General features: G+C 71.8%; 191 protein-coding genes and 1 pseudogene (2 of these 192 only partly in view). 111 read left to right on the top strand and 81 right to left on the bottom strand.

Annotated elements, in window-relative coordinates; all coding sequences use genetic code 11:
- Both BJ971_RS25810 and BJ971_RS25805 read right to left on the bottom strand, forming a co-directional pair.
- A protein-coding gene (locus BJ971_RS25810; RefSeq protein ID WP_184995790.1) for a YeiH family protein crosses the window boundary here: on the bottom strand, nt 1-551 show its 5' portion. 478 nt of this gene lie to the left of the window's left edge; the window shows 551 of its 1,029 coding nt (coding positions 1-551); it begins with the start codon at nt 549-551; its stop codon lies beyond the left edge, outside the window.
- Nucleotides 548-1,780: an MFS transporter gene (locus BJ971_RS25805; protein ID WP_203709106.1), complete on the bottom strand. Its 1,233-nt coding sequence runs from the start codon at nt 1,778-1,780 to the stop codon at nt 548-550. The genes BJ971_RS25810 and BJ971_RS25805 overlap by 4 nt, the downstream gene beginning before the upstream one ends.
- A gap of 244 nt (nt 1,781-2,024) precedes the next feature.
- Here BJ971_RS25805 and BJ971_RS25800 point away from each other — a divergent pair, with 244 nt between their 5' ends.
- From BJ971_RS25800 to BJ971_RS25775, 6 genes are all read left to right on the top strand, one after another.
- Nucleotides 2,025-2,948, top strand: a complete 924-nt coding sequence (locus BJ971_RS25800; protein WP_184995789.1) for a hypothetical protein — start codon at nt 2,025-2,027, stop codon at nt 2,946-2,948.
- Between the two features lie 46 nt (nt 2,949-2,994).
- Entirely contained in the window at nt 2,995-3,516 is a 522-nt protein-coding gene (locus BJ971_RS25795; protein WP_184995788.1) for a hypothetical protein, read from the top strand.
- A gap of 344 nt (nt 3,517-3,860) precedes the next feature.
- The gene (locus BJ971_RS25790) at nt 3,861-4,463 is read left to right on the top strand and encodes a hypothetical protein (RefSeq protein WP_184995787.1); all 603 of its coding nucleotides are present in this window, start codon (nt 3,861-3,863) and stop codon (nt 4,461-4,463) included.
- Nucleotides 4,464-4,601: 138 nt separating this feature from the next.
- Nucleotides 4,602-5,264 carry a thymidine kinase gene (locus tag BJ971_RS25785; protein WP_184995786.1) on the top strand — a complete coding sequence of 221 codons (663 nt, stop codon included), beginning with the start codon at nt 4,602-4,604 and terminating at the stop codon, nt 5,262-5,264.
- A 56-nt stretch (nt 5,265-5,320) separates the two neighbouring features.
- Nucleotides 5,321-7,411, top strand: a complete 2,091-nt coding sequence (locus BJ971_RS25780) for an LLM class flavin-dependent oxidoreductase (RefSeq protein WP_184995785.1) — start codon at nt 5,321-5,323, stop codon at nt 7,409-7,411.
- Complete coding sequence (locus BJ971_RS25775; RefSeq protein WP_184995784.1) at nt 7,408-8,313, top strand: LLM class flavin-dependent oxidoreductase; 906 nt, start codon at nt 7,408-7,410, stop codon at nt 8,311-8,313. The genes BJ971_RS25780 and BJ971_RS25775 overlap by 4 nt, the downstream gene beginning before the upstream one ends.
- On the opposite strand, the gene BJ971_RS25770 is transcribed toward BJ971_RS25775, so the two are convergent.
- Complete coding sequence (locus BJ971_RS25770) at nt 8,300-8,827, bottom strand: hypothetical protein (protein WP_184995783.1); 528 nt, start codon at nt 8,825-8,827, stop codon at nt 8,300-8,302. The two genes, BJ971_RS25775 and BJ971_RS25770, sit on opposite strands and share 14 nt — an antisense overlap.
- Nucleotides 8,828-9,016: 189 nt before the next feature.
- Here BJ971_RS25770 and BJ971_RS25765 point away from each other — a divergent pair, with 189 nt between their 5' ends.
- From BJ971_RS25765 to BJ971_RS25755, 3 genes are all read left to right on the top strand, one after another.
- Nucleotides 9,017-10,408: an AAA family ATPase gene (locus BJ971_RS25765; RefSeq protein WP_184995782.1), complete on the top strand. Its 1,392-nt coding sequence runs from the start codon at nt 9,017-9,019 to the stop codon at nt 10,406-10,408.
- Between the two features lie 192 nt (nt 10,409-10,600).
- Nucleotides 10,601-15,286 carry a DUF6531 domain-containing protein gene (locus BJ971_RS25760; RefSeq protein ID WP_184995781.1) on the top strand — a complete coding sequence of 1,562 codons (4,686 nt, stop codon included), beginning with the start codon at nt 10,601-10,603 and terminating at the stop codon, nt 15,284-15,286.
- A 64-nt stretch (nt 15,287-15,350) separates the two neighbouring features.
- Nucleotides 15,351-16,385: a hypothetical protein gene (locus BJ971_RS25755; RefSeq protein WP_184995780.1), complete on the top strand. Its 1,035-nt coding sequence runs from the start codon at nt 15,351-15,353 to the stop codon at nt 16,383-16,385.
- 46 nt (nt 16,386-16,431) lie between these two features.
- On the opposite strand, the gene BJ971_RS25750 is transcribed toward BJ971_RS25755, so the two are convergent.
- Complete coding sequence (locus tag BJ971_RS25750; protein WP_184995779.1) at nt 16,432-17,241, bottom strand: alpha/beta fold hydrolase; 810 nt, start codon at nt 17,239-17,241, stop codon at nt 16,432-16,434.
- A gap of 70 nt (nt 17,242-17,311) precedes the next feature.
- Here BJ971_RS25750 and BJ971_RS25745 point away from each other — a divergent pair, with 70 nt between their 5' ends.
- Nucleotides 17,312-17,722 (top strand): HAD domain-containing protein, encoded by a 411-nt coding sequence (locus BJ971_RS25745; protein WP_377884879.1) that lies wholly within the window; start codon nt 17,312-17,314, stop codon nt 17,720-17,722.
- Here BJ971_RS25745 and BJ971_RS25740 read toward each other — a convergent pair.
- Nucleotides 17,713-18,435 (bottom strand): MBL fold metallo-hydrolase, encoded by a 723-nt coding sequence (locus BJ971_RS25740; RefSeq protein ID WP_184995777.1) that lies wholly within the window; start codon nt 18,433-18,435, stop codon nt 17,713-17,715. The genes BJ971_RS25745 and BJ971_RS25740 overlap by 10 nt on opposite strands.
- A 70-nt stretch (nt 18,436-18,505) precedes the next feature.
- Between BJ971_RS25740 and BJ971_RS25735 the strand changes: the two genes are divergently transcribed.
- On the top strand, nt 18,506-19,465 hold the full coding sequence (locus tag BJ971_RS25735) for a GlxA family transcriptional regulator (protein ID WP_184995776.1): 960 nt from the start codon (nt 18,506-18,508) through the stop codon (nt 19,463-19,465).
- Between the two features lie 13 nt (nt 19,466-19,478).
- On the opposite strand, the gene BJ971_RS25730 is transcribed toward BJ971_RS25735, so the two are convergent.
- Nucleotides 19,479-20,852: a TrpB-like pyridoxal phosphate-dependent enzyme gene (locus BJ971_RS25730; RefSeq protein WP_184995775.1), complete on the bottom strand. Its 1,374-nt coding sequence runs from the start codon at nt 20,850-20,852 to the stop codon at nt 19,479-19,481.
- Nucleotides 20,853-21,077: 225 nt separating this feature from the next.
- Here BJ971_RS25730 and BJ971_RS25725 point away from each other — a divergent pair, with 225 nt between their 5' ends.
- Nucleotides 21,078-23,111, top strand: a complete 2,034-nt coding sequence (locus BJ971_RS25725; RefSeq protein ID WP_184995774.1) for a DUF4153 domain-containing protein — start codon at nt 21,078-21,080, stop codon at nt 23,109-23,111.
- Between the two features lie 4 nt (nt 23,112-23,115).
- Here BJ971_RS25725 and BJ971_RS25720 read toward each other — a convergent pair whose 3' ends face one another.
- A complete protein-coding gene (locus BJ971_RS25720; RefSeq protein ID WP_184995773.1) occupies nt 23,116-23,907 on the bottom strand; it encodes an alpha/beta fold hydrolase in 792 nt (263 codons plus the stop codon).
- Here BJ971_RS25720 and BJ971_RS25715 point away from each other — a divergent pair.
- A complete protein-coding gene (locus BJ971_RS25715) occupies nt 23,906-24,580 on the top strand; it encodes a DUF8189 domain-containing protein (protein ID WP_465252409.1) in 675 nt (224 codons plus the stop codon). The two genes, BJ971_RS25720 and BJ971_RS25715, sit on opposite strands and share 2 nt — an antisense overlap.
- A gap of 55 nt (nt 24,581-24,635) precedes the next feature.
- Here the strand turns inward: BJ971_RS25715 and BJ971_RS25710 are convergent, their stop codons facing one another.
- Entirely contained in the window at nt 24,636-25,109 is a 474-nt protein-coding gene (locus BJ971_RS25710) for an anthrone oxygenase family protein (RefSeq protein WP_184995771.1), read from the bottom strand.
- Between the two features lie 86 nt (nt 25,110-25,195).
- Here BJ971_RS25710 and BJ971_RS25705 point away from each other — a divergent pair, with 86 nt between their 5' ends.
- Entirely contained in the window at nt 25,196-26,122 is a 927-nt protein-coding gene (locus BJ971_RS25705) for an AraC family transcriptional regulator (RefSeq protein WP_184995770.1), read from the top strand.
- Nucleotides 26,123-26,128: 6 nt separating this feature from the next.
- Here the strand turns inward: BJ971_RS25705 and BJ971_RS25700 are convergent, their stop codons facing one another.
- On the bottom strand, nt 26,129-26,821 hold the full coding sequence (locus BJ971_RS25700) for an MFS transporter (RefSeq protein WP_369076836.1): 693 nt from the start codon (nt 26,819-26,821) through the stop codon (nt 26,129-26,131).
- Nucleotides 26,822-26,859: 38 nt separating this feature from the next.
- Here BJ971_RS25700 and BJ971_RS25695 point away from each other — a divergent pair, with 38 nt between their 5' ends.
- Genes BJ971_RS25695 through BJ971_RS25685 form a run of 3 tightly spaced genes read left to right on the top strand, consistent with a single transcriptional unit; the run spans nt 26,860 to nt 28,588 of the window.
- Entirely contained in the window at nt 26,860-27,420 is a 561-nt protein-coding gene (locus BJ971_RS25695; protein ID WP_184995769.1) for a hypothetical protein, read from the top strand.
- 31 nt (nt 27,421-27,451) lie between these two features.
- Nucleotides 27,452-28,021 carry a DUF1349 domain-containing protein gene (locus BJ971_RS25690; RefSeq protein WP_184995768.1) on the top strand — a complete coding sequence of 190 codons (570 nt, stop codon included), beginning with the start codon at nt 27,452-27,454 and terminating at the stop codon, nt 28,019-28,021.
- Between the two features lie 27 nt (nt 28,022-28,048).
- On the top strand, nt 28,049-28,588 hold the full coding sequence (locus BJ971_RS25685) for a histidine phosphatase family protein (protein ID WP_184995767.1): 540 nt from the start codon (nt 28,049-28,051) through the stop codon (nt 28,586-28,588).
- Nucleotides 28,589-28,618: 30 nt separating this feature from the next.
- Here the strand turns inward: BJ971_RS25685 and BJ971_RS25680 are convergent, their stop codons facing one another.
- The 5 genes from BJ971_RS25680 to BJ971_RS25660 form a co-directional block, all read right to left on the bottom strand.
- A complete protein-coding gene (locus BJ971_RS25680; RefSeq protein WP_184995766.1) occupies nt 28,619-29,710 on the bottom strand; it encodes a hypothetical protein in 1,092 nt (363 codons plus the stop codon).
- On the bottom strand, nt 29,710-30,054 hold the full coding sequence (locus BJ971_RS25675) for a PadR family transcriptional regulator (RefSeq protein ID WP_239087163.1): 345 nt from the start codon (nt 30,052-30,054) through the stop codon (nt 29,710-29,712). The genes BJ971_RS25680 and BJ971_RS25675 overlap by 1 nt, the downstream gene beginning before the upstream one ends.
- 72 nt (nt 30,055-30,126) lie before the next feature.
- A complete protein-coding gene (locus BJ971_RS25670; protein ID WP_184995765.1) occupies nt 30,127-30,879 on the bottom strand; it encodes a DUF3841 domain-containing protein in 753 nt (250 codons plus the stop codon).
- Between the two features lie 396 nt (nt 30,880-31,275).
- Nucleotides 31,276-31,908 (bottom strand): hypothetical protein, encoded by a 633-nt coding sequence (locus tag BJ971_RS25665; protein WP_184995764.1) that lies wholly within the window; start codon nt 31,906-31,908, stop codon nt 31,276-31,278.
- Nucleotides 31,909-32,100: 192 nt separating this feature from the next.
- On the bottom strand, nt 32,101-32,724 hold the full coding sequence (locus tag BJ971_RS25660) for a TetR/AcrR family transcriptional regulator (RefSeq protein WP_184995763.1): 624 nt from the start codon (nt 32,722-32,724) through the stop codon (nt 32,101-32,103).
- A 48-nt stretch (nt 32,725-32,772) separates the two neighbouring features.
- Between BJ971_RS25660 and BJ971_RS25655 the strand changes: the two genes are divergently transcribed.
- On the top strand, nt 32,773-33,597 hold the full coding sequence (locus tag BJ971_RS25655; protein WP_184995762.1) for a class I SAM-dependent methyltransferase: 825 nt from the start codon (nt 32,773-32,775) through the stop codon (nt 33,595-33,597).
- Nucleotides 33,598-33,629: 32 nt separating this feature from the next.
- Here the strand turns inward: BJ971_RS25655 and BJ971_RS25650 are convergent, their stop codons facing one another.
- Nucleotides 33,630-34,472, bottom strand: coding sequence for an ATP-grasp domain-containing protein (locus BJ971_RS25650; RefSeq protein ID WP_184995761.1), 843 nt, complete (start codon nt 34,470-34,472; stop codon nt 33,630-33,632).
- Nucleotides 34,473-34,694: 222 nt separating this feature from the next.
- Here BJ971_RS25650 and BJ971_RS25645 point away from each other — a divergent pair, with 222 nt between their 5' ends.
- On the top strand, nt 34,695-36,830 hold the full coding sequence (locus BJ971_RS25645; protein WP_184995760.1) for an NACHT domain-containing protein: 2,136 nt from the start codon (nt 34,695-34,697) through the stop codon (nt 36,828-36,830).
- Nucleotides 36,831-36,834: 4 nt separating this feature from the next.
- Here BJ971_RS25645 and BJ971_RS25640 read toward each other — a convergent pair whose 3' ends face one another.
- A complete protein-coding gene (locus tag BJ971_RS25640; protein WP_184995759.1) occupies nt 36,835-37,956 on the bottom strand; it encodes a 5-methyltetrahydropteroyltriglutamate--homocysteine S-methyltransferase in 1,122 nt (373 codons plus the stop codon).
- Between the two features lie 138 nt (nt 37,957-38,094).
- Between BJ971_RS25640 and BJ971_RS42285 the strand changes: the two genes are divergently transcribed.
- Both BJ971_RS42285 and BJ971_RS25630 read left to right on the top strand, forming a co-directional pair.
- Nucleotides 38,095-38,712, top strand: coding sequence for a permease-like cell division protein FtsX (locus BJ971_RS42285; protein ID WP_184995758.1), 618 nt, complete (start codon nt 38,095-38,097; stop codon nt 38,710-38,712).
- Nucleotides 38,709-39,278 (top strand): SigE family RNA polymerase sigma factor, encoded by a 570-nt coding sequence (locus BJ971_RS25630; RefSeq protein ID WP_184995757.1) that lies wholly within the window; start codon nt 38,709-38,711, stop codon nt 39,276-39,278. Before BJ971_RS42285 ends, BJ971_RS25630 begins: the two co-directional genes overlap by 4 nt.
- A 12-nt stretch (nt 39,279-39,290) precedes the next feature.
- On the opposite strand, the gene BJ971_RS25625 is transcribed toward BJ971_RS25630, so the two are convergent.
- From BJ971_RS25625 to BJ971_RS25610, 4 genes are read right to left on the bottom strand one after another with little or no spacing between them, the layout of a single operon-like run.
- Entirely contained in the window at nt 39,291-39,713 is a 423-nt protein-coding gene (locus tag BJ971_RS25625; RefSeq protein WP_184995756.1) for a hypothetical protein, read from the bottom strand.
- A gap of 43 nt (nt 39,714-39,756) precedes the next feature.
- Nucleotides 39,757-47,478 carry a SpvB/TcaC N-terminal domain-containing protein gene (locus BJ971_RS25620; protein ID WP_184995755.1) on the bottom strand — a complete coding sequence of 2,574 codons (7,722 nt, stop codon included), beginning with the start codon at nt 47,476-47,478 and terminating at the stop codon, nt 39,757-39,759.
- 2 nt (nt 47,479-47,480) lie between these two features.
- A complete protein-coding gene (locus tag BJ971_RS25615) occupies nt 47,481-56,309 on the bottom strand; it encodes a Tc toxin subunit A-related protein (RefSeq protein WP_184995754.1) in 8,829 nt (2,942 codons plus the stop codon).
- On the bottom strand, nt 56,306-57,238 hold the full coding sequence (locus BJ971_RS25610; protein ID WP_184995753.1) for a hypothetical protein: 933 nt from the start codon (nt 57,236-57,238) through the stop codon (nt 56,306-56,308). Before BJ971_RS25610 ends, BJ971_RS25615 begins: the two co-directional genes overlap by 4 nt.
- 167 nt (nt 57,239-57,405) lie before the next feature.
- On the opposite strand from BJ971_RS25610, the gene BJ971_RS25605 reads away from it, so the two are divergent.
- The gene (locus tag BJ971_RS25605) at nt 57,406-57,828 is read left to right on the top strand and encodes a GNAT family N-acetyltransferase (protein ID WP_239087165.1); all 423 of its coding nucleotides are present in this window, start codon (nt 57,406-57,408) and stop codon (nt 57,826-57,828) included.
- Here BJ971_RS25605 and BJ971_RS25600 read toward each other — a convergent pair.
- Nucleotides 57,818-58,846 (bottom strand): endonuclease/exonuclease/phosphatase family protein, encoded by a 1,029-nt coding sequence (locus BJ971_RS25600; RefSeq protein WP_184995752.1) that lies wholly within the window; start codon nt 58,844-58,846, stop codon nt 57,818-57,820. The genes BJ971_RS25605 and BJ971_RS25600 overlap by 11 nt on opposite strands.
- A gap of 86 nt (nt 58,847-58,932) precedes the next feature.
- On the opposite strand from BJ971_RS25600, the gene vanR-Sc reads away from it, so the two are divergent.
- From vanR-Sc to BJ971_RS25580, 4 genes are all read left to right on the top strand, one after another.
- Complete coding sequence (vanR-Sc, locus tag BJ971_RS25595; protein ID WP_184995751.1) at nt 58,933-59,601, top strand: VanSc-type vancomycin resistance response regulator transcription factor VanR; 669 nt, start codon at nt 58,933-58,935, stop codon at nt 59,599-59,601.
- Complete coding sequence (locus BJ971_RS25590; protein WP_184995750.1) at nt 59,594-60,682, top strand: sensor histidine kinase; 1,089 nt, start codon at nt 59,594-59,596, stop codon at nt 60,680-60,682. The genes vanR-Sc and BJ971_RS25590 overlap by 8 nt, the downstream gene beginning before the upstream one ends.
- Before the next feature lie 93 nt (nt 60,683-60,775).
- Entirely contained in the window at nt 60,776-62,221 is a 1,446-nt protein-coding gene (locus tag BJ971_RS25585) for a glycoside hydrolase family 43 protein (protein WP_239087166.1), read from the top strand.
- Nucleotides 62,218-63,597 carry a family 43 glycosylhydrolase gene (locus BJ971_RS25580; RefSeq protein WP_239087167.1) on the top strand — a complete coding sequence of 460 codons (1,380 nt, stop codon included), beginning with the start codon at nt 62,218-62,220 and terminating at the stop codon, nt 63,595-63,597. Before BJ971_RS25585 ends, BJ971_RS25580 begins: the two co-directional genes overlap by 4 nt.
- Before the next feature lie 10 nt (nt 63,598-63,607).
- Here the strand turns inward: BJ971_RS25580 and BJ971_RS25575 are convergent, their stop codons facing one another.
- Both BJ971_RS25575 and BJ971_RS25570 read right to left on the bottom strand, forming a co-directional pair.
- Nucleotides 63,608-65,053, bottom strand: coding sequence for an AbfB domain-containing protein (locus tag BJ971_RS25575; protein WP_239087168.1), 1,446 nt, complete (start codon nt 65,051-65,053; stop codon nt 63,608-63,610).
- Between the two features lie 174 nt (nt 65,054-65,227).
- Nucleotides 65,228-66,721, bottom strand: a complete 1,494-nt coding sequence (locus tag BJ971_RS25570; protein WP_184995748.1) for a non-reducing end alpha-L-arabinofuranosidase family hydrolase — start codon at nt 66,719-66,721, stop codon at nt 65,228-65,230.
- A gap of 336 nt (nt 66,722-67,057) precedes the next feature.
- Between BJ971_RS25570 and BJ971_RS25565 the strand changes: the two genes are divergently transcribed.
- Nucleotides 67,058-68,275: a CE1 family esterase gene (locus BJ971_RS25565; protein ID WP_184995747.1), complete on the top strand. Its 1,218-nt coding sequence runs from the start codon at nt 67,058-67,060 to the stop codon at nt 68,273-68,275.
- A gap of 44 nt (nt 68,276-68,319) precedes the next feature.
- Here BJ971_RS25565 and BJ971_RS25560 read toward each other — a convergent pair whose 3' ends face one another.
- Nucleotides 68,320-69,642, bottom strand: coding sequence for an extracellular catalytic domain type 1 short-chain-length polyhydroxyalkanoate depolymerase (locus BJ971_RS25560; RefSeq protein ID WP_184995746.1), 1,323 nt, complete (start codon nt 69,640-69,642; stop codon nt 68,320-68,322).
- Nucleotides 69,643-69,858: 216 nt separating this feature from the next.
- On the opposite strand from BJ971_RS25560, the gene BJ971_RS25555 reads away from it, so the two are divergent.
- Nucleotides 69,859-70,794, top strand: coding sequence for a PaaX family transcriptional regulator (locus tag BJ971_RS25555; RefSeq protein ID WP_184999092.1), 936 nt, complete (start codon nt 69,859-69,861; stop codon nt 70,792-70,794).
- A gap of 119 nt (nt 70,795-70,913) precedes the next feature.
- Nucleotides 70,914-72,215 carry a hypothetical protein gene (locus tag BJ971_RS25550; RefSeq protein ID WP_184995745.1) on the top strand — a complete coding sequence of 434 codons (1,302 nt, stop codon included), beginning with the start codon at nt 70,914-70,916 and terminating at the stop codon, nt 72,213-72,215.
- Here BJ971_RS25550 and BJ971_RS25545 read toward each other — a convergent pair.
- Nucleotides 72,166-75,081, bottom strand: a complete 2,916-nt coding sequence (locus tag BJ971_RS25545; RefSeq protein WP_184995744.1) for a hypothetical protein — start codon at nt 75,079-75,081, stop codon at nt 72,166-72,168. The genes BJ971_RS25550 and BJ971_RS25545 overlap by 50 nt on opposite strands.
- Before the next feature lie 109 nt (nt 75,082-75,190).
- Here BJ971_RS25545 and BJ971_RS25540 point away from each other — a divergent pair, with 109 nt between their 5' ends.
- Nucleotides 75,191-75,997: an SDR family NAD(P)-dependent oxidoreductase gene (locus tag BJ971_RS25540; protein ID WP_184995743.1), complete on the top strand. Its 807-nt coding sequence runs from the start codon at nt 75,191-75,193 to the stop codon at nt 75,995-75,997.
- 17 nt (nt 75,998-76,014) lie between these two features.
- Nucleotides 76,015-78,060, top strand: a complete 2,046-nt coding sequence (locus tag BJ971_RS25535) for a hypothetical protein (RefSeq protein WP_184995742.1) — start codon at nt 76,015-76,017, stop codon at nt 78,058-78,060.
- On the opposite strand, the gene BJ971_RS25530 is transcribed toward BJ971_RS25535, so the two are convergent.
- Nucleotides 78,034-78,999 carry an NAD-dependent epimerase/dehydratase family protein gene (locus BJ971_RS25530; RefSeq protein WP_184995741.1) on the bottom strand — a complete coding sequence of 322 codons (966 nt, stop codon included), beginning with the start codon at nt 78,997-78,999 and terminating at the stop codon, nt 78,034-78,036. The genes BJ971_RS25535 and BJ971_RS25530 overlap by 27 nt on opposite strands.
- Before the next feature lie 203 nt (nt 79,000-79,202).
- Here BJ971_RS25530 and BJ971_RS25525 point away from each other — a divergent pair, with 203 nt between their 5' ends.
- The 4 genes from BJ971_RS25525 (at nt 79,203) to BJ971_RS25510 (ending at nt 82,668) form a co-directional block, all read left to right on the top strand.
- Nucleotides 79,203-79,421 carry a hypothetical protein gene (locus BJ971_RS25525; protein ID WP_184995740.1) on the top strand — a complete coding sequence of 73 codons (219 nt, stop codon included), beginning with the start codon at nt 79,203-79,205 and terminating at the stop codon, nt 79,419-79,421.
- 194 nt (nt 79,422-79,615) lie between these two features.
- The gene (locus BJ971_RS25520; RefSeq protein ID WP_184995739.1) at nt 79,616-80,548 is read left to right on the top strand and encodes a carbohydrate ABC transporter permease; all 933 of its coding nucleotides are present in this window, start codon (nt 79,616-79,618) and stop codon (nt 80,546-80,548) included.
- On the top strand, nt 80,545-81,366 hold the full coding sequence (locus tag BJ971_RS25515; protein ID WP_184995738.1) for a carbohydrate ABC transporter permease: 822 nt from the start codon (nt 80,545-80,547) through the stop codon (nt 81,364-81,366). The genes BJ971_RS25520 and BJ971_RS25515 overlap by 4 nt, the downstream gene beginning before the upstream one ends.
- 30 nt (nt 81,367-81,396) lie before the next feature.
- Entirely contained in the window at nt 81,397-82,668 is a 1,272-nt protein-coding gene (locus tag BJ971_RS25510; protein ID WP_184995737.1) for an extracellular solute-binding protein, read from the top strand.
- Between the two features lie 54 nt (nt 82,669-82,722).
- Here the strand turns inward: BJ971_RS25510 and BJ971_RS25505 are convergent, their stop codons facing one another.
- Nucleotides 82,723-84,708 carry an alpha-L-rhamnosidase-related protein gene (locus BJ971_RS25505; RefSeq protein WP_184995736.1) on the bottom strand — a complete coding sequence of 662 codons (1,986 nt, stop codon included), beginning with the start codon at nt 84,706-84,708 and terminating at the stop codon, nt 82,723-82,725.
- Nucleotides 84,709-84,892: 184 nt separating this feature from the next.
- A complete protein-coding gene (locus BJ971_RS25500; RefSeq protein ID WP_184995735.1) occupies nt 84,893-85,921 on the bottom strand; it encodes a LacI family DNA-binding transcriptional regulator in 1,029 nt (342 codons plus the stop codon).
- Between the two features lie 122 nt (nt 85,922-86,043).
- On the opposite strand from BJ971_RS25500, the gene BJ971_RS25495 reads away from it, so the two are divergent.
- The 3 genes from BJ971_RS25495 to BJ971_RS25485 all read left to right on the top strand — a co-directional run bounded on the left by BJ971_RS25495 (nt 86,044) and on the right by BJ971_RS25485 (nt 91,318).
- Nucleotides 86,044-86,715 carry a copper resistance CopC family protein gene (locus BJ971_RS25495; RefSeq protein ID WP_184995734.1) on the top strand — a complete coding sequence of 224 codons (672 nt, stop codon included), beginning with the start codon at nt 86,044-86,046 and terminating at the stop codon, nt 86,713-86,715.
- 110 nt (nt 86,716-86,825) lie between these two features.
- Nucleotides 86,826-90,701: an nSTAND1 domain-containing NTPase gene (locus tag BJ971_RS25490; RefSeq protein ID WP_184995733.1), complete on the top strand. Its 3,876-nt coding sequence runs from the start codon at nt 86,826-86,828 to the stop codon at nt 90,699-90,701.
- 122 nt (nt 90,702-90,823) lie between these two features.
- Complete coding sequence (locus BJ971_RS25485; RefSeq protein WP_184995732.1) at nt 90,824-91,318, top strand: hypothetical protein; 495 nt, start codon at nt 90,824-90,826, stop codon at nt 91,316-91,318.
- 28 nt (nt 91,319-91,346) lie between these two features.
- Here BJ971_RS25485 and BJ971_RS25480 read toward each other — a convergent pair whose 3' ends face one another.
- Both BJ971_RS25480 and BJ971_RS25475 read right to left on the bottom strand, forming a co-directional pair.
- Nucleotides 91,347-92,663: a jacalin-like lectin gene (locus tag BJ971_RS25480; protein ID WP_184995731.1), complete on the bottom strand. Its 1,317-nt coding sequence runs from the start codon at nt 92,661-92,663 to the stop codon at nt 91,347-91,349.
- A 48-nt stretch (nt 92,664-92,711) separates the two neighbouring features.
- Nucleotides 92,712-93,275 (bottom strand): helix-turn-helix domain-containing protein, encoded by a 564-nt coding sequence (locus tag BJ971_RS25475; RefSeq protein WP_239087169.1) that lies wholly within the window; start codon nt 93,273-93,275, stop codon nt 92,712-92,714.
- Nucleotides 93,276-93,355: 80 nt separating this feature from the next.
- Here BJ971_RS25475 and BJ971_RS25470 point away from each other — a divergent pair, with 80 nt between their 5' ends.
- Both BJ971_RS25470 and BJ971_RS25465 read left to right on the top strand, forming a co-directional pair.
- Nucleotides 93,356-94,006 carry an O-methyltransferase gene (locus BJ971_RS25470; RefSeq protein WP_184995730.1) on the top strand — a complete coding sequence of 217 codons (651 nt, stop codon included), beginning with the start codon at nt 93,356-93,358 and terminating at the stop codon, nt 94,004-94,006.
- Nucleotides 94,007-94,042: 36 nt separating this feature from the next.
- Entirely contained in the window at nt 94,043-94,243 is a 201-nt protein-coding gene (locus BJ971_RS25465; protein WP_184995729.1) for a hypothetical protein, read from the top strand.
- Here BJ971_RS25465 and BJ971_RS25460 read toward each other — a convergent pair whose 3' ends face one another.
- On the bottom strand, nt 94,244-94,435 hold the full coding sequence (locus BJ971_RS25460; RefSeq protein ID WP_184995728.1) for a hypothetical protein: 192 nt from the start codon (nt 94,433-94,435) through the stop codon (nt 94,244-94,246).
- On the opposite strand from BJ971_RS25460, the gene BJ971_RS25455 reads away from it, so the two are divergent.
- On the top strand, nt 94,427-95,134 hold the full coding sequence (locus tag BJ971_RS25455) for an ATP-grasp domain-containing protein (protein ID WP_203709107.1): 708 nt from the start codon (nt 94,427-94,429) through the stop codon (nt 95,132-95,134). The two genes, BJ971_RS25460 and BJ971_RS25455, sit on opposite strands and share 9 nt — an antisense overlap.
- Here BJ971_RS25455 and BJ971_RS25450 read toward each other — a convergent pair.
- From BJ971_RS25450 to BJ971_RS25435, 4 genes are all read right to left on the bottom strand, one after another.
- On the bottom strand, nt 95,131-96,549 hold the full coding sequence (locus tag BJ971_RS25450) for a PepSY-associated TM helix domain-containing protein (RefSeq protein WP_184995727.1): 1,419 nt from the start codon (nt 96,547-96,549) through the stop codon (nt 95,131-95,133). The two genes, BJ971_RS25455 and BJ971_RS25450, sit on opposite strands and share 4 nt — an antisense overlap.
- A 151-nt stretch (nt 96,550-96,700) precedes the next feature.
- On the bottom strand, nt 96,701-97,018 hold the full coding sequence (locus tag BJ971_RS25445) for a hypothetical protein (RefSeq protein WP_184995726.1): 318 nt from the start codon (nt 97,016-97,018) through the stop codon (nt 96,701-96,703).
- Between the two features lie 71 nt (nt 97,019-97,089).
- Nucleotides 97,090-97,551 (bottom strand): hypothetical protein, encoded by a 462-nt coding sequence (locus BJ971_RS25440; protein ID WP_184995725.1) that lies wholly within the window; start codon nt 97,549-97,551, stop codon nt 97,090-97,092.
- Nucleotides 97,552-97,599: 48 nt separating this feature from the next.
- On the bottom strand, nt 97,600-98,967 hold the full coding sequence (locus BJ971_RS25435) for a pyridoxal phosphate-dependent decarboxylase family protein (protein WP_184995724.1): 1,368 nt from the start codon (nt 98,965-98,967) through the stop codon (nt 97,600-97,602).
- 182 nt (nt 98,968-99,149) lie between these two features.
- Between BJ971_RS25435 and BJ971_RS25430 the strand changes: the two genes are divergently transcribed.
- Nucleotides 99,150-99,893 (top strand): S1 family peptidase, encoded by a 744-nt coding sequence (locus BJ971_RS25430; protein WP_184995723.1) that lies wholly within the window; start codon nt 99,150-99,152, stop codon nt 99,891-99,893.
- A gap of 70 nt (nt 99,894-99,963) precedes the next feature.
- On the opposite strand, the gene BJ971_RS25425 is transcribed toward BJ971_RS25430, so the two are convergent.
- Together BJ971_RS25425 and BJ971_RS25420 are read right to left on the bottom strand one after the other, a co-directional pair.
- Complete coding sequence (locus tag BJ971_RS25425; RefSeq protein WP_260415168.1) at nt 99,964-103,362, bottom strand: 3-keto-alpha-glucoside-1,2-lyase-like domain-containing protein; 3,399 nt, start codon at nt 103,360-103,362, stop codon at nt 99,964-99,966.
- 121 nt (nt 103,363-103,483) lie between these two features.
- Complete coding sequence (locus BJ971_RS25420) at nt 103,484-104,761, bottom strand: methyl-accepting chemotaxis protein (RefSeq protein ID WP_184995722.1); 1,278 nt, start codon at nt 104,759-104,761, stop codon at nt 103,484-103,486.
- A gap of 924 nt (nt 104,762-105,685) precedes the next feature.
- On the opposite strand from BJ971_RS25420, the gene BJ971_RS25415 reads away from it, so the two are divergent.
- Genes BJ971_RS25415 through BJ971_RS25400 form a run of 4 tightly spaced genes read left to right on the top strand, consistent with a single transcriptional unit; the run spans nt 105,686 to nt 109,831 of the window.
- Nucleotides 105,686-106,804, top strand: coding sequence for an aldose epimerase family protein (locus BJ971_RS25415; protein WP_239087171.1), 1,119 nt, complete (start codon nt 105,686-105,688; stop codon nt 106,802-106,804).
- Between the two features lie 59 nt (nt 106,805-106,863).
- On the top strand, nt 106,864-107,988 hold the full coding sequence (locus tag BJ971_RS25410; protein ID WP_184995720.1) for a sugar ABC transporter substrate-binding protein: 1,125 nt from the start codon (nt 106,864-106,866) through the stop codon (nt 107,986-107,988).
- A 38-nt stretch (nt 107,989-108,026) separates the two neighbouring features.
- Entirely contained in the window at nt 108,027-109,070 is a 1,044-nt protein-coding gene (locus BJ971_RS25405; protein WP_239087172.1) for an ABC transporter permease, read from the top strand.
- The gene (locus tag BJ971_RS25400; RefSeq protein WP_184995718.1) at nt 109,070-109,831 is read left to right on the top strand and encodes an ATP-binding cassette domain-containing protein; all 762 of its coding nucleotides are present in this window, start codon (nt 109,070-109,072) and stop codon (nt 109,829-109,831) included. The genes BJ971_RS25405 and BJ971_RS25400 overlap by 1 nt, the downstream gene beginning before the upstream one ends.
- Nucleotides 109,832-109,844: 13 nt before the next feature.
- On the opposite strand, the gene BJ971_RS25395 is transcribed toward BJ971_RS25400, so the two are convergent.
- Nucleotides 109,845-110,456 (bottom strand): TMEM175 family protein, encoded by a 612-nt coding sequence (locus BJ971_RS25395; protein ID WP_184995717.1) that lies wholly within the window; start codon nt 110,454-110,456, stop codon nt 109,845-109,847.
- Nucleotides 110,457-110,513: 57 nt separating this feature from the next.
- Nucleotides 110,514-111,632, bottom strand: a complete 1,119-nt coding sequence (locus BJ971_RS25390) for a substrate-binding domain-containing protein (protein ID WP_239087173.1) — start codon at nt 111,630-111,632, stop codon at nt 110,514-110,516.
- Between the two features lie 194 nt (nt 111,633-111,826).
- Here BJ971_RS25390 and BJ971_RS25385 point away from each other — a divergent pair, with 194 nt between their 5' ends.
- Genes BJ971_RS25385 through BJ971_RS25375 form a run of 3 tightly spaced genes read left to right on the top strand, consistent with a single transcriptional unit; the run spans nt 111,827 to nt 114,830 of the window.
- Nucleotides 111,827-113,110: an ABC transporter substrate-binding protein gene (locus BJ971_RS25385; protein WP_184995715.1), complete on the top strand. Its 1,284-nt coding sequence runs from the start codon at nt 111,827-111,829 to the stop codon at nt 113,108-113,110.
- Between the two features lie 3 nt (nt 113,111-113,113).
- Nucleotides 113,114-114,016, top strand: coding sequence for a carbohydrate ABC transporter permease (locus BJ971_RS25380; protein WP_239087174.1), 903 nt, complete (start codon nt 113,114-113,116; stop codon nt 114,014-114,016).
- A complete protein-coding gene (locus BJ971_RS25375) occupies nt 114,009-114,830 on the top strand; it encodes a carbohydrate ABC transporter permease (protein WP_239087175.1) in 822 nt (273 codons plus the stop codon). The genes BJ971_RS25380 and BJ971_RS25375 overlap by 8 nt, the downstream gene beginning before the upstream one ends.
- A 51-nt stretch (nt 114,831-114,881) precedes the next feature.
- Here BJ971_RS25375 and BJ971_RS25370 read toward each other — a convergent pair.
- Nucleotides 114,882-115,616 (bottom strand): annotated as a pseudogene (locus BJ971_RS25370) (GH12 family glycosyl hydrolase domain-containing protein); the annotation flags it as partial.
- A 208-nt stretch (nt 115,617-115,824) separates the two neighbouring features.
- Between BJ971_RS25370 and uidA the strand changes: the two are divergent.
- Nucleotides 115,825-117,606 carry a beta-glucuronidase gene (gene uidA, locus BJ971_RS25365; RefSeq protein ID WP_184995713.1) on the top strand — a complete coding sequence of 594 codons (1,782 nt, stop codon included), beginning with the start codon at nt 115,825-115,827 and terminating at the stop codon, nt 117,604-117,606.
- Between the two features lie 13 nt (nt 117,607-117,619).
- Nucleotides 117,620-119,947 carry a glycoside hydrolase family 9 protein gene (locus BJ971_RS25360; RefSeq protein ID WP_239087176.1) on the top strand — a complete coding sequence of 776 codons (2,328 nt, stop codon included), beginning with the start codon at nt 117,620-117,622 and terminating at the stop codon, nt 119,945-119,947.
- On the opposite strand, the gene BJ971_RS25355 is transcribed toward BJ971_RS25360, so the two are convergent.
- The 3 genes from BJ971_RS25355 to BJ971_RS25345 form a co-directional block, all read right to left on the bottom strand.
- Nucleotides 119,910-120,272: a sigma-70 family RNA polymerase sigma factor family protein gene (locus tag BJ971_RS25355; RefSeq protein ID WP_184995711.1), complete on the bottom strand. Its 363-nt coding sequence runs from the start codon at nt 120,270-120,272 to the stop codon at nt 119,910-119,912. The genes BJ971_RS25360 and BJ971_RS25355 overlap by 38 nt on opposite strands.
- 68 nt (nt 120,273-120,340) lie before the next feature.
- Complete coding sequence (locus tag BJ971_RS25350) at nt 120,341-121,243, bottom strand: sigma-70 family RNA polymerase sigma factor (RefSeq protein ID WP_184995710.1); 903 nt, start codon at nt 121,241-121,243, stop codon at nt 120,341-120,343.
- 39 nt (nt 121,244-121,282) lie between these two features.
- Nucleotides 121,283-122,647: an NAD(P)/FAD-dependent oxidoreductase gene (locus tag BJ971_RS25345; RefSeq protein ID WP_184995709.1), complete on the bottom strand. Its 1,365-nt coding sequence runs from the start codon at nt 122,645-122,647 to the stop codon at nt 121,283-121,285.
- Between the two features lie 128 nt (nt 122,648-122,775).
- On the opposite strand from BJ971_RS25345, the gene BJ971_RS25340 reads away from it, so the two are divergent.
- Nucleotides 122,776-123,393: a VOC family protein gene (locus BJ971_RS25340; RefSeq protein ID WP_184995708.1), complete on the top strand. Its 618-nt coding sequence runs from the start codon at nt 122,776-122,778 to the stop codon at nt 123,391-123,393.
- A 1-nt stretch (nt 123,394) separates the two neighbouring features.
- Here BJ971_RS25340 and BJ971_RS25335 read toward each other — a convergent pair whose 3' ends face one another.
- Genes BJ971_RS25335 through BJ971_RS25325 form a run of 3 tightly spaced genes read right to left on the bottom strand, consistent with a single transcriptional unit; the run spans nt 123,395 to nt 127,612 of the window.
- Nucleotides 123,395-126,553 (bottom strand): caspase family protein, encoded by a 3,159-nt coding sequence (locus BJ971_RS25335; RefSeq protein WP_239087181.1) that lies wholly within the window; start codon nt 126,551-126,553, stop codon nt 123,395-123,397.
- A 7-nt stretch (nt 126,554-126,560) separates the two neighbouring features.
- Complete coding sequence (locus BJ971_RS25330; protein ID WP_184995706.1) at nt 126,561-126,929, bottom strand: effector-associated constant component EACC1; 369 nt, start codon at nt 126,927-126,929, stop codon at nt 126,561-126,563.
- A gap of 50 nt (nt 126,930-126,979) precedes the next feature.
- Entirely contained in the window at nt 126,980-127,612 is a 633-nt protein-coding gene (locus BJ971_RS25325) for a DUF4386 family protein (protein ID WP_184995705.1), read from the bottom strand.
- 208 nt (nt 127,613-127,820) lie between these two features.
- Between BJ971_RS25325 and BJ971_RS25320 the strand changes: the two genes are divergently transcribed.
- The 4 genes from BJ971_RS25320 (at nt 127,821) to BJ971_RS25305 (ending at nt 130,969) form a co-directional block, all read left to right on the top strand.
- The gene (locus tag BJ971_RS25320) at nt 127,821-128,999 is read left to right on the top strand and encodes a sensor histidine kinase (protein WP_184995704.1); all 1,179 of its coding nucleotides are present in this window, start codon (nt 127,821-127,823) and stop codon (nt 128,997-128,999) included.
- Complete coding sequence (locus tag BJ971_RS25315; RefSeq protein WP_184995703.1) at nt 128,974-129,645, top strand: response regulator; 672 nt, start codon at nt 128,974-128,976, stop codon at nt 129,643-129,645. The genes BJ971_RS25320 and BJ971_RS25315 overlap by 26 nt, the downstream gene beginning before the upstream one ends.
- Nucleotides 129,646-129,713: 68 nt before the next feature.
- Nucleotides 129,714-130,151 (top strand): nitroreductase family deazaflavin-dependent oxidoreductase, encoded by a 438-nt coding sequence (locus BJ971_RS25310; RefSeq protein WP_184995702.1) that lies wholly within the window; start codon nt 129,714-129,716, stop codon nt 130,149-130,151.
- A gap of 17 nt (nt 130,152-130,168) precedes the next feature.
- Nucleotides 130,169-130,969 (top strand): class I SAM-dependent methyltransferase, encoded by an 801-nt coding sequence (locus BJ971_RS25305; protein WP_184995701.1) that lies wholly within the window; start codon nt 130,169-130,171, stop codon nt 130,967-130,969.
- 10 nt (nt 130,970-130,979) lie between these two features.
- On the opposite strand, the gene BJ971_RS25300 is transcribed toward BJ971_RS25305, so the two are convergent.
- On the bottom strand, nt 130,980-131,420 hold the full coding sequence (locus tag BJ971_RS25300; protein ID WP_184995700.1) for a MarR family winged helix-turn-helix transcriptional regulator: 441 nt from the start codon (nt 131,418-131,420) through the stop codon (nt 130,980-130,982).
- Between the two features lie 137 nt (nt 131,421-131,557).
- Here BJ971_RS25300 and BJ971_RS25295 point away from each other — a divergent pair, with 137 nt between their 5' ends.
- The gene (locus BJ971_RS25295; RefSeq protein WP_184995699.1) at nt 131,558-132,460 is read left to right on the top strand and encodes an alpha/beta hydrolase family protein; all 903 of its coding nucleotides are present in this window, start codon (nt 131,558-131,560) and stop codon (nt 132,458-132,460) included.
- On the opposite strand, the gene BJ971_RS25290 is transcribed toward BJ971_RS25295, so the two are convergent.
- Nucleotides 132,453-134,345 (bottom strand): putative bifunctional diguanylate cyclase/phosphodiesterase, encoded by a 1,893-nt coding sequence (locus BJ971_RS25290; protein WP_184995698.1) that lies wholly within the window; start codon nt 134,343-134,345, stop codon nt 132,453-132,455. The two genes, BJ971_RS25295 and BJ971_RS25290, sit on opposite strands and share 8 nt — an antisense overlap.
- A gap of 169 nt (nt 134,346-134,514) precedes the next feature.
- Here BJ971_RS25290 and BJ971_RS25285 point away from each other — a divergent pair, with 169 nt between their 5' ends.
- From BJ971_RS25285 to BJ971_RS25275, 3 genes are read left to right on the top strand one after another with little or no spacing between them, the layout of a single operon-like run.
- Nucleotides 134,515-135,594 (top strand): GGDEF domain-containing protein, encoded by a 1,080-nt coding sequence (locus tag BJ971_RS25285; RefSeq protein ID WP_184995697.1) that lies wholly within the window; start codon nt 134,515-134,517, stop codon nt 135,592-135,594.
- The gene (locus BJ971_RS25280; protein WP_184995696.1) at nt 135,591-136,193 is read left to right on the top strand and encodes a TetR/AcrR family transcriptional regulator; all 603 of its coding nucleotides are present in this window, start codon (nt 135,591-135,593) and stop codon (nt 136,191-136,193) included. Before BJ971_RS25285 ends, BJ971_RS25280 begins: the two co-directional genes overlap by 4 nt.
- A 3-nt stretch (nt 136,194-136,196) precedes the next feature.
- Entirely contained in the window at nt 136,197-137,327 is a 1,131-nt protein-coding gene (locus BJ971_RS25275; RefSeq protein WP_184995695.1) for an alkane 1-monooxygenase, read from the top strand.
- On the opposite strand, the gene BJ971_RS25270 is transcribed toward BJ971_RS25275, so the two are convergent.
- On the bottom strand, nt 137,314-137,901 hold the full coding sequence (locus BJ971_RS25270) for a hypothetical protein (RefSeq protein ID WP_184995694.1): 588 nt from the start codon (nt 137,899-137,901) through the stop codon (nt 137,314-137,316). The two genes, BJ971_RS25275 and BJ971_RS25270, sit on opposite strands and share 14 nt — an antisense overlap.
- A 169-nt stretch (nt 137,902-138,070) precedes the next feature.
- Between BJ971_RS25270 and BJ971_RS25265 the strand changes: the two genes are divergently transcribed.
- The 5 genes from BJ971_RS25265 to BJ971_RS25245 are packed head-to-tail and all read left to right on the top strand — an operon-like array spanning nt 138,071 to nt 141,706.
- Nucleotides 138,071-139,222, top strand: coding sequence for a sensor histidine kinase (locus BJ971_RS25265; protein WP_184995693.1), 1,152 nt, complete (start codon nt 138,071-138,073; stop codon nt 139,220-139,222).
- A complete protein-coding gene (locus BJ971_RS25260; protein WP_239087177.1) occupies nt 139,192-139,869 on the top strand; it encodes a response regulator in 678 nt (225 codons plus the stop codon). Before BJ971_RS25265 ends, BJ971_RS25260 begins: the two co-directional genes overlap by 31 nt.
- A gap of 37 nt (nt 139,870-139,906) precedes the next feature.
- Nucleotides 139,907-140,422: a VanZ family protein gene (locus tag BJ971_RS25255; protein ID WP_184995692.1), complete on the top strand. Its 516-nt coding sequence runs from the start codon at nt 139,907-139,909 to the stop codon at nt 140,420-140,422.
- 28 nt (nt 140,423-140,450) lie between these two features.
- A complete protein-coding gene (locus BJ971_RS25250; protein WP_184995691.1) occupies nt 140,451-140,768 on the top strand; it encodes a PadR family transcriptional regulator in 318 nt (105 codons plus the stop codon).
- Nucleotides 140,765-141,706, top strand: a complete 942-nt coding sequence (locus BJ971_RS25245) for a PH domain-containing protein (RefSeq protein ID WP_184995690.1) — start codon at nt 140,765-140,767, stop codon at nt 141,704-141,706. Before BJ971_RS25250 ends, BJ971_RS25245 begins: the two co-directional genes overlap by 4 nt.
- On the opposite strand, the gene BJ971_RS25240 is transcribed toward BJ971_RS25245, so the two are convergent.
- Together BJ971_RS25240 and BJ971_RS25235 are read right to left on the bottom strand one after the other, a co-directional pair.
- The gene (locus BJ971_RS25240; RefSeq protein WP_184995689.1) at nt 141,675-142,850 is read right to left on the bottom strand and encodes an FAD-dependent oxidoreductase; all 1,176 of its coding nucleotides are present in this window, start codon (nt 142,848-142,850) and stop codon (nt 141,675-141,677) included. The two genes, BJ971_RS25245 and BJ971_RS25240, sit on opposite strands and share 32 nt — an antisense overlap.
- A gap of 42 nt (nt 142,851-142,892) precedes the next feature.
- Nucleotides 142,893-143,222, bottom strand: a complete 330-nt coding sequence (locus BJ971_RS25235; protein ID WP_239087178.1) for a TM2 domain-containing protein — start codon at nt 143,220-143,222, stop codon at nt 142,893-142,895.
- Between the two features lie 65 nt (nt 143,223-143,287).
- Here BJ971_RS25235 and BJ971_RS25230 point away from each other — a divergent pair, with 65 nt between their 5' ends.
- The 4 genes from BJ971_RS25230 (at nt 143,288) to BJ971_RS25215 (ending at nt 149,576) form a co-directional block, all read left to right on the top strand.
- Complete coding sequence (locus BJ971_RS25230) at nt 143,288-144,406, top strand: trypsin-like peptidase domain-containing protein (RefSeq protein WP_184995688.1); 1,119 nt, start codon at nt 143,288-143,290, stop codon at nt 144,404-144,406.
- A gap of 73 nt (nt 144,407-144,479) precedes the next feature.
- Nucleotides 144,480-147,752, top strand: coding sequence for a MalT transcriptional regulator family protein (locus tag BJ971_RS25225; protein WP_184995687.1), 3,273 nt, complete (start codon nt 144,480-144,482; stop codon nt 147,750-147,752).
- A 7-nt stretch (nt 147,753-147,759) separates the two neighbouring features.
- The gene (locus tag BJ971_RS25220; RefSeq protein WP_184995686.1) at nt 147,760-148,479 is read left to right on the top strand and encodes a zinc metalloprotease; all 720 of its coding nucleotides are present in this window, start codon (nt 147,760-147,762) and stop codon (nt 148,477-148,479) included.
- Nucleotides 148,480-148,586: 107 nt separating this feature from the next.
- Nucleotides 148,587-149,576 carry an IS481 family transposase gene (locus tag BJ971_RS25215; RefSeq protein WP_184990010.1) on the top strand — a complete coding sequence of 330 codons (990 nt, stop codon included), beginning with the start codon at nt 148,587-148,589 and terminating at the stop codon, nt 149,574-149,576.
- On the opposite strand, the gene BJ971_RS25210 is transcribed toward BJ971_RS25215, so the two are convergent.
- Nucleotides 149,573-150,181: a helix-turn-helix domain-containing protein gene (locus BJ971_RS25210; RefSeq protein ID WP_184995685.1), complete on the bottom strand. Its 609-nt coding sequence runs from the start codon at nt 150,179-150,181 to the stop codon at nt 149,573-149,575. The genes BJ971_RS25215 and BJ971_RS25210 overlap by 4 nt on opposite strands.
- A 159-nt stretch (nt 150,182-150,340) precedes the next feature.
- Here BJ971_RS25210 and BJ971_RS25205 point away from each other — a divergent pair, with 159 nt between their 5' ends.
- The 3 genes from BJ971_RS25205 to BJ971_RS25195 all read left to right on the top strand — a co-directional run bounded on the left by BJ971_RS25205 (nt 150,341) and on the right by BJ971_RS25195 (nt 152,041).
- Nucleotides 150,341-150,478 carry a hypothetical protein gene (locus BJ971_RS25205; RefSeq protein ID WP_184995684.1) on the top strand — a complete coding sequence of 46 codons (138 nt, stop codon included), beginning with the start codon at nt 150,341-150,343 and terminating at the stop codon, nt 150,476-150,478.
- A 280-nt stretch (nt 150,479-150,758) separates the two neighbouring features.
- Entirely contained in the window at nt 150,759-151,304 is a 546-nt protein-coding gene (locus BJ971_RS25200; RefSeq protein ID WP_239087451.1) for a DUF1062 domain-containing protein, read from the top strand.
- A 110-nt stretch (nt 151,305-151,414) separates the two neighbouring features.
- Nucleotides 151,415-152,041, top strand: coding sequence for a class I SAM-dependent methyltransferase (locus tag BJ971_RS25195; RefSeq protein ID WP_184995683.1), 627 nt, complete (start codon nt 151,415-151,417; stop codon nt 152,039-152,041).
- Between the two features lie 13 nt (nt 152,042-152,054).
- Here BJ971_RS25195 and BJ971_RS25190 read toward each other — a convergent pair whose 3' ends face one another.
- Complete coding sequence (locus BJ971_RS25190) at nt 152,055-153,665, bottom strand: TROVE domain-containing protein (protein ID WP_184995682.1); 1,611 nt, start codon at nt 153,663-153,665, stop codon at nt 152,055-152,057.
- 576 nt (nt 153,666-154,241) lie between these two features.
- Between BJ971_RS25190 and BJ971_RS25185 the strand changes: the two genes are divergently transcribed.
- Complete coding sequence (locus BJ971_RS25185) at nt 154,242-154,715, top strand: HIT family protein (protein ID WP_184995681.1); 474 nt, start codon at nt 154,242-154,244, stop codon at nt 154,713-154,715.
- Here BJ971_RS25185 and BJ971_RS25180 read toward each other — a convergent pair.
- Nucleotides 154,704-155,390 carry a cytidylate kinase family protein gene (locus tag BJ971_RS25180; RefSeq protein WP_184995680.1) on the bottom strand — a complete coding sequence of 229 codons (687 nt, stop codon included), beginning with the start codon at nt 155,388-155,390 and terminating at the stop codon, nt 154,704-154,706. The two genes, BJ971_RS25185 and BJ971_RS25180, sit on opposite strands and share 12 nt — an antisense overlap.
- A gap of 109 nt (nt 155,391-155,499) precedes the next feature.
- Here BJ971_RS25180 and alr point away from each other — a divergent pair, with 109 nt between their 5' ends.
- From alr to BJ971_RS25160, 4 genes are read left to right on the top strand one after another with little or no spacing between them, the layout of a single operon-like run.
- Nucleotides 155,500-156,603, top strand: coding sequence for an alanine racemase (alr, locus tag BJ971_RS25175; RefSeq protein WP_184995679.1), 1,104 nt, complete (start codon nt 155,500-155,502; stop codon nt 156,601-156,603).
- Nucleotide 156,604: 1 nt separating this feature from the next.
- Entirely contained in the window at nt 156,605-157,525 is a 921-nt protein-coding gene (locus BJ971_RS25170) for a D-alanine--D-alanine ligase family protein (RefSeq protein ID WP_184995678.1), read from the top strand.
- Between the two features lie 10 nt (nt 157,526-157,535).
- Complete coding sequence (locus BJ971_RS42280; RefSeq protein WP_184995677.1) at nt 157,536-158,675, top strand: sensor histidine kinase; 1,140 nt, start codon at nt 157,536-157,538, stop codon at nt 158,673-158,675.
- Entirely contained in the window at nt 158,672-159,325 is a 654-nt protein-coding gene (locus BJ971_RS25160) for a response regulator (protein WP_184995676.1), read from the top strand. Before BJ971_RS42280 ends, BJ971_RS25160 begins: the two co-directional genes overlap by 4 nt.
- Before the next feature lies 1 nt (nt 159,326).
- Here the strand turns inward: BJ971_RS25160 and BJ971_RS42275 are convergent, their stop codons facing one another.
- Nucleotides 159,327-161,588, bottom strand: coding sequence for an ATP-binding protein (locus BJ971_RS42275; protein WP_184995675.1), 2,262 nt, complete (start codon nt 161,586-161,588; stop codon nt 159,327-159,329).
- Nucleotides 161,589-161,731: 143 nt separating this feature from the next.
- Between BJ971_RS42275 and BJ971_RS25150 the strand changes: the two genes are divergently transcribed.
- Both BJ971_RS25150 and BJ971_RS25145 read left to right on the top strand, forming a co-directional pair.
- Entirely contained in the window at nt 161,732-162,397 is a 666-nt protein-coding gene (locus tag BJ971_RS25150) for a DUF5317 family protein (protein WP_184995674.1), read from the top strand.
- A 257-nt stretch (nt 162,398-162,654) separates the two neighbouring features.
- Nucleotides 162,655-163,851, top strand: coding sequence for a DUF8189 domain-containing protein (locus BJ971_RS25145; protein WP_184995673.1), 1,197 nt, complete (start codon nt 162,655-162,657; stop codon nt 163,849-163,851).
- Between the two features lie 14 nt (nt 163,852-163,865).
- Here BJ971_RS25145 and BJ971_RS25140 read toward each other — a convergent pair whose 3' ends face one another.
- Nucleotides 163,866-164,528, bottom strand: coding sequence for a hypothetical protein (locus BJ971_RS25140; protein WP_184995672.1), 663 nt, complete (start codon nt 164,526-164,528; stop codon nt 163,866-163,868).
- A 163-nt stretch (nt 164,529-164,691) separates the two neighbouring features.
- Here BJ971_RS25140 and BJ971_RS25135 point away from each other — a divergent pair, with 163 nt between their 5' ends.
- The 4 genes from BJ971_RS25135 to BJ971_RS25120 are packed head-to-tail and all read left to right on the top strand — an operon-like array spanning nt 164,692 to nt 168,302.
- The gene (locus BJ971_RS25135; protein WP_184995671.1) at nt 164,692-165,057 is read left to right on the top strand and encodes an effector-associated constant component EACC1; all 366 of its coding nucleotides are present in this window, start codon (nt 164,692-164,694) and stop codon (nt 165,055-165,057) included.
- A complete protein-coding gene (locus BJ971_RS25130; RefSeq protein ID WP_184995670.1) occupies nt 165,047-166,075 on the top strand; it encodes a caspase, EACC1-associated type in 1,029 nt (342 codons plus the stop codon). The genes BJ971_RS25135 and BJ971_RS25130 overlap by 11 nt, the downstream gene beginning before the upstream one ends.
- Nucleotides 166,075-167,331 carry an extracellular solute-binding protein gene (locus tag BJ971_RS25125; RefSeq protein WP_184995669.1) on the top strand — a complete coding sequence of 419 codons (1,257 nt, stop codon included), beginning with the start codon at nt 166,075-166,077 and terminating at the stop codon, nt 167,329-167,331. The genes BJ971_RS25130 and BJ971_RS25125 overlap by 1 nt, the downstream gene beginning before the upstream one ends.
- Nucleotides 167,332-167,357: 26 nt before the next feature.
- Nucleotides 167,358-168,302 carry a hypothetical protein gene (locus BJ971_RS25120; RefSeq protein ID WP_184995668.1) on the top strand — a complete coding sequence of 315 codons (945 nt, stop codon included), beginning with the start codon at nt 167,358-167,360 and terminating at the stop codon, nt 168,300-168,302.
- A gap of 15 nt (nt 168,303-168,317) precedes the next feature.
- Here the strand turns inward: BJ971_RS25120 and BJ971_RS25115 are convergent, their stop codons facing one another.
- Entirely contained in the window at nt 168,318-168,719 is a 402-nt protein-coding gene (locus BJ971_RS25115; protein WP_184995667.1) for a hypothetical protein, read from the bottom strand.
- Between the two features lie 146 nt (nt 168,720-168,865).
- Nucleotides 168,866-172,171, bottom strand: a complete 3,306-nt coding sequence (locus tag BJ971_RS25110; RefSeq protein ID WP_184995666.1) for a S8 family serine peptidase — start codon at nt 172,169-172,171, stop codon at nt 168,866-168,868.
- A gap of 189 nt (nt 172,172-172,360) precedes the next feature.
- On the opposite strand from BJ971_RS25110, the gene BJ971_RS25105 reads away from it, so the two are divergent.
- Both BJ971_RS25105 and BJ971_RS25100 read left to right on the top strand, forming a co-directional pair.
- A complete protein-coding gene (locus BJ971_RS25105) occupies nt 172,361-174,070 on the top strand; it encodes an alpha/beta hydrolase (protein WP_184995665.1) in 1,710 nt (569 codons plus the stop codon).
- Nucleotides 174,071-174,143: 73 nt separating this feature from the next.
- Nucleotides 174,144-175,094, top strand: coding sequence for a nucleoside hydrolase (locus BJ971_RS25100; protein ID WP_184995664.1), 951 nt, complete (start codon nt 174,144-174,146; stop codon nt 175,092-175,094).
- On the opposite strand, the gene BJ971_RS25095 is transcribed toward BJ971_RS25100, so the two are convergent.
- The 3 genes from BJ971_RS25095 to BJ971_RS25085 form a co-directional block, all read right to left on the bottom strand.
- Nucleotides 175,091-175,384 (bottom strand): antibiotic biosynthesis monooxygenase family protein, encoded by a 294-nt coding sequence (locus tag BJ971_RS25095; protein ID WP_184995663.1) that lies wholly within the window; start codon nt 175,382-175,384, stop codon nt 175,091-175,093. The two genes, BJ971_RS25100 and BJ971_RS25095, sit on opposite strands and share 4 nt — an antisense overlap.
- 112 nt (nt 175,385-175,496) lie before the next feature.
- Complete coding sequence (locus BJ971_RS25090) at nt 175,497-178,442, bottom strand: 3-keto-alpha-glucoside-1,2-lyase-like domain-containing protein (RefSeq protein WP_184995662.1); 2,946 nt, start codon at nt 178,440-178,442, stop codon at nt 175,497-175,499.
- Between the two features lie 124 nt (nt 178,443-178,566).
- Nucleotides 178,567-179,541: an NAD(P)-dependent alcohol dehydrogenase gene (locus tag BJ971_RS25085; protein WP_184995661.1), complete on the bottom strand. Its 975-nt coding sequence runs from the start codon at nt 179,539-179,541 to the stop codon at nt 178,567-178,569.
- A gap of 106 nt (nt 179,542-179,647) precedes the next feature.
- On the opposite strand from BJ971_RS25085, the gene BJ971_RS25080 reads away from it, so the two are divergent.
- Nucleotides 179,648-180,364, top strand: coding sequence for a TetR/AcrR family transcriptional regulator C-terminal domain-containing protein (locus BJ971_RS25080; protein ID WP_184995660.1), 717 nt, complete (start codon nt 179,648-179,650; stop codon nt 180,362-180,364).
- Here the strand turns inward: BJ971_RS25080 and BJ971_RS25075 are convergent.
- Together BJ971_RS25075 and BJ971_RS25070 are read right to left on the bottom strand one after the other, a co-directional pair.
- A complete protein-coding gene (locus tag BJ971_RS25075; RefSeq protein WP_184995659.1) occupies nt 180,333-180,668 on the bottom strand; it encodes a transcriptional regulator in 336 nt (111 codons plus the stop codon). The genes BJ971_RS25080 and BJ971_RS25075 overlap by 32 nt on opposite strands.
- The gene (locus BJ971_RS25070; protein ID WP_184995658.1) at nt 180,665-181,339 is read right to left on the bottom strand and encodes a hypothetical protein; all 675 of its coding nucleotides are present in this window, start codon (nt 181,337-181,339) and stop codon (nt 180,665-180,667) included. The genes BJ971_RS25075 and BJ971_RS25070 overlap by 4 nt, the downstream gene beginning before the upstream one ends.
- 88 nt (nt 181,340-181,427) lie before the next feature.
- Here BJ971_RS25070 and BJ971_RS25065 point away from each other — a divergent pair, with 88 nt between their 5' ends.
- The 3 genes from BJ971_RS25065 (at nt 181,428) to BJ971_RS25055 (ending at nt 185,651) form a co-directional block, all read left to right on the top strand.
- Nucleotides 181,428-182,624, top strand: coding sequence for an alpha/beta hydrolase family protein (locus BJ971_RS25065; protein WP_184995657.1), 1,197 nt, complete (start codon nt 181,428-181,430; stop codon nt 182,622-182,624).
- A 77-nt stretch (nt 182,625-182,701) separates the two neighbouring features.
- The gene (locus tag BJ971_RS25060) at nt 182,702-184,336 is read left to right on the top strand and encodes a CHAP domain-containing protein (RefSeq protein WP_184995656.1); all 1,635 of its coding nucleotides are present in this window, start codon (nt 182,702-182,704) and stop codon (nt 184,334-184,336) included.
- Between the two features lie 211 nt (nt 184,337-184,547).
- On the top strand, nt 184,548-185,651 hold the full coding sequence (locus BJ971_RS25055) for a helix-turn-helix domain-containing protein (RefSeq protein WP_184995655.1): 1,104 nt from the start codon (nt 184,548-184,550) through the stop codon (nt 185,649-185,651).
- Nucleotides 185,652-185,661: 10 nt separating this feature from the next.
- Here BJ971_RS25055 and BJ971_RS25050 read toward each other — a convergent pair whose 3' ends face one another.
- Nucleotides 185,662-186,654 carry a helix-turn-helix transcriptional regulator gene (locus BJ971_RS25050; protein ID WP_184995654.1) on the bottom strand — a complete coding sequence of 331 codons (993 nt, stop codon included), beginning with the start codon at nt 186,652-186,654 and terminating at the stop codon, nt 185,662-185,664.
- Nucleotides 186,655-186,730: 76 nt separating this feature from the next.
- Here BJ971_RS25050 and BJ971_RS25045 point away from each other — a divergent pair, with 76 nt between their 5' ends.
- Nucleotides 186,731-187,345: a TIGR03086 family metal-binding protein gene (locus BJ971_RS25045; RefSeq protein WP_184995653.1), complete on the top strand. Its 615-nt coding sequence runs from the start codon at nt 186,731-186,733 to the stop codon at nt 187,343-187,345.
- Nucleotides 187,346-187,413: 68 nt separating this feature from the next.
- Here the strand turns inward: BJ971_RS25045 and BJ971_RS25040 are convergent, their stop codons facing one another.
- The 5 genes from BJ971_RS25040 to BJ971_RS25020 all read right to left on the bottom strand — a co-directional run bounded on the left by BJ971_RS25040 (nt 187,414) and on the right by BJ971_RS25020 (nt 194,255).
- Nucleotides 187,414-188,910, bottom strand: coding sequence for an FAD-binding oxidoreductase (locus BJ971_RS25040; RefSeq protein ID WP_184995652.1), 1,497 nt, complete (start codon nt 188,908-188,910; stop codon nt 187,414-187,416).
- A 90-nt stretch (nt 188,911-189,000) separates the two neighbouring features.
- A complete protein-coding gene (locus BJ971_RS25035) occupies nt 189,001-190,701 on the bottom strand; it encodes an NAD(P)/FAD-dependent oxidoreductase (protein ID WP_203709292.1) in 1,701 nt (566 codons plus the stop codon).
- A 41-nt stretch (nt 190,702-190,742) separates the two neighbouring features.
- Entirely contained in the window at nt 190,743-192,215 is a 1,473-nt protein-coding gene (locus BJ971_RS25030; RefSeq protein WP_184995651.1) for an FAD-dependent monooxygenase, read from the bottom strand.
- 155 nt (nt 192,216-192,370) lie between these two features.
- Nucleotides 192,371-192,760, bottom strand: coding sequence for a pyridoxamine 5'-phosphate oxidase family protein (locus tag BJ971_RS25025; protein WP_239087440.1), 390 nt, complete (start codon nt 192,758-192,760; stop codon nt 192,371-192,373).
- 13 nt (nt 192,761-192,773) lie between these two features.
- Nucleotides 192,774-194,255, bottom strand: a complete 1,482-nt coding sequence (locus BJ971_RS25020) for an MFS transporter (protein WP_184995650.1) — start codon at nt 194,253-194,255, stop codon at nt 192,774-192,776.
- A gap of 100 nt (nt 194,256-194,355) precedes the next feature.
- Here BJ971_RS25020 and BJ971_RS25015 point away from each other — a divergent pair, with 100 nt between their 5' ends.
- Nucleotides 194,356-194,766 (top strand): winged helix-turn-helix transcriptional regulator, encoded by a 411-nt coding sequence (locus BJ971_RS25015; protein WP_184995649.1) that lies wholly within the window; start codon nt 194,356-194,358, stop codon nt 194,764-194,766.
- A 6-nt stretch (nt 194,767-194,772) separates the two neighbouring features.
- On the opposite strand, the gene BJ971_RS25010 is transcribed toward BJ971_RS25015, so the two are convergent.
- The 3 genes from BJ971_RS25010 to BJ971_RS25000 are packed head-to-tail and all read right to left on the bottom strand — an operon-like array spanning nt 194,773 to nt 197,026.
- Nucleotides 194,773-195,279, bottom strand: a complete 507-nt coding sequence (locus tag BJ971_RS25010) for a flavin reductase family protein (protein WP_184995648.1) — start codon at nt 195,277-195,279, stop codon at nt 194,773-194,775.
- A 14-nt stretch (nt 195,280-195,293) separates the two neighbouring features.
- Complete coding sequence (locus BJ971_RS25005) at nt 195,294-196,595, bottom strand: cation:proton antiporter domain-containing protein (protein WP_184995647.1); 1,302 nt, start codon at nt 196,593-196,595, stop codon at nt 195,294-195,296.
- Complete coding sequence (locus tag BJ971_RS25000; RefSeq protein ID WP_184995646.1) at nt 196,592-197,026, bottom strand: nuclear transport factor 2 family protein; 435 nt, start codon at nt 197,024-197,026, stop codon at nt 196,592-196,594. Before BJ971_RS25000 ends, BJ971_RS25005 begins: the two co-directional genes overlap by 4 nt.
- Before the next feature lie 206 nt (nt 197,027-197,232).
- On the opposite strand from BJ971_RS25000, the gene BJ971_RS24995 reads away from it, so the two are divergent.
- Nucleotides 197,233-197,925 carry an antibiotic biosynthesis monooxygenase gene (locus BJ971_RS24995; protein WP_184995645.1) on the top strand — a complete coding sequence of 231 codons (693 nt, stop codon included), beginning with the start codon at nt 197,233-197,235 and terminating at the stop codon, nt 197,923-197,925.
- A 40-nt stretch (nt 197,926-197,965) separates the two neighbouring features.
- Here BJ971_RS24995 and BJ971_RS24990 read toward each other — a convergent pair whose 3' ends face one another.
- On the bottom strand, nt 197,966-198,592 hold the full coding sequence (locus tag BJ971_RS24990) for a ScbR family autoregulator-binding transcription factor (RefSeq protein ID WP_184995644.1): 627 nt from the start codon (nt 198,590-198,592) through the stop codon (nt 197,966-197,968).
- A gap of 143 nt (nt 198,593-198,735) precedes the next feature.
- On the opposite strand from BJ971_RS24990, the gene BJ971_RS24985 reads away from it, so the two are divergent.
- Entirely contained in the window at nt 198,736-199,647 is a 912-nt protein-coding gene (locus BJ971_RS24985) for a ScbA/BarX family gamma-butyrolactone biosynthesis protein (RefSeq protein ID WP_203709293.1), read from the top strand.
- Nucleotides 199,644-200,573, top strand: a complete 930-nt coding sequence (locus BJ971_RS24980) for an NAD-dependent epimerase/dehydratase family protein (protein ID WP_184995642.1) — start codon at nt 199,644-199,646, stop codon at nt 200,571-200,573. The genes BJ971_RS24985 and BJ971_RS24980 overlap by 4 nt, the downstream gene beginning before the upstream one ends.
- 10 nt (nt 200,574-200,583) lie before the next feature.
- On the opposite strand, the gene BJ971_RS24975 is transcribed toward BJ971_RS24980, so the two are convergent.
- Entirely contained in the window at nt 200,584-201,261 is a 678-nt protein-coding gene (locus BJ971_RS24975; protein WP_203709294.1) for a ScbR family autoregulator-binding transcription factor, read from the bottom strand.
- A gap of 464 nt (nt 201,262-201,725) precedes the next feature.
- Here BJ971_RS24975 and BJ971_RS24970 point away from each other — a divergent pair, with 464 nt between their 5' ends.
- The 14 genes from BJ971_RS24970 (at nt 201,726) to BJ971_RS24905 (ending at nt 215,813) form a co-directional block, all read left to right on the top strand.
- Complete coding sequence (locus BJ971_RS24970) at nt 201,726-202,451, top strand: response regulator transcription factor (RefSeq protein ID WP_184995641.1); 726 nt, start codon at nt 201,726-201,728, stop codon at nt 202,449-202,451.
- A 285-nt stretch (nt 202,452-202,736) separates the two neighbouring features.
- The gene (locus tag BJ971_RS24965) at nt 202,737-204,509 is read left to right on the top strand and encodes an acetyl/propionyl/methylcrotonyl-CoA carboxylase subunit alpha (protein ID WP_184995640.1); all 1,773 of its coding nucleotides are present in this window, start codon (nt 202,737-202,739) and stop codon (nt 204,507-204,509) included.
- A gap of 41 nt (nt 204,510-204,550) precedes the next feature.
- Entirely contained in the window at nt 204,551-204,874 is a 324-nt protein-coding gene (locus tag BJ971_RS24960; RefSeq protein ID WP_184995639.1) for a TcmI family type II polyketide cyclase, read from the top strand.
- Between the two features lie 2 nt (nt 204,875-204,876).
- A complete protein-coding gene (locus BJ971_RS24955; RefSeq protein ID WP_275411374.1) occupies nt 204,877-206,148 on the top strand; it encodes a beta-ketoacyl-[acyl-carrier-protein] synthase family protein in 1,272 nt (423 codons plus the stop codon).
- Nucleotides 206,145-207,353, top strand: a complete 1,209-nt coding sequence (locus BJ971_RS24950; RefSeq protein WP_184995638.1) for a ketosynthase chain-length factor — start codon at nt 206,145-206,147, stop codon at nt 207,351-207,353. Before BJ971_RS24955 ends, BJ971_RS24950 begins: the two co-directional genes overlap by 4 nt.
- Before the next feature lie 37 nt (nt 207,354-207,390).
- Complete coding sequence (locus tag BJ971_RS24945) at nt 207,391-207,654, top strand: acyl carrier protein (RefSeq protein ID WP_184995637.1); 264 nt, start codon at nt 207,391-207,393, stop codon at nt 207,652-207,654.
- Nucleotides 207,655-207,667: 13 nt separating this feature from the next.
- Nucleotides 207,668-208,453 carry a 3-oxoacyl-ACP reductase FabG gene (gene fabG / locus BJ971_RS24940; RefSeq protein ID WP_184995636.1) on the top strand — a complete coding sequence of 262 codons (786 nt, stop codon included), beginning with the start codon at nt 207,668-207,670 and terminating at the stop codon, nt 208,451-208,453.
- A 29-nt stretch (nt 208,454-208,482) separates the two neighbouring features.
- On the top strand, nt 208,483-209,412 hold the full coding sequence (locus BJ971_RS24935) for an aromatase/cyclase (RefSeq protein ID WP_184995635.1): 930 nt from the start codon (nt 208,483-208,485) through the stop codon (nt 209,410-209,412).
- Nucleotides 209,413-209,414: 2 nt separating this feature from the next.
- Nucleotides 209,415-210,887, top strand: coding sequence for an FAD-dependent monooxygenase (locus tag BJ971_RS24930; RefSeq protein WP_184999080.1), 1,473 nt, complete (start codon nt 209,415-209,417; stop codon nt 210,885-210,887).
- Nucleotides 210,888-210,927: 40 nt separating this feature from the next.
- Nucleotides 210,928-212,412, top strand: a complete 1,485-nt coding sequence (locus tag BJ971_RS24925; RefSeq protein WP_184995634.1) for an FAD-dependent monooxygenase — start codon at nt 210,928-210,930, stop codon at nt 212,410-212,412.
- Nucleotides 212,409-213,314 (top strand): alpha/beta hydrolase, encoded by a 906-nt coding sequence (locus tag BJ971_RS24920; RefSeq protein ID WP_184995633.1) that lies wholly within the window; start codon nt 212,409-212,411, stop codon nt 213,312-213,314. Before BJ971_RS24925 ends, BJ971_RS24920 begins: the two co-directional genes overlap by 4 nt.
- A complete protein-coding gene (locus BJ971_RS24915; RefSeq protein ID WP_438839539.1) occupies nt 213,311-214,876 on the top strand; it encodes an acyl-CoA carboxylase subunit beta in 1,566 nt (521 codons plus the stop codon). The genes BJ971_RS24920 and BJ971_RS24915 overlap by 4 nt, the downstream gene beginning before the upstream one ends.
- Nucleotides 214,877-214,885: 9 nt before the next feature.
- Entirely contained in the window at nt 214,886-215,074 is a 189-nt protein-coding gene (locus BJ971_RS24910) for an acyl-CoA carboxylase epsilon subunit (protein WP_184995631.1), read from the top strand.
- A 7-nt stretch (nt 215,075-215,081) separates the two neighbouring features.
- On the top strand, nt 215,082-215,813 hold the full coding sequence (locus BJ971_RS24905) for a tyrosine-protein phosphatase (RefSeq protein WP_184995630.1): 732 nt from the start codon (nt 215,082-215,084) through the stop codon (nt 215,811-215,813).
- 58 nt (nt 215,814-215,871) lie between these two features.
- Here BJ971_RS24905 and BJ971_RS24900 read toward each other — a convergent pair whose 3' ends face one another.
- The 4 genes from BJ971_RS24900 to BJ971_RS24885 all read right to left on the bottom strand — a co-directional run bounded on the left by BJ971_RS24900 (nt 215,872) and on the right by BJ971_RS24885 (nt 219,719).
- On the bottom strand, nt 215,872-217,563 hold the full coding sequence (locus tag BJ971_RS24900; protein WP_184995629.1) for a S8 family serine peptidase: 1,692 nt from the start codon (nt 217,561-217,563) through the stop codon (nt 215,872-215,874).
- Nucleotides 217,564-217,710: 147 nt separating this feature from the next.
- Nucleotides 217,711-218,022, bottom strand: a complete 312-nt coding sequence (locus tag BJ971_RS24895; RefSeq protein ID WP_184995628.1) for a hypothetical protein — start codon at nt 218,020-218,022, stop codon at nt 217,711-217,713.
- A gap of 78 nt (nt 218,023-218,100) precedes the next feature.
- Complete coding sequence (locus BJ971_RS24890; protein WP_184995627.1) at nt 218,101-218,769, bottom strand: gluconokinase, GntK/IdnK-type; 669 nt, start codon at nt 218,767-218,769, stop codon at nt 218,101-218,103.
- Complete coding sequence (locus BJ971_RS24885) at nt 218,766-219,719, bottom strand: FadR/GntR family transcriptional regulator (RefSeq protein ID WP_184995625.1); 954 nt, start codon at nt 219,717-219,719, stop codon at nt 218,766-218,768. The genes BJ971_RS24890 and BJ971_RS24885 overlap by 4 nt, the downstream gene beginning before the upstream one ends.
- Before the next feature lie 309 nt (nt 219,720-220,028).
- Here BJ971_RS24885 and BJ971_RS24880 point away from each other — a divergent pair, with 309 nt between their 5' ends.
- Nucleotides 220,029-220,469 carry a nuclear transport factor 2 family protein gene (locus tag BJ971_RS24880; protein ID WP_260415164.1) on the top strand — a complete coding sequence of 147 codons (441 nt, stop codon included), beginning with the start codon at nt 220,029-220,031 and terminating at the stop codon, nt 220,467-220,469.
- Here the strand turns inward: BJ971_RS24880 and BJ971_RS24875 are convergent.
- Nucleotides 220,466-220,846, bottom strand: coding sequence for a GNAT family N-acetyltransferase (locus tag BJ971_RS24875; RefSeq protein WP_184999079.1), 381 nt, complete (start codon nt 220,844-220,846; stop codon nt 220,466-220,468). The genes BJ971_RS24880 and BJ971_RS24875 overlap by 4 nt on opposite strands.
- 1,178 nt (nt 220,847-222,024) lie before the next feature.
- On the opposite strand from BJ971_RS24875, the gene BJ971_RS24870 reads away from it, so the two are divergent.
- A complete protein-coding gene (locus BJ971_RS24870; protein ID WP_184995624.1) occupies nt 222,025-222,573 on the top strand; it encodes a hypothetical protein in 549 nt (182 codons plus the stop codon).
- A gap of 1,695 nt (nt 222,574-224,268) precedes the next feature.
- Nucleotides 224,269-224,631, top strand: coding sequence for a nuclear transport factor 2 family protein (locus BJ971_RS24865; protein ID WP_184995622.1), 363 nt, complete (start codon nt 224,269-224,271; stop codon nt 224,629-224,631).
- A 227-nt stretch (nt 224,632-224,858) separates the two neighbouring features.
- On the opposite strand, the gene BJ971_RS24860 is transcribed toward BJ971_RS24865, so the two are convergent.
- Both BJ971_RS24860 and BJ971_RS24855 read right to left on the bottom strand, forming a co-directional pair.
- Nucleotides 224,859-225,266, bottom strand: coding sequence for a YkvA family protein (locus BJ971_RS24860; protein WP_184995621.1), 408 nt, complete (start codon nt 225,264-225,266; stop codon nt 224,859-224,861).
- Between the two features lie 118 nt (nt 225,267-225,384).
- On the bottom strand, nt 225,385-230,686 hold the 3' portion of the coding sequence (locus tag BJ971_RS24855; RefSeq protein ID WP_184995620.1) for a peroxidase family protein. The gene runs 164 nt beyond the window's last position; 5,302 of the gene's 5,466 nt are visible here — the last part of the coding sequence; its start codon lies beyond the right edge, outside the window; its stop codon occupies nt 225,385-225,387.

Raw genomic sequence — 230,686 nt, 5'->3', positions numbered from 1 at the left:
AGCGGCCCGCGCAGCAGCGGGAACCCGACGAGCGCGACCGTGCCGAACAGGGTGATCATCGCGATGGCGGCCGTGACGTCCTCGTCGTCGGCGCCGGCGGCGTCCTCCATCGCGGCGATCGCGGACGCGCCGCAGATCGCGACGCCGGTGCCGATGAGCAGGCTGCGCGCGCCGCCGAGCCGCATCCGGTTGCCCAGCCACGTGGTGAACAGCAGGGTGGCCAGCAGGGTGCCGGCCACGATGGCGACCACCGGCGCGCCCAGCGCCGCGACGGAGCCGAACGACACCGAGAAGCCGAGCAGCAGCACCCCGGCGCGCAGCATCCGCCTGGTCAGCCGCCCGAGCCCGGCCCGGCACCGGCCGGGCAGCACCCGCAGGTTCGCGGCGGCGACGCCGAGGGCGACCGCCCAGGTGAGGATGCCGACCGCGGGCACCAGCCGGTGGAGGGCGACGGCGCCGCCGAGCCCGGCGGCGGCCGCCAGCAGGCCGGGCATCAGCCCGGCCGGGCGCTGTCGGTCCGGAGCCGCGACGGCGACGTGCACGGCGGTCATCGCGCGATCCGCGCCAGGCTGGACGGGTAGGCCGCCCGCCCCGCGATCAGCAGCGCGATGGCGGCAACGGACACCAGCGGGACGTACCGCATGGCGGTCTCCAGGCCGAGCCGGTCGGCCAGGATGCCGGTTACCAGCGGCCCGGCCGCCAGGCCCAGCAGGTTGTTGAAGAAGGTGTACGTGCCGAACGCGGTGGCCCGGATCGACTCGTGGGTCAGCCGGGCCACCATCGCGCCGGTCGGACCGGTCGAGCCGCCGGCGAAGAAGCAGCCCACCGCGAGCAGCGGCAGTTGCGCCCCGCCCGGTTCGAGCGCGAAGCCCGCGGCCAGGGAGGCCGCGGACAGCACGCAGAAGGCGATGGCCGCCGTCGCCTGGCTGTCGGCCCGGTCCGCGACCGCGCCGCAGACGATCATGCCGACGCCCATGATCAGGATGAACACCGCGGCCACCTTCGCCGCCGCGTCCGGCGCCATCGAGTAGCCCCGGTTGAAGTAGCTCGGCAGCCAGGCGAACAGCGAACCGGCGATGAACAGTTGCAGGCCGCCGCCCAGGTAGGCCAGCACCACCGCGGGCGTGGAGAACAGCGTGGAGAGCTTGGCGCGCCGCTGCCCGCTTCCCTCTTCCTCGATCTTGTACGCGGTGAGCCGGCGCTCGCCGATCACCGCCCAGTAGAGGCCGGCGAGCACGAGGCCGAGGACGCCCATCGCGGCGAACGCCCAGCGCCAGCCGAACTGGGCCGCGAGCACGCCGCCGAGCGCGACGCCCAGCACGGAGCCGAACGACCCGCCGGCCATGAACGCGCCGGTCAGGGCCGCCCGCCGGCGCGCCGCGAACACCGCCAGCACGATCGCGAGCCCGACGCTGCCGTACGCGGCCTCGCCGACGCCGATGAGCAGGCGGGCGGCGAGCAGGTGGCCGTAGCCGGCGGCGAGCGCGCAGCCGATCGTCGCGAGGCTCCAGACCACGGCCGTGAGCACGACCGACCTCGCCCGGCCCCAGCGGTCGCCGACCAGCGACAGCGGCACCGCGAGTACGCCGACGGTCAGGGCGACCACGCTGGTCAGGCTGCCCAGTTGGGTGTCGGTGAGGCCCCACTCCTGCTTCAGGAACGGGAAGACCGCCGACAGGACCTGTCGCGACATGTAGTCCGACAGCAGCAGCCCGAACGTGAGCGCGAAGACGACACAGGGGAAGACCCGGCGGGCCGGGGCGGCGACGTCGATTGCCACGACCTGCCTCCTGTCTCTGCGTTGGTCCTTATCGGCCACGGGCGGCGTGATGGAGGCAACAGTAGGCGTGACAACCGCCACACACTTATCCCTACGGGTCGAGTTCCTTAACCTTGAGGGACATTGCTGACCGCTTTAAGGCTGCTTATTCGATATGCCGGGTTCGGCGGCAATCTCGATCTCACGAGGTCGGCAGGTCCAGCGGGCGCGTCCACTTCGGACGTCCGGCGGCATACGCTGAGGCGTGGCAACCGAGGTGAGCAACGCCGAGCCGGCGGGGTATGACCGGCTCCTGAACATCTCCGCGAGCGCGGTGACCGTGGCGGCCGGCGTCCTCGGTGTCTTCGGGATCGGCACGGGGATCGTCACCGCTCTGCTGCGCAACGCTCCCGAGGCCGCCCTCACGAGCACGTGCGTCGCGGGTGTCGCGGTGCTCGCGGGCCTCGCCTCCGCCCTGGTTCGCACCGACCTGACCGTTCGGAACGGTCCCCGGGGCGTGCGGGGCGGCCTCGCCGCCGCCGGGGTGCTCGCCGCCGTGATGTGGGCCCTGGTGGGATGGGCGTACCAGCAGAACGGCGCCCGGACGACGTTCAACGCCTGGGCCTGGTACGCCTTCATCGGCGGGATCGCGGCCGGGACTATCGCCGCCATCGCATGGGTCACGCGGCGTTCCCGCCTGCGGTTGCGCACCGGCCTGGCGTTGACCGGGGTCTTCCTCTTCGGCTCGGCCGTGCTGGCGATGGTCGTGCTGGCGACGGCCACGCTGCGGACCACGGGCAGACCCACGATCGCGCTGGAGGTGACTCCGGCGAAGGAGCCGGCCGGCTATGTCACGCTCGCCGGCAAGATCACCGCACAGGGGCTGTCGAACGACGAACGGTACGAGATAAAGGCGCGCCTCCTGCCGGATCCGGCGACGCTGAACGGCGGCACGGAGATCTTCCGCGCCTACGTCGGCCCGGACCGCGACGGCGCGGTGTCGTACCCGTTCACGGTGTCGTTCGTGCCGGAGACCGGCCGGTCATGGATCGGGGTCACCGCCCGGGTGATCGGCGAAGGGCGAGCCGATCAGGAGCCGGCCGACGGCTGTGCGTCGCCGGCCGAGCCGGGCGTCAACTGCACGCTGGTCCTGGCGCCGGCCGGCGTTGCTCCGACGCCGACCGGGTGATCGGGTGATCTCGCCGCCGGGTGCGGCGGCGTGCGACGATCGGGCGATGATCGATGCCCGGCACGACGCGGATCCCGCCGCCGACCTGCGGCGGCCGCGCGCCCTGTCCGCCGCGGTCCGGGTGCTGGCCGGCGCCGGCAGCGTCATCTTCGGCCTGTACGTGGGCGGCATGAACGCCACCGCCTATGAGGCGGAGTGGCACGTCTCGGTGTTCGCCGCGGTGGTGATCATGGGTGGTGTCGTCCTGATCGCGCGGGCGCGGCGGCGGGAGCGGACCAGCCGGCCCGGCCGGATCGCCGGCACCGCGGTCGGCGTGGTCGGCCTGCTGGCCGGCACCGTGATCCCGATGGGTCAGGTCTGTTGCGACGCCGCCTGGACCGTCAGCCTGGGACTCCCGATGCCGTGGAGCACCGGCGGCGGCGACACCTGGTCGCAGGCCGTCGGCGACGCCTGGCACGGATCCTGGGACCCGGTTTCCGCCCTTGCGAACGCCATATTCTGGGCGTATGCGGGCATGATCGTCGCGATCGCCGCCGACCTGCTCCGGCGTGCGAACGGCCGTCAGTAGCTGTCGCTCACGGCTATCGGCATGCGGCAGCGACCGGCGTCACAATGACCACCCCATTGTTGTCACCTTCCGTGTTGAGGCGGGCGCCGGGAGAGTTGTGACGAGGACGTCATACCCGCCGGTAGGGGATGCGGTGCCGCCGGCGGCCGGGTGTCGCGAAAGGACCTGGTCATCGGGCATCGCGCGCGGAGATCGGCGCGGCGCCCAGGTCGGTGCACGGGCGCCGGCCGGCGATGGACTCTGTGGACCGTCCGGCCGGCGCCATTGATCTCACTTAAAGTGATGAATCCGTCCGGTATTGCGAGCTTGACATTGATCTCTCTAATTCACTTATAGTCACCGTCGTGAGTGGGAGTGTGCGGTCCGTCGGTGTGCTTGAAATCCAGCCTGAACTGGGTGAGGCCGAAATCGGTTCGGTGAGGGTCGAAGAGCCCGATTTAACCGAGCGTGTTGAATTTGAAGGCTCGCTTGAGAGCCTGATTGCCACCCTGGGTGACGAACCTGCCCCGAATACGTGGCTCCGATGGTTCAGGTCGGCGCACGACGGAGTCGACGTGGGGCTGGATCTGCTCCCCTTCGATGTCGAGGACGACTGGCACCCCTCGGTCGAGTGGGAGGCGTCCGCCGCGGCCGAGCCCGAACCGGAACCGGCGCCGGCGGTTCCGCCCGCCCCGAAGGCGCGCCGCACCGGGAAGCTCAGATCACGGCGGATGCGGATCGCGCTGGTCGGGATCGCGTCGCTTGCCGTGCTCAATCTTGGCGCGTCGCTCAGCGATCGTGCCGGCGCGCCGGACGATTCGCCGGCGTCCGGCGGCGCCGCCACGGCCCGTCCGGGCACGCTCGAGAGCCGGGCGCACATCGATGGCCTGCGCTTCTTCCCGCTGCCGGCCCTGTCGTCGTCGCTCGGTGCGCGCGCCGAAGCAACCGGGCCCGCCGCGCGACGGTGACCGCAAATTGATCTTGCAGGCGGGGCATCCGTTACGATCCTCCCGCCTGCCGCGCCGCGGTCTCGTGCCGCGTGCGCAGGGGCCCGGCCAGGCGCGCGCGACGACGTAACCGGACCCGGCAGGAGGCGGCGACCCACAGTGGCCCATTTGCACTACCGGCATGCGGCGATGAACAGCGGCAAGAGCACGATGGTGCTGCAATACCGGCACACCTACGCCGCGTGTGGCCGCCGAGGGTTGCTGATGACCCGCCTCGACCGGGCCGGCACCGGAATAGTCTCCTCCCGCATCGGCCTCACCGCCGACGCCCTCGAGATCGGCGCGGAGGCGGACCTCACCGACCTCGTCCTGCTGCGGCCCGGCCCGAGCGTCGACCACGTCATCGTCGACGAGGCCCAATTCCTCTCCCCGGACCAGGTCGACCAGCTCGCCGCCCTGGTGGACGATCACAACATCGACGTCTTCGCGTTCGGGCTGCTGTCGGACTTCCGCGGCCTCCAGTTCCCGGGGTCGGCCCGGCTGGTCGTGCTGGCAGACGTCGTCGAGGCGCTACAGGTGTACCCGATGTGCTGGTGCGGCCAGCCGGCGCGGATGAACGCCCGGGTGGTGAACGGGGTGATGGTCCGCGACGGCGACACCGTCGTGGTCGGCGACACCGAGGCCGGCGTCGGCTACGTGGTGCTGTGCCGGCGCCACCACCGGGCGGGACAGCCGTACGCCCCGGAGCCGGAGCCGGAGCCGGAGCCGGAACCGGAACCGGAGACGGAGCGGACGCCGGTCGGCGCCGGCCACGTCGAGTAGCGTCCGCACCCCCTCGTCGTCGCGGTTGCGGTATGAATGGTCCCGGGGGGATCACGATGGCTGACGGGGGGCACCCGCTGCGCTTCGGCGTGCTCGTCACGCCCGGCGCCGGATCGCCCGCGCTCGCGCGACGGGCCGAGGAGCTCGGCTTCGACCTGGTCGCCGTCCCCGACGGTGGCCAGGAGCTCGACGCGTGGACCCTGCTCGGCTGGATCGCCGGTCGCACCGAGCGGATCGGCCTGCTCGCCGCCGGCCTCGACGTGTCCGACCGGGAGCCGGCCGTGCTGGCCCGCTCGGCGGCCAGCCTCGACCTGCTCACGGGTGGGCGGCTGGAGCTGGCCCTGGCCGGGGAGCCCGATGCGCTGGGCGAGGCCATCGACATCATCCGCGGCGTGCTCGACGCCGGCGAGGCCACCCCGGTGCGGCACCTCGGCCGGCACTACCGGGTGCCGCGGGCACAGCGCGGTCCGCTGCCGGCGCACCGGATCCCGATCATGGTGTACGGCGACGATCCGGCGCTGGCGCGCGTCGCCGGGCGTACCTCCGACGGGTTATGGGGTAGCGGGTCCGGCGCCCTGCTCGACGAGGCGGCGGCCGAGGCCGGGCGCGAGCCCGCCGAGCTGCGCCGCGTCGCGGCCATGCCGCCGTCGGCGACCGCCGCCGACCTCCTCGCGCTGGGCGCCGACACCGTCCTGATCCGCACCGACGACCCCGAGGAGCTGAGGCACTTCGCCGAGAAGATCATTCCGGGTCTCCGGCAGACCGATCCGGCCCCGGCCACCCGGCGCCCCGCGGCGGTACGCGCGAAGCGCCGCACCGGCATCGACTACGACAACCTCCCCGCGTCCCTGGCCGAGACGGCCGTGGAGCCGGGCGATCTCGAGTACGCCCGGGTCCGCTCGACGTACCTGCGCGGCGGCAGCCCCGGCCTGGTGCTCCGGCCCCGCACGACCGGCGAGGTGGTGGCGGCACTCGGATACGTCCGGGCGCACCCGGAGCTGCCGTTCGGCCTGCGCAGCGGCGGACACGGCGTGAGCGGCCGGTCCACGAACGACGGCGGCCTGGTGATCAGCCTCGCGGCCCTGGACTCGATCGAGATCATCGACGAGCCGGGGCGCCTGGTCCGGGTCGGGCCTGGCGCGCGCTGGACGGACGTCGCCGGCGCGCTGCTGCCGCACGGCTGGGCGTTGAGCTCGGGCGACTACGGCGGCGTCGGGGTCGGCGGCCTGGCGACGGCCGGCGGGGTCGGCTGGCTGGCCCGCAAGCACGGCCTGACCATCGACCGCCTGCGCGGGGTCGAGATGGTCCTGGCCGACGGCGCGGTCGTGCGCGCCTCGCCGGCCGAGCACCCGGACCTGTTCTGGGCGGTCCGCGGCGCCGGCGCGAACTTCGGCGTGGTGACCAGCTTCGACTTCGAGGCCGACGAGGTGGGCAAGGTCGGCTTCGCCCAGCTCGTGGTGGCCGCCGACGACCCGGCCGACCTGCTGGTCAAGTGGGGCCGGGCGATCGAGGCGGCGCCGCGCGAGGTCAGCGGCCAGCTCATCATGGGCCCGCCGCGCGCGGGCAGCCCGGCGTTCGCCCGGCTGCTGGGCGTCGTCGACGCGGAGGACCCCGAGACGATCATCGACCTGCTCCAGCCGATCGCCGCGGTGGCGCCGCTCTACCAGCAGAACGTCACCCTCCTGCCGTACCCGGCGGTGATGGCGAACGCGGGCGAGGGTTACCACCGGGGCCAGGGCGAACCGGTCGCCCGGTCCGGGCTGATCGAGCACCTCACGCCGGAGTTCGGCAGGGCGGCGGCCGAGCTGCTCGCCTCGGGCGCGGTCCACTGGTTCCAGATCCGCACGGTCGGCGGCGCGGTCGCCGACATTCCGGAGGAGGCGACGGCCTACGCACATCGCTCCGCCAACTTCTCGGTCACCGTGATGGGCTCGTCGGCACGCAGGGTCGACGCCGCCTGGCAGGACCTCTACCGGCACTTCGACGGCCTGTACCTGAGCTTCGAGACCGATCAGAGCCCGGCCCGGCTCGCCGACGCGTTCCCACCGGCCACCCTCGCCCGGCTGCGCGAGCTCAAACGCCGCTACGACCCGGGCAACCTGTTCCGCGACAACTTCAACATTCCTCCGGACGAGGAGCAGCGATGACCGACTACGGCCACGACCTGATGTTCGGCGCGTTCATCACGCCCACCGCCGAGCCGCCCGCGCGGGCGGTCGAGCTCGCCGTCGTGGCGGACCGGGCGGGACTCGACCTCGTGACCTTCCAGGACCACCCCTACATCGCGCGGTTCCACGACACCTGGACGCTGATCTCGTACGCCGCCGCGCGTACCGAAAGAATCCGCCTCAGTGGCAACGTCCTGAGCCTGCCGCTGCGCGACCCGGCGGTGCTGGCCCGCGCGCACGCCTCGCTGGACCGGCTCACCGGCGGCCGGATAGAACTGGCCATCGGTGCCGGTGCCTTCTGGGACGGCATCGAGGCCATGGGCGGCCGGCGCCTCACCGCGGGCCGGTCGGTCGACGCCCTCGGTGAGGCGATCGAGGTGATCCGCCAGGTCTGGGACGCGGACCGGCCCGGACCGGTACAGGTCCGCGGCTCCTACTACGAGGTGGCCGGCGCCAAGCGCGGACCGGCGCCGGCGCACGACATCGGCATCTGGGTCGGCGCCTACAAGCCACGGATGCTGCGCCTGATCGGCCGGGCCGCCGACGGGGTGCTGCCGTCGCTGTCCTACCTGCCGGGCGGGGCCGCCGACTACGCCGGCCTCAACCGGCACATCGACGACAGCGCCGCGCAATCCGGCCGGGACCCGCGCCGGATCCGCCGGCTCCTGAACATCAACGGCACCTTCTCCGCCCTCGGCCGGTCCTTCCTGGACGGACCGGCCGAGCAGTGGGCCGAGGACCTGGCCGGCCTGACCCTCGAGTACGGCGTCAGCACCTTCATCCTGGCCACCGACGACCCCGCCGAGCTCGAGGAGTTCGCCACGGACGTGGCCCCGGCCGTCCGGGAGCTGGTCGCCGCCGAACGGGTCAGCAGTTCTTGATGTACCAGACCGGGTTCCAGTCGTACGGCCCGTGCTGCGTGCCGTCCGGCGTGATGTAGCTGCCGATCTGGTTGTGGAACTGGTTGCGGAAGTACGACCGCACGCCCCGCAGCCCGGCCGGCCTCTGGTTGTCGAGGTAGTACCCGTCACCGAGCCAGTTGGACAGCTCGTACTCCCGGCAGTTGTAGAGGTAGAAGATCGCCCAGCCGCCGAGCCGGGCGCCGCCCTGCCCGTCCACCCAGAGATAGTTGGGCTCCCACGCGAGGGCGCAGAGGTAATCCAGGTCGCAGCCGTACCCGCCGTCCGGCCGGATGTACTTCACCGTTACCGCCGGATAGATCGAAGGGGACGGCGCGGCCGCGAGCGAGGCGGCGGCCGCCGGTGCGGGTGGGGCGATCGCCTGGACGGCCCGGCCGGGGTTCGGGCCGGCCGACGCCTGCGCGGGCACCGTCAACGTCGTCAGCAACACCGCTGCGACGAGGGCCGCGCCACTTCTCAGGATGTTCCGATTCATCGCGCACTCCTGTCCGAATGGACGGGAGGAACCAGTGGGTAAACGCAGAACTGGACCGGATGCCGATCCGTGACCCCCGTCCACTGAAGATGGTCGTGCCTCGGTCGCGGCTCGTCAATGCCGGTCCGGTGGGGGGATCCGCGGCGCGAACGGGCCTCGGCCCGCGCGGATGTTCGCTAGCTTTCCGGCATGGACCAGCGCACCGAGGACTTCATCGCGGCCTTCCAGATCTTTCTCGACGAGGTGGTGGCCAATCACCGGGAGGGCGCTCAGGCCGACGGCGACCGCGCCCTCGCGCCGATCCTGCACGAGCACCTGGGCGCCGACCCGCGGAGCATCGCGGTGGTCGGCGAGGAGATGCCGGCGTACCGGTTCGTTGACCTCGACATAGCGCTCGCCGAGCTACAGGACCGCGACGGGGAGGCCCAGCTGCTCGGCATCGGCGGCGGCGAGCAGCGTAACCACCACTCGCTCGGCGAGCTGCTGGAGATGGCCGGGCGCTTCCAGCAGTTCCCGGTGGGCGCGGTGGACTACGCGAGCGTCGCCACCGGGCCGCAGAGCACGCGCGAGGCCGTCTCGTTCGGGCTGCGCCTCTTCTCGTACGGCGCAAGCCCCGTCGCGGTGCTGCAACGCGCCGCCGCCGCGCGCTACGGCAGCATCACCGCGCGAATGGAGATCCTCAGCCCGGCGCCGGGTGTCGCTGCGGCGCTGATCGCCGAGGTGCGCGAGCTGATGGTGCTCCGGTCGGTGTTTCGCGGACAGGTGCTGACCCTCGGCGGCTCCGACTTCGAGCCGGGCGTCGGCGGCATCACCTTCCACCGGCGTTCCGCCCTCGCCCCGGACGACATCGTGCTGCCCGACGGCATGCTCGACCGGCTGCACCGGCACGTCGCCGGGGTGGCGCGGCACCGCGAGCGGCTGCGCGCCGCCGGCCAGCACCTCAAGCGCGGCCTGCTGCTCTACGGCCCGCCGGGCACCGGCAAGACGCACACCGTGCGGTATCTGCTCGGCGCGCTGCCCGAGCTGACCGTGGTGCTGCTGTCCGGCCCGGCGATCCGGCACGTCTCCGAGGCCGCCCGGATGGCCCGCGCCCTCCAGCCGGCGCTCGTCGTGCTGGAGGACTGCGACCTGGTGGCCGAGAGCCGCGACCACGGCCCGGGCTCCCAGCCGCTGCTGTTCGAGGTGCTGGAGGCGCTCGACGGGCTCAGCGACGACGCCGACGTGGCATTCCTGCTCACCACGAACCGGGTCGACGTGCTGGAGCCGGCCCTGGCCCAGCGCCCCGGCCGGGTCGATCTGGCCGTCGAGGTGCCGCTGCCCGACCAGCGGGCCCGCCGCCTGCTGCTGGCCCGCTACGCCCGGCGGATCGCCTTCTCGCCGGCCGAGCTGGACGACGTCGCGACCCGGGCCGAGGGCATGACCGCGTCGTTCTTCAAGGAGCTGGTGCGCCGCGCCGTCCTGATCGCCGCCGAGGCCGACCGGGACACCACCGACGAGGACCTCACCCGGGCCACCCGCGAGATGCTCGACGAGGCGCAGAGCATCACCCGCTCCCTGCTGGGCTCCACCGACCCGGGCTGACCGCCCCGCCGTACTCAGGACATTTCCGCACGACCGCCGTTTACCGGAATCGCGGGCCTGTCCACCATGGACGCGTCTCTATATGCTGCGCCGTGGCGGGGGCCTGAGTCATTGACATTCGTCTTTCCGCCCGTGCGTCGCGAGGGCGTGCGCAACCGAAACACGGGGGAGACGGTTGCCTTGAGATTCCGTATGTCCATTGTGGCCTTAACGGCCTTCGCACTGATCGTTTCCGGTGCTCCGGCGCCCGCCTGGGCGGCGCCGATCGTCACCCGGCCGGTCGCCGAGCTGTTCGGCAGCCGTCCCGGTTACGGCTCCGCCGGTGCCGGGGTGAACACCGCCACCGGCAACTTCACCCGGAACTGGACCGACCTGACCGCCGGGCCGCTCACCTTCCGCCGGACCTACAACTCGCTGAACACCGCCGACAGCCCGCTCGGCGCGGGCTGGAGCACCTCCTACAGCGCACACGTGACCGAGGCGCCGGACGGCTCGGTGGCGTTGCACGACGAGGACGGGCGGGTGCTCACGTTCGCACCCGACGGTGCGGGCGGCTTCCGCACCCCGCAGGATCTCGAGGCGGAGCTCACCCGGGACGCCGGGGGCCTGCTGGTGCTGCGGTACTTCGCCGGGGACGAGCGCAGCTACTTCGACGCCGCCGGGCTGCTCACGCAGCGCACCCGGGAGGGCCAGCGGCTCACCGTGACCCGGGACCCGGATGCCCGGCCGAGCAAGGTCGAACACTCGGCCGGCTACTCGCTGGCCTTCACCTACGACCCGGACGGCCGCCTGTCGAAGGTCGCCGCCGGAGACGGCCGGACGGTCGGTTACGGGTACGCCGAGGACCACACGCTGGCCACGGTGACGGCAACGGACGGCGCGGCCTCGAAGTACGCCTTCGGCTCCGACGGCCTGCTCCGCGAGCTCGAGGACGCCGAGGGGCGGCGGCTGCTCACCAACACCTACGACGACGGGCGGGTGACCCGGCAGGACCTCACCTCCGGCGGGGTCGTCCTGGCCTACGACGCGGAGGCCGGTACCACCACCGCGACCGCCACCACCGACCGGGCCGTCACCACCTACCAGCACGACGCGGCCGGCCGGCTGATCCGGGTGACCGACCCGGCCGGCAACTCGGCGGTACAGACGTTCGACGCCAACGGCCGGCTGACCGGGGTCACCACCCCCGGCGGCCGGCAGACCGCGGTCGGCTACGACGGACACGGCAACGTGATCCGGTCCGAGTTCGGCGGCGCGGTCAGTACGTTCGGGTACGACGCGCAGGACCGCCTGGTCACGCTCACCGAACCGGGACAGAGCGTGCTGCGGCTGGCGTACTCCAGCGTCAGCCGGGTCCCGTCCGAGATCACCGCGCCGGACGGCTCGGTGACCCGGGCGACCGTGACGGACGGGCTGATCACCGAGAGCATCGACCCGGCCGGGGCGAAGACCACCTACGCGTACGACGAGGGCCGCCGGCTGTCCGCGGTCACCGACCCGCTGGACGGGGTCACCAGGTACGAGTACGACGACGCGGGCCGGCGAACCGGCACCGTGTCCCCGCTGGGCCGGGCCGCGCGCGACAAGCTGGACCCGGCCGGCCGGATCACCGAGCGGGTCGAGCCGTCCGGCGCCACCACGAAGTACGGGTACTCGGCCGCCGGGCTGCTACAGACCACCACCGACCCGGTCGGCGCGGTGTACCGCAACGAGTACAACGGCGCCGGCCGGCTGACCGCCACCCTCGACCCGCTGGACCGGCGTACCCGCTACACCCACGACGACGACGGCCGGACGGCCACCGTGACCGACTCGGCCGGCGGGGTGTCCACCTTCGGCTACGACACGCTCGGCCGGCGCAACGCGGTGACCTACCCGGACGGGACGGTCACCCGGTACACCTACGACGCGGACGGCCAGGTGACCGAGGTCGCCGAGCCGGCCGGCACCTCGGTCACCGGACACGACGCCCGGGGCAACGTGACGAGCACGACCGACGCGCTGGGCCGGGTCACCAGGTACGAGTTCGACGTCGCGAACCGGCAAATCTCCAAGACCGACCCGACCGGCGCGGTGTGGCGCACCACGTACGACGTGATGGGCCGCACCGCGACCGAGACAGACCCGACCGGCGCCGTCACCCGGTACGAGTACGACACCGCGGGCCGGCTGGCCGCGGTGATCGACCCGAAGGGCAACCGGACCCAGTACCGCTACGACGCCGCCGGCCGGCAGACGCAGATCATCGACGCGCTCGGCGGCGTGGTGAGGTACGCGTACGACGCGGACGGGCGGCGGATCTCCGAGACCACCCCGGCCGGGCTGGTCACCAGGTACAAGTACGACGCCGACGGGCACGTCACGCAGATCACCGACCCGCGCGGCGGCGTGCACAAGTTCCGGTTCTCCGACCGCGGCGAGGAGATCGCCCAGGTCCGGCCGGACGGCGCGGTGCACGAGCTGAAGTACGACGCGGCCGGGCAGTTGGTCACCACCATCGACGCCAACGGCGGCAGGACGAGGTACACCTACGACGGCGGCGGCCGGCTGATCACGCTGACCGACGCGAAGGGCGCCAAGCGGACGTTCGGCCGGGACGCCAACGGGCGCGAGAGGTCGTTCACCGACCCGCTGGGCCGCGTCACGAAGCGCGAGTACGACACGTCCGGGCGGCTGTCCGCGGTGACCGATCCGGCCGGCGGCACGTCCCGCTGGGAGTACAACGCGATCGGCGACGTGACCCGGAAGATCGGCACCGACGGCACCGCGGTCAGCTTCGCCTACGACGGCGCCCGCCGGCGTACCGCGATGACCGACACGGCCGGCACCACCGCGTACGCGTACGACGCCGCGGGCCGGCTGCTCAGCGCCACCGGGCCGGACGGCGGCAAGCTGACCATGGCGTACGACCCGGCCGGCAACCAGACGTCGCTCCAGTACCCGGGCGGCGGCCGGACCACCTTCCGGTACAACGCGAACAACCAGCTCGTCTCGCTCGATTCGGCGGCCGGGCGTGCGACGTACACGCTGGACGCCGACGGCCGGCTGGTCACCGAGAAGCTGCCGGACAAGTGGGAACGCCGGTACGGCTACACCGGCGACATGCTGACCCGGTACCAGGAGCTGCGGGACGGGCGGTACACCCGGGACACCCGGCTGACCCGGGACTCGGACGGCCTGATCACCGCGCAGGTCGACGGTGACGACGTGCTGGAGTACCGGTACGACGCCGGCGACCAGCTGACCGCGGTCCGCGGCGACGACGGCGACGTGCTGACCGCCGAGTACGACGAGGTGGGCAACCGGACCTCGATCACCCGGGCCGGCAAGACCACCACGCTCGCCTACGACGCCGCCGACCAGCTGCTCTCGGCGACGACCGGCACCCGCAAGGTGACCTACGCGTACGACGCGGTCGGCCGGCAGACCGGGGAGTCGGACGGCAAGCGGGCGCGCACCATCGCGTACGACGGATTCGGTCTTCCGGCCGTCTCCACCACCACCGAGGGCAAGCTGACCGAGACGGTGATCTCCGCCTACGACGGCGACTCTCTGCTCACCAAGGTCACGTCGAGCACCCGCTACGACGGCCACCTGACCGAGACCCGGCCGACGACCACGGCGTACCGCTGGAGCGTCACCGACGAACTGCCGCAGATCCTCAGCCAGCGGGTCACCGGCGGCGGCGGGCACGACGCCGCCGCGACCACCTCCTGCACGCCGGATGCCGACTTCATCTACGGGTACGGCCGGGCGCTGGCCGACTCCCGGTGCGGTGACGCGGTGTTCTCCAAGGACGTGTTCGGCTCCACCCTGCGCACCGACGCCACCGAGGACTGGGCGCAGGCGTCCGGGTACGACCCGTTCGGCCGCCCGAAGGACGACCGGCACGGCGCCTCGCCGGCCTTCGGCTACCGGGGCGAACTGGCACAGGGCTCCGAGGTCTACCTGCGGGCCCGTACCTACGACAGCGGCACCGGACGGTTCACCACCCGGGACCCGCTGTCCACCCGGGTCGGGCAGACCGACATCGTCACCCCGTACGGGTACGCCAACAACAGCCCGCAGGACTACGTCGACCCGACCGGCGAGTTCGCGATCGGCCTGTTCGGCGGCTTCCTGTCGCAGTTCCTGGACGCGCTGATCGCGGCGCTCAACCAGGCCCGCTGGGACTGCCCGGACGCGGGGAACAGCCCGGACCAGCACACCAAGTGCTTCCAGGGCGTGCCGTTGCAGACCCGGGGCGGATACAAGGGCGTGGAGTGGGCGCTGAACGGCGCGGAAGGGCCGCTGTCCGAGCTCTGGTACGACAAGCACAAGCAGGAGTACGCGGCCCGCGCGTTCGTCGTGAACTACCTGAGCGAGGAGCGGGACAACATCTTCGAGGAGCTGTGGGACATCTTCGACAAGGGCCTGAACGAGAACGTCGACTGGGAGGTCGGGCCCCGCTCCGGCGGCATGACCCAGCGCCCGGACGGCTCGTGGTTCTTCCCCACCGCACACTGGATCGACCTGGTCACCGACGAGAAGGAGATCTACGAGGTCAAGATCTACGACAACGGCAAGCGCGTCGGTGAGGTCAACGACCAGCTCACCCGCTACCTCGGCTACGGCCACAACGAGTGGGGCATCAGCTGGGAACTCGGCACCGAGCTGACCGACTGGGCCGACGGTTTCGAGGTGAGCCGCAACTACGGCTTCCTCGGGCTGCGCCGGGAGAGCGCGGACGTCGTGGTCTGGGGCGCCGACGCCGGCCACGTGTACTTCGACGTGGAGGACAATGTGGACGACTCGGCGCGCGCGAAGATCAAGGCCAAGAAGAAGGGCAAGTGGAAGAACGGCGGCAAGGGCCCCAAGCTTCCGCCACGCCGGCGCTGACCGGCCAGGGGTGCGGCCGCGACCTGCGGTCGCACCCCGGCCCGCGGATCAAGGGGAGGGCGCGTTGACGGTGTCACCGGAGATCGCCGCGGCGCTGATGCCGGACGCCACGATCACCTTGCAGGTACGCACCCCGACCCCGGCGTCGGCCCGCACCGCGGTGGAGGCCTTCGCGGACGGCCTGCGCGGCCGCGACCCGGGCCTGGTGGACGCGTCGGGTGCCTGGCTCGGACCCAAGTACGTCGGCCCGGTCGTGCCGCTGCCGGACGGCCCGGCCCTGACGATCGACGTCGGCCAGATGCCGGACTCCCTGCGCGACGGCCTACCCGCGCGGCTGGCGGGACTCCTGGCCGACGCCGGGGTGACGGCGGCGGAGATCATCATTCCCCCCAACGACATGGCCCGGTACCTGGGACTGCGCTCGCTGCGGTCGGCGGCAAGGGCGTTGATCCGGGGACCGGCGGGCGCGGGCTGGCAGCTCACCGCCGCCGAGGAATGGTTCGGCGCGACGCCCCCGCGCGGCCTGGTGCTCTCCACACCGGTGGAGGTCCCGGCGGGAAAGGTGGCCGCGACGCTGGCGCCGATGCTGGCCGCCGAGACCACGGTCATCTTGATCGCCGGCGCCGACCCGGTCGAGTCGGCGGTGGCCGCCGAGGGCTTCGGCCGGGGCGAACTGGCCCTCATGCACGCCGGCCCGGGCTGGCCCGCCGGAATGCGCCGCCAGCGAGACCTGGCCCGCCGTTTCGCCGGCCGGGTCGACTGGGCCGGCGTGACCGCCGACGCAGACGCCGACCGCCTGCTCACCACCGGCTGGTGGGACCCGGCCCGCCCATCCGCGGAATGGCTCGCCGACGCACTGGTCCCGGACGCGATGTGGTTCCAGGTCCTCTCACCCGGCCACATCAACCGCCTCGGCGAACCACCGGAAGGCGCGGAAGACCTGGGCGAAGGCCGCCACGGCCTGACCATCGGCGACCCGGAACAGTGGCTACCGACCCACCCGGACAGCCCCACCGTCCGAGCCCGCGCCCGAGCCCTCCTGGCCGCCTGCCTCTCCACCCCCACAGCCGTAGCAGAACTGAACCGCACCCGCCGCTGAACCCGTCACGCCTGCCACTGGCCGAGGCTGATGACGGTTCGCTCGTTCAGTCCCTGTGGTTGGCTACCCAGTCGAGGAGCAGGGCGAGGAATCGGTCCGGTTGTTCCAGCGACGGCAGGTGGGCTACGTCCGGCCAGTCGACGCGGCGAACCTGGGTAAGCCCTGCGCACACCCGGTCTGCGGAGTCTCGGGTCGTGGCGAGGTCGTGACCGCCAACCAGCACCAGCGTCGGCGCTTTGATCTCGTCCAGCCGATCCAACGCAGGCGGATTCAGCTCGACCTCGTCGACGTCTGCCCAGGACGCGGTCGCCTCGAACGCCCGGCGCTGCATGCGTCGTACGACATCCTGGAATCCGGGGTCGACCTGCGAAGCGTCCCGGCGCGGACCGACGACCCAAGAGGCGATGTTGGCTTCGACGGCGGCATCGATGTCGCCAACGGCGAGCGCGCTCTTCTCTGCGTCGAAGAAGGCCTTGAGGTCGTCGGTCAGTTCGGCTAGCAGGCTGCCGCCCGGTGGGCACAGCAGAAGGGATTGAACGAGCTGCGGCGCCGTCAGCGTCACCTCGAATGCGACACCGGCGCCCAACGACGAGCCCACGAGGTGGCATCGCCCGACGCCGAGGTGCGAAAGCGTCGAGAGGACGTCATCGACGTGCGACAGTGACCCTTGCGGGGCAGCCGTCGACTCCCCGAAGCCGCGTAGATCAAGCCGCACGACATCGTGTTCGCTGCCGAGGACGTCCCACTGGGGATCCCACATTCTGCGGTCGGCGACACCAGCATGGATCAGGACGATCGGCAGACCGTTGGTGCCCACAGTGTGGTCGTAGGCGATTCCGAGCGGAGTGATGGCCACAGGTCTCCTAGGGGCGGGCTAAGTCGTTGTGGACCTCAGGAGTGTTGATCTTACTAAGGCTGCCGGGCCTCTGGTGGCAGGCGCTAATTTGGGCAACCCCCTCCTGGACCGGCTCGATCCTGCGGATGGGCGCAGGCTGCTGGAGCTGGGTTGCCGGCTCGTCTGGGCGACGACGTGGATGGGGGAGGCGAACGAAGTCATCTCTCCCAGGCTCGGGCTCCCGGAGTTACCCGTCGTCGATTTCCCCGATGCCGACGACCTGCCGGAGCGCGGGCTGCACTGGAAGACGAGTTTCCTCACCCGGTGGGCCGCCGGTCGCCCGTTCGTCTGGATCGACGACGAGGCGACCGACGCCGACCGGCGGTGGGTGACGAGGAACCATCCGGGGAGGGCTCTGGTGCATCGCGTCGACCCGCTCGTCGGCCTAACCGACGCGGATTTCTCGGTGATTCGTAGATGGCTCGCCGGCCGTCACGAGTAGAGGCTCAGGCCCGCTTCGGTGAAGGCGGCGCGGACGTCGGCGGGGGTTTCGGTGAAGTGTGCCCAGCTGTCGATGTGGGCCGGGACCACCGTCGGCCCGCCCAGGATGCGGGTCGCCTCCACCATGCCCGCTGCGTCGAGCGTCAGGTTGACGTCGCCCACCAGCGGGGTGCGGGCCGCGCCGCCGAACAGGATCGCCAGGTCGATCGACGGGAAGCGGGCGGCGATCTCCCGTACCACCCGCAGCGAGGCGTTGTCGCCGCTCACGTACACGGTCGGCAGGCCCTCGCCGTGCAGGACGAAGCCGGTGACCTTGCCGGTCAGGTGTTCGGTGCCGTCCGGGCCGTGCTGGGCCGGCACCGCGGTCGCCGTCACGCCGCCGCCCAGGTCGGTGCTCTCCCACGGCGACAGTCCGCGCACCGGCGGGCCCATCCGCTCGGCCGCGCCCGGGGTGCTCAGCACCAGCGGCACGGTCGTGGTGAACTCGCGGCCGCTGTTGTCGAGGTTGTCGGGGTGCTCGTCGTGCGAGAGCAGCACCACGTCGACCTTGCCGGCCTCCGAGGGCTTGCCGGCCGGCGGCGCGGTCTTTGTCAGCTTGCGGTTCCCGATCGGGTAGTCGCCGGGCTCGTCGAAGGTGGGGTCGGTCAGGAAGGTGAGGCCGCCGAAAGTGAACGAGACGGTGGGGCCGCCGAACGAGCGGATCGCGAAGGTCATGCCCCCATCCTGCGGACTCGGCCCGGGCCGCGGCAGTGGCTGGAAAGACATGCTGCGATAGATTCAAGCCATGACCCGCATACCCACCGTCGTCGGCGTGATCGTCGGCGACAACGCCCCGATCCTCGAGGTCGCGGTGGCGCCGCGCGTGTTCGAGACGAACCACGGCGGGCCGGAGTTCGACGTGCGCGTCGCCGGTGAGCGCGACGGGCCGCTGCGCACGACCGCCGGGATCACGATCACCCCGCCATGCGAGCTGGCGGCGCTCGAGGAGGCCGCGATCGTCATCGTGCCCGGCTGGCGGGCGCCCGGCGGCGCGCCGACCCGGCCGGAGATCCTCGATCTGCTCCGCCGCGCGCACGGGGACGGCGCGACGGTGGTCGGGCTCTGCCTCGGCGCGTTCGTGCTCGGCGAGGCCGGCCTGCTCGACGGACGGCGCGCCACCACACACTGGCAGTGCCTGGACGAGCTGCGCCGGCGCCACCCCGGCATCGAGGTCGTCGACGACGTGCTCTACGTCGACGAGGGCAGCATCGTCACCAGCGCCGGGAGCGCCGCCGGGCTCGACGCCTGCCTGCACCTGCTGCGGCGCGAGTACGGCCCGGCGGTGGCCAACGCGGCGGCCCGCGCGCTTGTCGTCGCGCCGCACCGCGCCGGCGGCCAGACCCAGTTCGTCGACCGGCCGGTCCCGCATCTCCCGGCCGGCGACGCGGTCGCCGACGCCATGCGGCACGCCCTGGGCCACCTCGACGACCCGGCCCTGGACATCGGCGGGCTCGCCGCCGCGGCACACGTCAGCCGGCGCACGTTCGACCGCCGCTTCCGCGAGGCGGCCGGCTGCTCGCCCCTGCAATGGCTGCTGCACCAGCGGGTGTTGCAGGCGCAGGACCTGCTGTCGTCCACCGCGCTGCCGGTCGACGCGGTGGCCCGGGCCAGCGGGTTCGCCGACGGCGTGGCGATGCGCCCGCACTTCCGCCGCATCGTCGGCGTCCCGCCGCAGTCCTATCGGGCGAGCTTCCGGGCCGAGTGACCGGCGGGACCTCCTAGGCCGGCACGGAGGGCAGGCCGGCGAGTGCGGCCTTGACGGCCTGTTCGGAGAGCTCGTGGTCCTCCATGTCATTGGCCAGGAAGCGCCCGTACGCGGGCAGGTCCAGGTGGCCGTGCCCGCACAGCGCGGTGAGGATGACCTTCTCCTCGCCGGTCTCCTTGCAGCGCAGCGCCTCCTCGACGCAGGCGGCGAGCGCGTGCGTCGGCTCGGGCGCGGGGATGATGCCCTCGCTGCGGGCGAACCGCACGCCCGCCTCGAAGCACTCCCGCTGCGTCTTGGCGACGGCCTCGATCAGGCCGAGCTCGTACACGTGTGAGAGCAGCGGCGACATGCCGTGGTAGCGCAGGCCGCCGGCGTGGATCGGGTGGGGAATGAAGTCGTGGCCCAGCGTGTGCATCTTCATCAGGGGCGTCATCCCGGCGGTGTCGCCGAAGTCGTACGCGTAGGTGCCCTTGGTCAACGACGGGCAGGAGGCCGGCTCGACCGCGCGGATCGTCGGCGACATCCGCCCGGCGAGCTTCTCGCGCAGGAACGGGAACGCGAGGCCGGCGAAGTTCGAGCCGCCGCCGGTGCAGCCGACGATCACGTCGGGTGCGGCGCCGACCTTGGCCAGCTGGAGCAGCGCCTCCTCGCCGATGATGGTCTGGTGCAGCAGCACGTGGTTGAGCACGCTGCCCAGCGCGTAGTGGGTGTCCGGATGATGCGCGGCCACCTCGACGGCCTCGCTGATCGCGATGCCGAGAGACCCGGGCGAGCCCGGGTCGGTCGCGAGGATCGCGCGCCCGGCCTCGGTGAGCTCCGACGGCGACGGATGGACGGTCGCACCGAAGGTCTCGATCATGATTTTCCGGTACGGCTTCTGGTCGTAAGACGCGCGCACCTGCCAGATCTCGCACTCGAGGCCGAACTGTGCGGCGGCGAACGCCAGGGCCGTGCCCCACTGGCCCGCGCCGGTCTCCGTGGTGAGGCGGCGGACCCCGGCGGCCGCGTTGTAGAACGCCTGCGGCACCGCGGTGTTGGGCTTGTGCGACCCGGCCGGCGAGACACCCTCGTACTTGTAATAGATCTTCGCGGGGGTGCCGAGCGCCTTCTCGAGCCGGCGCGCCCGGAACAGCGGCGACGGACGCCAGAGGCGATAGACGTCGAGCACCTCCTCCGGAATGTCCACGTAGCGCTCCGCGGTCATCTCCTGCTCGATGAGGGCCATCGGGAACAGCGGCGCGAGGTCGTCCGGCCCGATCGGCTGGAGCGTGCCGGGGTGCAGCACCGGCGGTGGCGGTGAGGGCAGATCGGGCACGATGTTGTACCAGCGGCGCGGCATCTCCGATTCGGACAGCAAGATCTTGGTGGCGTTGTCGGCATCAGTCATGGCCCGATCATCGGGCCGCGAGCGGGCGCCACGCCAGGAGCGCCACGCCGTTTCGCTCAGGTCTCCTCCCACACGCTCCACCGTGTACAGCCCGCTCCGGAGCGGGCTGTACGGCAGGGCTCAGATCATCACTCTCAGTCGTCGCGGCGATACGGGATCGTTCCGGCGTGAAATCGCGTGCGCCCACGCCCTACAGTGTGCGAACCCAGAGTCGAGGAGCGCGTCATGACCGAGCCGCCACCCGAGCAACAACACCAGACGGACCCGGCGCGACCCGCGGCGCCCGGCCCGCACGGTGACGCCGCCGCAGCACCCGTACCGGCACCACAACTGCTGGTCATGTCCCCGAACGACGCCATACCGTCGATGCCCTGGCCAGGACCGGACGGAGCGCCGGCCTGGGCGATCCCCGTCCAGGTTCCATCTGGTACGCGGGGATACGCGCTGTTCATACCCATGCTCCCGGTGCAGGCGCCCGCACCGGACGGCGCCGGCGTACCGGATCCCGCATCGGTGGCCGTCGCCGAGGCCGGGCCGGTACTCACTGTCAGTCACCCGGCTCCCGTCAAGCCCGACGCCGCCCCGATCGAATCGGGCGAATCCGACCGGGTCGAGGCGAGCGAGCCTCCGCCGCCGGTCGCCCCGGCCCCGGCCGCACCCACCGGCGGGCAGGTCCGGCCCACCCGGAACACCCCGCACCCTCCGCCGCAGGCTGTACCGCTCGTCGCGTACACCCGGTATCAGCCGCCGCCCTCGCGGTGGCAGAAGTTCCGCGAGAAGCACTGGCCCGGCCCGGCGAAGGCCGAGGGCCGGGCCGTGCCGGCCGCCGTGCTCGCCGCGGCGCTCGGCTTCGTGCTCTTCGTGCCGCTGAACCGGACCGGCATCGGCTGGTTCCTCGGCTGGCTCGTGCTGACGGCGGGCGTCGTGGCCGCGGTCCGGCGCACCGCGAACCTGTCGCGCACCGAGGTGTGGATCCGGTCCGGGTGGGCCGCGGCGGCGCTCGCCCTGCTCCTGGTCCTCACCTTCCGCAACGCGTGGTGGCTGGTGACCTTCAGCGTCATCGGCGCGCTCGGATGCGCGGCGCTGGCCATCGTGGGCGGCCAGCGCGTCCGGTCGATCCTGTTCAGCCTCGTGGCGGCGCCGTACGCCGCGTTCAAGGGCATCCCGTGGGTGCGCAGGCACCTGCGGGCGAGCCGCAACCCGGGAATCGCGCGGCGGGTCGTCTTCTCGGTCGCACTCACCGCCGTGGTGCTGTTCGTCTTCGGCGCGCTGCTGTCCTCGGCCGACGTCGCGTTCTCGACACTGCTCGACAAGGCCGTGCCTACCTTCCACGGCGGCTCGATCTTCAAATGGATCTTCCTGGCCGTGGTCGGCGGCCTGATCGCCGTGGCCGGCACCTACACGCTGTCGGCGCCGCCGGCGACCGGAAGCCTGGACACCGAGGGCCGGGGCCGGTTCGGCCTGGTCGAGTGGGCGCCGGCCGCCTCGGCGCTGGTCCTGCTCTTCGCCGGGTTCGTGGCGGTGCAGTTCACCGTGCTGTTCGGCGGGGACCGGCACGTGCTGAAGACGTCCGGACTCAGCTACGCGGAGTACGCCCGCAGCGGCTTCTGGCAGCTCGTCGCCGTGACGCTGCTGTCGCTGGCCCTGCTCGCCGCCCTCGCCCGCTGGGCCCGCCGGGACGAGCCGCTGGAGCGGATGCTGCTGCGCGTCCTGCTCGGACTGCTCTGCGGGCTGAGCGTCGTCATCGTGGTGTCGGCGCTGTCGCGGATGTGGGCGTACCAGAGGGTCTACAGCTTCACCGGCGAGCGCATCTTCGTGATGTCCTCCGAGCTGCTGCTCGGCGTCGTCTTCATCCTGATCGCGGCGGCCGGCGTCAAGTGGCGGGGCGGGTGGATCCCGGGCGCCACCGTCGGTCTCGCCGTGCTCATGCTGCTCGGCCTAGCGGTCCTGGACCCCGAGGGGTACGCGGCCAGCCGCAACGCCGTCCGTTACGAGCACACCGGCAAGATCGACGCCTGGTACCTGCGTGCCCTGTCCGCCGACGCGACGCCGGCGCTGACCCGCCTGCCCGACCCGGTACGCCGCTGCACGCTGAGCTGGATCGCCGACGACCTCAAGGAGCCCGACCCATGGTACGCGTGGAACCTCGGCCGTTCGCGGGCCCGGGCGGCACTGGAGCGCCTCGGCCCGGGCGCGGTCGGCACGCACGCCGACTGCCGCGCCGCCGACCAGTACGACCTGCCCAAGAAACGGCGCTGACGCGCTAAGAGCCCGGCGCCACCCCGGTGGCGCCGGGCTCGACGCATCCCACCCGCGCGAGGAGCTGGAACACCAGCTCGGGGTCCTGCACGTGCGCGTTGTGCGCGACGCCGGCCAGCGTGACCGCCGGGACGCCCAGCGCGGCAAGCTGCTCGTCGGTGTTCATCGGATCGCCGGCGCCGCGGGCCAGCACCACTGGGGCCGGGCACCCGGCCAGCAGCCCCGGCATGTCCGGCCGGCCCACGCCGAAGGCCGCCGGGTCGAGCGCCAGGCTCCACCGGCCGTCCCGCGACACCAGCCCCGCGGTTACCGCCGGGTCGCCGGCCGTGAGCAGGCCGTCCAGCCCGGCCACCCGCAGGTAGCGGGCGGCGGCCTCGTCCCGCGACGGGAACCACGCCCGGGGCCGAAGTGCCATGGCCTGAGCCCGCCGCAGGTCCTCGTCGCTCCACGCGACCTTGATGCCGAGCCCGATGACGCCGCGCACCTCCGCCGGCCGCCGCGCGGCCAGCGCCAGCGCGACCACCCCGCCCAGCGAATGCCCGAGCACGACCGCGGGCACGTCCGGCGTGATCAGCCCGGCCACCGAGTCGGCCAGGCCGTCGAACGTGTACGCCGCCGGCGGCGCCGAGCCGCCGTGACCCGGCAGGTCCGGCGCGATCCACCGGCCCGGCCAGTGCCGCCGCAGTGGAGCCGACCAGCCGCTCCACACGTCACCTGTCGCGCCGAGCCCGTGCAACAGCACCAGGACCGGCCCGTCGCCACCGCCACCCTCGAGAACGCGCAGCTCAGCCGTCATCCGGGCAGTCTGCCACAGGCGAGGTCACGCGTTTACCGCCGCGCTGCCGCGGCGCTACCGCTCATCTCCACTCAGCTGGCCCGACGGGCGCCAGCAGTGGTTCGTCGTGGGCACCGACTTCCAGGTCTACACCAACCACCAGAACGCGAACGGCACGTGGTCCGGCTGGTATCCGCTCGGCGGCGAGGCGTACGCCAAGATCTGGATCAACGGCACCACGTTCACCAACTCCCATATCGACATCAACACCATCGGCAGCGACGGCGGCTGGTGGGCGCGCGAGTGGAGCGCGTCGGACGGCTGGAAGAACTGGCGCCGCGTCGGCAACGCGCCCACCACCTCGATCACCGTCGGCGGATACCGCGGTGCCCGTATCCGCGAGTACGAGCCCACCTATGTCACGTGGCCCGACGGGCGCCAGCAGGTGTTCGTCGTGGGCACCGACTTCCAGGCCTACACCATCCACCAGGACGCGAACGGCACCTGGTCCGGCTGGTACCCCCTCGGCCCCAACCCCGGCGACGTCCGCAGCCAGGTCGTGGTCGACGGCCCGACGGCCGCGTCGTTCATCAGGATCCGCGTCGTCGGCCTGTACAAGGACATGTTCTTCCGGACCTGGACCCCGAGCGGCGGCTGGAGCAACTGGGCGGTGTGGCCGGGCAGCACCTGGTGAGCCGCGGCTGAGGCGTCGGCGCGTGGCACCCGTGCCGGCCATCGTCGAGCGTCAATCATGACCGGAGCGCGGCCCAGCCGAGTGCGGCCAGCGCCGCGGTGGAGGTCAGCGTCCGGAGCACGTTCCAGCGCACCCAGGCGGTCTCGAAGGCGGCGCGTACGGCGGCGAGGTCCGCGTCCGTCGTCGCGGCGGCCTTGCCGAGCGCGTTGTTGAGCGGAACGTTGCCCAGGACGGTGACCGCCACCGTGGCGACGCTCAGCGCCAGGCCGGCGATCAGCCACGGCCGGGCCGCCGGCGTGCCAGTCGCGACGGCGGCCGCCGCCAGAACCGGCGCGCCCAGGAACGTGAGCATGAAGACCGGGTTGACGATGGCCTGGTTCACGTGGCTCAGCGTGGTCACGAACGTGTGGTCGTCGGCCCGGGCGAGGCCGGGCATCACACCGCAGGCCCACACGTAGTAGGTGCCGGCCTGGAGGCCGGCGGCGACGATGGCGGTCACGAGCAGCGGGGTGCGAAGGGTTTCGGTCATGCCTCAACCCTCGCCGCGGGCGCGGGCCGAGGCCATCGCCGTGACGCGCGGCGGCATATGCGACCGTCTCGTTTAGTCTTCGAGACGTGGACGGACTCTCCGCGCTGCTCGAAGGTCCCCGCGCACGCGGCGCCTTCCTGGTGCGCTGCCTGATGGCGGCGCCGTGGGCGATCCGGATGGAGGACGAGGTCCCGATCAGCCTGACCGCCGTCGTACGCGGCACGGCATGGGCGCGCCCCGACGGGCGGCCACCGCTGGAGCTGACCGCCGGCGATGTCGTGGTCGCGATCGGCCGGGAACCCTGGACGCTCGCGGACCGCGTCACCACGCCCGTGACGGTGACCATCCGGCCCGGCCAGCAGTGCTACGCCCCCGACGGGCGCGGCCTGAGCGAGGAGTACGACCTCGGCGTGCGCAGCTGGGGCAACAGCCTCGCCGGCGAGACGGTGCTGCTCAGCGGCTCGTACCTGGTCGACGGCGAGGTCAGCGGGCGGCTGCTGCGCGCGCTGCCGACGCTCGTCGTCGTCACCGAGAAGGAGCTCGGCTCGCCGCTGCTCCCGCTGCTGGCGACCGAGATCGTCCGCGACGACCCCGGACAGAACGCCGTCCTGGACCGGCTGCTCGACCTGCTGCTCATCGCCGTACTGCGTACCTGGTTCTCGCGGCCCGAGGCCGCCGCGCCGGGCTGGTATGCCGCACAGGGCGACCCGGTCGTCGGGCCCGCGCTGCGCCGGCTCCAGGCCGACCCGGGCCTGCCCTGGACCGTCGCCACCCTGGCCGGCACGGCGGCCGTGTCACGCGCGACCTTCGCCCGCCGCTTCACCGAGACGGTCGGCGAACCGCCCATGACGTTTCTGACCGGCTGGCGACTCGCGCTCGCCGCCGACCTGCTCACCGATCCCGCCCTGACCCTGGAGGCGATCGCCCGCCGGGTCGGCTACAGCACGGCCTTCGCCCTCAGCTCCGCGTTCAAACGCCAGTACGGCGTCAGCCCGCGCGAGTACCGCCCCTGACCGCGCTCACATGTGGATCGGTGCGGGCGTCGTACGCGAGCATGGCCGGCGCCCGCCACCGCCGCCCCGGTCAACGCGGCGGCGACCAGGACCAGCCGTCCGTGCCGGTGCACCCGGGAGTACCAGCCGCTGGTCAGCGACACCAGGAGGCTGCCGACCGCGCCGGCGGAGTACAGCAGCCCGAGCGCCCGGTCGGCGTCCAGGTCGTCGGCGAGGAACGGGAAGATGGCGGTGGGGAAGGCGAACACCGATCAGGCCGGCCAGCGCCGGGCCGAGGATGGCGCCGACCGTGTACCGGATCGACAGCAGGGCGCTGGCGGCCGGTAGCTGGTCGTGGCGGACGATCTGCGGTGTCAGCGCGTCCAGCGACGGCCGCTGGAGGCCGTCGAAGACGGCGGTCAGCCCGGCGACCATGTAGAGCACCCAGAGCCTCGATGCGGGATCCGGCAGCAGCGCGTTCACCAGCAGCACGATGCTGAGCAGCGCGAGCTTCATCTCGGACCCGATGATCAACCGGCGGCGGCTCATGGCGTCGGCCAGCACGCCACCCCACAGCCCGAACACGATCGCCGGCACCAGCTCCACCAGGCCGACGAGGCCGACCGCCAGAAACGAACCGGTCAGCTGCTTGATCTGCAAGGGGACCGCGACAGACGGTTGCTCCCGCCGGCTGAGGTTGACTGCCTGGCTACGCTCCAGCCTGTCGAGTGATCCATGCTTTGTCAGGAGGCGCCGGTATGTCTACCCGTACGGTCTCGGTGCTGGCCCTTGGGGCCGCCCTCGCATTCAGCGCCTCCGCGTGCAGCGACGCCGGCGACGGGACGGCCGCGGGTGGCCCGGCCGCCACCGCCGCGCCTACCGCGGCCGCGCCGGCGCCGACCACCACTGCCGCCGCGCCGGCGCCGACCGCGACCGGGGCGGCGCCGACCACGACGGCGCCGGCGGGCGGATCTACCACCACGACCGGACCGGCCGCGCCGGCGACCGGTCGGGCCTGTCCGGTGACCGCGGCGACGCTGCTCGCGGCGATGCGGGCCGACAAGTCCGGCGGCAGCCAGCTCGCGCGGGGCGCGACGCTGGGCAGGCCGGTGTGCCACGCCGGCTACGTCCTCGTCAAGAAGACGTCACCCAAGGACGCGAACGGCAAACCCGTGGCCGACGACGAGACCGCACGTTTCGTGTACGAGTCAGGGTCGTGGGAGTACCGGGGCGCCTCCACCGCCGACTTCTGCATCGGCATGCCCGGCGCCATCCGAAACTACTTCCGGAGCCACTACGCCGGGGGTTGCGGGGGCTGACGCGCTCGGCCTGTGCCCGTACGGTGGTCCGATGTCGACGGTGATGTCCTGGCTCAACGAGCCTCCGCGGTGGTCCGATGAGGACGGTGTTATCCGGGCCCGCACGGGCCCGAAGACGGACTTCTGGCGCCGGACGTTCTACGGCTACGTCACCGACAACGGGCACTTCTACCACCGCCCGGTGACCGGTGACTTCACCGCCGAGGTGGTGGTGTCGGCCGGGCACGCGGCCCTGTTCGATCAGGCCGGCCTGATGCTGCGCGCCGACGAGCGCAACTGGCTGAAGACGGGGCTGGAGGTCACCTCCGGCGCGGTGCAGCTCAGCACCGTGCTCACCCGCGACGACCACTCCGACCTGTCCGTGGTCCCGCTGCCCGGCGGCGGCGAGCGGCCGCTGCGGCTGACCCGGTTCGGCTCTGCGGTGTGTGTGCACCGCGGCGCGGCGGACGGGTCCTGGCAGCTGGTCCGGCTCGGTCATCTGGCGCTGCCGGAGACGATCGACGTCGGCGTCATGTGCTGCTCCCCGGAGCGGGAGGGGCTGGAGGTCGCGTTCCGCGACCTCCGGATCGGTGAGCCGATCCCGCGCGAGGGCCTCGAGTGAACCCCGGCTTCGGCTGACGTCCGGCGAATGCTGTTCCTCGTCCGGCACGCCATGCCCGTTCTCGATCCCGAAGTCCCACCGGAACAATGGGAGCTCGATGCCGCGGGGCGGCGAGGCGCTGAATCGCTCAGACACGTCATCCCGTCGGACGCCGTACTCGTCTCCAGCGAGGAGCCGAAAGCGCGCCAGACGCTGGAGCGGACCGGACACGTGTGCACCGACATCCGCTTCAACGAAGTCGTCCGTGACGAGCCCTTCCACGGAGACTTCCGAGGACGCAGGCGTGCCTACCTGGCCGGCGCCGACCACACCGGGTGGGAACCACGCGAGCGGGTCGTCGAACGAATCGACGCCGGGATCAAGCATTGGCGCACGCGCGCGGCCGCCCGATCGCTGGTCGTCGCCACCCACGGCATGGCCATGACCCTGTGGCTGGCCACCGTTGTCGACCTCGCCGACCCCACCGACTTCTGGGCCGACCTTCGCCTTCCGGACGTATTCGAGGTCGACCTGGCAGCCCGAACCCTGAACCGCGTCGACTCGGGCCGGCTCTTCCAGGTCCGTTGACGACGAACCCGGCTCGGCTCTGTCCGGGCGTCAGATGACCGTCGGGGCGGTCTGGCCCGGTGCGGGTTCGGCGGCTGCGCGCAGGTCCCGCAGCCGTCGGGCGGCGACGAGCGCCAACATCGCGCCGGTGACGATCAGCGCCGCGCACTGGACGGCGCCGATCGTGACGGTCAGGGCGATGTCGGCGGTCCCGGCGAAGAGGAGGCCGTGCACCAGCGTGATCACCCGCAGGATGAGCACCGGCGGGACGAGCAGCGCCAGCGCCAGCGGCCATACCGGCATCCGGCGAGGCCGGCGGTGCTCGATGCTCAGGTGCACCACGGCGGCGCCGGTCAGACCGGCGCACCAGAGGCTGGGCCTGTCGGCGAGGATCAGGAGCGGGAGCAGTCGTTCCTCGTCGACGTGGGGCTGGACGGCCAGGACGATGGCGGTGGCCGCCATGACGGCCACGACGCCGACCGGCAGCGCGATCAGCCACGGCCGGGCACGCACGCGTGGTGCGTCCGGTCCGAAGGCGGCCATGGCGAACAGGGGCAGGGCCGCGAAGAGCAGCCAGTACACCTGTGTCGGGGTGACCGCGCCCGGGCCGTCGGTCATACCGATGACACTTTTGATCATCACGGGAATGAAGGCGATGACGGCCAGGATGCGGGCCGCGCGATGATGGCCGTGCACCGCCGACAGGTACGGCGGGAGCCACAGCACGGCGGTGAGACTCCACAGTGCCGCCCAGAGGCTGCCGAACAGCGGCGTGCCGCCGGTCAGCGGAATGACGCCATCCAGTTGATTGAAGGTCCAGATCGAGTACACCACGCCGACCAGCGCGCCGATCGCGTGGGCGAGCAGGCCGACCAGCGCGACGCGCCGCACCGCCTCACCCCAGACGAACGGGCGGGGGGCGGCGCCGGTCCCACCCAGGCGCACCCGCAGCGCCAGGGCCGCGACGCTGGCCGTCTCGGCGAAGCTCGGCCTGCCGATCTCCACACCCTCGGCGTCGTCGGGTGCGGCGGCGTAGGCGGCCTGCATGAACGAGGCGACCATGTCCTCCTCCCACGCCTGCCGGTAGTCGGATGGCAGCATCCGCAGAACCAGCCGATACCGGTCCTCCAACAGACTGCTCATCACAGACCTCCCGTTGTGGCGGGGCGATGTGCCGCCAGCCGTTGAGTGGCGGCCTCGGCGTTCGCGGCCTGCCGGGTCGCCTCTGTGGTCAGCACGTCAAGACCGCGGTCGGTGAGCCGGTAGTAGCGGCGCAGCCGGCCCTGGTGCGGCTCCTCCCGGTCCAGCTCGACCAGACCGTCGGTGACCAGCCTGTCGAGGACCCCGTAGAGCGTGCCGATCTTCAGACGGACCCGGCCGCCGGACAGATCGGCGACCTCGCCGACGATGCCGTAGCCGTGCCGGGGAGCGTCGATCAGCGCGGTGAGGATGAAGAACGCCGGTTCGGTCATCGCCCTGGCTGCCATGTCCACAATATACTGCAAGGCAAGATATCCTGCACCCCTCAAGCCGGGCCGCGGATTGATCGGCATATTCCATCAATCGCTTGACAGCATCGGCTCAGTTGAGCCCGTCCGATGCGACGCACCGATCATGACGACGTCCCGCACGTCCGCGGCGCGGATGGTGGCCAGACATGCCTGGATCGCCCAACGGCGGCTGCCGACCGACACCTCGAACACCGCCTCCCAGCTGCTCTCCAGCGCATCCAACAGCGCCGGCTCCGGGCCTGCGGCCAGTCGCTTGTGCCAGTCGGCGCCCCACGCGGCGTCCCAGTCGGCATCAAAGGAGTCAAGGTCGTCAACCGACAGGTCAGGTGGCCACAGTGGCGAATTGTTGAGCACGGTGTGCCACTCGTCGTATCGGGACAACAGGACCCGCGAGGCAGGCACTCGCAGGGTCAGAAGTACCTCGCCGGGCGCGTGGCGTGCGGTCCACCGAGCCTGCCTGACGAGCTCGTGCCGCGTGGTCCGGGCCCAGGCCCACAGCGGCATCGCATCCGGCCCATGTCCGTCCTGCCCGGCCTCCGAAACGCGCCGGCGTAGCTGACGAGACATCCAGCCGTACGGGCCGGCGTACCCCGGATAATCGATCATGGCGACGTTGGTCGGGCCCCGAAGGACCCCATCGCGCCGCAGCACCCGGTACGCGGCATTCGACTGGAACGTGTGCAGCAACAGTGACCGCGCCGACAGGTCGTATCCGATCCGTCCCGCCGGCACCGCCGACCGCCAGTCGACGACCACAGGGTCAACCGGAAGGGACTCCACGGTTCGGATCAGGTCGCCCATGTGCTCACCCGTGAAGGCCGGTCATCGTGCGGCCCGGCTTCGACCCGTTCGCAGCGGACGCCAGGTGCTTGGTGATCTCTTCTGCCATGGCCCGGACCGTACGGCCGGGGTCCGACAGGAAACGCCGCAAATTCGAACATCAAGGCATCAACCGTACGCGTCAAAGAGCCAATTCATCCCCTCGGTCGCCGGTGCCCGACGATGGGCTTGGCCGCCGGGGCTTCTCGCGGAAATGGCGCCCTCGAACGACCGATACGACTGGGGCCTGTCCTGCCGATCATGACGGCGCAGGCCGTCATGATCGGCAGGACAGGCCCCAGTCCTCACGGACGCCCACCGTGCGCCTCAACGGCCTGGAGGCGCCACTCGATCCTTGGTGCCGAGCACGCCGATGGCTCACCCGCCGAGATTCAGCACTCGTCCGTAGCCGATCCGGTGGTACGCGTCCGGTTCGAGCGTGCCGATCACGCAGCGGTGGTGCAGCGCGAGCAGTGCCGTGTGCATGACGTCGAGACGTTCTCCGGTGTTCAGCTGCGTGATGACGTCGACCTGCCGGAACGTCAGTGGCGGCACGTCGATCACCGCCTGCGATTCCGGTGTTTCGTCCGCCGGCCGGTGCCGCAGCATCCGGTGGAGCCGCCGATCGGCGCCGCGGACGGCGGCCAGTTGGTCCGCGATGTGCAGGTACGCGAGGGGCGACACGATGACCTGGCATGAGCTGTCCGCGACCGCGTCGATCAGCGCCGCGCCGACGGTCCGGTTGTCGAGGCGGGCGAACGAGAGCAGCACGCTGCCGTCGATGACGAAGTTCGGCCAGGGCGTCGCCGGGTCCCGGTAGTCGGCGAAGGCGAGCCGGCTGATGTCCGCGAGCAGCGGTGCGTACTCCTTCGGTTGTGGATCCGCCTGACGGTTCTCCCGCAGGTGGGTCAGCAGCATCTGGTAGATGCCGTCGAACCCTGCGCCTGCCTGCTGGTACTGGCCGAGGATGTGTGCGGAGGCGAACTCACGGTGCGAAGGCTGTTGATCCACGACGGAAGACCCTAGACCGGCGGCCTCGTTCGATCAAATGTACGAAATGGCAGTTCAGGGCCCCGGCGCTGCAGGTCAGTGCGCTGCCCGGTGGTCCGCAAGGTTGCCGCGATGGGGGAGAACCGATCTTTTGGAAGGATCGGAGACGCGGCAGAGAACCCGAAGATTCGGGCGGGTGCAGGCCATGGCGTCTCACCCGCGGGGTTCGCCCACGGCGACATCGTCGGCGCCGGGCTCGGCCCCGACGATGATGGTCGCGACGACCTCGTCAACCGCGGACTCGTCAGGCAGCCCGCCGAGTTCTCCTGCGAACAGCAGATGACCGGTGCCGATGAGCGCGTGCGCCAAGGCGGCCGGCGCCGCGCCGGCGACGATGCGTCCGGCCCGCTGCTCGGCCAGCAGATACTCCGTAAGGGTGTTGACCGCCTCGGCGAGCATCGGAATCCCCGGTCGGGTCCCCGCCTGGAGTCGCGCGCGGAGCTGATCGCGGGAGAGTACGAGTCGGACAAGCGCCAGCCCGAGCGGGTCGAACAGCCGGAACAGCGTTGCCGAAAGGTTCCGGATCACGGTTGCGCTGCCGGCCCGATCAACCAGGTCGACCGACATGGAGTTGACGGCGACGATTCGCTCCCGGACGAGCGAGGCAAGGAAGTCGTCGAAGTCGGCGAAGTGCCGGTGCAGGACGCCCTTCGCGACACCGGCCTCATCGGTGACGGTGCGGCTCGTGAGACCCGCCGGCCCGTCACGAAGCAGCACTCGTTCGCCGGCGGCGAGAAGCTGAGAGCGTGCGTCGCGCAGTGCTACTCCGGTGGGCATTCGCGTTCCGTCCATTGTGAATGGGCATGCGCCCACTATAGTGGGCGCATGGTCACTCTATCTTCTCCTGACCCTCCGGCCGACGACGCCGCGCACCGCCACCCCGAGATCGCGCAGGCATTCGGATCGGATGCCGAAAAATACGACCGCGCCCGCCCCCGATATCCGGCTGCGCTCATCGACGCCGTCATCGAGCGGCTGCCCGGCCGTGCGATTCTCGATGTCGGGATCGGCACCGGCATCTCGGCCGAGCCGTTCCGAGACCGTGGACTCGCGGTGCTCGGCGTCGAGCCTGATCCGAGGATGGCGGCTGTCGCACGCGCGAAGGGCTTCATCGTCGAGGCCGCCCGATTCGAGGATTGGGACTCGGCCGGGCGCACCTTCGATGGCGTCGTCGCCGGGCAGACCTGGCATTGGGTCGATCCGGTCGCAGGCGCGGCGAAGTCCGGCAACGTGCTGCACCCCGGTGGCCGGCTTGCGCTCTTCTGGAACGCGGTAGTCCCGAAACCGGAGCTCGCCGCCGAGTTCGCGAACGTCTTCGCATCCCTCGACACGGGCCTGCCGTTCAATCCATGGACCGCCGCACCAGACGCTGACCCCTACGGCTCGATCATCGAGAAGGCGGCCGACGGTCTGCGCGTGACCGGCAGATTCGGCACGGTGGAGCGCTTGGCCTTCGATTGGCAGTCCACGATCGGGCGCGACGCCTGGCTTGAGCAGACCTCGACCGCCGGCGGCATCAACCGTCTTCCGAAGGACAAGCTCGACGTACTCCTCCGGGGGATTGGGGCGGCGATAGACGCAGCCGGCGGGTCACTCGAAATCGAGTACACGACGGTCGCCGTGATCGCCGAGCGACTACCTGACCGATGAGCGCACGGACGGCGCTACCGCGCCGCCACCCTTCAGTGGGGCTCGAGTACGTGCAGGAGTGTGCCGGCTGGTGTGGTGGTGGGCCGGTCGCTGACCTGGCCGTCGCCGAGCTCGATGACCCGCCAGACGCCGTCACTGCGGCGCGCCAGGTCGACGGTGACAAAGGGCAGGTCAAGCGCCCCAACCGGATCCTCGAGCGCGGCGACGGGCAGGTCGGCCGGCGGAGCCTGATCCGGGCTGTCCGGATGGGCCGTGGCCATCCGGAAGGTCCCGTTGACCCACCACGTGCGGGCCTCCGCGCCGGTGAACTCCTCGAAGCGCCGCAGGACGAAACCGCCGGTGAAATCGTCGCCGCGCAACTCGTGAAGTCGCCGGGCCACGGCCCAGGCAGCGTCCGCGTCGGCGAGCTCCGGAATATACGTCGCCTCATGCCAGTAGTGCTTCATCGACTTCACGTAATCACGCACCACCGCAGGCCCCGCACCAAGCGTCGCGCTAGCCTTGTCGAAACCGTCCCGGCCCGCCCCGACGGTCCAGGCCGACGCCGGTGTGAACGCTGCGAGAGCGGGATACCAGCCCGGCAGCTCATGAGCGCGCCGGTACTGCTCGGCACTGGTCCGCAAGGTGATGCCGCGGGCGGCGAGGGCCACGGCGAATCCGGCATAGGCGGTGGCGGTAAGCATCCAGCCGCGATAGACGGCCAAGCCCTCATCCCCGGCCAGCCGGGTCACGGCCCGGTCGGCGTCGTCGGCAGCGAGCGCGTCGTGGTCGACCAGCCCGACGCAACGCCCCGCGGCGCGGGCAGCGTCAGCCTCGGCCGCGAAGTGCTCATCGACGCGCCGGGGATTCAGTACGTCACTCGGTACAAGCAGCATGAGTAGGCATCTCCCGAGCAGTACTCGTCGCGTGTCGCTGGCGGAGATCAAGTGTGCCTCGGCGGCGATCGCCTATCCCCAGCCAGGGCACGAACAGCTGCCGTTGGCCTGGTAGCACACCGGCGGGCCCCGCGGGCGGGCCGCGTCGCACAACGTTGCCTGTCGGGATCGCGACCGGTGCGGGCCCTAGGTTCGCTGCGGCGGTTCCGCGATTCTTTATCGGTGCCATTCGATGAAGATCGCCGGCGGCGGCCGGTCCTGTTGCCCCTGTTGGGCGTCGCCGCTCTCGCCGCCGGCGCCTGGTATGTCGCGCACCAGAAGGAGCCGCTCAGCACCGCCGATCAGATGGCCAGCGTGGCGGGCCTGCTGGTCGCCCTCGTCATGCTGGCCCTGACGCTCGTCGACCGTCGCTCGGCATCCGCCGCGGGCGATGCCTCTCTGGACGCGGCGGCGGACGCCCTCGCCGAGCGCACCCTCGCGCAATGGCTGCCGGAAGCGGCCGTGCACGATCTCGATCCGGCCCATCCGATCCCGGTGACCTGGGAGTGGGATCCGAAACTGTCCCGCTCGCGCAACGACCTCGGTGTCAAGCAGCCGCCGCCGGCCCAGGGCGTCGTCGACCGGCTCTACGAACAGGTCTACGACGTGCTTCCCCGCTCGACGCTGCTGGTCCTGCTCGGCGAGAAGGGCACCGGTAAGTCGGCCGCGATGCTGCTGCTCCTGATCGAGGCGCTCCGGGACCGCCAGGCGCGCGGCGACACTCCGCAACGCCCTCCCGTTCCGGTCTGGATCACAGTGGGTGGGTGGAACCCGGATGCGCGACCGCTGCGGGAACTGGCGGCGGAAGCCCTCGTGTGGATGCTGCCGGCGCTGGGCAACGACAAGAACTTCGGGCCACGTGCGGCGCAGCGGCTTGTCGAACGGGGCGCGGTCGCGCTGTTCCTCGACGGCCTCGACGAGATGCCCGACGGTCTGCGCGCCAAGGCGATGGCGGCGACGGCCCGGGAGGTACGCGGGGGACTGCGCGCGGTGGTGACGACCCGCCCGGACGGGTACGCCCGGCCGAAGAAGGCCGGCAGCAGGGTGCCGGCCCCCGTGGTGTTGCGGCTGCGGCAGCTGAACGCCGACGCCGTCGCCGACTACGTGGCCCGGCGGCACGCCGGCGACGAGGAGGAGGCCTGGACACAGGTGGGCGAGCAGTTGCGCGACCACCCGGACGGCGCCCTGGCGACCGCCCTGAACACGCCGCTGTTCGTGTCGCTGGCGCTGGCCGCCTACGCGTCGCCGTTGCCGGCCCGCCACGATCCCCGCGACCTGCTGAAGGCGAGCACCGACACGGAGATCCGCGACGAGGTCATCGAGCTCTTCCTGCACCGCGCCTACCCCGACGACTCCGGCGAACTGGCGCGTCAGGAGTCGCACCGGCGCGCCACCAGCGACAGGCGCCGGTGGCGGCGTTCCAGGCGGCGTCAGGAGCGTGAGCGCCGCCGCGGCCTGGCCCTGCTGGAGTGGACCGCCTTCCACCTGAAGGACAACTCGGACCTGCGCTGGTGGAAGATCCCGTTCTGGGTGTCGCCGGACGAGATGGCCCGCGTGTGCACGGTCGCCGCGGGGGTTCTGGTCAGCACCGTCGCGCTCGTCGGGGACCTGGCCGTGCGTGGCGCGCCGACGGTCATGACCTTGGGCGCCTGGATGTTCGCGCTGGGTGCCGGTGGCGCCTTCGGTGGCCTGGCCTTCAACCGCTTCGAACGGGTACGGGCCGTGCCGTCCGGCCTGCGGATCCGGTGGCCGGACCGGGCCGAGGCCCGCCACGTCCTGAATCAGGCCCTGACCGCGGGGCTTCCGTTCGGGATCGGCATGGGCCTGGGCCGTGGTGTGGCGGCCGGCGTGACCGTGGGGGCGGGCTTCTTCCTGTTCGGCCTCTTCGGCGGCGACTTCGGTCCCCGCGACCGTGGCCTGCTCGCCGTCTGGTCCCGCCCCCTCGTCGACTCGCCGACGTTGACGCCCGTCAGCAGCTACCGCTCCGACCTGCTGCGGACCGGGCTCGTCGTGGCCGTCGCCGTGTTCGCCGTGTCGGGTTTCCTCGCGCTGTGCGGCCAGTTCGACGGCGAGAGCGACTACGGGGTCCGGGTCGGGCCGGGGCTCGGCCTGCTGATCGGCCTGTGGTTGTCCGCCGGCCCGGCCGTCCTGCTGCTGCTCGCCCCGCTCGCGGCACGCCGCAGTGGTGCGGGACGCCGGTCGGCGGCCGGGCTGCTGCACGCCGCGCACGACCTGAAGGTGCTCCGGCAGGCCGGGATGGTGTATCAGTTCCGGCACCGCGAACTGCAGACCCATCTGGCCCGCCGCTACCAGGTCTGAGCGGTCAGCCCCACACCTCCTCGGCCGTCTCGACGATCAGCCGGAGCTTCGCGACCTCCTCGTCGTAGGACAGCACGTTGCCCTCGACCGTCGAGGAGAATCCGCACTGCGGCGACAGGCACAGCTGTTCCAGGGGAACGTATCGGCTCGCCTCGTCAATGCGCCGCTTCAGCGTGTCCTTCGACTCCAGCGCGCCGCGTTTCGTGGTGACCAGGCCGAGCACGACCATCTTGCCGGGCGGGACGAACCGCAGCGGGGCGAAGCCGCCCGAGCGGTCGTCGTCGTACTCCAGGAAGAAGCCGTCGACGGCCAGCTCGCTGAACAGCGCCTCGGCCACGAAGTCGTAGCTGCCCTCGGCCGCCCACGAGGACCGGAAGTTGCCGCGGCACATGTGTGTGGTGACCGCGAGCCCGGCCGGGCGGTCCGCGATCGCCGCGTTGATCTGGCGGATGTAGCGCAGGTGCTGGTGCTCGGCGTCGTCGCCGCGCTCGGTGAGCAGCCGGCGCTGTGCGGGATCGTTCAGGTAGGCCAGGCTGGTGTCGTCGAGCTGGAGATATCGGCAGCCCAGCCCGGCGACCCGCCGCACCTGCTCCGCGTACGCCGCGCTGAGGTCGGCCCAGAACTGGTCCTCGTCCGGGTAGACGGCCGGATCGATCGCGGCCCGGCCGCCGCGGTAGTGCACCATGCTCGGCGAGGGGATCGTCAGCTTGGCGGTGACCTCGGGGTCGACGGTGTCGGCGAGGAAGGCGAAGTCGTCGCCGAAGACGGTCTCCTGCAGCCGGACCGGCGCGTCGATCGCGAGCGCCGCGGACTCGAAGTCGAGCTCGCCGGCCGCGTTGCGGAAGTGGACCTGGATCTTCTCGTCCGTTGGCCGGATGCCACCGAGGCGGTAGATGAAGTCCATGTGCCACGACGTCCGGCGGAACTCACCGTCGGTCGCCGACCGCAGGCCGACGTCACGCTGCATCCGTACGATGGCGCGGATGGCGTCGTCCTCGACGGCTCGCAGCTCGTCGGGGCCGATCTCGCCGGTTGCCCGCCGCTCTCGGGCCTCGAGCAGGTGGGGCGGGCGTAGCAGACTGCCGACGTGGTCGGCTCGGAACGGCGGGACGTCGCGGAGCGTCATCGGATTCCTTCCGTCGCTGATAGTCGCGTCTCGATATCTGCGTACACCTCCGCGCCGTCGGTCGCCAGGGTGTGACCGAATCCGGGGTCCATCCGGTTCTATCAGCAGAGGCCGGGTGCGACAGCGAGGAGAGCGGCAGTGGAAGCGGACATGCGGGAGCAGTTCGACCGGGCGGTCGGCGACGATCCCGGCATCGACCTGGGCGAGCTGGCACACGCCGCCATCGCCGAGGGCGGCCGGATCCGCCGCCGCCGCAGGCAGACGGCCGCGGCGGGCGTCGCGGCCGGTGTGGTGATCGTGCTCGGCGTCGTGGCCGGCCTGAATCTGCCGTTCCGGGCGCCGGGGTCGCAGGGCCCGCCGGTGACGCCCGGTGCCGCGATGATGCCGGTCGCGGCGCCGTCGTGCTCGAAGCCGGTGGAGCGCGACGCCACCGACGTGGGCATCTTCCTGGGCGCCGGCACGACCGAGGGGCAGCGGTCGGCGGTGGCGTCGTCGCTGGGCAACGACGGGCGGGTGGCCGCGATGCACTACGAGAGCCGGGCGGAGGCCTTTGAGCGGTTCAAGAAGCTGTGGGCGGACGATCCCGACTTCGTCGCCTCGGTCAGCGCGGACCAGCTACCCCCGTCGTTCCGCGTGCGCCTGGCGGACGCCGCGCAGTACGCGGCGTTCCGCGCGCAGTACGCGGCGATGGACGGCGTCGACCAGATCGTCGGCCGTACCTGCCCGGCGAGCGCACCGATCGGCGGGATCCTGTGACCGAGACCGTGATCCCGAGCCGGCCCGCGGACGACACCGGTACCGGCGGCGGCGTCCGCCGCCGGGGAAAGGCGGCCCGGGACGCGGAGTTCACCGCGTTCGTGGAGTCCGCCGCTACCCGGCTGCGACGCAGCGCGTACCTGATGTGCCGGGACTGGCATCTCGCCCAGGACCTGACCCAGCACACCCTGGCCAAGATGTACGCGTCCTGGGCCCGGATCCGTACCGCAACGAACCTGGAGGCGTACAGCAGGCGGGTGCTGATGAATCTCGTCCTGGACCGGCAGCGGCGGCGCAGCGGATCCGAGATCGTGCTGGCCGAGCTGCCGGACCGGCCGGACGGCGCCGCGGCGGGTACCCCGGAGCTGCGCCTCGCCCTGGTGGACGCGCTGGCCCGGCTCACCGTCGAGGACCGGGCCGTCCTGGTGCTGCGTCACGCCGAGGACCACAGTGTCGACACCGTCGCCGCGATCCTCGGAGTCTCGGCATCGGTGGTCAAGATGCGCAACGCCCGCGCGCTGGCCCGCCTGCGCACCCTCCTCGGCGACGAGTTCGCCGACCGCTGAGGCGGGCGCGGGTCACGCCAGGGGTTCCACCTCGGTGTCGACCGGGCCGGTGGTGTTCAGGATGTCGAGGGCCCGCTGCGAGAGGACGAGTTCGTTGGCCTTGTCGATGGCGAAGTCGTCCACGCCGGCCTGGCCGTCGATCACCAGTTCGGTGAACGGGGGTAGCTCCCGGCCGGGGTACATCTCGTCGAAGTCCTCGGAGGTGGTCACCCGCATCGCCCGGGTGTGGAATCCGGTGAGCCCGGCCTGCTGGAACCGGTCGGCGAGCGCCGTCGTGGCGGCGAACGCCGGATGGGCGGTGATGAGCTCGTCGCCGAGCCAGCCCTCGAACTCGTACGCCAGCTGGGTGACCCGAGGCTGATCGCCGCTGTAATCCATCACGGTGTCTTCACCGAGGCCGCCCGGCACTTCCGGACGGACGATGTAGTACTGCATCGACGGTTCCTCTCGAGGAGAGCGGAAGGGGAGTCTATCGCCGTCACGGCCCCGAAGAGGCCGGCGTCGGCGTGGGGTTGGTCGAGACCGGAGGCCTGATCGGCGGGGTGAAACAGGCGCCGAACATGTCGTCGACCCGCTGCGCCTCGGCGAGGATCTGCTCACGGGTCGCGTTCGGGAACGCCTGGTAGAACTTGTTCCAGATCTTGCGGATCTGGCTCAGGTGGACCGTGTTGTTGATCTCGTTGGGTATGCCGCGCAGGTTCTCCGCCGAGTTGATCTCGGAGGTGGTGAACCGGCCCGGGAAGAGTTTCTCGACCTGTCGCTCGACCGCGTGGTGCACCCGGATCTTGCCCTTGAGCCACGGGAAGATCTTGAAGAAGGTGTCGCGGTAGCTCTTGGTCGTCGAGCTGCCGACGGTGGCGCCGTTGGCGCCGCCCGGGTTGGTGACGGTCACCTTGGGCGGCGTCGAGGAGACCGGCCCGGACGTCGTCGCGGTGGCGTTCGGCGACGAGCTCTGCGTCGCGCCCGCCTCGGGCGGCGGCTGCTGTGACGACGTCTTCTCGGGTGGCGGCTTCGACTCCGGCGGCGGCTCGCCGCCCCCGCCCCCGCCGCCGCCGTTGCCGACCATCGCCATGGCGACGGGGATCGCCGCGGCGCTCAGCGCCGGCATGATCGCCTTGGTGTTGGCGACGATGCTGGGGAGGCTGAACGACGGCGCGGAGAAGTTGCGCAGCGCGGCGACGCCGCCCTCGCCGATGTCGGCGATCCCGGAGGCCGCGGCACCGCCACCGCCGCCGCCGAGCGAGAGGCCCTTGACGCCCAGGGCCGTGGCGATCACGTCGACCGGTAGGGCGCCCAGCTTGCGGGAGAGCTCGTCGTCGGAGAGCTGCTCGCCCTTGTAGTTCTTGCCGGTGGTCAGCTCGCCCGAGGTCTTGATCACGTTGGCGGTGCCGATCGCGGTGCCGGTCAGCACCAGGCCGGTGACGATGGCGCCCTCGCTGACGCCGGTGAACGCGGCCGCGCCGGCGAGCAGCGGCGCGGCGGCGGCGCCGCCGGTCATCACGATGGCGGCGCCGATGGCGACGGTTCCCGCCGCGATGGCGAACCCGATGCCCACCTGCGTCCAGTTGACCTTCCAGGCGCCGTTGCGGTCCACCTGGTTGACCGGGTCGCATCCCGCGTACGTGTAGAGGTTTGTGGAATCGCGCAGCCCGGCCGGGTCGGCCGACGCCCAGCGGGCGAGCCAGGGCGCGTAGTACCGCGCGCCGACGCAGTACAGGCCGGTCTCGTTGTCGCGTTCCCGGCCGATGAACCGGTCCCGCTTGCGGGCGTCGGCCTCCGAGCGGGCCGCCCGGTACGCCGTGCTGCCGTACGGGGTGTACTCCTCGAAGCTGAGCAGCCGCCCGTCGCCGTCGGCCTCGACCGCCACCGAGCCGAGGTGATCGGGGATCTGGTGCCGGATCTGGCGCCGGGGCGTGTCGTCGTCGACGTCGTTGCGGGCGGTCACCCGGGCGATCGTGTTCTTGCCGTCGCCGACGGCGAGGGTGTTGCGGATCAGTCCGCTGTGCGCACCGGCGTGCCGCCGGACGACCTCAAGACCGGCGAGGTAGATCCGGTCGGTCCGGACACCGCCGCCGGCGCGTTCGGTGACTTTTCGGGTACGGGCGCCCGAGGAGTCGTACACGTAGTAGGTGCGCTCGGCGCGGCCGTCCGCCGACCGCTGGCGCCGCGAGGTGCGCAGCTGGTCGAGGTGGTTCCAGCCGATCGCCTCCAGGTGCGGCATCCGCGTCAGGTTGCCGTGCCGGTCGTAGCCGTAGTGCTCCGGTGTGGACCCGCCGGTGGACAGCGTCGTGGTGTCCAGCCGGTTGCCGTGCTGCTCGTACGCGAACGTCCGGCTCCACCCGCGATGCCGCGGGTCGTGACCGCGATGCCGGAGCCGGGTCACGTTGCCCACGTCGTCGTACTCGTACTCCTCGGTGTAGCGGGCCACCGCGCGCTGGTCGTCCGGCAGCGCGACACCGGGCAGCCGCGGACCCGCGGTGCGCGGCCGGGCGCCGAGGCGGCTGAGCTGCTCCCGTCCGGTCGCGCGGATCAGGCGGTACAGCGGGTCGTAGATGTATCCGGAGCTCGCGTCCACCCGCTGGTTGCGGAAGAAGACCGGCCGGTGTGCCTCGTCCGCGATCGCGGTGATGTTGCCGACCGGGTCGTAGGTGTACGCCAGGCGTTGCAGGTCCCGGCGGCCGCGTTCCCGGGTGGTGACGAGGCCGGTCATCCGGAACGTCAGCGGGTCGTAGTCGAAGGTGGTGACCACGCCGTTGCCGCGCTCCAGCCGTCGCCGCCGGCCCTTGGCGTCGAACACGGTGTGCCGGATCAGCGGCGTCCAGCCGGTGCCGCCCTCGATCCGCAGGTCGAGGCCGAGCAGCAGGTTGGAGCGGTTGTAGCGGTACCGGGTGACGCTGACGCCGAAGCCGTCCTCGGCCGGGTTCGTCAGGGTCCGCACCCGGTTCAGCGCGTCGAACTCCGACGACGCCAGGTACTCGCCGGGCAGCAGCGCGGGCTCCGCGGCGGCGAGCAGGTCGGCGTCGGCGGCGCCGTCGAGGGACCAGTCGACCACGGTGCGGAATTGCTCGGCGACGCGCCGGACGGACCGTACGGGATTGCCCTTGAAGTCGTAGTCGGTGAAGAGCGCCGCGCCCGACTGGTCGAGATGCAGATGGACCCGGGTGCGGCCGTTGTGCCGCTCGGCGTCCGGCGCGGACTCGCCGTAGACGGTCCGCTCGGTCACCACCTCCCGGCCGCGGTCGTCCGGATCCGCGCCGCGGACGGCGATCCGCACCAGCCGGCGCAGCGCGTCGTAGACCGGCCGGGTGCGGTGGCCGCGGCTGTCCCACTGCCGCAGCGGCTTGTCGTCGACGTCGCACAGGGTCCACCGCGTGCCCGAGTCCATGGCGTCGCGGCGCAGCTCGCGGCCGATCAGGTCGAACACGCTGCGGGTCACCACCCGGCCGAGGGGCGACAGCGCCGTCATCGAGTCCCGGACCGCCATCGGGTTGCCCTCGATGTCGTACTCGCAGCGGGTGTCCAGCAGGACCGGCGCCGGCCGGAAACCGTTGTGCGCCCGGGTCAGGAAGGCCCGTTGCAGTGGATCGAGGTGGGTGGTGGACGGGGTGCGCGCGTGCGCCTCGGACTGCTCGGCCGCGGCCCGCTCGCGCGGGCCGAGCGCGCCACCGATCCTCTGCGCGTGCCAGGTCCGCCAGTCCGGGCCGGTGGTGGCGAAGTGCCCGGCCATCACGCCGCCGACGTCGGGGTCGGTGCGCGGATCTTGCAGGACGGTGTCGTTGCGGTCCCAGTCGGTGCGGTGCCAGGCCCCGAACGTCACCTTCTCGTACGTGTGGTCGGGGCTCAGCGTCGCCACCACCCGCTGGGCCGGGTCGTAGAACTTGATCGTGCTGACGCCGCGGGTCGCGCCGTACTCGAAGCCGTGGTCGAAGGTGAAGAACGGCTCGTAGACCCGGACGGGGTTGCCCTTGTTGTTCAGCACCCGCCACCCGGTGGAGATCCACCGTGGCCGGTCTGGCTGCGCCGGGTCGGGATCGGCCTCCACCTTGCTCTGCACGTCGTGGCCGAAGCCGTCGCAGTAGGAGAACGCGTTTTGAAGCCCGGAGCGCCGTCCCGGTGCCAGGTCCGACTCGTGGGTCTCCCGGACGATCGAGCGCACCGACGGCGGTTGCGGCGCCGGGTCGTCCCGGGTGCGGTGATAGGCGAAGACGTCGTAGCAGTACCGGCGGCCGGCCTTGCGGATCAGCGCCGGCGCGGTCTGCTCCGGCGGACCGTCCGGGCCCCGGTCGTCCAGGGCGTCGTCGTCGAAACCCGCCAGCGAGTCGCCGAGCTCCTCGTCCTCCTTGCCCATCGACGCGGTGGCGACCAGCATGCCCAGCGTGTCGACCGCGGCCTGCGCCCGGTTGCCGTTGGGGTCGGTGACGTACAGGGCGCGCATGATGCGGTAGTCCACGCCCGATCCGGCGGCGTCGCGCCGCCCGGCCGTCGTCCGGTTACCCAGCTGGTCGACGGTCTCGACCACCACGAGGTCGTACCCGTCGTAGATCGCCTCCCGGTCCCGGCTGGTCACCCCGTCCTGGAACGGGTCGCGGGCGCGGCGCGGCAGGAAGAAGTGCCGGCGGGCGAAGGCGAGCTCGTCCGCGGCGCCGTCCTGCCCGGCGGGGGACAGGAAGGTCAGGTCGCCGGGGAGCCACCACTGGCCCGGCGGGTCGCCGGCCGGGAACGCGCCGGCCGCGGCCAGCTCCGAACCGCTGCGGTAGCCGCCCTCGCGCAGCACCGCGTCCAGGTCGTCGAGCAGGTCGGTGTCGCGCCGGAAGGTGTGCCGCAGCAGGGTTTCGTCGAAGCACAGCCGGAAGGTGCAGCCGGCGACCGCGCGTGGCTCCAGCGCGCCGAGTGGCAGCATCGCCGTCGCGTCACCGGCCGCGGCGCCCAGGTCGTCGGGGCGGTACAGGACCCGGGAGTGGTCGATCAGGCGTCGCCGGCCGGGCCCGCCGTCGGTCCACTCCTCGAAGGCGAAGCGCAGGCCATCGCGGGGCCGCGCCCCGGTGATCTCGTACGCCCGGACGTCGGCGGGCAGCGGTATGCGGAAGTGGTCGGCCGTGTCGACGAAGGCGGTCATCGTGTTGTGCGCCGAGGTCACCAGCGTCCGGCCCTGCGCGGCGCGATCCTCGTCGGTGGGCAGCGCCGGGTCCGGCGTCCGGCGCCCGTACGCGATGGTCACCTCGTCCAGCACGTGCCCGGCGTCGTCGACGGCCAGGATCAGCGAGTGGTCGACCCGGGGATCCTCCGGGTCGCGCTCGTAGGTGTAGGTCAGGCGTTCCCGGGGATGGGCGAGGAAGACGGCGTGCCGGTTCGCGCCGCGCCGTTGCAGCGTCCGGATGGTGAAGTTCTGCTCGAGGACGGTGTACGGGTGCCGCTCGGCCGGGGTGCCGTCGAGGCCGTACACCTCCTGGCGCAGCAGCGAGCCCTTGAGCGCCCGGCAGGCCTCGCGTTCCTCGTCGAAGGTGAGGCCCTCGGGCAGGACGGTGTCCGGTAGCAACCGCCGGCGTGCCTCGGCGTCGTCGTCTGCCCAGGCGGGCTCCCGGTAGTACTCGCCGCGGTCCTTCGGCCCGAGCAGGCCGGCGAAGTAGTCGCTGACGTGTTCGCGTCCCAGGTAGACGCCGGTGTGGAACCAGGACTTGGTGTAGACGGGCGGCACGTGGGTGCCGTCGGACGGCACCGTGGAGTCCTCGGTGTCCCACTGCTCGACCAGCCCGAAGCCGCGCGGCTCCCGCTCGACGGCGTCGAAGTACTGATGGTGGTAGGCGTAGCGGGAGGTGAACCGGTGCCGGTTGACGTGGTCGAAGACCTCGGTCCGGGCCACCACGTGCACGGGGAACGGCGACCGGGTGATCCACGGCCGGCCGGCCGCCTTGTCGGCGAGGTAGTAGGAGGTCGACGACCGGTAGTGCACCCGGGTCTCGGCGCCGAGGTTGTTCGCCATGCTGGTCAGCAGGTGCGGCTTGGCGCCCATCAGGTCGAGGTAGCGCAGCTGCCGGCGCGCGTCGCCCGGCAGCGGCGACGACCAGACCAGGCAGGCGGTCCCGTTGCCGAGCAGGTCGAGCAGCTCGACGCCGGCCAGGTTGTCGGTCAGCGGGAAGCCGTCCAGGCGGTGCGGCGCGCTCAGCGCGTTGCCGGACTGGTTGAAGTACAGCCGGGGACCGGTGCCGTGCAGGTAGACGACGTCGGTGGTGCCGGAGCCGTCGAGGTCGCCGAGGCGCACCTTGGCCGCCGAGAACTGGCCGTCGGTGTCGAAGCGCGGCACGTTGCGCATCGTGATCCGCCGCCCGAACCGGCCGTAGCCCAGGTTCGGCCAGTACGCGACGTCGCCGTTGCGGATCCGGACGATGTCCGAGAGGCCGTCGCCGGTCATGTCCGCGAGCTGGACGTTCTCGGTGGCGTCGGCGAACACCACCCGGGGCCCGCGGCGTTCGTCGCCGGGCACCGGTATCCGGAACGCCGGACCGAATCCGTCCAGGCCCAGCCCCCGGTGCCAGACGAGGGAGTCGCCCTCGGTGATGAGCACGTCCGGCAGGCCGTCGCCGTCGAGATCCACCAGGCGCAGGTTCGGATCGTCCGGGTCGACGGTGAGCCGGTGGCGGAACGGGCGGAACGGCCGCCAGCCGTCGTCCTCGTCGTGCTGGTAGACGCCGGCGTCCGGGCCGCCGAGCACGGCGAGGTCCAGCCGGCCGTCGCCGCCCAGGTCCATCAGCTGCGCGGGGGTGCGCAGGGTGTGGTTCGGCCGGGCCGGCACCGCCTTCAGCGGCCCGAAGCGCACCTCGCCGTCCGTGCCGGCGCTGAGGTTCGGCAGGAAGTACCAGCCGCCGCCCTGCTCGCTGAAGGCGCCCGGTATCCCCTCGCCGTTGAGGTCAAGCCAGCGGAACGTCCGGCCGTCCAGGCCCTGCGGCAGCGATCCGAGCTGGTCCGCGGCGACGGTGTGCACCCGGTTCCGCACCGTCGCCGCGGAGTACGTCATCTCCACCGGCGGCAGCGCGCGCCGCCGGTAGCCGGCGCCGTCCCGGCGGAACCTGGCCTGGGTGACGGCGACCAGCTCGGCGTAGACCGGCCGGTCCACCGTGGTCGGGTCGGTGCGCGGCGAGTAGCTCAGCTCGGCCGCGCCGACAAGGGTGTCCGCGCCGACCGAGGGCTCGTCCGGAAAGGAGTGGAACATCAGCACCCGGCGGCACAGCCGGGCGGTCCGGATCTCGAATCCGGACCGGTACGCCGAGAACGGGTCGTCCCGGGTGCCCCAGGGCCGGTCCGGCTCGATCCGCGGGTGCTTCTCGTCGTGGTCGCCGTAGTCGAAGACCGCGGTGAAGTGCCATCGCGTGTCCCGTACCGCCGCGTCGCCGGGGAAGCGCGGCCGCTCGCCGTCGGCGTCCAGCCACGGCGTCGCGTTGCCGTACCGGATCCGCTTGAGGTAGCGCTGCGCGGTGCTGCGGTGGTCGTCCTCGGCGGCGTACTCGTACCGGGCGACGTTGCCGGCGGTGTCGCGGGTCTCGCAGACCAGCCAGCCGAAGATGTTCCGCTCGTCGGCCGGGTCGGTGATCCGGGAACCGGGATCGGCGCCGTAGCTGGTGAGCACGTTCTCGGGGGACAGGGTCCGCCAGTGCACGTCGGCCGGGTCGCCGATCCGGGTCCACCGCTCGACGCGGGCGAACGTCGCCTCGATCCGCGGGCGGTAGCGGCGCACCTCGTACCCGTCGACCCGGTGCGGCGGCCCGGCCGGTACCAGGTCCTCGGCCGCGGAGAGCACGAACACGTCGGACTCGTGCGCGTCGTCGTAGCGGGGCAGACCCTTGTCGGTCTTGCGGACGATCGCCGGCAGGTTGAGGCCCCAGCCGAGGCCGAACGGCCCGTTGCCCGACCCGGAGTCGTACGACAGGTCCAGCCGCGGCCCGAAGCCGTCGCGTCCCGGGGTGAGCGGCAGCGGGATCGTGAACGAGGCCGTGCCGGTCACGGCGTCGACGCCGAACTTCTCGCCGATGCCGCGGATCGCGCCGCCGCCGGTGGGCAGGGAGACGCTCGGCAGCTCCGGCGCCGCGGGCAGGCCGGCGGCCGGCGGCTGCCGCTGCGGCGCAGGCGGACCCGGCGGTGCGGCCTCGGCGGCCGCGCCGCCGGCCGGGTCCGGCGGTGGCCCGGCGGCGGGCGTGGCTGGCAGCATCGTCAGGCCCGCCGCGCGCCGGTACGCTCCGTCGTGAGCTCGTAGTGCACGAGAAGGAAGATCCGGTTGGCGTCCCGCACCGGCCGGTCGAACTCGAAGCTGCCGACGAGCCGCGTCTCGGCGGAGCTGACCGGGCCGACGTCGACGTCCACCACGCCGTGGTAGAAGCCGCATTTCTCGCCGCCGGCGACCAGCTGGAACTGGTATTCGACCTCGGGCTCGCAGCGGGCCCACCCCGCCACCGCGAACTCCAGGTCCACGTGCGTGCTGGGCGCCGCGTGCGGGGACTCCAGGAAGATCTCTACCCGGCGCACCCGGGCGCCGCGACCGCTGGTCAGCCCGGCGAAGTAGTCCCGGGACAGCCGCAGGTCGAGCCGGCGGTAGCCGCCCTCGCCGGTGAACCGGGCCCACTCCTGCGGCATCTCGTGCGCCAGGTCGATGAGCCGCTCGCCGGCGTCGGGCAGGCGCTCGCGGGCGTACGCGGCCGCCGCCCGGCGCAGCACCGGGCCGCCCTCGCGCGCCGTGTAGTTGACGTGCAGCACGGCGTCGGCCAGCTGGTCCAGGTCGAAGTCGTTGTTCTCCGGCGGGATCTCCAGGCACCACGTGCTGACCGCGCCGGCGTACTCGAACGGCAGGTAGCGCTCGTCGCGGAACATCAGCTCGAACAGCCCGGCGTCGTTCTGGCCGGTGGAGGTGGCGATGGCCTGGCGGTTGCCGAAGTCGCGTACCGCGCGGCGGTCGCCGCACTCCAGCGGGTAGCCCGCCGAGCTGCCGCACCGCTCGCCGCACCCGTCGCCGCAGCCGGCGCAGTCCCCGCCGCCGCAGGCGCAGCCGCACGGCCCGGACGCGGGCTCGTCGCAGCAGCACGCCTGCGGCCCGAGCAGCCGCGGCTCGACCCGGACGGTGCTGGCCAGCAGCGTCAGCCGGGCGTGCACCCCGGTGTACGGGCCGACGACCGCCGGCACGGTCAGCGACACGCTCTTGAGCCGGCGCAGGTAGTGGCCCGGATAGTCCAGGTCGAACAGCCACTCGGGCAGCTCGACCGTGCACGCGCCGGTCACCTTGAGGTCCAGGAACGCCGAGCCGAAGAACTTGCGCAGCGAGACGTGCTTGGTCAGCTCGTAGTCGCGGACGTTCTCGCTGGTGTACGCGGCCTCCATGCGGCGAACGGCGAGGGTGAGGTGCTCGCCGGCGGTCAGCCCGTGGTGCAGGTCGCTCCAGGCGGAGCGGGGCACGAACCGGCGGTCGGTGAAGCCCCGCTCGACGTTGAACGCGCGCTCGGCCTGCCGGGCGGCGCACTCGGCGATCTCGTACATCTGGCGGTAGAGCCCGGCCACCTCCTTGCTGAGCCAGAGGAACCGCGCGTGCGAGGTAGCCTTGTCCCGCAGCAGCTCGACGACCTCCCGGGCGTTCTCCACCTGGCGCTGGATGTTGTTGACCTCCGCCAGCGCGGCAGCGCGGCGCCGCTCGGCCGCCAGGATGTTCCGCTCGGCCTGCGCGATCTCCAGGGTGGCCAGCTCGCGCTGGAACATCCAGTCGGTGAGCCGCCGGTCCCAGCCGGCCTCGGTGTTGCGCAGCCCGGCGGTGCCGGACAGGATCGTCGCCACCTGCCCGGAGATCCGGGAGATGCCGGAGAACACGTTCGCCAGCTTGGTGCCGAGCGGCAGCTGGGTGAAGGCGGTCGTGCCGACGAAGACGTCGGGGATGGCGCCCATGACCACGCCGATCGCCTCGGTCACGCTGGACGCGCCGGTGGCGCCGAAGGAACCGTTGCTCAGCTCGCGGTAGTCGATCTCACCGGCGATCTCGCCCCGGATGATGAGCGCGTTGTAGTAGTCGTACCGGGTCTGCGCGGTCTGCTTGGCCAGGCGCAGGCCCTGCGCCTGCCAGTCGGAGTCGCGCCACTGTTCCTTGCGGATCGCGCCGCTCAGGTGCAGGACCTGCTGCTCGTGCCGGGTACGCACGGCGGCGAGCAGCTCGGCGTCGCCCTTGTCCAGCGCGCTCTGCAACTCCGCGCCGAACGCGGTGACCTGCGCGGCGAAGTCGGCGGCGCGGCTGAGCACGTAGCCGAACCGGTACGGGCTGGCCGGGCAGCAGCAGTCCGCGCCGGCGCACCCGGCGCCGCCGCACCCGCACCCGCAGCAGCCGTGGTCGGAGTCGCCCGGCTCGGCCCGCAGCGCCGCGCGCCGGTCGGCGACCCGCGTGTAGAGCGACATCAGCCACGGGTTCAGCGGTGCGTCGCACGGCTGAAAGTTCGCGACGGTGCCGGGCTCACGGGAATCCCCGCAGCCCGGCGTGGTCACCGGCGTCGGGCCGAGCAGCTTGGCCGCACCGTCCAGGATGAGCCGGGCCCGGCCGCGGCCGGCGGCGGTGCGCTCCTGCTCCGCGCAGCGCGCCCATTCCAGCAGCGTCTCCAGGTACTCCAGGGTGAGGTGCCGCCGCCGGGCGGTGTCGTCGTCGGCCTCGGTTCCGTCGCAGCAGCCGCCGCGGCGCGCGAACGCCTCGCCGACGCGGGCCGCCTCGCCCCGCCGCCGGCGCCGGGGCAGCTGGTCGTGGTCGTCCGCCCCCGGCCGGCACCACCGGTTGTCGCCCAGCATCGGGTCGTACGCGGTCGCGTACCAGGCGGTGGCCGCCTCCGGGCGGCACCGGGCCCGCAGCGCGCAGGCCACGGTGATCGCCTCGGCGAACGGGTCGGCGGGGAACAGCGGCGCGCCGGGATCGAAGTACAGGAAGTACGGGTACGCGGTGAGCTTGCCGAGGCCGGGGTTGTTCTCCGGCAGGATCACCACGTCCGGGGTCACCTGCGGCACGACGGTCGCCTGATCGGAGGCGATCTCGTAGCGGAAGCCCGGATCCGGCGGCGGGGCCGCGCCGGGCAGCAGGCCGCCGCCGCCGACCCGCAGCAGCAGGACGTCGCGCTCGCGCCCTACCAGGGTGAGGGTGGTGGTGGCCGCGCTCGCGCCCGCCGGGATCCGCAGGCCGCCGACGGACCGGCGTGGCTGCCGGATCTCGCCGTTGCGGACGTGCGCCCACACCAGGTGCACGGATCCCTTGGCCGGCCACTCCAGCATGCCCGCGGCCGTGGTGGCGTCGTGCCAGCCGGGCCAGTCGGCCACCTGCTGGATCTCCTCGAACGTCGCCGTGTCGACAAGCCAGAAGTAGTACTCGTCCGGCACGGCGCCGCGGCGGTCGCCGCCGTCGCGCGGCCGGAACGGCTGTCCGGCCGGCGGCACGGCCGCGGCCGGCACCCGCAGGAAGCGGGCGCCCAGCCGGATCGCCGCCTCGATCCACAATGGCAGCGTCCCGTCGACGGTGCGGGGGAGCACCACCTCGGCCCTCAGACCGATGCCGCCCCCGTCACCGTCGTTGTCACCACCGTCGTTGTCGCCACCGTCGTTGTCGCCGCCGTCGTCCGCCTGGATCGGCGGTGGCGCCAGCCAGGAGCGGGTGCCGGCGTCCTCCGGGGTGCCCAGCAGCCCCAGGCCCTGCCGGGCCGGGGTCAGCCGGGTCAGCGCCGAGGCGTCGCGTTCCTGCAGGAGCAGCAGGCCGGGGTGGCGCGGCGGGCCGGCGTGCGCCGGCCAGGACTCGAGGCCGCCCGGTACCGGCATGGACACCGTCGCGCGGTGCAGTTCCCGCTCCAGGAGCCGGAAGCTCTCGGTGCGCCGGGCCGCGGCCAGCTCCCGCGCGCCGGCCCCGTTCTCGCGGTACAGCTGCCCGCGCCGCAGGCCGCCCCACACCTCGCAGGTGGCGTACCGCTCGTCCCAGCGGCGGACGAACGCCGGGTCGGGCCGCCAGAGCTCCAGGCCGAGCCGGGTCCGGGCGATCAGCGACTGCGCGGCGGCGATGCCGGCGTCGATCCGGGTGATGGTGGCCTCGACGCCGGTACGCACGTCGGTCAGCAGCAGGTCGCTGAGCTGCTCGGCCGAGGTCACCGCGCCGCCGCCCTTGCCGGGCAGCGGCACCCGGCCCATCCGGACCAGGTACGCCACCAGCGCGTCGCGCGCGTGCACCCGCAGGCAGTCGTCGAGGCGCCGCAGATCGCGGTAGCGCGCCGGCGCGCCGTTGCCCACGAAGCCGGCGCGTACCAGCGTCACCAGATTGAGGTTGCCGCCGGAGCCGAGCAGGTCCTCGGCGGCCCACAGGTCCGGCCGGGCCGGCGCCAGGTCGGCGATCGCGAAGCGGTGCGTGATACGCCGGACGATCCGGTCGGCGTGCCACACCCGGGTCGGCCAGCGTTCGTCGGTGAGCGCGTCCGCGGCGAGGGTCGTCGCGGGCTGGTAGGTGAGCACCTGCGGCGCGTGCGCGAGGTTGACGCCCAGGTGGCGCAGCAGCTGAGCCGGATTATCCGGCTGGTCGCCGGCGGCCTCGTCGTACAGCAGCCAGACCGGGTCCTCGCTGGCCGGCTCGGCGCGCCGGTTCAGCTCGACGTGGTCGAACAGCCGCTCCCAGACGTCGAACCAGGCCTGCCGGCGCACCGTCGAGGGCGCGGCCCGGTCGTCCGCCGCGGGCGGCAGGTAGGTGTCCAGCAGCGGCAGCAGGTTGGGGTCGAGATCGACGGCGTGCGGCCGCCAGCCGGCGCCGCCGGCGTCGGAGAACGCCAGCCCGGCCAGCCGGTCGCCGTGCTCCAGCAGGTAACCCAGCTCCGACTGGCCGTAGTCGGAGAAGATCTGCGCCGACAGTCCGAACCGGTACGCCAGCAGCAGCGCCTTGAAGGCGCGCTGGTAGGTGCGGCGGACGTCGCGCAGCGTGCTGACGTACTGGGCGCGGAGCAGCTCGGCGGGCACCCCGCCGACCAGCTTGCCGTTGACGCCCGCGCCGAGCGGCGCGTCCTTGGCGGCCTGGTACAGCCGCTCGGCCGGGATGGCGGTGCGCTCGCCGCCGGTGTCCGGGCCCCGGTACTCCACCAGCAGCCCGCACCGCAGCGCCTCGGCGTCGGACAGCTCGTCGTCGCCGGGCGCGTCCCGGACCAGCTCGATGCTCAGCTCGTACACGCCGCGGCGCAGCGCGAGGTCCGAGGTGCGGTGGCAGTCGGGCTCGTCGTTCCAGCGGTGGTTGAGCAGCGTCCAGCGTTTCTGGCCGCGGTTCAGCCGTACCCGCCAGTGCTGGCCGCCGTGCTCGGCGTCGCGGCCCCAGAACGAGTAGTCGCCGTCCTGCTCGACAAGCAGCAGGCCGGACCAGACGCTGCGGAACGCCGACACCCCGCCGAGGACCTGGGCGCCGCGGGCGCCGATGCCGATGCCGTTGCGCACCCCGGCCCAGCGCTGCTGCGCCGCGGGCAGGGCGGCGTCCAGGGCCGGGATGAGGGTCGGCACCGGCGCGTTCCACGAGTTGCGGGTCGCGGTGTACAGCGCGGTGCCGGCCTGGATCTCGCGCCACAGGGGAGCGCCGGCCGACGGCACCGTGTGCTCGGCGAGCAGCCCGGTACCGACCAGGGCGGTCAGCGTGGCGTACGCGCTGCCGGCCGGGCCGTCCCAGGTGACGTCGGGCCGGTGGCCGTCGTCCTGCTCCCAGGGCGGCGGTGCGGCGAAGTTCTCGTCGGCGAGCAGCGACCGCAGCAGCCGGGCGGCGAGCAGCGTGGTCGCCTCGCCCTGCCCGGTGCCGCCGTCCGGAGCGTCGTCCGGGTCGCCGCCGTCGAGGTGCAGCACGTGTTCGGCCAGGTGCCGGGCGATGATCCGGCAGCGGGCGTGGAACAGGGCGAACCGGTGCCGGAACCACCGCCAGCGCTCGGCCTCGTCGGGCTCGGCGACCAGGTGCTCCCAGGCGGTCTCCAGGTCGGGGAAGAGGAAGCCGAACCGGGCCAGCTCCAGCCGGGGCGCGGCGAGCAGGTCGCGTACCGCCTGCGGCTCCTGTCCTTGCAGCGGCCGGACGCGGCTCAGCTTGGCCAGCACGGCGGCCTCGGTGAGCGGCGCGGCGGCCGACAGCTCGCCCGCGACGCCGTCGTAGCGCAGCGGGGAGCCGGGCGTGTTCCACATGGCGGCGGCGCCGCCGCCCGCCAGCGGTACCGTCCATCGCCGCTGCGCGGCGGTCACCGCGACTCCCGCGTCGTGCAGCACGCCCGGGAACAGGCGCGCGCCGAGCGCGGTGAGCCGGTCGCCGGCCGGCGCGCCGCCGACCTCCTCGCGCAGCACGTCGCCGACGCGATGCCAGGAGTACGACCCGGCGGTGTCGTCGTCCACCGTGGCGTCGAGCAGCTTGCGGCGCAGCGCCCACAGCGAGAACCGGGCCTCGTCCTCCGGGTCCCGCAGCGGGTCGACCTCGGCCTCGATGCCGGAGGCGAGCGGATAGGGGTCGTCGCCGCCCAGGTGCGGTTCGGCCGTGCACAGGTAGCTGAGCTCGCCGATGCCGAAGCGGGACGCGAGGATCTTCGAGAGCTGTTCGGCGAACCGCAGCGTGTGGGTGGGGCGGGCGTGCCAGGTGCGGGCCGGCACGGCCGGATCGAAGCCGCCGAGCCGCGACAGCGGGTCCAGGTTGGCGCGCAGCAGGCGCTGGAAGGTGGCGGCCCTGCCGGGCGAGCGATGCTTGCGCGGGGTGTGCCGGGAGAGCCGCGTGATGAGCTCGTCGACGACGCCGTCCGGCGGGGCGCCCGCGCCGCGCCAGAGGTCCAGCAGCGTGCCGAGCGCCACGGCGGACAGCCCGAAGCGCTCCCGGAGCAGTTGCAGCGCGACGAGCTGCGGCGGGAAGTCCGGGTTCACCTGCCCGGCGTCGTCGAAGAGCCGCAGCACCGTGCAGATCTCGGCGAGCTCGGCGAACGACGGCGCGAACGTGCAGCGCAGCTTGCGCCACAGCCGGGCGATCAGGGCGAGCCGCACCCACGGGCCGTCGGTCTCGGCGTCGTCGAAGTCCAGGACGTAGTCGGCCGGGCAGCAGGGTGCGCAGTCGGGGAAAGGGACCGGTTCGGGCTCGCCGTCGCGCGGCCGGGTGTAGAGCCGTCCGGGCACGTAGCCGGTGGCCATCAGCTCGGCCAGCTCGCAGTACTCCAGCCCCAGCCGGGTCAGCAGCTCCGGCAGCGCCTTCGCGACGACCTTCCAGCGGTCGCCCTCATCGCGGAAGCCGTACAGCACGGCGAGGTTCTCGCCGGCGGGCGTCTCGCCGAACAGCGTCGTGTATTCGGCCGGTGAGACGCACAGATATTCCAGCGCCAGGTCGAGACGCACCGGGTAGCGCCACACGTGCCGAGGGAAGGCCGCGGGCTCGCCCGCGCGCTCCAGGACGAACTCGGTGATGTCGCGGCGGAATCCGCGCAGCACGTCGAACCGGGTGGTGCCCATCGCCTCCAGGTGCCGGCGGTTGACGTCCAGCCGCTGGTCGTAGGGCAGTTCCGGCGCCGAGAAGTCGCCGGCCAGGATCTCGTACGCGGCCGGCTGCGCGACCGGCACGGCGGGCGAGGAGTACGCCGGCACCGCGTCGAACCACGCCTGCGCCGGCTCCGGAACGCCCGCCGGGTCGGTGTCGTGCACCACGCCGGCGCTCGTACCGTTGGCCACCATGGCCTCGAGCGACTCGTTGACCAGGTCGATGACCGGAACGGCGATCTCGGCGTTCGCGGCCGTGGCGGCCAGGTCGCCGAACGGCCCGGCGCGGAGGGCCAGCGCGTCGCCGAGCGGCCGGCCGGCCACCTCGACGTCCAGCAGGGCACGCAGGTAGGCGGTGCTGCCGGTGGGCGACATCGCGCAGTCGGGTTCGCAGTTGACCACGTCGCCGGGGTTGATCGGCCAGAACACCCCGCCGCCCCCGCCGGGCACGGCGTTCGGGTCGCCGCCGGCGGCGATGTAGATGTCGCGCACGTACTGGCCCTGGTACGCGGGCGTGCCGATCAGCGCGTCGGCGAACTCCCGCCCGCTCAGCGCGGTGATCGAGTCGCGGCCGGTGAAGCCGCGGGCGTACAACGACTCGGCGAGGGAGAAGTGCAGCTTGTCGTCGACGCCGGCCACCGCGGTGACGGCGTAGAGGCCGTCCAGCACGTCGACGGCCTGCGCGAGCCAGGCCGCGGCGTCCGGATCCAGGCCGAGCGTGGCGATCACGGCATCCCGGTCGGCGGACGACAGTCCGTTGCCCCATTCCCAGGCGGCGTCGAAGGAGCCCCGGTACCCGTCGAAGAAGAGCTGGATCAGGTCGGTCGCCGGGCGCGGCAACGCCTCGGGTTGGCCCGGGGTGGCGGCCCCGGGCCCGAGGGCGCCGGTGGAGACCTGGAAGAACGCGTGCAGCATGCGGACGAACGCCGCGACGCGCTCCTCGAAGGTCCCCGGCCCGACGGCGGCCGGCAGCCGGCCCGGGTGGGCGGTGAAGACCGTCACCCAGTTCGCGTACGTGATCTCGGGCGGTTTCGGCGCCGGCCAGGGATCGGTGTCGAGGTTCTTGACGCTACTCAGGGCGAGGCCCTCGGCGATGACGTCCGCGATCAGCGGCCGGGTGTCGCCCTCCTGCAGTGCCGCGCTCAGCACCAGTTCGAGGTGGGCCGCGGCGAGCGCGGGGTTGCCCATTATGGAGTTCCAGAACGGCGCGATGTCGCGTTCCGGCTCGGGATCGGGGTCCGGCATGCTGCGGTAGGCCGCATACCCGGTGGTCAGGGCCAGTCCGACGCCCGGTGCGCAGACCGGGGTGACGCCCTGGACGGCGCCGAGCGCGCGCAGCCGGCGTGCCGCCATCTCGAGGGATACCGCGGGATCCTCGACGATGATGTTCTCCTCGACCGCCTTGCGCAGCAGGTCGAGGATCGTCACCTCGTCCGCGAGCGTGGCGAGCCGGTAGCGCACGTCGGCCGACACGTCCGGCGGCAGGCTGGCGGCGAGCGCGTAGAAGTACTGCGGCGGGATGTCGAACTGCGGGATCACTCGGACACCACCACCGTCACGGTCGGCACGCCGCCGGACGGCAGCGCCAGGCCGGGGAAGACCGGAACGGTCAGGGCCACCCGGGTGGCGTCCTTGGCCTTCTGCTCGCAGGCCAGCGCGGCGGACACCCCGTACACGTACTTGGCGAGCACGTCGGCGCGGGTGCTGTGCACCGCGTAGTAGGTGACCAGGTCCGCCTCGAACTGCCGGCGGGCGGTCTCGTCGGCGCCGACGTCGCGGTACAGGTACTCCAGGGGTTTCTGCGGCTCGGGCAGCGGCTCGAGGATGCGGTTGTAGACGATCTCCCGGGCCAGGTGCCGGGACTGCGCGGGGGTCAGCGCCGCCAGGTCGGGCGGGCTACCCGGCCCGGGATCCTGCGCCACGACGGTCTGCATGGCCTTCAGCACGGCGTCGAACGGCGGCGGCGTGCCGTCCGCCGGAACGTCCAGGAACGTGGTGCCGGGCGGCAGCCCGACCAGGGGCGCGGGCAGCGCGACGTATGCGGCGACCGGGTCGAGCGCGGCGTACGAGTTCGCCGTCGGCGGGTTCGGCAGCGAGCCCGGCGCCAGCTCGACGTTGAAGTTGAAGTTCTTCGCCGACACCGGCGTGGTCTGCCCGCCCACCGTCCGGGTGACGACCAGCCGCAGGTCGCGGCTGAGATACTCGCCGGCGCCGGGTGCCGGCACCTGCACGGCGGCGGTGGCGACCGGACCGGGCCCGGGCGGCCCCGGGTCGTTGTGCTGGACAATCGTCGAGTTCGGGTCCGCCGGATCGTAGATCGCCGTGCCGAGCAGTGCGCCCGGCTTCTTGGCGTCCGGATCGGCGAACGAGCGGTCCCGGACCTCGACCGACAGGCCCTCGAGGTAGTCCGTGAACTTGAAACCGCTCGTGGGCTTCTCCGGGTGCAGCCGGACGACGATGACGGACATGAGCCCTCCCCGAGCATGACGCATCGATGCGCGCTCCGGAGCCGCGAGCTCCCCCGGACGGTGTGTCCACTCTGGTGTTGTGAGCGGCCCCCGACAATGCGTCGTTCGGTTACCTGACAGTTACGGTCACCCAGGGGAGTGACGATTCGTCACCTAGAATTCGCCGGGTGATCGTGCGGAGGGCCGGGGTGGGGGATGTGGCGGTGCTCGCGGAGCTGCGCGGCGTCGGCGCGGAGGAGCTGGGGTCGTTCGCCGGGTGGGTGGCCGCGCATGCGGACTCGCATCTGCCGTTCGTCGCCGAGATCGACGGGTACGTGGTCGGCAACGCCTGGCTGCATGTCGCGGAGCGGGTGCCCGGTAACGGGGCGATGGACCGGTGGTACGGCGACGTCCAGTCGGTCATGGTCCGCGAGGAGTATCGCAACCGGGGCATCGGCGGCGCGCTGATGGCCGCGCTCCTGGCCGAGGCGCGTGGCCGGGGGCTGCTGCATGTGAGCGTCCATTCCGGGCGCCGCGCGGTCGACTTCTACCTGCGCAACGGCTTCGGCCGGCACCGCCAGATGCTGTTCTGGGAGCCGGTCACCAGCTGATCCGGGTAAACACCGGGCGGTGGTCGCTGCCGGTGGCCGGCAGCACCCGCGCGGCCTCCGGCCGTACGCCGCGGACCAGGATGTGGTCGATCCGCACCACCGGGAGGCTCGCCGGCCAGGTGAAGCCGAAGCCGTCGCCGGCCAGGTCGTGTGCCGGGCGCAGCCGCGCGGTGAGGTCGGCGAACGCGCGGTCGTCCGTTGTCCCATTCAGGTCGCCGAGCAGCACCACGCGCTCGTTGCGTTCGGCGGCGACGGCCCGGGCGAGCGCCCGCGCGTTCCGGTCCCGCGAGTCGGTGAAATACCCCTTCCGGGGATTCACCCGTACGGAGCCCAGGTGCGCCACGTACACCGCGAGGGGACCGTGGTTCGTGGCCACCGTGGCGCGCAGCGCCCGGTTCTCGGCCAGCTTTGCCTCGGCCGGGATGGTGGCCGCCAGCGGGCCGGCGTTCATCTCGGTGTCGATCTGCTGGGTGTCCGACAGCGGCAGCCGGCTCCACAGCCCGACCGTGCCCAGCACCGCGTGGAACGGGTACGCCTGCGCCAGTTCCCGCTCGTAGGTGACCTGGGCCTGTGGCGTCAGCTCCTCCAGTGCCAGCAGATCCGCGCCGGAGGCGGCCAGGGTGCGGGCGGTGCCGGCCGGGTCGGTGTTCTCGGCGCCGACGTTGTGGCTGACCAGGACGAGGTCGCCGCCCGGGCCGGACCGGTCGCCGAGCAGTACGCCGAACTGGCTCAGCCACACCACGGCCGGCAGCAGCAGGGCGACGGCCGCGGCGGGGGAGCGGCGCCACAGCGCCCCGGCCAGCAGCGCCGGCACGAACAGGCCGTACCAGGGCAGGAAGGTCTCCACCAGGCTGCCGAGGCCGCCGCGGTCGGTGATCCGCGCGTGCAGCAGCATCAGCAGGCCGAGCAGCAGCGACAGCGCCACCAGTACGGGTCCACGCCGCCAGGGCCCGGGCCGGAACGCCGCGCGCAATGCCCGGCGGGCCGGTGTCGGTGCGGACAGTTGGGAGGTAGCCATGCCGCCAGTCAAGGGTGTGCGGTGTTGCGGGCGCGTATGCGGTTTTCGATACGGTGGCGATATCCACCGACTTGTACCATTGCCGCATGCGGGTGTTGATCGTCGAGGACGAACCCTATCTGGCCGAGGCCATCCGCGACGGGCTGCGCCTTGAGGCGATCGCGGCGGACATCGCGGGTGACGGCGACACCGCACTGGAGCTGCTGAGGGTCAACGCCTACGACATCGCCGTCCTCGACCGCGACGTGCCCGGTCCCTCCGGCGACGAGATCGCCGAGCGCATCGTCGCCTCCGGCAGCGGCATGCCGATCCTCATGCTCACCGCGGCCGACCGTCTCGAGGACAAGGCCTCCGGGTTCGGGCTCGGCGCCGACGACTATCTCACCAAGTCCTTCGCGCTCCAGGAGCTCGCGCTCAGGCTCCGCGCACTGGACCGACGGCGTGCGCACAGCCGTCCTCCCGTACGGGAAATGGGTGGTCTGCGGCTGGATCCGTTCCGCCGAGAGGTCCACCGCGACGGCCGCTACGTCGCACTGACCCGCAAGCAGTTCGCGGTGCTCGAGGTTCTCCTCGCCGCCGAGGGCGGCGTCGTCAGCGCGGAGACGCTGCTGGAACGCGCGTGGGACGAGAACGCCGACCCGTTCACCAACGCCGTGCGCATCACGGTCTCTGCGCTGCGCAAGCGGCTCGGCGAGCCCTGGATCATCGCCACCGTCCCGGGCGTCGGCTATCGCATCGACGCCGGACATGAGTAGGGCTCCCGGGCTCAGCGTCCGCCTCCGGCTCACCCTCAGCTACGCCGGATTCCTCATGCTCGCGGGCGCGCTGCTGCTCGCCGTCGTGTGGGTGTTCCTGTTGCGTTACGTCCCCGATCGCGCGCTCATCGTCTCCGCCGACCCGGACACCGTGGTCTTCCCCGTGCGGACCAATCTCCTGCGTATGTTCGCGCCGAGGGCGGCGGCGGCCCTGGTGTTCCTGCTGGTGTTCGGCCTCGTCGGCGGGTGGTTCCTCGCCGGGCGGATGCTCGCGCCCCTGACCCGCATCACCGGCGCCGCCCGGCTGGCCGCGACCGGATCTCTCGCGCACCGGATCCGGCTGCCGGGGCGCCGGGACGAGTTCCGCGAGCTCGCCGACGCCTTCGACACGATGCTCGCCCAGCTCGAGGCGCACGTCGCCGAGCAGCGCAGATTCGCGGCCAACGCCTCGCACGAGCTGCGCACCCCGCTGGCGATCTCCAAGGCGCTGCTCGACGTGGCCCGCGCCGATCCGGACCGCGACGCCGGCGAGCTCATCGACCGTCTCCAGGCCGTCAACGACCGGGCGATCGGCCTCACCGAGGCGTTGCTCCTGGTCAGCCGCGCCGGGCAGCGGTCATTCACCCGGGAACGCGTCGACCTGTCGCTGGTGGCGGAGGAGGCCACCGAGACGCTCCTGCCGCTCGCGGAGAAGCACGGCGTCACCGTCGAGACCCGCGGCGACATCGCGACCACGGTCGGCTCGCAGGCGCTGCTGCTGCAACTGGCCATGAACCTCGTGCACAACGCGATCGTCCACAACCTGCCGGAACACGGCGCGGTGTGGGTGGGTACCAGCGTCCAACCCGGCACGGTCGTGCTCACCGTCGAGAACACCGGCGAGGCGCTCGACCCGCTGCTGGTCCCGACGCTTACCGAGCCGTTCCGGCGCGGCACCGAGCGGGTGCACCACGACCACGCCGGCGTCGGGCTCGGCCTTGCGATCGTCAAGACCATCGCCCAGGCGCACGACGGAACGCTGACCCTCGCCACACGCGCGTCCGGCGGGCTTCACGTCACTGTGGAGCTGCCCCGGGCTTGACGATGCATCGATGTCGCGGCTAACGTCTGCGAGCAAATCTTGTGAACGTTAACATAGATGCCTGTCGGTCTTGTCCCGCGAAAGGCAACGCCCGTGACACGCTCTCGACGTCTCTCCACCGTCATCACGCTCGTGACCGCACTCCTGCTCGCCCTCGGCTTCGGGACCACGGCGCGCAAAGCGGTCGCGGCCGAGGCCGCCACGGCGTACCTCATGGTGCATTTCATCGGCGAGCAGGCCAACGGCGAGCAGATCTACTTCACGCACAGCACCGACGGCCTGCACTGGACCGACCTCAACAACGGCGCGCCCGTGCTGCTGTCCACGGTCGGTACCCGCGGCGTGCGCGACCCCGCGATCGTCCGCTCCCCGGCCGGCGACAAGTACTGGATCATCGCGACCGACCTGCGCATCGGTGCGCCGACGTCCTGGTCGACGGCGATCAACAACGGCAGCCGGTCGCTCGTGGTCTGGGAGTCGGCGGACCTGGTGACCTGGTCCGCGCCGCGGCTGATCAACGTGGCCGGCGCCATCGGCGACGGGCGCAACGCCTGGGCGCCGGAGGCGATCTGGAATCCGGCGACGAACGACTACGTCCTGTACTGGGCCACGAACGTGCCGAGCGGCGGCGCGACCAAGCACCGCATCTACTACGCGCGCACCACGGACTTCCGCACCGTCACGACGGCGCAGCCCTACATCACCCGGCCGGGCACCCAGGAGATCATCGACACGCAGATCGTCGAGGTGCCCACCGGGGTCGGCAACTACCGCTACGTGCGCGCGTCGGGCGACGGGCAGATCACGCTCGAGGGCAGCAACTCGATCCTGGGCACCTGGACCACGCTGGGCAACCTCTCCGGCATCGGGCTGACCGGCGCGCAGGTCGAGGGTCCGATGTGGATGAAGTTCAACACGGCGAACCAGTGGGCGCTCTACCTCGACCAGTACGCCGCCGGCGCCGGCTACCTGCCGGTCCTGACCACCAACCCGTCGAGCCCCGGCACGTACGCGAGGGCGGCCTCCGGCAGCTACCACCTCGGCGCGGTCAAGAAGCGGCACGGGTCGATCCTGAACCTGACCGCCGCCGAGAGCAGCCGGGTGCTGGGCAGGTGGGGCGCCTCGACGCCGATCAACCGCCTCCAGTCGTACAACTTCACCGACCGGTACGTGCGGCACAGCAACTTCGACGTCCGCATCGACCCGAGCGTGAGCCCGCTCGCCGACTCGCAGTGGCGGATCGTGCCGGGCCTGGCGAACGCGTCCGGCTACGTGTCGATCCAGTCGGTGAACTACCCCGGGTACTACCTGCGGCACTCCAACTACGACTTCGTGCTGGCCGCCGACGACGGCAGCGCCACGTTCGCGGCGGACGCGACGTTCAAGCGGGTCGCCGGGCTCGCGGACTCCTCGGCGGCGTCGTTCCAGTCCTACAACCACACCGACCGTTACATCCGGCACTACAACTACCTGCTGCGGCTCGACCAGATCGGCACGGCGACCGCGCAGGGCGACGCGACCTTCCGGGTCACGTCGTGAGGCGGGCACTGGGCCGCGGGCTGGCGGTGACCATGGGAGCGGGCCTGCTCGTCGCGGTCGCCGGCCAGCCGGCCAGCGCCGCGGAGATCCCGGCCGGGGCGCGGTCGCTGCTGTCGGTGAACGTGGCCGGCCAGTACGTGCGGCACAGCGACTACCTGGGCGGCCTCGCCGCGGTGACCTCGGGCAGCTCGGCGCAGGCCAAGGCGGACGCGACGTTCACCGTGACGCCGGGCCTGGCGGGCGGTGCGGGCTGCGTGTCGTTCCAGGCGGCCAACGGGATGTGGCTGCGCCACCGCGACTACCGCATCCGCCTGGAGACCAACGCCGGCACGGCGACGTTCCTGGCCGACGCGACGTTCTGCGTACGCGACGGCTCGGCCGCCGGGTCGGTGCGGCTGGAGTCGCTGAACTACCCCGGCCGGTTCATCCGGCACCGCGACTACGCGCTGTGGCTCGACGCGTCCACCACGAACCCGGCCACGTTCGTCGCGGACAGCTCGTTCCAGGTGACGGCGCCGTGGGTGGCCGGGCGGCGCAGCCCGGTCATCAAGGGCCTCTACGCCGACCCCAACATCGCGTACCTGAACGGGCGGTACTACCTCTATCCGACCACCGACGGGTACAACGGCTGGAGCGGCACCCGGTTCAAGGCGTTCTCGTCGACCGACCTGACCACCTGGACCGACCACGGCACGATCCTCGACGTCGGCCCGAGCGTGTCGTGGGCGTCCTCGCGGGCCTGGGCGCCGACGATCGCCGCCAAGAACGGCCGCTACTACTTCTACTTCTGCGCCGACACGAACATCGGCGTGGCCACCGCCACGAGCCCGGCGGGGCCGTTCACCGACGCGCTCGGCCGGCCGCTGGTCGCCGCGGGCTTCCGCTCCGGTCAGATGATCGACCCGCACGTGTTCACCGACGACTCGGGCCAGTCCTACCTGTACTGGGGCAACGGGTACGCGTACGCGGTGCCGCTGAACGCGGACATGACGTCGTTCGACGCCGCGCAGGTGCGGCAGTTCAGCCTGCCCAACTTCCGTGAGGGCCTGTTCATGATCAAGCGGAACGGCGTCTACTACCTGTCGTACTCGGTCGACGACACCGGCTCGGAGAACTACCACGTCGAGTACGCCACCGGCACGTCGCCGCTTGGCCCGTGGACGCACCGGGGCACGATCCTGTCGAAGAACCTGAGCCTGGGCATCAAGGGTCCGGGGCACCACTCGATCGTGCAGGCGCCCGGCGCTGACACCTGGCACATCGCCTACCACCGCTTCGCCGTCCCGGCGGGCAACGGCACCAACCGCGAGGTGACGATCGATCCGCTGCGGTTCAACGCGGACGGCACCATCCAGCCGGTCACGCCGACCCTGTAGCGGGCGCCGGTCAGGCGAGCGGGTCGCGGACGAGGAACGAACTCTGCGCGCGGAAGCCGTCGCTGCCGTCGTACCGGTCGATCCACAGTTCGTCGCCGAGGTGACGCACGAAGAAGCCCGGGTAGTTCCTCGACTCCAGGGCGATCGATCCGGCGGTGAACCCGGCGCGGACGCAGAAGGTCGCGTCCCGCTGGAACAGAACCGTGCCGTCGTCCGGGTTCAGCCGCAGCCGGAACGACGAGTGACGCAGGTAGCGGCCGTCCTGCCCGCGGAACGAGAAGCACTCCGGGTCGGCGATGCCGGCGACCGTGCGCAGGGTTGCCCGCTGCCGTGCGGCGGCGCCGCTCGCCGCGCCGGTCTGGGCGAGTATCCCGAAGTCACCGGAGACCGCGACGTATCTCCCGCCGGCGTCGGCCGACTCGAGCGACACCTTGCCGGCCGCCAGCGGCCGGGCCGTTCGGCTCGGCGCGGGCGAGACGGTCGTCCGGTGCTGCCCGGGCGTCGTCCACCCGGTCGCCGGCACGGCGACGCCGACGGCGATGACGACCGCGCCGACCGCGGCCGCCACCTGCTGCGCCCCGATCGCCTGCACGGCACCGCCCAGCCAGGTCGCCGCGCCCGCCGTCGCGCCGTGGCCGGTGCCGCCGGCCGCGAGAGCCTTGCCGAGCACGGCGCCGGCCAGCGCCGCCGGTACGGCGACGAGGCCGATGCCGGCGAGCAGCCGCTCGGCGGGAACCAGGTCGTCCGCCGCCCGGGCACAGACGGGGCAGGAACGCACGTGCCTGCCGATCCGTTTGCGCCAGAACGCGCTCGGGACGCTGTCCCAGCCGGCCACGACGCGCTCCAACTCGGCGCAGTCGGGCGAAGCCTCCAACGCGGCGACGACCCTGCGGCTCAGCTCAAGCTGCTCCCGCATGCGCTGAACCTGCACACCGGTGCTGGCCACGCTCCTGTTCAGCGCCTTGGCCGTGTCCGCGCGGGTCAGTTCGCCGACCGTCTCCAGCGACCAGAGGGAGTAGACGGCCCGCTCGCGCGCGCCCATCCACCGGGTCGCGTGCCCGACCTGCCGGCGTTGCGCGGCCAGACCCGCCCGCAGCAGCGCCGGGCCTTCCACCTCGGCGGCGGCGTCGGGCCGGCCGACGGCCGCGTCGAGCGGCACCGCCCGCCCCTCGGGCCGGTTGCCCCGCGCCCGGTGGGTGGCGATCTGCCGGAAGGCCGTTGCGGCGAGCCAGGGCCGGAAGCTCGCGGGGTCGCGCAGGCCGGGCAGCCGCTGGAAGGCACGCAGCATGATGTCCTGCACGACGTCGTCGACATCCGGATCACCGGGCATGGCCTGCCACACGAGGCGGTAGACGAACGGCAGTTGGAGCCTGGCCAGCTCGCTCATCGCGCCGCTGCCGCCGGCGCGCGCCGCGGTGACGACAGCGACTTCCTCGGCGCGAGATAGCTGGTTCACAGAACGTCCTGCCTCGATGGCTTGCCCCCGGAATCCGCATGCTACGAGCGCGTGTTCCGGCGTTCAAGGAGCAAATCCCGCACGTTCCTACGGGAAACTCCTACTGAAAAACCGTTATGACGAGGGAACCGCCCGGGCAGATCTCCCCGGGCGGTTCCCGGTTCACCACGAGCCTCAGCGTTGCCGGGTCAGCAGGCCCGGGCGGTAGGGCAGGAGGCCGTAATCGCCGCCGGAGCTGGGTGAGCGTCCCTGGTAGAGCAGTTGCAGATTGCAGGGATCAACGGTCATCGTCTGATCGGCGCTGGTACGGATCAGCTCGCCGTGACTGATGTCGTTGGTCCAGGTCGCACCGCTGTTCGCCTTGCCGGCGAACGGGTTGCTCTCGCTGGCGGCCTGCGGCGTCCACGATCCGTTCAGGCTGGTGGCCGTGAACGAGCGGAAGTAGCGCCCCTGGCTGCCGATCGCCTCGACGATCATCAGGTACTGGTTCTGGCCCTGGACCTTGTAGACCTGAGGGGCCTCGAACAGGTTGTTCGTGGAGTCGCTCATGATCGTCGTGTACGACGAGCCGAAGTTGCCCGGGAAGTTGCCGATCGGCATGCTGGCCCGGTAGATCTTGCCGTTGTCGCCGGCGAAGAACAGGTACATGTTCGTGCCGTCGCCGATGACGGTCTGGTCGATGGGCCCGGTGCCGGAGCCGCTGATGCTGCCGGTGAACAGCGGCTGCGCGGCCGACCATCCGTTGGCGTTGGAGGGATCGCTCGACGTCCGGTAGGAGAAGGCGGTCGGGCCCCACTGGTAGGTGAGCACCCAGATGTTCCTCGGCGCGAAGTAGAACAGCGACGGCGCCACGGTGGCCGAGGACATCCCGTTCTGGCTGGCCGAGGCCATGTCGGACCAGTTCGAGAAGAGGCCGAAGTTCATCGAGCCCCAGGTCGATCCGGTGTCGTGCGTCGTCGCGTAGACCAGGGTCCTGCCGTTGTAGGGGGCGGTGGTGAAGTCCTTGAGCGAGACCCAGCCCGACCTCGGGTTCGCCAGCGAACCCGTCGAGGACCAGCGGTAGCTCGACGGAAGGGTGCAGGTGCCCGACGGCGGCGGAGTCGTGGGTGTCGTGGGTGTGGTGCCGCCGAGCCGGACGAGTTGCCACTGCTGGTTGGTGCCGTTCCAGTCGGCGTACTGGACGATGTTGCCGCCGTCGGCGGTGGAGGCGCCCTGCACCTCCAGGGCCTTGCCGCTGTTGCGGTTGATCAGCTGGATGTAGCCGTCGATGTCCTGGACGCTGAACTGCTGGTTGGCGGCGTTGTTGTCGCTCCATTGCACGACGGCGGCGCCGTCGGCGGTGGACCAGTTGTAGACGTCGAGGACCTTGCCCGAGAGCTTGGATCGGAGCCGGTAGTAGCCGCTGCCGGAGTCGACGAACTGCCACTGCTGCTGGCTGCCGTCGTTGCGCGACCATTGGGTGATCCGGGCGCCGTCGTTGGTGGCCAGGTTGTACACGTCCAGTGCCTTGCCGCTGTTGCGGTTGACCAGCACGTACGAGGCGCTGGTGTCGATGGTGGCGGCGGAGGCCGCGGAGGCGGTGAGCGCGACGATGCCCCCGCCGGCGGCCAGCGTCAGCGCCGCGGCGGCGGCACGCCACCAGCGGCGCAGGGGCGTTTTCGTAGTCATCAACTACTCCTTGGGGATGGAATGACGCCGATCTTCGTGGAAATAGTGAACGGTAACAGGGGGACTTCCCGAAGGTTACGGAAGCGCTCCAATAGATTCAAGCAATTGCCGCGATTGCGGCCCTGAGCTGCGGATATTCGACAGTAGGCCGCAAGCATCAGCTTTCCGAAAGTCATTTCGAAAGTGAAAAACTGTTATGGGCCGGCGCTGCGCGAGTCGCTCGAAGACGAATAGTTGAATGTCGATAGGTCCTTGAATTCGCGGGAAATGTTCTGGGAACATGGCGGTCGAATGGGAGCGCTCCCAGATTTCCCTCGACTGAATCGAGGAACCGTGATGTCCATCCGAAAACTCTCCGGCGTGGCGGTAGCGGCCGTCCTGACACTTGCCACGCTGGCGGTGATCCCCGCCGCCGCGGCGTCGACCGCCGGATGCGGCAGGGCGCCGACGCTGACAAGTGGCACCCGCACCATCTCCAGCGGTGGCCAGAACCGCACGTACATCCTGCGGGTACCGGACGGCTACGACCGCGACCGGCCGTACAAGCTGATCTTCGCCTTCCACTGGCTGAACGGAAGCGCCGCCAACGTGGCGAGCGGCGGCTACTACGGCCTCCAGCAGCTGTCGAACAACTCGGCGATCCTGGTCGCACCGCAGGGCATCGACAACGGCTGGGCGAACACCGGCGGCCGGGACCTGACCCTGGTGGACAATCTGACCGCCCTGATCGAGGGCGATCTGTGCGTCGACACCTCGCAGCTGTTCGCGCTCGGCTGGAGCTACGGCGGCTCGATGAGCTACGCCGTCGCCTGTGCCCGGCCGGCGGTCTTCCGCGCGGTCGCGGTGCTCTCCGGCGCCAACCTCAGCGGTTGCAGCCCGGGCACGCAGCCGGTCGCCTACCTCGGCATCCACGGTACGCACGACAGCGTGCTGAACATCTCGATGGGCCGCTCGATCCGCGACACGTTCGTCCGGAACAACGGTTGCACGACGCAGAATCCGCCAGAGCCGGCGCAGGGCAGCCTCACTCACATCGTGACCGCGTACGCGGGCTGCCGGGCCGGTTACCCGGTGGCGTGGGCGGCGTTCGACGGCGACCACACGCCGGAACCGGTGGACGGCTCGACCTCGACCAGCGGCGCACGGACCTGGACGGGCACGGAGATCTGGAAGTTCTTCTCCCAGCTGCCCGGCACCACGCCTACCTCGCCTACCTCGCCCTCGACGCCGAGCTCGTCGCCCACCACCCAGCCGGGTGCCTGCACCGCCGGGTATCGGATAACCGGTCAGTGGCAGGGCGGTTTCCAGGCCGAGGTCACGGTGCGGGCCGGCGCCGCGGCGCTGACCGGATGGCGGGTCGGCTGGACGTTCGCCGACGGCCAGACGATCACTCAGCTGTGGGGCGGCCGCAACGCCTCCAGCGGCACCTCGCAGCAGATAGCCAACGAGACCTGGAACGGCAGTCTCGCCGCCGGGGCGTCCACCACGTTCGGGTTCCTCGGCACCTGGAACGGCACCAACAGCGTGCCGTCGCCGACCTGCGCAGCGGCATAGACACGGAGGGTGCCGCCGGAGAGGTCCGGCGGCACCCGGGCTCGTCAGGCGGCCGTGCAGCTTCCGCCGTTGATGGTGAACGCGCCGGCCTTGCCGGTGTTGCCGGTGTGTGTGGCCTGGAAGCCGATGGTGACCGAGCCGCCGGCCGGGATCGCGCCGTTGTAGCTCGCGTTGCGGGCGGTCACCTGGCCGGAGGCCGGCGCGTAGGTGGCGCTCCAGCCGGAGGTGATGGTCTGCCCGCCCGGCAGGGTGAAGACCAGGGACCAGCCGTTGACGGCGGCGGTGCCGGTGTTGGTGATGGTGAGGCTCTCGGTCAGGCCGGTGTTCCAGGCGTTGACGGCGGCCGTCACGCGGCACGGACCCGAGGTCGGTGGCGTGGTCGGTGGCGGCGTGGTCGAGGGCGGCGGTGTGGTCGACGGCGGCGGCGTGGTGCCGCCGGTGAGGCCGAGGAAGCCGATGGCGGCCGCGGCCATGCCGGTGCTCGGCAGGCTGTGCCCGGCGCCCTGGATGCTGTACGCCTCGACCTGCACCGTGCCGGAGGAGTCGGCGTAGCGGCGGCGGTTCCAGGACGACTGCGGGGTGTCACTGGAGGTCGGCGTCTGGCTCAGCCGGAACACGTCGGTCCACTGCTCGATCTCCTCTTGGAGCAGCGAGTAGGGCACCAGGGTGTCCGCGGTGCCGTGCCACAGCTGGACGCGCGGACGCGGCCCGCTGTATCCGGGGTATGCCTGGCGCACCGCGTCGCCCCACTGCTGCGGGCTGCGGTCCATGCTGCCGCCGGTGCACCTGCTGGTGCTCGGCGGGAAGTCGGCGGCGCCGGCGAAACAGTTGAACGGCACGCCCATGAACGCCGCGCCGGCCTTGAAGACGTCCGGATAGAGGGCGAGCATCTGGTTGGTCATCATCCCGCCGGAGGAGCTGCCGGTCGCGTAGACCCGGTTCGGGTCGCCGCCGTACTGCCGCTGGGCGTAGGTGACCATCGAGACGATCGACACCGGGTCGCTGCCGCCGCCGCGCCGTTTGGCGGCGTCCGACCAGGTGTCGAAGCAGTTGCCGAACCCGGCCTGCTGTGTCGCGGTCGGGTAGATGACCAGGAACCCGTAGCGGTCGGCCAACCCGGCGAATTCGCTGCTGGAGTAGAACCCCGGGCCGGAGCCGCCGCAGCCGTGCATGGCGACCAGGATGGCCGGCGCGGCCGGACGGGTGTCCGGGACGTAGATGTGCATCCGCATGCCGCCCGGGTTGTCGCCGAAGCCGGTGACCTCGGTCAGCGAGGCGGCGAACGCGGGTCGCGTGGCCGGCACGACAAGCCCGGCAACGGTCAGTGAGATCGCCGCCGCGAGCAGGAGTCTCCGTCTGATCTTCATCGCCTGTCTCCTTTGTTCCTCGGGTGCTTCGTGGTGGTGGAGGTGGAGAGGCGAGGCACGGGTGGGTGTGTTCGTGCGGAGCCCGGGTCCACACCATCGTGTTACAGAAAGTCTTCACCCCGAGCCGGAAACTGTCAATCGACGAACCTCGATCAATTGGGCGGCCGGACCCGTAGAGTCGTATCGATGTCCGACCGCACCCCGGGAGCCGTCGCCGTGACCAGCCCGTACGACATCGACGAGATATTCCCCGAGGAGTCGGCCGGATCCGTGCGGCTGCCCCGGCGGCAGGCCGGCAACTCGCCGCAGGGCCTGGCCGTGACCCTGCTGGCGGACTACACGCTGCGGACCCGCGCGTGGCTGCCGGCCGCGGCGATCGTGGACCTGCTCGCCGAGGGCGGTGTCAGCCCCGCGGGCGCCCGGACGGCGATCAGCCGGCTCGTCCGCCGCGGCGTACTCGAAGGCCGCCGCCAGGGCCGGCGCGGCTCCCACCGCCTGACGGCCGCGGCCGCCGCGTCACTGACCATCGGCGGGAGCGCGATCGCCGCGGCCGCCGCGCCGCCGTGGGACGAGCAGTGGACGCTTGTCGCCTTCTCGCTGCCGCAGCAGGAGGGCACCCTGCGGAGGGCGCTGCGCGGCAAGCTGCGGTGGATGGGTTTCGCGCCGCTCTACGACGGCCTGTGGATCTCCCCCCACGACCTCAGTGAGAAGACCAGGGCCCGGTTCGCCGAACTCACCCTCGGCACCTTGACCGTCTTCCGCGCCCGGCACATCGAGCTCGACGCGGCGATCCGGCGTAACCCGCTCGACGCGTGGGACACCGCGGAGATCGCGCGGCAGTACGAGGCCTTCATTCGGCGCTGGAGCAGAACCCCGTCCGAGATCAGCGGTGCGGGCGCGGTCCGCGCCCGCACCGAGGTCATGGACACCTATCGCCGCCTGCCCATACTCGACCCGCAGCTACCCATCGGGCTGCTGCCCCCTGGCTGGCTACGGGAACCGGCCCGCGAGCTGTTCATGTCCGTCTACGACGGACTGGCCGACGCCGCCCAGGAGCACGTACGCGCGGTGGCGAGCCCGTACTCCGGCGATGAGGTCTCCGGCGTCCGGGCACACACCGTCGCCGAGCTGGCCGCCGGCCTGGGCCGGTGACATCCCGCGCCTCCAATTGATCAGTATTGATTGTTCGGTGCGCTGACCGCGTGCCGAACGGGGTTCCGCCCGGTACATCTGTGTTCGTCGATAGATGTATCTCCGAGGGAGCCCCGCCAATGACCAGACGTAGACGGTGGACCGCCGCGCTCGCCGCGGTGCTGACCGCGACCTCAATCGCCGCGGTGGCGCGTCCCACCGCTGCCGCGGCGGCGGACGACCTGATTCACGGCCGCTCCGCCGCGGCGTTCACCCTCACGCCCGACTGGGGCCTGGAGTCCTATGCGGAGGATCTGCAGGCCGGGCTCGGCACCCGCCGGTCGGTGACGGCCGTCCTGGACGCGGCGAACCGGTCCACGGCGCCGTGCAACGCCGCACAGCGCGGCGCGCTGCCCGAGCACTACGCCCGGACCGACTACCCGCTCCCCGCCGACCAGATCCTGACCAGCAGCGAGTCGTTCTGCTGGGACCCCGGCGACAGCAAGGTCGCGTACTGGGTGCCGCAGGGCATCACCGGGTCGTCCGACACGGACGACGACGGGCTCTGGGGCGAGAAGCGGCTCATCGCGGTGAGCTGGCACTACGACAAGGCCGTCGCCGGCACCTCGGCGGACAAGGGCGTACGGATATCCCTTGTGGACCGGGTCACCGGCCGGTACCGGCACGTGCTGCTCGTCGAGCCGACCCGGACGGCGACGCCGAACTTCACCGCCGTGCCGATCCACGCGGGCGGCCTCGCCTGGCTGGGGCACTACCTGTACGTGGCCGACACCCGCTACGGGCTCCGGGTGTTCGACATGGAGCGCATCCTCGAGGTCGACACGGGCGAGGACGTCATCGGCCGGCAGGGCGGCGCCTACTACGCCTACACGTACCAGTACGTGGTGCCGCAGGTGGCCTCGTACCGGCAGGCCACGCCGCCGCCCTCGGGGACGTGCGTGCCGCAGCCGGACGGGCTGTGCTTCTCCTCGCTCGCCCTGGACCGCAGCACCACCCCGGACACCCTGGTCGTCGGCGAGTACCGCGACGGCCGCAGCGCGGACGCCGCGATCGACGGAGGCCGTGTCGTGCGCTACCCGGTGGTGTCCGACACCCGCCGGCTCGTGCTCGCCTCCGGCAAGGCGGTGCCCCTCGACGCGGTGACCCTGCCGAAGAGCAACGTGCAGGGCGCGCAGACCTGGAAGGGTCGCTACCTCGCCGGGCGCAGCTCCCTGTTCAAGCACAGCTTCATGTACTCCGGGCCGCCCGGCGCGGCGATGGTGACGAACAGCTGGGCCATCGGCGGCGAGGACCTCTACCACGAGCACGGCGCCGGGATCACCGCCGGCAAGCTGTGGAGCGTGACCGAGCACGCCTACGCCGAGGGCGAGCTCATCGATCGGCGGGCCGTGTTCGCGGTACCGCTGGCCGACGTCGGCTGACGGAGAGGCCGGCGCCCGCGACCGTCAGCACGGCGCCGGTCACGGCGATCCAGACGGGCAGCGCGGGCGGGATACCCAGGAACGTCACAATGCCCAGGATCCGGTGCAGGCCCCAGGGCAGCAGCGCCATCTGGTCGTTCCAGGCGCTCAGCGAGCGCTCCAGGCCGAGCGACCAGATCAGGACACCGAGCGCGAGCACGGGCGCGCCGGCGGCGAGCAGGACGCCGCCGGCCGCCCGGCGCGATGACCGGCCGTACCGCGCCCGCAGCACCGAACCGGTCGCGACGAAGAGCCAGGCGAAGGACCCGAAAGCGATGATCACGTACGCCGTCCGCGCGGCCGGGTTCGTCCAGAACTGGAACCAGTAGTAGCCGGGCCCGCGGACGGCAAGGACCGCGAGCAGCAGCACGGTCCGGAGCAGGGCGACGCCGCCGATGACCGTCCAGAGGGCGTACGGGTCGCGGCCCCGCACGAGCAGGCGGGCCACCAGCGCGAAGACGGCCCAGGAGCCCAGCGTCGCGAGCAGGTGCGCCGGGGCGGCGAACCAGGTATGGATCTCGCGGCTGAGCAGCAGGGCCGCGGCGGGAAGCAGGATCGCCACCCATCTCGCCGCGCGGGTCGGGCTCTCCGGCGCCCGCCACGGCATGATCGCCGCACGCCACAGGTTCCGCACCGGCCGCCACGGCACGAGGATCGAGGCGAGCAGCAGGCCGAGCAGGATCCGCGCCAGGACCGCCATCGCCGGATCGCGGTCGAACCGCTCGCTGCCCAGGTCCGCCGCCGTGAAGTTGTAGGCGGGCAGGTCAAGGTCGCCGCCGTGTGCACGTACGTGAAGGTCGCGCGCCTCCCGGTAGGCGCGTTCGGCGGCCCGCCATTGCTCGCGCGCCCGCGCCGAGCCGGTGTCGAGCCACTGCGCCCGCCGCAGGAACATCGCACGGTAGGCGCCGAGCGTGTCGTACAGGTCGCGCTGGTATTCGAGCGAGTCGAGCAGCTTCGCCCGCAGGGCGGGGTCGCGCCAGGTCGCCGGGTCGGTGGCGGCCACGTCCGCGCGCTGCCGCTCGGCGACGGCGACGGCCCGCTCGCCCTCGGCGATCGTCTCGTCCACGTGGCCGCGGCCGGTCGCGTAGATGCTGTCGAGCACGGCGGAGTCGCCCGTGACGATGTCCCACTCGAAGATCCACATCATCGGCGGCGGCTCGAGGCCGAGCGCCTTCACGGAGTTGTCCGCGTACGGGGTCAGGTAGAGCCCCTTGGTCACGGCCTCGCGCGAGCTCGCGAACATCCGGAAGATCGCGGCCACCGTCGCGGGATCGGACGAGAACGTCTGGCGCACCCAGTCCGCGGTGATCTCACCGGGGTCGGCGTCCGGCTCGCGGGCGAGCCGGCCCATCGCGTACGCGTTCAGGTCGTAGAGCTGCCAGAATCCCGTACGCAGGTAGAGGGTCATCGGGCCGGCGCGCAGCGGGCCGCCCTCCTGTGTCCACAGCCAGACGCCCTCGATGTGCCCGTTACCGGCCAGCAGCCGCCGCAGCGCCGAGGCGTGCAGGGCCGTCAGGTCGTTGGGCAGCGAACCGAAGCCCTCGAACTCGCGCCGGCCCTGGAACTCGACGATCCGCCGGTGCTCGCCGACGGTGAGCGTCGTGTTGAGCGGCAGGTGGCTGTAGAAGTCGCCGAGCGTGAACTTCGTCGAGACGATCAGGTGCGGGTCCTGTAGCTTCCCGAGCACCTCCTCGTACGACTCGGGGTTGGTGTGCAGGTCACCGACCGCGCCGACGCCGACCGTCCAGGTGCGGAAGATGACGTCGCGGTCGCCCTCGCCGGCCACGGCGAGGAACGCCTTGAGCATCGCCTGCACCTGGTCCGGCGTGGTGACGGCGATGCGCGAGAAGTAGTCCCAGCCGGGCGCGCGGTAGGCCGAGCCGCCCTCGCCGATGCGGACCATCAGCCCGGACGCGAACGGCATGCTCGCGAAAAGCTCGCGCAGGCCCGACTGGTACACCGCCCAGGGATCCCGCTGCGTCTTGAGGTAGGCGTCGAGGGGGCCGGACAGCGCCAGCATGTCGGTCATGAAGTAGACGCGCATGCCCATGTCGGCCGCGTACCGGAAGACGGGCGCGAACTCCCGGACCATCGCCTGCGCGCGGGCGACGTGCGGGTCGCCGGCGGGGTAGACGGCGTGGCCGTCGCCGACCCGCGCGAACGTCACGTACTCCAGGAAGCCCGGCACGACGACGCCGTTGTAGCCCTGCGCCGCCGAGTGGTCGATGAACTGCCGGAACTCGGCGGCCACCCGGTCGGCCGCGGCCCGGTCGACCCACGGCGCCTGTTGCAGCAGCGCGCCGGTGACGATGTCGGAGTTGAGCGAGTAGTCCGTTCCCTTGCTCCAGCCGGCCGCCGCGGAGTCGCGGCCGACCGAGCCCGCGTCGGTCAGGCGCAGGCCCAGCCTCGGCGTCACGGGCCCGGCGGTGAGCGGCTCCCCGGACCGGATCTTGTCGGCCAGCGCGTAGAGGCCGGCCGCGCCGCCCGCCTCACCCGCCGCGGTCAGCGTGAGGCCGGCGGCGGTGAGGTCGAGCCGGTAGCTCTCGTCGGCGGCGTTCTCGCCGACGGTCACCTTGAGTACGCCCCGGGCGTCCTGGCCCTTGGCGGCGTCGGTGACCGCCCGGGCCGCGACGTCCAGCCGGTGCGTGTGGCGGTTGACCGTGACCGCGCCGATCGGCGATGGGGTCACGGTCAGTGGCGGGGCCATTGCCGACGGCTCGGTCATCACGTCGGCCGGGGTCCATGACAGCCGCAGGGCGCCGCTCAGCCCGAATGCCATGCCGGCACCGAGCGAGAGCAGCACGAAAATGATCATGATGCGGCGCATGCGTACGTTCTAGCGGTCCGCGGCCGCCCGCGCTACGGATCTTCCGTCGGATTGACGGGGCCGCCCGGACCAGTAGCCTACTTAGCCTATAGGCAATATAGTCTTCCGCATGGATCTTCAACTCACCGGCAAGCGGGCCCTGGTGACCGGGGGCAGCCGCGGTATCGGGCTACGGATCGCGCGGGCGCTGCTCGCCGAGGGCGCACACGTGGCCATCGCCGCGCGGGACGCCGAACGGCTGGCCAAGGCCGCGGCCGAGCTCGGCACATCGGGACATCCCGGACGGATAGTCACCGTGCGGGCCGACACCGGCGACGACGAATCCGTCCGCGCGGCTGTGCGGGAGGCGCGCGACCGGCTCGGCGGCATCGACATCCTGGTCAACAACGCGGCCGTTCCCGGCGGCCTCCAGGGCGGCCCGGCCGGCCCGTCGCAGACCACCGACCAGCAGTTCACCGACGCGGTGAACGTCAAGGTCCTGGGATATCTGCGTACCGTTCGCGCCGTCGTGCCCGACATGATCACCCAGGGCTGGGGGCGGATCATCAACATCTCCGGCCTGGCCGCCCGCAACAGCGGCAACTTCGTCGCGACCGCCCGCAACATCGGCGTGGTCGCGCTGACCAAGAACCTCGCCGACGAGCTCGGCCGGCACGGCATCAACGTCACGGTCGTGCACCCCGGCATCACCGTCACCGAGCGGACCCCGCAGCTGAACGCGGCCGCCGCGCAGGCGTGGGGCGTCACCGTCGAGGAGGCCGAGCGCCGCCAGGCCGCGAACACCGCGATCGGTCGCGCGGTGACCGCCGAGGAGGTCGCCGACGTGGTGACGTTCCTGGCCTCACCCCGCAGCGTCGCCATCACCGGCGACGCCGTGGCGGTCGGCGGCGGCGCGATCGGCCCCATCCACTACTAGGCCCTAAGCTGCGCGGCGTGCTTGCCGGTCTTGACGCGATTGCCTGGGCTGACCTGTCGCATGCGTACGGCAGCGCGGCGGATACGCCGGGGCTGCTCCGGCAGGCAGGCTCCGGCGACAGCGAAGCGGCGTCGGAGGCCCGGTCCGACCTGCACGGCAGCATCTTCCACCAGGGAACGGTCTACCCCGCGACGGTGGCGGCGGTGCCGTTTCTCGCCGAACTCGCCTCGGTGGCCGCGAACCGCCGGGACGAGTTCGTCTGGACGCTGGGCATGCTCGCCGACGATCGGCATGCCTACGGCGACGACTTCCCCCAGGTGCGGGCGGCGGTCGCCGACCAGGTGGAGTCCCTGCGGGCCCTGCTCGACGACGTCGATCCCCGGGTCCGCGAGGCCGCGGCATATGCCACGGCGCAGGCGGGCGTCGCCGCCGAACCGTTGTGGCGGCGGTGGGCGATGGAGGACGACACGGCGGCGCGGGCGGCGCTCGCGCTCGCGCTGGGCGAGGTGGACCCCGTCGGCGCGCAGACGGTGCTGGGTGACGCCGCCCTGCGCGACGACCCGAAGGTCAGGGTCGCCGCCGCGGTGGCCTTGCTCCGGGCCGGCCTGGACTGGCCGGCGGGCACGATCCCCGCCCTGGTGGCCGCGATCGACGACGGCGCGGCCCTCACCTGGGCCTGGGCGCACGGAGGATCTTGGTCGGAGGAGATCGTGGTCGAGCCGGTCACCCCGGTGGCGGTCGAGGTCGTCCAGGAGATGCTGCGCTCCCGCATCCCGAGGACCCGCAGTTCCGGGCTCTGGGCGCTGGGAGCGCGCTGCGATGCCCGGCGCTCGGCGCCCGCCGTGTTCGTGCCGCTGGTGGCGCCGGCGCTCGACGACGCCGATCCGGGCGTACGCCGATCGGCGATGGACGTGCTGCGTCAGGCGGGTGCGGCGGCGGGGCGCTTCGCCGACGTGGTGGCCGATGTCGCCGGCCGTTTCCCGGACACGGCCGGAGAACGGGGATTCACCGTCGAGTACCGGGCGGTCGAGACGCTACAGCGGCTCGGCGATCCGCGCTGGGTCGAGCCGGTCTGCGCCGCGGGCGCGGGCGGCCACCGGTTCACGCCCGGCGCGGTCCGCTTCACCCCGGAGGTCTCGGCGGCGATCCGGGGCCGGCTGGCTGCCCACCCCGCGGACGCCGAGGTACTGGCCCGGATGGTCGGGCGCTGGGGTGCGAACGCCGACGCCCTCGTCCCGGACCTGGTCGCCGCGATGCCGCACGCCGGTCCTGCGATCGCCGAGACGCTGCTGATGCTGGGCCGCGACGATGACGCCGCCGTCCCGCACTGGCGAACTCGGGCAACGGAGAAGGGTGACCTGGAGGCGGCCCTGGCGGTGCGGCGGCTGACCGGTGACACCACCGTGGTGCTCGACGCCCTGCGCGCCATCCTGTCCGGGGGCTCGCCGGCGCCGCGGATGTCCATGCCGGACATCGAGGAGCTCGGCGCGGCCTTGGCGCCCCTGCTGCCGATCGCGGCCGTACACCTGACCGGTGCGGCCGAGCGGGTCCATCCGCTGCGGGACAAGCAGGTCCTGGCGGCTCGGGTGGCGGCGGCCGTGGCCGGACCGGAAGAAGTGCTGCCGACGGTCGAAGCGGTGCTCGTCGCCGGAGACTCACCCGCGCGCCATGCCGCGGATCTCGTCGCCGATCTCGCTCTCCGGGTTCCGGCCGAGGTCGCACACCTCGCGCCGCGCCTCCGCGACCGCCTGGACGACCGTTGGAGCAGGCTGTCCGCCGCGCGGGCCCTCGCCCGGCTCGGCACGCCGACGGTGGAGCTGGCCCCGGTGCTGAGCCGCGGAATCACCGACTACGGCGGTCAACTCGCCCTCGCGATCATTCTGGAACTGCGGGCGGCCGAGACCATCCCCGCCCTGGAAGAACTACTCCGCGGCGACGACCGTTCCGGCGTCGGCAGCACCGCGGACGACATCGTCTGGGCCGACGAACTGCTGAAGGAACACATCGAAGACGCGATCGCGCGCCTGTCACCTCGCTCAGGGCACCAGGCGCCGCTCCCGTAGCCATCGCTCGGTGCGGGCCATGCCGTCGGCGAGGTCGACGGCGGGCTCGTAGCCGAGCAGGCGGCGCGCCTTGTCGATGGAGTAGGTGCCGGTGCGGGTGAAGTACCGCATCGAGGTGGTGTTGAACTCGGTCTCCGCGCGGGCGAGCGCGGCGGCCGTCGCCGCCGCCGAGGCAGCGGCCATGGCGATCCCGGTGGGCGCGCACACCGGGCCGCGCTTGCCGAGCATGCGGTAGTAGTGGCCGAAGAACTCCCGGCAGGGCACGCCGACGCCCGCGCTGAGCGTGAACACCTGGCCGGCGGCATCGGGGTTCCCGGCCGCGCTCAGCAGCCCGTCGACGAGGTCGTCGACGTAGACGGGGCTGAAGATTCCGTTACCCATGGCGGGCAGCAGGAACAGGTTCCTCCTGATCAGTCGCACCGGCAGCACCGTCCACGGCCGCGAACCGGGTCCGTAGACGTCGCCGGGCCGCACGATCGTGGCGGCGATCCGCCCGGCGGCGTGCGCCTGCAGCACCACCTGCTCGCCGGCGATCTTGGTGTCGACGTACGGGTTGCCGTCCGGGCGCACCGCGTGCTCCTCGGTCACGCCGTCGGGGAAGTGGACGTCGGAGAAGGCCCGGACCGAGGACAGGTGCACGAACCGGGTTGCCCCGCCGCGGGCGGCGGCCTCGATCACCCTGCGGGTGCCGGCGACGTTGATCCGCCACTGCCCGCGCAGGCCGACGGCGTTGGAGACCACCGCCGCGGCGTGTATGACCAGGTCGGATCCGGCGACCCGGTCCTGCCAGTCGCCGTCCTCGCCGATGTCGCCGGCGACAACGCCGGCCGCCGCGTCGGCGTGCAGGTCCACCCCGCCCACCTCGTGGCCCTGGTCGCGCAGCCGCCGGGCCAGGGCGCGCCCGATGAACCCACCGGCGCCGGTGATGGTGACGCGCATGTCGCTCCTCGCCGTGACCGGCCCCGCGGGAGGGCCGTGGTCACGGCCGAGGCTGATCGTCGCCCGTCGATGGTGCCACGCGCCGGTCAGGGCCGGTGCAGGTCGACCGAGATATCTCCGTAGCCCACGGTCATGGTTTCGGTGCGGTCAGGCTCCAGGTTCCGACCGCGCTCTGCACCGCCGCGCTCGGCTTGGACGCCTGGTTGACGACCGCCGCGACGGTTCCGCCGCCGCCGACCAGGCATCAGCGCCGAGCGGTGCTGCGAGGCGCCCTGCTCGGTGCGGCCGGGACGATCCTCAGCGCCTGCACCGGTTCCCCGGCCGGTAGCCGGGTGCTGCCGGCCTACTTCTCCCGTGCCGGGGTCGCCGACGCCCAGCCGGCCGTGGAAGCCTGGCTGCGCCGAATCGGCCTTCACGCCTGAGGCGCCACGGCCGCCTGACTGGAAAACGTTGCCCACCATGGTCCTCTCCCTACGCAGGTCAAGCACCAGGTATCGCCGTTGATACCTATTGACGTTGCACGTATCGGCTCGTAGGGTCGGCGAAACATTTGAGAAACGTTGCTCATGATTCTCGGCACGTTCTATGAAACGATTCAGCGAGGTTGGGCGCGCTCGTGACAGCTGATCTCAGAGTCCGGCAATTCGGCCGGGCCGACGCCGCGCCGCGGGCCTATCGGCGGCGCGGGGGGCCGCCGTGGTGGTTCGCCCTGCCGGCCCTGCTGTTCTTCGCCTTCGTGGTGCTGGTGCCCAGCGTCCGCGGCGTCTACTACGCCTTCACCGACTGGGACGGCCTCGACCCCGAGTTCGACTTCATCGGCCTGCGCAACTTCACCGACATGCTCGACGACGCCACCGCGTCGCAGGCCATCTGGCACACGCTGCTGATCGCGGTCGCCATCACGGTGATCCAGAACGGCATCGGGCTGCTGCTGGCACTCGGCGTCAACTCCGCGATCAAGAGCCGGAACATCCTGCGGGTGCTGCTGTTCGCCCCGGTGGTGGTCACCCCGATCGTGACCGCGTACCTGTGGCGGAACCTGCTCGGCCCGGACGGCGCGGTCAACAGCCTGCTCGCCGTGGTCGGCCTGGAATCCTGGCAGCAGGACTGGCTCGGCGACCCGGACCTGGCACTGTGGATGGTCGTTCTGGTGGTGGTCTGGCAGTTCGCCGGCTACTCCATGGTCATCTTCCTGGCCGGGCTCCAGTCGATCCCCCGCGAGATCTACGAGGCGGCCGCGATCGACGGCACCGGCGCGGTGCGCCGCTTCTGGTCGATCGTCCGGCCGCTGCTCGCCCCGGCGATCACCATCAACCTGATGCTGTCGATCATCGGCGGGATCAAGCTCTTCGACCAGGTGTACGCGCTCACCGGCGGCGGCCCCGGCCACGCGACGGACACCATCTCGACCCTGATCTACAAGGACGCCTTCACGCTCGGCGAGTTCGGCTACAGCATCGCCCTGGCCGTCGTGCTGACGATCATCATCGCGATCGTCTCCGCCGGGCAGTACGCCGCCCTGTCCCGCAACGAGAGGGCGGCCTCATGAACCGCTACACCGCTCGCACGTTCGCGCTCGAGATGCTCATGGTCGCCGTCGGCATCGTCTTCGCCTTCCCGGTGTACGTGCTGGTGAACCTCGCGATCCGCAGCCCGTCCGACACGTCCTCGCCGATCCGCCCGACCACCTCGCCGACCTTTGCCAACTTCACCGGGGCGTGGCGCGAGGCCGGCCTCGGCGGCGCGCTCGTCAACAGCGTGCTGGTGACCGCCGTCAGCGTCCTGATCGTGCTGGCCGTCTCGGCGCTCGCCGCGTACACCCTGGCCCGCTCGACCGCCCGCTGGTCCCGCGGCACGTTCCTGCTGATCATGCTGGGCCTGATCCTGCCGTTCCAGCTCGCCGCGCTGCCGCTGTACCAGACCGTCCGCGACCTGGGCCTGCTCGGCTCGGTCTGGTCGCTCGTGCTCTTCTACTCCGGGCTACAGGTGCCGTTCACGACCTTCTTGTACGTCGGTTTCCTGCGCGCCCTGCCCCGCGACTTCGAGGACGCCGCCGCGATCGACGGCTGCTCGCCGCTCGCGACGTTCCGCTACGTCGTGCTGCCCATGCTCAAGCCGGTCACGGTGACGGCCCTGGTGCTCAACGCCGTCGCGGTCTGGAACGACTTCTTCACGCCGCTGCTCTACCTCAGCGGCAGCGACCAGCAGACCGTCCCGGTCGCCGTGGCCGGCTTCGTCGGCCAGTTCGTCTCGGACTGGAACCTCATCTTCGCCGCCCTGCGGATCAGCATCGTGCCGGTGCTGGTGGTCTACCTCGCGTTGCAGCGCAGCATCATCAACGGCTTTGCCGGGGGGCTGAAGGGATGACCCAAATTGATCTCCAACGTGGGAGTGATCATGAAAACACGCAGATTCGCGGTCGTCGTCTCCGCCCTGACGGCGCTCACCCTCGCCGCGGCCTGTAGCAGCGGCACCAACGCCAGGTCCGGATCGGACGGCGCCGACGGCAAGACCCTCACCCTCGCCTCCGTCGACCAGGGCTCCATCGAGGACGTCATCAAGGCGTTCGAGGCCGCCAACCCCGGCGTGAAGGTCAACTTCACCACGAGCGGCGCCGACCAGTACCAGGCACAGATCCGTACGCAGCTCGCGTCCGGCACCGCGCCGGACGTGATGACGGTGTGGCCGGGCAACGGCAACCCCGGCGCCACCTATGTCCTGGCCAAGCCCGGCTACCTGCTCGACCTGTCCGACCAGCCGTGGGCCGCGAAGCTGCCGGAGGCGTTCAAGACGGTCGCGCAGTACGAGGGCAAGACCTACAACGCGGTGTTCGGCCTCAACGGCATCGGCGCGGTCTACAACGACGAAGCCCTTGCCAGATCCGGCCTCAAGGCGCCGACGACGTGGACCGAGCTGCTCGCCTTCTGCCGCGACGCCAAGGGCAAGGGCACCCCCGCGTACGCCCTCGGCATCCAGGACAACTGGGTCACCCAGCTCGTCCTCTACGCACTCGCGGCCACCGTCGTCTTCGGCCCGGACCGCGACTTCAACACCAAGCTGGCGAGCGGGCAGGCCACGTTCGCCGGCTCCGCCTGGACCCAGGCCATGGCCAGATACCAGGAGATGGAGAAGGCCGGCTGCTTCCAGAAGAACCCCCTCGGCACCAGCTACGAGGCCAGCCAGACCCTCGCCGCGACCGGAAAGACCCTCGGCATCGTCCAGGGCAACTGGATCATCAGCCTGCTCAAGCAGAAGAACCCGAACGGCACCTTCACCATGACCGCGCTGCCGGCCACCGACGACCCGGCCACCTTCCTGATGCCCGCCGCCGCCGGCGCCGGATACGGGGTGAACGCCAAGGCCAAGAACAGGGACCTCGCCCTCAAGTTCGTCACGTACGTGATGTCGCCAGCCGGCATGAAGCTGTTCAACGAGAAGCAGGGCAGCCTGCCGACGCTGCCCGGCGCCGGCACCACGGTCGACCCGGGCCTGAAGGAGCTGACCACCTTCGTAGAGGGGAACCGCACGGTCCCGTTCATGGACCAGCTCTGGCCCAACGCTAAGGTCCAGCAGAGCATGCTCAGCGGCCTCCAGGAGGTCTTCAGCAACCAGGCCACAGGGGACGAGGTCCTCAAGGACATGGACACCGAGTACCAGAAGGGCGAGTAGCCACCGCGCGGAGCAGCGTCCCGGTGGGACGCTGCTCCGCTTCGCCTCACCCGGTCACGGTGCCGAAGTGAACTCGGAGGTTCCGGCGCCGACGGCGTAGACGTCGTACAGGCCGTCGCGGCGTAGCAGCGTCGCGCCGGAGGTCACGGCCGTGCTGGTCGCCGATGCCGAGGCCAGGGGTACCCAGACCTGTCCGCTGGTTCCGGTGGGTGCGGTGACCTGGATGCGGAACTGACCCGTGGTGTCGCGGGCCCATCTGACGATCAGGGATCCGCCTGCCGTCGGTACCTGGCCCTGCGCCCACGTCAGCGTGCCCGCCTGCGGTTTGACCTGCCAGGCCGCGTAGCCGGGGTTGACCGCGGTGGCGCCGAGGACGTTCTCGGTGAGCAGCTGTGTCGGGCCGGCTCCCCAGGCGTGTGCCAGGCTGTCGAAGCCGCGCGACGGCAGGCCGTTGGCGTTGACGAACTCCCAGAAGGTGCCGGTGTAGTAGCCGCTGCTCGGGTCGACCTGGATGCCCCAGTGGCGGCGCAGGAGGTCGAGCGCGCCCGCGGTGTCGTTGCCGGCGAAGCGGGCCATGACCTCCCAGGTGTTGTTGAGCGGCTCGATCGTGTGGCCGTACGGGTCGGCCATGCTCGGCGCGGGCTGCGAGATCTGGCTGCCGTGCGCCTGCCACCGCGCCCGGAAGTAGCTCAGGATTCCGCTCACCCGGTCCGCTGGCGCGACGCCGAGCCGGACCGCGTTCATGTTGGCGTCGAGCGGGAAGACGTTCGGTCGGCTGTTGGTGTGCTGGTAGAGCCCGGCGGAGGCGTTGAACAGGCGGGCGTTGATCGCGGTCTTGAGCGCGTTGGCCTTGTTGGTGTACTCGGTCACCCGGGCCGCGGTGCCGACCCTGCCCTCCATCCAGATCATGTTCTGCAGCAGCTCGTAGTAGGCGAGGCTGTACTCGGTGACCTCGCCGCTCTGCGAGGTCTGCCAGTAGTCGTTGTCGTTCGTCACGACCAGGCCGTTCGCGTTGACCCGGGTGGCGTGATAGGCGGTCGCGGCCTCCAGTTTCGACCGCAGTCCGGTGATGAAGGCCGTGTCGTTGGTGTAGCGGTAGTACTGGACCGCGATGATCGCCGAGTAGGCCGAGTACGTCACCGCGTAGTCGAACGCGCCGCAGCCGCGGAACCCGACGGCGCTGGTGAGCCGGCCGTTCGAGGCCTGCAAGTTGGTGATGCTGGTGATCGAGCCCTTGACGTACGGCGCGCTGTTGGTGCCGAGGGAGAGCTGCGCGACCGGGTTGGTGATCATGAGGTCGCCGGACCAGATGGCCCGGTCGCGCTTGGCCCCGTCGAAGATGACCGGCACGGTGAAGCAGGACGCGACGCCGGTGGGGACCATGTCCATCTGTGCGGTGTACGCGCCGGCGTACCACATGCGGTTGAGCTGGTCGTCGCTCGAGATGAACCAGCCCTGGTACCGGTCGGGGGTGGCCCGGTAGGCCTTGAAGTTGACGCCGGCGGCGGTCAGGGTCACGTTGCCGGCCGTCGTCAGCTGGAGCGCCGCGAACCGGAAGCCGCCGCGGAGCGCGCCGGTGTAGGTGCGCGCGCCGTTGACGGAGAAGGTGACCGCCGATCCGTTGTCGCTGTTGTAGACCCCGCCGCTGCCGGCGGTCAGGAAGGGCAGCGCCTCGCTGGTGGCGACCCGGACGGTGGCCGCGCCGCTCGCGGCGGAGACGGTGATGAACGGCGTGCCGCCGACCTCCTTGCCGAAGTCGAGGATGACGGTCGCGGGGGAGTTCGTGGCGGAGGTCGTGAGGACGGTGGCGCCGGTGCCCTGGCCCGCGAGGCCGCCGGCGTTCGTGACGTTGCCGCTGGTGCGGGTGATGCTCGCGGCGCGCACGCCGTCGGTGGCCGGCGCGGGCACCAGGGCCTGCCAGTTCGGGTTGGCGGGCCAGGTCGGCAGCGCGGCCGCGGCCCGGCCGGGCATCGCGGTCACGGCCAGCAGGCAGACGACGACACCGGCCAGGGCTCTCCGGGATCGGGGGCGGTCAGGCATGGGTCTTCTCCTTCGAGGCGTGTTGTAACGTTTCATTCACCGCGAGCGGAAGGTTCCCGGGCGAAGGTGAAGGGGAGAGGGTCGTGAGAAACGTTTCCCACGTGTTTCGCAGACGATAGGCATCGATGTCGCAACGGGTCAAGGGTTCCGAGCGTCAGGCCGTGCCAGTGATGGGGAACGTTTCTCAGATCGCGGCCGTGGTGCGCCGGACCACCAGGGTCGGCGTCAGCTTCACGTGTGTGGTCCGGCGGTCGCGTTCGGCGATGCGGTCCACCAGCAGGCGGGCGGCGTTCGCGCCCATCTCGCGGCCGTCCTGGTCCACGCTGGTCAGTGAGATCGGGCCGAACGCCGCGAGGGCGCTGTTGTCGTAGCCGGCCACCGAGATGTCGCCGGGCACGGACAGGCCGGCGTCGGCGAGCGCCTCCAGCGCGCCGAGCGCGACGACGTCCGCGCCCGCGAAGATGGCCGTCGGCCGGACCGGCCGGGCCAGCAGCGCCTTCGCGCCGAGGTAGCCGCCCTGCTGGGTGTAGGTGGTCGAGGCGACGTCGATCTCGTCGCCGAGCCCGCGGGCGCGCATCGCCTCCCGGTAGCCGTTGGCGCGCTGGGCGTTGGGCATCTCCCTGAGGCGTACGGGATCGGTCTCGTGATGCTCGATGTGCGCGATCCGGCGGTGGCCGAGATCGGCGAGGTGGTCGACGACAAGCGCGGCGCCGGCGACGTCGTCGTCGGTGACCGTGTCGTAGGTGGTGGAGGGTCCGTGCCGGCCGACGACGACGGTGGGTACGCCGCGGGCGACCGTGTTGAGGCGCGACTTGGCGGAGACCGGTGCGATGAGGACCAGGCCGTCCATACTGCGGTCGATCATGGCCTCGATGACCCGGGCCTCGGCCTTCTCGCCGTTGCAGCCGGGTGCGAGCAGCACCTGGTAGTCGGTGCCGGCGAGCTGGGCGGTGATCCCGTCGAGGATGTCGGCGAAGAACAGGTTGCGCAGCTCGGGGAGCATGACGCCGATCGTGTACGTCTGGCCGCGCAGGCCCCGGGCGGCGGCCGATGGGCGGTACCCGAGCTCGTCGATGGACCGCCGCACCTTGGCACGCATGGCGGGGCTGGCGCCGTACGCGTTGCGCAGGACCTTGGAGACCGTGGTGGTGGACACCTGTGCGTGACGGGCGACGTCGACGATCGTGATCCGCCGGGGCGCTGACTTATCCACCGGGACTCCTCTGCGGTGTCGTAACGGCCGGTGGGACGAGCGTACTGATCATCCGGGACAAGGGTGTTGACTCCGGTCACCGTCGATGGTCGAGTCGTCCGATGGGTCGCACGGTCGCACGAATGTCCGCCATCGCCGCCGCCACCGTCCTGGCCGTCGCGGTCGTGGCGCCGCCGCCCGCGTACGCGCACGGCGGGCTGGTGAGCTCCACCCCGGCGCAGGGTGCGACGGTGGACGCGCCGGTCGAGGCGGTGTCGCTGGCGTTCACCGAGAAGCCCGCGCAGTTCGCCTTCTTCGCCGTGTACGCGCCGAGCGGGATCCGCGTCGACAAGCCCTGGTCGCACGCGGAGCCGTTCCGCCTCGACCGGCCGGTCAAGGAGTACCAGCTGGTCGACGGAGCGTGGCAGCCGCGGGAGTTCACCGCGGGCTTCCCGGCCCGGGTGCCGGTGGCGCACTGGCCGGAGCGCGGGCCGTACGTGGTCCGCTATCAGAGCGTCGCCTCCGACGGCGAGCCGGTCGCGGGGGAGGTCCGCTTCACGTACGGCGGTGCGGTGACCGCCGCGCCGCCGGGCTGGAGCCCGCCGACCGGCGGGCCGACCGCGGAGCTGCTCGCCGCCGCACCCGCGCCGAGCGGGATCGTCGCGGCCGCGCCGAGCGGGACCGTCGCGGCCGCACCGGTACCCGACGACAGGGGTCCGTGGCCCTGGCTGGTGCCGATCCTGCTGGTGGTCGCGGTCGCCGGGGCGGTCGCCTTGGCGGTGACCGGACGGCGGACGACGACTCGCCGTTCCTGAGGCGCAACTCACGGTTGCCGCCCGCGTACGGATTCCGTTGCGGCGTACCGGTACTGTCCGCGCCCGTGGCATCGACATATGTCGACGATCGGGATGGGCGGAGACTCTGAATGACAGTGCTGGGTTCATCGGCCGCCGCGAGTCCGGAGCGGATCGGGAACCGGGAGGACTTCGGCCGGGAGCTGTCCCTGCTGCGCCAGGTCGCGGGGCTGAGCGTCCGCCAGGTCGCGGCCCGGACCGGCGGCTACCGCAACCACAGCACCATCGGCGACTGGTTCGCCGGCCGCGGCCTGCCCGCCGCGTCCTCGCGTGAGCTCCTCGTCGAGGTGCTGCGGGCGTGCGGCGTCACCGACCCCGCGGCGACCGCCGAGTGGGTGGCGGCCTGGCAGCGCCTGCGGTGCTCGCCGGGCCCCCGCCCGCAGGGCCCGGAGCCGTACCGGGGCCTGGCGAGCTTCGAACCCGAGCACGCGGAGTGGTTCTTCGGGCGCGAGGCACTCACCGCCGAGCTGATCGACCGTCTCTCCACCGCGTACGCGGCGGGCGGCGGGATGCAGGTCGTCGTCGGCGCGTCCGGCTCGGGCAAGTCGTCGCTGCTGCGCGCCGGGCTGATCCACGCGGTGCGGTGCGGCGGCCTGTCCGGCGACGGCTGGTCGGTGCGGCTGTTCACCCCCGGACGCACGCCCCTCGACGAGCTCGCGGCCCAGCTTGCCGCCGCGGCCGGCGTGCCGCACGAAAAGGTGGCGGCGGGCCTGCGCGAGCACCCGGCGAGCGCGGCGGAGTACGCGCACCACCGCCTGCTGCTGGTCGTCGACCAGTTCGAGGAGGCGTTCACCACCTGCGAGGACCGCGCGCAGCGGCAGGCGTTCGTCACCGCGCTGTGCGCCGCCGCCGGTCCGGGGCGGGCCCTGGTCGTGATCGGGCTGCGGGCCGACTTCTACGCCCCGCTGCTGCGGCATCCCGAACTCGTGGCCGCGGTCCGCGCCAACCAGTTGACGGTCGCGCCGATGGCCGACGCGGACCTGCGCCGCGCGATCACCGAACCGGCGCGCAAGGCCGGCGTCGAGGTGACCGACGGCCTCGTCGAGCTGCTGCTCAGCGAGGGTCCCACCCGGTCGCACGACGCCGCCGTGCTCCCGCTGCTGTCCCACGCGCTGCTCGCGACGTGGCAGCACAGCCGCGACCGCCGGCTCACCGTCGCCGACTACCGGGAGGTCGGCGGGATCGACCGCGCCGTCGCGGCCACCGCCGACGCGGTGTACGCCGAGTTCGACGAGGACCGGCGCCACCTCGCGCGGCAGGTGTTCCTCGGCCTCGTACACGTCACCGCGGACGCGCCGGACACCCGGCGCCGCCGCGACCGGGCCGAACTCGTCATCGAGTGCGACGGCCCGGCCGACGAGGTGGCCGAGGTGCTCGACCGCTTCGTCGCCCAGCGGCTGATCACCGTGGACGCCGACCGGGTCCAGCTCAGCCACGAGGCGCTGCTGACCGCCTGGCCCGAGCTGCGCGGCTGGCTGGAGGCCGACCGCGCCGGCATGCTCACCCGCCGGCACCTCGTCGAGGCCGCCACCACCTGGCAGCGTGAGCAGCGCTGCGACACGGCCCTGTACCGCGGCGCCCGGCTCGCGGTGGCACGGGAATGGGCGCGGCGCACCGGTGCGCCGGCGCTGAGCCCGGTGGCCCGCGACTTCCTGGCCGCCTCGGTGGCCCGCGAGCACGCCGAGCAGCACACCGCCCGGCGGCGGACCCGGCGGCTGCGCCAGCTGGTCGCCGGGCTCACCCTGCTCTTCCTGCTCGCCACGACGATGACCGTGCTGGCGGTCCGGTCGCAGCGCGCCTCCGACCGGCAGCGCGACGAGGCCGTGTCCCGGCAGGTCGCGGAGGAGGTCGATCCGCTGCGGGGCGGCAACCCGGCCCTGGCCAACCAGCTGAGTCTGGCCGCGTACCGGCTGGCCCGGACGCCCGAGGCGCGGGGCGCGCTGCTCAGCTCGTTCGCCGCGCCGTACTCCATCCGGTTGACCGGGCACACCGGGTACGTGCACGACGTGCAGTTCAGCCCCGACCGCCGGCTGCTCGCCAGCGCGAGCAGCGACCGCACCGTACGGCTGTGGGACGTCACCGACCCGCACCGCCCCGCGCCGCGGGCCGTGCTCGACGCGGCGTCGGACTACGTGGCGTCGGTGACGTTCAGCCCGGACGGTGCAACCCTCGTCACCACCAGCGCCGACCACACGGTCGGCCTGTGGGACGTCCGCGACCCGGGCCGGGTCACCCGCACGGCCGTACTTACCGGTCACGGCGGCGCGGTCGACCAGGCGGCGTTCAGCCCCGACGGCCGCACGCTGGCCACCGCGAGCGGCGACCGCACCGTACGGCTGTGGGACGTCACGGACCGCCGGGACCCCCGCCCGCTGGCCAAGCTCGCCGGCGAGCGGGCGATGTTCTCCGTGGCGTTCAGCCCGGACGGCCGGACCCTGGCCGGCGGCGACGAGCGCGACGTCCGGCTCTGGGACGTCACCGATCCGCGGCGGCCTGGCGCCGCCGTCACGCTCACCGGGCACACCGGCGTGGTGAGCATGATCGCGTTCAGCCCGGACGGCCGGACGCTTGCCACCGGGAGCTACGACCGCACCGCGCGGCTGTGGAGCCTCGCCGGCGGCACCGGCCACGCGTCGAGCGTCATCACCGACCACACCGGCCTGGTGTACTCCGTGGCGTTCAGCCCGGACGGCCGGACCCTTGCCACCGGCAGCGGCGACGCGACGGCGCGGCTGTGGAACGTGACGGACCCCCGCAGGCCGGTCGCGATCACCACCCTGCTCCGCCGCACCGACGAACGCGGCGAGACCAACGCCATCGCCGCCGTCGCCTTCAGCCCGGACGGCCGGAGCCTGGCCACCGGCAGCTACGACTACACCGTACGGCTGTGGGAGCTGACCGGCCCGGCGCCGACCGGGCAGGCGGACGCGGTCCGTCCCCTCCAGTTCGGCCCGGACGACCGCCGGCTGCTGCTCGGACCGGGCCGGACCCCGGCGGTACGGGCCTGGACGGTCGACGACCGGGACGGGCTGACCGATCCGGTCGACGCGCCCGCGGCGGGATCGGTGACCATCTGCCGCGGCACCCGGCTGCTCGTCACCGCGACGGCGACCGCGGTACGGCTGTCCGAGCTGGGCGACGCACGGCAGGTCACGGAGCTGTCGCGGCTGAACCACGGCCTGGTCGGCGACGTGCCGCTGCCCGTGTGCGGCCACGACGGGCGGCTGCTGGCCGTGCTCGGCGCGCGCAGCCGGGCCGCACGGCTGTGGGACATCAGCGACGCACGCCGCCCGGTCGCCCTGTCCGCGTTCACGGCGACCGGGCACACCAACTCGCTGAACATGGCCGTCTTCAGCACCGACAACCGCATCCTCGCGACCGCCGGCATCGACCACACCGCGCGGCTGTGGGACCTGAGCGACCCGCGCCGTCCGGTCGCGGCGTCGACGCTCGCCGGGCACGCCGACGCGGTGAACACCGCCGCGTTCAGCCCGGCCGGCCGGCTCCTCGCGACCGGCGCCAACGACGGCACCATCCGGCTCTGGGACGTGACCGACCCCTACCACCCGCTGGCGCGGGCCACGCTGACCGGGCACACCGCCTTCCTCGAGGAGGTCATGTTCAGCCCGGACGGCCGCACGCTCGCCAGCAGCGGCGGCGACCGCACCGTGCGGCTGTGGGACGTCGCCGACCCCGGCCGGCCGGCGCGGCTCGCCACCCTGACCGGCCACACGGCGACCGTGAGCGCCGTGGCGTTCACCTCCGACGGCCGCCGGCTGGCCACCGCGAGCGCCGACGGCACGGTCCGGACCTGGGACCTGGACCCCGACCGGGTCGCCGCGCGGGTCTGCGCGCTCGCGCACCCCACGCTCACCCGCGCCGAGTGGGACGCCCATTTCCCCGGCATCGCCTACCGGCCGCCGTGCCGTACGGCGCTGTCCGGCTGACCGCCGGGCCTCGTCCGGGCCTGTCCGGACAACCTCGCCGCGCCTTCCGGACCGGGCCGGGCGGCCGGATCGTCTTCGGCAGACGTCCGGCACCGAACGCCGGCAACGAAGGGAACTCCACAATGCTCATCAAGTCCGTGAAGCGCGCCGTCACCGCCGCCCTGGTCGTCACCGCGGGACTCGCCGCCACCGCCGCGCCCGCACAGGCCGGCCCGATCGGCGCCTGCGCCGAGCTGCGCGCGTTCCACCTGAACCTCGGTACCGGCGGCGACGACCTGCGGGACAACTCGGAGGTCATCGTGTGGCTGACCCAGCGCTCCGGCGGGGACGCGGAGCTCCAGCACGTGCCGGGCGGGATCGGCAACTGGAGCAACCGCAGCTCCTCGCTGACCTACCAGAACGCCAACTGGCACGTGAACAGCTGCAACGTCACCGGCATCAAGGTGCGCATGATCTCCCACAACGGCACGTTCCAGACCGACGACAACTGGAACATGGAGTCGATCACCCTGAACGGGTACGCCGACGGGGGCGCACCCGCCTACTCGATCTCCGCCAACGGGAACCCGGTCAAGCGCTTCACCGGCAGCAGCCAGTGGTGGTCGCTGCTCGGCTGACGCCGCGGCGGGCGGGGTGGCCCCGCGGTCACCCCGCCCGGGTGTACACGAAGCCGATCTTGTCGAGTTCCGCGCCGGAGCGGCCGTGGAAGCCGCTGATCTGCCATCCCGCCGGCGCCTGGTAGGTGACGCCGGGCGAGGTGAGCGTCCCGCCCGACAGCACCCGCCCGGCGCTGGTGCCGAAGCGGATGCCGAAGACCCGGGTCTGCCCGCTCCGGACCCCGGTATGCACGGTGGCCGAGGTCAGGTACTCGCCGGCGGCCAGCGTCAGGCTCTGCGCGGTGCCACCGCCGCCGCCGTGCACGAAGGGCATCGCGCCGTCCGGGGTGAGCGACACCTGGTCGACCCGGGAGCCGGCGCGGATGCCCACCTGGGCGACCCGCCGGCCGAGCGGCACGGCCGCGACGTCGGTGAACGGCGTGCCGTGCGGCCCGCCGGTGGCGTCGCTGAGCGACAGGTCCGGGTTCAGCGTCCACCCGAACTCGGCGGCGATCGGATAGTGGTCGGAGAGCATCGCCCCGTCGGCGCGCCGGAAGCCGGCGTTCTCGTTGCCGTACCGCTCCAGGTCGAGGGTGATGTAACGGTTGCCGCGGTAGAGGATCTTGTCGACGACCTCGCACGCGTCGGTCACCGCGGCGTCGTCGCAGCCGATCGACGGGCTTCCGATCGCCGGCGGTACGCCGCCCCGCTCCTCCTCGACCCAGGCGTCGGTGAGGCCGTTTGCCGTGAGCAGGTCCCGGATGTTGTCACCGGCCCGGGTGTAGCGGGTGTTCGTGTCGCCGGCGACCACGACGGCGTTGCCGGCCGAGTTCGCGGCGATGAAGGCGGACAGCTCGCTGATGTTGGCGCGGCGCGCCGACAGGTCGCCGTCGGCGCTGCCGGCGTTGGCGTGCACGTTGTAGAAGTCGATCAGGACGCCCTCGGCGAGCCGCGTCCGCGACCAGGTGAAGCCCTTCGGTGTCAGGCAGTCGGTGCCGTTGCACGCGTCCCAGTCGTCGCGGAACAGGTCCGAGTACGGGTAATCCGACAGCGTGTTGAGCCCGTCGCCGAACGCGGCCGGCCCGCTGGTGGGCGTCCTCTGTGGATGGGTGTCGTTGGCGTACAGCGCCGCGTGATAGTTGAAGTCCTCTTGAACATGCACGATCTCGTACGGCCCGAGGCGCTGCCCGATGATCGGCGTGTTGACGGCGGGCTCGCTGCCGGACAGCGGCTCGGGCAGCCCGGCGATGTTGTAGCTGAGGATCGAGAAGGAGCCGGTCGGCGGGGGAGCGGCGAGTGCCGGCGTGGCCGGCACCTGGGCGGCGCCCGCGACGAGTATTGCGGCGAGGCTGAGCGGCACGTTCATGGCGTTGCTCCTGCCTGGGAGACGACACTGGCACCCAACGCATCGACACTAGCCGATGTGAATTGTTTTCGCATCAGCGGTTTCCGGGTCCTCGGGCAGGGTGGGAACGTTCGCCCGGTACAGGCTGAGCAGCACGCCGTACGGCTCGCCGGTCTGCCGTTCGGGGAGGTCGTCGCCGTCGGCGAACCGCTCGAGGCTCGCCGCCAGCGTGCGCGCCTGCGCGGTGGTGAGCCGGAGGTGCCGCAGGATGGTGACGTCGGGCGCCGCCTCGTCGGGCGGGAGCATCTCGCTCAGCGCGGCCCTGACCAGGAAGTCGCCCCCGACCGGGGCGTCGGCGGCGATCCGTAGCCGCTCGCTGGTCGGCTCGTAGTACTGCTCCGTGCCGCCGCGCACCCGCCGGACGTACGCCACCCGCACCAGCTCGGCCTGCTCGAGGATCTTGACGTGGTAGCCGACGGTGCCCTTCGTCGCCCCGAGCGCCGCCGCGAGCTGCGCGAGCGTCGCCGGGCGCTGCCGCAGCGCCAGCACGAGCCGGTGCCGCAACGGATGGCCGAGCGCCCTGAACTGGTCGGGCTCGCTCAGCACCAGGTCGCCGCGTTCTTCGTCTCGCACCGATCAACTGTCTAGGTTTCTCGCCACTTTTTCAAGCGGAGGGGTTGCTCAAGCGTCGAGAATGGTCGACGCTTACGCCCATGACTCAGATGATCGATCCCGCCGTCGCCGCGTACGTCCAGGCGAACTGCACCCCCGCCGACGACGTCCTGCGCGACCTCGCCGCCGAGACGACCGACCTGTTCCCCGACGCCGCGGAGATGCAGGTCTCCCACGACGAGGGCCGGCTGCTGACGATGCTGGTGCAGCTCACCGGCGCCGCGTACGCGGTCGAGGTCGGCGTCTTCACCGGCTACTCGGCCCTGTGCATCGCCCGGGGCCTGCCCGCCGACGGCCGGCTGCTCGCCTGCGACGTGTCCGAGGAGTGGACGACGCTCGCCCGCAAGTACTGGCGCCGGGGCGGGGTCGAGGACCGCATCGACCTGCGGATCGCCCCGGCCGAACAGACGCTGCGGGCGCTGGCCGCCGATCCCGTCATCGACTTCGCGTTCCTCGACGCCGACAAGACCGGCTATCCGGCGTACTACGAAGCCCTCGTGCCGCGCCTGCGCCCCGGCGGCCTGCTGGTCATCGACAACGTCCTGCTCGGCGGCCGGGTCCTCGACCCGACACCCGGCCGGCCGGCCCACCTGGCGGTCCAGCGCCTCAACGAGACCGTGCTGCGCGACGACCGCGTCGACTCGGTGATGCTCCCGGTCCGCGACGGCGTCACCCTGATCCGGAAACGATGATCATCATTGATCCCCGCGATCTGGGATCATGTCCGAATGCCGACCACATCCTCTGCCGACGGGCGACCGGTGCGCTGGATCGTCTGGCGCCAGGACGACAACGGCAACCGGTTCGAGGTCGCCCGGCGAGAGTCGCGCGCCGAGGCCGAGGACCTGGCCGCGACGATGGAGACACGCGGGCACAAGCAGCTCTACTGGGTGGCGGCACAAGCCTCCGAGCACCCTCCGCGCAGCTGATCAGGACGCGACGGCCTCGATGTCCGTGCGGTCGTGCGCGATCGCGGCGGCCTCCCGTAGCGCGCTCTGCACCGCGATGACGGCCGGTGCCTCGGCGGCCGCGGCGCGGGTCGCGGTGAAGATCGTGCGCGTTGGAGGCGTTCCTCCCGCAGCGGCCGGGCGGCGATCTGCGGCAGGGCCGCGGTGTGTCACCCGCTGGACGCCCGCGCGCTGATGAACGGCTTCGACCTGGTGGTCGTCCGCAACAGCGGCCCGGTGCTGAACTACCAGGCCGAGTACGACGCGTTCCGCGCGGCCGCCGCCGAGACGGGTGCGCGGGTCTACACCGAGTTGACCGGCAAGGGTGACATGGCCGGCAAGCAGTACCTGATCGACCTGTTCCTTGCGGGGTACCCGGTGATTCCGACCGTCGACCGGCTCGAGGAGATCGGCCGCCTGCCGGAGACCGGCAGGTACGTGGCGAAGCCGAAGTTCGGCGCGGACTCGGTCGGCATGACCGTCGTCGAACGGGCGGACCTGCCCCGGCTCGACTACACGGACCTGCTGGTGCAGCCGCACATCGACTTCACCTACGAGGTGTCCTTTTACTTCGTCGACCACGACTTCCAGTACGCCCTGTACGCGCCCCGGCCGGACCGGCGGTGGGAACTCGAGCCCTACGAGCCCGGCGCGGCCGATCTCGCCTTCGCCCGGCGCTTCATCGACTGGAACGACATCGACCACGGCATCCAGCGCGTGGACGCCTGCCGGACCAGCGACGGCGCCCTACTGCTCGTGGAGCTGGAGGACCTCAATCCCTACCTGTCCCTGGACCGGGTCAGACCCGGGTCCAGGGACCGGTTCGTCGAAGCCCTGACGAACGCGCTCCTCCGGCTCACCGCCGAGCCTTAGGGAGCGGGCGAGACCGGTGCCTTGCGTACGGCGCCGATCGCCACGTCGATCAGCAGGAAAGCCAGCAACGGTACGCCGAACAGCGGCAGCGCCCAGGCCAGCCCGAAGACGAGGGGTACGCCGACCGCGATGCCCCACGCCGGCAGCTGCTGCCAGGCGCCGCGCGCGGGCGCGGTGCCCACGAGCGCGCGCCGGTCGGCGCGGGTGGGGCGGCGCTGCCACCACATGCGGTAGCCCCAGATGATCACGCAGATCAGGCCGATCGCCAGCGCCGCGAGCAGGAGCTGGTTGACCAGGCCGAACAGGATGCCCATGTGGGCCTGCACGCCCCAGGAGGTGAGCTTGGCCAGCAGCGGCCAGTCGGCGAAGTCCACCCGGTCGGTGACCGTCCCGGTGGAGTCGACCGCGACGCTGTCCAGGCGTACCGGCCACAGGTTGTCGTTCTGGCTGACGGTCCAGGCGCTGGCGCCGTCCGCCGGCACGCTGACCTGTAGCGGGCCGTCGAGGCCGGCGCCGCGGGCGCCCGTCAGGACGGCGTCGACGGCGGCCGGGTCGGCGCCTTCGCCCGTACCGGAAGAGGCTCCGCCGTGGTGTCCGCCGCCGGCGGCCAGTTCGGTGGCGACGGAGGGCCGGTTGCCCTGCAGGGCGTCGAGGGCGGCGCTGAAGTTGGCGCCGGCGTAGCCGGACCAGGTCAGGCCGGTCGCCGACAGGATCAGCAGGCCCAGTGTGAGCCAGATACCGGTGGCGGCGTGCCAGCTACGGGTGCGCCGCACGCCCTTCCTGGCGGCCAGGTCGGGGGCGAGCAGGCGGCGGGCGGTGCGGTTGCCGCGCAGGCGGCGCCACCACAGGAACACGCCGCCGAGGGCGATGACCCACAGCCAGCTGGCGGCGAACTCGGAGTAGAGCTCGCCCGTCTTGCCGAGGTGCAGGTCGCGGTGGAATCTGTCCAGCCAGGTGGTCAACGGCGTGGACGTCCACCAGGTGGTCAGCCGGCCGGTCACCTTCGCCGTGTACGGGTCGACGTACACGGTGTGGACGAGCTCCGACTCCGCGCTCAGCTCCGGCGAGGTGAAGTCGACCTGGGTGGTGGCGTCGCTCTCGCCCACCCGTACGGCGGTCAGCGTGCCCTCGGGGTGCGCGGCGCGCGCCGCGGTGATCTGCTGGGCCACCGGCAGGGCCGCGTCGCCCGGGTCGGCGACGACGAGCTCGTCGCTGTAGACGATCTTGTCCAGCGTCGGTGTGAGGGTGTACAGCAGGCCGGTCATGGCCGCCACCAGGATGAACGGGGCGACCAGGATGCCGGCGTAGAAGTGCAGGCGCAGCAGCAACGGGCCGAAGCTCCGGCCGCTCGGTGCGCGCCGCGGCGCGGATTCGACCGCCGCGACGGGCTCGGTGACATCGGGGGCAATGGCCATCGGCTGTCCTCGGGGGGTGGGCGGCGCGTGCGGGAGCGCGCCGTCGTTACGGGGTCACAGTCGACGCGCCAAGGCGTCGCGTGGCCTCCGCGGGGGTGCGGAGGTCATCGCAGTAGTCGTCGGCGGGAACCTGAAAGTTCCCGGGGACCGGTCAGCGCGAGGGGCTCGGTGCCTTCGGCTTGCGCCGCCTGGTGCGCACGACCCGGACCGGGGTGGCGGCTTGCAGGTAGAGGCTGCTGCGTCGCTCGCTGTACGCGAGGTGCACCTGGATGACGTCGTGCATGGGCGGGTCGACGCTGGCGACCCGGTAGCGCTCCGCGCCGGAGATGATCAGGTCGCCGGGGCGCACGTGCGAGGGGGATTGCAGGATGCTCTCGCGGCCGAGGACCGAGCCGAGGCCGACGCGGGGAAGGCGGGCGACCCACGTCGCCGAGCTCTCTTCGCTCAGGCCGGTTCGGATGCCCCACATGGCCGGCCTCCACGGTGTCGACGCTGCCTCATGGTTCAGATATCGGCGGGCGCCGGCCGCGGTTGAGGAAATCACGCGGCCCGTGCCGAGTCCAGCACCCTCTGCACCAGGTCCCGGTCGGCTCCGGAGACGTACACGGCGTAGTCCCCGGCGTAAACGTAGCCGCTCCAGGTCCCGGTGGTTCGCCGGACGCCCGGGCCGTGTGCCGGGTCGAAGGTGGCGGAGCCGTAGAAACGGACACCACCCTTGAAATCGCACGGGTGCGAGCCCGGTGGTGCCCACTGCTCGAACTGGAACTCGCAGTCGTCCTTCTTCAGCCGCTTCCAGTCGGCCGGGATGTCGACCTTGACGCCGCGATACTCGATGGTCTGCCAATCATCCCGTACGGGTGCGGAAGAGCTCGGGGGCGATACGGGGGCCACCGCCGGACGCTCATCGCCGGTGGTGGTCTGTAACCAGATGAGAACGCCGGCGACGAGGGCTACGCCCGCGGCGGCCGCCACGAGGAGCCGGACGCGACGCGAGGACGGCATGAAAGTCATTCTGCTCGGACGGGTGCGGCGCCGTACCAGTTCCCGGGCCTACAGCACCTTCCGGAAGGCGGCGACGATCCGCTCCTCGTCGGCCTCGGCGGTACGCCAGTTGCTGAACGCCAGCCGCAGCGCGGGCGTGCCGGCGTACACGGTCGGGGTCACGAACGCCTCGCCGGTGTCGGCGAGCGCCCGGGCCACCTCGGCCGGGTCGCCCGGCACCGCCAGGCAGACGACGTTGAGCCGGACCGGGGCGAGCAGCCGCACCCCGGGCAGCTCCGCCAGGCGCGCGCCGACCCGCCGCGCCGAGGCGACGTTGCGCTCCACGATGTCGCGGTGCCCCGCCCTGCCGTACGCGGCGAGCGAGAACCAGGTGGCCAGCGCCCGCAGCCGCCGGGAGTTCTCCGGCGTCAGGTGCAGGAAGTCCGGCCGCTCGGTGAGCGGGCCGAGGTACGCGGCCGAGTTGCCGAACACCCGGGCTTGCAGGTCCGGCCGGCGGGTGTACTGCACCGCCGAGTCGTACGGCACGTTGAGCCACTTGTGCAGGTCGACGCAGACGGAGTCGGCCTCGGCCAGCCCGTCGAGCAGCGGCGCGTGCTCCGGGCTGAGCGCGGCGAACGCGCCGAACGCGGCGTCAACGTGCAGCCAGAACGGGAACTCCTCCCGTAGCGCGGCGATCGCCCGCAGGTCGTCGAAGTCGACGGTGTTGACGGTGCCCGCGTTGGCGACCACGATCGCCGGCCGGCCCCGGCGGGCGGCGAGCGCGTCGCGCAGCGCCGCCACGTCGACCGCCTCCCGGCCGGGCCGGACCGGCACCTGCCGCACCGCGTCGCGCCCGAGGCCCACCATGGACAGTGCCTTGTAGATGCTGGAGTGCGGCGCGCCGGACAGCACCTCGACCGGCCCCAGCGCGTGCGCACCCTGCCGCGCCACGTCGACCCCGAGCCGTTCGCCGAGCCATTCGCGGCCGATCGCCAGGCCCACGAAGTTGGACATGGTCGCGCCGCTGACGAACGCACCGGACTGGCCGGCGCCCAGGCCGAACAGCTCCCGCAGCCAGCCGAGCGTCTCCCGCTCCAGCTCGCCGCCCGCGGAGCCGACCTCCGAGCTGCCGTTCTGGTCGAAGACGCCGGTCAGCCAGTCGCCGGCGAGCGCGGCCGGTGTGGCGCCGCCGGTGACGAAGCCCAGGTAGCGGGGGCCGGCGCTGCCGGAGAATCCGGGCGCCCAGCGTTCGGCGAACGTGGCGAGCGCCGCGGCAAGGCCGGTGCCCTCCGCGGGCAGCGGCTCCGCGGCGTGCGGCACGGGCGGGTGGGCCGCCGGGCGCTCGTCCAGGCCGCCGAGGACGCCGGTGGCGTACCCGCGGGTGGACTCGAGCAGCTCCGGCAGGGCCGCGAGGTCGGCGGCGAGTCGAGGATCCATGAGCCACACGCTAGGCATCGCGGCCGTGCGGGCCGGGGTCCAATCCGCATGTCCTGGCCCTGCCCCGTCATCACCCGGCGGTAGGCCCCGTTCGATATGTATCGATGTTCATCAGTATGTCGATACCGTTTGCCCGGGCAACCGCCCGCCGTCACCTCCCACGGCACAGACAGGACAACGGTATGCGTCCCATCCGTACACTGCTCACCGCCGCCGTCACCGCTGCCGCCGCCGGCCTGCTCACGCCGGCCGCCGCGGTCGCGGCCCCCTCGCCCGAGCCGCCGCCCGTCAACCAGGTCGTCGGCGGCCGGCCGGCCACCACGAACTACTCGTTCATGGTGTACGTCTCCGGCTGCACCGGCTCGCTCATCAAGGCCAACTGGGCCGTCACGGCCAAGCACTGTCCCACCCCCAGCTCCGTGCGGGTCGGTAGCATCAACCGCAGCAGCGGTGGCACCGTCGTCTCCGTCCGGCGCGCGGTGAGCCACTCGCGGAGCGACATCAAGCTGCTCGAGCTGACCACGTCGGTGTCGCACGCACCCGCGCCGATCCCCACGGCCTCCGGCGCCGTCGGCACCGCCACGCGGATCATCGGCTGGGGACAGACCTGCCCCACCCGGGGCTGCGGCTCGACGCCCCAGGTGGCCAACGAGCTCGACACCTCGATCGTGGCCGACAGCCGCTGCTCCGGCATCGACGCGGCGTACGAGATCTGCACCAACAACACAAACGGCAACGCCGGCGCCTGCTACGGCGACTCCGGTGGGCCGCAGGTGCGGCAGATCAGCGGCCGCTGGGCGCTGATCGGCGTGACCAGCCGCGCCGGCAACAACAGCTCGACCTGCGCGACGGCGCCGTCCATCTACGGAGACCTGCCGTCGATCCGTGCCTGGGTCGACCAGCAGGTCGGTGGGCTCCCGGCCTGACACCGGGACGACGTGGGCCGGCGCGGAGTCGCGCCGGCCCACCTCCGTTCACACCGGGAGCTCCACCCGCTCAGGCGGGTTCGATCCAGATGTTGCGGTAGCGGACGTTCGCGCCCGGGTCGCCGTGGTCCTGGAGGCGGATCGGCCGGAAGTCCGGGCCCTCCGGTGCGCCGTTGCCCGTCGGGCCGTCGATGGCGACGTCGTCGTGGACGGTGGTGCCGTTCCAGACCACGGTGACGCGGGCGTTCTCGGTCTTAGTCGCGCCGTCGTAGCGGGCCGCCCGGAACGTGATGTCGTAGGTCTGCCAGGTCTCCGGTGCGGTGCCGGGGTTGGCGGAGGGCGCCCGTTTCAGGTAGATCGCGGCGCATTCGTTGTCGGCCAGCGCCGGCTTTCCGTACGTGTCGAGGACCTGGATCTCGTAGCGGTCCTGAAGGTAGATGCCGCTGTTGGCCCGGGCCTGGCCGGTCACGTCGGCCGGCAGGTTCGGTAGCCAGAACTCCGCGTGCAGCCGGAAGTCGCCGTAGGTCTGCTTGGTGCGCAGGTCGCCGCCGAGCACCTCGGCCGAGCCGCCGGAGACCGGCCAGGTCGGCGCGGTGCCGTCGGCGTTCGCGAAGGCTTGCAGGTTGCCGCCGTTGAACAGGGTGACCCGGCTGGTGCCGTTGTGCGCCCACCGCTGCTGGGTCACGTCGGCCCACTGCCAGATCTGTAGCTGGGTGCCGTCCGCGCTCGCGCCGCCCGCGGCGTCGAGCACCTTGCCGGACTGCGGGTTGAGCAGCGAGCCGTTGGGCTGGGTCTGCCACACCTGCGCGGCGCCGTTGTTGCAGGTGTAGAGCTGGACCTTGGTGCCGTTGGCGGTGCCGCCACCGGCGACGTCCAGGCATTTGCCGAGCGCCCGCAGCGTGTCACCGCTGCGGGTCCAGCTCTGCGCGGACGAGTTGTTGCAGGTGTAGAGCTGAATCTTGGTCCCGTCGGCCGTGCCGGCGTTGTCGACGTCGATGCACTTGGCGCCGATGCCGGTGATGGTGCCGGTCCGCGGCGCGGCGGACGTGCCGTTGTCGACGGTCAGGCTGTCCAGGTTCACGTGCCCGACGTCGCCGGTGTCGACCCGGTACGCGACGGTGTTGCCGCCGGCCCGCAGCGTCACGGCGTCGGTCTTGATCGCCCAGGTGTCCCAGTTGCCGGTGTCGGCCAGGCTCACCTGCCGCACCTTGGTGCCGTTGACGTACAGGCTGACGGTCTTGGTGCCGGCCGACGGGTTCGGGCCGTTGCTGTAGCGCAGCGAGACCGGGTAGGACCCGGCCGACGGCACGTCGACGGTGAAGGTGGTCGCGGCGCCGGCGGCGCCGTAGCCGGCGACGAAGCCGGACCCGGTGTAGCCGCTGTGGTCGGACGCCACGCCCGCGGTCCCGCTCAGCCCGGCGTTCTCCGCCTCGACCCGGCCGGTCCGGTACGTGGTGCCGTCGACGAGGCTGTTCAGCGAGTACCAGGCCTCGGTGCTCCACAGCGACGCGCCCGACGTGGAGGTGAAGGGCCGCGGCGAGCGCACGTGCACGACCCGGCCCGGCTTGAGCCCGGTCAGCTTGAGCGTCACCTTGAGGCGGTCGGCGGACAGGACCGCCGATGCCACCGGCAGCGTCTCCTCGTCGACCTTCGGACCCCCGTACGCCGGGGTCGGCACGTAGCGCCACTGCTCGGCGCGGTACCGCGCGGCGAGTTGGTCGGCGGTGCCGGTCGACACGGGCTGGGTGTACTCGAACTCGAAGCCGTCGGCGACCGCGCGCATCGCCTTGATGTCGAAGACGCTGTTGCCGTTGGGCGTGAGCTTCTGGAGCCCGTACGTCAGCTTGCCCTCCTGGCCCCAGTTGCCGCCCGCGCCGAGCCCGCCGGCGTAGAGCGCGCCGTCCGGCCCCTGGCTCAGGCGCAGCACGCCCGCCTCGAGGCCCTGGGTCAGGCGGAAGACCGCGCCCTGGTACTGCCCGTTGATCTTCTCGAGGAAGGCGCGCTGTATGCCGCCGTACGTGACGTCGCCGAAGAGCATCTGACCCGCGTACGGCCCGGAGTCGAGCAGCAGCGGGGTGCTCGGCGAGTTGGCGATCTCGTTCTGCGGCAGCCACAGCACGGGCTGGGTGACCGGCTGGCCGTCGTACGGGCCGTCCGGGTTGGTGTAGTGGTTGAAGAAGCGGCCCGGCTTGATCTGCACGAGCTTCGAGGCGGGCAGCCAGCCGCCCTGGTTGTCGGTGACGAAGATGTCGCCCTCCGGCCCCCAGCCGAGCCCGTCCGGGGTGCGCAATCCGCCGGCGACGTACTCCACCGCGCCGGTCGTGCGGTTGATCTTCAGGCTGGTGCCGCGGTTGGGCGAGCCCTGCGGCTCGGTGGTGGCGCCGCCGAGGTTGATCGAGACGGACAGGTTCAGGTAGAAGAAGCCGTCCTTGTACAGCAGGCCGAACGCGAACTCGTGGAAGTTGCCGTCGAACGGCCAGGTGGCCACCCGGCGGTACTGGTCGATGGTGCCGTCGCCGTTGGTGTCGTTGAGCTCGGTCAGCTCGTGCTTCTGCGCCACGTAGATCTTGCCGTCGACGATCTTCAGGCCCATCGGCTCGCGCAGCCCGGTGGCGATCTTCGTGTACGTGACCTGGCTCGGCGAGGTGGCGCCGGTGACGCCGCTGAGGATGTAGACCTCGCCGGCCACGGTGTCGCTGCCGCCCCAGGTGGCGATCGCCAGGCGCCCGTCGGGGAAGAAGTCCATGGCGCTCACCTGTGGCTGGAAGCCGGACGGCCGCAGGTTGGTGAGCGTGTAGCCGGGGTGCACGGCGGTCAGCGGCAGGCCGTCGCCCGGGCTGTCTCCGGAGGCCTCGCACTCCTTGCGGCCCGGCGCCGTCACCCGCACCACGCCGGAGTCCGTGCTCAGCACGCTGTTGGGTACGACGACGAACGCGCTCGCGCCCGGCGGCCGCCATTCCAGGGTGAGTTGCTGGCCGCCGTCGCGCTCGAAGTAGTCGACGCTCAGGGCGTGGTAGCCGGTCGTGAGGGTGACGGCGCCCTCCTTCGAGGTCACCCCATGCAGCCCGTCGTGGTTGATGACGGTGGCGCCGTCGATCAGCAGCCGTGACCCGTCGTCGCTGGTGAGCCGGAACGTGTACGCGCCGGCGGCGGCGATGTTGACGTTGCCGGTCACCTCGCTCTGGAAGCGGTCGGCGAAGCCGAAGTCGGCCGTGGTGGTCCAGTTGACCATGGGCATGAGCTTGTCGACGTTGGGCGTCTGGCCGGGCTTCAGCGCGCAGATCTTGTCCTGGGCGGTCTGCAGGTCGTAGGTCCGCAGGGTGACGCCGGGCTCCTGAGGCGGGACGGCGGCGTACGCGGGGAGGGCCGGCACCAGGCCCATGAGCAGGATGGCGGTGCCCAGCACGAGGGAGGAGGACTTCGGGGGACGGGTCGGTCTTCTCATCGAGCGCTCCAGGGGCAGCAGCATGACGTCGACTCAAGGTCGACATTCATCGATGCCTGGTGACGCTAGGCAGGTTCTGTTCAGAAGTCCATAACTTTGTTGAAACCAAGTTGAACTTTTGCCTGAAACAACGAAAGCCGATGGGTCAGCGGCCCGCCGAGATCTGCTCCAGCGCCAGGATACCGCTCGTCATCGTCCGGGTCTCGTCGGCGGTCCGGGTGACCGTGCGGGTCACCTCGGCGACGGCGGCGGACTGTTGTGCGATGGCGGCGGCGACGGTGCTCTGGTGTGCGGAGAGTGCGTTCATGCCGTCGGCGATCTGGGTGACCTCGGTGACGGCGGCGGCGACGTGTGCGCGGACGTCGGCGAGGGTGCGGTTGATGGAGTCGGCGTTCTCGCCGGATTGGCGGGCGAGTTCCTTGACCTCGCCGGCGACGACGGCGAAGCCCTTGCCGGCGTCGCCCGCGCGGGCCGATTCGATGGTGGCGTTGAGGGCGAGCAGGTTGGTCTGTGCGGCGATGGTCTGGATGATGTCGCTGGCGGCCATGATCTGTTCGCTGGAGGCGGCGAGGGCTCTGATGACGGCGGCGGCGCTGTCGGCCTGCCGCACGACGGTCGCGGTGATCTCGTCGGTGGACTGTGCGGTCTGGGAGAGGTCGCGCAGGGCCGCGGTCATCTGCTCGGTCGCGGTGGCGGCGGTGGCGGTGTTCTCGCCGACGCCGGCGGCGGAACGGGCGAGCGCGGCGGTCTGTCGCTGGACCTCCTCCTGCCGCTGAACCTGCTCGGCGAGCTGTGCGGCCGCGGCCTCGGCGCGGTCCGTCTCGGCCCGCTGCGCGGTCGCGTGTGCCTGCTCCTGTAGCCGGATCACCTCGGCCTGTGCCTGGGCGGTCCGCTCGGCGCCGTCGTCGAGCAGCCGGCGCAGCCAGTGCATGGCGACGCAGAGCGTGGTCAGCAGCAGCCAGATCGCCACCGAGTGCCACACGGCCGTCCACGGCGGCGCCAGCAACCACTCCGTCACCATGGTCTGGCCGCCCATGATGATCGACAGCGCCACCACGTCGCGCCGTTCCAGGGTGAACCCGGCCCAGACCAGGCCGACGGCCGAGTCGAGCAGGACGAGGTAGTACGTCTCCGGAGCGGTGACCGCCCCGAACCCGATCATGATGACTCCGACGTAGGCCATGGCGCGCAGCGCCTGCGGATGCACCCGATCCCAGTTCACTCGCCAGAGCGCCGCCGCGATCGCGCAGGCCATCACCCCGCGGATCACCAGCGAGGCGCGATAGCCGTCGACATTGGACAGCCCGATGATCACCCCGGCGACACCCGTCGGCGCGAACAGCCTCGGCAGCAGCTTGCCGGAGATCGAGCGATCCTCCAGCGGGCTGCGCCGCCTCGCGGCCGGTGCCTGGACCTGCGTCATGCCTATTCCGTCGACGGCCCGCGATCGTCCTTGAGTTCCTGGCGGGGTGTGCTCCGTCTCGCACGCTCGGGTATCCGCGTGATCTACGACACCGCGATGATGCCGGAATGCGCTTGATTGGGCTCGCCCAGGGAAACAGGAAGTCCGGTTTTCAGTTTCGAAACAACTGTTCTTCGATGCGGGCGAGGCCGATAATGCGCAAAAAGACGCCTCCCGGCGAATAAAGGCCGAGCCCTCCGGCAATGCGTTGGGCGCGCCTGTTGCCGGCCACCGGGTCGTCGCCGACAAAATTCTATGATCGCGGCCGCCGGTGCGGGCGGCCGGAAACGGGATCGCACCCCTTCCTGTGCGTCGGTGAATTGGACCGTATCGAGGCTGCATACGATTGCATACATTCGTATGCAGCATTGCGTCGTGGTGAGAGTCGTCACATAGCCGAAATCTCGGAGAAATCTCTCTATAACTTTGGAAGCAGGGCCATCCATGACAAAGGCGGATGAAACTCTACCCATGCGCTGAGATGCGGGCGCGGATTTGCCCCAGGCGGTCTACTTCGGACCGATATTCTTCGGCCGGCCCATCGGACGAGTTGCCCTCCGCCGGCATAACAGATTTCAAAAGATCGAATTGTGCCGACCGGCAGGTCGAAGATCGAAGAATCTACGGGTGTTGACACCGTTTGTGATCGAAATATAGCGTCGATTCCGCGCTCTTGGCCTCGCACATGTCGCCTGTTGGCTTCGATGCCGTCGGTCGCATGACGAGACGTTCTTTTTGTCGCCCGAGGATGTTGACTCCCTCCCCGGGTTGCCCTCATGTCGCTCAGCCTGCCACGCGAGGACGTGGCATTGCCGCGAGAGGCGAGGCACCATGCATAAGTTCTCAACAGGCCGGACTGCCGCCCGGCTCGGGGCGGTGGCACTCATGGTCGGCGCTGTCGGCGTGGTCGGATCGACCTCGTACGCCGGTGACCGCACGACGATCACCAAGGAAGCGTGGGGCACGACGGCCGGCGGCGCGGCCGTCGACCGCTACACCCTCACCGCCAACGGGATGCGGGTACGGATTCTCACGTACGGCGGCATCCTCCAGACCATCGAGACGCCGGACCGGCACGGGCGCCTGGCCAACGTGGCGCTCGGCTTCGACAACCTCGCCGACTACGAGGCGAAGAGCCCGTACTTCGGCTGCATCACCGGCCGATACGCCAACCGGATCGCAAAGGGACGGTTCACCCTGGACGGCACGACATACCAGTTGCCGATCAACAACGATCCGAACAGCCTGCACGGCGGCACGGTCGGGTTCGACAAGCACGTGTGGGCGGCCACGCCGCTGAAGAACCGGGACAGCGTCGGACTGCGGCTCCAGTTCACCAGCCCCGACGGCGACCAGGGCTACCCGGGCGAAATGCGCGCCACGGTGACCTACACGCTCACCACCGACCACGCCATCAAGATGGACTACGTGGCCACGACCTCCAAGCCGACGGTCGTGAACCTCACCAACCACGCGTACTGGAACCTGGGCGGCGAGGGCACCGGAACGATCGACGATCACAAGCTCTACCTGAACGCGAGTAAATACACGCCGGTGGATCCCACGCTGATACCGACCGGCGCGATCGACCCGGTTGCCGGAACCCCGATGGACTTCCGCCGGGCCACCGCCATCGGCGCGCGCAACCGTGACGGCTTCGCCCAGCTGGTGATCGGCCGCGGCTACGACCACAACTGGGTGCTCGACCGGCGGGACAACACGTTCACCCGCCTGGAGCTCGCCGCGCGGGCGACCGATCCGGCGAGCGGCCGGCAGCTCACCATCCTCACCACCGAACCGGGCATCCAGTTCTACGGCGGCAACTTCCTCGACGGCACGCTCGTCGGCACCGGCGGGCGGATGTACCGGCAGGGTGACGGCTTCGCCCTGGAGACGCAGCACTATCCCGACTCGCCGAACCAGGCCGGCTTCCCGTCGACCGTCCTGCGACCCGGGCAGACATACCGAACAACCACCATCTACCAGCTCGGCGTAGCGCGCTGACGCTGTCCGGATAGCCCGCCGCTGCCGTCACCGGCAGCGGCGGCTAGGAGGTGTGCAAGATGCCTGCTGTACATCCTGCCGTCGCGGAGGCGGCCGACAAACTCGAGCTCAGTAGGGTCACCCGCCGGCGGCTGCTCGCCGGCACCGGCCTGGTGAGTGCCTCGCTCGCGGCGACGGGGCTGCTCAGCGCCTGCGGCGACAACGAGACCGCCACCGACGCGGTCGGCAACTTCCCGAAGACGCCGAACTGGAAGTTCGTCTTCATCAACCACGTCACCACCAACCCGTTCTTCACGCCGACCCAGTACGGCGCGGAGGACGCGTGCAAGCTGCTCGGCTGCTCGTACCAGTGGACGGGCTCGGCCAACTCCGTGGTGGCCGAGATGGTCAACGCCACGAACACCGCGATCAGCGGCAAGGCCGACGGGATCGCCATCGCGGTGGTGGACAAGACCGCCTTCAAGGCGCCGGTCGACCAGGCGCTCGACGCCGGCATCCCGGTCGTGTCCTACAACGCGGACGGCGCCCGCGAGGACCCCGGCACCAACCGGCTGACCTACGTCGGACAGGGCCTCTACGAGTCCGGGTACGCACTCGGCCAGCGTGCGCTGACCCAGGTGCAGTCCGGCGAGGTGGTCGGCTTCATCGCCACGCCGGGCCAGCTCAACATCCAGCCCCGGATCGACGGCGCTCAGCAGGCGTTCAAGGACGCCGGCGGAGCGATCACGTTCACCTCCGTCGCGACGAACGCCGACATCACCAAGGGTCTGTCCATCATCGACGCGTACGCGCAGGGCCACCCCAACCTCGCCGGGATGCTGGCGGTGGACGCGGGGTCGACCCAGTCGATCGGCCAGACCGTGAAGAAGTACGACATGCGCAGCAAGGGCCTGAAGGTGGCCGGTGGCTTCGACCTGATCCCGGAGACGCTCGCCTCGATCAAGGACGGCGACCTCGACTACACCATCGACCAGCAGCCCTACCTCCAGGGCTTCCTGCCCGTGCTCTACCTGTACCTCTACAAGATCTCCGGCGGGCTGATCTCGCCGCCGCAGACGAACACCGGGCTGCTGTTCGTGACAAAGGACAACGTCGCCCAGTACCAGAACACCCAGACCCGGTACGAGGGCTCGTCCACCGACGTCAAACTCGTCGAACGGTCCGGACCGATTGCCCACGAGTGAGTGGATCGATGCACGAGACGGTCCGGGAAGGGGACGCAGTGCAGGCCACCGAGTCCTCATCGGGACAGAACGAGGCGCCGACCGCCGATCGCGGCCGGCGCCTCCTGCCCGTGCTGCGGCGGTTCGGCACGGTGCTGGTGCGCTGGCGTGAGGCGAGCGTCCTGATCGTCGCAATCGCCATGGCCGTCTACTTCCAGGCGTCCAAAGACGTCTTCCTCACCCACGACAACCTGCGCAACATCGCGCAGGCGACCGCGCCGGCCGCGATCGTCGCGGTGGGCATCGTGCTGCTGCTGGTCAGCGGAGAGATCGACCTGTCGGTCGGCGTGGTCGCCGCGCTGGCGCCGTTCCTGGTCCACTACGCGGTGGACCTCTACGGCGTGCCCGTGGTGCCGGCGTTCCTGCTGGCCTTCGTGATCTCGGCGGCGATCGGATTCTGCAACGGCTTCATCGTCACCAAGCTGAGGGTGCCGTCGCTGGTGGCCACCCTCGGCATGTACTACTTCCTGCTCGGCGTGCTGCTCACCACCTCGCACGCGTACCCGGCGCAGATCCCGGAGGAGGCCCAGGGCCGAATTCAGCAGATCTTCGGCGCGGCCGACTGGGCCTCGCTGACCTGGTGCCTCGCGATCGTCCTGTTCTTCCACATCGTGCTCACCCGCACCCGGTGGGGGCTGCACACGATCTCGGTCGGCGGCAACCTGATCGGCGCCACCGAGGCGGGCATCCGGGCCAACCGGATAAAGATCGGCAACTTCATGATCGCGAGCGTGCTCGGCGCCCTCGCCGGGATCCTGGAGGCGTTCCGGATCAACAGCATCGACCCCAACATCGGCGGCGGTACCGCGCTGGTCTTCACCGCCATCTCCGCCGCGGTCATCGGCGGCACCGCCCTGGCCGGCGGTTCCGGCACGGTCATCGGCGCCCTGCTCGGCGCCCTGATCCTCGCCGAGCTACAGAACGGGTTCAACCTCATCGGCATCAGCGCCAATCCGTTCAACCTGATCCTCGGCAGCGCGATCCTGATCTCGATGATCGCGAACCAGTACCTGTCGCGGTTGCGGCGGACGGGAGGCGCCTGATGGCGGAGGAGACCGCGCTGCGGGTGGAACATGTCCGGAAGCAGTTCGGCGCGCTGACCGCGCTCAGCGACGTCAGCCTGCGGCTGGAGAAGGGCGAGGTGCTCGGCCTGATCGGGGACAACGGCGCCGGGAAGTCCACCCTCATCAAGATCATATGTGGGTACCACCAGCCGGACGCCGGCCGCATGTTCGTCGCCGGCCAGGAGGTCGTCCTCCGCAGCGTGGACCACGCCCGTTCGCTCGGCATCGACACCGTCTACCAGGGGCTCGCCCTGATCAACGAACTCTCCGTCTACCACAACATGTTCCTCAACCGGGAGCTGCGGGTCGGGCCGCTGCTCAACAACCGGGCCATGCGCCGGCTGGCCCGCGAGCACCTGACGGACATGGGGGTGAACATCCCGGACGTCTCCGCCGAGGTGGCCAAGCTGTCCGGCGGCCAGCGGCAGGCGGTCGCGGTCGCCCGGGCCGTCTACTCCGACGCCCGGATCCTGCTGCTGGACGAGCCGCTCGCCGCCATGGGCGCCAAGGAGGGCGTCCTGATCCTCGACCTGATCCGCGACCTCAAGGCCCGGGGCGACGTCTCGGTCATCATCATCGCCCACAACTACGCACAGGTGCTCGACGTCTGCGACCGGGTCAACCTGCTCCAGCACGGCACGATCACCTTCGACCGCCGCACCTCCGAGGTGACGGTGGACGAGCTGACCGAGCTGGTGGTGGCCGAGTACCGGCGCCGCCGTACCGGATCCGGATCCTGACCGGGCGCGGCACTCAGTCGGTCGCGTGCCGGCGGACGGCCCGGTCGATGCGGCGGTCGGGGACGACCCACATGATCGCCGCGCCGACGTAGCACGCCACGGCGATGCCGACACCGACGTGTCCCTCCCGGTCGATCGTCAGGGCGCTGAGGATCCCGGCGAGGTAGAACACGGGGGAGAGCTTGCCCTTGAGGTCGGCGCCGAGGGCCTCCCGCAGCGGTGACTCCGCGCCCTGCTGCCGGATGATCACCGTCTGCAACACGAAGTACGCGACGGCCGCGCAGAGCAGGTTCAGGCCGTACACGACGACCGGGGTCACCGCGAACTTCGACTCGTCCATCCAGGCCGTCGTGAACGGGAGCAGCGACAGGCAGAACAGCAGCGCCAGGTTCGCCCACAGGACCGCGCCGTTGACCTGCCGTACCAGGTGGAACATGTGGTGGTGGTTGTTCCAGTAGATGCCGATGTAGACGAAGCTGAGCAGATATGTCAGCAGTCCGACGCCGGTCGCGTGCACGAGGTCGGCAAGCTCGTGGCCCTCCGGAATCTTCAGCTCCAGCACCATGATCGTGATGATGATGGCGAGCACCCCATCACTGAACGCCTCAAGCCGGCTCGTCTTCACCCGCGCCACACCCCTCTGCCCTGTGACAACACTGCCGTCAGCGATCATGCCAGCCGGTCAGTGCCGGGTGGGCCGCACCGATGAGCTCCGGACGACGAGTTCGGGAACGACAAGCAGGCGGTGGGCCGGCCGACGGGAGCCCTCGATCAGCCGGGAGACGAGCAGCTCGACCGCCATCCGGCCGAGGTGGCCCTTCGCCGGGCGGATCGCGGTCAGTGGCGGTTCGCCCAGCTGCGCGATCTCGTCGTCGTACGAGACGATGGCAAGGTCCTGAGGGATCGCGATGCCCTGTTCGGCGCAGAACTGAACGAGCGAGATGGCGTCCGGGTCGCTGTGCACCACCAACGCCGTCGCTCCGGCCTGCTGACAACGGCGCAGGATGGCGGCCAGGTGACTGCGGTGGTCGGGTGTGCCCGGCCTAACCGACGCACGGAACACCAGGTCGCCGGCGAGGTTCAGGCGAGAACAGGCCCGCGCGAAGCCCTGGGCGATGTGGTCGGCGTTGGGGCTGATCGGAGTCAGCACGAGGCCGATCCGGCGGTTGCCCTGGCGTACTAGGTGGCGCAGGGCGGTCTCGACCCCGGCATCGTGATCGCTGCGCACCCATTCCAGCGGGGAGGCGGAGCTCCGCTTCGCCGGCGGAGTCCGTTCCGCTTCCTTGACGGAGTCGAGCCGCGCCGACGGCGTCTGCCGTTCCATCATGACGCACGGCACCGGCAGCCCCGCGATCCAGGCGAGCATCTCCTCGCCGTGCTCGGAGTCCAGGTCCGGCGCGAGGAGCAGGCCTGAGATCTGCTCGGAATCGAGCAGCCGGGTGATCTGGCGGCGGTCCTCGCCGACGTCGTAGCTCGAACCGCGCAACCGGATGTCGACACCCAGCACGGCCGATGCGGTGCGCGCACCCGCGATGACCGGTGGCCAGAAGAAGTCCAGTGTCGGTACGACCATGCCGAGGGTGAACCGGGTGGCCGGCTTTCGGGCTCGCCGGGGCGCCGGCGCGAGCTCCGTCGGCAGCACGGCCCCGCCGTGCACCTTCGTGAGCAGCCGCGCCTGCGCCAGCGCGGCGATGTCCCGCCGCACGGTGATCTGACTGACCTGCAGAAGCTCGGCGAGCTCGACGACCCGGACCGCACCGTGCTGCCGGAGCTCGATCATCAGGCGCTCTCGGCGTTGCATGTTGAACGCTCGTTGTGTCGGCATGTGGCACCGCCCCGGCTGTCCCGTCGTGTCTGTTCTGAGGCTTGCCCGTCGAGTGATCGATTGTGATCGATCGGGACCGAGCATGGCTGGACTGTAGCCCGCACGGCGGGAAAACGCGCCTACTCAAGGCCGTCGTGATGACTGTCAGCGCTTACGGATTTGAGGCAGATATGAGATTACGAGGACGGCGGGCGCCGCTCGCCATCGGAGTGTGTGCGCTGCTGGTGGCGGCGACCGCGTGCGGTGGCGCGGACGGCTCGGAGGAGCCGGGCCGGACCACGCTGGTGGTCAAGACCTTCAGCCAGTTCGGTTACCAGGACCTCTACAAGCAGTACGAGTCCAGCCATCCCGGTATCAAGATCAAGGAAGAGAACATCGGGAAGCTCGGCGACTACACGCCCAAGCTGCAGCAGTGGATGGCCTCCGGCAGCGGTGCGGGTGACGTGGTGGCGCTGGAGGAGGGCATCCTCATCCAGTTCATGGCCAGACCCGACAAGTTCGTCAACCTGCTGGACCACGGTGCGAGCTCGCTGCAGGGCGACTTCCTCGAATGGAAGTGGAAGCAGGGGCTCACGTCGGACGGTGCGAAGCTGGTCGGTCTCGGCACCGACGTCGGTGCGCAGGGCATGTGCTACCGCACGGACCTGTTCGCCAAGGCCGGCCTGCCCACCGACCGCGACCAGGTGGGCGCGCTGTGGCCGACCTGGGACGCGTATCTGGCCACCGGGCAGAGGTTCATGACGGCCAGGACCGGGGCGAGCTTCTTCGACTCGTCGGGCAGCGTGTACCTGAACATGCTGATGCAGCTCAGCGACCACACCTACTACGACACCGCGAACAACCTGGTCATCGACACCAACCCGGCGGTGAAGGCGGCGTGGGACAAGACCGTCCAGATGATCCAGGCGGGGCTGTCCGGGAACATCGCGGCCTACAGCCCGCAGTGGAACGCCGGCTTCAAGAACGGCAGGTTCGCCACCATCCCCTGCCCCTCCTGGATGCTCGGCACCATCGAGAAGCAGTCCGGCCCGGAGAACGCCGGTAGGTGGGACGTGGCGAAGGTGCCCGGCAACGGCGCCGTGCGCGGTGGCTCGTTCCTGGCCGTACCGACACAGAGCAAGCACCAGCGGGAAGCGGCGGAGCTGGTGAAGTTCCTGACCAGTCCCTTGGGGCAGATGGCGGCGTTCAAGGCGGTGAACAACTTCCCGTCGTCGCCCAAGGCGATCGACGAACCGGCGGTGCGGAACTTCACGAACGCGTACTTCAACGACGCGCCGGTCGGGAAGATCTTCGGTGACAGCGTGAAGGCGCTGAAGCCGGTCTATCTCGGCCCGGACAACAACCCGGTGAACGATCGGGTGACAAACGCGCTGACCGCCATTGAACAGGGCAAGCTCAGCCCGGAGGCGGCCTGGGCCAACGCCGTCGCCGAAGCGAAACGGGTGGCCGGCTAGTTGGTGACTCGATTGCTGGACCGGCTGGACAAGGTGGCCTCCCCGTACCTCTTCATCGCTCCGTTCTTCGTGATTTTCGGGATCTTCGGGCTGTTCCCGGTGGGGTACACCGCGTGGGTCTCCCTGCACGCCTGGGACATCTCCGGCGCTCAGGGATTCGTGGGTCTCGACAACTTCGTGACCCTGTTCGGTGACCCGAATTTCTGGAATGCGATCGTCAACACCCTCGGGATGCTGATTCTCAGCACCGTGCCGCAGCTGGTCATCGCCCTGATCCTCGCGAACGCGCTGAACCAGCGCATGAGGGGGCTGGTGTTCTACCGGCTTGGCGTCCTCGCGCCGATCGTCACGTCGGTGGCCGCGGTGGGCATCGTCTTCAGCCAGATCTTCGATCGCGACGCCGGCCTGGTGAACGGGATGCTGCACCTGGTCGGCGTGCCGCCGATCGACTGGCACGCGGACAAGTGGTCCTCCTGGATCGCGATCTCCACGATGGTCAGCTGGCGATGGATCGGCTACAACGCGCTGATCTATCTGGCCGCCATGCAGGCGGTGCCGCGCGATCTCTACGAGGCGGCCGAGATCGACGGTGCCACCAAGGCCCGGCAGTTCTGGGCCATCACCGTGCCGATGATCCGGCCCGCGGTGCTCTTCACGGTGATCGTTTCGACGATCGGTGGCACGCAGTTGTTCACCGAGCCGCTGATCTTCGGCCAGGGTGGTTTCGCCATCTCGGGCGGCAGTCTGCGGCAGTTCCAGACGGTCTCCATGTACATGTTCGAGAAGGCATTCCGGGACTTCGACTACGGCTACGGCTCGGCGGTCGCCTGGATGATCTTCGTGCTCATCATGCTCCTGACCTTGATCAACTTTCTACTCACTCGACATTGGGGCGGTCGTGCGTAAATCACATCCTCTGCTGCACGCCGTCCTGCTGATCGCGGTCGCCCTGTCGGCGTTCCCGCTGTACTGGCTGTTCGTGGTGGCCACCCGGACCAACGACGTGATCGGCGACTGGCCGCCGCCGTTGCTGCCGGGCGGAAATCTCACCGACAATCTCCGGCGGCTGTTCGGCGCGGAGGACGCCCATTTCATGCTCGGCATGGCCAACTCGGCGATCGCCTCGTTCGCGGTGACGGTCGCGGTGGTGTTCTTCAGCTCGATGGCCGGGTTCGCGTTCAGCAAGCTGCGGTTCCGCGGGCGCGACGGACTGCTTGTGGTACTCCTGGCGACGATGATGATTCCGGTACAGATGGGCATCATCCCGCTCTACATGATCATGGTGCGGCTGGGTTGGCAGAACAGGCTGCAGGCGGTCATCGTGCCGTTCCTGGTCTCGGCGTTCGGGGTGTTCCTCATGCGCCAGTACGCCGAGCGGGCAGTGCCCGACGAACTCATCGAGTCGGCCCGGGTCGACGGCGGCACCACCTTCCGGATCTTCTGGAGCGTCGTGTTGCCCGCGTTGCGGCCGGGCGCCGCCGTGCTCGGGCTGTTCACCTTCATGGCCACCTGGAACGAGTTCCTGTGGCCGCTGGCCGTGCTCGAGGCCGACAACCCGACCGTGCAGTTCTCCCTCAATCAGCTCTCCACCACGTATTACACCGACTACACGCTGATGTTCGCCGGGGTCCTGGTCGCCACGCTGCCGCTGCTGTTCGTCTTCATCCTGTTCGGCCGGCAGATCATCGGCGGGATCATGGACGGGGCGGTCAAGGCGTGACGGCATGACCTCGGTGGTCCGGGACATGCCGTCACGCCGCCGCGCCGGTCAGCTCACCGACGCGGAGAACGAGTTGACGGTCAGGCCGATGCCGCCGGCCCACGGTTCGAATCCCGCCTGGATACTGGTGAGGTACCAGCTGCTGGAGCCGTGTCCGCGGGCGATCGAGTCGTTCAGGAATGCCTTGACGTCGAAGCTCCAGCTCGAGATCGCCGACGTCGAGACGTACGAGATGACGTTGTTCTTGCCGTTGTTCCCGGTCCAGACCTGCCAGCTGCGACCGCCGACGGACGCCGTGCCGGTGACCGAGCCGATGGGTTGTGGGGTCGTCGACTTGTTGAACCAGATCATGATCTCCTGCTGGTTGACGCCGTTGGTCTTCGGCGTGGGATCCAGCCAGATGTCGTAGGCCGCGACGTACTTGGCGTTGGTGAACGTGTAGCTGATGCTGCTCCGGGCACTGCTGATGCCGCTGATCTGCCGCGGCGTACGCATGCCCGGGCTGCACAGCGTGTAGTGGCAGCCGAGGAAGATCGAGGGGTAGGACACCGGCCCGGACGCGTTGACGCCGTCCTGACGGGTGATCTGGAAGCCGCTGCTTGTCACGTTGATGCACTGGGTCGCGGTACTGCCCCAGACATTGTTCTGTACGTAGTAGTTGCCCTGCACGGTCGAGCCGAACCGGGCGCAGATCGGGCCGGGCGCGGCGTCGGCTGTGGTCGGAACCGCGACCGCGGTGCCGGCGGCCAGGGCCAGCGTCAGCAGCCGAATTCGTTGCCTTCTCATCGATGGGTCCTTTCCGGACGGAGGAAGGGGACATCGACATCAATGAGTAGACGTGGTTTTACGGTCCTGCTACAGACCGGTTACAATCGATCCTTTTCGATCGCGATCGACCAGGTCAGGGTTCTGAGCGGATGATCGAATCTGCTCGATTCGGATTGATCGGGAGCAATGCGTTGTGCGGTGGTGGTCGGGAGCTTTCAATACGTGCGTGCTTCGACCTCAAGACACCGCGACGCGGGAACGTAAGCTGCTCAACGGACTCTGGCGGTTCGCGCTGGATCCGGGCGGCGCCGGCCGTGCCGGCCGATGGTTCACGGCCGCATTGCCGCGGGCGCGGGAGATGGCCGTGCCGGCCAGCTACAACGACGTGGCCGCCGACGCACGCGTCCGGGACCACATCGGTGAGGTCTGGTACCAGACCGAGGTCCGGGTGCCCCGTGGCTGGGCGGGGGATCGCATCGTCCTGCACTTCGAGTCCGCGACGCACCGCGCCACGGTCTGGGTCGACGACACCGAGGTGGTGTCGCACGAGGGCGGATACACGCCGTTCGAGGCGGACGTCACGAACCTCGTCGCGGCCGGTGGGACCGCTCGGATCACGGTCGCGGTCGACAACACGCTGACCTTCGAGAGCGTGCCGCCGGGCGTCGTCGAGGACACCGCCGCCGGCCCCCGCCAGCGCTACTGGCACGACTTCTTCAACTACGCCGGCCTGCACCGCAACGTCTGGCTGTACGCCACGCCGGCCGCGCACATCACCGACATCGCCGTGGTGACCGACCTCGACGAATCCACCGGCGTGCTGCACTACGTGATCGAGGCGGCCGGGGCCGGGTCGGCCGCAGCGCAGGTCGTGCTGCGCGACGCGGACGGCACCGTGGTCGGACGGCGGCACGGGGCGCGGGGCGTCCTGACCGTCGCCGACGTGCATCCGTGGGCGCCCGGCGACGGCTACCTGTACGACCTCGAGGTCCAGCTGGTCACCGCGACCGGCGACGTCGCCGACAGCTACCACCAGAGCGTCGGTGTCCGGACCGTCTCCGTGGCGGGTAACCGGTTTCTCATCAACGGCGAGCCGTTCTACTTCACCGGGTTCGGCAAGCACGAGGATCTCGCCGTCACCGGCAAGGGTCACAACGACGCGTTCCTGGTGCACGACTTCGCGTTGCTCGAATGGATCGGCGCCAACTCATTCCGGACGTCGCACTACCCGTACTCCGAGGACGTGCTGGACTACGCGGACCGGCGCGGCATCGTCGTCATCGACGAGGTCGCCGCGGTCGGGCTCAACGTCCGGACCGGCGAGGGAGTCTTCGGCGCGGCCGACTACCCGACGTTCAGCGACGACACGATCAACGAGCGGACCCGCGAGGTTCACGCCCAGGCCATCCGCGAGCTGGTGGCGCGCGACAAGAACCATCCGAGCGTGGTCATCTGGTCGATCGCGAACGAACCCGAGTCCGGCACCGAAGCGGCCGAGGCCTATTTCCGGCCGTTGTTCGAGCTGACCCGTGAGCTCGATGCCAGCCGGCCGGTCAGCTTCGCCAACGACGCGTCGGCACCGCACGGCAGGTGCCGGGTCGCGCAGTTCGCCGACGTGCTGATGCTCAACCGCTACTACGGCTGGTACGTCCTGCCCGGTGACCTGGCCGCGGCCGAGATCGCCTGGGAGGAGGAACTCCGGGCCTGGGACGGAGAGAACAAGCCGATCCTCATCGCCGAGTACGGCGCGGACACCTATCCCGGGCTGCACTCGGTCGCGCCACAACCGTGGACCGAGGAGTACCAGGTCGCGTACCTCGACATGAATCACCGGGTATTCGACCGCATCGATGCCGTGGTCGGCGAGCACGTATGGAACTTCGCCGATTTCGCCACCATGCCCGGCATCCAGCGGGTCGGCGGAAACCGGAAGGGCGTCTTCACCCGGGACCGCCGGCCGAAGGCGGCCGCGCATGTCCTGCGGCAGCGCTGGCTCAAGGAAAGCTGAAGGGAACGCTCCCGTGCGCACGAAGAGAATCCCGGCGGTGCTGACCGGCGTCACCCTGGTCGCCGTCGCATACCCGGGTACGGCCCGGGCCGCCGACGAATTCGACCAGGTCACCAACGGCACCTTCGACACCACGGTCGCACCGTGGGTGGCGTACGGAACCGCGGGCGGGAAGCTGCGCGTGGTCGACGGGCAGGCCTGTGTCGACACCGGCACCGGGTCGGTCAACCCGTGGGACTCGATGCTGGCCCTGCCGAACCTGCAGATCCAGAACGGGGCGACCTACACCCTGACGTTCGATGCCGCCGGCACCGCCGCGGTGCCGGTGACCGTGGTGTTCCAGCAGAATTCCGGCAGCTACTCCACCGTGCTGAGCAGCGTCAAGACCATGACGCCCGGGATGACCACGTACACGGTGACCGGCACCGGCAAGGGCGACTTCGCCGACGGCCAGCTGGGATTCCAGTTCGGCGGCAAGCCCGACTTCACCTTCTGCATCGACAACGTCAGCCTCAAGGGCGGCAAGCCGGTCCTGCCGTACCAGCCGGATACCGGGCCGCGGATGCGCGTCAACCAGGTCGGCTACCTTCCGTACGGGCCGAAGGCGGCCACCCTGGTCACGACCGCGACAACGGCGGTGCCCTGGACGCTGAACGACGCCGAGGGCAAGGTCGTCCGCAGCGGCTGGACCAGAGCCCGCGGCGTCGACCCGACCTCGGGCCAGAACGTGCAGACGCTCGACTTCTCGTCGTACCGCCGCGGCGGCTCCGGGTACACCCTCACCGCGGACGGCGCGACCAGCCATCCGTTCCCGATCTCCGACGCCGCGTACCAGGCACTGCGGGTCGACAGCAAGACCTTCTTCTACACCCAGCGCAGCGGTACCCCGATCCTCGACACGATCGCGCCGGGTTACGCACGCGCCGCCGGACACGTCGGCGTCGCGCCGAACCAGGGCGACACCGCCGTGCCGTGCCTGCCGCCGGCGGTGTTCGCGGACAACTGGACCTGTCCGGCCGGCTTCACCCGCGACGTCACCGGTGGCTGGTACGACGCCGGCGACCACGGCAAGTACGTGGTCAACGGCGGGATCGCGGTCGCTCAGCTGCTGTCCGAGTACGAGCGCAACCGGACCGCCGACGACACCGACAGGCACGCGCTGCGGGACGGGACGCTACGGGTACCCGAGCGGGGCAACAACGTGCCGGACATCCTCGACGAGGCGCGCTGGGAGCTCGACTTCCTGTTGCGGATGCAGGTGCCGGACGGTCAGCCGCTGGCCGGGATGGCCTACCACAAGATCAGCGATACCACCTGGACCGGACTGCCGCTCGCGCCCGCGGCGGACGCGAAACCCCGTGCCCTGCACCGGCCGTCGACCGCCGCGACGCTCAACCTGGCCGCCGCGGCGGCACAGGGCGCCAGGCTGTTCAAGCGCTTCGACCGGGCATTCGCCCGCCGTCTGCTGACCGCGGCCCGAACCGCCTACGCCGCCGCCGAGGCAAACCCCGCGCTGTACGCCTCGAACGCCGACGGCACCGGTGGTGGCGCCTACGCCGACAGCGACGCGACCGACGAGTTCTACTGGGCCGCGGCCGAGCTGTACCTCACCACCGGCGAGCGGGCCTACCGCGCCGACGTGCTCGGCTCGCCGCTGCACACCATGAACGTCTTCGACCCGGACGGCTTCTACTGGGGCTCGACCGCGGCGCTGGGCCGGCTCGAACTCGCCACCGTCGACAACGAACTGCCCGGCCGGCGCAGCGTCCGCGCCTCGGTGGTCGCGGCCGCGGACGCCCTGGTCGCACTGCAATCCACCCAGGCGTACGGGCAGCCGTACGCGCCCTCGGACAACAGGTGGGTATGGGGCTCGAACAGCTCGATTCTCAACAACATGGTGGTGATCGGCACCGCGTACGACCTCACCGGCCGATCCAGGTACTCCGAAGCGGTGCTCACCGCCGCGGACTTCCTGTTCGGCCGCAACGCGCTGAACATCTCGTACGTCACCGGCTACGGCACGGTCTTCGCCCGGAACCAGCACTCCCGGATGTACGCGCGTCAACTCGACCCGAGGCTGCCACACCCGCCGGCCGGCACGGTCGCCGGCGGCCCGAACTCCGGCCTGCAGGATCCGCTGTCCAGGGTGAAACTCGCCGGCTGCGTCGCCCAGTTCTGCTACATGGACGACATCAACGCCTACTCCACCAACGAGATCACCATCAACTGGAACTCGAGCCTGTCCTGGGTCTCGTCATTCCTCGCCGACCAGAAGAACGGCATGAATCGGAGAAGACCGTCTCTCAGCGGCGATGCCAGCCGGACAGCTTGGCCGGATTGAGCACGACCCAGAGGACCGCCACCCGGCCGCCGGCCACCTCGACGGCGACCACCGCCACGGCGCGCCCGTCCCGGCGCAGCGCCAGCCCGGCGCGGCCGTTGACGGACTCGACGGTCAGCTCGGTGTCCGGCCGGGTGTGCAGCAGGACGGCGACCAGCCGGGCCACGTCCCCGGCGCCGCGTACGGGGTCCACGGCGGCGGGGACCACCCCGCCACCGTCGCACTCGGCGACGGCGTCGGCGGCGAGGGCGGCCCGCAGCGCGGCGACGTCGCCCCGCCGGCAGGCCTCGGCGAACCCTCGCACGACATCGTCATGCCGATTCACGGCTCCCTCCACGTGAGCGCTGATACCTAGGCTGACCGGGTAGCGCGCCGGTTTGTGACATCCGCGGGTCAGGCCAGGCCGGACACCGCCGCGATCTTCTCCGGGTTGAACATCCACAGCACCCGGTCGATGCCGTCGGCCGTGGCGCACACCGTGAGCACGGCGTGGATCGGGCGCGCGCCGCCGTCGCGCCGCAGCACCACGGCGGCCCGGCCGTTGACGCTCACCCAGCGCACGTCGAGGTCCCTCCAGAGCCAGCCCGAGACGGCGCTCATGAACCCCGCCACCCGCGGCACACCCACGATCGGCGTGCGGGACACCCGCGGCATGCCGTTGCCGTCCGACATGCTCGTCACCTCCGGCGTGAAGAGCCGCTCCAGCGCGGTCAGGTCACCCGAGCGGGCGGCCACGATGAACGCGGTAAGCAGCTCACGCTGCGCCGCCGTGCTCGCCGGCGTGCGCCGCTCGCCGCGCATGTGCTTGCGGGCCCGGCTGACCAGTTGACGCACCGCCGGCTCGGTCGACCGCAGGATGTCGGCGATCTGCGCGTACGGGTAATCGAAGGCCTCGCGCAGCACGTAGGCGGCGCGTTCGTTGGGTGTGAGCTTCTCCATCAGCAGCACGGCCGCGAATTCCAGGGCCTCACCCCGCTCGGCACCCAGGTACGGGTCGGCGCTGGTGTCGACCGGCTCGGGCAGCCACGGACCGACGTACGTCTCGCGCCGCGCCCGCGCCGACTGAAGCGCGTTGATGGCCAGCCGGGTCGTGGTGGTGGCCAGGAACGCGGCCGGATTGACCACCGTGGCGCGGTCGTACGCCTGCCACCGCAGCCAGACGTCCTGCACCAGGTCCTCGGCCTCGGCGACGCTGCCGAGCATGCGGTACGCGATCCCGAACAGGCGCGGCCGCGCGGCCGTGAAGACCGCCGCGGCCTCCTCAACACTCCCGGAACCCACCTCGGAACTCGTCACACCGGCCCCTGTCGCCCGCCGCGCCGCGATCGCCACCCTTTACCGGGTCTCGCCCGCCGGCGCGACGACCTTCCGGGCGGGCGCTCGCAGGGTAGCGCCCGCGCCGGCCACGAACTCCTCCCGTGGGTGCTGCACCGAGGTCAGCGAGACGATGTCCCGGCCGAACAGCGCGGCGGTCACCCACACCGCGAGCACCCGGAACTTGCGCTCCCAGGTCGGCACCGCCAGGACGTGGTAGCCGCGGTGCATCAGCCAGGCCGGGAGGCCCTTGACGACCAGACGGCGGAACTGGAAGAGGCCGCGCCCGAGGCCCAGCGTGGCGACGACACCGAGGCTGTGATGCACGTACGGCTTCGGCTCGCGCCCGCGCAGCGTGGCGATCAGGTTCCGGGCCAGCAGCTTGCCCTGCCGGACCGCGTGCTGGGCGTTCGGCACCGTCGTCGCGCCGTCGCGGGTAGCGGCGAGGTCGGGCACGGCCGCGTCGTCGCCGGCGCCCCACGCGTCCGGCACCGGCTCCTGCTCGGTGCCGACCCGCAGGTCGGCCCGCACCACCAGCATGCCGCGCGCGTTGACGGGCAGGTCGGTGTGGTTGTGCACCATCGGGTTCGCGGCGTTGCCGACGGTCCAGACGATCAGCTCGGACTCGAACTCCTCGCCGCTGGACAGCACCACGTGACCGTCGTTCGCGGAGAGCAGCTGGGTGTTGAGGTGCACGCGCCCGCCGCGCTTCTCCAGCGAGCGCACCACCCACTCGCCGGGCCCGTCGCCGACCTCGGGCAGGATCCGGCCGCTGGCCTCCACGAGGTGGAAGCTCAGCTCGTCCCGGCTCAGCTCGGGGTAGCGCCGGACCAGCGCCCGCGCCAGCGTCAGCAGCTCGCCGAAGCCCTCGACGCCGGAGAAGCCGCCACCGACGTACGTGACGGTGAGCAGCTTGCGGCGCTGCGGGCCGGGCGGCAGCCCGGCGGCCTGGTCGAAGGCGGTCAGCAGCCGGTCGCGGATCGCGACGGCCTCCTCGACGTGCTTCATGCCGATCGCGTGCTCGGCCACGCCGGGTACGGCAAGGGCACGGGTCACCGCGCCCGCGGTCACGACGATGATGTCGTATTCCAGCGGGTACTCCTCGCCGACGGCGGGGCGGACGCGGACCGTCCTCTTCGCATGGTCGATCCGGGTGACCCGCCCGGCGATCAGCCGGGTCCGCCTGAGGTGCCGGCGCAGCGAGACGGCGGCGTGCCGCGCCTCGACCGAGCCGGCCAGGACCTCCGGCAGGAACGGCTGATAGGTCATGTACGGCCGCGGGTCGACGACGATCACGCGCGCCTCGCCCCGGCGGAGCTTCTTCTCCAGTTTCCAGGCGGTGTAGAAGCCGGCGTACCCGCCGCCGACCACCAGAATGGTCCGCACCTTGGCTCCCTGTCTCTCGCAGTCATCAATAGAGACCGGACGGTCCCCTGTTTTGTGACATGGTGGTAGGCCTGGCTCTGGCACGCGGATGGTGACACCGTGGTGTGGAGCAGCTCTGGGAGGTCGCGATGACGACGACGGACAACGGCGACAGCGGTGCCTTCAAGCTCGAGGTGGTGACCCTCCCGGTCGCCGACCTCGACCGCGCGAAGGCGTTCTACGCCGGCCTCGGATGGCGGCTCGACGCGGACTTCGCCCTCGCCGGCGGCCGCGCGATCCAGTTCACCCCGCCGGGTTCATCCTGCTCGATCCATTTCGCTCCGGGAACCGAGGCGAGCCCGCCCGGTTCGGCGCGGAACCTGTATCTGATCGTCGCCGACATCGAGCGGGCGCGCGACGAGCTGACCAGCCACGGCGTCGAGGTCGGCGAGATATTCCACCGGACGCTGGAGGAGAGCGGCGACGGTCCGGCGCCCGGCCGGGCCACCTACGGCTCGCTCGCCGCGTTCAGCGACCCGGACGGCAACGGCTGGCTGCTCCAGGAGGTCACCACGCGGCTGCCGGGCAGGATCGACCCCGGGGTGACCACGTACACGTCGGTGACGGGCCTGGCGGACGCGATGCGCCGCGCGGCGGCCGCCCACGGCGAGCACGAGCAGCGCACCGGCGAGGCCGACGAGAACTGGCCGGACTGGTACGCGGAGTACATGGCCAGCGAGCAGGCGGGCACCGAACCGCCGAAGTGACTCAGGCCGGCGGTGGCCCGCCGTCCTGCCCGGCCCGCTCGATACTGGGCCGCGCGGCCGGGCGCGCGATCGCCGGGGCGTCGATGGCCAGCTCCTGATAGCGCGACTTGACGCTGACCAGCCGCTCCCGGACGCTGCGCAGCAGCGCCGCCAGCTCGTTGCACTCCGCGTTCGATCCCATGGTCCAGCGTCCGGCGAAGTGGGTTCCGCCGAGCGAGAGCCACAGCTCCGTGCCGTGGCTGACGACCCGGTCCGCCTGCACCAGCTCGCTGTACATCAGCATCGTGCCCGACCAGTGCCGGGCGTAGGTCCCGGTGAACACGATGCGGCGCAGCCGCAGGAGGAACTGGTATTGCAGGATCAGCAGGCAGTGGTCGTCGTCCTCGACCAGGCCCTGATGCCGCAGGACCGCGATCAGGTCCGGCTCCGCGGGATAGCGGATGACCCGCGCGAACGGGCTCTTCGTCCGGTAGAGAATCTCGGAGACCGCGGTGGCGAAGGGATCGACGGTGGCCTTGAAGGGCAGCTGGGCCCGCCCGCGGAGCAGTTCGATGCTGAGCGTGCTCGCCCTGGTCCGGTGCAGCGCGCTGGCCAGGATGAAGATGTCCACCCCCGCGGTGTGGTACCGCCGCAGGCTCACCACGAACCTCTTCATGATCGTTCCAAGGTTGCGCCGCAGCAGCGCGTCGAACAGCGCGATCGCATAGCGGGGCCCGCCCCGGACGGCCATTTCGATCATGAGTTCCAGGGTGGCGGCGCCGGCGTCCGCCATCGCCTCGGCCGACTGGCGCGAGCGTGCGCCCCAGGCGAGCACGTGCAGCAGGAACGCGACGTCATCGGCGACGCGGCGGACCAGCCACGTCACCGTCGACATGCGGTACCTGTTGCCCTCGACCGTGCAGTACGCCGTGATCACGGTGAAGATCGCGGCGGGCGGATGCCGGGTCAGCGAGTCGTCGAAGCCCACCGCGCCGTGGTGCAGCTGCAGGCGTTTACGGACCAGCCGGGGCACGGCGGAGCCGAGGCTCGGCGCGCCGGCCGTCGCCAGGATGAGCGGGTCGATGGTCTCCTCGTCGCCCCACAGCTCCAGCCCGTCCGGCAGCAGAGCCGGTTGTCTCCGGACGGCCTCCACCAGCAGGTCCGTGCCGAGCTCCGGCCGCTTCGTCCGGGTCAGGGCGACGACGACCCGCAACACCTCGGCCGTCGGGCGACTCAGCAGCGCCTCCCGCAGCAGACCGGCGCGGCCGTCGTCCGCCCGGTGGAGGATCTCGTACAGGTCGCACAGGCCGGGTGACGATTTCGCGGCCACCGCGGCGAAGACGCGCCGGCTGCGACGGTGCCCGGGGGTGTCGATGATGCCCCGGGTCAGTTGGTCGAGTTCGTCGGCGTCGCGATCGGCACCGGCCTGTTCGAGGATCGCGAAGGCGTCCACCGGCCGGCCGGTCTCGACCAGTTCGTTCACGTACTGGATGGTGACCTCGATGGGGCGGTGCGCCGCCTTCGCGATGTAGAGCCCGACGGCGTTTCCCCCGCGCTGCCGCAGGATGTCCGCGAGCGTGCCCAGCTCGTCGTCGCCGAGCTCCTCGGCGAAGACCCCCACGATGCCGTCGACCAGGTCGTCCAGGTCGCCCGCACCGGTCATTGACATGATCAGATCTGCGCGGTCGTCCGCGGTGGGCTGCCGTGCCGCGGCCTCGATGGCCAGCCGGCCGGCCGCGAAGGACATCCCGTGCGCACGCAGCCCGCCGACCAGGGCGGCGATGTGCACGGGCGCCCGATCGGCGAGCGTGTCGATCGACAGCGGGTAGAGCCGGTACGCGGCCTCGTCACGGCCGGTCTCGCGCAGGGCGTCCGCGACCACGGCGGCGCCGGGACCGTCCATCGTGCGGCCGTACCGGTCGAGCAGGTACTCCATCGCCTCGGTGAGCTTGCGGACCAGCAGGCTGCTGATGATGTCGATGAGCCGGTCCGGCAGTTGCGCCGCGGACACGACCGCGGCGTCGAGCAGCGTACGGATCCGCCCCTCCGGCTCCGCGGTCTGGAGGAGCATGGTGATCCACTGTGCGATTCGTTCCGGCGGGCCGCCCGCCTCGCCGACCAGCAGGGCCTCGGCGGCGCCGGGCGCGTCGATCTGGGTCAGCACCCCGAAGACCCGGTGCGAGTCGCGAACGTCGCGGTAGCTGAGCCCGAGCAGCACCGCGGACAGGTTGTCGCGGCGCTCCTGGTGCTCGAACCAGCCGAGGGTCGCGGCGACCTCCTGTGCCGAGCGGTGCTGGCCGATGGCGCGCAGCACCCGTTCGGCATCGTCGTCGCGGCCGGCGATGCGCCGCTCGTCGACCTCCACGGACAGCGACGGAAGCGAGCGGGGTATGTCGCGGAGCAGCTCCGGTGGCAGGTACGACGTGCCGGAGGCCTCGGGCTCGCCCTGCTGTGCCGTCCAGCGGTTGCGGGCGATGACGATCTGGGCGCCCTTGTTGCCGATGCGCTGCTGCGGCTCCGGCCGGTCCCGCGCCTTCAACTCCTGATAGATGCGCAGGTACAGGGTGTCGACGTCGAGGAACTCCGGGCCGTCCTTCACGCCGCGATCAAGCAGCTTGATCAGTTCGCCGGTGAACGCCGTGTACGGCTCGCCCGGGGGTGACAGGGCGGGTGCGTGCTCCGCGGAGGCCGTGACCAGCCAGCTGCCCTCGACGGCGGCCTGGTCGGCGATCTCCGCCATCCGGCCCATTCCGTCGCGCATCGCGCTGCCACTGAAACAGCAGTCGAGAATGACTACCTTGGACGAGCATTGCACCGCCCGGCGAAGCTCCCGGCGGATGTCCGTGTACCGGATCGACATGTACATCCGGCGGGCGTCCGAGTCGGGCAGCGCGAGCAGCAGATCCATCGACTGGTCGAGCAGCCCGTGCCCGGCGTAGTACACGAGCAGCGTGTCGGTCGCCGCCTCGGCGGCCGCCTGTACGGCGTCCAGCACCTTGAGGGGCGAGTCCTCGTCGGCCACTATCACGCAGTGTTCCTCGGGCAGGCCCCAGACCGACGGGTCCGTCAGCAGCTCCCGCAGCCGGCTGAGGTTCTGCCGGACCGCCGGCAGGTCCGTGAGCTCCTTGTATGCCGACGCTCCGATCAGGACGGCCCGGGATCGCTCGACATCGGGAAGCATCACGGCGTCACACCTGGTCCGGGTGCCGAGGGGCGTCGGGCTCCTCCTCGCCGGGAGGAATCGCCTCGACGATCTGCTTGGCGGGGTCGGCCTCGTCGCCGTTCACCGAAACCTCGTGCGGCCCCGACCGGAACGTCGTGCGGGACTCAGCCCGGCGCGCCTGCCGCCAGGTGGCGTACGAGACGGCGAGGGCCGCGAGCGCCGTCGCGTTGCTGAGCACCACGTCGATGACGTCGAGGGTGCCCTGCTGGTCCGGCGCACGGCCGGACGAGCCGAGAACGATCTCCGACTGCCGGGCTATCGCGGGGTCATGCCGGATCCAGTCGTGCAGGGACAGCAGATCCGGATAGTCGGACGACGTTATCTCGACCCGCATGACAGCTCCCGAAGATCAGGCTACCGAGGTGCAAAAATACCTCTCCCGAGTCATTGACGACCAACACTTTCGAGTGAATCGCGGCGAAGGCCCTTGGCGAGCAGCCACACCGCGAAGGCCATCTCCTCGACCCCGATCGGGGCGGCGAGGGCGGCCTGCGCCGGGCCGGACAGCTCGACGCCGTACGTCTCGATGACGCCCCGTATCAGCAGCAGGCCGCCGCCGGTCAGCCCCCACCAGGCCAGCCACGGCGGCACCTGCCGGCCGCGCAGCAGCAGGGCGTTCAGCGTCACGGCGCTCGCGCCGAACACCACCAGGGTGCCGAGGCGGTAGGCCAGCTCGCGGCCGCCGAGCACGAGGTCGCCCGTCGCGGCCGTCGCGCCGGTGCCGGCCAGGGACGTCATCACCAGGGCGCCGAGCGCGGCGGCGACGATCAGGGTCGCCTCCAGGGACCGGGTCGCCAGGTACAGCGCCGCCATGGCCTCGTCGGTGCGGCGCAGCACGGGCAGCAGCAGGGCGGCGATGGCGATGACGGCGAGGGCGAGGGACAGCTCGAGCAGGGCGCCGGTGACGAGGGGAGCCCGCCCGCCGCCCTCGCTCAGGAAGTCCGGTTCCTGAATGGGCAGCAGCAGCGAGCCGCCGGCGATTGCGGTGGCCGAGGCCGCTATGAACAGCACACCCACAGGACGTGACGTTCGGTTCGACGTATGCATCGTGAGTCCTCCTGAGTGTCCTCGGCCGCCTGCCCGGCGACCGTCGACGACGAGCCTCGTTGCCCGGGCGCGGCCCGGCATCGGCCGCTGAGCAGCGCCTTTCCGGGGCCGGCGGTACGGGAGGCGGCTCGTTCTTTCGGCCGATGTGCCGGGCCGGGCGCTGCCTGAGGCTGGAGCCGTGTTCCGAGACGAGCTGCGTACTCTGTGGACCGCGCCGCGGGTGCCGGACCCGCCCGCGCGGGTCCGCCGGGACTGGGTGCTGCTCGCCGCCGGCCTGGCCTGCGCGGGGCTGGAGGCGGCCTGGCGGGCGGACGTGGTCTGGTGGCCGGTGTCCGTGCTCGTCACCGCCGGGCTGTGCCTCGCGACGTTGTGGCGCCGTACGCACCCGCTGGCGATGGTCGTGCTCGCCTTCGGCGCGGGGATCGTGCTCACGCTCGTCGACCTGGTGGCCGGGCATCCGAGGCCGGTCGGGCTCTACACGGGCGCGATCCTGCTCGTCCTGGTCTATGCGCTGCCACGGTGGGGTTCCGGCCGGGACATCGTGCTCGGGTCGGCGGTGCTGCTCGCCGAGTTCGTGACGTCGGTGATCGCCGGCCCGGCCGAGGTCGGCGAGCACCTCGGCAGCCTCGTGGTCCTGGCGTTTCCCGGCGTCGTCGGCGCGACGGTGCGCCTCTGGTCCACGTCGCGCCGGCGCGAGCTGGAGCAGCTGCGGTCCCGGGAGCGGGTGGAGCTCGCCAGAGAGCTGCACGACACCGTGGCGCACCACGTCTCCGCCATCGTCATCCGGGCGCAGGCCGGCCGGGTTCTCGCCGGCGCGGACCCGGCGAGCGCCGTCGAGACCCTGGCGGGGGTCGAGGAGGAGGGCGCGCGGACCCTGGAGGCGATGCGCGCCATGGTCGGCGCCCTGCGCGCCGGTGACGCCCGCGCGGAGCTCGCGCCGCCCGCCGGCGTCGCCGATCTCGAGCGGCTGGCCCGCACGGCCGACGGCGCTCTGCCGGTCGACCTGCGGTTGCAAGGTCCGCTGGACCGCCTTCCGCCGGCGGTGGACGCCGCCGTGTACCGCATCGTCCAGGAGTCGGTGACCAACGCGACCCGGCACGCGGCGCAGGCGACCACGGTGGTCGTCCGGGTCGCCGGTGACCCGGACCGGGTCCGGGTCTCGGTGCGCGACGACGGCGTCGCGGCCGGGCGTGGCCGCGGCCCGGGCGGCTACGGCCTCACCGGGCTGCGCGAGCGGGCGAGCCTGCTCGGCGGGACCCTGCGGGCCGGACCCTGCGCCGACGGGGGCTGGCTGGTCGAGGCCGAGCTGCCGCGTGGGGGAGTGGTGAGCCGTGTCGATCCGGGTTCTCATCGCTGACGATCAGGCGATCATCCGGACCGGGCTGCGGATCATGCTCGGCGCGCAGCCCGACATCGAGATCGTCGGCGAGGCGGTCGACGGCAGGGCGGCGGTGCGGCTCGCGCGCGAGCTGCGTCCGGACGTCTGCCTGTTCGACATCCGGATGCCCGAGCTGGACGGCCTTGAGGCGACCCGGCAGCTCGCCGGGCCCGGCACGGTCGACCCGATGGTGGTCGTCGTGATCACGACGTTCGACCTCGACGAATACGTGTACGGGGCACTGCGCGCCGGAGCGCGCGGGTTCCTGCTCAAGGACGCCGGGCCCGAGCTGCTGGTGCAGGCTGTGCGTGCCGCAAGGGACGGCGAGGCGCTCATCGCGCCCAGCGTCACCGTGCGGCTGCTGCGGGCGTTCGCGGACGTGCCGACCGGGCGGCCCGCGGCCCAGCCGATCGACCCGCTCACCGCGCGCGAGGAGGACGTGCTGCTCGCCGTCGCCCGTGGACTCGCCAACGCCGAGATCGCCGACACGCTGTACATCAGCCTGAGCACGGTCAAGACGCACCTGGCGAGCCTGATGGGGAAGCTCGGCGCCCGTAACCGCGTCGAACTGGCCATGTGGGCCTACGAGACCCGCAGAATCGTCCCGGGAGAGCACTGCTCTTGACTGAGAGCGCCTGAATGCGATTCACTGATCTCAAGCGAGAGCACTGCTCTCATGATTCAGGAGGCGACATGCGGTATCTGGCACCCAAGCGCGGCGCCAACCTCTTCAACGGCGCGGCCAAGTGGCTCACCGCCCGCGGGATCAGCCTGCTGGGCAGCCGCGTCCTCGCGGTCCGCGGCCGCAAGAGCGGCGAGGTCCGCACCACGGTGGTCAATCTGCTCACCCACGAGGGCGAGCGCTATCTGGTCGCTCCCCGCGGCCATACCCAATGGGTACGCAACCTGCGCGCCGCCGGCGAGGGCGAGCTCCGCCTCGGCCGCCGCGCCGAGCGGTTCACCCCGGTGGAGATCGCCGACGCGGACAAGGCGCCGCTGATCCGCCTCTACCTGCGCAAGTGGGCGTGGGAGACGGGCGCGTTCTTCGACGGGCTGAAGGCGGACTCTCCCGAGGCGGACATCGCCGCGGCGGGGCCGGGCTTCCCGGTCTTCCGCGTCGTCGCGGACTGAGGCCGTACGATCGGCCGATGTCGACGGACATCCGCAGGCGGGCGCGTTACCGCACCTGGGTCCGCGGCACCCGGCTGCGCCGGTTCGCCGCGGTCAGCGGCGTCTGCCTGGCGGGGAGCGCGTTGTCGCCGCTGTCGCCGTGGTTCCTGCTGTTTCTGATCCCGTTCGCGCTCTTCGGCTACATCACGATGATCCTGGCGCTCACCGTCTACCGCCTGGCGCCGCGCGGCGGGGACCTTCAGCGCCGCATCCACGAGCTCATCGTCGCCAAACTCGGGCCCGTGCCGGCGGGCCGGGTGCTTGACGTGGGATGTGGCAGCGGCAGCCTGGTCGTCAAGCTCGCGAGGGCGCTGCCGGACAGCACCGTGACGGGCATCGACTTCTGGGGACGGGACTGGGAGTACTCGAAGGGGCAGTGCGAGGACAACGCGCGGATCGAGGGTGTCGCCGACCGGACGGCGTTCCTCCAGCAGAGCGGCGCCGCCATCGAGTTCGCCGACGGCGGCTTCGACGCGGTGGTCAGCTGCATGACCTTCCACGAGATCCGCGAGGCGCGGCGCAAGTCCGACGGCGTGGTCGAGGCCCTGCGCGTCCTGCGGCCGGGCGGCCGGTACGTCTTTCTCGACCTGTTCGGCGACCGGGAGTTCTATCCGTCGATCGAGGACGTCCGGGAGGCGGTCGCCCGGGCGGGTGTCTCGATCACGGAACTCGGCAGCCTGGCCGACTCCGTGCCGCTGCCGTACCCGCTGCGCCATCCGAAGGTGCTCCGGCACGCGATGCTCATCGTCGGCACGAAACCCTCCGGCGCCGGCCGCTGATCGACGCGGGTCAGGCCGGGTCGTCCGGGTCCGCCTCGGTCACGGCGGTGATCAGGGTGATGAGCTGGCGCCGGAAGTTGTCGTAGTCCTCCACGGCGCCGAACAGCCGCTCGGACCGTCGCTCCTCCCGGCGGGCGACGGCGAGCGCGTCGACACCCTCGGCGCCGATCGTGACCAGGGTGCGCCGGCGGTCACGGCCGTCCGGCGTGCGCTCGACGTGGCCGGTGCGGGCCAGCCGCTCGATGGTGCGGCTCATCGTCTGGTCGGTCACCCGGCACAGGTGCGCCAGTTCCCGCTGTGACCGGGGCCCGCCGACGAGGTGGTGCAGGACGATCAGCCCGGCGTGGGTGAGGTCCCAGTCGGCGAGGAGCCGGTGGTAGCGGCCCTCCACCATCCGGGCGGCGACCGACAACAGCCGCCCGGTCGGCCAGGAGCCGACGTCTTCTCCCATTCGATCATCTTTCCATGATGGACGATCATGTCCGGGTTTAATCATTGATTCACATCTATTGCTAAGCGTGCTGAACATCGGTGATACTGCACCGCGTGGTGATTTGGATACACCGTTTCCCAACACCTGGAGGCACGATGTCCCGGACAGCACTGGCCACTCTCGCTCTCGCCTCGGCGCTCCTCGTCGCGCCGGCACCGGCGCACGCCGCCGCCGACGACACCTCGGCGCCGGGGGCCTTCGCGGTCGGCACCACCGACGTCACCGTCACCGCGAACGGCCGCTCGGTCGCCGCGAAGGTCTGGTACCCGGCCACGTCGGCCGGCGCGAACAAGCCGGTCGCCGCGGGCGACTTCGGCGTCGTCGCCTTCGGCCACGGCTTCCTGCAGGGCGTCGCCAAGTACACCTCGACGCTGAACCACCTGGCGTCCTGGGGCTACATCGTCGCGGCGCCCACCTCGCAGGGCGGCCTGTCGGCCAACCACTCGGCCTTCGCCGACGACCTCAACGCCACCCTGACCTGGTTCGTCGCGCAGGACACGACCACCGGATCGCGGTTCGCCGGTCACGTCGACCCGGCGGCGCTCGGCCTGTCCGGCCACTCGATGGGCGCCGGCGCAAGCATCCTGGCGGCCGCCCGCAACCCACAGGTCCGTGCGGTCGGCAACCTGGCCGCCGCCGAGACGAACCCGTCCGCGGTCACGGCCGCGGCCACCCTGCGTACGCCGGCCATGCTCGTGTCCGGCGACCGCGACACGATCGCGCCGCCGGCCGACCACCAGGTCCCGATCTACCAGGCCAAGGCGGGCCCGAAGCAGCTGCGCACCGTCGTCGGCGGCAGCCACTGCGGCTTCATGGACAGCAGCGGCCTGTTCTGCGACAGCGCGACCATCGACCGGGCCACCCAGCTCAAGCTCACCCGCCGGCTGCTGACCGACTGGTTCCGTTACACGCTGTCCGGCGACACCGCCCGGTACGACGCGGTCTGGGGCACGACCGCGCAGAACGACCCGCAGGTCCGCTTCCAGGGCGTCAGCTGACGCCGAGGGTGTTGAGCCTGAGGTCGAGCCAGTCCCGGAGCTGCTCGGCGGCCATCGGCCGGCCGACGAGGTAACCCTGCACGAGGTCGCAATCGAGGTCGGCGAGCGCCGTCATCGTGTTCTCGTCCTCGACTCCCTCGGCGACCGTGGTCAGGCCAAGGCGGTGGGCGAGATCGATCGCCGTGTGCACGATGATCGCGTCCTTCGACTCGCCCACCATCCGGGAGATGAACGTGCGGTCGATCTTCAGCTCGTGGATCGGCAGGTCCCGCAGGTAGGCCATCGAGGTGTACCCGGTGCCGAAGTCGTCGATCGCGATCCGGGTGCCGAGCGCCTCCAGCCGGGACAGCACCTCGCGGGAGCGCTGCGGGTCGGCCATGATCGCGCTTTCGGTGATCTCCAGCGTCAGCAGGGAGGCGGGCAGCCCGGCCGAGGCCAGGACCGCTTCCACGGTGTCGGGCAGCGTGACGTCCAGCAGGCAGCGCGTCGAGATGTTGACGGAGATCGGCACCGCCTCGCCGGCCCGCAGCCACTCGCCGGCCTGGCCGATCGCGAGCCGCAGGACGTGGCGGGTCATGTCGTGGATCAGCCCGGTGCTCTCGGCCAGCGGGACGAACTCGATCGGTCCCAGCAGCCCCTCCTCCGGGTGCTGCCACCGCACCAGCGCCTCGACGCCGTGCAGCTTGCTGTTACCGACGTCGACGAGCGGCTGGTAGTGCATGACCAGCTCGTTCTCGGTCAGCGCCCGGCGCAGTTCGGCCAGCCGCGACAGCTTGCGCGCGTCGGTCTCGTCCATCGACGGCTGGTAGCTCGCGATCCCGCCGCCGGAACCCTTCGCCGAGTACATGGCGAGGTCCGCGCGCTGGAGCAGCTCACCGGCCGTGGCGGCGCCGTCCCGCGGGTGGCGGGCGATGCCGATCGTCGCCTCGGCCACCAGGGCCACGCCGTCGATCACCACCGGTTCGCGGAGCGAGTCCATGATCCGCTGCGCGACCACCTCGGGGGTGTCGCCGCCCGGCTGGGTGATCAACAGCGCGAACTCGTCGCCGCCGAGCCGGGCGATCGTGTCGCTGTCGCGGACCACGGCGCGCAGCCGGTCGGCGACGGTGGCCAGCAGCTGGTCGCCGGTCCGGTGGCCCAGGGTGTCGTTGATCTCCTTGAACCGGTCGAGGTCGAGCAGCAGCACCGTGATCTCCGCGCCGCTCTCGGCGGCCCGGTCCAGTGCGGCGGCCATCCGCACGCCGAACTCGGCCCGGTTCGGCAGCCCGGTGAGGCTGTCGTGCCCGGCCTGGTGCCGCAGGGCACGCTGGTAGCCGGACAGCAGGCGGGCGAAGAGCGCCAGCGGGATCAGTCCCAGACCGAAAACGATCGGGGTACCCCACATCAGGAAGCCCTCGCTGGCCTGGAGGTCCCGCACGCCCTCGGCGGCGACGTCGGACCAGTCGTCCTCGGCGTCGCCGAGGCTCTCCGACATCTCCTGGAACACCGGCTCCGTGGCCGTGGTCTCGGCGTCGACCGCGATGCTCAGATAGGCGTCGTGCTGCTCACGGACCCGGGCGACGATGGCCAGGTCACGCGGCTCGACGGTCGACTCGATGCCGGCCAGCGTGGCGCGGACACCGGCGGACGCGGCGATGAAGCCGTGCAGGTTCTCCGGGCTCGGCGAGCGGTGGTACTCCAGCAGCCGGGCCCGCTCGGCGTCGAGGGCGTCGCTCGCGTCACAGTAGGCCTCCTCGATCTCGCCGGCCCGCGCCGCGCTCGAGGCGGTGTCGCTGGTCCGCCAAGCGGTGCTGACGGCGAAGACCGCGAGCAACAGCAGGACGGTGGCCATCCCGGCGAACGCCAGCCGGTCACGCCGCAGCCCTCTCCGCACCACTCGGCTCATGATCACTCCCGCTCGTCGCTCTCGCCGTCGCCAGGCCCATCGGCCGTCTGGCGGGCCCGCTGAGCGTCCGCCGCGCGAATGTCGGACACATTCCGAAGTGAGTCGAGCGCCACCGCGGCTGTCGTCGGTGAACCGTCATGCCCCGCTCACCCCGACCGATGAGGGGCCTGTGAGCACTACCTCGGAAGCCTCGATGCTGCGCAAGCGCCGCGCGGTCGAGGGAGCCAACTTCGTCTCCCGCGGCAGCGGCCTGCTGGCCACGATGCTCTTCCTCGCCGGCTGGTTCGGCATGCCCGCCCCGGTCGAGCCGCAGCTCATCGTCGGATGTCTGGCCGGAATCGCCGTGATGGCGATCGGCAACGTGCTCGCGCTGATCAACTTCCGGCGCCCCGACGGTCCGCGCTATGCGGTGCTGAGCGCCTGCCAGGTGGCCGGCGACACCCTCGTCATGAGCGGCATCGTCGTCTGGTTCCAGGTGTACGGAGACCTCACCACCTGGCCGGGCCTGATCGTCCCGATCGTCGTCGGTGCCCTGCGGCACCGGCTGCGCGGCGCGCTGATCGCGTGGGCGGCCACCTCAACCGTGTTCGCCGTCACGGTGATCGCCCTGGGCGACCAGGCCGTACGCGCCGAGGACCTGCCGTTCGCGGTCGCCATCCACCTGTTCGTCGCGCTGCTCAGCGGCACACAGTCGGCCGCATACGCCCGCCAGGTCAAGGAGCTGGACGCGACCCGCAAGGCGCTGCAGCATCAGGCCACCCACGACGGCCTCACCGGCCTGCCGAACCGGGCCCGGATCGCGGAGTACGCCGATGGGCAGGCGGGCCGGGAGATGACCGTGCTGCTGCTCGACCTGAACGGCTTCAAACAGGTCAACGACCTCCGGGGACACGCGACGGGCGACGGCGTGCTGCGCGAGGCGGGCAACCGGCTGCGCGCCTGCCTGCGCGCCGGCGACATGGCCGGCCGACTGGGCGGCGACGAGTTCGTCGTGCTCCTGCCGGACACCGGCCCGGCCGAGGCGGCCGAGCTCAGCGCCCGGCTGCGCGCCGAGATCGGCCGTCCGGTACGGGTCGACGGGCACGAGATCTCGGTGGGCGTCAGCATCGGTGCCGCGCACCGTCCCGCCGGCGCGGCCACCGGCCTGGCGGAGCTGACCGCCGAGGCGGACGTCGCCATGTATCAGGACAAGACCGCGGATCTGCCGCGCCCATCCGGCCGGAATGGTGTCTACGATCCTGTGCGATGAGTGCCGAATCGCCGTCCAGGATGAACAGCCGGGCCCGGATCCGCGAGGCGCTCGTGGACGCCGCGCGCGAATCGGCGGTGACGCACGGGTGGGACCGCGTGCGCATGGCCGACGTGGCGCGGGCCGCCGGCGTCAGCCGGCAGACGCTCTACAACGAGTTCGACGGCCGGGCCGGCCTCGCCGAGGCCCTAGCCGTCCGGGAGATCCAGACTTTCGTGACCGGCGTGGACCGTCGCCTGAACGCGCACGGCGGTGACGCGCGCGCCGCGGCGCGCGCGGCGATCCGGTTCGCGCTGGAGGAGGCCGACGGCAACCCGCTGGTACGCGCCATCCTGACCGGCGCCGACGAGCTGCTGCCCTTCCTGACGACGCGCGCCGACATCGTGCTCGACGCCGCCGGAGACGTGATCCGCGGCTGGGCCGCCGTGCACCTGCCCGGCGTCGCCCCGGAGTCGGCCGACATCGCCGCGGACGCCATCGTGCGGCTCACCGTCAGCAACATCGTGCTGCCGAGGCGGCCCGCCGCCGACGCGGCCGACGTGCTCGCGGAGGTCTTCGTCCACCTGCTTGACACGAAGGTCGTTCGTGTAAAGCATTGACGCATGGATGTATCTGCATACGTCTGGCGTGACACGAGGCGCCCGCTCTGGACGCTCGCCCTCGTGGTTCCGGCCCTGCCGTTCGTCGCGCTGCTGCTCGTCGCCGCGACCGGGTCGTCGTCGGGGTGGTGGCTCACGCCGGTGTTCATCCTCGGTGTCATCCCCGTCATCGACCTGCTCATCGGCGACGACCGGAGGAATCCGCCGGAGGACGCCGTGCCCGCCCTTCAGGCATCGCGGTACTACCGGTGGATCACCTATCTGTTCCTGCCCGCGCAGTTCGTCGCCCTGGTCATGGCCTGCGCGGTGTGGACCCGCGGACCCGGCCCGGCCGGCGCGGTGGGCCTCGTGCTGACCGCCGGGCTGGTCAACGGCATCGCCATCAACACCGCTCACGAGCTCGGCCACAAGCGGGAGAGCGTCGAACGCTGGCTCTCCAAGATCGCCTTGGCGCCCACGGGATACGGCCACTTCTTCGTCGAGCACAACCGCGGCCACCACGTGCGGGTCGCGACGCCCGAGGATCCCGCCAGTTCCCGGCTCGGCGAGAGCTACTACCGGTTCTGGCCCCGGACCGTGCTGGGCAGCCTGCGCTCGGCGTGGCGCCTGGAGACCGCGCGGCACCGGCTGCGCGGCCGCACCCCGTGGAGCGTACGCAACGAGATCCTGCACGCCTGGGCCATGACCGTCGCCCTGTTCGCGGTCCTGACGCTCGGCTTCGGCCCGGGGGTGCTGCCGTTCCTGTTGCTACAGGCCGTGGTCGGCCTCTCCGTCCTGGAGGCGGTCAACTATCTCGAGCACTACGGCCTGCTGCGGCAGCGCAACGCCGCCGGCCGCTACGAGCGGGTAGACCCGCGGCACAGCTGGAACAGCGACCGGCTGACCACCAACGTCTTCCTCTTCCAGCTACAGCGGCACAGCGACCACCACGCCAATCCGCTGCGCCGCTACCAGAGCCTGCGCAGCTTCGACGTCTCGCCGCAGCTGCCGGCCGGCTACGCCACGATGCTGCTCGTCGCGCTGATCCCGCCCCTGTGGCGGCGCATGATGGACCATCGGGTGCTCGCACACTACGGAGGCGACGCCACCCTGGCCAACACCGCGCCCGACTACCCGGTGCTCACGCCGGAATAGCCTGCGCCGGGTCGCCGGTGGTCTCCCGGATCAGGGCCGTGGCGAGCCACGTCACGCCGATCGCGCCGACGGCCAGCCCGGACAGGTACGCCGCCTCGGGCACCGAGGTGCGCAGGGCCGCCAGGCACAGGCCCGGCACGTACAGGGCGAGCGCGATCCGGGGCAGCACGCCGGCCCGCCAGGAGGCGACGCCGAAGAGCAGCACCCCGGCCAGGAAGGTCAGCGCCACCACCAGGAAGTACGGGCGTCCCGGGCCGGTCAGCACCTGTTCGCGGGCCGCGGCGTCCTGATACTGCAACACGGCGTGGGTGAGGAACTCGATCGCGAACAGGCCGCTGAGCCCGAGGTGGTGCAGCACGAAGCCGGCCAGCCCGAGCCGGCCGGCGGTTTGCCGCTGGCGCAGGTAGAGCGCGGTCAGGGTGAGCAGCAGCAGCGCGCCGGCCGGCGGCGCCAGGGCGTGGGTGAGGCCGTTCTCCGGTATCGCCCCGGCCCGGCGGGCGACCGCCACCAGGATGAGGGCGCCGCCGAGCACTCCGGCAAGTCCGGCGAGGCGGTACAGCAGGCGATCGGACATGGTGGACTCCTTCGGTAGCGGACGCCGCCACCGTGCCGCGCGCCGGCCGCACGCCGGTAGTGCCGTCGGGCCGGATCCGGCGCCGGGCGCGGCCGTTCGGCACATGACCATCGGCCACAAACGACGCCCGACCGTAGGAAACCTGGAGGTGGTTGCCTAGCCTGGCAGCATGGATGCGCCGTCGCTGCGGTGGATGGCCTCGCTGCTCTACGGCGCCGTGCTGCTCACCGGCCTCTACTTCGTCGTCGCGGGCCTGGCACCGGACGCGGGTGCGATGAGCGTCGCCGTGTTCGTGGCCGCCCTGCTGGCGCTGCTCGGCGTGGAGCAGCTCGACTGGCGCGGCCCGACGACCCCGCGGCGGGCGATCGTGCTCCTCGCCGTACGCATGCTGCTGCTGGCGGCCGTGAACGCGGCCGACCCCGGCGGTTTCGCCCGGGTGCTCTATGTCCTGATGCCGTTCTTCGCCTACCTCTCGCTCGGCCGCTGGGCCGGGCACGTCGTGGCCGCGGCCTACCTGGTCGCGGCCGTGTTGCGGGCCGGGTCGGTCCCGGACTGGTGGGCCGACCCGGAGACCGTCTCCGACCTGATGATGTTCTTCATCGGGCTGGTGCTCGCCCTCGCCGCCGCGGCCTTCGCGGCCGACCAGCGGCGCAGCCGGCTCCGCGCCGAGCAGCTGGTGAGCGATCTCCGGCGGGCGCAGCGCCGGGTGGCCGAGCTGAGCGCGGCCGCCGAGCGGAACCGGGTGGCCCGCGACATCCACGACAGCCTCGGCCACCACCTGACCGCGATCAGCGTGCAGCTGGCGAAGGCGCAGGCGTTCCGGGACCGGGATGCGGCCGTCGCCGACCGGGCCGTCGCCGACGCGCACCGGGCCGCGGGGCGGGCGCTGCGCGAGATACGCGAGTCCGTCGGCGTCCTGCGGGCCGAGCCGTTCCTGCTGGCCGTCGCCCTGGGGTCGCTGGCCGAGGGGCTCGATGACCCCGGCTTCCGGGTACGCCTCGAGGTCAGCGGGAGCGAGTCCGCGCACGACCGGGCCGGCCTCGAGGCGCTGTACCGGGTGGCTCAGGAGGCGCTGACCAACGCGCGCCGGCACGCCGCCGCCGACCGGGTCGAGGTCGTGCTGCGCTGCGGCGACGCGGACGCGGTGCTCGAGGTCGAGGACAACGGGCGGGGCTTCGCCGTCGAGGCGGCGGCCGGCACCGGACTGGCCGGGATGCGGGAGCGGCTGGCCGCGCTGGGCGGCAGCGTACGGGTGGAGTCCGCGCCCGGCCGCGGCACTCGGGTGGTGGCGTGCCTGCCGCGGCCGGCGGTGGCCCGGTGACCGCCGCGCCGGAGCCGGTGCGGGTGCTGGTCGCCGACGACCAGGCGCTGATCCGGGAGGGCATCGCCTCCCTGCTGAGCATCGAGCCCGGCATCGAGGTGGTCGGCACCGCGGCGGACGGCCGGGCCGCCGTGGCGCTCGCCGTGCGGACCCGGCCCGACGTGGTGCTGATGGACGTCCGGATGCCGGTGCTCGACGGGCTGCGCGCCGCCGAGCTGCTGCGTGAGCGGCTGCCGTCCTGCCGGGTCCTGATGCTCACCACGTTCGACGACGAGGAGTACGTGCTCCGGGCGCTGCGCGCCGGCACCGGCGGCTACCTGCTGAAGGACCTGCCGGCGCGGGAGCTGGCCCAGGCGGTGCGGCTGGCCCGGGCCGGCGTCGACCAGCACGACAGCGCGGCGGTGCGCCGGCTCGTCACGGCCCTGGACCGGGCCCAGCCGGCGCGGACGCCGCGGGTGGACCTGACCGGGCGGGAGCAGGCGGTGCTGCGGCTGGTCGCGGTCGGCGCCACCAACCGGGAGATCGCCGCCCGGCTGCATCTGAGCGAGGGGACCGTGAAGAACCACGTCTCGCGGATCCTTGAGCGGCTCGGGTTGCGGGACCGGACCCAGGCGGCGATCTACGCCCGGGACCGGGGCCTGTTGTGAGGGGAGGGTAGCTTCGCGGTTCGGACGGGGGCGGGGCATGGTCATGGGGTTCGTCGGCGTGGTGCTCCTCACGGTGGCCGTGCTGCCGCTGGCCGCGCTGGCGGCGTGGGCGCTGGCCCGCCGCCGCACCTGGCGCAGCTCGCTGGCCGAGGTCGGCATCGTCTACGGGACGGCGCCCTGGATATGGATGATCATGACGCCGGGTGACCGGGCCGGTGCCGTGGCCGGCCGGGTGAGCCTGGTGCCGCTGCGTGACCTGCTCGCGGTGCTCGCCGCCGGGCCGCTGACGGTGACGGTCCAGGTCGTCGGCAACCTGCTGGTCTTCGCCGCGCTGGGCCTGCTGGCGCCGCTGCGGTTCGCGGCGCTGGCGTCGGTGCCGCGGATCCTGGCGCTCGCGGCGGGCTGCTCGGTCCTGGTCGAGGTCGCGCAGTACGTCCTGCGGCTGGACCGGGTGTCCTCCGTGGACGACGTGCTGCTCAACGCCGCCGGCGCCGGCCTGGCCGCGTGTGCGTCGCGCCGCTGGTGGCGCGTACCCGAACGCGCACTATCCTGATCACTCAGGGTGCCCGTAGCATCACCGCATGGCGGGATCCATGGTCGACGGCGCCCTGGTGGCCGTCCTCGACGTGCTCCTGGACGCCTGGGATCGGCAGGCCGAGGTACACGGCTGGGAGATCATGCACCGTTCCCGCCGGTCCGGTCCGGTCGTCTACCGTGCCCTCGACCGGCTCGAGGAGATGGGCTGGATCACCGCCTCCTGGGAGGCGCTGAAGGCCGGCGAGCAGCGACCTCGGCTGCGCTACTACCGCATCGTGGCAGAGAAGGTCGACCTGGCCCGCGCGCGGACCGCCGGGTACCACCGGCCGTCTCCGCGGCTGCGCCCCAGGTTCGGCACATGAGCGGCATCGAGATCGTCATCGGTGTCGTGCTCGGACTGGTCGTCAACGAAGCCACCGACCTCTCGCCCTGGCTGGGCCGGGTCCTGGTGCGATGGGCGGCCGGGATCGAGTACGCCGACGAGGACCCGCAGCGGCCGGTCCGGTCCGAGGAGCTCCAGGCGCTCATCAACGTACGCCCCGGGAAGCTCCTGAAGCTGCTGACCGGCCTGGGCTTCCTGTCGGCGGCGGTGCTCACCCGCCTGCGGCGGCTGGTCGGCTCCGACGCGGACGGATCGCTGGCCGAGGCCCTTCCGCCGCGGGAGTACCGCGAGGACGAGCCGACGATGCTGGTGGCTCGCTACCTGTTCGCGACCGAGCGGTACCGCGGCGAGTGGAAACGCCACTGGATCCACATCGCCAAGGCCGGCTCGGTCATCCTCCTCTACGGGGTTCTCGGCGTGTGGGTCACGCAGCTGAGGATCAAGCCGCAGTACGCGGGCTTCCTGACCGCCGCGATCTGCGTCGCGACCCTGGTGGTCATCGCATACCGGTTCGCGGGATGGTGGTTCGACCGGTTCGTGATCACGAACAAGCGGGTGATGATGACCCGCGGCGTCCTCTGGCGGCGGGTGCGCATGGTGCCGCTGATGCGCGTCGTCGACATCCAGTACAACCAGAGCGTGCTGGGACGCCTGCTGAGCTACGGCAGCTTCACCAGCGGCGACCGCACCACCCGGCGCACCATCAGCCAGCTGCGCGATCTGCCGAACCCGAACGAGCTCTACCTGCGCCTGCTCGAGGAGATGTACGAGCCCACCGCGGTGGAGGCGCGGCTCGGTGCCGACGACGAGGACACCGAGCCGGCCGCCCCCGCGACCGACGAGGTGATCGCCGGGCTCGAGAAGCTCGTCCTGAGCATCGAGTCCCTCATCGCGGCGCTGGGCCGGTCCGAGCGCTGAGCCGCGGCGGTTCGTAGGCGTAGAGGTGCGCGGTGGCCCGTTCGTAGAACAGCGGCAGGAACAGGCGCATGAGCAGGGCCTGCGTCCGCCGCTTGACCGGGCCGGCCTTCTTCATGCCGCGGTTGTCCTCGGCCGCGTCCAGGAGCTTGACGATCCGCGGGCGCCGCGCCGCGTCGTACGCCTGGAGCGCGCCGGGGATCGCCGGCCCCGCCCGCAGCGCCGCGGCCAGGGCGAGCGCGTCCTCGATCGCCATCGACGCGCCCTGGCCGGCGCCGACCGGATGGGCGGCGTCGCCGATCAGCACGGCCCGCTCGCCGTGCCAGGTCGGCACCGGATCGAGCGCGTGGAAGAGCACGGGCGGGTGCAGGTGGGTGGTCGCCGCGATGACCGCCGACGGCACCTTCTCGTCCCGGTAGAGCCGGGCCGTGCCGCGCAGCCAGTCCGCGTCGCCGACGCCCGCGCGGGCCGGCTCGGCCGGTTGGGCGATCTGCGCCTGCCACCACACCTCGCCGGTGCCGGTGGCCAGGTGGATGAAGGCGCCGTTGCGGGCGAAGGTCATGTTGAAGACCCCCGGCTCCACGCCGTCCATCCTGGACACGCCGGAGATCGCGTAGAGCCCGGCGTACTCCGGCACGGGCGCGGCGGGGTCGAGCAGCCCGCGTACGGTCGACCAGATTCCGTCGGCGGCGACCAGCAGGTCGGCGCTGTCGCGCAGGCCGCCGGCGAACTCGGCCGTCACGCCGTCGGCCGTCTCGGTCACGGCGACGGCGCGTTCGCCGGTGACGATGCGGGCGCCGGCCGCGGCGGCCGCCTCCCGCAGCGCCGCGACCAGGCGGCCGCGCGGCAGCGTGACGCTGTGCAGGGTGTCCGCACCGCGCCGGCCGCGCGGCACGTCGCCGAGCAGGTGGCCGCCGGCCGACCACATCCGCTGCCGCGGCACCTCGACGCCGGCGGCGCGCACCGCGTCGAGGCAGCCGAGCACGTCGAGGCAGCGCAGGCCGTTGCTGGCCAGGCTCACGAACGCGCCGACGTCGCCGGCCGGATCCTCGTACGCCTCGTAGACGGTGGCCTCGACGCCGACGCGCCGCAGCGCCAGGGCGGCCGCGGCGCCGGCGACGCCCCCACCGATGATGATCGATCGCATGTCCACCATCCTTCACTGAATACAGATTCAGTGAAAGTATGTTCAGTGTGGTGGGCCCGGGTCAACGTAGATTTGGTCGATGATGCCGTAGCGGTCCATGATCTCGATGCGTCGTGCGCGGTTCACCGCGCGGACCCGGCGGCCGACGGCGAACACGTCGAGCAGCGTCCACAGGCCGCAGCCGCCGAGGGTGAACAGCATCGCCATCGAGCGGCCGGTGTCGCCGAGGTAGAACCGGTGGCCGCCGAAGATCCCGACCGCGCACCACAGCCCGTACGCGATCCGCGGGTCCTTCTTGCAGGCGGCGTACTCCGACTCGGCGCGCAGGATCCGCATTCTCTCCCACTCCGGGAGGGGGTTCGCCGGCATCATCGGCGCAACGGTAGCTCGGCGGACCGGACTAGTCTCGGGGGCGCGGGTCGACCCGGGGGTGCGCGATGCTTGCTGGCCAGCTGTCCGGTCCGGAGATTCTCGTGCTCAGGGAGCTGCTGTACCACGCGTTTCCGCCGGACGACTTCACCGACCTGCTGCTGACCTTCAGCCTGGCGCCGTACCGGGACGCCGCCACGTCGGACAGCCACTGGACCACGGTGCGCAAGGTCGTCCAGGCCGCCAACGCCAGGTTCTGGTGGAAGGACCTGATAGCGGCCGCGCGCACGGCCCGGCCGGAGCATCCGGGACTGATCGAGTTCGGCCAGAATTTCGGCCTCGCGCCGGTGATCAAGTCGGCCGACGGTGCCCGGAACCTCACCGGCAGGGAGTTCCAGCTGACCGTCCGGGAGGCGAACTCCTCGCTGGACTTCCCGAGCTGGCTGATCCGGGGTGCGCAGGCGGAGGGCCGGGTGTGCCGCGTCGAGTTCCCGGAGGGCACGCCGCGGGGCACCGGATTCCTGGTCGGCCCGGACGTCGTCATGACGGTGTACCACGTGATCGAGCAGGTCCACCTCGGGCGGATCCCGTCGTCGCAGGTGTGCCTGCGGTTCGATCACAAGCGGGACCTCGACGGCATCACCCAGATTCCCGGCACGGTCCACACGCTCGCACCCGACTGGTTGATCGACCACAGCCCGCCCGGTGACGGTGATCTCGATCCGGACTCGGGCGTGTTGCCGTTGCCGCATCAGCTGGACCATGCGCTGCTGCGGGTGGCCGACCGGGTCGGCGAGCAGCCGGTCGGCGCGCCCCTGATCCTGGCCCGGCAGGCTCCGCGGCGGTGGATCGAGCTACCGGTCGAGCCGCACGACTTCGCGCGCCTGCCCGCGCTCCACATCGTGCACCACCCGGAGAAGGAGCCCCTACAGGTCTCGCTGGACACCGACGGTGTGATCGGGCTCAACGCCAACGGCACCCGGATCCGGTACCGGACGAACACGAAAGGCGGCTCCTCCGGGTCGCCGTGTTTCGGCCCGGACTGGCAGTGGGTGGCGATGCACCAGAACGGCGATCCGAGCTATCGCAAGGGCGGTCCGCCGCCGGCCTACAACGAGGGAATCCCGCTGTCGGCGCTGCGCGATCTCCTGACGGCCAGCGGAGCGATCTCGGCCCTGGGCGGCTGAGCGACGCCTTCACCTGTACGCAACGTGCCGATACGGTGACGGATGGAGATGGTCGCCGATCGATGGGAACGGCATGCCCCCGACACCCCTGTGCAGGAAGAGCGAGGGTGAACTGCGCGACGCCCTGCTCAAGGTGTTTCCCGGACCGGACGCGATGACCGACCTGCTCCTGGCCGCCGATCTGTCCTTCGAGGACTTCGTGATGCCGCGCTCCGATCACCGCGCGAACGTCCTCCACCTCGTACAGCAGCTCAACGGTCGCGGCGAGATCCTGCGGCTGCTCGATCGGGCGCACCACGAGGTGCCCGAGTGCAAGACGTTCGGCGAGCTCCGCGAGGAGGCGCTCGGCCGGGAGGCGACCCACCTCATGATCGCGCTGCCCTACGCCCGGGCCGACGGGCTCCGGCTGGTGCGCTGGGCCACCGACCAGGTCGCGCCGATGCCGGTGACCCTCCATCCGCTCGAGGAGACCTCCGGCGACCGCGTCATCGGTTGCGACGTCATGATGTTCGTCGCCACCGGTGCGAGCGTCGCACCGGACTCCTCCTGCCTGTACCAGCTCGAACGCGCGATCGAGCTCGGCATGGACGTCATCGGCGTCGTCAAGGATCCGGACGTGGTCATGCCGGGCCGGATCGCCGAAACCATGGCGGTGGATCTCGCCGGCGACCCGGTGCTCGGCCGGCGGCGGCTGCTCCGGCACCTGGAGCGGCTGGCCTCCCCGGACCTGCTGATGGACCGGCTGCGCCGGCAGCGGGACCGTTTCCGGCGGCAGGCGGCCGGCGCCGACGCCCGCGAACGGCCCTGGTACGCGGCCGAGATCGAGTACCTGTCGGAGCGGATCGACGCGGCCGAGAGCCGGATGGCGGACCTGCCGGCGACCGAGCGCATGGTGGACGCGGCCATCGCCGACGGCCAGAACAAGGAGCGTGAGCCCGACGCCGCGATGCCGGAACGCCAGGCCGTCCGCTGCCCGTACGAGCCGCCGTCGGTTCCGCCGAAGGAGTTCCAGAATCGCATCGAGGAGCTACAGGCGATCGAGCGCACGCTGGCCGACGGGTCGGCCCGGCTGCTCGTCCTGACCGGGCGCGACGGTGTCGGCAAGACCGGCATGGTCTCGCGGTTGCTGTACCGGATCCGCAACGGGCCGGCGCCGCCCGCGCTCGACGCCTTCGTCTACCTGGGTACGCAGGGCCATCGGAAGCTGGACGGGGGAGTCCTGCTGCGGGCGCTGCTGCGGGTGGTCCCGGAACAACGCGGCGTCGACGAGCTCGCCGACCTCGTGCACGCCCCGGTGCCGGCGGTCGACAAGCTCAACGCGCTGCTGCGCGCGCTGGGCGACGATCGCGTCGTGGTGGCCGTCGACAACTGCGAGACGGCGCTGAACGCGGCCGGCGACCTGTCGGACCGGGAGCTGCGGGCGCTCGTGCACCGCATCCTCGACCGGCGCGACCACGGCGTCCGGATCCTGATCTCCAGCCGGCGGGATCCCCTCGCGCTGGCCGAGAAGTACGCGCACACCAGGTATCAGAGCCGAGGCGAGGGCCTGTCCCGCGAGGAGGCCTTCAAGCTCCTCCGGGCCATGGGCGGCGAGCGCGTACGGGATCTGCCGGAACCGTCGGCCGACGAGCTGTACTGGTTCCATCGGCACACCAAGGGGCTGCCCCGCGCCATCGAGCTCGCCTTCGGTGAACTGAGCACGCCCGGGCGGTCCCTGTCCTGGCTGATCGGCGAGATGGACGGCGCCGGCGAGCAGGACATCGTCACGTTCCTGTTCGACCGCGTCTTCAAGCGCCTCGACCCGTTCGCGAAACGGGTCGTGCAGGCCCTTGCCGTCTTCGGCCGCCCGGTCCGGTCGACCACCGTCGATCATCTGCTGCGCGGATACGCCAAGGGCGAGCAGAGCCACCAGGTGCTGGAACACCTGCGTCGGCGGCGGCTGATACGCGGGGACGGCGACCGCTACTGGCTGCCGCCGGGCCGGGAGAGCGAGTCGGTGCTGCGCACCATTCCGCTCGGCGAGCCGGAGGATCGCGCGGCCGAGCCGCGTCGTTTCACCCAGCCGGCCCTGCTGCACGAGGCCGCCGAGTACTTCGCCGGCGTCCGCCGGTCCACGGTGAGCTCGGTGGAGCAGCTGCATCCCGAGTTCAGCGAGATCGAACTGCGCATCCGCGGAGGTGAGTACGCCGCGGCCCTGGCCGTCATCGAACGGATCGACGACGGATACCTGCACGGGTGGGGCCACAGCGACGCCGTTGTCGAGTCTCTCCACGGTCTCGCCGACCTCGATCCGCGCCGGGAGCTGGTCCGGCTGTCCCTGCTCGCGCGGGCGCTGCGGCAGCAGGAGGATCACGCCGGGGTGATCGCCTGCGTGCGGCCGGCTCTCCGGCTCGCGACAAGGCGGCGCGTCACGACGGACCGGGTGCGCCTGATCATCCAGCTGGCGAACGCGTACTTCGAGCAGGGCCGGCTCGACCTGGCCACGGCGCATTACCGCAAGGCCGCGTGGCTGACCCGGACCCGCCTACGGGGGCTGCGTCAGGAGCGCGCCTTCGTGCACGCCGGGCTCGTCCTGTGTGCCGGCCGCGCCGGTCACCTCGATCGGGCGCTTCGGCACCACGCGAGCGCGCTGCGCCTCCTGCGCGGAACCGTCGAGGAGAGTGAACACCGGGCCGCGCTGTACATCAGCGCGGCCTGGGTCGAGGGCGAACTGGGCCGGACCGATGCGGCCCGGGTCAATCTGCACCGGGCCCGCAGCGCGGCCGACGCCGCGGGCGACCACATCCTGCTCGGCGAGGCCAAGCAGGCCGAGGCGGAGATCCTGCTCGACGAGGGCGGCTTCGTCGCCGCCGTCGCGCTGGCGGACCAGGCCGCGCAGGCCGGCATCCGGGCCGGCAACGACAGGCTGACCAGGGCGTCGAAGGAGATCCTCGCGCAGGCCTACCTCTGCACCGGCGACCTCGACGGCGCGCTGTCCGCGGTCGAGACGGCCGGGCGGGAGCGCGGCAGTCCCCGGCTGTACGGACTGGCCGGCATCCTCCAGGTGCGGCTCGGCCGGCCGGAGGCGGCGATGGAGGCCTTCCGCACCGGGCTGAAGCAGGCCGACGAGGCGTATCCCTACCGGAACGACACCGGCGCCCTGACGGCGCGGGCCCTGCTGTCCTGCGGTGTCGCGCTCGTCGGGCGGGAGACCGCGGATGTGGACGACGCCCTCGCGGCGCTCCGGGAGGCCCGCGCGGTGCTCACCGCCCCGGGCGCGGTGCTGCGGGCGCTGCGCCTGCTCGCCCAGCTGGAGGGTTTCGTCGACGACGAGCTGCTGAACCGCCTCCGACGAGCTACGAGATGAGGGCTACATGCTTCCCTGTATCGAGAGCACCCCGAACGGCGAGCACATCGCCGCCGCCGAGCGGATCGACCCCGACAACGCCTTCGGCCGCCGGCGCGGCGGGGGCTTCGAGGCCGCCGGCGACCCGACGTTCTTCTGGCCGAACGGCTCGACGCTGCGGGTGTTCTTCCTGGACGGTGAGCAGAGCCTGCGCGAACGGGTGATGGCGGCGGCCGGCGCCTGGACCGAGCATGCGAACCTCCGCTTCCGCGTGGTGGACTCCGCCGACGCCGAGATCAGGGTGACGTTCCAGGGCGCCGAGAACTCGTCGGCGCTGGGTGTGACGGCGCTCGATCAGCGGGACTACGCACCCGGCGCACCCACGATGATCCTCGCCGAGGTGCCGTGGGCGACCCCGGGGCGGGTCGACCGGCTGGCCCGCCACGAGTTCGGCCACGCCATCGGCCTGGTGCACGAGCACTCCAGCCCCGCCGCGGGCATCCGGTGGAACAAGCCGGTGGTCTACCAGGCGCTCGCCGGCCCGCCGAACTACTGGAAGCCGGAGGTCGTCGACAGCAACGTCTTCCACCGGTACGCGGCCGGCGCGACCCAGTTCACGAGCTTCGACCCCGACTCGGTGATGATCTACGGCTTTCCACCGAGCTGGACCCTCGACGGCCTGACGTACCCGGAGAACAGCGAACTCTCCGCAATGGACAAGAAGTTCGCCCGGCGGATCTATCCCTAGATGTTCTGTCCATGGACGTTGGTGACAGGGCTTAGTTCTTGAATTGGGTGAGGACCTCCGGGTGAGGTGGAGCTTGTCGAAGGTTCCGCATCACCCGGGAGGTCCTCGTGCCCCACGCTAATGCACCCCTGACCGAACGCGGCAGACTGCGCCTGGCCCGCTGTGTCGTGGACGACGGCTGGCCGCTACGCCGAGCCGCAGAGCGGTTCCAGGTCAGCCCGACAACAGCACAGCGGTGGGCGCAGCGCTACCGCGCCGAAGGCGTCACGGGCATGACCGACCGATCCAGCCGGCCACATCACAGCCCGGACCGCACCCACCTCCACGTCGAACGCCAGGTCCTGCACCTGCGCACCAGCCGCCGATGGGGACCGGCACGAATCGGCGGCCGTCTGGACCTGCCCGCCTCGACCTGCCACGCCATCCTGCGCCGCGCCGGCGTCACCCGCCTGACCCATCTCGACCGGGCCACCCGCCAACCGGTCCGCCGCTACGAACACCCCTGCCCGGGCGACCTGATCCACGTCGACATCAAGAAACTCGGCAACATCCCCGACGGCGGCGGCTGGCGCACCCAAGGCCGCGCACGCGGCAAACTCAACCGCACCGCCACCACAGGTCACGGCACTGACGCGTGGGGCGGTGCCCGGCTCGGCTACGCCTACCTGCACACCGCGATCGACGACCACTCCAGGCTGGCCTACACCGAAATCCTCGACGACGAACGCAAAGAGACCGCTGCCGCGTTCTGGCACCGCGCGCACGCCTGGTTCACCCGCCACGGCATCACCATCGCCCGGGTCCTGACCGACAACGGCTCCTGCTACAAATCCCGGCTCTGGCATGACACCTGCACCCAGCTGGGCGTGACCGTGAAGAAGACCCGCCCCTACCGGCCCCAGACCAACGGCAAAGTCGAACGCTTCCACCGCACCATGACCGACGAATGGGCCTACGCCAAGGCCTACCGATCAGAGACCGCCCGACGAGCGGCCTTGCCCACCTGGCTGCACACCTACAACAATCACCGGCACCACACCGCACTCGGCGGCCCACCCGCCAGCCGTGTCCCTAACCTGTCTGGGCAGAACACCTAGAGCCAGCCCTTTCCCTGCGCGTGGATCAGTGCCTCCGTCCGGTTGGCCGTGCCCAGCCTCGTGTACAGATCCCGCAGCAGCCGGAACATCATCCGCTCGGAGTAGCCGGCCCGGTCGGCGACGGCGCGCACGCTGTCGCCGCCGGCGAGCTGGCGCAGCCAGTCGATCTCCCGCTCCGGCGGCGGCGCCGGATCGGCGGGGGTACGCGCTCCCGGGGTACCGCTCAGCTCCCGCACGACCTCGGTGGGCAGCAGGCTGCGGCCGCTCGCCGCCGCGGCGAAGACCTCGCGAATGTCCTCCGGCGTGGCGTCCCGGCGCATCGTGGCGGCCGCGCCGGCGAGGACGGCGCGGACGTACAGCGCGGTGCTGGGCGCCTCGAGGGTCGCCACCACGACCAGCCCGGTGCGCGCCGCGCCGAGGGCGGACAGCAGGGCCCAGTCCGACGACGAGTGCAGGGTCAGCAGCACGATCCGCCGCTCGCCGTCCAGGGCCCAGGCGAGCAGGTCGTCCGGGGTCTCGGTGGCGAATCCGGCCTCGGAGAGCACGGCGACGACGCCCCGCCGGAACAGGGGCAGGGGATCGGAGACGGCGACCCGGACGAGCATCGACGGTCATGCCTCCCCTGCGGGCGTGTGGGGTCCTGATCCTCGATGAGTGTCGCGGGCTGTGCCAGCATTTCGTCGGCGTGCCGCCATCGCATGCGGGGTACTGCCGCAGGGAATGCGTCATAGACCGGCCGAACCCGGGATTCGTAGCTTGGAATGATGCTGAGCCGCCGTTATGCGTTGCCCGACCCACGCGCGCGTGGCGACAAGGGCCCTTCCCCGCTCGGGCCGGTCACGGTGGTCGTGATGCTGCTCGTGGTCATCGCGGGCTTCGTGGCCTTTCAGTTCCTGGGCTGAGCGAGCGCCCATCGAAAACCGGTGGAGCCGTACCGCGTCGCGCTGTTAGCGTCGCCGGGTCGTGCCACTGATCAAGGACGGGCCGTTGTACATCAGCTGAGACATTCCACCGCACCGAGCCGGCATGCCGCTCGGTGCAGGGCCCTGCTCGCTGGGAGCACGGGCATCCCGCATGACCTCCTGCGTCATGCGCGGACTCCTCCGCGGAGCGTGGTCTCCGCACGGAAATGTCGCAGCAGATCGGCACTTGTCAATGAACTCCATAGAAACACAGTGGTTGGTGCGCCCGACGGGCCTTCCGCTCATCCGTCGCCGCTGCCTGAGGTGCGCGTCGTCGCGGTACCGCGCGCACGGGAAGTTCCGGGTCAACGCGAACCACAAGCTCCTCGACGTCTGGCTCCTGGCGCTGTGCGCCGGGTGCGGGGAGACCGTCAAGCTGACCGTCCTGGAACGGACCAACGTCCGCGCCATCGAAGCGTCGACCCTGACCCGGTTCCACGACAACGACGTCGCACTCGCGGCGACGTTGCTGGCGGACCCGGTACTGCTGCGCCGAAACGGCGTGTCGCTCGACTGGGACGGCGCGTGGGCTCTCGAGAGGGAGGCGGTCCGCGACCCGGCGGCCGAGGTGATCGACACCTCGGTCCGCTTCCTCCGGCCGATCCCGATCAGGCTGACGAGGCTGCTGTCGGCCGGGTTGGAGGTGTCGCGGTCGCAGGTGCAACGGCTCATCGCCGACGGCAGCCTCACCTCGAAACACCGCCTCACCGGTAACTCGTCCGGCGACTTCAGCTTCACCCTCCGCCGGTGGGAGGCGCGTGGATAGATCTTGAAGTCCCCGGTCGCATGACGCCCGGAGCGGCCTCGGGGCACCAGCGCGCTCAGCGCGGTGGGCCCGAGGCCGAGCCGGCCGAGGCGGGGAACTAACGTCACGGCATGGTCGAAGTCGAACCCTACGACGCCGTTGCCCACACCTATGCGGAGCTGTTCCGCGACTCCCTGCGTGACAGTCCGCTGGACCGCGCGATGCTGGGTGCCTTCGCCGATTTCGTCACCGCGACCGGCAACGACCGGGTCGCGGACCTGGGTTGCGGCCCCGGCCACATCACCGCCCACCTGAACGGGCTGGGGCTGTCCGCGTTCGGCGTCGACGTCTCGCCGGTGATGATCGAGTTGGCCCGGCAGGCCCACCCGGACCTGCGGTTCGACGTGGGAACGATGGCCGCGCTCGACATCGCCGACGGCGTGCTGGGCGGGGTGCTGTCCCGCTGGTCGGTCATACACACCCCGCCGCCGGAGATCGCCGTCATCCTGGCGGAGTTCCACCGCGTGCTGGCGCCCGGCGGCCACCTCCTGATCGCCTTCCCGGCGAGCGAGGACCGGTCACACCCGACACAGATCTACGATCACTCGGTCGCGCCGGCCTACCGGTGGTGGCCCGATCACCTCGCCGCGCTGCTGCGCGAGGCCGGACTGGCCGAGGTGGCCCGGACGGTCCGTGAGCCGCAGCCCACGGACCGCCGGCAGTTCCAGGAGATTCAACTGCTGGCACGCAAGGCCTAGGCGCCTCACCCGCTTAGAACGGCCACTGCCCGCGGGAGCCGGCCTCGACGAGCGGGATCATCGCGAACGCGGCGTCGGACAGGCCGCCGAAGGTGTGCCGGTTGCCGGACGCCGGCGTGTGCGCGACGCGATAGCCGGCCAGGTTCCAGGTGAACACCGGGACCGCCGCGGGCACCACCGCCGCCACGTGCGTCGCGCTGTGCCAGTGCGCCTGCTCGTCGGTGAGGATGACGACCCGGTCGTGACCGTCGTAGTGCGTCCGCACGGCCCGCTCGGTCTGGGTCCCCGAGCCGAAGAAGTAGCCGCCGTCCTTGAACCGGCGCACGGCCGCCAGCACCGACTCGCCGGCCACCGCCGGGAACACCCGGCTGCCGTCGGAGAACGACACCACCGTCGCGTCGTGGGCGCGTGCGGCCAGGGCCAGGCCGAACACCGTCGCCGCGTCCCAGCAGCGCAGTGAGCCGTCCTTGCTGAACCCGCTGTCCATCGAGCCCGAGGTGTCGATCAGGATCAGGGTCCGTGCGCCCAGGGCCGGCACGTCCGCGAGCGCATGCTGCAACGCCCTCTCCAGCGGGTACGCCCACCGCAGGCTCGGCGCCGCGTTGAACGCAGACAGGAACCGCATCGGCAGGACACGCGACCTCGCGACCTCGCCCGGGTCGGCCAGCCGCGCCGCGACGGTCTCGGCGACGGCGTCGCCGACGCCGGCCTGGTCGAAGTTCCGCAGGTTGCGCAGCAGCGCCAGGTAGCCCATGCCCGGGATGATCGCCTCCCAGGCGGCGGCGTCCATCGCGGTCTGCCGCCAGCCGGCCAGCGCCTCCCACGTCATGCCCGCCGCGCCCAGCACAGCCGGGTCGCCGACCTCCCCGCGCCGCTCGACCGGCAGCGCCATCAGCTCGGCCCGGGCCGCCAGCGTCGTCAGCGACGCCGGAATCGGGTTGTCGCGGTGGTGGCGCCGGTCCAGCGCGTGCCGGAACAGGTCACCCTGCCGCTCGTCCCGCGCGGTCGGGTGGGTCAGCTCGATGACGTCGCCGAACCGCACCGCGCTCCGGTCGGTGTCGTACTTGAGCAGGCTGCGCTCGTGGTACAGCCGCACGGCGGCGTCCGCGACGCCTCGCTTGACCGGCTTCGGCAGCGCCCGGCCGTAACGGCCCAGCCAGTACGCCAGCGCCTCGCCCGGCTCGTCGGCGCGCTGCAACGCCGCGTCAACGGTCGCCCGCGAGCCCGGGATGCCCGCCGCGACCTGCGCGCGGGCGCCCTCCAGGGCCGCCACCACCGACGCCGAACGCAGCATCGCACCGGTGCGCAGCCAGCGCACGAACCGGGCGAACCAGTCGGGGTCGGCGACGGCGACGGCGGCCACCAGGGCGCGGAACCGGTCGTCCCGGTCCGCGGCACCCTCGTAGAACGTGTCCTCACCGACCATGTTCGACACACCGAGCAGGAAGAGCTCGGCGCGCGGCTCCCGGTCGAATCCCGGCGCGCCCTCGAAGGTCGCGAGGCGCCGGGCGGCCTCGTCGCGCAGGGTGGCCGCGACGCGCTCGGCGGTGGCGATGCCCTCGGCGGTCACGAGCTCGTCGATCTCGTGCCGGTTCTCGCGCAGCTTGAAATTGAACTTGGTCATGACGTCCCCCATGTATCCATCGAACAGGAAGACGCACCAAAGGTATTGCCCCCGAATGGTCGCGCCTCCCGAGTTCGGAACCGGTGACGGAAGGGCTCTTCACCGAGGCTCTACGGCCCCTCCAAGATGTATCCGTCGCCTTCGCACCGGGAAGTGCTGGCCAGACAATAACGACGGCGCCCGCCGCCGATCAACCGAATTGTTTTGGTGGAATCGCCCGGGAATCGATCACGCCGCCCGCCCGAGATCGGGAGTGGACACGGCATCGGCGGTTTCGAACCCGCCGGAGCCTTTGCAGGCTCTTCACCCAAAGAAGTAGCCGTATCCATCGCACCGGGCACGCGACGTGACCGCAACTCCCGAGATCACGGCGGCGACGGCACTGGCCTTGTGGGCCATAGGTGACCTGGGCCGCTGGTCGACACCGCGGAAGCGGCGGCGGGATTCGAACCCGCGTCTCCCCGTTAGGAGCGGAAGTATCCGTTGCCTGCGCACCGGGAGGTGCGCAACGCACGTTAGGCTGCCGCACAGACATCGGCAAGGCAGTTTCGGTCCAGAAGCTACGGTGAGGTTGCCATGTTCAACCACGCGCCGCCCGACTATGTGTGCCCCTTCTGCCGGCTGGTGGCGGGCGGTGAGGACGAATGGCGAACGCAGCGCGATGTCGTGCGGCGCGACGAATCGGCCACCGCGTTCGTCTCGCCCCGATGGTGGCCGAGGAATCACGGTCACGTGATGGTCGTGCCGAACGCACACTACGAGAACCTGTATGACCTGCCGTCCCGCTACGGGCACGCGATACACGACCTGGCACGCGAGGTCGCGATCGCCATCCGGCGGACCTACGGCTGCGACGGAACCTCTTTGCGCCAGCACAACGAGCCCGCCGGAAACCAGGACCGCTGGCACTACCACATGCACGTCTTCCCGCGGTACGCCGGCGACGACCTCTACTTCACCCACCCGCAGCAGGACTTCAGCGCGGCCGAGCAGCGACTTCCGTACGCGGAGAAGCTCCGCGAATACTTCGGGTCGGCGTCACCGGCCTGAGGGCGCCCAGACCGGCCGCTCGGGCTCGTCGTTGTGCACGACGATGTCGACGTGGTCGGTCGGGCGGGCCGTGGCGAGGTAGAGCCGTTGGGAGGGTAGGTAACGCTCGCGCCAGCGCCGTTCGACGTCGGCCCGGGATGACATCCGGCTCTCCCGGATCACGGCACGTTCCACGGTCTTCTCGAGTGTGGTCGACACGAAGACGCGCAGGTCCCACCGGTCGATCAGTTCCGGGCGCATGAGGAAGACGCCGTCGAAGACCAGCACGGCGCCGGCGGGGGCGGTCGCGACCGGCGGGGACAGCACGGCATCCGCGGTGTGGTCGTAGAGCGCGGGCCGGAAGCGCCGATCTCCGCCCGGGCCGAGCGGATCGAGCAGGACCCGGTTCAGCCCGTCGTTGTCGTGTGCGTCGAAGTAACAGCCTTCGGCCGAGTACTCGCCGCGCCGATAGCGCCGCGCCCGCGGAAAGAGGAAATCGTCGATCGTCGCGCGGATGACGTCGCGGCCCTGTCCGCGCAGGACGCCGGCCAGCTCGTCGGCGAGCGTGGTCTTACCGGCGGCGGGCGGCCCGTCGACGGCGACCCGCGTCGGGTGCCCGACGGTGACGGACCCGACCGCCTCGGCCAGGCGGGCCAGCACCTCGTCGCGGAGGTATCGGCCGGGCTCGGATCGCATCGCGGCAGCGTAGTCGGTCTCCGCCGGTCCCGAGGGCCGGTACCTGAGGACACCAGGGCGGTACCTGAGAATGATGTGGGCGGGCGTCGCATTCCGCGATCTTCATTCCATGATCCTTCTCAATGACCCTCGCGTGGCGGCGAGGAGAAGCGCCGCCGCCCGGATCGTCGTCGATCTGGATGCTGTCGCGCACAACACCCGTGTGCTCGTGGCGCGGGCGCGTGGCGAGCTGATGGCCGTGGTCAAGGCGGACGGCTTCGGGCACGGGGCCGTCGGTGTGGCCCGTGCCGCGATCGGTGCCGGCGCGAGTTGGCTGGGCGTCACCGGGATCGGCGAGGCGCTGGAGCTGCGGGCGGCGGGGCTGGGCGCGCCGGTGGTGAGCTGGCTCAACCCGTTGGCGGCTGACTTCGCTTCCGCCGTACGGGAAGATATTGATCTTGCGGTTCCGGGTCTTTCGCATCTGGCCGTGATGCCGGCGGGTGCGCGGGTGCATCTCCAGGTGGATACGGGGATGGCTCGTGACGGTGCGGCGCCGCAGGAGTGGGCGGGGTTGTGCCGGGCGGCGCGCGAGGCGGAGGCGGCCGGGCGGATCGTCGTGGCCGGGGTGATGAGTCACCTGGCCGGACCGGACACCGCGGGTGCGCTGCGGCGCTTCCGGGAGTGTGCCGACGTCGCGCGCGGAGCCGGGCTGCGCCCGGCGGTGTGTCATCTGGCCGCGACGGCCGCCACCCTGACCGCTCCGGAGGCCCACTTCGATCTGGTACGCGCCGGAGCCGGGCTGGTCGGTATCGACCCGACCGGCGGGAACGTCCTGCGCGGGGCGATGACGCTCACCGCGCCGGTCGTCGAGGTGCGCCGGGTCGCGGCCGGGACACCGGTCGGGTACGACCACGCGTGGCGGGCTACCCGCGACACCACCCTCGCGCTGCTGCCGGTCGGCTACGCGGACGGGCTGCCGCGCCCGGCCGGGCCGCACGCCGAGGTGCTGCTCGGTGGTCGCCGGTGCCGCGTCGCCGGACGGATCTCCATGGACCAGATCGTCGTCGAGGCGGGCGCCGGCTGCCGGCCGGGTGACATCGCCGTCGTCTTCGGGCCCGGGCGGCACGGGGAGCCCACCGTCGCCGACTGGGCGGGCTGGGCCGGCACGCTGCCGCACGAGATCGTCACCGGGCTCGGCGCCCGCCCGCACCGCCACGTCATCGGAGGGAACTGACATGCCCCGCATCCGGGCCGCCGTCATCGGCGGCGGCGGCAACGGCGAGCACGACGTGTCGCTGGCCTCGGCCGCGGCCGTCGCCGACGCGCTGGACCCGTCCAGGTACGAGGTCGTCCGGCTCACCATCGGGCGCGACGGTTCCTGGCCCGGCGGCCTGGCCGGTGCGGTCACGCTCCTACAGGGGTGCGACGTGGCACTGCCGATCGTCCACGGGCCGCGCGGCGAGGACGGCACGCTCGCCGCGCTCCTCGACCTGGCCGGCGTCCCGTACGTCGGCTCGGGGCTGCGCGCCGGCGCCCTCGCGATGGACAAGTGGGTGACCAAGCTGATCGCCGAGGAGGTCGGCGTCCGCACCGCGCCGGGACGGCTGCTGACCGCGCGGACCGCCGGCGGGTACGCCTGGAGCGGCCCGGTCGTGGTCAAGCCGGTCGCCGCCGGGTCGAGCCTCGGCGTCGCGCTGGTCGGCGCGCCGGACGACCTGCCCGGCGCGCTGGCCGAGGCGCTGCGCCACGACGACCGCGTCCTCGTCGAGCGCGTCGTCGAGGGCCGGGAGGTGGACGTCGCCGTCCTGGACGGTCCCGGCGGCCGGATCGTCTCGCCGGCCCTGGAGATCGTCGCCGACGGGTTCTTCGACTATGCGGCCAAGTACGGCGGCGGCACGACCTTCCTGGTGCCCGCGCGGCTCGACCCGGCCGCCGGCAAGGCCCTCGAGGCCGCCGCCGGCGCGATGTTCGACGCGCTCGGCTGCCGTGGCGTCGCCCGCGTCGACTTCTTCCTGACCGCGGACGGCCCGGTGCTCAACGAGGTGAACACGATGCCCGGCTTCACCGAGCATTCCCAGGTACCGCGGATGTTCGCGGCCACCGGGATGAGCTATCCGGACCTGCTTGACCGGTTGATCAGCGACACGCTGGCCTAACGTGGATGAGGTGAGCGATCGGGGGACGCTGTTCTGCGCGACGGCCGCGGTCGCCGTGCTCTTCTCCGGCGCTATCGAGTACGACGGGCAGGGACCCCTGTCCGTGCTTGTCGTCCTCGGCACCGCGCTGGCCGTCGGGCTGGTCCGCCACGCGCCCTGGGTCTCGCTGGTGCTGGCCTGGCTGATCCCGATCTGCCAGACGGTCACCGGTACGCCGCTGGTGGTCACCCAGGCGGCCGTCGCGGTGATCGCGTTCGGGCTGGCCCGCTGGGGCGGGCGGGCCGTGCTCTGGGCGAGCGCGCTGTCGATCGCGGCCGGATCGGTGGTCGCGGTGGTGCTGATCGGTGCGCAGGCCCTGAACGTCTACCTCCCGTACTCGCCCTGGCGCCTGATCGGCAGGACCATCGACCAGCTCGGATTCGGCTGGCAGGTCGGCACCGTGGTGGTGTTCGTGGCGCTGCTCGGCACGCCGTGGCTGGCCGGGCTCGCCCTGCGGATCTCCGACCGGGCCCGGACCGACCTGGACCGGGCCGCCCGGGAACGCGCCCGGGCCGAGGAGACCGCCCGGATACGGGACGCGCAGACCCGGCTGGCCCGCGACGTGCACGACGTCGTCGGCCACTCCCTCGCGGTGATCCTGGCGCAGGCCGAGTCCGGGCAGTACCTGCCGGACGAGGATCCGGCCGCCCTCAAGTCGGCCCTGGCGACGATCGCCGCCTCGGCCCGTACGTCGCTCGGTGATGTGCGGCAGGTGCTGACCGCGACCCGCGACTCCGCCGACGACCTGGACCGGCTGATCGACAATCTGCGCGACGGCGGCCACGAGGTGATGTCCGGCCAGGCGGGTACGCCCCGGACCCTCGACGAGGAGCAGCGGATCACCGCGTACCGGGTGCTCCAGGAGATGCTGACCAACGCGATCCACCACGGTCTCCGGGGCGGGGCCCTGACCGTACGGCGAACCTGGTCGCCCGGTGCGCTGGAGATCGAGGTCCGCAACGCGGTCGAACCCGCCGCGAACGACCGGCCGGGACCCGCGGGATCGGGGCTGGACGGCATGCGGCAGCGGCTCGCCGGCGTCGGCGGCAGCCTGTCCGCCGGGGTGCACGGTGAGGTGTTCGTCGCGACGGCGAGGATTCCGCTGCCGTGAGCGACGACATCACGGTGCTCGTCGTCGACGACCAGGAGCTGTTCCGGGCCGGGGTCGCGGTCATCCTCAACGCCCAGCCGGGCATCCGCGTGGTCGGCGAGGCCGGCGACGGCGCAGACGCGGTGAGCCTGGTCGAGGAGCTACGGCCGGACGTCGTCCTCATGGATCTGCGCATGCCCGGGATGGACGGCGTCGAGGCCACCCGGCTGATCTACGCCACCGCGTCACCGCACCCGGTCCGCGTCCTCGTGCTCACCACGTTCAACCTGGACGACCGGGCGGCCACCGCGATCCGCCACGGCGCCAGCGGCTTCCTGCTCAAGGACACCACGCCCGCGCAGCTGACCGACGCGGTCCGCAGCGTGCACGCCGGCAACGCGGTGCTCGCACCCGCCGACCTGTCGGCGCTGCTGACGACCCGGTTCCCGGAGCGCACGCCGGTGCCGGACGCCTATCTCACGCTCACCGACAAGGAGCGGGCCGTCTTCCGGGCGGTGGCCCGCGGAATGTCGAACGCGGAGATCGCCGCCGAGATCTTCGCGGGGGAGTCGACCGTGAAGACGCACGTCGGCGCGATCCTGCGCAAGCTGTCACTGCGGGACCGGGTGCAGATCGCGGTGTTCGCGCACGAGCACGGCCTGCTCTCGTGAACTACGGCTGTTCGTGCGCGGTCCGGGCCACCTGTAGCTTGCGGGCGACGTCCGCCGCCTGCGGGTGCTCGGCGTTCGACAGGATCTTGTACGCGTCCTCCCAGCTCTCCCGCGCCGCGGTGCCGTCGCCGACCGCCTCGTGCGTGTCGCCCAGGTGGACGTGGAGCTGAGCCTCAAGGATCGGGTCGGCCAGCGCCCGCGCCAGCCGCAGACCCTGCTCGTAGTGGCCGGCCGCAGCCTCATGGTGTCCCAGATGGTGGTTGGCCTGGCCAAGGGTGCCGAGGGCGACGGCCTCGTTCGCCCGGTCGCCGGCCTGCCGCTGGAGCGCCACCGCCCGTTCGTGGTGGACGATCGCCTCGTGCGGGGCGCCGAGCTGCGCGTGGTACCAGCCGACCGCGTTGCTCGCCTTGCCCTCCCAGCCGGGGTGGCCGAGCTCCGCCCACAGCGCCAGCGACCGCTCGGCGTGTGCGAGGGCGCTGTCGTGTTCGGCCTGTAGCCAGCACACGTACGAGAGCACGTACTCGGTCTCGGCCTCGCCGGGCCGGTCGCCCGCCGCCCGGCAGGTCTCGGCCGCCCGGCGCATGTGTGCGTGCGCCTCGTCGAAACGGTCGAGCCGGCCGGCGACGACGCCGAGGAAACGATGCGCGTGCGCCACCGCCGGGCGGTCCATCAGCGCCGTCGCCGCCCTCAGCGCGACGGCCCAGGCCACGCCCTCGTCGTGCCAGTGCCGGTGTTCGAACAGGAACGAGTCCAGGGCCCAGCCGAGCTGCCAGGCGTGCCGGTCCAGCCCGGCGTCGCTCGCCTGGCGCAGGGCGGCGAGCAGCACCGCGCGTTCGGTGCCGAGCCACGCCAGCGCCGCCTTGGCGTCGAGGGGCCCCGTCGGTCCGTCGCCGTCCAACCGCATCGGGATCGGCGGGCGGGTCGGATTCAGTATCCGGTCCGCCTGGTGCGCGGTGTGCGTGTAGTGGTCGAGCAGCCGGGTGAGCGCGGCCCGGCGGTCGGGTTCGGTGTCGTCGCGGTGAGCGAGTTCGGCGGCGTAGACGCGCAGCAGGCCGGGCAGCCGGTAGCGGCCGGGCGCGTGCTCGGTGAGCAGGCTGGCGTCGGTGAGCTCGCGCAGCGTCCGGCGGGTCTCCTGGACCTCGGCGCCGGACAGGGCGGCCACCGCGTCGACGCCGATGTCGGCACCGGCCGCGAGCCCCAGCAGGCGGAACAGCCGGGCGGCCGGCGGGTGCAGGGCGCGGTAGGACCAGGAGAACACCGCCCACACGCCGTCGAGGGTGGCGGAGCCCGGGTGCCGCAGCTCGGCGGCCACCGCCGCGGGCGGGAACCCGGTCTGCCGGATCCGCGCGGCGACCAGCGCGAGGCCGAGCGGATGCCACCCGCACGCCGCCACGATCGCCTCGATGTCGTTGTCGTCCGCCGGCCCGGCCGCGACGCGGCGGCGCAGCAGCGCGGCGGCCTCCGCCGGATCCGGCAGGTCAAGGGCGATCGGCTGCGCGCCCACCTCGGCGACCAGGGCGGTCAGCCGGTTGCGGCTCGTCACGACGGTACGCACGGCCGGCCCACCGGACAGCAGCGGGCGGACCTGGTCGGCGTCGCGGGCGTTGTCCAGGATCACCAGCAGCCGGAGCCCGGCGGACAGGCTGCGGTACATCGTCGCCTGCCCGTCGCGGTCCTTCGGCAGGTGCTGCGGTTCGACGCCCAGCGCGTCGAGGAAGCCGCGGATCGCGTCCGCGGGGTCGACGACCTCGTCGTCGCGGTCGAAGCCGCGCAGATCCACGTAGAGCTGACCGTCGGGGAACGCCTTGGCGGCGCCGCGGGCCCAGTGCACGGCCAGGGCGGTCTTGCCGATCCCGGCCGTGCCGGTGACGGTCACGACCCGCGTCGTCGCGGCGTCCAGCGCGGCGAGCGCGGCGCCGCGGCCGGCGAAACCCTCGACGTCCATGGGCAGCTGCGCCGGCGCCGGCGTCCGGGTCGCCGGCCGGCGGCGCGTCTCCGCGTGGACGCCGACCAGGATCTCGTGGCGTCGCCGCCAGTCCGCCACCTCCGCGGGGGTGCCGCCGCATGCGATGATCAGCGGCCGCACCACGCCGGCGAAGTCCGGCGGGCGCCGGATCTCGCCGTTGAGAATCGCGTAGAGCTGCGTCCTGCTGATGCTCACGTCGCGCGCGACGCTCTGTAGGTCGCGCCCGGACGCCTGCCACCGCCGCCGCAGCTCGGCACAGTACGCGGCCACCGGGCCGGTGTCCGGCGAAACACCCACGGGACCACCGTAGCCGGTGCCGTCCGGCGAACCGGTCTCCGGGAGCCTCCACCATCAGCGGCGTTGCCCGCGCGTTCCGGAGTCTGTCGGAATCGCACCCTCCACACCGGAGCATCGGGTTGGCTCGCCTGGTGCCCGGACGAATGCTTCTCGTGGTGATGCTCGCACCGGTGGTCGCCGGCGTCGCGCTCGGATACCTGCTCGGTGGGCGCCTCGCCGGATTCGGCGCCATCAGGATCCGGGCGCTCTGGCTGGTGTGGCTGGCCGCGGGCGTGCAGTTCGCGCAGTACTCGGCGCTCGGCGCCCGGCCGCTGCTCGCGGTGGTCTTCACACTCGTGGCGGCCTGGCTCGCCGTCAACATCCCGGAGTGGCCGGGCGCGGTCCGGGCGGCCGCCGTCGTGATCGTGCTCGGCGCGTCGCTCAACGGGCTGGCCATCGCTCTCAACGGCCGGATGCCCTATGACGCCGCCGGCGCCGGGTCGCGCGCGCCGGCCGTGACGCCGAAGAACGAACCGGCGGACGCGGACACCCGGCTCGCCGTTCTCGGCGACACCATCGCGATCCCGCCGCTGCGCGCGGTCGTCAGCCCCGGTGACCTTCTGATCGGCGGCGGCACCTGCGCGTTCGTCGTGTTCGTGATGCGACGGCGGACCATCGCGGAGGAGGTGAATCATGATCCACACACTGAGCCGGCGGCGCGTCGTCCTGGCGATGTTCGCGCTGGCGGCGCTGGCGACCCTGCTCTACACGGTCGGCGCGCCGATGACCGAGGGCAGCTGACGACACCGACGAGGGGAGTCCAACGATGACTCGGGCAATCGCCTGGCGCGGCGTCATCATCGTGATCATCCTGGCGACGATGGCCTTGCTGCTCTACACCGTCGGCGCCCCGCACGAGCACGGTGGCTGATCGGCCACCGGTACCGCACGCCACGGGGGACGTGCGGTGGTGCACTCACCACGCCCGCTCGGGCGTGGTGAGTGTGCGGGTTCTTTAGGGTGAGGGTTCCGGCGTGTCCGACTGGTCCCGTTATGCCCTGGAAGGGGGTGCGGCTACCTTCCCGGCATGCTGCCGTTCCGAATCACCGGCGCGTTGACCGCGCTCTGCCTGCTGGGTGCGGCGGCCGGCTGCGAGTTGCCGCACGACCCTTTGAACAGGGCGTTCTCGCTGGCCTTCATCCGCAACGACGACGGGCGCGGTGAGCTGCTGCAACTCGCCGGCGGCGAGCTGTACCACCGGTACATGCCCGTGATCCGGGTCGGGTGGCCGGCGTCCGGGCTCTGGAGGTACACCGGCTGGGAGCGCATCGGCAGGGCCGGCGTCCTGCTCGAAGGGCCGATCAGCGTGGCGATGCGGTCGAAGGACCATCACCTCGAGGTCTTCGCGCGGGACCCCCGGACCGGCACGATCGTGCGCACCGTGCGGCAGAATCCCGGCACGTGGGCGGACTGGGCGCCCGTGGAGAACCCGCCGGACGCGCAGATCTCCGGCGCTCCGTACGCGGTCACCGGCCCGGACGGCAGAATCCGGCTGTTCGCGCGGGCGGGCCGGCAGCTCTTCTTCGCGACGCAGAGCGAGCCGGACGGACACACCTACCGCGACTGGCGCCGGCTCGACGGCGGCGAGGCCGGTGGCGACCCGACGGCCGTCGTGTCCGGCGACACCATCCACGTCTTCGTCCGTGATCCGGACGGCCACCCGGCGCACACGACGCTCGCCGGCGCGCAGCAGGGACCCTGGGAGACGCTGGATCCCACCGAGACCTTCGACAGCCGGATCGCCGTCGCCCTCAACGCCGCGGGAGTCCCGGACCTCGCGATGGCCACGCCCGGGCGGTCCATCCGGTACGCGCACGGCGTACGCGCCGCGGACGGGAGGCTCGCCTGGCAGTGGTCCGCCCAGGCGGGTGACGTGATCGGCGATCCGGCCATCGTCGTGCGCGACGGCCGCACCCTCGTCTTCTCGGCCTTCGACCACCGCGGCGCGGCACGCTGGGCGCAGACACAGGACCGGCGCCTGTCCGGCGGCTGGCAGAGCACGCCGGAAGCGGCGTTCGCCACCACCGAGGAGGGTCGCACGCTTGTCACCTCGCCCGTCGCGGAGACCGTCACGGGCCGCACCGGGTCGGCTCCCGAGGTCTTCATGATGATCGACAAGGGTCCGGATCCTCAGGACCGGGCGCTGCACGAGACCGCCATGTTCGTGCGGCGGCCCGGCGCCGAGTGGACGACGAACACGGAGGACTGGCCGCAGCCGTCGTGAACCACCCGGCCCGGTCAGCGTCGCGGGCCGTCGCGGACCAGGACCGGCTCCTCGTCGGCCGGGCCGGACCATTCGATGCCGAGTGCGTCGAGCCACGGCTCGAAGGGCGCGCCGATGATGCCCAGATCCTGATGTGAGCGGCGGGCCCGGCGGCCGGCGGCGTGAATCTCGGGGAGCGGCACCGCGTACAGCCGGGCCAGCGCCGATCTCGCCGACGGTCCGTCCACCAGCCGGCCGGTGAAGCCGCCGCGCTCCCGGCCGATCGTCGCCACGTCCGTCCGCCACGGGCTGCCTTCCCGGTAGGGCCAGAGGCCGAAGAACCTCGGGTAGACGTAGCTGTGGTGCACCCGCCGCACCCGGCCGTCCAGGGTCGCCAGGACGATGTGCTCCGCGCCGTACTCATCATGATCGAGAGCGATGAAGGCCCGGATGACCACGCCGGTACGCCGCAGGAGGAACAGGACGACGTCCGGCAGGGAGGTGTAGTAGGTGTCGTGGGAGAACAGCTCGATCCGCCGCACGTCACCGGCGTCGTAGGAGCGGGCGTACAACTGCTCCGGCGCCTGCTCGCAGTCTTCGTCGTCGATCGCCGTCAGGACCGTATCCACGTCGGCCTTGTCCGCGACGTCGATCCAGGCGTTCGCGCCGTACGACCCCACGGCCACCTCCAGAATCACCCACCATCGTGTCCCAAAGTGAACCACTTTGCATGGGTAATCAGCCCGGGTTAAGTCGATCAGCCCGAGTCGCCGAACGGTCGGCCAACGGGTGCGGTTCGCCGGCGCTCGCCGTGTCACGCTGCGGACGGTTCCAACGACGTGCCGGCGGGAGTTCTCGAACATGACCAATGCGACGGCTATGGCCCGGGTTGCCCGGCTGACGGTGACCGGGCGGGGCGCGGACCGGGAGCGGGAGGCCCTGGCGGCCTGGTTGCGCGGCAACCCGGTGCTGGGCCGCGGGTGGCCCGTGTCGACGGCGGCGCCGGCGCCGGTCGCGGGGCACATGGGTGGCGGCACGGCCGACGCGCTCGAGGTCGTGCTCACCGGCGGGCTGGGCGCGGCTCAGTTGATCATCGCCGTGTTGACCTGGCGTCAGGGGCGGGCGACGGCCGGCTGTTCGGGGCTCCACGTCTGCGTGGACTGCGGCGAGACCCGCGTCGAGATCTCGGATCTTCCCGCCGAGCCGCCGAGCAACGATGGGCAGTGAGCGGCCCGCGGCGGCGGATCCCGCCGGGTCGTTCGCCGTCCTGATCGGCACCAGCCGGTACGACGATCCCTCGTACGCCGACGGGCAGCTCCCCGGGGTGGCGAACAACGTCTCCCGGCTCGGGTGGATGCTGCGCGACCCGAGCCTGTGGGGCCTGCCGGCGGCGAACTGCGTGGAGGTGCTCGACCCGCGGTCGCCGAGCGAGATCATCGACCCGATCAAGGAGGCGGCCGCCCGGGTCACCGGAACCCTGCTCGTCTACTTCGCCGGCCACGGCCTGCTGTCGTCGATCAACGCGAAGCTCTATCTCACCCATTCGTTGTCGGTCGACGGCAATCCGGTGTCCGCGCTGGACTTCGATCACGTCCGTCACGCGCTGACCTTCTCCGGCGCGCCGAGCCGGATCATGATCCTCGACTGCTGCTACGCGGGCAACGCGACCCTCATGGGCCCCGCCGACGGGCAGGTGGCGGTGGACGGCACCTTCGTGCTGGCCGCGACGCAACCGAACACGCCGACGCCGATCGGGTCGGGAGGGCTCACCACCTTCAGCGGCGAGCTGGTGACGCTGCTGCGCAACGGGGTGCCGGGTGAGCGCAGGTTTCTGACGATGGGGACCCTGTCCCGGGCGCTGGAGAAACAGATGGCCAATCGGGGCCTGCCGCAGCCGCGCGCGCTCTCCGAGGGCAACGTGGGGGATCTCGCCCTGTTCCGCAACTGGTGGGACCACGACATCGTCAGCGCCGAGCCCTGCGCTCCCCGGGTCGCGGGGGCCGGCGACGCCGGTCACCGGCTCTCCGATCAGGCATCGACCCGGTGGCGGGCCGAATGCCGTGCGGTACCGGGGATCCTGCTGGCGGCGACGTTCGGCAACCTCGTCGCGGTGCTGCTGGCCGAGCGCGGGCCCGCCGGATTGATCATCGCCGTCAGCCTGTCGACGGCGCTGGCGGTGTACGTCGTTCGACTCGCATTGGCGATGACGCTGGCGCTCGCCGTTTCGAAGACCACGGAGAACTGATGTCCTCTTTCCTCACCGCGCTGCGGCGGCTCCTGCCGTACGCGACGGCGTCACTCGTCGGCGCCGTCGCGATCACCGTTTCGATGGTGTACCTCCCGCAGGCCGGGAAGCGAACGGCGCCATCGGCAACGGCGGCGGCGGCCGTCCCGGCGCTCCCGGCGGGTGTCAAGCTCGTCATCATCAGCGGGAAGGACCCCAGCGGCGTCCGCCAGGAGCTGGTCGACGAGTGGAACGCCGAGAACCCGCAGGCGCCTGCCCACCTGCGGGAGGTCGACGGCGACACCGGCCGGCAGCGCCTCGACATCCGTACCGCGCTCAAGGACGGCAGCGCTGCCATCGCGGTCCTGGACTCCGTGCACCTCAGCGAGTTCGCCGCCCAGCGCGACGACGGGACGGAGGGGCTGCTCGCCGAGCTCAAGTCCGACGGCACGTTGACGAACGGCTTCCTGGCGGGCCCATTGGCGACCTGTTACTGGAAGGAGCGCCTCTACGGGCTGCCGTTCAACACCGACGTCGGGCTGCTCTTCTCCGCCGACGGCACGCCCGAGCCGCAGAGCTGGACCGAGCTGACCGACTCGGCCCGGGCATCCGCGAACCGGAAGCAGATCGCTCTGCAGCTGGGGCCCAACGAGGCATTCGTCGTCAACGTTCTGGAACAGATGCTGGCCGAGGACACGACGATCCTCAATCCGACGGGCACCGGGAACGTTGTCCGGCTGGACAAGTGGGAGGCTGCCCTCGAGCCGCTCAGGGACGCGCACGCAAGGGGACTCATCGTCGACAGCGAATCAGAGGACGCCAGTACCTACGCATTCACCAAAGGAGAGGTGCGTTACATGCGTAACTGGCCCTCGCAGTTCAAGAAGATCGATGGCCGGCCGGGGGTCCGGAGGCTGTTCGGACCCGGCGTCCTCGGCGGGCAGAACCTGGTGTTGTCGCGCACGACGCCGTATTACCAGCAGTCCCTGGAACTGCTGAAGTTTCTGACGAACTCAGCGAGCCAGGAGCGGCTCTTCCGCGTCGGCGGGTTCGCGCCGACCCGCAGGACGACGTACACGATGCAAGCGGTGAAGGACGATGTTCCCTACGCGGCGGAACTCCTCGCAGCGGTCGAGGAGGCGCGTCCGCGGCCCATCACGCCCAAGTACGAGCAGGTCTCCCGGCTCATCCTGAACAACCTTCGCCCGGCGGTGCTCGACGGCAGGCGGATAGACGACAGCTTCGAGCGCGACATGGCGGAAGCGCTGCACGAGTGACGGGGCCCCGCCTACGATAAACCGATATGTCGCAGCAACCGCCCTTCGGCCCGCCGGGCGAGCCGCCCGGCGAGCCCGGCCGGCCGCAGGCGTACCCACCCACGGGTCAGCCCGGCTATCCGGGCCCGGCGACCCCGCACGCCGACCCGCGCTTCGACCCGGCCGATCCTCTGATCAGCGCCGACTTCGCGGGCTGGTGGCAGCGGGGCTTCGCCGTCGTACAGCGCGGGTGGAAGCCGCTGGCCCTGATACAGCTGTGCGCGTTCGCCGCGTCCCTGGTCCTCATGATCCCCGCACAGATCTTCTTCAACCTCGCCACCCGGGACGCGGCGGCCGGGCACGACTCGTCCGTGATCGCGGTCGTCGCGTACGGGCTCGCCGGGATTCTGGTGGCGCTGATCTATGCGATCGCCTCGTTCGCGGCGGTGCGGCTCGTGGTCACCATCGCGACCGGCGCGGAGGCGCGCGCCGGGCAGGCCGTGCGGGCGGTGCTGCCGCGGCTGCCGGCGCTGATCGGCTGGTCGCTGCTGGCGGGCCTGATCGTCGTCGCCGGGCTGTGTGCCTGCGTGGTGCCCGGCGTCTACTTCGGGGCGGTCTTCATCATGCTGCCCGCCGTGGTGTTGTTCGAGCGGGGCGAACCCCTCACCCGGTGTTTCCGCCGCTTCAACCACTCCTTCGGCGCCGCCGTCGCGCGGACCGCCACGATCATCGGGCTCCTCATCGGCATTTCGATGGTCTTCGCCCTGCTGAGCGGTCTGGTGACCCTGCTCGCACTGGGATCGGTGTTCGCCGACCCGGCGGTCTTCGCGAGCACCGGCGCCGTCGTCACGGACGCGGTGCTCGGTTCGATCCTGGAGATGACGGCGTCGCTGATCAGCGGCGTCGTGCTGACGCCGCTGATCGTGGCGACCTACGCGGACCTGCGCGCCCGCTGGGAACCGTTCACCACGGCGTACCTGCCCGCGGCGTGAGGCGCCCGGTCACGCCTACAGGTGGCACTTGCGCAGGTCGTCGCCGGAACCGGGCATGACCGCGGCCGAGTAGGCCACCCGGTCGGTGTTGAACTCGGCGGCGCCGCTCGCCTGCTCGACGTCCAGCGCCGAGGGCAGCTCGTTCTCGGCCAGCGGCTTGCCGACGTACACCGCGGTGAGCGTGCCGCCGCAGTCGCGCGCCCCGAAGTTCTTCGGCGCCTTCACGGTGACGGGACGCCGGCCGTCCACGGTGACCTGCTTGCGCTGACCCGAGCCCAACTCGTAGGTCACCCGGCCGGCGACCGAGGTGAGCACGACGTTCCAGAACTCGACCTGTACCGGCATGCCCTTGCAGAGCGTGGCGACGGCGCGGTTCTTACCGAGCAGAACGTTGTTCGACGGATCGGTCTCGGACATCGCCCGCACCCAGTTGATCGTCTGCTGGTCCGACCAGTACGTCGTCTGCTGGCACTGCGCGGCGGCCGTCGTCGCCGGCGCGGCCGAGGTGAATCACCGCACACGGCTGGGGGCGGTGGGCCGCCGGCCCACCGCCCCCAGGCCCCTTATCCGACCGCGTACGCCCGCAGCACCGTCACCGCGGCGGTGTTGCCCGCGGCGTCGGTGGCATTGGCGCGCAGCGACACGAACCCGGTGCCGGCGGGATTCGTCACCAGCACCACCCGCCGGTCGCCCGTTCCGCGCACCGTGGCCGGCCGCCACGTGCGCCCGTCGTCGGTCGAGAAGTCGACGGTCAGCGTGCGGTTGGGCTTGGCCGCCGAACCGGTCGTCCGCTCGACGGTGACCGGGAAGGCGAACGCGCGGCCCGCCGGTGCCACGTTCTTCGCGTCGACGGGCGGGCTGAACCGCACCGTGGACAGCGGCAGGCGTACCGGGGTCTCCCCGGCCGACGCCGAGCGGAACGTCCACGCGGCGCTGACCGATGTGGACAGCCGGAACGGCGCGCCGCGGGTGGCGGAGTGCTCCAGCCGGTACCGCGCGTCGCCCGGCGGCACCTCGAACTCGGCGTAGCCCGACGGTTCCTCGCCGACAAGCGTGCCGTCGCGGTAGAGCGCGGCCCGCGCGGTCGCGGTGCGCGCGTCGCCCTGGTGCCCGGCGCCGTCGCCGAACAGCGGGACGCCGGTCATGATCACGTCACCGACCCGGGCCGCCACGTCGACGTCCCCGGCGACCGAGGGCGCGAACGCCGCACGGTTCCAGTCCTCCCGGTAGGTCCGGCCCGGCCGGTACCGCGTGCTGGGCGAGAAGGCGATGCTGAGCAGCTCCGGGAAGCTGTCCGGGTCGCTCTGCAGCTCCTGGTCGAAGTCGCCCGCCCAGGTGGCCCCGCCCTCGGTGCTCAACAGGTCGGTGCGCTTCGACGGCAGCCGGAACGGGATGCCGACGGACCATGAGCCGATGGGCGGACCCAGATCGGCCCAGTTGAACTTGACACCAGCGATGCCCTCGGCCTCGGCCTCGTACGCGAATCCGGACCGCAGCGTGGCCAGGTCGCCCGCCCGTACCCGCTTGGTGTATCCGTCGTAGAACGCGCCCTTCTTCAGGTACGAGAGGTTGTAGAGGAACGGCGTGTCCCGGAAGGTCTCCCCGGTGGCGTCGAGCTTCGCGAAGGCCGCGTTGACCGACCCGTAGAAGCCCGCCTGCCTGCCGCGCGGGCCGGCCTGGCCGAGGAACAGGTCGGCGCCGTTCTCGGAGAGCACGGAGGAGCCGACCCCGAAGTCCTCGTTGACCCAGTCGGCGTTGATCGCGACCAGGGCCGGCGTCGCGTCCTTGCGGGGCACGGTGATCTTCACCGGCTTGCCGCGGCGGGCGTCCAGCCGCACGGTGACCGGGCCGCCGACCACGATCTTCGGCTGGACCAGCGCGGTGATGTCCTCCGCGCCGAAGATCCAGGCGGCCAGGCCGTACTCGCCCTTCGGCAGCCGCACCTTGTCGGTCGCCTCGGAGCTGTAGACGTCGTAGAACTCGACGGCGTCCAGGCGGTTCAGCGACGTGAGATGCTCGGCGGGCCGCCCGTCCCGGCCGTCGTGCACCAGCGTGACGTCGTAGCTCTCCACCTCGCGGTTCACCGCGACCGGTGTCTCCACCCGGACGTCGCCCGGGCCGGTCGCGACCAGCCGCCCGGTCTTGAAGCCGTCGGTGCCCTCCCCGCCGGTGTCCGCCGTGACCGTGGTCGTGGCGGTGCCGCCGGCCGGCACCGTGACGCCGGTCCCGGCCAGCGAGAACGTGCCGGTGTCGCCGGCCAGCGACAGCGACAGGGTGATCGGCGCGGTGCCACCGTTGCGGTAGGTGACGGTCTTGGTGACCGGCACGTCGTCGCCGTGCGGCCACTGCTGCCGGCCGAAGCTGATGCTGCCCTCGTCGACGGAGACCGCCTGGCGCACCACGCGGGCCACGTCGACGCGGCCCGCGCCCTGGCCGAAGGCGTCGACGCCCTCGGTCGGCTTCGCGGCGCCCATCAGCAGGGTCTTGCGCTGCCTCGCGGACCATCCGGGGTGCTGCTGGGTGACGATCGCCGCCGCGCCGGCGACGTGCGGCGTGGCCATCGACGTGCCGGAGAGGCTCACGTAGCCGTCACCGGCCGGAGTGCCGATCTGGCCGTTCGCGGCCCGGGCGGCGACGATGTCCACGCCCGGCGCGGTGATGTCCGGCTTGATCGCGTCATCGCCGACCCGGGGGCCGCGGCTGGAGAATTCGGCCAGCTGGTCCTCGTCGTCGACCGCGCCGACGGTGAGCGCCGAGTCGGCGCTGCCCGGCGAGCCGACGGTCGCGGTGGCGCCGGAGTTGCCGGCCGCGATCACGAACAGGGCGCCGTGCGCCGCGGTGAGGTCCTCGACGGCCTGCTCCAGCGGGTCGATGCTCGGCGAGTCGCCGCCGCCCAGGCTGATGTTGATCACCGGCGCGGCCTTCGCCGCCCACTGCATGCCGGCCAGGATCGACGACTCCTCGCAGAACTCGGTCGAGCACACCTTGCCGATCGCCAGCTTCGCGCCGGGCGCGACGCCCTTGTACCGGCCGCCGGACTTCGCGCCGCTGCCCGCGATGATCGAGGCGACGTGCGTGCCGTGGCCGACGAGGTCGTCGGTGTCCGGGTCGGGGGTGAAGTTCTCGTTCGCCACGATCTTCCCGGCGAAGTCCGGGTGGGTGGCGTCGATGCCGGAGTCCAGGATCGCCACCGTCACGCCGGTGCCGTCCAGGCCCGCCTGCCAGGCCGACGGCGCGCCGATCTGCGGCACGCTGACGTCCAGGTCGAGCTTGCGCTTGCCGTCCAGGTAGACCCGCTCGACACCCGGCGACAGGGCGCGTGCCCCGGCCGTACCCGTGGTGAGGGACTGCCATAGCTCGGCCCGCGCGGTGCGCTTCGCGCGCACCGCGAGCACGCCCACCCCGCCCAGGTCGCGGGTGATCTTTACGGTCGTGCCCACTGCCGGCTGCGCGCTCGCCGCGCCCTTGCGGCTCCCGGATCGGGGGTACGCGAGCAGCAGCGGCAGCTCGGCCTCGCCGGTGTAGCCGAAGTCGCGCAGCGCGGTCAGGTCGAACAGCCGCTGGTCGAGCCGGCCGCCCCGCACCAGCGGCAGCGCGTCGACCGGGATCACGTAGTGGTGCCCGGCGGCCTTGCGGCTGACGAACCGCGTTCCGGCCCGCCCGGGCGCGCGTTCGATGCTGGTCTGTCCGCCCGGTGCGACGACCACCCGGTCGCCGGTGATCAGGGTGATGCTCGTGGATTTCCCGGCCGGCCGGGCGGGCGACGCGCCCGGATCCGGTGCCGCGGACGCCGCGTGCGGCGCGACCGCGACGAGCGCGGCGGCCGTGACGGCGGCGAGCAGGGCAGTGGGCAGTTTTCGCAGGCGCATGGAGGGCCCTCCCGTCAGCCGGGCCGTGACGGCCCGGCGCCCATAGATGTCCGTAACTCTTCCACGATCGCGCAACCCGGCATCCCGGTTCGTCCTGTTTAGATGATCACTGAGCGTGGCATCGACTTCCTACTATGCCTGGGGTCGCGGTGTCGACGCCGCGACTCCATCGTCAGAAGGGTCGTCCGCATGCCACGCAAGACGCACCGATTACTGACCGCGGCACTGGCCGGCATCGTCCTGTCCGTCGTCGCCGCCGCACCCGGGTCCGCCGCACCGGCCGCACCCGATCGCACGAGCAAGGCGGAGCGGGCGCGCGTCGACGCGGTGCCCACGCCGAAGCTCGGCTGGTACAAGTGCTACGACGTCGCCGAGTGCGCCACCACCCGGCTGCCGCTCGACTACGACAAGCCGAAGGGCGCCACCACCGAGATCGCCATCCTGCGGATCAAGGCAAAGGACCAGAAGCACAAGATCGGCAGCCTGTTCCTCAACCCCGGCGGCCCGGGCGGCTCGGCGACCGAGTTCGCCCTCTACGCGCCCTACTTCCTCAGCGACTCGCTGCTACAGCGCTTCGACATCGTGGGTGTCGACCCCCGCGGCATCGGCGCCAGCGCGAACGTCAAATGCTTCAAGTCGGTAAAGGACCAGACCGCCGTCTTCGACCTGATGAACGTGCCGTTCCCCGTCACGAAGGCGGAGGAGAGCCGGTACGTGACCGGTTCGAAGCGGTTCGGCAAGGCCTGCTCCACCACCGGGCGGACGCTTGCCGGCGCGATGTCCACCGCCGAGGTGGCCCGCGACATGGACGTCATGCGCCGCGCGGTCGGCGACAAGAAGCTCAACTACCTGGGCTTCAGCTACGGCAGCGCGCTGGGCCAGTACTACGCGAACCTGTTCCCGGACCGGTTCCGCGCGCTGGTCATCGACGGCGTGCTCGACCCGGTCGCCTGGGTCGGCAACACCCGGCAGATCCTCGACGAGCGGCTGCACTCGTCCGACGGCGGCTACCGGGCGCTCATCGAGATCCTCCGGCGCTGCGACCGGGCGGGCGAGACACACTGTGTCTTCGCCGCGGGTGATCCGGTCGCGAACTTCGAGACCATCGCCCGCGAACTGCGCGCGAAACCGCTCCAGCTTCCCGACGGCGACGGCGGCACGTTCACCGTCACCTACGCGATCTTCGTGAACGCGATCCTCGGCTCGCTCTACGACCTCTACGCCGGCCAGGTGGTCACCGAGATCTCCGCGGAGGTCTGGGCGGCGCTGCACGAGGGCTCGCCGGCCGCGCTGACCGAGCGTGCCCGGGCGGTGCGGGCGACCAAGCGGGGCTACGACTTCCCGTACGAGAACGGGTTCGAGGCGAGCAGCGCGGTCATCTGCACCGACGGCCGGCATCCGGCGGACGCCGGGTCCTGGCCGGCGGCCACCGCCCGCCGCGACCAGAAGGCGCCGTACTTCGGCCGGTCCTGGGGCTGGATCGACAGCCAGTGCGCGAACAAGACCTGGACCGTGCAGGACGAGGACGCCTACCGCGGGCCGTTCACCAAGCGGACCGCCGCGCCGGTGCTTGTCGTCGGCAACTTCTGGGACCCGGCGACGAACTATCAGGGTGCGGTCGCGGCGAGCCGGCTGCTGCCGAACTCGCGGCTGCTGTCCAGCAACAACTGGGGCCACACCGCGTACGGCTCGGGCGTGTGCGCCACCACCTCCATCGACGACTACCTGCTGACCGGCAGGCCGCCCGCCAAGGGCAAGGTCTGCACGGACTCGGTGCAGCCGTTCACCGAGCCGCTGCCACCGCCGGGTGAGACCACCACCCTGTCGACGCCGACCGGCAAGCAGCGCCCGCCGGTCGCCACGCTGGTGCCGGAGTCGCTGCTGACGCCGGAGAAGTGACGGTCCGGGTGCGGTGCGGTGCGGCGCGGCCGCACCGCACCCGGTACCCGGTCCGGCAACTATCGTCGTGCGGATGAGGGAGTCCGCCGCGGTTCCGGTGATCATCGACTGCGATCCGGGGCACGACGACGCGCTGGCCCTGCTGCTGGCCGTCGGCGACCCGCGGCTGCGCCTGCTCGGCGTCACCACCGTCGCCGGCAACCAGACGCTCGACAAGACGACGAGGAACGCGCTGCGGATCCTCGCCCTGGCCGGCGCCGCCGACGTCCCGGTCGCGGCCGGCTGCGACCGGCCCCTGGTCGGGGACCTCGTCGTCGCGGCGGACATCCACGGCGCGTCCGGGCTCGACGGGCCCGACCTCGACGTGCCGGTCGCCGAGGCCGGGCGTGTGCACGGCGTCGAGCTGATGCGGCGGCTCATCGCCGGCAGCGCCGAACCGGTCACCCTGATCGCCACGGGGCCGCTGACAAACGTCGCGCTGCTGCTGCGCGGCCATCCCGAGGTCGTGCCGCGGCTGCGCCGCATCGTCTTCATGGGCGGCTCGACCGAGCGCGGCAACACGACCCCGTACGGCGAGTTCAACATCGTCACCGACCCCGAGGCGGCCGACATCGTCCTGCGGTCGGGGGTGCCGGCCACCATGATCGGCCTGAACGTCACCCACCTGGCCCTGGCAACCGACCAGATCATCGCCGAGTTCCGCGGGCTGGACACCCGGCTTGGCGCCGTCTGCGCGGACCTGATGACGTTCTTCGCGGGCACCTATCGCCGGGTGTTCGGGTTCGCGCACCCGCCGGTGCACGACCCGATCGCCGTGGCCGCCGTCATCGACCCGTCGATCCTGCGTACCGTCGCGGCCCCGGTCGCCGTCGAGCTGACCGGGACGCACACCCGCGGCGCCACCGTCGTGGACCTGCACTCCCGCACCGCCGCCGCACCGAACGCGGACGTCGCGGTGGGTATCGACGTCGACGCCTTCTGGCGTCTGCTGATGGCGGCGGTGCGCAGGGCGGGCGGGGGCTAGGGTACGGACCGGATGACGTCGAGGTTGCTGAAGCGGGGTGCGCCCTTGCACAGCGCCGCCATCTGGCGGGCGAACTCGCCGGTCTCGGGCCGGTCGCTGTTCGCCATGGCTTCCTCGTGGGAGGCGAACTCCACAATGGTCACGTACCGCTGCGGGTTCTCCCGGTCCTGGGTCACGGTGAGCCGGAATCCCGGCGGCGTCTCGCCCGCCCGGGCGATCTGCTCGTCCCCGAGCGCCTGGATCTCGTCCGGTCGGTCAGTCTCGTACTCGATGATCTGAACGAAGCCCACGCAAGCCTCCGGATGTCCGAATTGTGGCTCGAAGTTATCAGCCAAACCGGCCCGGAAACCGCCGCGAGTCACGATGAACCCGATCGAATGACCCGCGGCGGCGGCCGGATCGTCAGGGGAGCGGTTCGATCCAGACGTTGCGGTACCGGACCTTGTTGCCGTGGTCCTGCAGGCGGATGGCGCCGGTGGACGGGCCCTCCGGGATGTTGCCGCCGGTGCCGGCCGGGATCTCCACCTCGTCGTGCACCGTGCGGCCGTTCCAGACCAGGGTGACGCGGGCGTTCGCGGTCTTGTTACCGGCCGCGTCGTAGCGGGCCGCGTGGAACGTGATGTCGTAGGTCTGCCACGTCTCCGGCGCGGTGGACGCGTTCACGTCCGGCGCCTTGTGCAGGTAGATCGCGCCGGCCTCGTTGGTGTCCAGCGTCGGGTCGCCGTACGAGTCGAGGATCTGGATCTCGTATCGCTCCTGCTGGTAGACGCCGCTGTTGCCACGGTTCTGCCCGGTCACCTCGGGCGGCAGCAGCGGCACCTTGAACTCGACGTGCAGGCGGTAGTCGCGGAAGGCCTCCTTGGTGCGCAGGTCGCCGCAGCACACCTCGATCGCGGCGTCCTCGACCGGCGGCCACTGCGGGCGGCGCCCGTCGGTGTGCTGCCAGTCGTCCAGCCCGTGCCCGTCGAACAGCGTGATCCGCTCACCGGGCCGGCGAACGCTGATCAGGTCGAGGTTGACGTGGCCCGTGTCGGTGGCGTCGACGCGGTACTGGATCGCGTTCACGCCCTTGCGCAGCGGCAGCGTCTCGGTGGCCGTCGCCCACTCGTCCCAGGTGACCGTCGACGGCAGCGCGACCTGGCGGATCTTGCGGCCGTTGACGTGCACGCTCACGGTCTTGGTGCCGCTGAACGGGTTCGGGCCGTTGGAGTAGCGCAGCCCGACCGCGTAGTCGCCGGCCTTGTCCACGCTCACGTGCGTGGTGGTGGCGGCGTTCAGCGCGCCGAAGCCGGCCACGAAGCCGACGCCGGTGTAGCCGCGGTGGTCGGTGGCGAGCGTGGCGCCGCCCTCCCGGTTGCCCTCCTCGGCCTCGTAGTGCACCTGCCGCGGCTGCGGGCCGGGTACCTCGTTGAGCGTGTACCAGGCCTCGGTGCTCCACAGTGTCTCGCCGTCGCGGGCGCTGAACGGGCGCGGCGAGCGCAGGTGCACCACCCGGTCGCGGCGCAGCCCGGCGACCGTGAGCGTGACGGTCCGGCGGTCGGCGGAGACCTTCGCCGCGGTCACCGGCAGCGTTTCCTGGTCCACCTTCGGGCCGCCGTACTGCGCGGTGGGCACGTAGCGCCACTGCTCGATCCCGTACGCGGTGGGCAGCTTCGCGACGGTCGCGTCGGACAGCGGCTTGGTGTACTCGATCCGGAATCCGGTGGCGGTGGCCTTCATGGTCCGCATGTCGAAGACGTCCGTGCCGTTCGGGGTGAGCTTCTGGAGGCCGTACCGGAGCTTGCCCTCCTGGCCCCAGTTGCCGTCGGCGCCGAGCCCGCCGACGTAGACGGCGCCGTCGGGGCCGATCGACACCTCGTTGACGCCGGCCTCGAGGCCCTGGGTGTGCCGGAACACCGCGCCCTGCTCCCTGCCGTGCACCGTCTCCACGTACGCGCGTTGCAGCCCGCCGTAGGTGACGTCGCCGATGAGGAACTGCCCGCGGTACGGCCCCGATCTCAGCAGCACCGGCGTGCTGGGCGAGTTGGCGATCTCGTTCTGCGGCAGCCACAGCACCGGCCGGGTGACCGGACGGGCGTCGTACGGGCCGTCCGGGTTGGTGAAGTGCTGGTAGAACGCGCCCTTCTCGATCTTCACCAGCTTGGAGGAGGGCAGCCAGCCGCCCTGGTTGTCGGTGACGTACAGGTCGCCGTCCGGTCCCCAGCCGATCCCGTTCGGGGTGCGCAGGCCTCCGGCGACGGTGGTCACCTTGCCGGTGCGCCGGTTGACCACGACGCTGGTGCCGCGGCCGCCGACCGGCTGCGGGTCGGTGGTCGCGCCGCCCAGGTTGATCGAGACCGACAGGTTGAGGTAGAAGTTGCCGCCCTTGTAGAGCAGGCCGAACGCGAACTCGTGGAAGTTGCCGCCGAACGGCCAGACGGCGACGGTGCGCCGCGCGTCGAGCACCTCGTCGCCGTCGGTGTCGCGCAGCTCGGTCAGCTCGTGCTTCTGCGACACGTACACCATGCCGTCGACGACCGCGACACCCATCGGCTCCTTCAGGCCGTCGGCGAGCTTGCGGTAGGCGACCCTGCCCGGCCCGGTCTCACCGGTCACGTTCTCGACCAGGTACACCTCGCCGGCCATGGTGTCCGAGCCGCCCCACGTGCTGAGCACCATTTTGCCGTCCGGCCGCCACGCGATGCCGGTGACCTGCGGCTGGAAGCCCGGCGGCCGCAGGTCGGTGAGGTCGTAGCCGGGGTGCACGGCGGTGAGCGGCAGCCCGTCGCCCGGCGTGTCGGTGCCGGAGACGCACTCCTTGCGTCCCGGCGCGGTCACCCGGACCACCCCGGCGTCGGTGCTCAGCGCGCCGGTCGGCACCACCGTGAAGTCGCTCGCGCCCGGCGGCCGCCAGGCGAGCGCCAGCCGCTGCCCGCCGGTGCGCTCGAAGTGCTCGACGCGCAGCGGGTGTGCCCCGGCGGTCAGGTCGATCGTGCCGTCCTTGGGCTCGGCGCCGTGCAGCCCGTCGTGGTCGACGACCAGGGTGTCGCCGATCCACAGCTTCGAGCCGTCGTCGCTGGTGAGCCGGAAGGTGTACGTCCCGGCCGCGGGCGCGGTCAGGGTGGCCAGCACGTGCGTGACGAAGTTGTCCGCCAGGCCGAACTGTTCGTCGGTCGACCAGTCCACCGTGGGCATGAGCCTGTCCACATTGGGCGTCTGGCCGGGCTTGAGGTCGCAGACCCGGCTGAGCGGCACTCCGATGTCGTACGTGCGGAGGGTGACCCCCGGCTCCTGGGGCGGATCGCCGGCGTAGGCCGGCACCGCGGTGAAGGTTCCGATGAGCAAGGCGGCCACTACCGCACGTTTCATGGGCGCTCCCGTTACCGATGGGATTCAGGGTGGTGAATATCCTGATCGAGTTTCCTCGACGCGTCCACGACTTTCGATGAAGTTGTTCAAACTTTTGCCTCATTGCACGAAAGCTTCGTCCTCATCAGACGGTGATGACGACCTTCGCGGTGGCGTGCTCGTGCTCGAGGTACCGGATCGCGTCGGCCGCCGCCGACAGCGGGAACGTCCGGTCGATCGCCGGCGTCAGCGTGCCGGCCGCCGCCATGCCGGCGAGCGTCTCCAGGTCGTCCCGGCTGGTGGTCGCGCTCAGGATCAGCACCCGCTGGCTGACGAAGCGGGACAGCAGCTGCCCGCGCAGGATCAGGCGCATGGGGCCGAGGAGGCTGCCGCCCTCGTAGACGCCGCCGCCGGAGAGGATCAGCGTCCCGGCCGGCGTCAGCACGCGCCGGTACTCGCTCAGGGTCCGGTTGCCCACCAGGTCGAACACGACGTCGTAGCGGCGGCCGGCGGCGATGACGTCCTCCCGGCGGTAGTCGACGACGTGGTCGGCGCCCAGCGAGCGGACCAGCGCGACGTTCCGGGTGCCGCACACCCCGGTCACCTCCGCGCCGGCGGCCTTCGCCAGTTGCAGTGCGAAGGTGCCCACGCCGCCCGAGGCGCCGTTGATCAGGATCCGCTGCCCGGGCGCCAGATCGCGCAGGCCTTGCAGCGCGGTCACCCCGGCGAGCGGGATCGCGGCCGCCTGCTCCGGCGTGAGCTCGGGCGGCCGCGTCGCCACGAGATCCTCGGCGACGCTCACGTACTCGGCGAACGCGCCGTCGGCCGGTCCGAGGTCGCCGAAGACCTCGTCGCCCGGGCGGAACCGGGTCACCGCGGGCCCGACCGCCTCCACCTGTCCGGCGAAGTCGCGGCCGCGGATCCGGGTCTTCGGGCGCCGCAGGCCGACGGAGAGCCGGGCCAGCCGCGGGTCGCCCCGCATGACGTGCCAGTCGTATGCGTTGACCGCGGCGGCGCGGACCCGCACGAGCAGCCGGTCGCCGGTCGCGGTCGGCCGCTCCACCTCCGTGAACCGCAGCACCTCCGGTCCGCCGTACCCGTCCTGCACGATCGCCTTCATTGTTGCTCCTCGCCTAAAGTGGTGTACGGCGTACACCATAGGTGTACGCCGTACACCTCGTCAATGGCGATATCGTTCAGGCGCGTTCGGGCGGAAAGGTGGGCCGATGGCCGAGAGCACACTGCGTCGTGCACCCCTGAGCAGGGAGCGGGTGCTCCACGCCGCGGTGGCTCTGGCCGACGTGATCGGGATCGAGGCGCTCAGCATGCGCAAACTCGCCCAGGATCTCGGCGTCGTGCCGATGGCGCTCTACAAGCACGTCGCCAACCGGGACGAACTCGTCGACGGCATGGTGGACACGGTCGTGGCGGAGATCGACGCGCCGGAGCACGGCACCGCCTGGCAGCCCGCGGTCCGCCGTCGGGTCCTCTCGGCGCGGCGGACGATGCTGCGGCACCCGTGGGTGTCCCGGGCGATCGAGACGCGCCAGGCGCCGACACCGGCGGTGCTCGCCTACCTGGACTCGGTCATCGGCATGTTCCGGGCCGGCGGCTTCTCCGCCGACCTCACCCATCACGTCATGCACGCCATGGGCAGCCGGGTGCTGGGCTTCACCCAGGAGCTCTTCACCCAGCCGGAGCCGGCCGACCACGCCGATCCCGCGGTGCTGGCCGCCGCCGCCCGCGAGCTGGCGGCGGCCTACCCGTACGTCGCGGAGATGGCCCTCGCGGCCGCGCACGAGGACGCGTCGATCGTCGGCTCCGGCTGTGACGATCAGTTCGAGTTCGAGTTCGCGCTCGACCTGCTCCTGGACGGGTTCGAGCGGCTGCACGAGCGGGGCTGGAGCTCGCTCACTCCCCGGGGGTCTCGACCCGCGCGATGAGCAGCTTCAGCCGCCCGATCTCCTCGGCGAGCGCGGCGCTGCCGGCGGCGGTGAGCGTGATCCAGGTACGGCCGCGCCGGCCGGCGTACCCCTTCTCGACCTCGACCAGGCCGGCCGTCTCGAGGACGCCCAGGTGCTGGGAGAGGTTGCCGGCGGTCAGCTCGAGCTGGGCCTTCAGGTAGCCGAACTCCACCCGGCGCGCCTCGTGCGTGATGGTGAGGATGCCCAGCCGGACCCGCTGATGGACCACGTCGTCCAGGCCGGTGACCGGGTGGGCGTCGGGAAGGCCGGCCTCGGCGGTCATCGCTGCCGCCGGCGGGCGATCGCGAAGCCGATCGCGCCCACCAGCAGCACGACGCCGTTGATGACCTGCTGCGGGAGGAACATCGTCCGGGGTCCCCAGCCCGTGCCCCAGCCGAAGTCGATCGGCACCAGCACCACCGCCAGGTAGGCGAGGGTGAATCCCAGCAGCGCGAGGTTGCGCTCCAGCCGGGCCAGCACCAGCAGCGCCACCCCGATCGTGCCCCACGGCGTGATCAGGCGGTCGAACACGAGCGCCCACTCCGGGAAGCGGGTCGGGTGGCTCGGGAAGTACAGCGCCGCGGCGATCCACACGGCGGTGAACAGGAAGGTCAGCACGGCGCCGGTGACCGCGTATGGCAGCACCCGGGTGTCCACCCCGCGGGCCCGGGCGGCCCGCCGGTAGCAGAACGCGATCGCCGCGTACGCCACCAGCAGCGCCACGGGCCAGTAGTACAGGACGCCCCGTCGCGCGAACGTGCAGGTGTCGTCGGGCCCGCAGTCCACCTTCATGCCGAACCAGTCGAACGGGATCCCCGCGAAGGTCACCGCGGCCAGCACCGCCAGCGCGACCCAGGTCACCCGCTGGTCGAGCCGCACCCGGCGGGCGAGGGTGTGCACGTCTGACAGCAGCCGGCGGGGGTCGTCGCCGGCGGATATCGATTCAGTGGTCATGCCAATAGGTTTGCATGACAAACCAATTTGCGCCAGCCCCAAGTTTGTTCCGCGGCCGTGCGGGCGAAATCACACCTATTGTCGGATCATGAGGCAGCTGTTCGACGACCCGCTGTGGCAGATGTTCGCCGAGCGCGCGCTGACGACGATGACCCGCGGCGGCGCCGAGTACGGCGAAGTCGCCGCGATCGCGGAACAGGCCGGCGCCGGTGACGCGGGCGCCTGGCACGAGGCCTGGAGCGGATATGCGGACCGGGTGCGCGGCTGGGCCGAGGACAGCCACGACCGTGGTCACCGGGTGAGCGCCCGCGAGGCGTACCTGCGGGCCGCCACGTACCTGCGCGCGTCGTACCAGCCGCTGTTCGGCGAGCCGACCGACCCGCGGCTGGTGGCGGCGTTCGAGCGGGAGTCGGACTGCTTCGGCCGGTTCGCCGAGCTCGCGCCGCACCCGGTGCGGCCGGTGCGGGTGCCGTTCGAGGGCACCGGCCTGCCCGGCTACCTGTGCCTCGCCGGTGACGGGGTGCGGCCGCTGCTGGTGTGCGTCAACGGCTACGACAGCAACGTCCACGAGATGTACTTCTCGTTCGCGGTGCCGGCGCTGCGCCGGGGCTACCACTGCCTGCTGGTGGACGGCCCCGGCCAGGGCGGCGCGCTGATCCTGCGACGGCTGCGGATGCGGCCCGACTGGGAGCACGTGCTGCGGGCGGTCGTCGACGCCGCGCTGGCCCGGCCCGAGGTCGACGGCGACCGGATCGCCGTCATGGGCTGGAGCTTCGGCGGCTACCTCGCGCCGCGCGGCGCCGCCGGCGAGCCGAGGATCGCGGCGCTTGTCGCCGACCCGGGCCAATGGGACCAGGCCGCCGCGATCCGGGCCGTGCTGCCGCCGCCGGTCCGCGACCGGTTTCCCGACGTCGACCCGGCGGAGCTGGAGCCGCTGCTGGCCGCGGCGGCCGGCGATCCGGTCGGCCGGTGGAAGCTGGTGCAGCGCGGACTGTGGGTGCACGGCGCGGCGACCCTCGCCGACATGATGATCGACCTGGGCCGCCGTTACACGTTGTCGGACGTGGCCGGGTCGATCGCCTGCCCGACGCTGGTCGCCGCGGCTGACGGCGACCCGGCCTCCGGCGGCGCCCCGGCACTGTACGAGGCGCTGAGCTGTCCGAAGAGGATGGTGCGGTTCACCGCCGCCGAGGGCGCGACCGGGCACTGCGAGTCCTGGAACCGGTCCCGCTTCGACCAGGTCGTCTTCGACTGGCTGGACGAGACCCTGTTCGGAATTGATTGATCGACGCCGGCAGGCCTGCCGAACACACCTGCGCCTCCGCTAGAACCGTCGTAGAAACGGCCTACGGAGGATTTCTGGTGAGACGCATATTCGGTCCGGCCCTCGCGGTGATCGTCACGGTCTGGGCGGTCGGGTTCGTGAGCGCGCCCGCGAGCGCGTCGGCGGCGGACGCCGCGAACCTCGCGGCGGCCAACATCGGCAAGACCGCCGGCACCTGCGCCGTGAACCCCACGCACAACTCGCTCGGCGGCAGCCAGTTCGACACCAGCTGCTCCGGCGGCTACTCGGGCGGACCCGAGTACTGGTGCGCGGACTTCGCCAAGTGGGTGTGGCGCAACTCGGGGTTCAACACCTCCGGGCTCACCCCGGCGGCGCAGAGCTTCTACACGTACGGGCAGTCGCACGGCACGTTCCACGCCACCGCCCAGCCGGGTGACGCCATCGTGTTCTCCGACAACCGCGGCGGCTACGCCAACCACGTCGCCGTCGTCACCGCGGTGAACTCCGACGGCTCCGTGGTCATCGCCAACGGCAACTGGGGTGGCCAGAGCGGCACGATGGCGCACTTCGCGACCACGTCGAGCGTCAAGCAGGCCACGATCCCGGCGTCGGCGGCGTCCACCGGGTCGTGGGTCGCCGTCGAGGGCTACTACATCACCGGCATCGTCGGCGCGTCCGGCACCGGCGGTGGCACGCCGCCCGACCCCGGCGGCAACCCGCACTCGGCGACGGCGCTCTGCGGCGACGGCTACGGCGTCATCGACACGCACCAGCTCGCCGGCGCGACGGTCTACCTGACCTACAACAACGACCTCGGAAAGAACTGCGTCGTCACGCTCGCCGACGCCGACGGCGGCGCGGTCGCGATGAACGCGACCCTCGCGGTGCAGGGCGGCGCCTCCGCCGACGATCCGGGCACCTTCACCTGGTACGCGGGGCCGGCCTCGGCCTACGCGCCGAACGCCTGCGTGAAGTGGGGCGGCACGTACAAGAGCAGCACCTGGACCAGCGGCTGGACGCACTGCGGCAGCGGCGGCGGCTCGCCCGCGCCGTCGACGTCCAACCCGTACTCGGCCGGCGGGGTGTGCGGCGCCGGGTACGGCGTCGTCGACCGCCACGCGCTGGCCGGCGCGACGGTCTACCTGACCTACAACAACGACCTCGGAAAGAACTGCGTCGTCACGCTCGCCGACGACGTCGACGGCCAGGTGGCCATGAAGGCGACCCTCGCGGTGCAGGGCGGCGCCTCCGACAGCAACTCCGGCTCGTTCACCTACTACGCCGGTCCGGTGTACGCCGACGCACCCGACGCCTGCGTGACGTGGGGCGGCGGCTACAAGGGCAGCACCTGGACCAGCGACTGGACGCACTGCGGCTCGGGAACCGGCGGCTCGGCGGCCAACCCGTACACGGCGGCCGGCCTGTGCGGGGCGGGATACAGCGTCATCGACTCGCACGACCTCGGCTCCGCCACGATCTACCTGCTGTACGGCGCCGGCCGCAACTGCGTCGCGACGCTGGTGGACCGCGGCGACGGCGCCGTCGGGCTCAACGCAACCCTCTCCGTGCAGGACGGCTCCAGGGTGAGCGATCCGGGCCTGTACCAGTGGTACGCGGGCCCGGTCCGGCTCGCCGCGGCGGGTAGCTGCGTCCGATGGGGCGGCTCCTACCAGAGCAGCTCGTGGGTCAGCGACTGGGAACACTGCGGCTGATCGAACCGACCGCACGGGAAGGGCGCCGGAGCATCGTGGCCGGCGCCCTTCGCCGTTCAGCCGGACCCTGTCGACCGCTTGATACTGTGGCCCGCGTCCGAACGGCCCTGTCGCTGTTCTCGACGACGTGATCCGCGCGCGATCCTCGGTGACGAGACGATCGCGCGCCGCCATTTCGAGGGGGAGCAGGTTGGCTCGTCAGGAGAAGGCGGTGGATCCGGCCGCCGGCCCGCTCCAGGCGTTCGCCTTCGCGCTGCGCAAGGTGCGCATCGAGGCGGGTAGCCCGACCTACCGGACGCTGGCCCGCAGCGCCGGCTACAGCGCCGCGACCCTGTCCGAGGCGGCCGGCGGAACCCGCAAGCCGACCCTGGACGTGGTGCTCGCGTACGTCGGCGCCTGCCGGGGGGACACCGACGAGTGGCGCGCCCGCTGGCACGACCTGACCGCCGAGCTGGCTCAGGCCCCGCCCGCCGCCGACCCGGTGCCGCCGCCGGCCGAGAAGGTCACTGTGGACCGGGCCCGCCGCCGCCCGCGGCGCCGGTATCTCGTCGCCGCCGGCATCGCGGCGGCGCTGCCGCTGGCGGGGCTCGCCGTCGCCGTCGTCCGGGACCGGGGCGGCGACCCGGGCTGCCCGTCGCGGCCGGACGGCACGGCGTTCACGGCGGTCAGCTACGGCGCGGGCGCCCGGGTCCGCGACGGCGCGGCCCGCGACGCGCCGATCGCCCGGACGATCCCGAGCGGGTGCACTATCGGCTTCGTCGGCTACTGCCTCGGCGAGAAGATCCACGACAACACCGGCGGCACGCCCGACATCCGCTGGTTCAAGCTGCCCGACGGCGACGTCGTCGCCTCCGGGATCGTCCACGGCAACCCGCCGCCGGACCTCGCGCCCGTCCGGTGCGCCGACGACCGGCCGGGCCCCGCCGCGATCGCGCTGACCGCGGCGGCGGATCCGGCCCGGCCCGACACGGTACGGCTCACCGCGGCGGGATCCCGCCTGGACATCGTGGGCTTCGCCGCCCTCTACCACCCGGAGGAGCCGCCGACGGCGCGGCGCTGGCGGCAGGTCGGCTTCACCGAGGAGACCGCCGACAAGCCCGGCTTCGGCGTCTCCTGGCCGCTCGACGGCGTCGCCGCCGGCCCGGAGCCGGTGCTGATCGCCGCGGTCGCCTGCCTCGGCGGCGACGGGCCGACGACGTTGCTGGACGCCCGGTCCGCCGGTACCGACCCGCGCCGCAAGAGGTTCGCGCCGGTCTCGCTCAGTGCGCAGGAGCAGGCCGAGGCGGCGCGGGCGGCCTGCACGTACCCGCCGTAGACCGCCCGCGCTACCCGACCAGCTCGCGCCGGTCGGCGCCGCGGTACGGCGGCTCCGGCCCGGTCCAGTAGAGCGCGGCGAGCTCGCCGGCGAGCCGGGACAGCCGGTTGCGGGTCTCGGCCGGCCAGAGCACCTCGACGCGGGCGCCGAAGCCGGCGAGCTGCGCCGCCAGCACGTCGGCCGAGGGGCCGGCCACCTCGATCTCGACCCAGCCGTCGGCGAGTTCGCGGACCACCCGCAGGCGCTCGCCCAGCACGCCCCGCAGGACCGGCAGCGCGTCGCGCCGCGCGCGCACGCCCGCCGTCGCGGCGAGCATCCGGTCCTCCACCCGGGCGGCGAGCGAACGCCAGGCCGCGGCCAGGTCGAAACCGTCCGGACGCCGCACGGGATCCGAGGTGGCCTCGACGGAGCGGACCCGGCTGAGGCGGAACGCCCGCAGGCCCCGGGGCGTCCCCGCGACCAGGTACCAGGCACCGGCCTTCGACACCAGGCCGAGGGGGTCCACCAGGCGTACGCCCGCGGGCCTGTCGCGGCCGGCGTAGCCCAGCCGGACCCGCTCGCCGTCCAGCACGGCCCGCCGCAGGGGGTCCAGGTGCGGCCCGGCCGGCGCGGCCGAGCGGGACCAGTCGGTGCCGTCGACGACCACGGCCCGCGCCGCGGCCTCGGCGCCGGACCGCAGCGTCGACGGCAGCGCCCGGACCAGCTTGCGCAGCGCCAGGCGCAGCTCGGGTGTCTCGGCCGCGGGCGGCCCGGCGACCAGGAAGAGCGCCCGGATCTCGCCCGCGGTCAGCCCGGTCAGCTCGGTCCGGGCCCCGCCGACCAGCGACCAGCCGCCGCCGCGGCCGCGCCGGGAGTAGACCGGGACGCCGGCGGCCGCGAGCGCCTCGAGGTCGCGCCGCGCCGTACGGTGCGAGACCTCCAGCTCCGCGGCCAGCTCGCCGACGGTCGTCCGGCCGCGGGCCTGTAGGTACAACAGCGTCGCCACCAGACGGTCAGCCTTCATCGCGCACCGTCCTCCCGCACATCGGCCGCGCGAAACTGGCCAGGAGATGGCCTATTCGGCTGGTGACAATGGCGGCATGACGCAGACCGCCGACAACGCACCGAATCCGAATGCCGCTCCGGGCGGAGATCCGCGCCCGGCCCTGGAGGGCGCCATCGAGCTCGCCGGCGACGTCCTCGCCGGCGTGCGGCCCGAGCAGTACGAGAACGTCACGCCGTGCCCGGACTACGACGTCCGGCAGATGTGCAACCACCTGATCTCCGTCCTGCGCCGGATCGCGGTGCTCGGTGCCGGCGGCGACTTCTTCGCCGTGCAGCACTTCGCCACCGACGTCACCGACGGCGAGTGGCCGACCGCGTGGGCGAACGCCGGCCGCGACGTGGAGAGCGTCTGGTCCGACCCCGCCGTGCTCGGCCGGCCGGTGAAGCTGCCGTGGGGCCCGATGCCCGGCGCGGCCGCCGCGGTGATGTACACCAACGAGATCACGCTGCACACCTGGGACCTGGCGAAGGCCACCGGGCAGAGCCCGAAGTGGGATCCGGCGGTGCTGGCCGTGCCGCTGGCCGCGATGAGGCGCGCCATGCCGGCCGAGCCGCGCGGCGGTCAGGTGCCGTTCGGCCCGGTGGTGCCCGTCGCCGACGACGCACCGGACATCGACCGGCTGGTCGGCTGGTACGGCCGCCGTCCCTGATCCGCGGACGCGGGCCGGGGCCGCCGGATCCGATCCGGCGGCCCCGCACCACGCGCGCCCGGTCAGGGTCAGACCCCCTGACGGAAGCGGAAGAAGCGGTACGGGTCGTACGCGCTCTTGAGCCGGGCCAGCCGCGGGTAGTTCTCGGCGTAGTAGGACTGCCGCCAGTCCTTGAGCGCCGGGTCCATCCAGTTCTGGTAGGTCTCGCCGTTTGACAGCGGGTCGATGGTGGCGAAGCCCCGGTCCACCCACCGCCGCGCGACGCTCCTCGCCTCGGCGGTGTCCGCCGCCGGGTCGGCGATGTGCACCCGATAGTTGACCGAGAACAGCGAGTCGCGGTGCACGTAGGCGGTGTCGGTGCGCGCGGGGTCGTTCGCGGCACCGCCGAACAGGTGCAGGTCGAGGTAGCGCGACTGACCGGCCCGGCGGTCCGCGTCGAACGCCGACAGCACGGCGTCCCATCCGCCGCGCGTGAACGGCGCGCCGCTCAGGCGGGTGCGTTCGAGCCCGAACGCGGGCCGGGTCAGCACCCCGGTTGCGGTCTTCTCCGAGCGCCGGCACTGCTCCTGGCTCAGGTCCGCGCAGCCGAAGACGGTCATCATGAGCGCCTGGTACGTCAGGGCGAACTCCTGCCGCCCGGCCGGCGCGCCGGTCATGGCCACCAGCCGGTCGGCCTGCGCGGTCAGCTCCGCCGCCGTGCCCCGCGAGGCGAGCATGACCGAGACGACCGGCACCGAACCCGGCGCGGCGTCCGGCTGAACCAGGTAGGCGCCGCCGCCGATGGTGCGCGGTGCGTCCGGCAACCAGGCCGAGACGCCGTCGAGGACGTCGACGGCCTGGTCGTAGCCGAAGGAGAGGGTGGCGACCGCCATCCGGTCACCGGCGTGCGGGGTGACCGTGAAGGACGTGACCACCCCGAAGTTGCCCCCGCCCCCGCCGCGGATGCCCCAGTACAGGTCGCCGTGCTCCCGCGGCGACGCGGTGACCACGCTGCCGTCGGCGAGCACCACCTCGGCGGAGACCACGGCGTCGCAGGCCATGCCGAGCGGGCGGGTCAGCAGGCCGAACCCGCCGCCCTGGAGGAAGCCACCGGCGGCCACCGTCGGGCAGCCGCCCTCGCTGACCACCAGGCCGTGCGGCGCGAGGGTGTTCAGGATGTCGACGTTCTGCGCGCCGGGGCCGATGGTCACCGTCTCCGGCCCGACGGTGACGGCGTTCAGCCGGGACACGTCGATGATCAGGCCGGGCGTCGTGGACCAGCCGCCGTAGCTGTGCCCGCCGCTGCGGACGGCGACCGGCAGCCCGTGCTGCTGGGCGAAGCGCACGGCCAACGACACGTCGGCGGTGCCGGCGCAGTACGCGACGGCCCGCGGACCCACCGCGTCGAACTGCGCCAGCTCGAGCTGCCGTGCGGTGCCGTAACCCGGGTCGGACGGCAGGACCAGCTCGCCCCGCAGGCGTCTCTCGAGCTCGTCCCACACCGAGGAGCGCGGGCCGTCGGGCAGCAGGCCGAGGGCGAGCGCGGCGGCGCTGCCGGTACGCAGAAAGTCTCTCCGGTTGATCACGTGACGTCTTCCTCCATGTGGGTGGGTGCCGCGGTGGCGTCGCGGGGGTGCACCCGCCGGCCGGGCTGGGGCCGGCGGGTGCCGGCGGCGTCAGGTCGCCTTGCGGCCGCGCACGCCCGACTTCACGACCCCGCTGACCATGGCTCGCCCGAGGTCACGGATCTCCGCGGGCGCCTGGGTGTTCGCCCACCACATGAACTTCATCATCGTGGCGGCGGTGGGGTAGAAGTAGCGGTGGTCCTCGTCGTCCTTCCAGCCGAACGGCGTGTTGACCACGTCGCACCCGCGGATCGCCTCGAACACGATGTCGGCGGCCTTGTCGCCGTCGATCTCACCGGCCTCGTAGCGCAGGCAGGTGTCGTGGGTCAGCTCGAACAGGTCCTTGAAGCCCTCGCTGTCCGGCCACCAGAGGCCCGGGTACGGCGCGTCCTCCAGCTCCTTGAAGTGGCGGTCGTCGCCGTCGATGGCGAAGTTCTGCCGGGCGCGCAGCAGCCGCATGGTGGCCGGGGTGGTGAAGCAGCCCCAGACCCGGAAGACGGCGTTCCAGAGCCGGAAGTGCGAGAACGAGATGTACGAGCTGTTGACGATCTTGTCGTTGTAGTCGAGCAGGCCCTGTTCGAGCCGCTCGACGTACTCGAAGCGCTGCACGGAGAAGTCGTCCTCGCGGACGGCCTCGATGAGCCGCCCGGCGAGCGCATCGACCACCTCGAACGTGTTGGACAGCCCGCGCGAGTACAGCGGGTCGATGAAGCCGGCCGCGTGCGACATCAGGCACCAGCGCGGGCCGATGGTCTGCCTCGAGGAGTACTGGAGCCGGTCGGTGGACACCCACTCCCGGATCCGCTTGGCGCCGTCGAACTGGCGCTTCACCGCCGGGTACCGGTCCAGGTAGGAGTTGAACTCCTCGTCCGGGGTCAGGTCGGCCGGCTTGGGGTACAGCCGCTCGTCGAAGGTGAGCCCGACGCTGCACACCGGGTTCTTCGAGGCCTTGTGGTTGTCGAACGGGATGATCCAGAACCAGCCGCGCTCGATCAGGTGGTGCAGCGTCCCGCCGTGGAACGGCGCGCCCTGCGGCGGCATCAGGTTGGCCGGATAGTTGCAGACGTCGTCGTACGGCTTGATGCCGACGTAGTGGGTGAACAGCGACCGGGCGTGGTGCCGGTGCCGGGGCGGGTCCTCGCGCAGGCCGAACTTGGCGGCCAGCGGTGAGCGGAAGCCGCTGGCGTCGATCAGGTACTTGGCCCGGAACGTCTCGCCGTTCTGCCCGGTGACCGTGACCCCGTCGGCGTCGAAGTCCAGGTCCGTGGCCCGCCAGTTCTGCCGCAGGGTGCAGCCGTAGCGGGCGGCGACGTTGAGGTAGTAGGAGTCGGTGTCCTGGCGGTACAGGTGGCTGGCCTCGGTCAGCATCTTCGGGATGATGAACATCGTGGCCTGGCGCGGGTCGGGCTCGCGGTTCTCGCGGTGGTTGACGAAGCCGAAGCTCTGCTTGCGGCCGTGCACCGGGCCGAGGTTCTCGGTGACCGCCTTGATGTCGAGCAGGTGCTTGATCTCGGGCACGTCGTAGCGCACGGCCAGGATGTGCAGCCACTCGACGAGCTGCGGATTCATCGACTCGCCGACCGCGAACCGGGGGTGTTGCCCGGCGTCGATCAGGGCGACGCTGACGCCCTGCCGGGAGAGGATGGCGCCGGTGATCGAGCCGGCCAGGCCCGAACCCAGGATGACGACGTCGCACTCGTGCACCTTGCCGGCCGGGCGGGCCGGCTTCATTGCCTCAGTCTCGGAGGTCAAGACCGCACTCCTTCGGTTTCGTGGGAGGTCGTGTGGGAGGTTCAGCCCTGAGCGGGGCCGAACCAGCGGGTGAGTGCGCCGGCGAGGCCGGCCGCCGGGTCGTCCCCGGCGGCGGCCCAGGCGACGTAGCCGTCGGGGCGCACCAGCAGGCTCGTGGCCGGTGCCGCGGGGTCGTGGCGCGTCGCGGTGACGGTGTCCACCCGGTCCGACCAGCCCGCCGCGATCGTCCGCAGCGCCGGGTCGGCGTGCAGGTCGAGCAGCACCGGGCGGCCGGAGTGCAGCAGCTCGTAGGTGCTGGACTTCACGTCGCCGATCAGCAGCTCCTGGTCGGGCAGGCGGCGTCCGAGCAGCGGGTGGGTGCCGGCTCCGGCGTCGTACCGGATGTCCAGGCCGGTGACCATCCCGACGAGGTGCCGCCGCACCTCCTCGATGCCGACCAGCTCGGCGAAGAGGTCGCGCAGCGGCTGCATCTCGGGGCCGCCGAGGTAGAGGGAGCGCTGGACCAGCGTGTTCGCCACGATCCGCGCGCCGACCGGGTGCCGTTCGGCGTGGTAGGTGTCGAGCAGCCCGTCGGGTGCCCAGCCCTTGACGGTGGCGGCCAGCTTCCACCCGAGGTTCACGGCGTCGCCGACGCCGGCGCTGATGCCCTGCGCGCCGATCGGCAGGTGGATGTGCGCGGCGTCGCCGGCGAGGAACACCCGGCCGCGGCGGTACTCGCTCGCCTGCCGGCTGGCGTCGGTGAAGTAGCTGGTCCACACGGGGGTGCCGGTGTGGATGTCCTCGCCGGTGACCCGCTGGAACGCGTCGGCCACCTCCGTGAAGGTCGGCGCCTCCTGGGTCTTGCGCACGCCGGCGTCGCGTTCGAAGACGACGACCCGGGTGGCGGCGGGGCCGAGCGGGAGCACCACGACCATGCCCGCCTCGCCGACCTCGCCGGTGGGCCGGATCCGCAGTCCCAGCCCGGCGACGTCGGCCATCTTCATCTCGATTGTCGCGTCGTTGCCGGGGAAGTCGATGCCGGTGAGCCGGCGTACCGTGCTGCGCGCGCCGTCGCAGCCGACGAGATAGGCGGCGCGCAGCTTGGTGCCGCCCGCCGGCGAGGTCAGCTCGGCCGTGACGCCCCGCTCGTCGGCGGCCAGGCCGACCAGGTCGTGGCCGCGCCGGATGTCGGCGCCCAGCCCGCCGGCCCAGCCGGCGAGGATGCGCTCGGTGAGCGACTGCGGCACGCCGCGCACCCCGAAGTTGCCGCCGTCGATGATCCGGTAGTCGATGGGCAGCCCGCCGAAGTGGCCGACCGGGATCGTCTCGAATTCACCGAACTGCGGCAGCAGGCCACGCTGGCCGAATTCCTCGATGGTCCGGGCGGAGAAACCCAGCGCCCGGGACTGCGTGATCGGTTCGGCGAGCCGGTCGACGACTATCGCGGAAAGCCCGGCGAGCTGTAGTTCGCCGGCGAGCATGAGGCCGGAAGGCCCCGCTCCGACGACGATTACATCGGCATCGAATTCGTCCATCATCCCTCTTTCGGCTGGTGTTTTCCCCAGTATTCCGAGGGGCCGTGAGCAATTGAATGCCTGCGACGACAAGACTCTGACAACTACGTCAAATCTGCTACAGATGAATGGATGTGGCGGTGCCGGCAAGCCGGCGCCGCCACATTCCACTGGTGTCAATAGAGGCCCATGACGCGATCGATGGCGATCTCGATCACGACCAGCCCGGGCACGTCCGGTGGCCCGGCCCAGTACCGCTTGGCGTAGCGGCGGACGCCCTCGGAGACCCACCGCGGGTCCTCGAACACCCGGGCGGCGCCCTCCATGGTGATCCACCGTGGACCCACCACCTGGCAGATGGAGGCCCGGCCGCCCGGGTTGGCGCGGACGTTGCGCGCCTTGCGGCGGTCGGCGGCCGTCATGACCCGGACCAGCCCGGCCTCGCCGTCCCAGGTGAAGCGCACGGGCGCCACGTGCGGCGAACCGTCGGGCCGCAGGGTGGTCAGGGTGCCTAGCTCGTTCTCGGCGAGGAATGACTCCACCGCCGCGGTCATCCTCAGCGGCACGGCTGCCTCCCGATCAGGCCGCGACGGGCGGCTGTTCCGGCTTGATCCTCGGTAGCAGCAGGGCCATCAGCACGCCGGCCACCGCGAAGCAGGCGCCGACCAGGAAGGCCCGGTGGAAGACGCTGACCCGGGCGATCTCCATGAGCGCCGGGTCGCCGCCGGCCCACCGCTCCAGCTCGTGCACCTGGCTGAAGGCGATGGTCGCCGCGACGGCGACGCCGAGGGCGCCGCCCGCCTCCTGGCTCGTGTTGATGAGCCCGGCGGCCAGGCCCGACTCCGACTTGCTCACCCCGGCGAACGCGATGACCTGCACCGGCACGAAGGACAGGCCGAGACCGAGGCCGACCACGAGGAACGGCGGCAGCACCCGGGTCACGTAGCCGGCATCGGCCGGCAGCTGCCACAGCATCAGCATGCCGATGGCGGCCAGGGTCAGCCCGACGATGAGGACGGGCTTCGCCGCGACCTTGGTGACCAGGTTGGACGCCACCCCCGCGCCGACCGACACGATGATCGCCAACGGGACGTAGGCGAGCCCGGCCTCGACGGGGGAGTAGTCCAGCACCTGCTGCATGAAGAGGCTGGCGAAGAAGAAGAGCGTGACGAGCGTGCCGAACAGCAGCACCGCGGTGATGTTCGCGGTACGCAGCACCGGCTTGCGGAAGATGCCCAGCGGGATCAGCGGCTCCGCGGCGCGCCGCTCGATCAGGATGAACGTGCCCAGCAGCAGCACCGTGACGGCGAGGCTGATCAGCGTGCGGGCCGACGTCCAGCCGTGGTCGAACGTCTCACCCAGGGTGAAGATCATCAGTACCAGGCCGGCGGTGAGGAAGACCGCGCCCGCCGTGTCGAACGACCTGCGCCTCTCCTGCGCCTTGCTCTCCGCCACGACGAGCGGGGCGAGGGCCGCGAGCACGATGCCGATCGGCACGTTGACGAAGAAGATCCACCGCCAGCCGGGCCCCTCGGTGAAGAGGCCGCCCAGGATGACGCCGGCCACCGACGCGATGCCGCTCACCGCGCCCCAGGCGCCGAGCGCCTTGTTGCGCGGCGCGCCCTCGGCGAACGTGTTCGTCAGCAGGCTGAGCGCGGCCGGCGCGATGAACGCCGAGCCGAGCCCCTGGAGGGCGCGGGCGCTGACCAGCATGGCCGCACCCTGCGAGAGACCGGCCATCAGCGAGGCGCCGGCGAACACGAGCAGGCCGGTCTGGAGCATGCGCCGGCGGCCGAAGGTGTCCGCGAGGCGCCCGCTGAGCAGCAGGAACCCGCCGAGCACCGTCGCGTACGCGGTGACGACGTACTGGAGGTAGTTCTGCGAGATGTTGAGTTCGTCCTCGATGGTCGGCAGCGCGACGTTCACGATCGAGACGTCGAGGAACGTCATGAAGCCGGCCGCGCAGAGGAACAGAAGGATCAGCCCGGGCGGGCGGGTGTGCGCTCGCGGTGCTGCCGGGGCAGCCTCGGTGCGATTGCGCAGGGAGTCTGATGTCGACATCGCACTTCCTCTGGATGAGTCGAGATGGAACCCGGCGAAGCTAACATCCTGGATATAGTAGGTACCTAGAGGAAAGTGACTACCCAGGAAGGGCCATCAAATGCCGGACAATTCGACGACCGCTGCCCCGCCGGTGGCCGGCACGCAGCAGGCCTGCCCGATCGGGCCGGTCGTTGACCTGGTCTTCAGCCGGTGGACCACGCCGATCCTGTGGACGCTGCACCAGTACGGCCGGCAGCGGTTCGTGGAGTTGCAGCGCCGGATCGCCACGATCACGCCGAAGGTGCTCACCCAGCGGCTGCGCCAGATGGAGCGCGACGGGCTGGTCCGGCGCACCTACCACCCGGAGGTGCCGCCCCGGGTGGAGTACGAGATCACCGACCTGGGCCGCAGCCTGGCCCCGCTGTTCGCCACGCTCGCGGAGTGGTCGGCCGAGTTCCTCCCCGCGGTCGAGCAGGCGCGCGAGGCGTTCGACGCCGAGCAGCGGCCGCTGGCCGTCCGCCGGGCCTGAGCCCGCTCACCGGGGCGTGGCCTGCTCCAGCGGCCGCATCGCGCCGCGGTAGAAGACCAGCGGGTCCTCGCCCCGGTCGTGCGCGCCGAGCTCGACGACCTCGCCGACCACGATGGTGTGGTCGCCGCCGTCGTGCTCGGTGACCAGCCGGCAGGCCAGGAACGCCAGCGCCTCGCTGAGCACGGGCAGGCCGGTGCCCGAGCGGTGGTGCGGCACGTCCTGCAGGCGCGCCGACTCGCGGCCCGCGAACGCCCAGGCGAGCGGCTGCTGCTCGTAGGTCAGGAAGTTGACGACGAACCCGCCGGCCCGGTCCAGGGCCGGCCGCAGCCGCGACCGCTCGTGCAGGCAGAACAGCACGAGCGGCGGCGCGAGCGACACCGAGGTGAACGAGTTGACCGTGGCGCCGGACGACTCGCCCGGCAGGCCGGTGGTGATGACCGTGACGCCGGTGGCGAAGTGCGCGCACACCTCGCGCAGCGTTCCCGGCTCGATCGCGGTGGTTCGCTGGATCATGGTGCGCCTTTCGCTCAGCTGCGCGGGCCCACCGGGTCCGCGACGGGTTGCGGTGGCAGCGCCGCCTGCAATTGCTCGCGGCGGGAGAGCAGCGGACCGGCCATCGCCGTGGTGACCAGCGCCATGATCACCATGATGGTGAACATCCGGTCGTCCAGGACGCCGAGGCCGACGGCCGCGTTGAGGATGATCAGCTCGGTCAGGCCCCGGGTGTTCATCAGCAGGCCGAGGTCCTTGGTCTCGCGCCAGGACAGTCCGGCGAGGCGGGCCGGGACGGCGGCGCCGAGCAGCTTGCCCGTGCAGGCCACGACGATCACCAGCACCAGGGCGAGGTAGTCGCCGCCGCCCAGCGCGCCGAGGTCGACGCCGAGGCCGGTGACCACGAAGAACACCGGGAGCAGCACCAGGCCGATGGTGTCCAGCGGCTTGCGCACGTGCCGCGCGAGCAGCAGCGCGGGCTCGCGCGGCAGCACGAATCCGAACAGGAACGCGCCGAAGATGGCGTGGATGCCGATCATCGAGGTCGCCCAGGCGGACAGGAACGCGCCGGCGCAGAGCACGACGAGCAGCGACGACCAGCGCTCGGCGCCGGCCCAGCGCCACACCAGGCGGGTCAGCAGCGGCCGGACGACCAGGAACATCACGGCCACGTAGCCGACGCTGAGCACCCCGATCCCGGCCAGCTCGGAGAAGTCGCCGTCGGCGCTGACCAGCGCCGAGACGTACGCCAGCAGGCACCAGGCGAGCACGTCGTCGATCGCGGCGCTGGCCAGGGCCAGGCCGCCGACGCGTAGGTCCAGCAGGCGGTTGTCGCTCAGGATGCGGGCCAGCACCGGGAAGGCGGTCACCGACATGGCCGTACCCATGAAGACCGCGAAGGCCGTGAACGGGATGTGCTTCCCGGCCACCGTCGAGTGGTACGGGTACAGCAGGCCCGCGACGGCGACGCCGAGCCCGAAGGCGAGGGCGATGGAGCCGAGCGAGACACCGGCGGCCAGGCCGGCGTGCGGCCGGATCAGGCGCTTCTCGAACTCCCAGCCGACCACGAACATGAACAGCACGAGGCCGACCTGGGAGACGGCCGACAGCAGCGGCCGCACGTCCGCCGGGAAGACCCGGTGCGGCAGGTCGCCCGGCAGCAGGCCGAGCACGCTGGGGCCCAGCACGATTCCCGCGGTGATCTCCCCGATGACCGCCGGCTGGCGCAGGTGCCGCGCGTACCGGCCGAGAACGATGCCGGTGAGCAGCACGACCGCGATCCCGGCCAGCAGGAACGCCATCCGCGTCTCCTGTGCCGCCGGGGCCGCGGTGATCATCGCGCGGCCTCGGCGGCGGGCGGTGTGCCGGTCGTCCAGATCACCCGGAACGACAGCGCGGACAGGCGCCAGCCCTCGCCCGTACGCCGCGCCGCGCCGGTCACCAGCGTCCCGGCCGTGAAGAGCGCGCCGTCGTCGAGGCGCACATGGGTCGAGATGACGTTCGCCCGCAGCCGGACCTCGTCCGCGCCGCGCGGCTCGACCACGGCCGGCGAGTTCAGGTGCTGCGTGCGCTCGAACGCGGCCAACGCGCCGCGGTGGTACTCGGCGAGCCCGTCGACGCCCTCGTGCCGGCTCATCGGAAAGGCGACCCGGGCGTCGTCGGTGAACAGGCCGCGCGCCCATTCGTCGTCGAGCTTGTCGTCGTCGAGACTGATCAGATAGCGGTCGAGCAGGTTACCCACCTGCGACGCTGATTCGGCCGATTGCATATCGGGCAGCATGGCCGCTGCGCCGGGGCCGCCCAAGGCCACTTGTCGAAGGTCTGACGAAGCGGGGGAAGTTCTGACGCCGCGCCCAAAGAATTGACCGATCCCGGTGATTGTCTGAAGTGGGCCACCCTTGTCGGCACCGTCCGGGCCCGCCGATGCTGGAAAGGCGATTACGTCGTATCCATCGACCCGGAAGAGAAGAGAGAATGCCGAAAATCACGGCCGACGGTGCCCATCTCACAGTTCTCAACCTGTTCTCGACCGACGCACCGGAGAAGCAGGAGGGCCTGCTCACGGCGATGCGCGAGATCGTCGACTCCGCCGCCTTCCCTGGCTGGATCTCCAGCACGGTGCACGCCGGACAGGACCGGCCGGGCACCGCCAACTTCATCCAGTGGCGCAGCTCCGAGGATCTCGAGGCGCGCTACGCCGGCGAGGAGTTCAAGCACCGGACGCTGCCGCTGTTCGGCGAGCTGACGACGTCCATCCGGCTGCTCCAGAACGACGTGGCATACACCCAGCGGCACCCGGACCTCGGCCCGGACACCGAGATCTCCCCGGACCGCGACGACTACACGGTCATCGAGGTCTTCGGGGTGGCGGACGGCGACCAGGCCGACCTGGTCGACGCCCTGGGCGCGTCGCAGGACTGGCTGGTCGAGGTGCCCGGCTACCGCTCGCACACCGTGCTGCGCGGCCTGGCCGCCCGCGGGCTCGACGGGTCGTTCGTGATGGTGTACTCGCAGTGGGAGGGCAAGGAGTCCTACGACGCCTTCCGCGACGCCGCCGAGGGCGAGCGCGGCGCGGCCCGGCAGAAGGTCGACGCCCGGGTCGACTCGCTGGCCACCTCGCGCGACTGGAACACCTACCGCGTCGTGCACACCCGCTCGGCCGGGTAGCCGCGGCCCGCTGCCCGGCCGGCCCGGCCGGGCGGCGGGATCAGCCGCCGGTCAGCCGCTCCAGCCGGCCCTCGCTGACGTCGAGGGTGACCAGGACGGCCGGCAGCGTGATGCTCGGCAGCACGTGGCGCAGCAGCACCACGATGCGGTGCGTCAGGTCCTCGCGGTCGGTCAAGACGTGGGAGAGCTCCTGGATGCCGGAGAAGGCGCCCGCGAGCATCTCGGCGGTCTGCCTCGGATCGACGTGGCTCAGCAGCTCGCCGCGATCCTTCGCGGTGTTCAGCAGGTCCTCGATGAGCCCGATCCAGGCCTGGAACGGGCCGCTGCGGTCCAGCCCCTCGCTCCACGGGTCCATGGCCAGCTGGACGCTGGCCCGTACCAGCGGCTCGCGCTGCAACCGGCGGGCGAAGACCAGGCCCAGGTCGACCAGCTCCTGCATCCGGGTCGGCTGGCTCGGCAGAGGATCGGAGTCGAGCTGTGCCGCCATGATGCTCAGCGCCAGTTCCTCTTTGGACGCGAAGTGGAAATACAGGGCGCCCTTGGTCACCCCGGCACGGGTGAGGATCTCCTGAATCGTGGCGGCGCCGTAACCGTGCTCGTCGAAGACCGCCGCCGCGGCCAGCAGAATCGTCTGGCGCGTCTGGACGGCGCGGTTCTGTCGTGCCATCTCGCGGCCTGCCTCCGTCGGGATTCGGTCGGTACGGCTTCATCGGGCGGAAACACCTTACTGTGGGCCCGGGGTGAAATCTCCGCCAGACGTTGATCATGACAGGGGAGCGCACCACCATGAGCGATCTGTCTACTCTTCCCGTGCCACGTGCCGGGTATCCCTTCCTGACCGGTCCCCGGCCGCTGTGGCGTACCGACGTCAGGCCCGAGTTCGTCCATCGGCACGGACCGGCCGACATCTTCCCGGTCCGCTGGCGCCGTTCGTCGGAGAACCGGTTCGAGGTCGTGGCGCGCTGGCCCGCCACGCACCGGTTCTTCGCCGTCGCGGCCGGGCAGGACCCGCTGCTCGTCATGGAGACCATGCGCCAGACCGCCATGCTGCTCGCGCACGCCGAGTTCTCGGTGCCGCTCGGCGACCGGTTCGTGATGCGCGACCTGACCTGGTCGTGCGCGCGTGAGTTCGCGACCGGCGCGTCGCACGGCGACATCCTCATGGACGTCCGCTGCACCGACGTCCGGCGCGGCCGCGGTGCGCTGCGGGGCATGCGGGTCGCGGTGCGCTACCGCCGGGGCGACACCCTCCTTGCCACCAGCGAGGGGACCGTCAACTGCATCTCCACCGCGGCATACCACCGGGTACGCGGCGACCGGGCCGCCGTGGCGACGCCGGTGCCGCCGCCGGGCGTGCCGCCGGTGTGGGTGGGCCGGACGGTGCGGGACGACGTCGTGCTCGCCGCCGGGCCGGGCCCCGGGCGCTGGCTGTTGCGGGTCGACACCCGCCATCCGACGCTGTTCGGCCGGCCCAACGACCACGCGCCGGGCATCCTGCTGCTGGAGGCGGCGCGCCAGGCGGCCAACGCCGCCGACCCGCTGCACGCGTTCGTGCCGGCGGCGGCGCGGGTCGAGTTCCACCGCTACGCGGAGCTCGACCGGCCGTGCGTGGTCGAGATCGCGGGCGCGGAGCCGGGCGACGGCCCGGCGACGGTCCGGGTCGAGGGGCATCAGGACGGCCACCCGATCTTCTCGGCGGTCCTGACCCGGCGCGGACGGTGACGACGCGGATCCTGGTCACCGGCGCCGGCGGGTTCATCGGCAGCCACGCGGTTGCCGCCGCGCGGGCCACGCCCGGCCTGCGGCTGCGCCTGATGGCCCACCGTTCGGCCCCGCCCGGCGGCGGGGCCGAACTGGTGCGGGCGGACCTCGCCGTGGCGGACTCGCTGCGCGGCAGCTGCGCGGGCGTCGACGTGGTGCTGCACTGCGCCTCGCGGATCGGCGGCGACGAGGCCGGCAGCGCAGCGGTCAACGATCTCGGCACCCGGAACCTGGTCGACGAGGCCACCCGCGGCGGGGTGCGCCGGTTCGTCTACGTGAGCACCGCTGCCGTGTACGGCCGGGGACCCTTCACCGCGCTGCGGCCGGACGGCGCGCCGCTGGCACCCGCGTCGGCGACGAGCCGGAGCCGGGCGGCCGCCGAGCGGCACGTGCTCGCGGCCGGCGGCGTGGTGCTGCGCCCGCACCTGGTGTACGGCCGCGGCGACAAGTGGGTGATCCCCGGCCTCGTGATGCTGCTCAGGCGCCTGTCGGCCGGCCTGTCCCGCTGCCGGGCCCGGCATTCGCTCATCGACGCCCGCAGCCTGGGCCGGCTCGCGGTCGCGGCGGCGCTGGCGCCGAGGGCCGCCGGCGTCTACCACGTGAACCACCCCGATCCGGTCGGGGTGGCCGAGCTGCTGTCCACGGTGGACGCCGGGCTGCGGCTGGGCCTTGACCGGCGTGCCTCCGTGCCCGCCGCGCGGGCGATGCTGGCGGCCTCCGAGCCGGCCCGGCGACACCTGGAGATGCTGGCGGTGGACCACTGGTTCGCCGACGACCGGGTCTGGGCGGACCTGGGCTGCGGCCCGGGCGCCGGCTTCGCGACGACGTTCCGGCGGCACGCCGCCTGGTACCGGCGACAGCTCGCGGCGGCGCCGCGCTCGGGGTGAACCCGCGGCACTACCCTGCCGACGGCGACAGCGCGAGGGCCGCGCGGCCGGCGGTCTCCGGCCGGCCCGAGGCCCGCACGGCCCGGTCGACGACCCGGGTGATGCCGGCCGGGTCGAGCCGCGCGAGCAGGCCGGCCGCCGCGATCTCCGGGTGTACCGCGCGCCAGAATCCGGCGAGCGCGGTCTGCGCGCGGGACTCGTCGGCGCCGTCGATCAGCATGGCGATGCCCGTGGTGGCGGCCACGATGGTGCAGGTCGCGCTCTCCAGGTCGGCCCCGGCGGCGAGCTCGCGACCGGCGTGCGCCTCGGCGAGCAGCCGCTCGACGCACCGGCGCCATTCGGTGCCGATGCTGCGTTCGGCGTCGAACGTGCTGTCGGATTCCAGTCGGAAGCCGGCCCTCGAGACGACGTCGCGGCGCAGCAGCCGGGCGTGCGCCTGGGTGATGTCGGTGAGCGCCTGCAGCGTGTTGGCGCGTTCGCGGTAGGCCAGCCGCGCGGCCCGGCCCAGCGTCCGCGCCGCCGCCGTGTGCACGGCCTCGGCCACGGCGGCCTTGTTCTCGAAGTGGAAGTGCAGCGCTCCCGGGCTCACGCCGGCACCGGCGCTGATGTCGGCGAGCCTCGCCCGGGCGTAGCCCCCTCGGTCGAAGACGTCGGCGGCCGAGGCGATCAACGCACCGCGGGTTCGCACGGCTCGGTCCTGTCGCAACACTCGCACGCTCTCCTCTTCGAGATGGCGGATCGTCCAAAGGCGACGAACCCGGGCATAATGGCGGGCCGAAATTCGCAGAGGCAGCATAGCAACACAATCCGTATTCGTCACCATAGGTAGTTGTCGCCAATGAGCACGTGGTGGGCGAGATCTGTTAACAGACCGTGTATCTCGATTTGCCAATGCAGCATGCGTTCATGGGCGGCGCCCGTGTGATCGACCGTAACCCCCTTGCGGCGCTGGATATCCTGTATACCCGTTATGTAGGCGCACTATGGCGCGGTTCGATCTTCAATACAGCGAACAGTCAGTTTTGCGCAACAGTGACGAAGGTCTGTATCCATTGACAAACCGATTGGTCTGTTTATAGCGTTACTCTCCGTCACGGATGCGCTGCCTTCGGTGCTAGGCGGCGGATCGGCTGGTCTCTTATGGGGGGAAAGATGAGTCAGCGGCTGATGGGCGTGCCCGAGTTATCGAATCCTGGCCAGCGAACCCCGGCCCGCTCCGGGGGCTGGCGGGTCATGGTCGTCGAGAGCAACGCCAAGGACATGGAGGACCTCGCCGGTGGGCTGCGCCGGCGCGGTCACGAGGTCGACGGGGTCGAGACCGGCGAGGCCGCACTGCGGGAGTGCGGCGCCGTCGACATCGTCCTGCTGGACCTGGAGCTGCCCGATCTGGACGGTCTCGAGGTGTGCCGCAGCATCCGGGCGGCGTGCGACGTCCCGATGATCGCCGTCACCGGCTGGGGAACCGAGCTGGACCGGGTGCTGGGCCTGCAGGCCGGCGCGGACGACTACGTCGTGAAGCCGTACGGGTTCCGGGAGCTGATGGCCCGCATGGACGCGGTCATGCGCCGGGTGCGCCCGCAACGGCCGGCCGCGCGGAGCGTCACGCACGGTGCGCTGCGGATCGACGTCAACTCCCGGCAGGTCAGCGTCGACGGCCGGAGGGTCGAGGTGACCCGCAAGGAGTTCGACCTGCTGCACCTGCTCGCCTCGCGCCCGGACACCGTCGTCTCGCGCAAGCAGATCATGCAGCTGGTCTGGGGCGATTCGTGGAGCCGGCGAACCGTCGACACGCACGTCAGCAGCCTGCGCAACAAGCTCGGCGGAAGCGAGTGGATCATTACCGTGCGCGGGGTGGGTTTCCGCCTCGGAAACGGCTGACAGCGCATTCGGGTACCGCTGGGGGGATGGCCACCGATATCGGTGGCCGTCCCCTTTTTCGTGGCCCTGACCCGGTGATCTGACGGTGTTCTGACATTCGCCTTGCCGGGCGCCGACAAATCCGCAACGGGCGTGTCAGAACCTGACCGAAGGCTGCCCCGGAGTGGCTTGAACCGTAACGACGCCGCTGACAATCATGGACGCAATCCTCCGCCGACCATTCGCCACGACGGCGGAATACGGCTGCGAGGAATGCGACTCGCGAGGAGTCAGGAGAAGACCAGCGTGCGCAAGGTTCTCATCGCCAACCGTGGCGAAATCGCCGTCCGCGTGGCCCGCGCCTGCCGGGACGCCGGAATCGCCGCCGTGGCCGTCTACGCACACCCCGACCGCGACGCGCCGCACGTCCGCATGGCGGACGAGGCGTTCGCGCTGGACGGCGACACCCCGGCCACCAGCTATCTCGACGCCGCGAAGGTGCTGCGCGCCGCGGCGGACTCCGGCGCCGACGCCGTGCACCCCGGCTACGGATTCCTGTCGGAGAACGCCGACTTCGCCCAGGCGGTGCTGGATGCCGGCCTCGTCTGGATCGGCCCCGGCCCGCAGGCGATCCGGGATCTCGGCGACAAGGTGGCGGCCCGGCGCATCGCCCGGCGGGCCGGCGCGCCGCTTGTCGCCGGCACCGCCGAGCCGGTCGCCGGCCCCGACGAGGTGCTCGCCTTCGCCCGCGAACACGGCCTGCCGATCGCCATCAAGGCCGCGTTCGGCGGCGGCGGCCGCGGGCTCAAGGTGGCCCGGTCGCTCGAGGAGATCCCCGAACTCCATGAATCCGCGGTCCGCGAGGCGCTCGCGGCCTTCGGGCGCGGCGAGTGCTTCGTCGAGCGCTATCTCGACCGGCCCCGGCACGTGGAGACGCAGTGCCTCGCCGACCGGCACGGCAACGTCGTGGTGGTCTCCACCCGGGACTGCTCGTTGCAGCGCCGGCACCAGAAGCTTGTCGAGGAGGCGCCCGCGCCGTTCCTCTTGCCGGAGCAGAACGCCGAGCTCTACCGGGCCTCCAAGGCGATCCTGCGCGAGGCCGGCTACGTCGGCGCCGGCACCGTGGAATTCCTGGTCGGCGCCGACGGCACCATCTCCTTCCTCGAGGTCAACACGCGGCTACAGGTGGAGCACCCGGTGAGCGAGGAGGTCACCGGCATCGACCTGGTCCGCGAGATGTTCCGCATCGCCGACGGCGAGGAACTCGGCTACGACGACCCCCGGCCGCGCGGCCACAGCCTGGAGTTCCGGATCAACGGCGAGGACCCCGGCCGCGGCTTCCTGCCCGCGCCCGGCACGGTCACCACGTTCGCGCCGCCGTCCGGCCCCGGCGTCCGCCTCGACTCCGGCGTCGAGGCGGGCACCGTGGTCGGGCCGGCCTGGGACTCCCTGCTCGCCAAGCTGGTGATCACCGGCGCCGACCGGGAGCAGGCGCTGCGCCGGGCCGCCCGGGCGCTCGCGGAGTTCCGGGTCGACGGCATGGCCACCGCCCTGCCGTTCCACCGGGCGGTGGTCGCCGATCCCGCGTTCGCGCCGGAGCTGACCGGCTCTGCCGCGCCGTTCACCGTGCACACGCGATGGATCGAGACCGGGTTCGACAACCGGATCACGCCGTTCGCCACCCCGGAGACGGACGACCGGCAGGCGCCCGCGGCGCCACGGGAACACCTCGTGGTGGAGGTCGGCGGCCGCCGGATCGAAGTCTCGCTGCCGGCCGGCATGAGCACCGCCGCGGGCCGCCCCGCCGCGGGCGGCGGGGTCGCCCGGCCGCGCCGGCCGCAGGTACGCGGCGCGGCCGGCTCCGGCGCGGCGCTCGCCTCGCCGATGCAGGGCACCGTCGTCAAGGTGGCCGTCGAGGAGGGCCAGGTCGTCGACGAGGGCGACCTGATCGTGGTCCTCGAGGCCATGAAGATGGAGCAGCCCCTCAACGCGCACCGGGCCGGCGCGGTCGTCGGCCTCGCGGCCGAGGTGGGACAGAGCGTCGGCGCCGGCGCCGTCCTCTGCGAGATCAAAGGCTGACCTCCCGCCCAGCCGTACCGAACGCAACGAAGGGAATCACCATGCACAGCACCCTGATCGTGGCCCGGATGAGCCCCGAGTCCGGTGCCGACGTCGCCGGACTGTTCGCCGACTTCGACCGTACGGAGATGCCGCACCGGATGGGCACCCGGCGCCGCCAGCTCTTCGCCTATCGCGGCCTCTACTTCCACCTACAGGACTTCGAGGCCGACAACGGCGGCGCCCTGATCGAACGGGCCAAGGACGACACCCGGTTCGTGCGCATCAGCGACGACCTCAAGCCCTACATCGAGGCGTACGACCCGGCGACGTGGCGTTCGCCCGCCGACGCGATGGCGACCCGCTTCTACTCGTGGGAGGCGTGATCGTGACCGGCCGGCGAGTCGTCATCACGGGCATCGACGTGCTCGCGCCCGGGGGCGTCGGCGTCAAGCAGTTCTGGGACCAGCTCAACGCGGGCCGCACGGCCACGCGCGGCATCACGTTCTTCGACCCCACCCCGTTCCGCTCCCGGGTGGCGGCCGAGATCGACTTCGACCCGGAGAGCCACGGCCTGAGCCCGCAGGAGAGCCGCCGGATGGACCGGGCGGCCCAGTTCGCCGTGGTCGCGGCGCGGGGCGCGGTCGCCGACAGCGGACTCGACGTGGCGGGCCTCGACCCGTACCGGGTCGGGGTGACCGTCGGCAGCGCGGTCGGCGCCACCACCGGGCTGGACGAGGAGTACCGGATCGTCAGCGACGGCGGGCGGCTGCGGCTCGTCGATCACGGGTACGCCGTACCGCACCTCTACGACTACCTGGTGCCGAGCTCGTTCGCGGCCGAGGTGGCGTGGGCGGTCGGCGCCGAGGGCCCCAGCACGGTGGTCTCCACCGGCTGCACCTCCGGCATCGACTCCGTCGGGTACGCCGTCGAGCTGATCCGCGAGGGCGCCGTCGACGTCATGATCGCGGGCTCCTCCGACGCGCCGATCTCACCGATCACCATGGCCTGCTTCGACGCGATCAAGGCGACCACCCCGCGGCACGACGACCCCGCGACAGCGTCGCGGCCCTTCGACGGCACCCGCAACGGCTTCGTGCTCGGCGAGGGCGCCGCGGTGTTCGTCCTCGAGGAGCTGGGCGCGGCCCGGGCACGCGGCGCGCACATCTACGCGGAGATCGCCGGCTACGCCACCCGCAGCAACGCGTACCACATGACCGGCCTGCGCCCGGACGGCGCCGAGATGGCCGAGGCGATCCGGGCCGCGCTCGACGAGGCCCGGATGAACCCCTCCGAGATCGACTACATCAACGCGCACGGTTCCGGCACGAAACAGAACGACCGGCACGAGACCGCCGCCTTCAAGCGCAGCCTCGGAGAGCACGCGTACCGCACGCCGGTGAGCTCGATCAAGTCGATGATCGGCCACTCCCTGGGCGCGATCGGCTCCCTGGAGATCGCGGCCTCGGCCCTGGCGATGGAGCACAACGTGGTGCCACCGACGGCGAACCTGCACACCCCGGATCCCGAGTGCGACCTCGACTACGTGCCGCTCACGGCGCGCGATCAGCTCACCGACGCGGTGCTGACGGTCGGCAGTGGATTCGGCGGATTCCAGAGCGCCATGGTGCTCGCCCGCGCGCAGCGGGGCGACGCGTGAGCGCCCCGGTGGTGGTGACCGGGCTCGGCGTGACCGCGCCGAACGGCCTCGGCACGCGGGACTTCTGGAGCGCGACGCGCGAGGGCCGCGGCGCCATCGGCCGGATCACCCGCTTCGATCCCGGGCAGTACCCCGCCCGGCTGGCCGGCGAGGTACCGGGCTTCGAGGCGAAGCAGCACCTGCCGAGCCGGCTGCTGCCGCAGACCGATCGGATGACGCGGCTGGCCCTGGTCGCCGCCGACTGGGCGCTCGGCGACGCTCGCGTCGACCCGCGGGAGCTGCCCGAGTTCGACATGGGCGTGGTCACCGCCAGCGCCTCCGGCGGCTTCGAATTCGGCCAGGGCGAACTGGAGAACCTGTGGAGCCGCGGCAGCCAGTACGTGAGTGCGTACCAGTCCTTCGCCTGGTTCTACGCGGTCAACAGTGGACAGATCTCCATCCGCAACGGAATGAAGGGCCCCAGCGGTGTCGTCGTCAGCGACCAGGCCGGCGGCCTCGACGCCGTGGCACAGGCCCGGCGGCTGATCCGGAAGGGGACGCCGCTGATCATCTCCGGCGCGGTGGACGCGTCGATCTGCCCGTGGGGCTGGGTCGCCCAGCTCGCCGGCGGCCGGCTGAGCACCGTCGACGACCCGGCCCGGGCGTACCTGCCGTTCGACGCCGGCGCCGCCGGATACGTGCCGGGGGAGGGCGGCGCCCTGCTGGTGCTGGAGTCCGCCGAGCGCGCCCGCGCGCGGGGCGCGCGCGTCTACGGCGAGGTCGCCGGCTACGGGGCGACCATCGACCCGAGGCCGGGCAGCGGCCGGGAGCCGGGGCTGCGCAAGGCGATCGAGCTGGCGCTGGCGGACGCCGGGTGCGCGCCGGGTGACGTCGACGTCGTCTTCGCCGACGCGGCGGCCGACCCCGAGCTCGACCGGATCGAGGCCGCGGCGATCGGCGACGTGTTCGGCCGCCGCGGCGTGCCCGTCACGGCGCCCAAGAGCATGACCGGCCGGCTCTACTCCGGCGCCGCACCGCTGGACCTGGCGGCCGCGCTGCTGGCCATGGCCGAGGGCGTGATCCCGCCGACGATCAACATCGAGCCCGCACCCGGGTACGGCCTGGACCTGGTCGTCGGTGCCGCCCGCGAGACCGAACTGCGCACCGCGCTCGTGCTGGCCCGCGGCTACGGCGGCTTCAACTCCGCCGTGCTGCTGCGCCGCTGAACCAACACCGAACCGCCATCGCGACGAAGGGAACACCATGACCATCGCCACCTTCGCCCTTGAGGATCTCAAGCGGATCCTGCTCGAGGGCGCCGGCGCCGACGAGGGCGTCGACCTGGACGCCGACATCCTCGACACCCGCCTCGACGACCTCGGCTACGAGTCGCTCGCGCTGCTGGAGACGGGCAGCCGGATCGAGCGCGAGTACGGCATCTCGCTCGACGAGTCCGCCCTCATCGAGGCGCCGACGCCGCGCGTACTCATCGACCTCGTCAACGCCCAGCTCGCCGCCGGCGTCTGAGAAGGGGTACACCATGCCGCAGGAACCGCGACGCGTCGCCGTCGTCACCGGTGCCACCAGCGGGATCGGCCTCGCCGCCGCCCGGCTGCTGGCCACGCAGGATCACCGGGTGTTCATCGGCGCGCGCAGCGCCGACAACGTCGCCGCCACCGTCAAGCAGCTGCAGGAGGAGGGCCTCGAGGTCGACGGCACCGTCGTCGACGTCCGGTCGCAGGACGCGGTACAGGCGTTCGTCCAGGCCGCGGTCGACCGCTTCGGCGCCGTCGACGTCCTGGTCAACAACGCGGGCCGCAGCGGGGGCGGCGTCACCGCCGACATCGCCGACGAACTGTGGGACGACGTCATCGAGACCAACCTCAACAGCGTGTTCCGGATGACCCGCGCGGTGCTCAACACCGGCGGCATGCGGTACCGCGGCTACGGCCGGATCATCAACATCGCCTCGACGGCCGGCAAGCAGGGCGTGGTGCTCGGCGCGCCGTACTCGGCCTCCAAGCACGGCGTCGTCGGCTTCACCAAGGCACTGGGCAACGAGCTCGCGCCGGCCGGCATCACGGTCAACGCCGTCTGCCCCGGCTACGTCGAGACGCCCATGGCGCAGCGGGTCCGGCAGGGCTACGCCGCCGCGTACGACAGCAGCGAGGAGGCCATCCTGGAGAAGTTCCAGAGCAAGATCCCGCTCGGGCGCTACTCCACCCCGGAGGAGGTCGCCGGCATGGTCGGCTACCTCGCCTCCGACGCCGCCGCCTCCGTCACGTCGCAGGCCATCAACGTCTGCGGTGGCCTCGGCAACTTCTGACCGACCCAGCCGACCAGAGGAGTAGAGCAATGCGTGAGGTGGAGCACGAGATCACCGTCTCGGCGCCGGCGGAGGCCGTGTACCGGCTCATCGCCGAGGTGGAGAACTGGCCGCGGATATTTCCGCCGACCGTCTACGTCGACCATGTGGAGCGCGGCGAGCGCGAGGAGCGGATCCGGATCTGGGCCACCGCCAACGGCGAACCCAAGAACTGGACCTCGCGCCGGACGCTGACGCCGGAGCGGCTGCGCATCGACTTCCGCCAGGAGGTGTCGACACCGCCGGTGGCCGCGATGGGCGGCGCCTGGATCATCACCGCGCTGACCGAGGGTGAGTCGCGGGTCCGGCTGCTGCACGACTACCGCGCCGTCGGCGACGACCCCGCGGGCCTGGCCTGGATCGACGAGGCCGTGGACCGCAACTCGCGGGCGGAGCTGGCCGCGCTCAAGACCAACGTCGAGCTGGCGCACCTGGCCGCGGAGCTGACCTTCTCCTTCGAGGACACGGTCCACGTCGACGGCTCCGCCAAGGACGTCTACGACTTCGTCAACGACGCCGGGCTCTGGCCGGAGCGGCTGCCGCACGTCGCCTCGGTGCGCTTCGCCGAGGAGACGCCGGGCCTCCAGAGCCTGGAGATGGACACCCGCGCCAAGGACGGCTCGACGCACACCACGAAGTCGTACCGGGTGGTCTTCCCGCACCGGCGGATCGCCTACAAGCAGACCACCCTGCCGGCGCTGATGAGCCTGCACACCGGCTACTGGACGTTCACCGAGGTCGAGGGCGGCGTGTCCGCGTCCTCGCAGCACACCGTCGTGCTGAACAGCGCGAACATCGAGCGGGTCCTCGGCGCGGACGCGACGGTCGCCGACGCCCGGGACTACGTCCGCGACGCGCTGAGCACCAACAGCCGCGCCACCCTCGGCCACGCCAAGGCCTACGCCGAGACCGCCCGTTGACCATGGCCGAGGACACCCAGGTGATCATCGTCGGCGCGGGGCCCGTCGGGCTGCTGCTCGCGGGCGAGCTGCGGCTCGGCGGCGCCCGGGTCGTCGTGGTCGAGAGCCGGGTCACGCCGACGACGGAGTCGAGGGCCTCCACCCTGCACGCCCGCACCATGGAGCTGTTCGACAGCCGGGGCCTGCTGGCGGCGCTCGGCGATCCGCCGCGCGACCACCGCGGACACTTCGGCGGGATACCGCTCGACCTGGGCCAGCCCAGCCGCCACAGCGGGCAGTGGAAGGTGCCGCAGGCCCGCACCGAGCAGGTGCTGCAGGAGTGGGCGGTGTCGCTGGGCGCGCAGGTGCGCCGCGGCGCGACGCTGACCGGGGTGCACGACGACGGCGCGGCCGTGCACGCCACCATCCGTACGGCGCGGGGCCGGAGCGTGCTGCGGGCGCCGTACCTGGTCGCCTGCGACGGCGAGGACAGCACGGTCCGGCGGCTGACCGGGGCCGAGTTCCCCGGCCGGCCGGCGCACCGCGAGCTGCTGCGCGCGGACGTCGCCGGCGTGGAGATCCCGGACCGCCGGTTCGAGCGGCTGGCGCCGGGGCTGGCCATCGCGGCCCGCCGCCCGGACGGCGTCACCCGGGTGATGGTCCACGAGTTCGGCCGGCCCGCCGGTCAGCGCACCGGGCCGCCCGGGTTCGGCGAGGTCGTCGACGCCTGGAAGCGGGTCACCGGCGAGGACCTCAGCGGCGGCACCCCGCTCTGGGTCAACGCGTTCGGCGACGCCAACCGCCAGCTGCGGCACTACCGGCACGGCCGGATCCTGTTCGCCGGCGACGCCGCGCACCAGCAGATGCCCGCCGGCGGCCAGGCGCTCAACCTCGGGCTCCAGGACGCGGCGAACCTCGGCTGGAAGCTGGCGCTGGAGGTGGGTGCCCGGCCGCCGGCCGGCCTGCTGGACAGCTACCACCGGGAACGCCACCAGGTCGGTGCGCGGGTGCTGGCCAACATCCGCGCACAGGCGCTGCTGCTGCTCGGCGACGAGGAGGTCGACTCCGTACGGGTGCTGCTGGGTGAGCTGCTCGCCGAGGAGGGCAACCGGGACCGGCTGGCGGCGATGATCAGCGGCCTGGACGTGCGGTACCCGCAGGAGGACGGCGACGATCCGCGGCTCGGCCGCCGGATGCCGGAGCTGACCTGGCAGACCCCGGACGGCCCGGTCGGCACGGCGGCCCTGCTCCGTGCCGGCCGGGGAGTGCTGCTCGACCGCTGCGGGCGGCCGGGCGGCCCGATGTCCCGGATCGGCCGGCCGTGGGCGGACCGGGTCGACACGGTGACGGCGCGGCCGGCCGGCGACGCCGAGTTCGAGGACCACACCGCCGTCCTGATCCGGCCGGACGGCTACGTCGCCTGGATCGGTGCCGACGTGCACGGCGCCGAGGAGGCGCTGCGGCGCTGGTTCGGCGCGGCCACACCCGAGGGGTGAGGCGACCAGTTGCGTACACCCGAAGCCCTGGAGGGACGAGATGGAGAAGAACAACGCGGACCCGCACGTGATCGTCGTCGGCGCGGGCCCGACCGGCCTGATGCTCGCCGGCGAGCTGCGGCTCGGCGGCGCCCGGGTCACCGTGGTGGAGCGGCTCGCCGAGCCGACCGGGCAGTCCCGGGGCCTTGGCTTCACCGCCCGCGCCATGGAGGTCTTCGACCAGCGTGATCTGCTGCCCCGCTTCGGCACGCTGGAGAAGAGCCCGATGGGGCACTTCGGCGGCGTGCAGTTCGACTACACCGTGCTGCCCGACGGCCACTTCGGCGCCCGCGGCGTGCCGCAGTCGCTGACCGAGTCGGTGCTGGAGGAGTGGGCCGTCGAGCTCGGCGCCGACCTGCGGCGCGGCTGGGAGCTGCTGGAGCTGGCGCAGGACGACGACGGCGTCGGGATCGTCGCGGCGACGCCGCACGGCGTCCAGCGGCTGCGGGCGGATTACCTGGTCGGCTGCGACGGCGGGCAGAGCGGGGTACGCAAGGCCGGCGGCTTCGACTTCCCGGGAATGCCCGCCACCCGGGGCATGTACCTCGCCGACGTGGTGGGCTGCGACCTGCGGCCCCGCTTCCTCGGCGAGCGGCTGCCCGGCGGCATGGTGATGGCGGCGCCGCTCGGCGACGGGGTGGACCGGATCATCGTCTGCGAGCACGGCACGCCCGCCGACGACCGCTCCTCGACGCCCAGCTTCGCCGAGGTCGCCGACGCCTGGGAACGCATCACCGGCGAGTCGATCCACGCGGGCAGCGCGAAGTGGGTGAGCTCCTTCACCGACGCCACCCGGCAGGTCGGCGAGTACCGGCGCGGGCGGGTGCTGCTCGCCGGCGACGCGGCGCACATCCACCTGCCGGCCGGCGGGCAGGGGCTGAGCACCGGCGTGCAGGATGCGGCCAACCTCGGCTGGAAACTCGCCGCCACCGTCGCGGGCTGGGCGCCGCCGGGGCTGCTCGACACCTACCACGACGAGCGGCACGCCACCGGCGCCCGGCTGCTGATGAACACCCGGGCGCAGGGCATGGTCTTCCTCGGCGGCGCCGAGGCCGATCCGGTACGCGCGGTGCTCACCGAGCTGATCGGGATTCCCGAGGTCAAGCGGCACCTCGCCGGGATCGTCAGCGGTCTCGACGTCCGGTACGACCTCGGCGGCGATCACCCGCTGCTGGGCCGCCGGATCCCGCCCCGGCCGCTGGCCGGTTCCGCGGGCGGGACCAGCACGACGCGGCTGCTGCACCCGGCTCAGGGCGTACTGCTGGATTTCGCCGACGATCCGGCGCTGCGCGCGGTCGCGGCCGGCTGGAAGGACCGGGTGAACGTCGCGACCGTGACCGCCGAACCGGACGCGGGCCTCGGCGCGGCCGCCGCCGTCCTGGTGCGGCCCGACGGGTACGTCGCCTGGGTGGCCGGCGGCGCCGAGGACCTGCCGGCCGCGCTGGGCCGCTGGTTCGGGGCGCCGACCGGCAGCGCCGCGCCGTGAGCACGGCGACCCGTGCGCCGTCGCGGGGCGCCCGCCGCGTCACGCTGGACGGCGCGGGCATCACCCTGTCGGCCCTGCTGAGCGAGCCGCTGCGCACGCCGCCGCGGGCGACGGTGGTGGCCCTGCACGGCGCCGGGATGAGCGCCGGCTACTTCGACGGCGCGGCCCATCCGGACCAGTCGCTGCTCACCCTCGGCGCCGAGCTCGGCTGCACGGTGCTCGCGGTCGACCGGCCCGGTTACGGCGACTCCACCGCCGTGCTGCCCGAGGGCCAGACGCTGCGGCAGCAGGCCCGCACGCTGCGGGCGGCGCTGGCGGACTTCACCGCGCGCCACGCCGTCGGCGCGGGCATCTTCCTGCTCGCGCACTCGTTCGGCGGCAAGCTGGCGCTGACGTGCGCGGCGTACGAGCCGCCGGACGGGCTGCTCGGCATCGACGTCTCCGGCTGCGGCCACCGGTACGCCATCGCGCCGGAGCACGTCGCCGACGCGCTGGAACGCCGGCTCTTCACCCTGCACTGGGGACGGCTCGGCCTTTATCCGCCGAACACGTTCCGCTCCAGCGCCACGGTGGTCGCGCCGATGCCGTCCCGGGAGCGGGGCGCGGCGGGCCGGTGGCCGGACGACTTCACCGACCTGGCGCCGCGGATCCGGGTGCCGGTGCGGTTCACCTTCGCCGAGCACGAGTCGTGGTGGCGCCACGACCGGCAGACCCTGGCCGACCTGGCCGGCCGGCTGACGTCGGCGCCGATCGTACGGGTGGACCGGCAGCCGGACGCGGGCCACAACATCAGCCTCGGCTGGGCGGCCCGCTCCTACCACCTGCGCGCGTTCGCGTTCCTGGAGGAGTGCCTCGGCCGCCGCGCGCCCGCCACCGACGAGAACGGAGGAACGCCATGCTGAGCACGCAGTCCGCCGCCGGGACGGGCGACCGGCTCGAGGAACTGAGCCGGGTCAAGGAGTCCGCCCGCGGCGGCGACCCCGGCGCGACACAGCGCCAGCACGCGAAGGGCAAGCTGACCGCACGGGAACGCGTCGAGCTGCTGCTGGACCCGGGCAGCTTCACCGAGGTCGAGACGCTGCGCCGGCACCGGGCCACCGGCTTCGGGCTGGAGGCGAAACGGCCGTACACCGACGGTGTGATCACCGGCTGGGGCACCGTCGACGGCCGGACCGTCTTCGTGTACGCCCATGACTTCCGCATCTTCGGCGGCGCACTGGGCGAGGCGCACGCACAGAAGATCCACAAGATCATGAACATGGCGATCTCGGCCGGCGCCCCGCTGGTGTCGCTCAACGACGGCGCCGGCGCCCGGATTCAGGAGGGCGTCTCGGCGCTGGCCGGGTACGGCGGCATCTTCCAGCGCAACACCCGCGCGTCCGGCGTCATCCCGCAGATCAGCGTGATGCTCGGCCCCTGCGCGGGCGGGGCGGCGTACTCGCCCGCGCTCACCGACTTCGTGTTCGCCGTCCGCGACATCTCGCAGATGTTCATCACCGGCCCGGACGTGGTCCGCGCGGTGACCGGCGAGGAGATCAGCCAGAACGGCCTCGGCGGCGCGGACGTGCACGCCGGGGTCTCCGGCGTCGCCCATTTCGTGTACGACGACGAGGCGACCTGCCTCGCCGAGGTGCGCTACCTGCTGTCGCTGCTGCCGGCGAACAACCGCGAGCTGCCGCCCGCCACGGCCGGCACCGATCCGCCGGACCGGCGGCTGGACGCCGTGACCGGCATCGTCCCGTCCGACGGCAACCGGTCATACGACATCCGCCGGGTGATCGAGGAGATCGTCGACGACGGCGAACTGATGGAGGTGCACGCGGCCTGGGCGACGAACCTCGTCTGCGCGCTGGCCCGCCTCGACGGCCGGGTGGTCGGCATCGTGGCCAACCAGCCCGCCTCCCTGGCCGGGGTCCTCGACATCAAGGCGAGCGAGAAGGGCGCCCGGTTCGTGCAGTTCTGCGACTCGTTCAACATTCCGCTGATCACCCTCGTCGACGTGCCGGGCTTCCTGCCGGGCGTCGAGCAGGAGCACGAGGGCATCATCCGGCGCGGCGCGAAGCTGCTGTACGCCTACTGCAACGCCACGGTGCCGCGGGTCTCGGTCGTGCTGCGCAAGGCGTACGGCGGCGCGTACATCGTCATGGACTCGCGGTCGATCGGCGCCGACATCGCCCTGGCCTGGCCCGGCAACGAGATCGCGGTAATGGGCGCCGAGGGCGCGGCGAACGTCATCTTCCGCCGGGAGATCGCCGCCGCGGACGACCCGGAGTCGATGCGCCAGGAGAAGATCCGGCAGTACCGCAGCGAACTTGTCCACCCGTACTACTCGGCCGAGCGCGGACTGGTCGACGACGTCATCGACCCGCGCGACACCCGCGACGCGCTGTGCCGGGCGATGTCAATGCTCGCCGCGAAGGCGGCCGACCTACCCAGCCGCAAGCACGGCAACCCACCACAGTAGGAGGACACCATGTTGGATTCATTGCGACTGCACCGGGGACGGCCCGACGACGAGCAGTTGGCGGCGCTGGTGGCGGTGCTGCGGGCGCGCGAGACCGCGCCGTCCGCGACCGCCGCGCCGGCCGCGCCGGCCAGGTGGCGGCCCGATGGCTTCGCCGATCCTCGGGCGTGGCGCGCGGCTGGCCCGACGATGCCATGATGGCGCGATGGTTGATCATCGGGATCTCGAGTGGGACGGCTGCCTGAACGTACGCGATCTCGGTGACCTGCCGGCGGCCGACGGCGGGCGGACCCGGCCGGGCGCGGTGGTGCGCGGCGATCACCCGCGATACCTGACGCCCTCGGGATGGGCGGCGCTCTGGGACTATGGCATCCGTACCGTCGTGACGCTGGAGACCGACAACGCGCCGCCGGACGCCAACGTCGGCATCCGGGACCATTTCGACGTGCGGGATCACCGCCCCGGGCTGACCCAGGTCCGCGTCGGGATCGAGGACGGCGGCGACGCCGAGTTCATGGCGCGGTGGGCCGAGACCGGCCTGTGGGGCACGCCGCTGTACTACGCGGACGCGCTGGAACGCTGGCCGCAACGGCACGCCCGGCTGGTGGCGGCGGTCGCGCACGCCGCGCCCGGCGGGGTGCTCCTGCACTGCGCGCGCGGCTGCGACCGTACCGGAATAGCCGCTCTCGTCCTGCTCGCCCTCGCCGGGGTGGCACCGGCCGACATCGCGGCCGACTACGCCCGCAGCGCGCCGCGGCTCGCGCCGCGCGAGCCGGAGTACCGGAAGTGGCTCGACGCGACCCTCGCCGAGCGCGGCACGTCGGTGACCCGGGTCGTGACCGAGGTCGCCGCCGCGCTCGACGTGGCCGCCTACCTCCGCCGCGGTGGCCTGACCGACGCCGACATCGGCCTGGCCCGCGGCCGCCTCGCCGGCTGACCGTCCCACTCGGTTTCCCGGATCCCGAGTGCGGGCCGGGAAACCGAGTGGATCCGGGTCAGCGCAGGCGCCCGCTCACCGCGGCGTAGGCGTCGACGATGCCGCGGCCGTAGAAGCCGTTGAACCGCTCGCCGCCCTCGCACAGGGCGTCGTAGGTGGCGTCGCGACCCTCCTGCGCGTAACTCCGCAGCCGCGGTTCCGGGCAGGCCTTCCTGGCGGCGGTGCGGTAGAGCTGCCGCTCGACCCGGTCGGGCGACATCGTCAGCCCGCCGCGCCAGCGGTCGCGCGTGCCGAACCTGCTGGCGATCAGCGCCGCCACCCCGGCGGCGTGCGGCGAGGCCATCGAGGTGCCCTGCAGGTACGTGTAGTAGCCGCAGGCGCCGGCGGCGGTGCATTCCTTGAGGACGGTCGCCTCGTTGCCGGCGGTGATGTTGCCGGCCGCGTCGACCTTGCCCTGCTCCTTGAGCACCTTGACCGGGTACGACGAGAGGATCATGTTGCCGTTCGTGCGGTAGGCCGGCGTGCCGAAGCCGTCGCGGAACCAGCCGCCCGGCGCGGCGACCGAGATCTGCTCGCGGCCGTAGTTGGAGTAGTCGGCCTTCTGGCCCGTGGGCCCGACCGACGAGACGCCGATGACGTGGGGTCCCTCGACGGGCAGGTCCCAGCAGGTGTCGTTGTCGATCGGCCGCGGCTTGGCGGCGTCGGCCGGGTAGTCCGGGCTGGACGTGTCGGTACGCGGCTTGCCGAGGTCCTCGTTGTTGTTACCGAGGGCGCCGACCAGGGTGACGCCGCGGCGGTGCGCGTACGACAGCGCGCGCTTCATGCCCTGGATGATGGCCCGCTGCTCGGCCTGCTGCTCCGCGGTGTCGGCCGGGTTGCCGACGCAGTTGTACAGCCACGGGTCGATGTAGAACGACATGTTGACCACGTCGAGGCCGGCGTCGCCGGCGTAGGTGAGCGCGTTGACGACCGGCTCGAGGAAGAAGTAGCCGGAGTCCTGGCCGCCCTTGAGCTCGACCAGCGTGATGCCGGGTGCGACGCCGGAGATGCCGAAGCCGTCGGCGGCCGCGCCGATCGTGCCGGCGACGTGCGTGCCGTGGCCCTGGTCGTCGGTGCCGACCGGGTCGAGACACCCGTCGACCTCACAGGGGCCGTCGACGTCGACCAGGTCCGGTGCGAAGTTGCGCGAGAGCCGCCGGCTGAAGTTGGGCGCCAGGTCCGGGTTGCCGGCGTCCAGGCCGGTGTCGAGGACGCCGACTGTGATGCGCCGGTCGCCGGCCTCCTTCTTGCGCGCCCGGTCAGCCTTAATCATCTTCAGGCCCCAGAGCTTGTCGTCGAGCGGGTCGCTCTTCGAGGAGTGCTTGCCCTGCGTTGAGTGCTTTTCCGAGACGGTGGCGGTCGGGCTCTCCCGCTCGATCAGCTTGTCGGCCTTCGGTGCGTGCCCGATGGCCTTGCGCTCGCTCGCCCCGATCAGCGCGGGCGCGGCGGCGGCCTGGGCGCCGAAGTCGGCGCGCGGCGAGGTCACCCGGTACACGCCGACGGCGTCGTTGCGGCCGACCACGGTGCCGCCGGCGGCGGTGATCGCCCGCACGGCCGCATCGGCCGACGTCCCGTCCTCGGCGACCACTGTGTATTCCGTCGTGGCCGCCGACGCCGCCGGGGTGGCGACCGCCGACCCGCCGGGCGCGGTGACCAGGAATGCCAGACCCGTCGCGGTGGCGACGGCTCCGGCGATGAGGCGTCTTCTCATGGAACGCTTCCCTCCGATGCGATTGACGGTGTCATCACATCCGATCCGGATCACGTTTCAGCATCTATACCGTTAAACATGTAAATGTATGCGCGTATTGCACGCGAGGGCCGCCCCGGCGCCGCGGTCGGGGCGGCCGCCCGCGGTTCAGGAGCGGCGCTGCCGCGAGCGGGACCGCGCCGCGGGCCCGGTCCTGCTGTCACCCCGCCGTCGGCGGGAGGTGCCGGGCGACGCCACGTAGACGGCGGCCAGCAGCAACGCGATGACCAGGACGGCGCCGCCCATGGTGATCACATAACGCACCGTACCGCCGTCCAGCGCCCACGCCCCGGAGATCACCAGGATCGGCGCCGAAGAACTCAGGAAACCACCGGCCGTCAGCAGGCAGGCGATCACCACCCGCGCGCGGTCTCCGTCGGTGTGCTTGTCTGGCCCGTGGCCATTGGTTAGGTTACTCATGTCCCGCTCCTCATTGGGCTTCCCGCACAGGGTGTCTGGGGATCCGGACGTGACGGCCCGCCTGCCAGCGGGCCGTCGTCACGCCGGCATGACTGACTCGCCGTCCTCCTCTCCACTCGGCGGCAGTGCCGCTCCGCTCGGCAGGGCCGCTCCGCTGGGCGGCAGGGCCGTTCCGCTCGGCAGGGCCGCTCCGCTAGGCGGCAGGGCCGCTCCGCTCGGCAGGGCCGCTCCGCTCGGCAGGGCCGCTCCGGTCGGCGGCAGGGCCGCGAGGACCGACGCCACGATCCGCGCCGGGGTCTGTGTGGCGTCCAGGGCGACGCCGGCCTCGCGGTCGAGCGGCTCCAGCGCCGTGAACTGCGAGGCGACAAGCGACGCCGGCATGAAATGGCCGGGCCGGGCGGCCACCCGCCGCGTGGCGGTCGCCTCGTCGAGCACGAGATGAACGAACCAGGCGCGTGGCGCGGCGGCCCGCAGCAGGTCGCGGTAGCTCCGCTTGAGCGCCGAGCAGGAGACCACGACGCCGGTGCCGGCCCGGGCCTGAAGATGGTCGCCGATCGCGGCGAGCCACGGCAGCCGGTCCTCGTCGTCGAGCGGCCGGCCGTCGGCCATCTTCGCCACGTTGGCCGGCGGATGGAACACGTCGGCCTCCGCGTACTCCAGCCCGAGACGCTCCGCCAGGAGCACGCCGATCGTGCTCTTGCCGCACCCGGCGACGCCCATGACGACGACCGGCACGGTCGCGCTCATCGCTCGTCCCGGCGCAGCAGCACGCCCGCCACCGCGCGGTGGAACGGCTCGCGGTCCGCCTCCCGCATGCCGCCGAGATCGAGCTCGTGCAGCGCCCGCCCGAGCGCGTCGAGCAGGTCGGGATTGCTCAGATAACCATTGTGGAACTCCGCGAGCACGGCCCGGGCGAATGTCTCCGCCGCGTGCGGGAGGCCCTGCTCGATCGCGTACGCCAGTCCGAAGTGGAACCAGAGCGCGAGCGGCTCCGGCCGCCGGGGGAAGCGCTTGCGGCTGCCGGGCACCGGATCGAAGGACCGCTCGTCGCCGGGTGTGTCGCCGTACGGCCGCGGCGCGCCGGCCCACTCCTTCTCGATCCGGAAGTTCACGGCCCGGGTCACCTGGTCGACGAGGCCGCTGAACATCTCGTTCTGCGAGCCCTGCAACAGCATCCGGTGGAACTGCTCGTCGACCCGGCGGTACCGCTCGCGGCAGGCGAGGCCGACGTCGGTGAGATCCTCGAACTCGGGCGCCTCGCCGATCGACTTGAACTCCAGCGCGAGGCTCACCAGGTCGCGGCACACGTCGGCGGAGGCCCGCTGCGCGGCCAGGAGCGCCGCGCGCGGCTCGACGGCCTCGCGCAGCTCGGTGAGCGAACGCATCTGGAACCGGGGCGCGATGTCGAGCCGCCACTCGATCACGTCCCGGTCGAAGACGTTCCACCGGTCGATCGGCTCGACGGTCGCCCCGGTGCGGGCCTTGAGCGTGATCAGGCCCTTGTGGTGGAGGACCTGGAGGATCTCGCGAGTGAGCGGGCGACTGCACCCCAGCAGGTCGATCACGTGCTCGATGCGCAACACATCACCGGGCCGAAACCCCCGATCCCCCGAGACGATGTGCTTCCCGATCTTCACGATCCCGGCGCGCCGCGGACCGACGCCCGACTCCTCGAAGTCCTCTTCAGAGAGCGTCATGGGTGCAATGTAGTCAGAGAGCCTCCTTAAAGCCAGGCTTAAGACGCCGGTTTCAGCGGTTCATTCATGACGAGATGCGTCCTAGAGCCTGCCGCTTAGATCATCAGGGTTGCGAAATATCGTCCTGGCTGGGCAAACGCTGGATGCACCCGCGCGGACCCCGCAAACCCGAAAGGGGTTACTGCTTCGGCGGGTTCCTCCGCGATCGCCCAACCCGGCCGGGACGATGATGTCCGAAACTCGACGGATCCCGTCGCCGGCATCCTCCTGGCTCGCGCCCGAGGGCAATGCGACCGCCGTCGCGCTGGGTTGATCGAGCCACATCGTCGGCCGGGCGGCGATCGTGCGTTTCTCGCCGGCGAATTCCACCGCCTGTCTGTGCGCGACGTGGACATCGAATTCCGCGGCATTCATGCCGACGGCGGCCGGGTGATCGTGGAAGAGACCATGACGGCGACGCTGGCCAACGGAAATCATTACGCCAACGACTACTGCTTCGTCTTTGAGCTCAGGGATGGACTGATACACCGGGTCCGCGAGTACATGGACACGGCACGCGGCCATCGCACGATCTTCGGCACGGGGCCGGTCGGGCGGGGTGAGCTGACCGCCTTCGGCCTGTTGTGCTGCGCCTCCCGGCAGCTGAACTCCAAGCTCGCCGACGTCGCCGGCGAGGCGAGATGCCGACCTTGGTCCTGGTTCGGACAGGCGGCCGGGCTGCGGCGGACCCCTGTCCGAAACGGGACCTAGAACGGTGGCCGGTTGTCGATCTCCATCCAGCGCTCGGGGTGTCCGATCGGCGCGAACCCGGCCTTCGTGTACACCCCGTGGGCGTCGAGGGTCGCCAGCATCACGCGCTTGATGCCGTGGCGCTCGGCCCACTCGACGGACCAGTTGGCGAGCATGGTGCCGAGCCCGCGGCCCCGGTGGCTGGGATCGACATAGACGTCACAGAACCAGACGAAGGTCGCGTAATCGGACACGACGCGCGCCACCGCGGCCTGCCGCCCGTCGGGGGTGTAGACGCCCACCGGGACCGAGTTGGCGAACGAGCGCTCGACGACCTCGCGCGTGCGACCCTTGGCCCAGTAGGCGTCGGTGGTAATCCACCGTGCGACGTGGTCCATGTCGAGGTCGGCCGGGTCTTCGCTCAGTCGGTAGTCGCTCACCCGACCATCCTCACGGCCCAAGTTCGATCAAGAAAGTTCCAATCGTGAACGGGTGGCCTCGGCCGCTACCGCTCATTCCGAGATCTGTGCACTGCCGTGGGCCGCGCTGGGCCGATTACTGTGCGCCGCTCTTCGGCGGTGGCGTGACAGAAGGCGGCGATGACGTGGGGGACCACGGTGATCTCCTGGCCCGGACTGCACGAGCCCTCACGCACGAGACCGTTCGCGATCTCTGCCGCCTCCTCGGCCGTCACCGTGAACCCGCTCGACGCCGGTGGCGGTCTCCGCGACGTGCGGATCGCAGCCCCGCACTGCCGACGCACGCACCACCGTGCGGGCGACGATCACGCCCGCCGAAACCCCGACCGGCACCCGGCTACGCCCTCGCCGCCGGACGGGAAGCGCGGCTCTCATGCCGGAGCGTGCACGATGGGCCGGTCGCCTCCCCACATCTCCACGACCGTTCCGCCGACTCCGTCGTGGATGAGGTCCAGGACAACGGCGACGACCTCGGCGGGGGAATCAGCGGGCGGGATACGGCACGTTCATCGGCGCTCATGGAATGCCGCTGAGCGTGAGCTCGGCCGAGCCCGATCCAGTCCGGCGCCACGCACATCACCCGGATCCCGTGGGTGCCCGCCAACCGCCCCGGCTCGCGGTGAAGCGGATCCCCGAACTCCCGCGCAACCGCCACGCCGCGATCAATGTCCCGACGGTCCCTCACATCGGCACACAACGCCCGGGCCGGCACCCGAGCGCCGGCCGGGTCGGGCCGCTCATCGCGATCACGGCGGCCTCAATCGACTTCGCGCCCGCCGCCCAGCCGGCCCATCGACATCCGCCGCGACAACGCCGCAGCCGGCACGGCCCAGCCCAAGCGCGATCTCGAGCCCCACCCCCACCGGTGACGATCGCCGTGTCGGTCATGATCAGGCACCCCCGCAAAGCCGTCCGTCGTGGTCGGCATTACCCACCGACCCACCGCCTATGACGCCGACGACCTGACAAACCGGCACCCCATCGAACCGACCACGGAGCGCGTCCGGTAGCCGCGTTTCGATTAACTGGACTGACCAGAGATCTTGCAAGGAGCGGTTAGGTGTCCTTGCCGCCGTACCGTCGTTCATACTGCGACCATGATCAACCGGCACCTCGGCAACGTCGGCGGGCTCACGGTGGTCGCCACGCTGGCTGCTTGCCTACTTGCAGGCTGCGCCTACGACCAGCCGGGACACGTGAGCTGTTCCAACAGCGAAGAACAGCGGGTGACAGTTCTGGCGCAGCTTCCGATCCTGGACGTGCGGCCCCCGTCCACCGAAGCCGCCGGCGCGTACTCAGGGTGTGGAGTGGATGACTCCGGCGACGCGGTCGCTTCCCGCGCCGGTCAGCGCTACCGCAGCAAGTTGGCGGAGCCCGAGATTCGATCCTTCTACTGGGATGAGCTGATGAGGGAGGGCTGGCGCAATGCCTCCACGGCCATACCTCAGGAGGTGGCTCCGTCGCTCGCTTTCCAACGCGGCATATCGTGCCTGGTCAAAAACATCTCCGGCACACGGGCTGCGTTCACCATCTCGTTCGACCCGCCGCCGAGTACGTCGCCGTCTCCCGCGCCCGTGACATACGCCATTCAGGCGACTGACCAAGACGCCGAGTATCTCGAGTCCCCCTGTTGGCCATCGGCCTAACCGCCAGCCCGTCCGCCGTCGACACACATTCCGTGGAGCGGGCCTCCCCTGCGCGACAAGGTGGAGCGCCCAACAGGATGAGCCCCACCGGTTGCGCCCTCATGCCCGTCCAACGAGACCAATCTTCGCATCATCGTGCTGATCAACATCGATTCAGCAGATCGTGTTAGGAGCAGTTGGACTCGCTGCCGTCAACAACAGGGCTGCGAAGATCGCCGGAATCCGCCGCGCTATGACGGCCTCGCCGCAGACCGGTCTCTGCCGGATTCGAGTAACTGTGCGTGAGGGATGGATCTGCTCCACCCTGCCTTGCCTGGCGGCGCGCGCTCATGCCGTCGAGAATGCATCCGCCGGGCCGCCGCAAATGCTCCATGTGCATGAGTGGCTCGGCGGATTTTCGCCATAGCTCTGGGCGAGGTGTGGATTCGGAATCGCCGGAGTGGTGGAGATCTGGTATTCCGATGATTGCCGACTCGGGTGGGAGTCGCGATGGTTCGATGTCGCCCGCTGACGTGTTTCAGCCGGTGTCGCCCGCCCCCGCGGGTCGGGCTGCTGGCGCCGGCCCGGGGTGGCCTGTCCGGCGGGTGCGGGAATCGCGGCCGGTGCCGGTCCGCGAGTTTCGCCCGGCGGCTGTGCTCGCCCGCCGGGCATCTGTGCGCGGATCTGGCTGGGCTGTCGTGTTCGCCCGCCGGGCATCTGTGCGCGGATCTGGCGGGGCTGCCGTGTTCGTTCGACGGGCATCTGTGCGCGGATCTGGCGGGGCTGCCGTGTTCGTTCGACGGATGCTTCTGGGCAGGTGCCGTCTGGACAGAGGGCCGGTGGGCCGGGGTGTGTCTGGGCGGGTTGCATCTGGCCGGTGGTTTGGTTCGGCGGGTGGTGTGCGGTGGGTTTCGCCTGGCCAGTGGCTTTGCTGTGCTGGTGTGCCTCGGCGGGTTCCGTCCGGGCTGAGGCGGTGTGGTTGCTGTTCTGCTGGCTGGGGAGCTGTGACCGATTGTGGTGGGTCGCGGTGGTGCGGTCCGGTGCCGGGCGTCGGGTCGGCTCGGCATGGACGAGTCTGGCTGGGTGGGTCGGCTGCGGGTTCTTCGGGTGCTGCTCGTCCGGGCCTGTCGCGGCGTGTTTCTCGGGTTGGTCGCGTAGCTGGTGCAGGCGCCGGGCGTGGCGTTGAGTGAGGCCCCATGCGCGGTGTCGCTCGTGGGTGCGGCGGAACTCGTCGCGCTCGGGGGAGTAGTTGCGGGATGCGGTGCGGTCACGCATAGCGGCCAACTCGCTGGTGGTGAAGAATTGGAGTTGCCGCATGGACTTATTATCCCGGAGCGCCCGACGTTTGTCCTTTCCGATCCACTTTCGATCATGCCAACTTATCGGCAGAGAGCGCAGAGTGATGAATGGCTTCGTGATTAGACGAACGCCATAATAATGCGAGGACAAGACCAGCTTTCGTCCGCCTCGAGCGCGCTGGCGTTCGGCGATGTCAGTGACTCATCGTGAGCAATTTTGAGCTCGGGAGCCTCGCTGACTTTTACTGATGCTGCGGGCGGTGATGGCGGCCCGCTGGTTCCACAGTGAGCACACGGGCGAGAACACTGAGCCGGTGACCGGCGGGTTGGCCCGGCCGTGCGCCGAGTCGAACCGGCGAATCGGGCGATCTCGTGGGCCGGTCTTTCCGCCCGGGGCGGGATCCAGCAGGATTTGCGCATGATCTCCGACGTTCACCGGCTGCGGCGTGCCTTCGACGAGGCCGAGTTGCGGGCCGACACCGGCGCGTTGAACGCTCTGCTTGCCGAAGACTTCAGGTCGATCGGGGAGCAGGGGCACGTGCTCGACAAAGCACAATGGATCGGCAAGTTTGCCGAGTTCTCCTATGCGGGCCTGGAGAGCAGCGACGTCGAGGTGTGCTGCTACCCCCACGCGGCGATCGTCCGGTGTGTTCAGCGCAGCCACTCGACCTGGCGCGGGCACGAGATGGCGCTGGTCGTCCGGGCCAGCCAGACCTGGGTCGAGCTGCCGGAGGGCTGGCGGCTGGCCGGCATCCAGTTCAGCACCCTCAGCGGTGCCTGAGGGACGACATTCGGCCAGGCGTGCGCCTGCCGGGATGGCCGCGGATCGTGGTGAGCGAAAGCCGCGGTGAGTGGGTGGCCGCGGTGAGTGGGTGGCCGCGGTGAGTGGGTGGCCGCGGTGAGTGGGTGGCCATGGTGAGTGGGTAGCCGCAGTGAGCGGGAGGCCATGGCGGGCGAAGCCATGGTGAGCGGGAGGTTGTGGTGAGTGAAAGTCGTGGTGGCGGCGGGTTAGGGCTTCAGGCCGGTTAGGCGGGTGAGTGCGGCGAAGCCGTCGTCGGTGCCGGGCCAGTGGCGGCGGAGTGCGTTCAGGCCGGCGTGGCGGACGGTGGAGCGGAGCACGGCGATGGCGATTATGGCGTCGTCGGCGTAGCCGAGGATTGGGATGAAGTCGGGGATCAGGTCGAACGGCATGGCCAGGTAGGCCGGGAGCAGGCCCAGTCGGATCCGGACGCCGCGTGGGAGGGTCGGGTCGGCGGAGAGTCGGCGCAGCAGGCGTAGGAGGTCGGGTAGGAGCCGTAGCGCCTCTTTGAGCTGGGCTTTGGCGGGTTTCGCGGCGAGCAGGGCGATCAGCAGTGCGATCCAGGCGATCAGCAGCGCCACTGCGATGCTGATCAGGATCTGCCACCACCAGGCCATAGCCGCTGATGGTTCCAGATCGGGACGCGGAGCGGTGGAGCGTCGGAGAAAACACCGGACGCCCCGAAACGAGACGTCCGGTGGCGCCGCGAAGTGCGGCACCACCGGACGGGTGTTCTCAGCGGGTCGTCGCGGTCACCGATCGGCCGGGGCCGGCGCCGGCCGTGTTGACCGCCTGGATGGTGCAGCGGTAGCGGGTGCCCGAGCGGGCGCCGCGGGTGGCGGTGATCGTTCGGGCGCGGGCCGTGCCCGGCGTGGTGGTCACGGTGGGTGTGCCGGTCGCGGTGCCGTTGGGGTTCAGCCGCTGGCAGGTGATCCGGTACGCGGTGACCGGTGCCCCGCCCGTCGACGACGGTGCCTTCCATCGCAGGGTGGCGGTGATCGGGCCGCCGGCCGCGCCGCGGGTCGCGGTCGGTGTGCCGGGGGTGCCGGGTACGGTCCGCGGCTGGATCTTCGCCGAGGTGGCCGACAGTGCGCCGGCGCCGATGGTGTTCACGGCCCGGACCTGGAAGCGGTACGCGGTCCCGTTGGTCAGGCCGGTGACCGTCAGCGCGGAGGCGGTGGCCGCCGCGGTCCGGATCTTGCCCACCCGGGCGCCGGCCGAGTTGAGCACCTGGATCTCGAAGCGGGTGATCGGTGCGCCGCCGTGGTCGGCCGGCGCGGTCCACCGCACGATCGCCAGCCCGTTACCCGCCGACACCGTTCCGATCTCGGGCGTGCCCGGGGTGGTCTGTTCGGCCGGCGGTCCGTCCGGGTTCTCGGTGACGGGGGTGTCCGGGGTGCCGGGATCGGCCGGATCGGTGGCGGCGACGGCCGTGACGGCGTTGGAGATCGTCGAGAACTCGCTGGCGCCGGCGGCGTTCACCGCGCGGATCCAGAACCGGTACGACTGTCCCGGCACCAGGTAGGCGAACGTGAGCTCGGTGGCGCCCGGCCCGGCGACGTCCACGTCGAGCGGGATGCCGGTCTCGGCGTCGAGCGCCTGCACCTCGTACCCGTAGATCGCGGTGCCGCCGTCGCTGGCCGGCGCCGTCCATCGGACGGTGACGGTCCCGTTGCCGGCAGTCGCCGTGCCGATCACCGGCGCACCCGGCGCGACCGGCGTCACCGGCCTGGTGGGCGTGACCGGCGGGGTGGTCGGGGTGACCGGCGGGGTGGTCGGCGTGACCGGCGGGGTGGTCGGCGTGACGGGAGGGGTCACCGGAGGGGTGACCGGCGGGGTGGTTGGGGTGACCGGCGGGGTGACGTCGGCCGCCTTGGGGGTGACGGGTTCGGACGGGCCGACGAACTCGCCCGGGCCGTCCGCGGTCACGGCGCGGACCCGGAAGGTGACCGGCACGCCGTTGGTGAGGCCGTTGACGACCAGGCTCGTGGCGTCGGCGGGCGCGTCGATCAGCCGCACCGCGGTGCCGTCGTTGACCTCGACCTGGTGGCCGGTGACGATCGCGCCCGAGGTGTTCTCCGGCAGCGTCCAGACGACGGTTGCCTTGGCGTCGCCGGCGAGGGCGGAGACGCCCGAGTACGCGGTCGGCGCGGTGACCTCGACGGTCTGGTCGGCGAACGCCAGCCGCTCGATGTTGCGCAGGGTGTCGGTGCCGTCGGGGCCGGACACGATCAGCGCGTCGCCGACCGGGGTCACGGCGTACTCGTCGCGCAGGCCGGAGAAGACCGCGGTGTCCTGGCCGGCGGCCGGGGCGGTCAGGATCTCCCGGACCGTGACGATGTCGCGGGGGTTGATCCGGCCGGCGAACACGTCCGCCTGGAGCTGCCTCATGCTGCCGACCGTGCGCAGCTCCTTGCCGTCGGCGTCGCGGACGCTGAGCCGGACGTTGAGGTAGCGGTCGCCGTCGATGACGTCGTCGCCGCCGCGGCCCTCGATGGTGTCGTCGCCGGCGCCGCCGAGCAGGATGTTGCCCTCGCCCCAGACGTTGCCGCTCAGTGCGCAGGGGCGGCCGGTCTGGTTGCCGACGGCGGAGGCCGCGGTCGGCAGGCTCGTGATGATCCGGTCAAGGCCGGCGATCCGGGCGATGCCGGCGGCGTCGAGGGCGTCGCAGCCCAGGAAGCCGGCGCCGCCGACGGTGGACGGGATCACGTCGTCGCCGCGCAGGATGTCGTTGTGCGCGCCGCCGGAGAGCGCCTCGACCTCGTTGTACCGGTCGCGGACGCCGGCGGCGAGGATGTCCAGCGGGATCAGCGGGAGGTCCAGGTCGGCGTCGACGCTCTGGTCGTCGCCACCCTGGTCCGGGCGGGACGCGATGGACCAGTCGTAGCCCGAGCCGCCGGCGTTCTTCTCGATGCCGGGGCCCTGGACGCCGATGTCGTCGCCGCCCTCCATGTCGTAGTCGTCGTCGCCGCCCTGGCCGATCAGCACGTCGTGGCCGGGCTTGTTGGAGTCGTCGAGGAAGAACAGGTTGCCGCTGTCGCCCTGGAGCAGGTCGGGGGAGTCGCCGCCCTCGGCCCAGTCGTCGCCGGCGTCGCCCCAGAGGGCGTCCTCGCCCTCGCCGGCGAAGAGCAGGTCGTCGCCCTCGCCACCGAAGGTCAGGTTGGCGTTGGCGCCGCCGTTGGTGAAGTCCCGGCCGTCGCCGCCCAGGATGAGGTCCAGGCCGGGGCCGCCGTCGATCGCGTCCTCGCCGGGTCCGCCCTTGGAGATGTCGTCGCCGCCGAGGTCGGTGAGTACGTCGTCGCCCTCGCCGCCGAGCGCGATGTCGTTGCCGGCGCCGCCCTCGATGACGTCGTCGCCCTCGCCGCCCCAGACGGTGTCGTTGTCGTTGCCCGCGGCGACCCGGTCGCGGTAGTCGGTGCCGGCGAAGACGGACTGCGCGTTGATGCCCGGCTTGTCGACGCCGTTGCGGGCCCGGTACTTGATCGTCCCGTCCGGCATCCGGATCAGCAGCGCCTTCTCGTCGCAGGCCGAGGCGGGGTCGTCGGCGACCAGGTTGCCGTAGCGCTCGTACCCGGCCACGGTGCCGGCCAGGTGCGCCAGGTCGAACGCGCAGTCGGCGGTGGCGAACGAGTCGGCACGCAGGCTGTGCGCGCTGGTGGTGCGCCCGATCAGCTCGGCGAACGAGTTGCCCTCGAGCTGGCTGCGCAGGTTCATGCCCGGCGTACGGGCCAGGTAGTAGAGCCGGTCGCCGTTCTGCAGCCGGGTGAGCTGGTTCTCGAAGACGTAGTTGAACGTGCTGCCGAGCAGGCCGCCGAACGGGTTGGTGGTCTCGGCGAGCCCGCCGATCCAGAGGTCGACGGAGTCCAGCCCGGTGTTCGCGGCGGTCCACGCACCGGTGGCGTTCATGAACGCGGCCGCGTCGGCCGGGGGCGTGTCGCCGTCCTGCGGGTCGACGAGCGCGCGGGCCGCGGCCCTCTTGGCGGCGAGGTCGCCGGCCGCGACGATCGTCGGGTGCTTGCCGTACGCGGCGACGAAGTTGACGAGCGACTCGGGGTGCTTGAGGTTCTCGCCGAGGTCGACCCAGCTGACGTACGGGGCGAGCTGGCCGTCGTTGGTCCGCTCGTGCAGGGTGCGCCGGAAGACGTTCAGCGACGGCACGCCCTCGGAGCGGCCCCGGGCGATGTTGATCGCGGCCAGGTCCATCGGCAGGCCGAGCAGGTTGCTGCGCAGCGTGTCGGTCATGAACTCGTCCAGCTCGTTGCCGACCTGGCCGGACATGCCGCGGACGATCTGGCCGGCCGCCTGCTCCGGCGTCAGCGTCCCGCCGTCGGTGTACGCGGGCGGGTTGAGGAAGCCGTCGAGCAGCGACATCGAGGCGTCCGAGCCGTCCTCGCGGGTACGGGCGATGCGCTCGTTGAGCATCGAGTGGCCGAAGCGGTAGACGGCGTGCGCGAACTCGGCGTAGATGGCCGGGTTCAGCTCGGTCTGGGTGAACGCGAACGGCTGGAAGGGGTTGATGCCCGGCTGGATCTTGCGGGCGAACTCCTCGAAGACCAGGTGCTGGTACTCCATCTCGTTGACGAACCGGGCGGCCTGGAAGATCCGCTCGCCGTTCCAGGCGTCGCCGATCTGCCACTCGGCCAGCGCGGTGCCGTCGTCGGTGAGCACCCGCTCGATGTCGCCGACGAGCCGGTTGTGCTCGGCGTGGAAGATGTCGTGCACCGCGGTGAGGCCGATGTTCTCGTTGACCCGGCCGTCGCCGGCGATGTAGTGCGCGTCGAGCATCTCGTCGTCGTACGTGCCGGCGGGCTGCTTGGTGAAGTCGGCGCTCGCGGTGTCGTCGTCGTCCGGCTTGGGCGCGACCGGCGCGGTGGCCGGGTTGTGGTCGGTGTCCTGCGGTGTCGGGTCGGCGTGGTGCGCGATGTCGGTCAGGAACGGCGTGTCGAAGTGCAGCACGTCGGCGGGCACCCGGACCGGGTTCGCGGTGTCGCCCTCGACCAGGCCGGAGCGGGTCACGTACTGCGGCAGGCCGCGGGCCGGGCCGGGCACGAACCGGCCGTACGGGTCGGCGAGGATCATCGGCACGTTGAGGGCGTCCGCGTCGCTGAGCTTCAGGCCGAGCAGGGTGCGGGACTGGATCTTGGTGTCCGCCCAGGTGGGCAGGCCGCCGAGCGGGCCGGACAGCAGGTTGCCGGTGGAGACCGGGCGGCCCTGCGCGTCGTTGACGTACTCGCGCAGGAAGACCTGGTGCGCCGCGTGCGAGGTGTACGCCTGCGAGTTGTCGACGTACGGGGTGTCGGTGTTGACCGCGTCCTGCACGTCGTCGGCGGTGCCGAGCTTGCCGTCGGCGCCGGGCTGGTTCGCGGCCCGGGTGAGCACCATGAACCGCATCGACGGCGCGACGTACCGGGCGTCGCCGGGCTTCGGGTCGTCGGCGTTACCGGGTACCCGGTCCGGGCCGGCGATCAGCGGGTCGTCGGCCTTGAGCGGCACGATCACGGTGCCGCCGCCCTTGACGGTCTGGTCGATGCCGTGGTCGAAGAACTGCCCGAAGAGCGTGAACCACGAGTTGTACGGCGCGGACAGCCCGACGTCGGTGGTGACGTTCGGGATGAACAGCGTGCCGCCGTCGTTCGCCGGCGTGGTGGCGCCGCCCTGCGAGCGTACGGGCCGGTTGGCCGCCGCGACGGCCGCCGGGTTGGCCGCGGTCTGGTCGGCGATCAGGTTGCTGATCATCCGGGGCTGGGCGTCGACGACGGTGTTGTTCGCGCTCTTGTCCGCGTACGTGGTCGGGAAGGACGGGCTGCCGGGGCCGAACAGGCCGGCCGGGGCGGTCTCGGCCGCCCGGAAGTCCTTGCCGGCCATCCGCGGGAAGGTCTGGTCGGCCGCGCCGAACCGCTGCTGCCCGGCCGTGAGGTTGGTGCAGGTCCCGTCGACCGTGCGCAGGCCCTGCGACACCAGCGGGCTGGACAGCTGGTTCGGGCCGGTGCCGACCAGGGCGCCGCAGGGGCCGGTCGCGCTCGTGGTGTTCGCGACG

It is taken from the genome of Amorphoplanes digitatis (genome assembly GCF_014205335.1).
Classification (GTDB): Bacteria; Actinomycetota; Actinomycetes; order Mycobacteriales; family Micromonosporaceae; genus Actinoplanes; species Actinoplanes digitatus.
The sequence above is the reverse complement of the archived record's forward strand: the minus strand, read 5'-3'. Positions and strand labels throughout refer to the sequence as shown.

Bases quoted from the DNA above. Each gene is read 5' to 3' on its own strand.
- BJ971_RS25795 (WP_184995788.1), top strand. From the start codon at position 2,995: ATGATCGATGCCCGGCACGACGCGGATCCCGCCGCCGACCTGCGGCGG.
- BJ971_RS25780 (WP_184995785.1), top strand. From the start codon at position 5,321: ATGGCTGACGGGGGGCACCCGCTGCGCTTCGGCGTGCTCGTCACGCCC.
- BJ971_RS25775 (WP_184995784.1), top strand. From the start codon at position 7,408: ATGACCGACTACGGCCACGACCTGATGTTCGGCGCGTTCATCACGCCC.
- BJ971_RS25770 (WP_184995783.1), bottom strand. From the start codon at position 8,827: ATGAATCGGAACATCCTGAGAAGTGGCGCGGCCCTCGTCGCAGCGGTG.
- BJ971_RS25765 (WP_184995782.1), top strand. From the start codon at position 9,017: ATGGACCAGCGCACCGAGGACTTCATCGCGGCCTTCCAGATCTTTCTC.
- BJ971_RS25760 (WP_184995781.1), top strand. From the start codon at position 10,601: ATGTCCATTGTGGCCTTAACGGCCTTCGCACTGATCGTTTCCGGTGCT.
- BJ971_RS25740 (WP_184995777.1), bottom strand. From the start codon at position 18,435: ATGACCTTCGCGATCCGCTCGTTCGGCGGCCCCACCGTCTCGTTCACT.
- BJ971_RS25735 (WP_184995776.1), top strand. From the start codon at position 18,506: ATGACCCGCATACCCACCGTCGTCGGCGTGATCGTCGGCGACAACGCC.
- BJ971_RS25730 (WP_184995775.1), bottom strand. From the start codon at position 20,852: ATGACTGATGCCGACAACGCCACCAAGATCTTGCTGTCCGAATCGGAG.
- BJ971_RS25725 (WP_184995774.1), top strand. From the start codon at position 21,078: ATGACCGAGCCGCCACCCGAGCAACAACACCAGACGGACCCGGCGCGA.
- BJ971_RS25720 (WP_184995773.1), bottom strand. From the start codon at position 23,907: ATGACGGCTGAGCTGCGCGTTCTCGAGGGTGGCGGTGGCGACGGGCCG.
- BJ971_RS25710 (WP_184995771.1), bottom strand. From the start codon at position 25,109: ATGACCGAAACCCTTCGCACCCCGCTGCTCGTGACCGCCATCGTCGCC.
- BJ971_RS25695 (WP_184995769.1), top strand. From the start codon at position 26,860: ATGTCTACCCGTACGGTCTCGGTGCTGGCCCTTGGGGCCGCCCTCGCA.
- BJ971_RS25690 (WP_184995768.1), top strand. From the start codon at position 27,452: ATGTCGACGGTGATGTCCTGGCTCAACGAGCCTCCGCGGTGGTCCGAT.
- BJ971_RS25685 (WP_184995767.1), top strand. From the start codon at position 28,049: ATGCTGTTCCTCGTCCGGCACGCCATGCCCGTTCTCGATCCCGAAGTC.
- BJ971_RS25680 (WP_184995766.1), bottom strand. From the start codon at position 29,710: ATGAGCAGTCTGTTGGAGGACCGGTATCGGCTGGTTCTGCGGATGCTG.
- BJ971_RS25675 (WP_239087163.1), bottom strand. From the start codon at position 30,054: ATGGCAGCCAGGGCGATGACCGAACCGGCGTTCTTCATCCTCACCGCG.
- BJ971_RS25670 (WP_184995765.1), bottom strand. From the start codon at position 30,879: ATGGGCGACCTGATCCGAACCGTGGAGTCCCTTCCGGTTGACCCTGTG.
- BJ971_RS25660 (WP_184995763.1), bottom strand. From the start codon at position 32,724: ATGCCCACCGGAGTAGCACTGCGCGACGCACGCTCTCAGCTTCTCGCC.
- BJ971_RS25655 (WP_184995762.1), top strand. From the start codon at position 32,773: ATGGTCACTCTATCTTCTCCTGACCCTCCGGCCGACGACGCCGCGCAC.
- BJ971_RS25650 (WP_184995761.1), bottom strand. From the start codon at position 34,472: ATGCTGCTTGTACCGAGTGACGTACTGAATCCCCGGCGCGTCGATGAG.
- BJ971_RS25640 (WP_184995759.1), bottom strand. From the start codon at position 37,956: ATGACGCTCCGCGACGTCCCGCCGTTCCGAGCCGACCACGTCGGCAGT.
- BJ971_RS25625 (WP_184995756.1), bottom strand. From the start codon at position 39,713: ATGCAGTACTACATCGTCCGTCCGGAAGTGCCGGGCGGCCTCGGTGAA.
- BJ971_RS25620 (WP_184995755.1), bottom strand. From the start codon at position 47,478: ATGCTGCCAGCCACGCCCGCCGCCGGGCCACCGCCGGACCCGGCCGGC.
- BJ971_RS25610 (WP_184995753.1), bottom strand. From the start codon at position 57,238: ATGTCCGTCATCGTCGTCCGGCTGCACCCGGAGAAGCCCACGAGCGGT.
- BJ971_RS25600 (WP_184995752.1), bottom strand. From the start codon at position 58,846: ATGGCTACCTCCCAACTGTCCGCACCGACACCGGCCCGCCGGGCATTG.
- vanR-Sc (WP_184995751.1), top strand. From the start codon at position 58,933: ATGCGGGTGTTGATCGTCGAGGACGAACCCTATCTGGCCGAGGCCATC.
- BJ971_RS25590 (WP_184995750.1), top strand. From the start codon at position 59,594: ATGAGTAGGGCTCCCGGGCTCAGCGTCCGCCTCCGGCTCACCCTCAGC.
- BJ971_RS25570 (WP_184995748.1), bottom strand. From the start codon at position 66,721: ATGACTACGAAAACGCCCCTGCGCCGCTGGTGGCGTGCCGCCGCCGCG.
- BJ971_RS25565 (WP_184995747.1), top strand. From the start codon at position 67,058: ATGTCCATCCGAAAACTCTCCGGCGTGGCGGTAGCGGCCGTCCTGACA.
- BJ971_RS25560 (WP_184995746.1), bottom strand. From the start codon at position 69,642: ATGAAGATCAGACGGAGACTCCTGCTCGCGGCGGCGATCTCACTGACC.
- BJ971_RS25550 (WP_184995745.1), top strand. From the start codon at position 70,914: ATGACCAGACGTAGACGGTGGACCGCCGCGCTCGCCGCGGTGCTGACC.
- BJ971_RS25545 (WP_184995744.1), bottom strand. From the start codon at position 75,081: ATGCGCCGCATCATGATCATTTTCGTGCTGCTCTCGCTCGGTGCCGGC.
- BJ971_RS25540 (WP_184995743.1), top strand. From the start codon at position 75,191: ATGGATCTTCAACTCACCGGCAAGCGGGCCCTGGTGACCGGGGGCAGC.
- BJ971_RS25530 (WP_184995741.1), bottom strand. From the start codon at position 78,999: ATGCGCGTCACCATCACCGGCGCCGGTGGGTTCATCGGGCGCGCCCTG.
- BJ971_RS25515 (WP_184995738.1), top strand. From the start codon at position 80,545: ATGAACCGCTACACCGCTCGCACGTTCGCGCTCGAGATGCTCATGGTC.
- BJ971_RS25510 (WP_184995737.1), top strand. From the start codon at position 81,397: ATGAAAACACGCAGATTCGCGGTCGTCGTCTCCGCCCTGACGGCGCTC.
- BJ971_RS25505 (WP_184995736.1), bottom strand. From the start codon at position 84,708: ATGCCTGACCGCCCCCGATCCCGGAGAGCCCTGGCCGGTGTCGTCGTC.
- BJ971_RS25495 (WP_184995734.1), top strand. From the start codon at position 86,044: ATGTCCGCCATCGCCGCCGCCACCGTCCTGGCCGTCGCGGTCGTGGCG.
- BJ971_RS25490 (WP_184995733.1), top strand. From the start codon at position 86,826: ATGACAGTGCTGGGTTCATCGGCCGCCGCGAGTCCGGAGCGGATCGGG.
- BJ971_RS25485 (WP_184995732.1), top strand. From the start codon at position 90,824: ATGCTCATCAAGTCCGTGAAGCGCGCCGTCACCGCCGCCCTGGTCGTC.
- BJ971_RS25480 (WP_184995731.1), bottom strand. From the start codon at position 92,663: ATGAACGTGCCGCTCAGCCTCGCCGCAATACTCGTCGCGGGCGCCGCC.
- BJ971_RS25470 (WP_184995730.1), top strand. From the start codon at position 93,356: ATGACTCAGATGATCGATCCCGCCGTCGCCGCGTACGTCCAGGCGAAC.
- BJ971_RS25465 (WP_184995729.1), top strand. From the start codon at position 94,043: ATGCCGACCACATCCTCTGCCGACGGGCGACCGGTGCGCTGGATCGTC.
- BJ971_RS25450 (WP_184995727.1), bottom strand. From the start codon at position 96,549: ATGGCCATTGCCCCCGATGTCACCGAGCCCGTCGCGGCGGTCGAATCC.
- BJ971_RS25445 (WP_184995726.1), bottom strand. From the start codon at position 97,018: ATGTGGGGCATCCGAACCGGCCTGAGCGAAGAGAGCTCGGCGACGTGG.
- BJ971_RS25440 (WP_184995725.1), bottom strand. From the start codon at position 97,551: ATGCCGTCCTCGCGTCGCGTCCGGCTCCTCGTGGCGGCCGCCGCGGGC.
- BJ971_RS25435 (WP_184995724.1), bottom strand. From the start codon at position 98,967: ATGGATCCTCGACTCGCCGCCGACCTCGCGGCCCTGCCGGAGCTGCTC.
- BJ971_RS25430 (WP_184995723.1), top strand. From the start codon at position 99,150: ATGCGTCCCATCCGTACACTGCTCACCGCCGCCGTCACCGCTGCCGCC.
- BJ971_RS25425 (WP_260415168.1), bottom strand. From the start codon at position 103,362: ATGCTGCTGCCCCTGGAGCGCTCGATGAGAAGACCGACCCGTCCCCCG.
- BJ971_RS25420 (WP_184995722.1), bottom strand. From the start codon at position 104,761: ATGACGCAGGTCCAGGCACCGGCCGCGAGGCGGCGCAGCCCGCTGGAG.
- BJ971_RS25415 (WP_239087171.1), top strand. From the start codon at position 105,686: ATGGTCGGCGCTGTCGGCGTGGTCGGATCGACCTCGTACGCCGGTGAC.
- BJ971_RS25410 (WP_184995720.1), top strand. From the start codon at position 106,864: ATGCCTGCTGTACATCCTGCCGTCGCGGAGGCGGCCGACAAACTCGAG.
- BJ971_RS25400 (WP_184995718.1), top strand. From the start codon at position 109,070: ATGGCGGAGGAGACCGCGCTGCGGGTGGAACATGTCCGGAAGCAGTTC.
- BJ971_RS25390 (WP_239087173.1), bottom strand. From the start codon at position 111,632: ATGCAACGCCGAGAGCGCCTGATGATCGAGCTCCGGCAGCACGGTGCG.
- BJ971_RS25385 (WP_184995715.1), top strand. From the start codon at position 111,827: ATGAGATTACGAGGACGGCGGGCGCCGCTCGCCATCGGAGTGTGTGCG.
- BJ971_RS25340 (WP_184995708.1), top strand. From the start codon at position 122,776: ATGACGACGACGGACAACGGCGACAGCGGTGCCTTCAAGCTCGAGGTG.
- BJ971_RS25335 (WP_239087181.1), bottom strand. From the start codon at position 126,553: ATGCTTCCCGATGTCGAGCGATCCCGGGCCGTCCTGATCGGAGCGTCG.
- BJ971_RS25330 (WP_184995706.1), bottom strand. From the start codon at position 126,929: ATGCGGGTCGAGATAACGTCGTCCGACTATCCGGATCTGCTGTCCCTG.
- BJ971_RS25310 (WP_184995702.1), top strand. From the start codon at position 129,714: ATGCGGTATCTGGCACCCAAGCGCGGCGCCAACCTCTTCAACGGCGCG.
- BJ971_RS25305 (WP_184995701.1), top strand. From the start codon at position 130,169: ATGTCGACGGACATCCGCAGGCGGGCGCGTTACCGCACCTGGGTCCGC.
- BJ971_RS25300 (WP_184995700.1), bottom strand. From the start codon at position 131,420: ATGGGAGAAGACGTCGGCTCCTGGCCGACCGGGCGGCTGTTGTCGGTC.
- BJ971_RS25295 (WP_184995699.1), top strand. From the start codon at position 131,558: ATGTCCCGGACAGCACTGGCCACTCTCGCTCTCGCCTCGGCGCTCCTC.
- BJ971_RS25290 (WP_184995698.1), bottom strand. From the start codon at position 134,345: ATGAGCCGAGTGGTGCGGAGAGGGCTGCGGCGTGACCGGCTGGCGTTC.
- BJ971_RS25280 (WP_184995696.1), top strand. From the start codon at position 135,591: ATGAGTGCCGAATCGCCGTCCAGGATGAACAGCCGGGCCCGGATCCGC.
- BJ971_RS25275 (WP_184995695.1), top strand. From the start codon at position 136,197: ATGGATGTATCTGCATACGTCTGGCGTGACACGAGGCGCCCGCTCTGG.
- BJ971_RS25270 (WP_184995694.1), bottom strand. From the start codon at position 137,901: ATGTCCGATCGCCTGCTGTACCGCCTCGCCGGACTTGCCGGAGTGCTC.
- BJ971_RS25265 (WP_184995693.1), top strand. From the start codon at position 138,071: ATGGATGCGCCGTCGCTGCGGTGGATGGCCTCGCTGCTCTACGGCGCC.
- BJ971_RS25255 (WP_184995692.1), top strand. From the start codon at position 139,907: ATGGTCATGGGGTTCGTCGGCGTGGTGCTCCTCACGGTGGCCGTGCTG.
- BJ971_RS25250 (WP_184995691.1), top strand. From the start codon at position 140,451: ATGGCGGGATCCATGGTCGACGGCGCCCTGGTGGCCGTCCTCGACGTG.
- BJ971_RS25245 (WP_184995690.1), top strand. From the start codon at position 140,765: ATGAGCGGCATCGAGATCGTCATCGGTGTCGTGCTCGGACTGGTCGTC.
- BJ971_RS25240 (WP_184995689.1), bottom strand. From the start codon at position 142,850: ATGCGATCGATCATCATCGGTGGGGGCGTCGCCGGCGCCGCGGCCGCC.
- BJ971_RS25235 (WP_239087178.1), bottom strand. From the start codon at position 143,222: ATGATGCCGGCGAACCCCCTCCCGGAGTGGGAGAGAATGCGGATCCTG.
- BJ971_RS25230 (WP_184995688.1), top strand. From the start codon at position 143,288: ATGCTTGCTGGCCAGCTGTCCGGTCCGGAGATTCTCGTGCTCAGGGAG.
- BJ971_RS25225 (WP_184995687.1), top strand. From the start codon at position 144,480: ATGCCCCCGACACCCCTGTGCAGGAAGAGCGAGGGTGAACTGCGCGAC.
- BJ971_RS25220 (WP_184995686.1), top strand. From the start codon at position 147,760: ATGCTTCCCTGTATCGAGAGCACCCCGAACGGCGAGCACATCGCCGCC.
- BJ971_RS25210 (WP_184995685.1), bottom strand. From the start codon at position 150,181: ATGCTCGTCCGGGTCGCCGTCTCCGATCCCCTGCCCCTGTTCCGGCGG.
- BJ971_RS25205 (WP_184995684.1), top strand. From the start codon at position 150,341: ATGCTGAGCCGCCGTTATGCGTTGCCCGACCCACGCGCGCGTGGCGAC.
- BJ971_RS25195 (WP_184995683.1), top strand. From the start codon at position 151,415: ATGGTCGAAGTCGAACCCTACGACGCCGTTGCCCACACCTATGCGGAG.
- BJ971_RS25190 (WP_184995682.1), bottom strand. From the start codon at position 153,665: ATGACCAAGTTCAATTTCAAGCTGCGCGAGAACCGGCACGAGATCGAC.
- BJ971_RS25185 (WP_184995681.1), top strand. From the start codon at position 154,242: ATGTTCAACCACGCGCCGCCCGACTATGTGTGCCCCTTCTGCCGGCTG.
- BJ971_RS25180 (WP_184995680.1), bottom strand. From the start codon at position 155,390: ATGCGATCCGAGCCCGGCCGATACCTCCGCGACGAGGTGCTGGCCCGC.
- alr (WP_184995679.1), top strand. From the start codon at position 155,500: ATGATCCTTCTCAATGACCCTCGCGTGGCGGCGAGGAGAAGCGCCGCC.
- BJ971_RS25170 (WP_184995678.1), top strand. From the start codon at position 156,605: ATGCCCCGCATCCGGGCCGCCGTCATCGGCGGCGGCGGCAACGGCGAG.
- BJ971_RS25150 (WP_184995674.1), top strand. From the start codon at position 161,732: ATGCTTCTCGTGGTGATGCTCGCACCGGTGGTCGCCGGCGTCGCGCTC.
- BJ971_RS25145 (WP_184995673.1), top strand. From the start codon at position 162,655: ATGCTGCCGTTCCGAATCACCGGCGCGTTGACCGCGCTCTGCCTGCTG.
- BJ971_RS25135 (WP_184995671.1), top strand. From the start codon at position 164,692: ATGACCAATGCGACGGCTATGGCCCGGGTTGCCCGGCTGACGGTGACC.
- BJ971_RS25130 (WP_184995670.1), top strand. From the start codon at position 165,047: ATGGGCAGTGAGCGGCCCGCGGCGGCGGATCCCGCCGGGTCGTTCGCC.
- BJ971_RS25125 (WP_184995669.1), top strand. From the start codon at position 166,075: ATGTCCTCTTTCCTCACCGCGCTGCGGCGGCTCCTGCCGTACGCGACG.
- BJ971_RS25120 (WP_184995668.1), top strand. From the start codon at position 167,358: ATGTCGCAGCAACCGCCCTTCGGCCCGCCGGGCGAGCCGCCCGGCGAG.
- BJ971_RS25115 (WP_184995667.1), bottom strand. From the start codon at position 168,719: ATGTCCGAGACCGATCCGTCGAACAACGTTCTGCTCGGTAAGAACCGC.
- BJ971_RS25110 (WP_184995666.1), bottom strand. From the start codon at position 172,171: ATGCGCCTGCGAAAACTGCCCACTGCCCTGCTCGCCGCCGTCACGGCC.
- BJ971_RS25105 (WP_184995665.1), top strand. From the start codon at position 172,361: ATGCCACGCAAGACGCACCGATTACTGACCGCGGCACTGGCCGGCATC.
- BJ971_RS25100 (WP_184995664.1), top strand. From the start codon at position 174,144: ATGAGGGAGTCCGCCGCGGTTCCGGTGATCATCGACTGCGATCCGGGG.
- BJ971_RS25090 (WP_184995662.1), bottom strand. From the start codon at position 178,442: ATGAAACGTGCGGTAGTGGCCGCCTTGCTCATCGGAACCTTCACCGCG.
- BJ971_RS25085 (WP_184995661.1), bottom strand. From the start codon at position 179,541: ATGAAGGCGATCGTGCAGGACGGGTACGGCGGACCGGAGGTGCTGCGG.
- BJ971_RS25080 (WP_184995660.1), top strand. From the start codon at position 179,648: ATGGCCGAGAGCACACTGCGTCGTGCACCCCTGAGCAGGGAGCGGGTG.
- BJ971_RS25075 (WP_184995659.1), bottom strand. From the start codon at position 180,668: ATGACCGCCGAGGCCGGCCTTCCCGACGCCCACCCGGTCACCGGCCTG.
- BJ971_RS25070 (WP_184995658.1), bottom strand. From the start codon at position 181,339: ATGACCACTGAATCGATATCCGCCGGCGACGACCCCCGCCGGCTGCTG.
- BJ971_RS25065 (WP_184995657.1), top strand. From the start codon at position 181,428: ATGAGGCAGCTGTTCGACGACCCGCTGTGGCAGATGTTCGCCGAGCGC.
- BJ971_RS25050 (WP_184995654.1), bottom strand. From the start codon at position 186,654: ATGAAGGCTGACCGTCTGGTGGCGACGCTGTTGTACCTACAGGCCCGC.
- BJ971_RS25045 (WP_184995653.1), top strand. From the start codon at position 186,731: ATGACGCAGACCGCCGACAACGCACCGAATCCGAATGCCGCTCCGGGC.
- BJ971_RS25030 (WP_184995651.1), bottom strand. From the start codon at position 192,215: ATGGACGAATTCGATGCCGATGTAATCGTCGTCGGAGCGGGGCCTTCC.
- BJ971_RS25020 (WP_184995650.1), bottom strand. From the start codon at position 194,255: ATGTCGACATCAGACTCCCTGCGCAATCGCACCGAGGCTGCCCCGGCA.
- BJ971_RS25015 (WP_184995649.1), top strand. From the start codon at position 194,356: ATGCCGGACAATTCGACGACCGCTGCCCCGCCGGTGGCCGGCACGCAG.
- BJ971_RS25010 (WP_184995648.1), bottom strand. From the start codon at position 195,279: ATGATCCAGCGAACCACCGCGATCGAGCCGGGAACGCTGCGCGAGGTG.
- BJ971_RS25005 (WP_184995647.1), bottom strand. From the start codon at position 196,595: ATGATCACCGCGGCCCCGGCGGCACAGGAGACGCGGATGGCGTTCCTG.
- BJ971_RS25000 (WP_184995646.1), bottom strand. From the start codon at position 197,026: ATGCAATCGGCCGAATCAGCGTCGCAGGTGGGTAACCTGCTCGACCGC.
- BJ971_RS24995 (WP_184995645.1), top strand. From the start codon at position 197,233: ATGCCGAAAATCACGGCCGACGGTGCCCATCTCACAGTTCTCAACCTG.
- BJ971_RS24990 (WP_184995644.1), bottom strand. From the start codon at position 198,592: ATGGCACGACAGAACCGCGCCGTCCAGACGCGCCAGACGATTCTGCTG.
- BJ971_RS24970 (WP_184995641.1), top strand. From the start codon at position 201,726: ATGAGTCAGCGGCTGATGGGCGTGCCCGAGTTATCGAATCCTGGCCAG.
- BJ971_RS24960 (WP_184995639.1), top strand. From the start codon at position 204,551: ATGCACAGCACCCTGATCGTGGCCCGGATGAGCCCCGAGTCCGGTGCC.
- BJ971_RS24945 (WP_184995637.1), top strand. From the start codon at position 207,391: ATGACCATCGCCACCTTCGCCCTTGAGGATCTCAAGCGGATCCTGCTC.
- fabG (WP_184995636.1), top strand. From the start codon at position 207,668: ATGCCGCAGGAACCGCGACGCGTCGCCGTCGTCACCGGTGCCACCAGC.
- BJ971_RS24935 (WP_184995635.1), top strand. From the start codon at position 208,483: ATGCGTGAGGTGGAGCACGAGATCACCGTCTCGGCGCCGGCGGAGGCC.
- BJ971_RS24930 (WP_184999080.1), top strand. From the start codon at position 209,415: ATGGCCGAGGACACCCAGGTGATCATCGTCGGCGCGGGGCCCGTCGGG.
- BJ971_RS24925 (WP_184995634.1), top strand. From the start codon at position 210,928: ATGGAGAAGAACAACGCGGACCCGCACGTGATCGTCGTCGGCGCGGGC.
- BJ971_RS24910 (WP_184995631.1), top strand. From the start codon at position 214,886: ATGTTGGATTCATTGCGACTGCACCGGGGACGGCCCGACGACGAGCAG.
- BJ971_RS24905 (WP_184995630.1), top strand. From the start codon at position 215,082: ATGGTTGATCATCGGGATCTCGAGTGGGACGGCTGCCTGAACGTACGC.
- BJ971_RS24900 (WP_184995629.1), bottom strand. From the start codon at position 217,563: ATGAGAAGACGCCTCATCGCCGGAGCCGTCGCCACCGCGACGGGTCTG.
- BJ971_RS24895 (WP_184995628.1), bottom strand. From the start codon at position 218,022: ATGAGTAACCTAACCAATGGCCACGGGCCAGACAAGCACACCGACGGA.
- BJ971_RS24890 (WP_184995627.1), bottom strand. From the start codon at position 218,769: ATGAGCGCGACCGTGCCGGTCGTCGTCATGGGCGTCGCCGGGTGCGGC.
- BJ971_RS24885 (WP_184995625.1), bottom strand. From the start codon at position 219,719: ATGACGCTCTCTGAAGAGGACTTCGAGGAGTCGGGCGTCGGTCCGCGG.
- BJ971_RS24875 (WP_184999079.1), bottom strand. From the start codon at position 220,846: ATGGACCACGTCGCACGGTGGATTACCACCGACGCCTACTGGGCCAAG.
- BJ971_RS24870 (WP_184995624.1), top strand. From the start codon at position 222,025: ATGATCAACCGGCACCTCGGCAACGTCGGCGGGCTCACGGTGGTCGCC.
- BJ971_RS24865 (WP_184995622.1), top strand. From the start codon at position 224,269: ATGATCTCCGACGTTCACCGGCTGCGGCGTGCCTTCGACGAGGCCGAG.
- BJ971_RS24860 (WP_184995621.1), bottom strand. From the start codon at position 225,266: ATGGCCTGGTGGTGGCAGATCCTGATCAGCATCGCAGTGGCGCTGCTG.